Raw genomic sequence first — 227,081 nt, forward strand, 5'->3', positions numbered from 1 at the left:
TCGTTCTCCATCAGCTGCCGGGTCTGGATGTCGAGCGCGCTGAAGGGCTCGTCCATCAGGATGATGTCCGGGTCCAGCGCCAGCACCTGCGCGAGCGCGGTGCGTTTGCGCATGCCGCCCGAGAGCTGGTGCGGGTAGCGGTCGCCGAAGCCCGTGAGCCCGACCCGCGAGAGCCACTGCTGCGCATGCGCCCTCGCTTCGGCATCGGGAACGCCGCGGTACTGCAGGCCGACCATCACGTTGTCCAGCGTGCTGCGCCAGGGCATCAGCGCTTCGCTCTGGAACATGTAGCCGGCGCGTGCGTTGACGCCGGCGAGCGGCTGGCCGAAGACTTTGATCGTGCCCGACGAGGGCTCCAGCAGGCCGGCACCGACATTGAGCAGGGTCGACTTGCCGCAGCCCGTGGGTCCGACCACCGAGACGAACTCGCCCTCGCGAATGCGCAGCGTGGTGTCGGCGACGGCGGTGTAGCGCTGGCTGTGATCGTCCTTCGAGCGAAAGGTGCAGCTGATGTCGAGGAGTTCGAGTGCGTAGTCGGACATGGGGTGGCAAGAAAAAACCCGGCCGAAGCCGGGTTGCAGACGTTCCGGTCAGGCTTTGAACCTGTCCTTGGCGCGCCGCGCAAAATCGTTGGTGTAGATCTTCGAGAGGTCGATCTTGTCAGCCTTCACCGTGGGGTCGAAGCTCGCGATCGCGTTGAGCGCGGTCTGCGGGCCTTCGGACGGGACCAGCCCGTCGATGGCGATGGCTTCGCGCACCTTGTCGAAGGAGGCCAGATACAAGGCGCGGTCGCCGAGCAGATAGGTTTCCGGCACGGTCTTGATGATGTCGCCGGGGCCCGCGCTCTGCAGCCACTTGAGGCCGTGCACGATGGCATTCGCCAGGGCCTGGCAGGTGTTGGGATTCTTCTGGATGAACTCGGCCGACGCATACAGGCAGGCGGCCGGCATCGGGCCGCCGAACACCTCCTGCGTGCCCTTGAGCGTGCGGGTGTCGCTGATGATCTTCACGTCGCCCTTCTGCTCGAGCATGGTCATCACCGGATCGGTGTTGCTGATGGCGTCGATCTGGCCCGAACGCAGCGCCGTCAGCGCGCCGGCAGCGACGCCCACACCGATGTAGCTCACGTCGTTGGCCTTCAGGCCCGCGCGCGACAGCACGAGGTTGGACACCATGTTGGTCGACGAACCCGGTGCCGAGACGCCGATCTTCTTGCCCCTGAGATCGGCAATGCTCTTGTAGCCAGGCATGTTCTTGGTCGAGACGCCGATCGCGATCTGCGGCGCACGGCCTTGCAGCACGAAGCACTGGAAGAACTGGTTCTTGGCCTGCAGATTGATCGTGTGCTCGAAGGCACCCGAGCAGACGTCGGCCGAGCCGCCGACCACCGCCTGCAGCGCGCGCGAGCCGCCGGCGAAGTCGGAGATCTCGACGTCGAGCCCTTCGGCCTTGAAGTAGCCGAGCTGCTCGGAGATGGTGAGCGGGAGGTAGTAGAACGCGGCTTTGCCACCGACCGAAATGGCGATCTTGGTCTTCTCGAGCCTGGCTTGCGCATGGACCAGCGGCACCGCGACGGAAGCGGCACCGAGCGCTGCGGCGGCAGTGAAAGTACGGCGATTGAGCATGTAGTTTTTGCCTTGAGGGCTTTGGATTTCCTGAGTTCGAATCGAGCTTAGGGGCGGCCCACCATGCCTGCATCGGGAACATCCCGTGCGGGTTTCCACGTAAGCATGAAGACCGCTAGCGGCCGACGAAAAGGATCGCGATATTGACCGCGAATGCAAGCGCCCAGACCGCGCTGCGCGCCGCGCCCGCGCCCTTCACGTAGAGCGCGATGTAGACGATGCGCAGCAGCACGTAGGCCGCGGCCAGCATGTCCAGCCGTGACTGCGCAGCGCCAAGCTGGTGGGCGATGATCACCGCGCCGATGAAGAACGCCAGCCCTTCGAAGCTGTTGGCCTGCGCACCGTTGGCCCGCGCACGCCAGCCGCTCTGGCGCGCACCCCATTCGCGCGGCGCCTGGTTGTCGCGCGGCCCGAAATTGCCCGCCTTCGCGATGTAGGCCGATGCGTAGGGCAGCAACGCAGCGGCCAGAACGCACCAGTAAGCCAGCGGCAGCGAAAAGCTCATGCTCGTCTCCAGGAATGCAATCAGCGGCGATCGACCAGCGCATGGGCGATGGTGCCGAGGTCGACGTATTCGAGTTCGCTGCCGGCCGGCACGCCACGCGCGAGCCGCGTCACCGTGAGGCCGCGCTGCTTCAACGCCTCGCCGATGACGTGCGCCGTCGCTTCGCCCTCGGCAGTGAAATTGGTGGCGAGGATCACTTCGCTCACCGTGCCGTCGAGCGCGCGCTCGAACAACCGCGCCAGGCCGATGTCCTTCGGCCCGATGCCGTCGAGCGGACTGAGCTTGCCCATCAGCACGAAGTAATAGCCGCGAAACACGCCCGTTCGCTCGAGCGCCGCCTGGTCGGCCGGCGTCTCGACCACGCACAGCTTGGTGGCATCGCGGCGCGGGTCGAGGCACACGCTGCACACCGGTGCCTCGGTAAAGGTGTTGCAGCGCTCGCAATGCCGCACCTGCGTGGCCGCCTGCTGCAAGGCGCGCGCAAGCAACTGCGCGCCCTGGCGGTCATGCTGCAGCAGATGGAAGGCCATGCGCGAAGCTGACTTGACGCCGACGCCGGGCAGCCGCCGCAGCGCGTCGACCAGCGCGTCGAGCGAGCTCGAATCGGCCGCCATCAGAGGGCGGGCATCAGAACGGCAGCTTCATGCCGGGAGGCAGGCCCGGCATGCCGGCGGTGAGCTTGCCCATCTTCTGCTCGCTGGTCTCCTCGGCCTTGCGCACCGCGGCGTTGAAGGCTGCAGCCACGAGGTCTTCCAGCATGTCCTTGTCGTCGGCCAAGAGGCTCGGGTCGATGGTGATGCGCTTGACGTCGTGCTTGCACGTCATCACCACCTTCACCAGGCCGGCACCGGATTCGCCCTCGACCTCGATGGTGGCCAGCTCTTCCTGCGCCTTCTTGAGGTTGTCCTGCATCGCCTGCGCCTGCTTCATGAGGCCGGCCAGTTGTCCTTTGTTGAACATCGTTGATCCTGTGTCGTTGATTGGAAGAAAAGAAAAAAACTCAAGCGGGCCGCAGCGTACCCGGGACGATCTTCGCATCCCAGTCGCGCATCATCGACTGCACCTCGGGATCGCTGCGTATCGCTTCCTCGGCCACGCGCTGGCGCTCCTCGGCCGCCTGCCTGTTGCGGCGCGCCGGGCTGTCGGCGACGCTGCCGATCTCGATCGCGATCCGGATCTCGTGCCCCAGCGCCGCGAGCGCGGCCTGCAGCTTCTCGCGGCTGGCCGTCTGGTTGAGCGATTCGCGCTCCACGCGCAACAGCCACTGGTCGACATCGCGCGCCACCAGCTGCGACTGCAGCGCGAGTTCGCGCGCCAGCGCCGTGACGGCCTCGGCCGCGACCATGCGCGTGACGATCGCATGCCAGAAGTCGCCCTCCTCGGTGGGGACGATGGGTGCCGAGACGGCGCCCGGCATGCTCTCGCGCGGCGCCTCGCGCGCGCCGGGCGGCGGCTGCACGCGCACCTGCATCGCCATGACCTTCGCGGCCGCGGGGCCGGCATCCGCAGCCGGTCTCGGGGGTGCCGAGGCAGCGAGTGCGGGCGCGTTGAGGACAGGCAAGCGCTGGCCGGGCGGCGCAGTCGATGCAGCGGGCGCCGTCGTGCGTGCTGGTGCCGGTTCCGAGGATGCCGGTGTTGCTGCTGGTGAAGGCGCATCGCTGCGCTGACGCACCGCATCGACGGCCTCGGCGCTCACTGCGCCGGCAGTCGGCGCGGGCACCACGGCGCGCGGCGCTTCATTCAGAGTTTTTTTTTCCGCGCTGGCCGTGTCGGCCGGCTTGAAGGCCAGCAGCCGCAGCAGCACCATCGTGAGCGCCGCGTACTCGTCGGGCGCCAGGCCCAGTTCGCCGCGGCCATGCAGGCAGAGACTGTAGAGCAATTGCGTTTCGTCGGCCGGCATCAGGGCGGCGAGACGCGCGGTCTCTGCCGCATCCGGGTCGGTCGCATTGTCGGTCTCGGCACGCGACGGCACGGCCTGCAACACCGCCATGCCCTGCAGCACGGCGGTCATCTCCTCGAGCATGGAAGCGGCGGAAAAGCCATCGCGGCGCAAGGCCTCGGAGGTCTCGACCACCGTCTTGCCGTCGCCCTGCGCCAGCGCCTCGATCAGATGGAACACATGGCCGCGGTCGACGCTGCCGAGCATCTGGCGCACACCGGCTTCGAGTAGCTCGCCGTTGCCGAACGCGATCGCCTGATCGGTGAGCGACAGCGCATCGCGCATCGAGCCGCGCGCGGCCCGCGCGATCAGGCGCAGCGCATGCGGCTCGGCCGGGACCGCTTCGGTCTGCAACACTTGCGTGAGATGTTCGAGCACGGTTTCGGGCGCCATCGGCCGCAGGTTGAACTGCAGGCAGCGCGACAGCACGGTGACCGGCACCTTCTGCGGATCGGTCGTGGCGAGCACGAACTTGAGGTACTCGGGCGGCTCTTCGAGCGTCTTCAGCATCGCGTTGAAGGCATGGCCGGTGAGCATGTGCACTTCGTCGATCATGAAGACCTTGAAGCGGCCCTGCACCGGCTTGTAGACCGCCTGCTCCAGCAGCGCCTGCACCTCGTCGACGCCGCGGTTCGAGGCGGCATCGAGTTCGGTATAGTCGACGAAGCGGCCGCTGTCGATGTCCTTGCAGGCCTGGCAAACGCCGCAGGGCGTGGCGGTGATGCCGCCCTGCCCGTCCGGCCCCTGGCAGTTGAGCGACTTGGCCAGGATGCGCGACACCGTGGTCTTGCCGACGCCGCGCGTGCCGGTAAAAAGATAGGCGTGATGCAGGCGCTGCGAGGTCAGCGCGTTCTCGAGCGCCTGGACCACATGCTCCTGGCCCACCATCTCGCTGAAGGTCTTCGGACGGTGTTTGCGAGCGAGCACGAGATAAGCCATTGGCGCATTTTAGGTCGCGCGCCGGGCGAACATTCCTGCGCGCCCGCACGCGGCCGACGATTCCTTGCGCGCCGCAAACCCCGCTGGCACCTCGGTGAATCCGCTCGCCTACAATGCAGGCTGACGGGCCTCCCCGCATGGTGAAGTGGCCAACCGGGTCAGGTGGGGAACCAAGCAGCCCTAACTGCGTAGTCAGTGCCGGGGGTAAGGCTCGTCAACCTCATTCCAAAAAGCCGTGAGTTCTCAAGAACTTACGCGCTATCAAGGGGTTACGAGCCCCTGACTGTAGAACCTAACTGTAGAACCTCGCACAGCCATGACCTTGGAGAAAGACATGGCAAGCACCCTCACGGGTTTGAATCGACGGGGCTCCCGGTGGTATCTCAACATCGTCGTTCCGCCCGACCTTCGCGAGGTCTTCGGCAAGCGTGCGATGAACATTGCGCTTGGCACCAGCGACCGCCGAGAGGCCACCTTACTGGGCACCGTGAAGCGGGCCGAGTTGCTGGCCGACTTTGAGGCCAAACGCAGCGAACTCAACCCCTCGCCGGTAGACGCGATAACGCCTGACATGGCCGCGCTGCTTGCCGCACGCATCCGCGCCGTTGTGCTCGGTCGCGATGACCTTCTTCGCTCCGATCTTCCGATGCTCGCTGAGATGGCCCGTGTGCGGCGCAACCGCGTGCGCTTGAGCATTCCACAGGCCACCCCTACCGAGCGCCGTGTCGATGACCTGAGCGGCGCCACGGAGGAGGAGCGTGAGGAACTGGCCGACCTAAACGCGCACCTCGATGGCAAGGCCGCTATGTCACTTGCAAGCCAGAACCTCGCTCGGGTGTTGCCGCATGTGCAAGCGGAGGCTGCGAAGCTCGGGGTCTCGTTTGATGTGAAGACGCCGGGCGCTCGTGATGCCCTTCTCGCGTGCCTGAAGGCATACCGCACGGCGCACAAGGAGGTGAGCCTAAGGGATGCTGGGGAAGTTATCGATACGCCCATGATCCTTGCTACGCCGAAGGCGCTGAAGCCCGCAAAGGCACGCACTCTGCGCGATGTGTTCGGCAAGTGGAAAACCTCAGGTGACTCCCCTCGCTCCGCCGACTCCATCGCGGCCTATGATCGTGCCCTGAAGCAGTTCGAGGGACAACAGGAGGGCCTCGCGCTGGACGCCATCACGCGAGAGATCGGCGACACGTACCGGACGTGGCTTCGCGAGAACTGCGCTACGCCGAAGACCGCACGAGACCGCCTCACCGCGATCAAGTCGCTTCTGAAGTTCGCGCACGAAACCCTTGAGTGGCTGCATCGGCAACCGTGGCGGGGCCTGGACATAAAGGCGCCGACGACCAACAAGCGGAGGCCGTGGACCGCGGACGAACTGAAAATCATGTTCACCTCGCCGTTGCACACCGCGCATGCACTTCCTGATGCCCGCTATGGCGGCCGTGAGGCGGCGTATTGGATTCCCCTTCTCGGCTTGTTCACGGGCACCCGCTTGGGCGAACTCTGCCAACTGCGAACCGCTGATGTGCAGAAGGTCGAGGGCATCAACGTCCTGGTACTGACGAACGAGGGCGAGGGCCAGAGCATCAAGAGCGATGCCGGTCATCGCAGTGTCCCAATTCACAGCGAACTCATCAGGCTCGGCTTCCTCAAGCACGTGGAGACCGTCAGGAAGGCCCGTAGCGACACCCTATGGCCTGCCCTGCCGCTGCGCGAGGGGAAACCAAGCGATTTCTTCGGGCGCTGGTTCAAGGACCACCGCAACGCCTTGGGCCTCACTGGCACACGGCCCGACTTCCATTGCTTCCGCCACACGGTGCGCGCACCTATGCGACGTGCGGGATTCAGCGAGGCCACCCAAGACAAGGTGACGGGCCACAAGATCAAGGGAAGCATCGGCACGGTGGTCTACGATCATTGGACGCTGAAGGAGGTTCAAGAGGCCGTCGAGGCGATCCAGTACCCTGCCCTCAGGTTGCCCGTTGTGAGGCCGTATGGGGGCGTTTAGGGCGCATCCATGAGCCTGACCGCGAACGATTCACTTGTCGGAGCCATAGATGTCTTATGTGTTTACAGGAGTCGTCCTCCCTGAGCGTGCTGTCCTAACCTTGCCGAAGTTCACGATCAAGTTTTCGCATTTGCTATCCGGGGCGCCGGGCACTGCGACCGTGAGCATTCTCGTCAATCAGATTTCGGTCCAGATCGACAGCGGGTATGAGTGGGGAGTCCTTGACCTCCGAAATGTAGTGAAGGGCATCCTTCAACTTCAACTGGCGATCATCGGCTTTCTCAAGGGCTACGCGTACGACTTCGCTGTCACGCGTGTCATAAATCACAGGCGCGAGATTGACTATGTGTTCGGCATTGATGTGCCGTGCATTTCCAAGCCCCGCGAAACGACCAATTTGGAAGTCGCTTTGACCGAACTGCGTGGGAAGGTTCTCGGCCAGCACGGAGTGTTCGTACAGCGATGCCTTAGTGATCTGCTCTCGGCGCTAAAGAACGCCGATGACACGGGTTTTTATTGCTATCGCGCCATCGAGTCACTCAGGCATCATTGCGCCGCGGTGCACGGAGTCGCGCATGCAGGAAAAGCGGTGCAATGGGTAAAGTTCCAGGAAGTCTCCGGGGCGACAGAGGAAGTCCTTCGCGCCATCAAGGCCGAAGCGGACCCGTTGCGACATGGCGACGTGTTTGGAATCAGCGAGGACAATTCTGTGAAGCTCCTGACGAGCACCTGGGAAGTGGTCGAAGGCTATTTCAAGTCAGTTATCAACGAATCCCGCGACTCCTCAGCGGCAGCAGGACCATCGAGGTGCCCCACTTCTTGAACGCCTTGGCTTCTGGCTTGCGGGACTTCAGGATCAGGGAGTACAGGCCCGACTCGTTGATGATCTTGACGTGCGGGTTACCCCGCCGAATACCGGAAGAATCTCGGACGGTATTCACCTCGTCTGCATCGAGGCCGGCGAGGTACTTGCCTATGCCGGTCTTGTCGGTGTCGAAGCCGAGGGCCTCACACACGTCCTTCGCCACGAACCACGGCTCGCCGCCCCGGAGGATTGCGCGAATGGTCAGGTTAGGGGCGCGGTCGTCAAGCGCCTTCGCTGTCGAGCACGTCGAGATAGCCATCCAGCAACTTCTTGCCGAACGTCCTGGCCTCTGCCAGTTCGGCTTCAGTCGCATCCCGCAGGGAGCCCGCGTTCTCACCGCGATGTCGCCCCTGTCGTAGCGGCTCCACGTTGCAAAGCAAGCCAAACCGGCTCCATTCTTTGGCGGTCAGCCCAAGCGCGGCTCTTGCTTCGCCGTCTTTGCCGAAGCGGGTCGCGAGGGCGTCGCGAAGCTCATAGAGGTGAATGAGTTCGTTGTCAGGGTCTCGAACTGCGGCCTGGAAGCTGCGCAGCAATACGCCAAGTAGCGGGTCCGTCGAATGCCCGGCAACCCGATTCTCAAAAGCTCGCGCCTTCTCACGGCTGGCTTGCTCCGAGTCGTACACCACATTGCCCGCAGGATCATGAATGCGAACGCTGGGCCTGTGGCCGATGATCTTGATGGCGCCCGCTTGAAGCACCATGGAGATGACACGGGTCCCATCCGCGCGGAACTTTGTGACGTTGGGGCCGGAGAGCCTGAATGGCTGGTGCCGCAGTACTTGCGCAGCCCGGAACCTGCTTTCAAGTTCATGGTGAATTTGTTCCCGTATTCCTTCATCGGCCGCATATCGCATACCGTCGATTCGCGCCTCAGCTTTCCCATCCGTGAGAGACCACGTGTACCCTTCCCGGGTTGCCGTGACGGGCTCCCCAAAGAAGTCTGCCGGTGTGAAGTGCCATTCGAGGATGACGTGCGAATGGATGATGTCGTCGGCCATGCGCTCAGTATGCAACCGGGCGCGGGGGTGGCTTTCTCCGTGGCGGACAGATACTCTCAGGGACGCTATCATTTTGATAGCAAACCCTGCCGAAACTCGCCAGAGCCCCGCCAAGGCTTCATCAAGAGCCCCCGCACCCAACCCCCTCGCCGCCGCCGATACGACGCACCAAGGGGGCACAGAGCGGCTACCCGAGGCTTACCTTCCTGAGGGGGGCTACCGCCCGTTCGCCAGCACAGACATGCCAGCATCGATACCGTGCGACCCGGCCGCAAGGACCACATCCAACGGCAAGCCCATCTCGCGAGCCACCTTCTCGGCCGACAGGCGGACCCAATCGCGCTGCTTAGCGAGGCTTCGCCAGTGGGTATGTTCTGTGTCTTTGTCGTACCGCCGAAGGGCTTCCCTCAACACACCTCGAATGTTCGCGTAGAGGGCGTCTTGCGCTGCGGGGCTGAGCTTGCCGGCGCCCTGGACATACGCACCCTGCTTGCGGATGGTGGGCAAGACATCGCGCATGACCCACCGTTTGAAAGCCTTCGCTTCCGGCTTCTTGCTGCCACTGATGAGCGAGTACAGGCCCGGCTCGCTGATGATGTTCACGGCACCGAGGCCGCGTTGACCTAACGAAACGTTAGACCAATCCTCTGGCTCCACGTGGTCGGCAAGTGCTTTCGAGGCGTTGGCATAGCCGAGGGCACCACAAACGTCTTTGGCAATGAACCACGGAGCGCCGTCGCGCATGATCGCCCGCAGGGACAAACTCAGGATGTCGGTGACGTTGAAGGTGAAGGTGTCCATAAAGGGTGCTGGCAGGCTCGCCGGTGCGCTCATGCTGCCCCCTCCTTGTTGTCGATGGTGCGCAGCGCCAGGGCTCCGGTGGGCCGCGCCAGGGTCATCATCTCGTGCGCCGCTCGGCGGTTGATCGAGTACGCCAGTTGCGCCCGGAGCAGGCAGTCCACAGCGGCGGCATTGGTGAGGCGCTCGCCGGTCTTGTGCTCGTGCTCGCGAATGAAGGTCTTGAGGCCCCCGAAGGTGCTGTTCCTGAAGGTGATGGACCGAACGATGAGGACTTCCTCGCTGACGTTCGGGGTAGCCGGTGGAATATGTTCTTGCATTGGAAGTTGAATGGATTGGAGAAAAGAAAAAGCCCCGCAGGACGCCATAGAGACGCCGAGCGGGGCTTCGTGTGGGATGGTCTGCTTACGGTTGCCGCTGGCCCGGACGTGCATTCGGGTTCGGGTTCGTAATGCCGTTCATGTCGATGAGCGGCTGTGGCCGGAACGGCTCCTCCGGTGCGGCAGGCTTTGCGGCCCCCTTCGGGATGCCCTTGCCGAACTCCGTCTTGGCCCACTCGCTGATGCGTGCGCCGCCCGCTCGGGTGTCCTTGATGGCCTGCACCTTCGCGGCACCCTTGGCCGTTGCCTCAGCCACATCGCCATCAAGCTGCTTCGCGTACCAAGCCGAGATGTCCCCCTTCGTGGAAACCATCAGGGTGCCATCAGGGTTCGAGAGCGGAACCCCGAGGATGAACGCACGGTACGCCTTGATGGTCGGATCGAACTCAAGCCGCACCTCGCTATCGCCGTGCCCGAGTTCCCGAGCGCGAGCCTTCGGTACGGCATCGAGGTAGCGCGAGAACCACTCGTCGGGAGTGCGCGTATCTGGCGCCTTGGGAAGCTCGGAACGCAGGTACAGCGTGCCATTGATCTTCGCCGACACCTGAGGTCGAGCGAGGTAATCAAAAGCCTCTGAGACGGCCGCCTCCGCATCCCCATACTGGCCGCTATGGGCAAGCAAGGTGGAGTACCTCCGGAGCGCTCCGGTGACTTGAGCGGTATTCGCCGTGGTGTTGTCGCCCATGATGCGAGTGACCCAGTTCGGTTTGTACCAAGGGCTATCGGTGAGCTTGTTCACCTCCGCGTGAATCTTCTTCGTGAGCTTCTCTACGTCGCTGCCGACTACTGCCCCTGATGCGGCGCCTGCTGCGACCCCCGCGGCATCGTCTGCGGAACGCCCGAGGTGCATCAGGAAGCCGATATCGGAGAACCGTTGATAGGTCTTCTCGCCCACAAGCTGGCGGGCATAGTCGGGGTTGGTGCCGTCGATCTGCTTGAACAGTTCGATGCTCCGCTTGCCGGCCTCGTTCAGGGTCCCCTTAGGCTTCCCTTGGGAGTCCACGCCGATGCTCGCGAGATTGAGGAAGCCTGCATTGATCTCGTTGCGCCAATTCGGATTGTCGAGACCATTCATGGCCCATGCTGACACTTGCTGATTGAACGGCATCGCTTTGGTCATCTGGCCGAGTGACTGTTCCGCGTAGCCCTTCACGTCGAAGTCTTTCACCTCGCCGGTCTTGGTCAGCACCTTCGGGGTGCGGGTGCCCTGCACTTCCCAAAGCCGCCCCGCGGATGCGGCGGCATCGACCCTCCGCTGTGCCTCGTACTCGGATGCCTGCATGGCCCCCACGATCTGCGCCTGCTGGAGTTCCCGCTGTTGCCGCTCGATGGCCGCAGCGTTCGCCCGCGTGAGGCTGTGAACAGTGGCCGAGGAAACGAACTTTGCATTCTCGGGAGATGCGGCCCACGCTTCGAGCTTCGAGACGTTGAGCGAGCCCGCATCGGCCTGCTTGTACCAAGGCAACATCTCGCCGTCGATGCGCTCCCGCTGCCCTTGGTCATACGCAGCGGCTGCTTGATGAGTGAGCGTCGCGGCGCGGGTCTCCCCGAGGAAGCCCCGGACTGAGCCGATGCTGTCCATCTCGGAATTGAGGAAAGCGGCGAGGAGGTCCGGCTTGCCAGCGCTCGCCATGCGCGTGACTATCTCCCCGAGGGCACCCTTCGCGGCATCGTCAGGCAGGGTCTTCGTGTGGCGCATCAGTTGGTACTGCGACATGAGCGCCGAAGCGGCTTCCTGAGGGGTCCCCTTAAAGTCCGGCCCGGAGACCTCGTTCAGGGAGTTCGCCAGGAAGTCCGAGGCTTGCACCTTCGCGTTATCGACCCACGCAGCATCGTTGATCTTGGCGACATGATCCATCACCTTGTCGCGGGTCTGCGCATACGCCTTGTCGAAGCCGGCCTTCGCGTAGTCGCTCTGCCCTGCCAGCGTGGTGTTGCGCCACTCCGTCAGGTAGTTGTCCGCCTCCCCTGGGGAGTTGAACTTCAATTCGCCGGTCGTGAGCTTCGAGGTGAGGTCCCGCATGCCAGCTTCGTGGGAGTTCACGCCCCAAATGTGCTGCACCGTGCCTACGAAAGCGGGGCTCTGCGAAGGCAACATGCTGCCGTTTGAAATGGCCTTGCCGAGTTCCCCTACGCTCATCGACTGAGCCCACCGCTTGGCCGCTGCGGCGTCATCTATCTGCGCCTGCTTCGCCACCGTATCGGCCAGCCCTGCGCCCTGCGCGAAGACATCCGCAAGGCCCTTCCACCGGGTCTCCTGTTCGGGAGCCGCAGCTTGCACCGTAGCGGCCACCGGGCGGGCGTGCGTTTGGAGTTGCTGGCCTCCGTACTGATCGCTGACCTGGACGCGGCTCATCGCTGCACCTCGGTAGGTTTGACCGCCTTCAGGTCGCCTTGGTAGAGGGCGACGGCAAAGTCTGCCGACTGCATACCAGCTTGCCCCGCTGCCACGGAGAACAGGACGTGCTGCTGCACGAGATTCGCGAGGGCTCGGCTGTTGTCGATCCAATGGGCGTCGCCCTCGCGGGCGGGCGTGCCGGCTTCGAGATCGGCGGCAAGTTGGAGATTCCGCTGGAAAACCTTGAGGTGGTCGAACAGGGGAACGGGAAGGGAGTAGGCGCGGATTACACGCGGGGGATGTTGTGCCATTACAAGCTCATGTGAAGTGGAAAAGGAAAAGCCCCAACACCGCAGGGGCGTAGGGGCTCAGGACAAGGACGCGAAGGGCGACCTATCGGCAGCAGATTGGAGTCACGGAGGGATGGCCGGAGCGGGCATCAATCTGCTGGCGATCGAACACCTGAGGTCCATCGGTAGTGAGGTGAGACCACGGATGCATCCCATGCTCAGGAACGCGATGAAGGCATGCTGTTGTTTCCCGTAGCGATGACCTCAGAGGGCATCAACAGAGACACCTTCATGGGCATCTCTGAGGGGCATCAGGGGGAGGATGTTCTTCCTTGGTCTCCTCATGCCGAAGGCATCTCAGAGATGCACGATCAGGAAACCTAAAGGGCGGCTTCGCCTCTGCCCCCTTACCCCCATGAAATCCTTCCAAAGCCCTGAGGCTGAGGTCTTATCCCGCGGGGCGAACGCATGTCCGGGGAAGTTGGATGGGGTGCCGGCGCAGCGATGTGCGTCGGCAGTAAGGTGGCTATGTGGTGGCCGGAAGTGTCTCCGGCTGGTGGTCGAGCGGTGCTCTACCTAATGAACGTATTTATTGGCCGCTGGCTCAAGGCTCTACACAATCGGTGGGCGATCGACGCGGGGCGAGCTTCCGAAGCTCTACCTAATCAAGGGGGTAATCGGCAGTCAGAAATCGGCGGTCCTCAGGCTGGCGCCACGCCATCTCGGATGCGCATGATGGTCTGCCGGCTGGTGTTGTGGGCACGGGCAATAGCAGCGACCGCCTCACCCTTCTGGAGGCGCTCCCTCACGTCATCGATTACCCGACCCTGCAAAGCCGGCGGGCGCCCGAGAGTCTTACCCTCCGACTTCGCCCGAGCGAGCCCCGCCTGGGTGCGCTCGATCAAAAGGTCCCGCTCAAACTCGGCCACCGCGGCAATCACGCCCATGGTCATCTTGCCGGCCGGACTCGTGAGGTCCACGCCTCCGAGGGCGAGGCAGTGAACCCGGACGCCGAGCCCCGTGAGCGCCTCCACGGTAGCCCTCACGTCCATCGCGTTGCGCCCGAGGCGGTCCAACTTCGTGACCACCAGTACATCGCCCGCCTCCAACTTGTCCAGGAGCTTCCCGAAGCCGGGCCGCTCCGATGCCGCTACGGACCCCGAGACGGTTTCCGTGATGGTGCGCTGAGGGGTCACGCTGAAGCCGGCCGCAGCGATCTCCTGCACTTGGTTGTCGGTGGTCTGATCGGTGGTGCTGACGCGGCAGTAGGCAAAGACTCGGGACATGGGGCTCCTTGGTGTACGAAAACGAAGTCCGAATCATGAGTCATGTCCAAAATGCCGTCAATCTATTTTATGGACAGTGTTGCCGAGGAAGTACGGAACCGGTCGAATTCGTACAGCCCGTCCGCATTCTGATTTCCGGTCGGCCGGTTACGCTGCGCACCTTGCTCAAACTGTTGGAGATCTCGAATGTCTTGGATCTGTCCTCACTGCGGGACCACCGCAACGCTCCAGAACGTAGATGTGGATCGCGGCTCTGGCACCGCAATGATTGACGCGGCGCCGGATGACCAGATGATCTGCATCGGCTGGCAGGCAACGCGATGCCCCGCAAAGGCATGCGGCAAGTTCGTGCTCGAAGTGGGAGCAACCTACGGTAAGGCCTCCCGGAACCCACACAACCGTCGAAGTGGCGAGGTAATTCAAGACTCAGGCCGCCCTGTAGGCATCGGCAACGTCCGGTTTGAACCTCGCGTCGGCGCCCCCCTGTCGAGCCACGTTCCGAGGGCTGTCGTCTGTGATTATCAGGAGGCTTACCTTATCAAGGACCTGAGCCCCAAGGCGGCGGCAACACTTTGCAGGCGAGCACTTCAGGGGATGGTGCGAGACCGTTGGGGCGTATCCAAGGGGACTCTGGCGGCGGAGCTTGAGGCGATCAAGGATAAGTGTGAGGAGCAACTCTTCGGCGCGATTATGGGCCTCAAGGGTGTGGGGAACATTGGTGCTCACCCGGAGCGCGACATCAACCTCATTGTTGACGTTGAGGAGGGCGAAGTTGATTCGCTGCTCGAACTTCTGCGCATTTTGGACAGTGAATGGTACGTCGCACGAGCGGCTCGCAATGCACGCCTTGCCACGGTGATCGCACTTGGGGCCAGCAAAACCTCGGCGAAGTTAGCCGTCCCGCCGTTGTCGAGGCCTTAAGCGGTGCTCGTCAAAGATTTCAATCGCGCTGACGCGCTCATTGAGGCGTTCTGCCCCCGCTGCGGCACCTTAGGGCTCATCGAGTCGGACGACACGGCGCACCATGCCGCACCCGAACGAGACCGTCATGTGCCCCGCTTCCACATCAATCCCTCGGTGTACTGTCGGTGCCCTGCGTGTGGCCTGGAGGCAGAGTACCCGGCGTGTCTCCCCGACTGACGGGTATCAATGCACACGGGAGCGATGGACCTATGTTGCGCCAGCGGGTTCGCGTGCGGTCCACGGGCGTTGACGTGCCGGTACGCGGGCGGGCGCCTGCGAGGGGTGGCAGGGGGGATTCGCCGCCCGGATTTCTTCGAGGGGGCTTTCAAGTTTTTATGACCGAACCAAAATCAGAGACGCAACCCCTTCCACGTCACTTGCGGAGGCCCCACTCGCCTTCGATACGGTCGATCTCCTTTTTGAGTGTTTGACACGCCCTTGAAAGATGCTCACCGACTACCCACACTCGGGGCTCTATGTAGGCCGCGTTACGGAACCGTTCATCAAGATGCGGCTCCAGCGAAAGGTAGTCGGCGTGGGTTTGAAGCAGAGCGGACACGTCCGAGCTGCCTACGGCTTGTTTGTCCACTTCCAGAATCATGCGACGCCACGACGCGATCTGCGCCCGCTTCCGCTCCGTCTCTGCATTCCTCTCCTCACGTACCTTTTGGATTAAGTTAAACACGGGGCTGACGAGGCCCCCCACAACTCCAGCAACGGCTCCGACGATGGCGGTAGCGATGGTTGAATCGGACATGCCGGAAAGCATGCCACAAGGGCGCCGTCTACCTCGGCTCTTAAGCTGCCCCCGGGGTCGTGCCTATGGACCTCCCGAGGGCCTTCATACAGGCCTCGTGACTTGGCGCAGAGCCGTCCGCCCTACTCGGCGGCTCCGATCCCCGCCCTTCTTGTGGGCTCGCAAAGAGACGCCGGAACGAGCCTCCCGCGTGCAGTGAGGCGAACCACTCGACGCCTGCCGCTCTCAGGGTCCCGACGCTGGACGAGGAGTCCGGCCTTCACCAGCTTGGCGACATGTCGGGATGTGGCTTGTCTTGTGAACCCGGTGGCCTTGCTGATCTCGATCTGTGAGCATCGGCCATTGCGCAAGACCACGATGAACGTTTGAATTTGATCTGCGGTGATTCCCGGCAGGGCCTTACGCATCTCCGTGGTCACGCGCTCATAGCTCACCAGACCAATGTTCAACGCGGGCGTGCAGGTTGCGGCATCAGGCGCGGGAAGATCGGCCATGCGCGTATCGCGCATACCTCAGTAGCGCACCGCTTCACGCACGAGCAACAGGAAGGTCGCAGCCGTTTCGGAATCGGTGGGCTCCTCGTTGTCGTAAAACGGTTCAACCTCACGGAACACTTCATCGCTCGGCATGGCGCCGTGGTCCTCCCATTCCGAGATGTCGTTAGCGATGCAGGCGGCAGCACCCGCGAGGAGAGAGCCACTCAGGTAGTTTGCTTCGATGGCGACGAAGTCGATTGCGTCGTAGAACGGGGCGTAGTTTTGAGGATCGAATGCCATTGGTGTCCTTGGTCAGATATCGCGCTCGAATCGGTGCGATGGGCGAATCATCGATCTGATTTTTCGAGGTGACCATGCGAGGAATTACGCCTGGAAATGCGGTGTGGTATCGTTCAATTTGATTGCTCGCAATATAATTGTCTCGATTTGTTGATGGTCTTGACGGGTTGATCTTCTCGTTGTCGAGATAAGGGGCCTATCGCCGAACCCCGGGGAGGCACACGGATGGAATTTCGACGCCTAACCGCAAAAGCTCATCTCGGCATTCGTACTGCCTGCGCATCAGGGCTGGCATATCCGGATCAGCCCAAAGTCGGCGGCCGGTCAGTAGACATGCCATCTCACAAATCTTGATAGCTTGCACCGTAAGCGCGAGGCTGTTCCTGGCCTCGATGATCTCCGGGCTTTCGTGTAGCAGCTTTCGACGGGGGATCGGTGTTGTCATAGCCCGGGCCTTACTGCACAAAATACGCGCAGCGCGGTGATGCTACGATGGCGCCGGCTGTGCAACCAAACCGTAGAACCTTAAGATCGCGCAGCGTCTTTAAGTTATTGATTTAATTGACTTTTTAGAGACGCATGGCAGCGGTAAGGCTCGTCAACCTCACATCACGCAGAAGCCGCGCTCACGCGCCGGCCTTCTGCGCACATTCAGGCCGCCGACTCTTCCGCAGACGGATTCATGGCCAGCTTGGCCAACAGCGTCTCGGCCAACGCCAGCGTCCGATGCTCCATGCTGGCCACGTGGTAGTGACCGAGCAAACGACCTTCATAGCTGATGGCCGCGATCTTGAAGTGGTGGCCGAGCGCGGTGGCGGCATCGTGCAGGCATTCGGCGATCGAGCGCAGGCCTTGTCCGGCGTAACGCTCGTCCGCATTGCCGATGCTCACGCCGTAGTTGAAGTACCGCTCGCGGACTTTCTTGATGTCGACTTGGGGATGCATGCATGTTTTTCTTGTTGGCTGCCCTCGACGGGCTGCGCATTGTCCCCAACTCCGTGAACAAATGCACGTTAGCCAGAAGTATGCAATGTCCTATTTCCAATGCGATAGGACGCCTCGCGCCGCCGCCGCGCCGCTGGCCATCGACGCCGTCAGCAGGTAGCCGCCGGTCGGCGCTTCCCAATCGAGCATTTCGCCCGCGCAGAAGAGGCCGGGCTGCGCGGTGGTCATCAGGCGGCCGTCGAGCGCATCGAAGCGCACGCCGCCCGCGGTGCTGATCGCTTCGTCGATCGGCCGCGGCGCGACGAGCTTGAGGGGGAGCGACTTGATCGCTTCGGCCAGGCGCTCCGGCGCATGCATCTCCTCGCGCGAGAGCACTTCGTGCAGCACGCCGGTCTTGATGCCTTCGAGCCCGAGGCGACTCTTCAGATGGCTGGCCAGCGAGCGCGAGCCGCGCGGATGCAGCACGGCCGCGCGCACCTGCTCGGCGCTGCGATCGGGCAGCAGGTCGAGCCTCAGCGTGGCGCGTCCGTTCGCGGCGATCTCGTCGCGCAGCAAGGCCGAGGCGGCATAGACCAGGCTGCCCTCGATGCCGCTGGCGGTCGCGATGAATTCGCCCTTGCGCGCAAAGCGGCGGCCACGGGCATCGCTGAACGAGATCGCCACCGACTTGAACGGCAGGCCCGCGAAGCGTTCGGCGAAATGCGCGCTCCAGCCGATGTCGAAGCCGCAATTGGCAGGCGCCAGCGCGGCGACCGCGATGCCGCGCCCGGCCATCCACGGTGCCCAGGCGCCATCGGAGCCGAGCCGCGACCAGCTCGCGCCACCGAGCGCGAGCACGACGGCATCGGCCTGCACCACGGCCTCGCCGGCCGGCGTCGCGAATCGCAAGACCGTCGCGGGCGCGGCTGCATCGGGCCAGCCCAGCCAGCGATGGCGCATGTGGAAGCGCACGCCGGCCTGCCGCAGCCGGTGCAGCCAGGCACGCAACAGCGGCGCGGCCTTCATGTCCTTCGGGAACACGCGGCCCGAGGTGCCGACGAAGGTCTCGATGCCGAGCCCCTGCGCCCATTCGCGCAACGCCTCGGGGCCGAATGCGCGCAGCAACGGTTCGAGCGCCTCGCGGCGCTCGCTGAAACGGCCCATGAAGATGTCGAAGGGTTCGGAGTGCGTGAGGTTGAGGCCGCCGCGCCCGGCCAGCAGGAACTTGCGTCCGACCGAGGGCATGGCGTCGTACAGGTTCACACGCACGCCCTGCGCGCTCAGCACTTCGGCCGCCATCAGTCCGGCCGGCCCGCCGCCGACGATGGCGACCTTCTTGTCGTTGTTCATTCCAGTGTCACCAGTTCGCCCTGTCCCGTGAGAAATGCGGCGCGCACGGTCTCGCCCGGGTAGGCGCCTTGCACCGCGTCGCGGTAGCGCTGAAGCTGAGCGATCAGTTCCGCATCGCGCTCCGGACGGCCGGCGGATTTGTAGTCGAGCACCCACCAGGCGGCGCTTTCGCGATGGCGCACGAGGCGGTCGATGCGCAGCGTCTGTCCCTCATGGACCAGCGTGACCTCGTTGCCATGCCAGTCGAGCGCATCGGGGTTCCAGGCCCATGCGGCTTCGCCCGAACGGATGCGTTGCGCCATCAGAGCGGCGGCGCGCGCAGCGCCCATGTCGAGCGCGAATTCGCGCGCCGCGGCGCGCACGTGGACCGCGGGCAGCGGCGCGCCGGGCTGTGCCCATTCGAGCAGCCGGTGCATGGCCTGGCCCAGTGCCGAAGCGCGCGTGCCTGCCGGCGACACCGTGCGCTCCCCGGTTTGGGCGGCCACAGCCGGCGGCGCCGCGGGCAGGGTCAGCATCTCGAACGCGGCAACTTCAGACGCGACGGCACCGGGCGCAGCATCCGGCACATCGTCCACTGGTTCGCACCGGGGTGACAGGCGCGCCCACCAGCTCTGCGCATTGGGCCGCGCGGCGCTGACGCCCGACACGACCAGTTCGGCCCGGGCACGCGTGGTCGCCACGTAGAGCGCATTGATTTCCTCGCGATGCCGCGCGGCCTGTTCCTGCGCGAGGTCATCGACCGTGCAGGCCGGAGGGTTCTTCTCGCTCGCCATGAAGACGAAGCGCTCCGGCGCCACCGCTTCGCCGGGCCACTTCACGAGCACGCCCATGGTCTGGGCGCGCTGCGCCGAGGCATCGGTGTCGAGCAGCAGCACCAGGTCGGCTTCGAGCCCCTTGGCGCCGTGGACCGTGAGCAGCTGCACCGCGTCGGCGGCCGCAATCGACGGCGCGCGGACACCGCCGGCGCGCAGCGTACGCACCAGCGAATACGGCGTTGCGAAGCGCGCGCCATCGATCTCCAGCGAAGCGGCCATCAAGCCGCGCAGATTGGCCAGCACACCGGCACGCAGCGCCGCGGGCGCGGCAGCGGCGAATTTCCCGAGCACGTCGGCATCGTGGTAGATGGCGCTCAGCGCATCGTGCGGCGGCAGCGCGGCCAGCCACTGCTGCCACAGCCGAAGGCGCGGACCGATGCCGGCCAGCGGCGCGGGCAGATCCTCGGCCTGCAGCAGATCGAACCAGCTCGCAGAGTGTGCACGGCGGCGCAAGGCGAGTTGCACCAACGCATCGTCATCGAGATTCCACAGCGGCGAGCGCAGCGCGCGCGCGAGCGACAGATCGTGATCGGGCGACACCAGCGCATCGAGCAACGCCACCAGGTCCTGCACTTCGGGCGCGTCGTTGAGCTCGTTCTTCTCGGGCTGCTGGACCGCGATGTGCAGCTTGCGCAGTTCGTCCTGCAGCACCGTCAGCCGGCTGCGGCGGCGCGCCAGCACCATGATCCGGCTCGGCGCGAGGCCGCCCGCGATGCGCTGCGCGATCCAGCGCGCGGCCTGTTCGCATTCCTTCTGCAGCAGCCGTTCCTCGGGCAGCACGCGCGGCATCGTGAGGCTGTCGCGCCACCGGAGCGCACCTTGGTCATCATCGGCATCGTCGCCATCCGCATCGGCGGACGCGATCGCGTCGCGCGCGATCAAGGGCAGCTTGCGCACCCTGCCCGCGGCGCGGGATTCGGTCGTGTGCACGCGAAAGCCGCTGAACTCGCCGGCTTGCTGGGCCTCCTGCATCGCCTCGTTGACCAACGCCATCACGGCCGGCGCATTGCGGTGCGTGTGGTCGCAATGAAGGATATCGCCCTCGAGCCCCTGCTGCACGAAGGCCTGCGCCGCAAGAAAGACCTGCGGCTCGGCGCGGCGGAAACGGTAGATGCTCTGTTTCGGGTCGCCGACGATGAACACGCCGGGCCTGCGCCCAACCGCGCCCGCATAGCTGCCGAGCCAGCCGTGCAGCGCCTGCCACTGCAGCGGATTGGTGTCCTGGAATTCGTCGATCAGCAGATGCCGCACGCGCACGTCCAGCCGCTCCTGCACCCAGCCCCACAGTTCCGCGTTGCCGAGCAGCAGATGCGCGGCCTGCTCGACGTCGTTCATGTCGACCCAGCCGTGCAAGACCTTGACCTCGGCGAAGCAGGCGAGCAGAAGCCGCGTGAGGCGGGCCATGCGCTGCTGGTGCAGCCAGGCTTCGTGCTGTGCGCGTGCCGCACAGTACAGCCGCGCGCACTCCTGCGCGGCACGCACGTCGGCCAGACCGGCGAGTTTCTCGCTGAACTTGCGCGGCTCGCCCTTCTGCGTGAGCAGTGCATCGAGCACGCCGGCCGCGCGGCCTTCGGTCAGCGCCTGCTCGAGTTCGACGCCCTTCTGCGAGAAGGTCGGCGCGCTCGCGCGTCCCAGCGCACGCGCGGCCGCCAGCAGCGCGGCGCGCGATGCAGGCTCATCGAGCAGCACATCGTCCGGCGACGCCGCGCCGGCATATGCGGGGTATATCAGGCCCATCGGCGTCACGGCCTCGTCGACCGCATCGTGCGCATCGGCGAGCGCGAATTCGACGCGCCGCGTGAGCGCATCGTCGAGCGCCTTCGCGGTCTGCGACCGGCCGTGCGCCGCGACCAGCGCGTGGTAGTCGGCCGATGCCTCGGGATGGCGGGCGACGGCCGCCAGGAAAGGCCGCCAGACGCGCGCGCGCGCCTCGGCATCGTCTTCGAGCAGTTGGTAGTTGGCCGGCAGGCGCAGCCGTTCGAGCACCGCGACCGGCGCGCTTCGCAACAGGCCCGCGAACCAGGCGTGGAAGGTACGGAACTGCACCGGCCGGCCGCCGGCGAGCAAGGTCCGATAGAGCCCCTGCAGCCGCGGTGCCCTGGCCTCGGCCTGCGCGCGGTCCATGCCGCGCATCACGAGTTCCGGCACCAGTTCCTGCACCGGGTGCTGCGCGAAGGCCTCGAGCCATTGGTCGAGGCGCTCGCGCATCTCGCCGGCTGCCTTCTTGGTGAAGGTGATCGCGAGGATCTCGTGTGGCGCACAGGCGCCCTCGCCTTCCTCGAGCAGCGCACGGAGGATGCGCGACACCAGCATCCAGGTCTTGCCGGCGCCGGCGCAGGCCTCGACCGCCACCGAGCGCCGCGGGTCGCAGGCGATCGCGTAGAAGCGCTCACGCGAGACGTGCGCGCCGTTGTGTTCGTAGGCTGCGTCGGTCATTCGCCCAGTTCCCAGAAGTCCTTGCGGCACAGGCCGCGGGCCGTGCAGTGCTCGCAGACCGAGCCTTCGCCGAGCGCCGGCAGGGCTGCACCGTCGGCGATGCGTGCCAGGTCGTCCATCACGCCGGCCACCAGCGCGTCGCGCGCGGCCACGACGTCGGGCTGTTCGACCGTGCGCGTGCCCGATGCCTTTTCCCCGACGTTGACATAGGCTGCGCGCAGGCTGTCGTCGGGGAACAGGGCCGCGTAGAAAGCCAACTGCGTGTCCTCGGTCGGGTCCTTGACGCGCTCGCGCGTCTTGTCGGCCGACTCGGTCTTGTAGTCGATCACGAAGGCCCGGCCGTCGGGCGTCGCGTCGACGCGGTCGAGGCGCCCGACCAGCTTCACACGGCCCAGCGCCACCTCTTTCCACGGCTCGGATTCGACGAACACCGCGCCTTCGCCGGCCTCGTGCCCGGCGAGCCAGTCGAGATAGCCGTCGCGCACCGCGGGCCAGGCCGCCGCGAAGGGAAGGAACTCGGCCTCCGACAGGCCGAATTCGCGGGTCGCGCGCTCCTGTGCGTCGGCCATCATCGCGCGTCGCGCGTGCAGGTCGGTGGTCGGCGCTTCCTTCAAGGCCTCATGGAAATGGCCGAGCACGGCATGCAGCCAATTGCCGAAGTCGCGCTTGTCGACCTCAGCATCGAGCTCGTCGCTGCTGCGCAGGCCAAGTTGCCGCAGGGCGAAGAAGCGATACGGACAGCGGCGCAAATCCTCGTAGGCGGTCGACGAGAGCGTGGCCGGCACGAGCGCATTGCCGCGCGGCTGCGGCCGTGGCGTGGGCCGCGCAGCGATCTGCACGGGCAGGCGCGGATCGATGGCCTCGGCCGCCGCATGGTCGAGATGCAGCAATTGCACCAGCGGGCTGGGCCGCACCGGCTCGCCACTGGCATCGGCCTCGCGCCACAGCACATCGCAGCATGGTGCCTGCAGGGCGATGGCCCATGCAGCGCGCTGCGCCGCTTCCAGCGCCTCGCGCGAAGGCAGCGACAGCGCGGCGCGCTGCGCCGGGTTCCACTCGCCGGGCGGCTCGGGCGAAGCCGGCAGACGCTGGTCGTCGCAGCCCGGCATCACGACCGCGGCGAAGGCGCGGCCCAGCAGTTGGTGCAGCGGCAGAACGACGACCTGCGCGGCCTCGTCGGGGCCCGGCGCCAGCACGAAGCTCGCGGCCTCGAGCACATCGCGCGCCCAGGCGGTGAACTCGGCCAGGGTGCAGCGCGTGCCCCGCAGCTCGCCATCCTCGGCATCCAGATAAAGCGCGGCGATGACCTCGATGCCGACCGCGTCGCCGGCCAGCGCGGCCCATTGGCCACCGGCCTCGAGCAGTGCGCGCGTTGCCTGCAGCCAGTCGCCGAGGGGGCGCGCACGCAGCAGGGTCGCACGCAGCGTCTCGACGTCGTTGGTGAAAGGCATGACATCCAGGTCCTGCTGCTTGCCGCTGGCGGCAACGAACGCGCACCAGCCGTGCCAGTCGCGCATGCCGCGGTCGCGCAGGCGCGCCTCGAGCATCCGGATGGCAAGGCCATCGAGCGCGCTCGCGCTCTTGAGCCAGTCGAGCACCTGATCGCTGCTGGCGTCATGCGCGCAGGCGCGCAACGCGCTCATCAGCGTCGCGGCGGCGCGGGTGGTGGAAAGCTTCCAGCCGGTCTCGTCATGCAGCGACACGCCTTGTGCCACCAGTTGTGCGCTGATACGACGCGTCAGCGCGCGGTCCGTCGCCACCAGCGCCACCGGCGCGCGGCCCTCGGCCAGATGCCGCAGCACGCAGGCCGCGGCGCGCTCGGCCTCGTCCTCGGGGTCGGCCGCGGGATGCAGGGCCACGGTGCAGCCCGGGGCTTGCAGCGTCGCGAGCTGCAAATGGACGACGCGATCGTCGAGCAACGCGCAGAGCTTGCGGGTCAGCGGATCGCTCTGCAGGCCATCGAGCACGATCAGCTGGTCGACTTGCGCCAGCACGGGGTCGGTGAGCAGCACGTCCGTCGCGTAGCCCGAGTTGGCGGCCCATGCGAGCGCGATGCCGTTCAGCGCGCTCTCGATGTCGAACCATTCCGAGCCCTTGCCCGCTTCGATGACGCCGCGCGCCTGCAAGGCCCAATCCGCACGTTCGTGTGGGCGTTCGGCCGCGGCCAGTGGCGCGAGCTGCAGGGCGATCTCGACCAGCCGGCCCGCCAATGCGATGCGCGAGGCTGCGAAACCCGCGCGGCCCAGCAGCGACTGTGCAGTGAGCAGATCGCGCGCGGTGTCGAAGGCGATGTCGTCGGCGCCCGGCGCGAAGCCGCCCGCACTGCGCGCCCAGTTGCGCGTGGTCTCGAAGCGCGGCGCGAACCCCGGCGCGCCGTGCGCGGCCCACAGCGCCCTTGCCGTCTGTATCAACTGACCGTAGGGCACGAGCACCACGGTGCGTGCCGCATGCAGCCGGCGCTCGGCCAGGAGCCGCGAAATCCGCGCGACGAGACCCTCGGCCGGATCGCACCACAGCGCGTGCGCGGGATGGCGCTCAGAAGGATTCATCGGGTGTTCTCGCAGGGCTTTGGCTATCGCGGCGATAGCGTCCGCGCCGACCACGCCGGCACTTGGTTTCTGTCACAATGACCTGCACTTTAGCTGCACCACCACTCAGCGCAGAAGGATTCATCCAATGGCCAGCGAACTCATCAAACACATCTCCGATTCCTCTTTCGAAGCCGACGTGCTCAAGTCGGGCAAGCCTGTGCTCGTGGACTACTGGGCCGAATGGTGCGGCCCCTGCAAGATGATCGCGCCGATCCTCGACGAGGTCTCGAACACGTATGAAGGCAAGCTGCAGATCGCGAAGATGAACGTGGATGAAAACCGCGACATCCCCGCCAAGTTCGGCATCCGCGGCATCCCGACGCTGATGCTGTTCAAAGACGGTCAACTGGCGGCCACCAAGGTCGGTGCCATGAGCAAGGCCCAGCTCACCGCCTTCATCGATCAGCAACTCGCCTGAGGCCACAACGCCTGCTGCCGGCGCGCAACGCGCCGGCAGCATTCTCTTTTTTCCTGTCATAATCCTGCGCAGATCACCGGCTCTTTCTGGGACCCGGTTCGAGTTCCCCGGTTTGTGAGGCATTTCTCGCCTCATTCCAAGCCTCCCCCTCCTGGTTTTCTAGATTTCCCCGCACGGGGTCATTCCATGCACTTAAACGAACTCAAGGCACTGCACGTGTCTGAAGTCTTCAAACAGGCTGAAGCACTCGAGATCGAAAACACCGGCCGCATGCGCAAGCAAGAGCTGATGTTCGCGATCATCAAGAAGCGCGCCAAGGCCGGCGAGCAGGTCTTCGCCGACGGTGTGCTGGAGATCCTGCCCGACGGCTTCGGCTTCCTGCGCAGCCCCGACACCAGCTTCACGGCCAGCACCGACGACATCTACATCAGCCCCAGCCAGGTGCGCCGCTTCAACCTGCACACCGGCGACATGATCGAGGGCGAGGTGCGCATCCCGAAGGACGGCGAACGCTACTTCGCGCTGACCAAGCTCGACAAGGTCAACGACGGCCTGCCCGAGAACAACAAGCACAAGGTGATGTTCGAGAACCTCACGCCGCTGTTCCCGAAGGAGCAGATGAAGCTCGAGCGCGACGGCTTCAAGGGCGAAGAGAACATCACCGGCCGGATCATCGACATCATCGCGCCGATCGGCAGAGGCCAGCGCGCGCTGCTCGTGGCGCCGCCCAAGAGCGGCAAGACGGTCATGATGCAGCACATCGCGCATGCGATCAGCGCCAACTATCCCGAGGTGCACATGATGGTGCTGCTGGTGGACGAGCGGCCCGAGGAAGTGACCGAGATGCAGCGCACCGTGAAGGGCGAGGTCATTGCCTCGACCTTCGACGAACCCGCCGCGCGCCACGTGCATGTGGCCGAGATGGTGATCGAGCGCGCCAAGCGCCTGGTCGAACTCAAGAAGGACGTGGTGATCCTGCTCGACTCGATCACCCGCCTCGCCCGCGCCTACAACAACGTCGTGCCCTCGTCGGGCAAGGTCCTCACCGGCGGCGTGGATTCCAATGCGCTGCAGCGGCCCAAGCGTTTTCTGGGTGCCGCGCGCAACGTCGAGGAAGGCGGCTCGCTCACCATCATCGGCACCGCGCTGATCGACACCGGCAGCCGCATGGACGAAGTGATCTTCGAAGAGTTCAAGGGCACCGGCAACTCCGAAATCCACCTCGACCGCCGCCTCTACGAAAAGCGCGTGTTCCCCTCGATCCAGCTCAACCGCAGCGGCACGCGCCGCGAAGAACTGCTGCTCGCGCCCGAGATCCTGCAGAAGACCCGCATCCTGCGCCAGCTCATGTACAACATGGACGAGATCGAGTCGATGGAACTCATGCTCAAGAACATGAAGGCGACCAAGACCAATGTCGAGTTCTTCGACATGATGAGACGAGGAGGCTGACCCCCAGGCTTGCCCACTTCGTGTGGCCGCCCACCCCCTTTCAGGGGCAACGCCGGCGGACCGGCAGAGCCGGATCCGCGGCGTTTCACGAACGGGCTTCGCTGCACTTGCCTTGCGCGTTGCTCAGCGCGCGGCCAGGGCTCTGCCTTCGGCGGCGCTTTGGCGGCCGAGGTCTAGCAGTTCCATGAGTTCGACGGCCTGCTCCGGGGGTACGGGGTTCGGGGCCTTGCCGAGAATGGCGTCGCGCACCGCGGCGTAGTAGCTCGCGTAGTTGCCGGGGCGCGTCGGCAGCGCCCGTTGCTGCGCACTGCCGTCGTCCGCGTGCAGGGTGAGTTCACCGTCGAGGCCATCGACGCCCCATCCCTCGCCACCGGGCCGTCCTCCGGCGCGTAACGCGTCTTCCTGCGGATCGACACCGTGCTTGACATAGCTGCCGCGCGTGCCGTGCAGGATGTAGCGCGGGGCCGCGTGCGCAGCCAGCGTGGTCGAATGCAGCACGACGCGCAGCGGCGCGTGCGGGCCGACCTCGTAGCGCAAGACCGCGTGGAAGTAGTCGTCGACCAGCGCCCCGTCGCGCAGCACGGCGGTGTCGAGCTGCAAGGTGTCGGGCCGGCCGAACAGCTGGATGGCCTGATCGACCAGGTGCGCACCCAGGTCGACCCACAGTCCCGCGCCCGGCACGGCCTGCTCCCGCCAACGGTCGCGCACCTGCGGCCGGAAGCGATCGAAATGCGACTCGAGATACACCGGACGCCCGAGCTCGCCCCCCGCGAGCACGTCGCGCAGCGTCAGAAAGTCCGCGTCGAAGCGGCGGTTCTGGTAGACCGACAGCAGGCGATCGTGGCGCAGCGCCAGCGCCGCCAGTTCGCGCGCCTGCGCCGCATCGAGCGTGAAGGGCTTGTCGACCACCACATGCTTGCCGGCGGCCAGCGCCTCGCGGGCCAGCGGGTGATGCTGGGCATTGGGCACCGCGATCACGACCAGGTCGATGTCGGCCCGGCGCAGCAAGGCCGCGGCATCCGGGACCACGTCGACGCCGGGCCAGTCGGCATGGACCTTGTGCGGCTGGGAGCTGGCCACGGCACCCAGCACGAGGCCGGGCACGGCCGAAAGCACGGGCGCATGGAAGGTCTGGCCCGCAAAACCATAGCCGACAAGGCCTGCGCGCAGGGGGGAGAAGGTCATCGGAGGGGTGGCTCTGGTTTGGGAAACGGCCAGTATGCGATAATCTTCGGCTCAGCGAAAAGTGCAGCGCGGCGCCGTGCCGTGTCGCTCCTCCAGGATTTCTTTGATCAAGGAGGCCTGTGGCTCTCGCATCGACCAAAGGAAAGACCATGAAAGAAGGCATTCACCCGAACTACCGCGAAGTTCTGTTCGTCGATCTGTCGAACGGCTTCAAGTTCGTGACCCGTTCGTGCGCGAACACCAAGGAAATGGGCAAGACCGACGACGGTCGTGAACTGCCTCTCTTCAAGCTCGACACGTCGAGCGAATCGCACCCCTTCTATACCGGCACGCAAAAGTCGGTCGACAACATGGGCGGCCGCGTCGAGAAGTTCCGCAACCGCTTCGGCAAGACCACCGGCGCCGCTTCCAAGTAAGGAAGGCGCTTCCACGTCGAGGGCAGCCCGGTTTACCGCGCTGCCCTTTTTCTTTACCCGCGTTTCACCCAGCCTCCACCGTTGAATCAGCCGACGCCAGCGATCGTTGCCCAAAGCGCCGTGCGCCGCCTGCCGCGCATCGCGCTGCTGTTGCTGTGCGCCGCCTACCTGATGCCGGGCCTGCTGGGGCGCGGACCGTGGAAGAGCGCCGATATCGTCGCCTTCGGCTACATGTCCGAACTCGCGCACACCACCGAAGGCCTCGCGCGCTGGTTCGACCCGATGCTGCTCGGCATGCGGCCCGAAAGCCCCGCCCTGCTCCCCTACTGGATCGGTGCCTGGGCAATCAAGGCAGCGCCCGCGTGGCTCAACCCCGACCTGGCGGTTCGCATCGTCTTCGCCCTGCTGCTGTGGGGCGCCTTCACGGCCACCTGGTACGCGGTGTACTACCTCGCCCGCACGCCCCGCGCGCAACCGGTGGCGTTCGCCTTCGGCGGCGAGGCCCGGCCGACCGACTATGCGCGCGCGATGGCGGACGGCGCACTGCTGGCGATGATCGCGTGCCTCGGGCTCGCGCAGCTGGGACACGAAACCACCCCCGCGCTGGCGCAGCTTTTCTTTGCCTCCCACCTGTTCTATGGCGTCGCTGCACTGCCGTACCGGCGTGTCGGGGCTTTCATTGCCCTGGCGATCGGGGCCGTCGGCATGACGCTGAGCGGCGGCCCGACCGTCGGGCTGGCATTGGGCATCGGCTGCGTGCTGGTGCTGATCGCCGAACGCCGCCGCGGCGTCGATACCACCGAGGAACCCAGCTACTCCACCGGCGCGGTCATCGCGGTGCTGGGTGCCACGGTGCTGGCAGGCGTGCTGGCCGCTTCGCTCGGCCTTTTCGACTGGAAGATCGAGCTTCCCGGCAGCCGTGCGGCGAGCATCGCCGTCGATGTCAGGAATCAGGCCAAGCTGCTGCTGTGGTTCACCTGGCCCGCGTGGCCGCTTGCCGTGTGGACCCTGTGGCGCTGGCGCCGCCAGCTCATGGCCCGCCACGTCGCGTTGCCGCTGTGGTTCGCACTGGTGCCCCTGGCCGCGACCTGGACCACCAACTATTCCGAACGCTCGCTGCTGCTCGCCCTGCCTGCCTTCGCGACGCTGGCGGCCTTCGCCCTGCCGACCTTCCGGCGCAGCGTGTCGGCGTTGATCGATTGGTTCACGCTGCTCTTCTTCAGCGGTTCGGCGATCATCATCTGGGTCATCTGGATCGCGATGCAGACCGGCGTGCCGGCCAAGCCGGCCGCCAATGTCGCGAGACTGGCACCCGGCTTCGTTCCGCACTTCTCGGGCGTCGCCTTCGCCTTCGCACTGGCGGCAACGCTCGCCTGGGCCTGGCTCGTGCGATGGCGCACCGGCCGCCACCGCGCGGCGCTCTGGAAGACCCTGGTGCTGCCGGCCGGCGGCGCGGCGCTGTGCTGGATGCTGCTGATGACGCTGTGGCTGCCGCTGCTCGACTACGCGCGCAGCTACATCCCGCAGGTGCGGGCGGTCTCCGAACGCGTGGGCCAGCCTGCATGCATTTCCGAACTCTCGCTCGACCGCCCGCATATCGCAGCGTTGCGCTTTCATGGCCAGCTGAAGCTGCAACCGCTGACCACTGCGCAGAACTGCCCCTGGCTGCTGGTGGCGCCGGAAGCGATCGTGCGGCTGCACGAAATCGTGAACCTCGATGGTTGGCGCTTCACCGGCACGCTGCGCCGTCCGACCAGCGCGGGCGACGATCTGCTGCTCTACCAACGGATCACCCCGGCCGGTGACTAGCGAACGGCGCGTGATCGTGCGCCACGCCGCGACGGTGCTGGCCGGACAGATGGCAGTGATGGCCTTCGGCGTGACCGACACGATCGTGGCCGGCCGCTATGCCGAGGGCGCCCTGGCCGCACTGTCGGTCGGCTCGGCCATCTTCGTCAGCGTCTACGTCTCGTTGATGGGCGGCCTGCAGGCGTTGCTGCCGGTGTGGGCCGAACTGCACGGCGCGCGGCGCACCGGGGAAGTCGGCGCGTCGGTGCGGCAGTCGCTCTATCTGTGCGGCATCGCGATCGTGCTCGGGATGAGCGTGCTGCTGTTCCCGGCCCCGATGCTGCGCTGGACCGAAGTGCCGCGGGCCATGCGCGCGGACGTCGAGGCCTATCTGCAGGTGCTCGCCTTCGCGCTCGCGCCGGCCCTGCTGTTCCGGCTTTTCAGCACCCTGAACCAGAGCCTGGGCAAGCCGCAGCTGGTGACCTGGCTGCAGCTGGCTTCGCTCGCCATGAAGCTGCCCCTGTCCATCTGGCTCACCTTCGGCGGTGCGGGCCTGCCCGCGATGGGCTTGGTGGGCTGCGGCGTCGCGACGCTGATCGTGAACTGGACCATGTTGGTGCTCGCCGTGCTGTTGCTGCGCAGGCAGGCCTTCTACCGCGAGTACCGCTTCTGGCAGCGTATCGAGAAACCCGACTGGGCGCAGCTCGGCCAGTTCGCGCGGTTGGGCGTGCCGGCCGGGCTCTCGGTGCTGGTGGAGGTGACCTCGTTCACGCTGATGGCGCTTTTCATCGCGCGCCTGGGCACCGCCGCTTCGGCAGCCCATCAGATCGCGTCGAACCTCACCGCGGTCGCCTACATGATGCCGCTGTCGCTGGCCATCGCGACCAGCGCGCGCGTGAGCTTCTGGCTCGGCGCGGGCGAGGCGGCCCTGGCGCGCCGCGCCTGCCGCAAAGGCTTCGAGCTGGCGCTGTTCTTCGCCCTGCTGATCGCGGGATCGATGCTGCTGTTCCGATGGCAGCTGCCGCGCATCTATTCCGCCAATCCCGAGGTCGTGGCACTCGGCGCGACACTGCTGCTGGCGACCTGCATCTACCACCTCGCGGACGCCGTGCAGACCTTGTGCGTGTTCGTGCTGCGCTGCTATCGGGTCACCGTGATGCCGCTGATCCTCTATTGCACGCTGCTCTGGGGCGTGGGCCTCGGCGGCAGCTACCTGCTGGCCTACCGCGGCGTCGGTCCGTGGCCGGCGATGGAGTCGCCGCTGGCGTTCTGGATCATGGGCGCGCTGGCGCTCGCGCTCACCGCAACGCTCTTCCTCGCCCTGCTGCTGGTGACCGTCAGGCAGCGACGCTGACCGGCGCAGCCGGCCGCAGCCGCGTGACCGGGAACAGCAGCGCGAAACGCGAGCCCTTGCCGACCGTGCTTTCGATGCGCAGCTCGGCGCCATGGCGTTGCGCGACGTGCTTCACGATCGCCAGTCCGAGCCCGGTGCCGCCGGTCTCGCGCGAGCGGCTGCGATCGATGCGATAGAAGCGCTCGGTCAGCCGCGGAATATGCTCGGCCGCGATGCCGGGTCCGCTATCGCGCACCGCATACTCGCCGCGACCGTCGGGCAGGAGGCGCCAGCTCACCGCCACCTGGCCGCCGCCCGGCGTGTATCGGATGGCGTTGCTCAGCAGGTTCGACATGGCGCTCTGCAGTTCGGTCGGCGCGCCGGCCAGCTCGGTGTCGGCCTCCATGTCGAACGAGAGCCGATGACCCTGCGACGCCAGCCGGCTCGACAAGCCGCGCCCCTCGTCTTCGCATTGCGCCAGCAGCGCCCGCACGCGGGTCCAGCGATTGGCCGGCGGTGCCGCACTGCCCTCGAGCCGCGACAGCGTCAGCAGGTCGTTGACCAGCGTTTCCATGCGATGCGACTGCTGCCCCATGAGTGCGAGGTAGCGCGCGCGCTCCTCGGCATCGAGCGGCAGGTTCTGCAGCGTCTCGACGAAGCCTGCGAGCACCGTCAGCGGCGTGCGGATCTCGTGCGAAACGTTGGCGACGAAATCGCGCCGCATCGCTTCGGCCTGTTCGACCGCGGTGATGTCGCGCGTGAGCAGCATGCGGCGATTGCCCGCGTAGGGATGGACCTGTACCGACAGCCGCATCGGCTGACCACGGTGCGCATGCACCTGCGAGGACGCGTCGATCACCACGTCGCGGCTGTAGTTCCACGATGCGAGGTAGGCCACGAAGGCCGGATCGCGCACCAGGTTCGCGAGGTGCTGCAGCAGGTCGCGCTCGGCATCGATGCCGAACTGCGAGGCCGCCGTCTGGTTGCACCATTCGATGCGCCCCTGCTCGTCGAGCAGCACCACGCCATTGGGCGAAGCCTGGATGGCAGCGAGGAATTCCTGCAGCCGATCCTCGGCCTGACGGGTCTGCTGTTCGCGCACGCGCAGCAGCTTGCGAATGCGTTCGGACAGTTCGCCCCACACGCCGGGACCGCGCAAAGGCAGGCCCGAGGCATCGTTGCGCAAGACCTTCAGCAGGCGCTGCGCACGCCATGCATCGAGCGCCAGCCAGAGTAGCGCGCCCAGCCAGGCGCCGGCCCCCGCGAAACGCCAGCCGATGAGGGCTGCCGCACAGGCGGCGCCCGCGAGCGAAGCGATCAGGAAAGTTGCGATACGGAAGGGCATGCCGAAACGATTATCCCGCCCGTGGGCCGTGCACCGCCGCGCGGCGGCCCGGCGTCGGCATCAGACGGTGGCCTGCGCCGTGAGCCGGTAACCCGCGCCGCGCACGGTCTCGACCATCGGCGCGGCCGCGCCGAGCGATTCGCGCAGGCGCTTGACGTGCACGTCGACCGTGCGCTCCTCGATGTAGACGTGGTCGCCCCACACCTTGTCCAGCAGCTGGGCACGGCTGTGCACGCGCTCGGCATGCTGCATGAGATAGCCCAGCAGCTTGAACTCGGTCGGCCCTACCTTGAGCGGCGCGCCCTGCCAGGTCACGCGGTGCGTCGCGGTGTCGAGCGCGAGCTCGCCGATCTCGACGCGCTCGGTCACGACCTCGGGCGCCCGGCGGCGCAGCACGGCCCGGATGCGGGCCAGCATCTCCTGCGTCGAGAACGGCTTGGTGATGTAGTCGTCGGCGCCGGCATCGAGCCCGGCCACCTTGTCGGGCTCGTCGCCGCGCGCAGTGAGCATGAGGATCGGAATCGCCTTGGTGCGCGAGTCCTTGCGCCAGTGGCGCGCGAGTTGCAGGCCGCTCTGGCCCGGCAGCATCCAGTCGAGCAGCACCAGGTCGGGCAGGAAGGCATCGATCTCGCGCTGCGCCGCATCGCCGTCCTCGGCCCAGATCGGCTCGAAGCCGTTGTGGCGCAGGTTGACGGCGATCAGCTCGGCGATCGAGGACTCGTCTTCGACGATCAGGATGCGTGGTTTCTTCATAGACAACAGAAGTCCAAGTGTGCCAGCAACTCAGCGCGGGAAACACCGCGGATCCGGCTTTGCCGGTCCGCCGGTGTTGCCCCCGGCAGGGGGTTGGCGAAGCGACACGAAGTGCGCGCAGCCTGGGGGCGAGTCATTGAAGCGCAGCTTCAATCTCATTCATCGAAGTGTGCCGCACATCGGCGCCCTTGACGATGTAGATGATGAACTCGGCGATGTTCTTCGCATGGTCGCCGATGCGCTCGATGGCCTTGGCCAGGAACAGCAGATCGAGGCTGGCCGAGATGGTGCGGGGATCTTCCATCATGTAAGTCACCAGCTTGCGCACGAAGCCGTCGAATTCCTTGTCGATCAGGTCGTCGTCTTTCAGGATCGAGAGCGCGGCGGCGGTGTCCAGCCGCGCGAAGGCATCGAGCGCCTTGCGCAGCAGGCCCGAGGCCAGGTCGGCGGCGACACGCAGCTCGATCGAGGGCAGCGCGCGCGCCGACCCGCTCTCGATGATCTTCTTGACCATGCGCGCGATCTTGTTGGCCTCGTCGCCGACGCGTTCGAGGTTGGCGGTGGTCTTCGAGATCGCGATCAGGAGGCGCAGATCGCGCGCCGTCGGCTGGCGCCGCGCGATGATCGACGACAGCTCGCGGTCGATCTCGATCTCCATCGCGTTGACGCGATTCTCGGTCTCCATCACGCGGTCCGCGGCTTCCGAATCGAACTCGGACAGCGCATACACCGCCTGGTAGATCTGCGACTCGACCATGCCGCCGAGCTCCATCACGCGGGACGAGACGGTGTTGAGTTCGCTGTCGAACTGGCTGGAGAGGTGTTTCTCGGTCATGCGGTCTCCTTAGCCGAAACGGCCTGTGATGTAGTCCTCGGTCTCCTTGCGCTTCGGCTTGAAGAACAGCTCTTCCGTGGCACCGAATTCGATCAGGTCGCCGAGGTACATGTAGGCGGTGTAATCGCTGCAGCGCGCGGCCTGCTGCATGTTGTGGGTCACGATGACGACGGTGTACTCGCTCTTGAGCTCGGCGATCAACTCCTCGATCTTCGCCGTCGAGATCGGGTCCAGCGCCGAGCACGGCTCGTCGAGCAGCAGGACCTCGGGCTTGATCGCGATGCCGCGCGCGATGCACAGCCGCTGCTGCTGCCCGCCCGACAGGCCGGAGCCGCTCTGCTGCAGCTTGTCGCGCACCTCGGTCCAGAGCGCGGCCTTCTTGAGCGCCCATTCGACGCGATCGTCCATCTCGGCGGCGCTCAGGCTCTCGAACAGCTTCACGCCGAAAGCGATGTTGTCGTAGATCGACATCGGGAACGGCGTCGGCTTCTGGAACACCATGCCGACCTTGGCGCGGATCAGTGCGACATCCTGCTTGGAGGTCAGCAGGTTCTCGCCGTCCAGCGCGATGGTGCCCTCGGCGCGCTGCTCGGGATAGAGCTCGAACATCCGGTTGAAGGTGCGCAGCAGCGTCGACTTGCCGCAACCCGACGGGCCGATGAAGGCCGTCACCTTGTTCTCGGGGATCTCGAGGTTGATGCCCTTGAGCGCGTGGAACTTGCCGTAGTAGAAGTTCAGGTCCTTGACCGAGATCTTCGAGCGCGAGGGCTGTGCGAGTGTGGTTGGCATTGGGGGTCAGAGTTTGGTGCGGGTCAGGACCCGCGCGAGGATATTGAGGCCCAGCACCGCGACGGTGATCAGGAACACGCCGGCCCATGCCAGGTGTTGCCAGTTCTCATACGGGCTCATCGCGAACTTGAAGATGGTCACCGGCAGGCTGGCCATCGGCTGGCGCAGGTCGGAGGTCCAGAACTGGTTGCTGAGCGCGGTGAAGAGCAGCGGCGCGGTCTCGCCGGCGATGCGCGCCACGGCCAGCAGCACGCCGGTGACGACGCCCGCGCGCGCGGCGCGCAGCGTGATGCTCAGGATCACCTTCCACTTCGGCGTGCCCAGCGCATAGGCCGCTTCGCGCAAGCCGGGCGGCACCAGCTGGAGCATGTTCTCGGTCGTGCGGATCACGACCGGGATCACGATCAGCGCCAGCGACAGCGCACCGGCCAGGCCCGAGAAGGTCTTGAAATAGGCCACCACCACCGCGTAGACGAACAGGCCGATCACGATCGACGGCGCCGACAGCAGGATGTCGTTGACGAAGCGGATCACGTTCGACAACCAGCTCTTCGGGTTGTACTCGGCCAGATAGATGCCGGCCATGATGCCGATCGGCGTTCCGATGAAGGTGGCCATCGCCACCATCATGAAGGAGCCGTAGATCGCGTTGGCGATGCCGCCCGCCTCGTTCGGCGGCGGCGTCATCTCGGTGAAGGTGGCCAGTGCGAGGCCGCCCACGCCGAGGCGCAGCGTTTCCCACAGGATCCAGACCAGCCAGAAAACGCCGAAAGCCATCGCGGCGAGCGACAGGCTCAGCGCGATGATGTTGACGCGCTTGCGGCTGGCAAAGCGCGCAGCGCGTGTTTCCTCGAGCGCCTTGGCGGTCAGCAGACGTTCTGCGGTGGTCATGCTCGCGTCCCTTCGCTCTTCTTCATCCGCTGCAACAGCAGCTTGGACAGCGACAGCACCACGAAGGTGATGAAGAACAGCACCAGCCCGAGGTACATCAGCGAGGCCTGGTGCAGGCCTTCGCCGGCTTCGGCGAATTCGTTGGCCAGCACCGAGGTGATGCTGTTGGCCGCCTCGAACACAGACAGCGAACTGAGCTGGTTGGTATTGCCGATCACGAAGGTGACGGCCATCGTCTCGCCGAGCGCGCGGCCCAGGCCGAGCATGATGCCGCCGACGACGCCGGCCTTGGTGTACGGCAGCACGACCTTGGAGACGACCTCCCAGGTGGTCGAACCCAGGCCGTAGGCCGATTCCTTGAGCAGCGGCGGCGTCACCTCGAACACATCGCGCATCACCGAGGCGATGAACGGAATGATCATGATCGCGAGGATGATGCCGGCCGACAGGATGCCGATGCCCACGGGCGGCCCGGTCACCAGCGCGCCGAGGTAAGGCACCCCGGCGAAAAGCTTCTGCAGCGGCTGCTGCACATAGGTCGCCAGGATCGGCCCGAACACCAGCAGGCCCCACATGCCGTAGACGATCGAAGGCACCGCAGCAAGCAGCTCGATGGCCGTGCCCAGCGGGCGCTTGAGCCACGAGGGCGACATCTCGGTGAGGAACAGCGCGATGCCGAAACTCACCGGCACCGCGATCAGCAGCGCGATCAGCGAGGTGGCGAGCGTGCCGTAGATCATCACGAGACCGCCGTATTCGTCCTTGACCGGATCCCACACGCTGCTGGTGAAGAAGCCGAAGCCGAACTTGGCGATCGCCGGCCAGGCGCCGACCAGAAGCGACAGCAGGATGCCGATCAGCATCGCGAGCGTCAGCAGCGCGGCCCCCATGGCGGCCCAGCCGAACAGACGATCGGTGAGCGGCCCCGTGCGCGGCCGCTTGGCCGGCGGCGGGCTGGTCGCGGCACGCGCGTCCTCGGTGGCGAGGTCGAGCGCGCGGGCGTTTGCGGGAAAGGTGGATGACACAGGTCGCTCCGAAAGCGGCGCGCGATCGAGCTCCATGCTCATGCGCGCCGTCGTTTCTTATTGCTGGACGGTGATGGTCTTGCCCGACGCGTCCTTGATCTCACCCCAGGCGGACGCGATGGCACCCTTGACCTTGTCGGGCATCGGCACGTAGTCGAGATCGGCAGCGGTCTTGTCGCCGTTCTTGTAGGCCCAGTCGAAGAACTTGAGCGTGGTCGCCGCCTGCGCCGGCTTGTCCTGCGCCTTGTGCATCAGGATGAAGGTCGCGCCGGTGATCGGCCATGCGTCCTTGCCCGGCTGGTTGGTCAGCACCTGATAGAAAGTCTTGGACCAGTCGGCGCCGGCGGCCGCGGCCTTGAACGCGGTGTCGTCGGGCGAGACGAAGGCACCGGTCGAATTCTCCATCTGCGTGTACGTCATCTTGTTCTGCTTGACGTAAGCGTATTCGACGTAGCCGATCGAATTGGGCAGCTTGTTCACGAAGGCCGCGACACCCTCGTTGCCCTTGCCGCCCGCGCCGGTGGGCCAGTTGACGGCCGTGCCGTCGCCGACCTTGCTCTTCCAGTCGGCGTTGACCTTGCTCAGGTAGTTCGTGAACAGGAAGGTCGTGCCCGAACCGTCGGCGCGGCGCACGGGTGCGATGGCCGCATCGGGCAGCGCGACCGAAGCGTTGAGCGCCTTGATCGCCGGATCGTTCCACTTGGTGATCTTGCCGAGATAGATGTCGCCGAGCACCTGGCCGCTGAGCTTGAGCGCACCGGGCTTGATGCCCTGGATATTGACCACGGGGATCACGCCGCCGATCACGGTGGGGAATTGCATCAGGCCCTTGGCCTTGAGCTCTTCGTCGGCCAGCGGCATGTCGGACGCGCCGAAGTCCACCGTCTTGGCATCGATCTGCTTGATGCCGGCGCCGGAACCGACCGACTGGTAGTTGATCTTGACGCCGGTGGCCTTGTTGTAGTCGGAGGCCCACTTGGAATAAAGCGGCGCCGGGAAGCTCGCGCCGGCGCCGGTGGCTTCCTGTGCGAAGGCGGGAACTTGGGCGAAGGCCGCGGCGACGAGGCCGGCGGCAGCGAATTTGAACGTCGTTTTCATATTGGAACTTCCTTTGAAGTGAAGGACCCCGCAAGGGGCTTGGAACGGACTCTAGGGAGCTCATGTGACATCGGTGTGACACCCCTCCACAGAGGGAAAACGACCCTTTCGGCGATCCGGCCCACATGACGGTGTCATGCAACCGTCATACGGCCGATCTAGCCTTGCGCTCGCCTGCGTGCTCGTCGGCGCTACGATCAGGCCCCGGCCTCTCCACTTCAATATGCAAAACGGAACCCGCCTCGCTGCGGTCGATCTCGGCTCCAACAGCTTTCGCCTCGAAATCGGTCAGGTCGACCATGGCCAGATCCATCGCACCGAATACCTGAAAGAGACCGTACGCCAGGGCAACGGCCTGGACAGCGCGCGCAACCTCACGCCCGAGGCCATGCAGCGCGGATGGGACACGCTCGCGCGCTTCGGCGAACGATTGGCGGGCTTCAAGCGCTCGCAGGTGCGTGCGGTCGCCACGCAGACGCTGCGCGAAGCCCGCAACCGCGACGAATTCCTGCTGCGCGCGCGCACCGTGCTCGGCTTCGGCATCGACGTCATCACCGGCCGCGAGGAAGCGCGTCTGATCTACCAGGGCGTCGCCCACGCGCTGCCCCATACCGATGCCAGCGACCGCGAACGCCGGCTGGTGGTGGACATCGGCGGACGCTCCACCGAGATGATCATCGGCCGGGCGCTCGAAGCCGAGGTGATGGAGTCCTACCGTGTCGGCAGCGTCGCCTGGTCGATGAAGCATTTCGCCGAGGGCCAGTTCACGGCCGCGGCCTTCCGGGCGGCCGAGATCGCGGCCAAGGCGGTGCTCGACGACGCGCTCGGCAGCTACGTGCCCGACCGCTGGGACGTTGCCTACGGTGCCTCGGGCACGATCGGAGCGGTCGGCGACGTGCTGGCGGCTGCCGGCGGCGAGCCGGGCCTGATCACGCGCGAGGGACTCGACTGGCTGCTCGACCGGCTGCTCAAGGCCGGCAGCGCCGACCGGCTGCGCATCGAAGGCATGCGCGAGGACCGCAAGGCCGTGATCGGCGGCGGCGTGAGCGTGCTGCGCGCCGTGTTCGACCTGCTCGAGATCGAGGAGATGCGGGTCGCCCAGGGCGCGCTGCGCCATGGCGTGCTCTATGAATTGCTGGAGCGCGACGACAGCGTCGCCGACCTGCGCGCTTCCACGGTGGCCCGGCTCGCCGGCCGCTTCGCCGTCGATGCGATGCAGGCCCGGCGCGTCGGCGAGACCGCCGCGGCGCTGTTCCTGCAGATCGATCCGGCCGCGCGCGGCGCCAGCACCACGAGCCGCGCCGGCCGCGCGCTGCGCAAGCTCGGCTGGGCGGCGCAGCTGCACGAGATCGGCGTGCAGATCTCCCACAGCGAGTACCACAAGCACGGTGCCTACATCCTCGACAACGCGGACGCACCAGGCTTCGCGGTGAACGAGATGCACTGGCTCGGCCAGCTGGTGCTCGGCCACCGCGGCAAGCTGCGCAAGCTCGAACCGGTGCTGGAGGACGAAGGCTTCGCCGCGCAACTGCTGTCCTTGCGGCTGGCGGTGATCCTCTGCCATGCACGGCGCGATCCCGATCTGCAGGGGCTGCGCTTCACTCACGCGGGCGGACGGGTGTTCTCGGTCGCATGCCGCAGCGGCTGGGCGGAAGCCTATCCGCAGTCGGCGCATCTGCTGCGCGAAGAGGTGCTGGCCTGGCAGAAGACCAGCTGGCGCGTCGAGCTCGCCGGCTGAAGGCGCCTGGCGCTACTACAGCAGTTCGGGCGACTGCACCGCAACCACGATCGTCTGCACGTCGTGGTCGCGCTCGCGCGAGCGGATCCACCAGGCCGCGCCCTTGCGCACCGGGCAGCTGTCCTGCTGCAGCCCGAGCAGCAGCGAGATCGACTGGCCGAGCGAAGGCTGATGCCCGATCAGCAGCACCACCGACTTGCCGTTGGGCCAGCCGGCCGCGCCCAGCAGCGCATCGGGCGTGGTGTCGGGCGCGAGTTCGGCGCGCAGCTTGTATTTGCGCCCGAGCGCCAGCGCCGTCTGCTCGCAGCGCCGCGCCGGACTGCAGACGACGCGCGTGCCTTCCGGCAGCTGGCGGTCGAGCCAGGCGCCCATGCGCTTGGCCTGCTTCTCGCCGCGCGGCGTGAGCGAGCGCTGCAGGTCGTCGCAGCCCTCGGTCCAGTCCTCGGCCTCGGCATGGCGCCAGAAAATAAGGTCCATGGTGTTGTCAATCCCTTGAAGCGGCGCGGCTGAGGCCGCGCGATGCGTAGCGGTCCATCAGGGCCTTCTGCGCGCCGTGGGCCTCGACCGCGCGCGAGGCACCGCCCTCGCCCACGTGCGTGTCGCGATGCACGTGGTGGTAGGCGCCGTCGGCGCCGAGGTCCCAGGCGTCGCGGCCGTCGTGCAGGTAGGCGACCAGGCATTCGTCGATGAGCCGCTGGCGCAGCACCGGATCGGTCACCGGCCAGGCCAGCTCGATGCGCCGCAGCATGTTGCGATTCATCCAGTCGGCGCTGGACAGGTAGAGCGCCTCGTCGTCGCGCTGGCGGAAATAGAAGACGCGCGAATGTTCGAGAAAGCGCCCGATCACCGAGCGCACGCGGATGTTGTCGGTCAGGCCCGGCGCCTGCGCCGGCAGCGTGCAGGCGCCGCGCACGATCAGGTCGATCTTCACGCCCTTCTGCCCGGCCTTGACCAGCGCGGCGATCAGGTCCTCGTCGGTCAGCGCGTTCATCTTGGCGACGATGCGTGTCGGCTCGCCCAGTGCCGCGGCAACACCGAGCGCGTCGATGCGCGCGAGCAGGTTGCGGTGGAGGTCGAAAGGCGCGAGCCACATGCGGTTGAGCTTCGGCAGCCGGCTCTGGCTGGCCAGGTGCACGAACACCGCTTCCATGTCGGCGGTCAGCAGCGGGTCGGCGGTCAGATGGCTGATGTCGGTGTAGAGCGCCGCCGTGCGCGGGTTGTAGTTGCCGGTCGACAGATGACCGTAGCGCCGCATCTGCTTGCCCTCGCGGCGAGTCACCAGCAGCATCTTGGCGTGGGTCTTCAGGCCGACCACGCCATACACCACCTGCGCGCCGATCGATTCGAGCATCTCGGCCCAGTTGATGTTGGCTTCCTCGTCGAAGCGTGCCTTGAGCTCCACCACCACCGTCACTTCCTTGCCGTTGCGGACGGCCTCGCGCAGCAGGTCCATCAACTCGGAGTCGGTGCCGGTGCGGTAGATGGTCTGCTTGATGGCGAGCACCTGCGGATCTTTCACCGCCTCGCGCAGGAATGCGAGCACGCCCTCGAAGCTTTCGAAAGGCTGGTGGATCAGCGCATCGCCGCGCTGCAGCCGGTCGAAGAAGGACTGGCCGGGCGACAGCGTGATCGGGTAGGACGCCTGGTAGGGCGGAAAGCGCAGCTGCGGTTCCTCGAGCAGGTCGATCAGCTGCGTCAGGCGCGCCAGATTGACCGGCCCATGCACACGGTAGAGCGCCTGCGCGGGCAGATTGAACTGCGCAAGCAGAAAGCTCGCCAGCGATTCGGCGCAGCTGGCCGACACCTCGAGCCGCACGGCCTGTCCGTAGTGCCGATGCTGCAGGCCCTGGCGCAGCGCGGTGCGCAGGTTCTTGACGTCTTCCTCGTCGACCGCGAGGTCGGAATGGCGCGTCACCCGGAACTGCGAGAACTCGCCCACCTCGCGCCCCGGAAACATGCTCGACAGGTGGGCGCGCACGATGCTCGACAGCGCGATGAACAGCGTCTTGCCGCCCGACACCTTGGACGGCATGCGGATCAGCCGCGGCAGCACGCGCGGCACCTTGACGATGGCGATCGGGTTCTCGCGGCCGAAGGCATCCTTGCCACTCAGCCGCACGATGAAGTTGAGCGACTTGTTGGCCACCTGCGGAAACGGATGGGCCGGATCCAGCCCGACCGGGATCAGCAGCGGTCGGACCTCGCGCTCGTAATAGTCATGCACCCATTTGCGCTGCACCGGATTGCGCTCGCCGTGGGAGATGATCTGGATCCCCTGGGCCGCGAAGGTAGGAATCAGCTCGTCGTTGTAGAGCGCGTACTGACCTGCGACCAGCGCGTGCGCCGCCTCGGCCAGCCGCTCGAAGGATTCCACGGTGTACGTGCCCTTGTGGTCCCCGGCCACGCCGGCGCCCAGGTGCGGCGCCGCGCGGACCTCGAAGAACTCGTCGAGATTGGACGACACGATGCAGAGATAGCGCAGCCGCTCGATCAGCGGCACCTCGGGACGTCGCGCCCAATCGAGCACCCGCTCATTGAAGGCGAGGATGCTGTGGTCGCGATCGAGCAGCACCAGGGCGGGCTGGACGGGAGCGGCCGCGGCGTCTGCTTTGGCGGGCGACATGGACACTGATTCTGGGACAAGCGGCACGGAAATGCTCGTAGGCGTAAACATGACAGTGTCGACAGCCGTCGTGACAGTTCCATGACAAGCATGTGACGCCATCCCCGAATCGGCTCAATGGCCCAGGAAGTGCTTCCGGTAGCGCGACGGCAGGTCGTCGATGCGCATCAGCATCGGCAGGTCGGCGGTATTGAAGTCCGGATCCCAGGCCGGCGGCCCCAGCACCTTGGCGCCCAGGCGCAGATAGCCGCGGATCAGCGCCGGCGCCTCGACCTCCAGCGCGTCGTCGAGCCGGTGCACCGGCAGCGGCAGGCGCGGCTGGACCTGGTACTGGATCGGCGCCATGTGCGTGGCCGAGAGCTGGCGCCAGATGCTGGCCGCCGCATCGCCGCTGGTGACGCCGTTGTGCCACATCGGAATGCTGGCGCAGCCGATCATCGTGTCGAGCCGGTTCCGGTTCATGAAGCCGGCCAGTGCGCTCCAGAGCGCCAGGATCACGCCGCCCTGGCGATGGTCGGCATGCACGCAGCTGCGGCCGAGCTCGACCATGCGTTCGCGCAGGTCGCGCAGCCGGGTCAGATCGAATTCCGTGTCGCTGTAGGTGCTGCCGACGCGGCGTGCCTGGGCCGGCGTCAGCACGCGGTAGGTGCCGATCACCTGTTGCGTCGCGACATCCCGCACCAGCAGGTGTTCACAGAAATCGTCGAAGATGTCGATGTCGTGGCCGTCCAGCGGCGTCGTGAGGCGGGCGCCCATCTCGCCCGCGAAGACCTGGTAGCGCAGCCGCTGCGCCGCGCGCACGTCGTCCTGGTGGCGCGCCCAGGTGACGCTGATGCCCGACGCCGGCTCGGCGGGTACCGGGTCCGCACGCGGCAGCGGCGCCGGGACAGACACGGCAGTGCGGGTCGCGGGGCTTGGCGCGGGCCAGAGCGCCGCGCGCAGTCCCAGTTGCGAGAACGGAAACGTCGGAGTGGGCAGTTCTTTCATGCGAGACCCTTTCTGCCGCTGGAGTCTGGGCATCCGCAGTGAAACAAGCATGTCAGCGCCATGGCAATTGCATGACGCGCATGACCCGTGCGATCCTGCGTCGTCGTCAAACGCCTCATATTCGTCCCTGGAGTCCTGTTCATGGCCGCCGATACACCGATCCAAGTCGAGACCCGTCGCCACCAGATGTTTCCCGTGCTGAGCGCCGCCGACATCGCGCGCATCCGCCGATTCGGCGAGCTTCGCCGCTATGCGCGCGGCGACTGCCTGTTCCGCGCCGGCGAACCCGGCCCCGGCATGTTCGTCGTGCTCGAGGGCGTGGTGGCGATCAGCCAGCGCGACGGGCTCGGCCATGTGGTGCCCATCGAACGCCAGGGGCCCGGGCAGTTCCTGGCCGAGGTCGCGCAGCTCTCGGGCCGCCCTGCCCTGGTCGACGGCCATGCCGAGGAAGACGTCCAGACCCTGCTGGTGCCGCCCGAACGGCTGCGCGCGCTGATCATTGCCGAAGCCGATCTCGGCGAGCGGCTGGTGCGCGCGATGATCCTGCGCCGCGTGGCCCTGATCGAATCGGGCGCGAGCGGCCCGGTGCTGATCGGCCCGCCGCAATCGGCCGCCGTGATGCGGCTGCAGAACTTCCTGCGCCGCAACGGCCATCCCCATCACGTGGTCGATGCCACGCAGGACAGCGACGCGGCCGCGCTGCTCGAACAGTACGGCGAGGCTGAACTGCTGGTGGTCTGCCCCGATGGCTCCGTGATGGCGAACCCGACCGACAACGCGCTCGCGCGCTGCCTCGGCATGGTCGACACCCTCGAGCATGCCGACCTGTTCGACGTGCTGGTGGTCGGCGCCGGCCCGGCCGGGCTCGCGACCGCGGTGTATGCCGCATCCGAAGGGCTGCGCGTGATCGTGCTCGACTGCCGCTCCTTCGGCGGCCAGGCCGGCGCCAGTGCGCGCATCGAGAACTACCTCGGCTTTCCGACCGGCATCTCGGGCGGCGCACTGGCCGGGCGTGCCTATGTGCAGGCGCAGAAGTTCGGCGTCGAGATGCTGATTCCCGCCGAGGTCGCCTCGCTGGACTGCAGCGCCGCCGATCACGGCGGCGAGCTCGCGGTCCGGTTGACCGATGGCCGGCGCCTGCGCTCGCGCACGGTGGTGATCGCGAGCGGCGCGCACTACCGCCGGCCCGAGGTGCCGCGTCTCGCGGAATTCGAAGGCCGCGGCATCTGGTACTGGGCCTCGGCGATCGAGGCCAAGCTGTGCGCACAACAGGAAGTCGCGCTGGTCGGCGGCGGCAACTCGGCCGGTCAGGCCGCGGTGTTCCTGTCGCAGCAGGCGGCCAAGGTCAACGTGCTGGTGCGCGGCCCTTCGCTGGCCGCCACCATGTCACGCTACCTGATCGACCGCATCGAGGCCACGTCCAACATCGCGCTGCATCCGCACACCGAACTCGTGCACCTGAACGGCGAGCCCGCGACCGGGCTGAACGGCGCGACCTGGCGCAACCGCCTGAACGGCACGCTGGAGGATTGCCCGGCGCGCAACATCTTCCTGTTCATCGGCGCCGTGCCCGAGACGGCCTGGCTCGAGGGCTGCGGTGTCGCGGTCGACAAGCACGGCTTCGTGCTGACCGGCGAGGCCGCGCGCGGCGGATTCCCGGCCCGGCCGGCCGCTGCGCTGGAGACCAGCGTCGCCGGCGTGTTCGCGGTCGGCGACGTGCGCTCGGGCTCGGTCAAGCGCGTCGGCGGCGCGATCGGCGAAGGGGCGGCGGTGGTCGCGCTGATCCACCGGCATCTCGCGCCGACGGCCGCCGCGGCCGCCTGAGCCGCAGCCTGCAGGAAAAGCCGGCCGCCGCTATGCTGGCCGGCCCCTTTCATCACCCATGGAATCCAGCCACATGCCGCAAGCACCCATCGACGCCTATTCCTGGCCCACGCCCAATGGTCACAAGGTCCACATCATGCTCGAGGAGTGCGGCCTGCCCTACCGCGCGCACCCGGTCAACATCGGCAAGGGCGATCAGTTCGAGCCCGGCTTCCTCGCCATCAGCCCCAACAACAAGATCCCCGCGATCACCGATCCGCAAGGACCGGACGGCAAGCCGATTTCGCTCTTCGAGTCCGGCGCGATCCTGGTCTACCTCGCGGGCAAGACCGGCAAGTTCCTGCCCGAGGGCGATCGGGCGCGCTACGAGGTGCTGCAGTGGCTCATGTTCCAGATGGGCAGCGTCGGCCCCATGCTCGGCCAGGCCCATCACTTTCGCATCTACGCGCCGGAGAAGCTCGCCTATGCGATCGACCGCTACAGCAACGAGGCCAAGCGCCTCTACGGCGTGATCGACAAGCAGCTCTCGCGCAACAAGTTCATCGCCGGCAGGACCTATTCGATCGCCGACATCGCGATCTTCCCGTGGCTGCGCAGCTGGGAGAACCAGGGCATCGTGCTGACCGACTACCCGCACCTGAAGGAATGGTTCGACGGCATCGCCGCCCGCCCGGCCGTGCAGCGCGGCGTGCAGGTGCTGGCCGAGCACCGCAAGCCCATTCGCGACGAAAAGGAGCGCGAGATCCTGTTCGGCAAGACGCAATACCAACGCCGCTGAACGAATGGGGCGGGAGATCCCCCGCGCTCAGGCTAGAATCGAAGGCTCGTCGGGGCGTAGCGCAGCCTGGTAGCGCATCTGGTTTGGGACCAGAGGGTCGAAGGTTCGAATCCTTTCGCCCCGACCATCAATTCTTGCTTCTTCTCTTCAGCTCACAGGCAACTGCTCCGGCAGCGGTTCGGCCGGCGGGCTCGGCGGAACCTTCTCCGCTTTGTCGCTGTTCTCCGGCTTGTCCTTGCCGAGGCTGTCGATCATGGCCTCACCCACGGGATCCTTGCCGTCGGAGGGAATCGATTCCTCGAATCCGATCTCGGGCTCCTCGTTCGTGCTGTGCTTTGGCGGCGATGCGGCGGGGGTCTGGTCTGTCATGTCGAGCTCCTTGGCAACCAACATGCGCCGAGGCATGCAACGCCACATCCGGGCAAAGCCACCACCCTTTGTCAGCCGGGACCGACGCGCCAGCGGCTCAACGTAAAATCGCGCCTCCCTGCACTGCCCGTAGCTCAGTTGGATAGAGCACCTGCCTTCTAAGCAGGTTGTCGGGGGTTCGATCCCCTCCGGGCAGGCCATCTCAATCACGAACCCAGCGCACCGAGCAGCAGCCGCTGCGCCGGTTCGAGCCGCGCCGCCAGCTCTTCGCTGACGCCGAACTGCCGAAGCATCGCCCCGACCGGACGGAACGCAACCCGCGTGCGCCCCTCTTCGTCCTGCCGCACCAGCACGCGCAGCGGCAGGTCCAGCGCCGCCTGCGGACAGGCCTGCATGATCGGCGTGCCGCCACGCGCGTGGCCATAGACCAGCACCACGGCCGGCAGCATGTCCATGCCGATCGCGCGCGCGCCTGCCGCGTGGTCGATGCGCGCGAAGATCTGCAGCCCGGCGCCTTCGATGGCCGCGGTCAGCCGTTCGAGCGTGGATGCGAAGTCCGAGGCGCCGATTTGCTCGACCAGTCCGGCTTCGTTCGATGGATTCGTGATGATGTGCTCCTGCGCGCCGGCGGATGTCTCCGGTGCAGACCGCATTATTCAGCCACCACCGCGATGCCGCGGAACTGGCCGGCGGCCGGTGTGCCGGCCACCGGCTTGGGATAGCGCTCCGGGTCCAGCCGATGCAGCAGCTCCGCCTCGCGCGCCCGCGTCAGCGCGAGGTTCGCGAGCTTGACGTGGCCATAGCCGCGGATGTCGAGCGGCAGTGCCGCGATCTGCGCCGCTCGCGCCTGACCACTCGCGCTGAGGCCGGCCATCAGCGCCTCCAGGCGTTGCTCGAACTGCGTGATCAGCGCGCGTTCCAGCCGGCGCTCCTGCGTGTGTCCGAACACATCGAACACCGTGCCGCGCAGGACTTTGCCGCGTGCCAGCCATCCCATCGCCGGCAGCATCCAGCCGCCGAGGCGGATCTTGACGGGTGGCTGGCCATTCTTCGGGCGCGCGATGAAGGGCGGGGCCATGTGGAATTCGAGCCGGACGTCGCCCTCGAACTGCTCGGCCAGCTTGCGGCGGAACTCGCCGTTCGTGTAGAGGCGCGCGACTTCGTACTCGTCCTTGTAGCTCATCAGCTTCTGCAGGCTGCGCGCCGCATTGCGCGTCACGGGCAGCGTGGGGTCGCCGCCCGGCAGCGCGGCCTCGCGCTCGCGCAGCGCGCGGACATGGGCTTCGAAGCGGCGTGCCCAGGCCGCGTTCTGGTAGCCCGTCAGATGGGCCACGCCGCGTGCAATCAGCGCATCGATCGAATCGTCCTGCGCAGCAGTGGCCGGTGTCGCGCGCAGGCGCTCCAGCGCATCCGCGTCCGCCGCAGCGACGCGGCCGAGCGCGAACGCGAGCAGGTTCTCCGGCACGGCGACGCCATTGAGTTCGATCGCGCGCGTCAGCGCCGCGAGACCGAGCGGCAGCAGGCCGCGCTGCCACGCATAGCCCATCGCGAGGATGTTGGCGGCCAGCGTGCCGCCGAGGAATTCTTCCGCCAGGCCTTGTGCATCGAAGGTCTCGACCCGCTCGTCGCCGGCCGCGAAGCGCAGCTTGTCGAGCAGCAGGTCGACATGCAGTTCGGCATCCGGATTGCGCAGCGACTCGGCCACCGGGATCTCGTGCGTGTTCGCGAGGATGCGCGTGCGGCCATGGCGCACCGTCTGCAGCGCATCGGGCGATGCACCGACCACGATATCGCAGGCCAGGATCGCATCGGCCTGCTGGGTGTCGATGCGGACCTGGTTGAGGCGCTCGGGCACGTCGGCCAGGCGCACGAAGCTCAGCACCGCGCCGCCCTTCTGCGCGAAGCCCATGAAGTCGAGCACGCTGGCCGACTTGCCTTCGAGGTGCGCGGCCATCGCGATCACGCTGCCGACCGTGACCACGCCGGTGCCGCCGACACCCGTGACCAGCAGGTCGTAAGGCGCCGTCCAGGTGTGCGCAGCGGGTGTAGTCAAGGCCGCGGCCTGGCGGAAGAAGGCATCGAGATCGCGCGCCAACGCGCCGCTCTTCTTGCGCAGCGCGCCGCCCGTCACGCCGACAAAGCTCGGGCAGAAGCCCTTGGCGCACGAGTAGTCCTTGTTGCAGCTGGTCTGGTCGATCTTGCGCTTGCGCCCGAGTGGCGTCTCGCTCGGCAGCACCGCGACGCAATTGCTCTGCACGCCGCAGTCGCCGCAGCCTTCGCAGACGGCCTCGTTGATGAAGAGGCGTTTCGGAGGATCGAGCAGCTCACCCTTCTTCCGGCGGCGCCGCTTCTCGGCCGCGCAGGTCTGCTCGTAGATCAGCACGGTGACGCCGGCGATCTCGCGCAGGCGGCGCTGCACTGCGTCCAGCTCGGCACGGTCGTGGAACTCGGTGCCGGCCGGGAAGCGTGATTGGATGGCGTCGTACTTGCAGATGTTGTCGCTGACGACCACGACCTGCTTCACGCCTTCGGACTCGACCTGGCGCGCGATCGCATCGACGCTGATCACGCCGTCGACCGGCTGGCCGCCGGTCATCGCGACCGCGTCGTTGAACAGGATCTTGTAGGTGATCGTGGCATTGGCCGCGACTGCCTGCCGGATCGCGAGGTAGCCCGAGTGGTAGTAGGTGCCGTCGCCCAGGTTCTGGAACACGTGCGGCGTGCGCGTGAAGAGCGAATGCGAGACCCAGTCGACACCCTCGCCGCCCATCTGGATCAGCCCGGCCGTGCTGCGGTCCATCCAGTTGGCCATGAAGTGGCAGCCGATGCCGGCACGCGCGGTCGAGCCTTCGGGCACCTTCGTGCTGGTGTTGTGCGGACAGCCGGCGCAGAAGTAAGGCAGGCGCTTGACGCTGTCGCTCGGGTTGGCGAGCAATTCGGGCGGCGTGAAGTCGCGCACGTGCTGCAGGTGGTCGCCGAGGTCCTGGTTGGCCGGAAAATGCGCCGACAGCCAGTGCGCGACCAGCTCGATCAGCCGCGAAGGCCGCAGCTCGCCGAGCGCCGAGACCAGCGGCCGTCCCTCGCGGTCGCGCTTGCCGACCAGCACGGGCCGCGCATCGGCCGGCAGGTTGTAGAACAGTTCGCGCATCTGCGTCTCGACGACGGCGCCCTTCTCTTCGACGATCAGGATCTCGTCGAGTCCGGCCGCGAAGGCCTTGATGCGGCTCTGCTCGATCGGAAAACTCAGGCCCACCTTGTAGAGCCGCACGCCGACGCGCGCCAGTGCCTCGGGCGTGATCTCCAGGCGCCGCAGCACTTCCATCAGGTCGTAGTGGGCCTTGCCGCAGGTGACGATGCCGACCTTCGCATCCGGGCTCTCGATCACGTGGCGGTCGATGCTGTTGACGCGCGCGAAGGCGGCCACCGCGTCGAGCTTGTCGGCCAGGCGCGATTCGATGCGCAGCGAAGGCAGGTCCGGCCAGCGGTAATGCAGGCCGTCGACGGGTTCTCGGTGGCCGGTCGCGGCGCGCACCGCGTCGGCATCGGCCCATGCGGCGACGCGTGCGAGCACGAGGTCGAGGTCGACCGTGCTCGCGCTCTCCACCACCTCCGACAACGCGGCCATGCCGACCCAGGCGCCCGCATAGCGCGACAGCGCATAGCCGTACAGCCCGAACTCCAGGTACTCGGCGACGCATGCCGGCTGCAGCACCGGCATGCTCCATGCGGCCAGCGCCTGGTCGCTCTGGTGCGGCATCGACGAGGAGACGCAGCCATGGTCGTCGCCGGCCACCACCAGCACGCCGCCATGCGGCGACGATCCATAGGCGTTGCCGTGCTTGAGCGCATCGCCGGCGCGATCGACGCCGGGCCCCTTGCCGTACCACATCGCGAACACGCCATCGACGGTGCGCTCCGGGTCCGATTCGACGCGCTGCGTGCCCAGCACCTGCGTCGCCGCAAGCTCCTCGTTGATCGCCGGCACGAAGCGGATACCGGCCTCGCCGAAGCGCGGGCCCGCCTTCCAGATCGCCTGGTCGACCATGCCGAGCGGCGAGCCGCGGTAGCCGCTCACGAAGCCCTGCGTCTTCAGGCCGAGGGCTGCGTCATGCTGGCGCTGCATCAGCATCAGCCGTACCAGCGCCTGCGTGCCGGTGAGGAAGATGGCGCCCGAAGAGGCCCAGAGGTTGTCGGAGAGCTGGTAGTCGGAACGATGCAATTCGTTCGGGCGCGCGGGCGCCTCGGCGAGGGAGTTCATACGCAGGATTCTTGGCCCGCACCCTGAGTAAAAGCTTCTTCAATACACTGGCAACAACCCCTTCTTCGAGAATCAAATTCTCCGATCGCACGATGAAAGACGAATCCATCCTTCTCGACTCGTACTCGCTGAAGATTCTTTTCGAATTGCAGCGCGACGCCCGCCAGACGGTGCAGCAGATCTCGGAGGCGGTCGGGCTGTCGGCGACGCCGTGCTGGCGCCGCATCAAGGACATGGAGGCCGCGGGCGTGATCCGCGGCTACACGGTGGTGATCGATCCGGAGAAGGTCGGGCTCAACCTGTCGGCCGTGACCGAGGTCAACATCGACCGGCACGGCGAGACGCAGGTGCGCGCGTTCGAGGAAGCGGTGGCCGCCAGCCCGCAGATCGTGCGCTGCGTCTCGGCCACCGGCCCGGCGGACTACATCCTCACCGTGCTGGTGCCGGACATCAAGCACTACGAGCAGTTCCTGCACACGACGCTGTTCCAGCTGTCGGGTGTCACGCACGTGCGCTCGGCGATCGTGCTGCGCGAGGTGAAGGCAGGCGCGAGCCTGCCGATTCCCGGAGGGCCCGCGGCCTAGTGCGGCGTGCCGCCGGTGATGCCGGCCATGCCGGTCGACTGGCCGATGGCCTCGGTGCCGGCCGGATGTGCAGCCGCCACTGCGCCTGCGTAGACGTCCGCCCTCGACACCATCGAGGTCGCCATCGGCGCGGCGGTCGATTGGCCGATGGCCTCGGTGCCGGCCGGATGCGCAGCCGCGGCAGCGCCCTGGCTCACCTCGTCGCTCGAGATCGTCGAATTCATCATCGGCGCGCCGGTCGACTGGCCGATCGCTTCGGTGCCGCTCGGATGGGCGGCCGAGACGGCACCCTTGTAGACCTCGTCGCTGTACGACGACGATTGCGCGCTGGCAGTGATGGAGCCGAATGCGGCCAGGGCGACACAGCCGCCGAAGGCCAGGGCTTTGAGTGAAGTGTGCATAAGGATCTCCTTGAGAATCTCGGTTCTGCCCCGCACGGCACGAACGCCGTACGGAGGACCTGCTGGCACTCTAGGCAGCCAGAATGAGCCGGGAATGAGGGGAGACTTAGCCCAGAATGAGCGCCGCGGTCCGGACGGTCGTGCGGGAAAATCCTAGCGTGCTTGATGAAGACCGCCTACGGCCTTCGAGGACGCCGCAGCTATCCTGTCGGCAGCGGCTGCGCAGATGACGAGGTATCTTCAATGGCACTGGAACTGACCGAGCGGGAAACTTTCGCAGGCGTTCTCGCGACGCTCGTGCAGGATCGCTGCGCCACCAGCGGCGCGGCCAGGACCTCGCGCACGGGCCTGCAGGCCACGGTGCCGGTGGACGAACGGCCCTCCATACGCCGCGGCCTCGACGCGCTGATCGAGCATGGCGTGCTGGTCATGAGCGGCGAGGACATCGGCTTCACCGCGCAGGGCAAGGCCTTCGCGGCCTACGTCCAGAACGCCCAGGGCGAGCGCAACCCGAGGAACGCCGCTACCCTGGCCTCGACGCTGTCGGCGATCGACAAGGACGAGCGCTTCGCGCCGCACCGGCCGATCGAGGACATCCGCACGCTCCCCGCGCGCCTGGAGGCCTACCGCGCCGTCACCCAGCCGCGGCTGTCGAAGGGCTGGGTCGTGCTGGGCGCGCTGGCCACGGCGGTGGCGGCCTTCGCCCTGCTGCGTTGACGCCATGGTCGGCGACGACATCCCGAACCCGGTACCTCCGCGCGGCGAAGCCGCGATCAACATCGTCGCGCTCCTTCTGCTGCTCATGGGCCTGGGCGTGGCCGGCGGCGGCATCTGGCTCGCGGTGCTGCAGGGCAGCGGCTACTACGTGGCGGCAGGCGCCGGACTGCTGGCCACGGGCTGGCTGCTGATGCGGCGCCAGCCGGCAGCGCTGTGGGTCTATGCGCTGCTCTTCGGCGCCTCGCTGGTGTGGTCCGTGTGGGAGGCGGGCCTCGACTGGTGGCCGCTGGCCGCACGGCTCGACGTGCTGTTCGTGTTCGGCCTGCTGCTGCTGACGCCGTGGGTGACGCAGCGGCTGGTCCACGACGTGCCGGGGCAGGCCGATCCGGCGCCGGTCTCGCTGCGCCGCGACGGCGGCCTCGCGCTCGCCATGGCGCTGGTGCTGTTCGTGGTCGTGGCGGTGCTGTCCTGGACGCGCGATCCGCACGAGATCATCGGGCAGCTGCCCGGCGCGGCGGGCAACGCCACGCCCGCGCTCGGCGGCCCCGAGGATGTGGTGCCGCCCGGCGAATGGCATGCCTATGGCCGCACCGGTTATGGCCAACGCTATTCGCCGCTCGGCGAGATCACGCCGGCCAATGTGGACCAGCTGCAGGTCGCCTGGCAGATCCAGACCGGCGACCTGCGCGGCCGCAGCGGCGACCCCGAAGAGACGACCGACGAGGTGACGCCGCTCAAGGTGGGCGAGCGGCTGTTCCTGTGCACGCCGCACCAGTCGGTGATCGCGCTCGACGCCACCACGGGCGCGCAGCTGTGGCGCTACGACCCGAAGATCCAGGGCAAGCTGGCGCTGCAGCACCTGACCTGCCGCGGCCTGTCGTACCAGCCGCCGCGCAGCGAGGCAACGCCGACGGTGCAGGCCGCGGCGACGGCACCGGCCGAGCCGGCATCCGCGCCGGCGCCCGCTGCCGAACCGGCATCCGCGTCCGCGCCCGCATCCGAACCTGCCCCCTCGCCACCCGCACCGCCCGAGCTCGCCACGTCCGGCCAGGCCGCGCAGCCGGTGGCCGCGGACAGCGGCCATGCGATCGACCACTGCCCGGCCCGGCTCTTCATGCCGACCGCGGACGGCCGCCTCATTGCACTCGATCCCGACACGGGCGCCGTCTGCAAGGACTTCGGCGGCGGCAAGGGCCAGATCGACCTGTGGGCGCACATGCCCAATCTCGACCCGGGCTCCTACTATTCGACCTCGCCGGTGGTGGTCACGCGCAAGCTGCTGATCGTCGGCGGCACCGTGCTCGACAACCTGTCGACGCATGAACAGTCCGGCGTGATCCGCGCCTTCGACATCGACACCGGCGCGCTGGTGTGGAACTGGGATTCCGGCAACCCTGACAGCACCGAGCCGATCGCGCCGGGGCAGACCTACACCGTCAACTCGCCCAACAGCTGGTCGATCGCGAGCGTCGACGAAGCGCTGGGCATGGTCTACCTGCCGATGGGCAACCAGCCGCCCGATCAATGGGGCGGCCGGCGCAGCCCTGCGGTCGAAAACTATTCGTCGTCGGTGGTCGCGCTCGACCTCGCGAACGGCAAGGTGCGCTGGCGCTTCCAGACCGTGCACCACGACCTGTGGGACTACGACGTGCCGGCACAGCCGACGCTGTTCGACCTCACGGTCAACGGCGCCACCGTGCCGGCGCTGGTACAGCCGACCAAGCAGGGCGAACTCTTCGTGCTCGACCGCCGCACCGGCACGCCGCTGCTGCCGGTCACCGAGACGCCGGCACCGCAGGGCGCGGCACAGGGCGACCATTCGGCGCCGACGCAGCCGCGCTCGGCGCTGTCCTTCGATCCACCCCCGCTCAGCGGCCGCCAGATGTGGGGCGTCACGATGTTCGACCAGCTCGCCTGCCGCATCGCCTTCCAGCGGCTGCGCTACGAGGGCCGCTTCACGCCGCCCTCGGTGCAGGGCTCGCTGATCTACCCGGGCAACTTCGGCACCTTCAACTGGGGCGGCATCGCGGTCGATCCGACGCGCCAGGCTGCCTTCACCACGCCCACCTACCTGGCCTTCGTGTCGAAGCTGGTGCCGCGGCCGGACGACAAGGCGCTGATGGTCCAGGACAAGGGGCCGCCGCAAGGCAGCCTGCCGGCGCTCAACGAGAACTTCGGCGCACCCTTCGCGGTGAAGCTCAGTCCCTTCGTCTCGCCGATCGGCATCCCGTGCCAGGCGCCGCCGTGGGGCTATGTCGCAGGCGTCGACCTGCGCACCGGCCGCATCGCATGGAAGCACCGCAACGGCACGGTGCGCGACCTGTCGCCCGTGCCGCTGCCGTTTCGCATGGGCGTGCCGAACCTGGGCGGCCCGGTGATGACGGCCGGCGGCGTGGCCTTTCTCTCGGGCACGCTCGACAACTACGTGCGCGGCTACGAGATCGCGAGCGGACGCGAGCTGTGGCGCAGCCGCCTGCCCGCGGGCGGCCAGGCCACGCCGATGACCTACACCGGCGCCGATGGCCGCCAGTACCTGCTGGTGGTCGCCGGCGGGCACGGCTCGACGGGCACCAAGGCGGGTGACTCGGTGATCGCGTACGCGTTGCCGAAGCGCTAGCACCACACGCCACGCGCCGTGCGAGACTGTGCCCCTCGCATGCCGGACGACAGCCCATGAACGCGCTCCCGTTGATCGACATCGCCGCACTGGTCGCCGCCACCCCGGCGCGCGCCGCGGTGGCCGCCGAGATCGGCGCCGCCTGCCGCGCGCACGGCTTCTTCTATGCCATCGGCCACGGCGTGGATCCGGCGCTGACGCATCGGCTCGAAACACTGAGCCGCCGCTTCTTCGCGCTCGACGAGGCGACCAAGATGCGCTGGCGCATGGCGCTCGGCGGCCGGGCCTGGCGCGGCTACTTTCCGCTCGGCGGCGAACTCACCTCGGGCCGGCCCGACTGGAAGGAAGGCCTCTACCTCGGTACCGAGCTTGCGGACGACCATCCCCTCGTGCGGGCCCGCACGCCCGTGCATGGCCGCAACCTCATTCCCGACATCGAGGGCTTCGGGCAGACCCTGCTCGACTACATGGATGCCGTCACGCAACTGGGCCATCGCCTGATGGAAGGCATCGCGCTGAGCCTCGGGCTCGAGGCCGGCTATTTCCACGACCGCTACACGGCCGAGCCGCTGATCCTCTTTCGCCTCTTCAACTATCCGACGCAGCCGGTACCGGCCGGACTCGATGTGGCATGGGGCGTCGGCGAGCACACCGACTACGGCCTGCTCACCCTCCTGCATCAGGACGACATCGGTGGCCTGCAGGTGCGCACCGCCGCGAGCTGGGTCGATGCCACGCCGGTGCCGGGCGCCTTCGTCATCAACATCGGCGACATGCTCGACCGCATGACCGGCGGCCTGTACCGCTCGACGCCGCACCGCGTGGTGCGCAACACCTCGGGCCGCGACCGGCTGTCCTTTCCGCTCTTCTTCGATCCGAACTTCGAGGCCCGCGTGGCCCGCATCGAAGGGCTGCCCGGCGGCCATGCCGAGGACGACAGTGCGCTGCGCTGGGATCGCGCCAACGTGCATGCATTCAACGGCCGCTACGGGGACTATCTGCTGGACAAGGTATCGAAGGTGTTTCCGCAGCTGGTGCGCGAAGTCCTGTGAAGCATGGCTGCGCGGGATCCTTCCGGCAAGCGGCGAGCGGCCGGCCTCGAACCTACCTGACGCGCTGAAGCATCGGCTGCCGGTGCACCGCGACGATGGAAATGGTCCTCGCCGCCGGATCGATGCGGATGCGGTCGCCCGTCCCGATCAGCGTCAACGCGTCCGACGACCAGCCTTCGGTGATCGCCATGCCGGCCAGCACGGCGCCCTGCACCATCACCGGGTTGAGCCGGCCGAACACCAATGCCTTCGGCGCGATGCCCTTGTGCAGCATGTCGAGAAAGGCCCATCCGCCGGCCACCCCGCCCTTCACGGTCGGGATGACGAGGATCCGATCGATCACGGACTCTCCTTCCGCGCTGTGACCGATGCGGGAGATGACGCCCGTCGTGCGGTCCAGGTCGTAGCGCGGGCTGAAGCCTTCCCGCATCACCAGCGCCTCGCCCTCGACCACCGGACCCCAGGCCCTCCTGACTTCGATGCGCGCGTTCACTTGAGTTCTCCCGTGCATGCGATGTCCACGCAGTCGGCGGTGCGGCGCAGCACGGTGTTGAACCGGTGCGCCGTGATGGTGTTGACCAGCTTGCCCGAGTTGGAGATCAGGTTCGTCCAGTCGTTCTCCTGCCGGATGCTGGACAGCCGCTGCAGGATGTAGAAACACACGCCCTGGAGCAGCCTGACCCCCGCCGCCTCGAGCGTGTCGACGTAGCCCAGTCGCTTGGCATCGCTGTACACCGCATGGTTGGTGGTGACGAATGCGTGCATGCCCGGCGCAACCTTGCGGCCGCTGAACAGCTGCGCCATCGTCTGCATCTCGAAGATCGACAGCTGCGGCGCCGAGAACACCACGATGTTGTGCGCGCCGTCGACGTATCTGTAGGCCTGGTACACGGCATCCAGATCGGCCTGCGTGACCGTGATCTCGGAGGTCGGCAGCTTGCCGCCGAAGGCCGCCTCGGCGCTCGGCGCTTCGGGCGTGACGCCGACCATGTGGAACATCGCCATCGAGCCATAGCTGGCCAGCGATGCACCCAGGTGCTTGAGCGCATCCGACGAGGGCGTTTCCTTGACGCCCTGGATCACCGGCACGGCGAAATAGTCCTGGTTCGGATGCCCGATGATCTTGCCCAGCGCGCCCCAGTCGGCCAGGTCCGTCATCTTCGCCTGCAGGTCGACCGAGAGCGTTCCGCGGCGAGCCTCGTCGAGGTGGAATCCATAGGCCGGCGTGCGCCCGGTCACGGCCGCCGCGAAGCTGGCGTTGCCCGCCTCGTAGTTGGTGCGGGCGCCGAACACCGAATTCGCGTAGATCACCGTCCCCGTATCGCCCCAGGCCACGTGCTCGCCGATCTTGGGCTGGTAGACGGTCTGGTAGTTGATGCAGGTGTCGGTGGTGGCGACGCGCATGTCGCGCAGGCGCACGATGATCTCGCGCTCCTTCACCATGTCGGCCGGGTCCTGGCGCAGCTCGTCGACAGTGTCGAAGTGCATGCAGCGCGCGTTGCTCGAAGTCGGCACGGCGCACTGCGCGTGGTGCTCGGACATCTCGCGCAGGTGCGCGAGGCCGCCTTCGCCCATCACCTCGATGTCGCCCATGACGTGCGCGTTGGTGATGGGAACGAAGTGCCGCGCGCCGAAGAAGTTGCCGACCTCGATCTGGAACTGGATGGCCTTCTGCACGGCCTTGCCGCGCTCGCCGCGCAGCATGGCGAGTTCGTCGGCGTTCAACTTCATGGACCCGGTGTCCGGTGTTTCGGTGTTCATAGCGATGGTGAGGCGATGGCGTTGAGGTTTACTTGCAGTCCTTGTCGAGGTATTCGCGGATGTACCTGTCATCGACCGCCTCGGCGATCGTGGCGCGCGAGATCGGCTGCGTGATCGCCTTCGCCTCGCGCAGCGCTTCGCCCGCGACGAACAGCTTCTCGGTCAGGCCGGCCGACTTGTTGGACAAGGTCCACGGCGAATCGGGCTTGAGCTGCGATTCGATGGACGGGATCAGCAGCGTCTCGTAGGTTTCCTTGGCCGTCTTGTAGGGAATGTTGAAGGCTTCCTGCATGGTTCGGATCGCATGCTCCGGATCCTTGCGCGCCGCCTCCATCGCCAGCGCCTGCACCTTCACCAGCTTGCAGCCCACCGACGGATTCGTCTTCAGGAAATCAGGGCGGATCGCCACCGTCGTGGCGCACACGCCGCCGTCCTTCATGAAGTCCTTGTCCCAGTTGACGATCTTGTAGCCGGCATCGCGCCACAGCAGGTTCCACGGGCCCCACATGAAGGCGGAGTCGATCTGGCCGTTCTGCAGCGCCGTCTGCATCAGGTTCGGCGCCAGGTTCGAGGCGTGCAGCGCCGAGCGCTGCGTGCCGGCCGCACGCGCCGCGAGAACCATCGACACCTCCGAGCAGGTGGCGGTCGACGCGCCGATGTTCTTGCTCTTGGCGATGTCCTTGTAGCTCTCGATGCCGCTCGCGGGATTGACCACGTAGGCCATCTGGCTCGACGAATCCAGCGGCACCAGCACGAACTTCAGCGGGATGCCCTGCCCCAGCATGAACAGCGTCGCGAGGCCGGTCCAGGCGACGTCGAGGCTGCCGCTCTTCATGCCCGCGATCAGCGGTGCGCCGGACTGGAACATGAAGAACTTGGGTGCGAGCCCGACCTTCTCGAACAGCTTGAGGTCACGCGCGATGTAGGCGGGCCAGTAGTTGGAGATCGGCAAGCCGATGTTCACCGGCGTGAGTGCGCCGTCCGGCGGCGCGGCGGCAGGCTGAGCCTGGACCTGTGGCATCACCGACGCGGCGGCCAGCGCCGTGACGGCCATCAATTGGCGAACGAATCTGCTGAACATGGTTGTCTCCTTCTTTGTGTATGCCTCTGGCGGCGTTTGCATGAATGGGGCTAGGACTTCCGGGCGTGCACGTCGTCGAGCGCGACGCTCAGCTGATAGACGTCGGGTCGCAGGAAGTGGGTCGTCATCTCGACCGGGTTGCCGTCGGTGTCGCGCGTGATGCGCTCCAGCACCAGCAGGAAGGTGCTTTGCGACAGCTCCAGCTTCTGGCTCAGCTCCGGCGTGGGCTGGCGGCAACTGACCAGGAACTCCGCGCGCGACAGCGAGATGCGCAGCTTCTTGGACAGCACGTTGTAGAGCGGCTGCGCCTCGACATCCGACTGGCTGAGCTTGCGGCCGAGGTGATGCGGCAGATCGATGCGGGTGACCGCGTGCGGAATGCCGCCCGACACATACAGCCGCTGATAGGACAGCACCGGCTTGTCCCAGGCCTGGAGCGCATCCGGAAGGCTGGGCGCATCGACCCAGCCGAAATGAATGAGCTCGGTGTGAAGGTCTTCCCCGGCGTTGCGGAAGGTCTCCATGAAAGGCGCGAGCCGGTCGATCGAATGGACGATCTTCGGCGTCGGCCGTGCCATGAAGGTGCCCTTGCCCTGCCGGCGCGTGAGCACGCCTTCGTCCACGAGTTGCTGGACCGCCTTGCGCACCGTGGAGCGGCTGACGGAGAACACCTCGACCAGTTCGGCCTCGGTGGGCAGTTGCTGGCCCACCGCCATGTTCGCCACCAGGTGGCCGCGCAGCCGGTCGGTGACTTGCTCATAGAGAGAGCGGTCGCTTTCGCGTTCGAGGTTTTCGAGCAGGGCATTCATCTGTCTGTCTTTCTCAAATCTGCTTGCATTGCCGAATATGTTTGCTATGATGTGCATACAATAGCAGACAACTTAGAAGTTCGCAAGCCCAAACCCTCTGAACGGAGCAATGAAGATGGAGACAGTCGAGACCCTTGCCCGCGCCCCGGACGGCCGCCCGCCTTCGGGCGGTTCCAGCATTTCCTTTCGCGGCGTGACCAAGCGCTATCCCGGCGCCAAAGGCAGCACCGGCGCCACGCTGGCGCTGGATGACTTCAACCTGGAGATCGCCAGTTCCGAGATCTTCTCCATCGTCGGTCCCACCGGCTGCGGCAAGTCGACCGCATTGAATCTGGTGGCCGGCTTCGAAGCCGTCAGCGCCGGCGGCGTCTACGCAGGCAACCACGCCGTCAGCGAGCCGGGCATGGACCGCGCGGTGGTGTTCCAGCACCCTTCCCTGTTTCCGTGGCTTAGCGTGATGGACAACGTGACGCTGGGCCTGAAGTGCCGCGGCGTCTGCGCCGCCGAACGCGAAGCCCGCGCCACGCACCTGCTGCGCGAGGTCGGCCTCAGCGGCTTCGAGCGCCACTATCCCTACCAGCTGTCCGGCGGCATGCAGCAGCGCGTGCAGATCGCGCGTGCGCTCATCAGCGAACCCAGGGTCCTCCTGATGGACGAGCCCTTCGGCGCACTGGACTACCAGACGCGGCTGATGATGCAGCGCCTGCTGCTCGATCTGTGGAAGGTGTTCCGGCCGACCATCTTCTTCATCACGCACGACGTGGCCGAGGCGATCTACATCTCCGATCACGTCGTGGTCATGACGGGCCGGCCCGGCAAGGTGAAGGTCAAGATCGAAGTCACCGAGCCCAAGCCGCGCAGCTACCAGTTCCTCAGCTCCCCGGAGTTCGTGGCCTTGCAGGCCAAGCTGCTCGAGGCCGTGCAGCAGGCCGCGGACGCCGTGCACGGCGGCGCCCGCAGCGCCGATCGCCGCATGGAGGTGCACTGATCATGAGAAACACGTCCTCCGCCGTCGCGCCCGGGGCTTTGCTGCAGGCAACCGACGCGGCGCAACCTCCATCGAAGGCCTCCATGAAGCTACCTTTCGTGCCGTCCCTCACCATCTCCACGCTGGCGGTCATCGTGCTGGCGCTCGCGTGGCAGATCGTCAGCACGTCCGGCTGGATACCGCAGGGCTATCTGCCGAGTCCCGCGGAGCTGTTCCGCGAGACGGTGGTGCTGGTCAGGGAAGGCTACAAGGACGCCTCGCTGTGGCAGCACATCGAGATCAGCCTCTACCGGACGCTGGCCGGCTTCGCTCTGGGCGTGCTGTTCGGCGTGCCGCTCGGACTGCTGACGGGCTTCAGCCGCGTCGGCGGCGCGATCGCGTCGCCGATCATGGCCTTCGTGCGCCCGATCCCGCCGATCGCGTTCATTCCGATGGTGGTCCTCTACTTCGGCCTGGGCGAGGTCGGCAAGGTGATCCTGATCTTCTGGACCTCCTTCAACTACGTGCACGTCAACGCGCATGCCGGCGCGGCCAACGTGCCCATCGCCTACCTGCGGGCCGCCAAGTCGCTCGGCCTGACGCGGTTCCAGCTGTTCACGCGCATCGTCTTCCCGGCCTCCATCCCGCAGATCTTCACCGGCCTGAAGGTGGCCATGGCGCTGAGCTGGGCGGTCGTCGTGGCGGCCGAACTGACCGGTGCCCAGTCGGGCCTGGGCTACATGATCGCCGACGCCGCGCTGACCTTCCGCATCCCCGTCGTGTTCATCGGCATCGCGCTGATCGGCGCGATCGGCCTGCTGCTGAACCTGTTCCTCAACCTGCTCGAGTCGCGCCTGGTGCACTGGCGCGGACGCTGAGCCTGGAGACTCCATTGATCGACAAACTCAAAGACTCGGCGGCCGCCGCCGTCGCGGCCGTGCGAAGCGGCAGCGTCATCCTCGTCGGCGGCTTCGGCGACATCGGCGTGCCGCTCGAACTGGTCGATGCGCTGGCCAGCCGCGACGTCCATGACCTGACGCTGGTGTCCAACAATGCCGGCACCGGCGAGCGCGGCCTCTCGCTGCTCTTCAAGCACCGGCGCGTCAGCCGCCTGATCGCCTCCTTCCCTTCGCAGCAGGGCGCCGACCATTTCTTCGCCGCCCATGCGGAAGGCGGCGTCGAGGTCGAGCTGGTTCCGCAGGGCACGCTGGCCGAACGCCTGCGTGCCGGCGGCTCCGGCCTCGCCGGCTTCTTCACGCCCACCGGCTACGGCACCGAGCTGACGGCAGGCAAGGAAACGCGCGTGATCGACGACCGCGGCTATGTGTACGAGAAGGCCATCGTCGGCGACTTCGCGCTGGTGGCCGCGCACCGTGCCGACCGCTCCGGCAACCTGCGCTATCGGCTGGCCAGCCGCAACTTCAATCCGCTGATGGCGATGGCCGCGCGCCACACCATCGCGCAGGTCCGGGAGCTCGTGCCGCTGGGCGACATCGACCCGGACGACGTGCACACACCCGGCGTGTTCGTCAACCAGATCGTGGAGACGCTGCAATGAGCAGGGGCTGGAGCGACACCGAGCTCGCTCGCCGCGTGGCGGCCGAGCTGCCGGACGGCGCCTGCGTCAACCTGGGCATCGGCCTGCCGACGGCGGTCGCGGGCCACCTACCGGCCGGGGTGGACGTGCTGCTGCACAGCGAGAACGGCATCATCGGCATGGGCCCCGACCCGCTGCCGGGCCAGGCCGACCCCGACATCGTGAATGCGGGCAAGAAGCCGGTGACGCTGGTGCGCGGCGCGGCCATCGTCCATCAGGCCGATTCCTTCTCGCTGATCCGCGGCGGCCGGCTCGACTACTCGATCCTCGGCGCGCTGCAGGTCTCGGCCGGCGGCGACCTCGCCAACTGGCGCGTGCCCGGCGCCAAGGGCGTGGGCGGTGTCGGCGGCGCGATGGACCTTGCCGTCGGTGCAAAGAAGGTGCTGGTGATGATGCGCCAGACCGGCAAGGACGGGCAGCCCAAGCTGGTGTCCGAATGCTCCTTCCCGCTGACCGCGCCGCGCTGCGTCAGCACCGTGTTCACCGACCTCGGCGTCATCGACTGCACGCACGAGGGCTTCGTGGTGCGCGAACTGGCGCCCGGCGTCACCGAATCCGACATGCGGGCGGCCGTGAGCGGCCCGGTCCAGATCAGGCTCCAGTAGCGCAGCGCGCGACGGATCCATTCCCTTCATCAGACCCACAAGGAGATATCCAGTGTCAAGGTTCAACAAGAAGATCGTCGCCATCACGGGCGGCGGCGGCGGCATGGGCGTGGAGCTCTGCGGACTCTTCCAGTCCGAGGGCGCGAGCGTCGTCGTCATGGACGCCAGCGAGGCCGCCGTGCAGGCCGGCGTGCGCGCGGTCGAGGGCCAGGCGCTCGGCGTGGTCGTCGACGTGGCCAGCGAGGCCAGCGTGGAGCAGGCATTCGCCCGCGTCGTCGAGCAGTACGGCCGCATCGACGTGCTGGTCTGCGCGGCCGGCGTGCGGCCCATGGCGCAGCTGCTCGACCAGGCCACCGCCGAATGGGAGCGCTGCCTGCAGATCAACCTCACCGGTGTCTTCCTGTGCAACCGCGTCGCGGCGCGCCACATGGTGGCGCAGGGCGGCGGCTCGATCATCAACATCGCCTCGATCAACGGCGTGCGCGCCTGCACCGGCATGGGCGCGTACAACGTGTCCAAGGCCGGCGTGATCGCGCTGACCCAGACCCTGGCCTGCGAGGTGGCGCCGCAGAAGGTGCGCGTCAACGCCATCCTGCCGGCGCAGATCGAGACGCCGATGATCAAGGAGCAGGTCGGCGAGGAACGCCGCCGGCGCGAGGAGCGCATTCCGATGGGCCGCTACGGCAAGCCGCACGAGATCGCCAGCGCGGTGGCCTTCCTGGCCTCCGACGATGCGTCCTTCATGACCGGCCATGCGATGGCGGTCGACGGCGGCTATCTCGCGTTCGGCTTCAGGCCGGCGGTCTACGCCTGAAAGGAGACGACATGAATCTCACGTTCAAGGAAGTCGACCAGATTCTTCGCATCATCGAGGAATTCCCCGCCGCCGAAGTCCGCTTCGAATACGGCGACCTCAAGCTGCACGTGCGCCGCGAGACCGCGCGCGAAGCGGGCAGCGCCGCGCCTGCGGGCATGGCATCGGCCGCCGCTGCGCTCGCACCCGCTGCGGCGCCGGCTGCGGCCGCACCGGCGCAGCCGAAGCCCGCCACTGCGGCGCCGGCCAGGGCCAAACAACTGTCGGCGCCCGAACAGCGCGAGGGCCTGGTGCCCGTGACCGCGCCGATGATGGGCGTCTACTACGCCGCGCCCTCGCCGGACGCCGCGCCCTTCGCCACCGTGGGCCAGAAGGTGTCGGAGAGCTCGGACCTCTGCATCATCGAAGTGATGAAGGTCATGAACACGATCAAGGCGCCGTGCGCCGGCACCGTGGTCGAGATCGTCGCCGCCAACGCCGCGATGGTGGAGCAAGGCAGCGCGATGCTGTGGATCCGCCCCGACGCGGCCCGGAGCTGAGCATGGCCGTTGTCAATAACAAGCCCTGCGCCATCGCGGGCGTCGCCGAGTCCGACCTGGGCACGGTGCCGGACCGCACGGCCACCGACCTCGCGGTCCAGGCCTCGCTCGCGGCGCTCGACGATGCCGGATTGAAAGTCTCGCAGGTGGACGCCGTATTCACCTGCAACCTGTCGCGCTTCTCGGCCATCCAGCTGTCGGAACATCTGGGCATCCAGCCGCGCTACCTCGACAGCACGCTGGTCGGCGGCGCGTCGTTCGAGATGCATCTGGCCCACGCCTGCGCCGCCATCCAGGCCGGACTGTGCGAGGTCGCGCTGATCGCCTATGGCAGCGTGCAGCGTTCGAAGCGGGCGCGCAAGCTCGAAGGCTTCGTCGAGTCGGGCACCTCGGCCGCGCAATACGAGACCGTGTACGCGCCGCTCTACCCGCTGTCTTTCTATGCCATGGTGGCCCAGCGCTACATGCACGACTACGGCGCCACGCCGGAGCAGCTGGCGAACGTCGCCGTGTCCGCGCGCCAGTGGGCCGTGCTCAATCCGAAGGCCTTCAAGCGCGAGCCGCTGACGGTCGCGGAAGTGCTCGCCTCGCCGATGGTCAGCTCGCCGCTGCACGCACTGGACTGCTGCCTCGTCACGGATGGCGGCGGCGCGGTCATCGTCACCTCGCTGGAGCGCGCGAAGACGCTGGCCAGGCGGCCGGTGCAGGTGCTCGGCTACGCGGAGACCACCACCCACGACGCGATGTCGCAGGTGCCCGATCTGCTGCACCACGGCTCCGCCGTCACCGGCGCGCGCGCGCTCGGCATGGCGGGCGTCACGACGAAGGAGATCGACGTCATCCAGATCTACGACGCGTTCACCATCAACGTGCTGGTCGGCCTGGAGAACCTCGGCTTCTGCCAGCCCGGCGAGGCCGCCGCGCTGGTGGCCGACGGACGCATCGGCCCCGGCGGCTCGCTGCCGGTCAACACGCAGGGCGGCGGCCTGTCGTACTGCCATCCGGGCATGTTCGGCATCTTCCTGCTCATCGAGGCCGTGCGCCAGCTGCGCGGCGAGTGCGGCGAGCGCCAGGTGCCGAAAGCCGAGACAGCGCTCTGCCACGCGACGGGTGGCATTTTCAGCGCGCATGCAAGCGTCGTATTGGGAGTACGTTGATGGGCCTGCAAAGATCACTGCCGGAAACCGACGGCTACGCCGGCGCCTACTGGAAGGCCGCCTCCGAGGGCAAGCTGCTGATCCAGCGCTGCGCCGCCTGCGGAAAGCACCAGCACTACGCGAGGCCGTTCTGCCTGGCCTGCGGCGAACGCGATCCGGCCTGGGTGCCGGCATCCGGCAAGGGCACCGTGTGGTCCTTCACGACGGTGCATCGCGGTCCTTACGAGGACCTGCCGACGCCCTACGTCGTGGCGCTGGTGCGGCTGGAAGAAGGCGTGGTGCTGCTCTCGCACATCGTCGACGCGAAGCCCGACAAGGTGCAGTGCGACCTGCCGGTCGAGCTGCTGTTCCAGGACTTCCGCGAAGGCGTGCGGCTGCCGGTCTTCCGTCTTCGGGAGCGCGGGCAATGAGGCGCGTGCTGATCGCCAACCGCGGCGAGATCGCGCTGCGCATCGTGCGCGCCTGCAAGGAGCTCGGCCTCGAGACCGTGGCCGTGTATTCGGATGCCGACAGCGAATCGCGCCATGTCCAGCTCTGCGACATGTCGCTGCGCCTCGGTCCGCCCGCGGCCAAGCACAGCTACCTCGACAAGACGCTCGTCATCCAGGCCGCCAAGGCCACCGGCGCGGATGCCATCCACCCGGGCTACGGCTTCCTGTCCGAGGATGCGGATTTCGCCGAGCGCTGCGCCGCCGAAGGGCTGGTGTTCGTCGGCCCGGCGCCGGATGCGATTCGCCAGATGGGCGACAAGATCGCGGCCAAGAAACTGGCCGAGTCGATCGGCGTTCCGCTCGTGCCGGGCGGCAACATCGAGCCCGGCGCGGACCTCGACAAGCTCGCGCGCACGCTGCCCTACCCCGTGCTGCTCAAGGCAGCGGCCGGCGGCGGCGGACGCGGCATGCGCGTGGTCGAGCAGGCCGCCGATTTCGCGGCGTCCCTCATGCAGGCCAGCAACGAGGCGCAGGAGGCCTTCGGCGACGGCACCGTGTACTGGGAAACCTACATCGGCAACGCGCGGCACATCGAGGTGCAGGTCCTCAGCGATGCGCACGGCAACCACGTGCACCTGGGCGAACGCGACTGCTCGCTGCAGCGCCGGCACCAGAAGCTGCTCGAGGAAAGCCCGAGCCCGATGCTGACCAGCGACCTGCGCAACGATCTCTGCGGCGCGGCGGTGCGCATCGTGCGCACGCTCGACTACCGCGGCGCCGGCACCATCGAGTTCCTCTACGACGCCGACCGCCGCAGTTTCCACTTCATCGAGATGAACACGCGCATCCAGGTGGAGCATCCGGTGACGGAGGCGGTGCACGGGATCGACCTGGTGCGCGAGCAGCTGCGCATCGCGATGGGCCTGCCGATCGACGAGCGCGTGCGCCATGCCAAGACCGCTGGCTGGTCCATCGAATGCCGCATCAACGCCGAAGACCCGGACCATGGCTTCATGCCCTCGCCGGGCCGCATCACGCGCCTGGTGCTGCCGGGCGGCCCGGGCGTGCGCGTCGACACGCACTGCGAGGCCGGCAGCCTGGTGTCGCCCTACTACGACTCGATGATCGCCAAGCTGATCGTCTGGGACGTCGACCGCGAGCATGCGCGCCGCCGGATGCTGCGCGCGCTCGAGGAGTTCGTGATCGAGGGACTGACCACCACGATCCCCTTCCACATCCGCCTGCTCAGGTCGGATGCCTTCGCCAAGTCCGCCTACAACACGCGCTGGATCGAAAAGGCCGCGCAACAGGAGCTCGCAGCATGAAGCAGATGAAATTCATGGACATCACGCTGCGCGACGCGCAGCAGTGCCTCTGGGCCACGCGCATGACGACCAGCGAGATGACGCCGATCGCCGAAACGATGGACAACGCCGGCTTCTCGGTCATCGACCTGACCGGCGGCGCGGCCATCGACTCCGCGATGATGTACCTCGCCGAAGATCCGTTCGAGCGCATCCGCGTGCTGTCGGGCCTGATCACGAAGACGCCGCTCAACTTCAACACGCGCGGCCAGAGCATCTTCCGCTGGATGCAGTACGCCGACGACGTGACCGAGTTCACGCTCGAGGTGATGCGGCGCAACGGCATCCGTTCGGTGATGGTGTTCGACGCGCTCAACGACATGCGCAACCTCGAATACTCGGTGAAGGTCGCCAAGCGGCTGGACATGCACATCATCGGCGCCGTCACCTACACGGTCAGCCCGGTGCATACCGACGCGCATTTCGTGCAGCGCACCAAGGACCTGGTGGCCCTCGGCGTGCATGCGCTGGAGATCAAGGACCCGAGCGGGCTGCTCACGCCGGAGCGGGTCGCGCACCTGATCCCGGCCCTGCGCAAGGTCACGCCGGGCCTCGAGTTGCAACTGCGTTCGCACTGCACGCTGGGCCACGGCCTGGACACCTACCTCGAAACGCTGAAGCTCGGCGAAAACGGCGTCGATCTCATGCACACGGCCAGCCGGCCGCTGGCCTACGGCTACTCGCTGCCGAGCCACGATGCGATCCTGGATGCGCTGCCCGCGCACGGCTACGGCACGCCGGTCGATCGCGCCGCCATCGACGAGATGCAGAGCTACTTCTCCATGCTCACGCGCCGCAGCGGCCGGCCCGAGGGCAAGGTGCTGCCGGTGCAATCGGTCGACGAAGGCCATCAGGTGCCGGGCGGCATGATGAGCAACCTGGTGCAGCAGCTCACCGACCAGGGCCAGGCGCACCGGCTGCCCGAAGTGCTCGACGAGATCGTGCGTGTGCGCGAGGACCTCGGCTACCCGATCCTGGTGAGCCCGATGGCGCAGTACGTCGGCACCCAGGGCGTGCTCAACGTGCTGAGCGGCAAGCGCTACCAGATGGTGCCGCAGGAAATCAAGCAGTACGTGCTGGGCTACTACGGCAAGGTCGTCGGCACCATCGACCCGCAGGTGCGCGAGCTGATCGCCGGCGACGAGAAGGAAATCGACGTGCCGCCGGGCCAGACCATCGAGCCGGCGATGGCGCGCTACCGGCGCGAACTCGGTCCCTGCGCGTCCGACGAGGAGCTCGCGCTCAAGATCTTCTATTCGGCCAAGACGGTGGAGGACAACCGCGTCGCGCGGCTCAACGTCGGCAAGTGGACGCATGCGACCAACGCCGCCGCGCTCCTGGCCAAGGAGCTGCTGGGCAAGAAGAACATCGAGGTCTGCGAGGTCCGCAAGAAGGACTTCTATTTCTCCGCCAACCACAACGACAGCGCGGCCGCCACGGTCGCTTGAAGAAAGAACACACCATGGTCCAGATCGAAATCATCCTGTTCCGCAACCACATGACGCTGGAGGAGCAGCACCGCTGGTGGCTCGAAGACCACGCGCCGATCGCGCGCCGCATGCCGGGCCTGCGCGGCTACACCATCAACCTGGCCGATCGCGGCGAAGGCAACGAGGAGCCCGACATCTGCGGCACCGACACCCTGAGCTTCGACGACTGGGAGGCCGCGATGGTCGCCTACAAGTCGCTGGAATGGAGCGCGGCCCGGGCGCACACCGAGGCCTCCGGCGCCAAGGTGCTGCGCACCTGGATCAAGCCCCAGGTGAAGATCGTCTAGCGGGACGCGGGCCATGACCGTCGAAGCCTCTCGGGGCGGCGCCGCCGATGCGGCCTATGAAACCGCTCTCAGCCGGATGGCCGATGCTGCGGTTAAAGTCCATCGAGATCCCGTCGGCTTCCAGGCGGGGCATTGACCCGGCAAACGCACGACGATGAACAGCCCCCGGCCCCTGGCCGACGACTCCCGGCCGGACCTGGCGCGCCGCAGCGTCGCCGCCATCTGGCACCCCTGCACGCAGATGCAGCGCGCGGCCACGGTGCCGCCGCTGGCGATGGTGCGCGGCGACGGCCCCTGGCTCTTCGACGAGGCGGGACGACGCTACTTCGACGCCACCAGTTCCTGGTGGGTCAACCTGTTCGGCCATGCCGATGCGCGCATCAACGCCGCCGTGAAGGCGCAGCTCGACACGCTGCCGCACATCATGCTGGCCGGCTGCACGCATGCGCCGGCGGTCGAGCTGGCCGAGCGCCTCTCGGCGCTCACCGACGGCGTGCTCGGCCATTGCTTCTTCGCCAGCGACGGCGCCTCGGCGGTCGAGATCGCGCTCAAGATGAGCTTTCATCACTGGCGCAACCGCGGGCGCGAGACCAAGCGCGAATTCGCCTGCCTGCGCCACGGCTACCACGGCGAGACGCTCGGCGCCCTGGCGGTCACCGACGTGCAGGTGTTCCGCGATGCCTACGATCCCTTGCTGATGCGCGCGCACCAGGTGATGTCGCCCGATGCGCGCCAGGCGGCGGACGGCGAATCCGCGGCCGATGTCGCGCGGCGCGCGGCGGCCGAACTCGAAGCGCTGTTCGAAGCCCGGCACGCGCACATCGCCGCCTTCATCCTCGAGCCGCTGGTGCAGGGCGCGGCCGGCATGGCGATGCACGACCCGTCGTACCTGCGTGCGGTGCGAGCCCTCTGCGACCGCTACGAGGTGCACCTGATCGCCGACGAGATCGCCGTCGGCTGCGGACGCACCGGCAGCTTCTTCGCGTTCGAGCAGGCCGTGCCGGCGGGCGAGCCGCGCATCTGGCCCGACCTGGTCTGCCTGTCCAAGGGCATCAGCGGCGGCTACCTGCCGCTGTCGCTGGTGCTCTCGCGCGATGCCATCTACGAGGCCTTCCTCGACGACGACGTGGCGCGCGGCTTCCTGCACTCGCATTCGTACTCCGGCAATGCGCTGGCCTGCCGCGCGGCGCTGGCGGTGCTCGACCGCTTCGCCGAGGACGGCGTGCTGCGGCGCAACCGCGAGCAGGCTGCGGTCCTCACTGAAGCGCTCGCGCCGCTGGCGAGCGATCCGCGCATCGAGCACCTGCGCCAGCGCGGCATGATCTGGGCCTTCGACGTGCGCGAAGCGCATGCCGGCGCGCGCTTCGCCGAACGCTTCCATCTCGCGGGCCGGGCCAACGAGTTGCTGATCCGTCCGATCGGCCGCACCGTCTATCTGCTGCCGCCCTATGTGCTGGACAGCACCTTGTCGTCGTGGCTTGCCGAGCGCGTGCTCGCGACCCTGGACGACACCCTGAACTTCAACCCCATAGATGCTGATCGACCACCTGAACCGGCAACTGCGTGAGCGCGAAGCGCAGGGCCTGCGCCGGCAGCGCCGCACGGCCGAATCGCCCTGCGCGCCGCAACAGCGTGCCACCCTGCCCGGCCAGGCGGCGCGCGACCTGCTCGCGTTCTGCAGCAACGACTACCTGGGCCTGGCCAATCACCCGACGCTGATCGAAGCACTGGCCGAAGGCGCACGCCGCCACGGCGCGGGCAGCGGCGCCTCGCACCTGATCAGCGGCCACTCCGAAGCGCATGCCGCGCTCGAAGAAGACCTGGCCGCATGGATGGCACCCTGCATCCCCGATGCACAAGCCCTGACCTTCTGCACCGGCTACATGGCCAACCTGGCGCTGCTCACCGCACTGGGCGATGCCAGCGCCACCGTCTTCGCCGACAAGCTCAACCATGCCTCGCTGATCGACGGCGCGCTGCTTGCCAAGGCGCCGATGCAGCGCTACGCGCACCGCAACCTGCGCGTGCTGGCGGAGCAGCTCGCGCGCTGCACGACGCCGGTCAAGCTGATCGTGACCGATGCGGTCTTCAGCATGGACGGCGACCTGGCCGACCTGCCCGAACTGCTCGCGCTGGCCGAGCGCTTCGATGCCTGGCTGATCGTCGACGATGCGCATGGCTTCGGCGTGCTCGGTGCACAGGGCCGCGGCAGTCTCTCGCACTTCGGGCTTTGCAGCGAACGGCTGATCTGCATGGGCACGCTGGGCAAGGCCGCGGGCCTGGGCGGCGCCTTCGTGGCCGCGCATCCGAGCGTGATCGACTGGCTGGTGCAGACCGCGCGTCCCTACATCTACACCACGGCCACGCCGCCGGCCCTGGCGCATGCCTTGCGCGCGAGCCTGCGGCTCATCGGCGGCGACGAAGGCGAACGGCGGCGCACGCAATTGCGGGAATCGATCCGCCTGCTGCGCACGCAGCTCGCGGCACTGATCACATCGCGGCCTGGCCTCGGCTGGCAACTGGCCGCCTCGGACACCGCGATCCAGCCGCTGATCGTCGGCGACAACGCCACCGCGCTGGCGCTCGCGGCGGCGCTCGATGCGCGCGGGCTGTGGGTGCCGGCGATCCGGCCGCCCACCGTGCCGGTCGGCACCGCGCGGCTGCGCATCACGCTCAGCGCCGCGCACACGCCGCAGGATGTGCAGCGCCTGGTCGACGGCCTGACGCACGCGGCCGATGCCTTGTTGTCGGAGGCCACGGCATGAAGCCAGCCCATGCGCTGCACGGCTGCTTCGTCACCGGCACCGACACCGAGATCGGCAAGACCCGCATCAGCGCGGCGCTGCTGCATGTGTTCGCAGAGGCGGGCCGGCGCTCGGCCGGCCTCAAGCCGGTGGCCGCCGGCATCGACCTGATCGACGGCCAGCGCGTCAACGAGGACGTGCGCGCGCTGCGCGATGCCGGCTCGCTGCCGCTGACCGATGCCGAGGTCGGCCCGATGCAGTTCGAGGCCGCCTGCGCACCGCACATCGCGGCCGCGCTCGAAGGCCGCGCCATCGACCGCCGCGCCCTGCTGGATGCGGCCTGTGCCCTGGCCGCGCGTGCCGACGTGCTGGTGGTCGAAGGCGTCGGCGGCTTCTGCGTGCCGCTCGGTGCCGACTGGGACACCGCCGATCTCGCCGCCGACCTGGGCCTGCCCGTGGTGCTGGTCGTCGGCCTGCGGCTGGGCTGCATCAGCCATGCGCTGCTCACCGCCGAAGCCATTCGTTCGCGCGGCCTCAGGCTGGCCGGCTGGGTCGGCAACCGCGTCGTGCGCGACATGCCCTGGGCCGACGACAACGTGGCCGCGCTGCGCCATGAATTCGAACGCCGGCATGGCGCGCCCTGCCTGGGCGTCGTGCCCTGGCTGGCCGATCCGTCGCCGGCGGCCGTGGCCGCTCATCTGGATATCGCCGCACTGCACGGCGTCCTTGCTTCAAGCTCTTCCGTTTTCTCTTCCTGAAGGAACCCATGACCACGCTCGCCTCCATCCCCGTCGACACGCTGCGCAAGTCCATCCCCCGAGCCGCCGTGGCGCCGTCGGCGCCCCCGCGCTGGTCGGTCGCCGATGTCGAAGCGCTCTACGCGCTGCCCTTCATGGACCTGATGTTCCGCGCCCAGCAGGTGCACCGCGCGCACTTCGACGCCAACGAAGTGCAGCTGTCGACCCTGCTGTCCATCAAGACCGGCGGCTGCGCCGAGGACTGCGGCTACTGCCCCCAGTCCTCCCATTTCGATACCGGCGTCGAAGCCAGCAAGCTCATGCCCGTGGCCGAAGTGCTCGAAGCCGCCCAGGCCGCCAAGGCCCAGGGCGCCACGCGCTTTTGCATGGGCGCGGCCTGGCGCAGCCCGAAGGAGCGCGACATGGAGAAGGTCACCGAGATGGTCCGCGAAGTGCGCGCCCTCGGCCTCGAGACCTGCATGACGCTGGGCATGCTCGAAGCCGAACAGGCGCAGGCCCTGAAGGATGCGGGCCTGGACTATTACAACCACAACCTCGACAGCGCCCCCGACTTCTACGGCGACATCATCAGCACCCGCACCTACCAGGACCGGCTCGATACGCTGGGCCATGTGCGCGAGGCCGGCATCAACGTCTGCTGCGGCGGCATCGTCGGCATGGGCGAGAGCCGGGTGCAGCGCGCCGGCCTGATCGCGCAGCTGGCCAACCTCGATCCCTATCCGGAATCGGTGCCCATCAACAACCTGGTGGCCGTGCCGGGCACGCCGCTGGCGGACACGCCGGCGCTCGATCCCTTCGAATTCGTGCGCACGATTGCGGTGGCGCGCATCACCATGCCGGGCACCATGGTGCGCCTGTCGGCCGGGCGCGAGCAGATGGACGAAGCCTTGCAGGCGCTGTGCTTCGCGGCCGGCGCCAACTCGATCTTCTATGGCGACAAGCTGCTGACCACCAGCAACCCGCAGGCCGAGCGCGACCGGGCGCTGTTCGAGCGGCTGGGCCTGAAGGTGCAGGGCGAGCGGCCGGCCGAGCGCAGCGCCCAGGCTTCATGAGCGCAGTCCTCGATGCGCCGCTCGCGGCGTTGAGGCACCCGATCGTCGACGCCGCCTTCCTGGCCGACCCCTATCCCGCCTACCGCGCGCTGCGCGAGGCCGGGCCGGTCCACTGGAGCGAGGAGTTCTTCGGCGGCGCCTGGCTGCTCACGCGCCATGCGGACGTGGAGAAGGTGCTGCGCGATGCGCGCTTCTCGGCGCAGCGCACGGGCGGCTGGGTCCGCAACGCCGAGGCGGTGCCGGGTGAGCTGTCGCGCTTCCAGCAGGTCTTCGCGCGCGCGATGCTCTTCGTCGATGCGCCCGATCACACGCGGCTGCGCAAGCTGATGAACGCGGGCTTCCGGCCCGAGCTGCTGCAGCGGCTGGCACCGTTCATGGAACAGGCCATCGACGATCTGCTGGATGCCGTCGAGGGCGCAGCCAGCTTCGACTTCATGCAGGCCGTGGCACGGCCACTGCCGATGCGCGTGATGACCCGGCTGATGGGCATCGAGGCGGCGACGCACGAGGCTTTCGCGGCCTGGTCCGACGATCTGTCGGCCTTCATCGGCGCACCTGCACCGACGCGCGAACTCGCACGGCGCGCGCAGACGAGCCTGCTGGCGATGACGCGCTACTTCGAAGAAGAGTTGCCGCACAAGCGGCGCCATCCCGGCGACGATCTGCTGAGCCTGCTGGCGCAGGCCGAGGCGGCGGGCGGGATCGAGGGCGGCGCCGAGCTGCTGGCGCAGTGCGCGATGCTGCTGTTCGCAGGCCATGAGACCACGCGCAATCTGCTGGGCAACGGGTTGAAGGCCTTGCTGGACCATCCGGCGCAGTGGCAGCGCCTGCAGCGCGAGCCGGCCTTGCTGCCTGGCGCGGTGCGCGAGCTGCTGCGCTATGACAGCCCGGTGCAGTACACGGGCCGGCGGGTGGCGACCGATCTGGTGCTGCACGGGCAGCTGCTGCGGCGCGGGGATCTGGTGGTGGCGCTGATCGGTGCGGCCAATCGGGATCCGGCGCGCCATGCGCAGCCGGATGCGCTCGATGTCGCGCGCGAGGACGTGGGCTCGCTGTCCTTCGGCTCGGGGCCGCATGCGTGCATCGGCGCGGCGCTCACGCGCATGGAGGCGCAGGCGGTGTTCGGTGCGCTGCTGCAGCGCTGGCCGGGCTTGCGATCGGCCGATGGCGTCGCGCAGTGGAATGGCAACCCGGTCTATCGCGGGTTGAACGCGCTGAACGTGCAGGCCTGAGCCGTCCCCGGCGCTACCTGGCCAGCGCAGCCTTCGCCGCGGACTTCTTCGCCGGCACCGACTTGCGCGCGGCCGCCCGGTCGCGCGGCTCGAGAAACTCCAGCACCACGTCGCAGATGTGCGCGCGCCATTTGGCACGCCGCGGCCGCGTCATCAGGTCGGCACCGATCCAGCGCGAACAGGTGTACTGGTTGGAAACGTAGAAGAAGCCGAGCGACATGATCGTCATCAGCACATGCTCCGATGACACGTCGGTGCGGAACACGCCTTTCGCCTGACCGCTGGCCAGCAGCGCCGACACCGTCTCCACCAATGGGAACGAGGTCCGCTCGACCTGCGCCGAGGCCTGGATGTGCTTGCCGCGCAGCAGGTTCTCGTTCATCAAGAGGCGCACGAGATCGGGATGCGTGACGTAGTGGTCCCACGAATGCTCGACCAGCTGGCGCATGCCCTCGACGGGATCGCTGGGCATCACGAAGTCGCGCTGCGCGCCGATCATGTCGGCGTAGATCTTTTCGAGCACCGCCTGGTAGAGCCGCTCCTTGTTGCCGTAGTAGTAGTACAGCATGCGGTCCACGGTCTTCGCGCGCTGGCTGATGCGCTCGATGCGCGCGCCCGCGAAGCCATGCTCCGAGAACTCGAACACCGCCGCGTCGAGGATGCGCGCCTCGAGCTGCTCGGAGCGCGGCTGCGGTGCGCCGCGCCGCGTCGGGCCGCCCCCTTCGGTGCCCCCCGCCGCGGCGGCCTTGGCCGGTGCGCCGGGTTCGATGCTGGGGTCCAACGATTTTTTTCTGGGCATTGCCGCTTCTCTTCTTGTCCTGGCTTCGTATTCTGGCCTATGCCCGCACGCGCCCGTCCACGCCCGGATCCGGACGCGGCGCGGCATCGCCGGCCGGCTTCGACGCCGCGCCGCCGATGCGCAGGCGCTTCGGCGGCGCCAATGCCAGCATGCGTCCGAACACGCCGACCGGAAAGAACACCACCACCACCACGAACACGCCGCCGAGCAAGAGCAGCCAGTAGTTGCCGAAGCGCTCGGACAGCGCCGACTCGACGCTGCGCACCAGGATCGCGCCGAGGAAGGCGCCCATCAGCACGCCGCGGCCGCCGACCGCGACCCAGATCAGCACCTCGGTCGACAGCGAGAAGCCGATCAGCGTCGGCGACACGAAGCCGAAGAACTTGGCGAACATCGCGCCGGCCAGTGCCGACACCATGGCCGAGAGCACGAAGGCGATGGTCTTGTGCAGTGCGACGTTGTAGCCGAGGAAGGTGGCGCGGCGGTCGTTGTCGCGCACCGCCGCGAGCACGGTGCCGAAGGGCGTGCGCGTCAGCCAGCGCAGCAGCGCATAGACGCCGAGCGCGACCGCGAAGGCCAGCAGGTACTGGGCCGTCGAGTCCGGCACGCGGTCGGCGATGAAGGCCGGCAGGTCGAGCGGCGCGATGCCGAACAGGCCGTTGTTGCCGCCCACGAAATCCCAGCGGCCGGTGGCCGTTTCGACGATCACGGCGGCGCACAGCGTGACGACGCCGAAGTAGGCGCCGGCGAGGCCGCGGCCATAGAACAGCATCGAGCCGAGCACCGCCGCCGCCAGCCCGCTGACGGCAAAGGCCAGCATGAGGCCGTTGAAGGTGCTGGGCGCGATGCCCGGCAGCATGCCGAGCGAAGTCAGACCCATCGCATAGGCGCCGAGCCCGAAGAAGATCGCCTGCCCGAAGGACAGCACGCCGACGTGGCCCCACAGGAAGCCGAGGCCGAGCGCGAAGATGCCGTAGGTCATGAACTGCGCGAGCTGCGACTGCGCCCATTCGCCGAGCACCAGCGGCACCAGGCCGAGCGCGAGCCAGATGACGGGCGTCGCCCATCCGCGCGAGAGAGCGAAGCGCTTCATGGCCGGCGCCTTCCGAACAGGCCGCTCGGGAACAGCCGGATGATCACGATGGCCAGCGAGAACACCACGATCTGCGCGAACACCGGATCGCGCAGCGCCGCGAGGCCGGTGCTGCCGCCGGAGATCAACGCCGCGCCGACCACCACGCCGACGAAGCTGCTGGCGCCGCCGACCAGGATCGAGAGGAAGGATGGAATCAGGAAGCCGGCGCCCATCTGCGGATCCACGCTCATCAGCGGCGCCATCGCGGCGCCCGCGAAGCCGGCCAGCGCCGCGCCCGCCATGAAGGTGCCGACGTCGAGCCGGCGTGTGTTGACGCCCAGCGAGGCGGCCATCGCGCGGTTGGCGATGACGCCGCGGATGGTCAGGCCCACGTGGGTGCGGTAGAGCAGCACGAAGGTCAGCGCCGTGAGCACCACCGAGGCGCCCATCACGAACAGCCGGTAGCCCGGATAGGCCATGCCCAGCACGCTCACCGTGACGCCCAGCGGATCGGGCACGCTCTGCGAAGTCGGGCCGAAGATCACCACGATCAGTTGCTTGAGCATCAGCGACAGGCCCCAGGTCGCGAGGATCGAATCGATGAAGCGGTGGTAGACGAAGCGCACCACCGTCTGCTCGACGATCCATCCGACTGCGGCCAGCACCAGCGGCGCGAGCAGCAGCGACCACCAGAAAGGCCAGCCGGCGCGCGTCGCGGCCACGGCGGTGTAGGCGCCGAGCAGAAAGAACTCCCCGTGCGCCATGTTGATCACGTTCATCAGCCCGAAGATGATCACCAGCCCGAGCGCCACCAGCAGCAGCACGAGGAAGAAGCTGGTGCTGTCGAGCACCAGGGCCAGGAAGTTCGCGGTCGTCATCGGATCTGGTTCCGTTCAGGCGGACAGGTAGCGGCGCACCAGCGGCGCGTCGGCATGCAGCGCGTCGACCTCGGCCGCATCGGCGATCGCGCCGCTCTCGATGAAGAGGCAGCGCCCGGCCATCGCGCGCACCAGGTCGAGGTTCTGTTCGACCAGCAGCACCGCCAGGCCCTGCTCGGCCGCGATGCGCCGGATGGTGGCGCCGATCTCCATCACGATCGAAGGCTGGATGCCTTCGGAGGGCTCGTCGAGCAGCAGCAGCTGCGGCCGGCCGACCAGCGCACGCATGATCGCCAGCTGCTGCTGCTGGCCGCCGGACATGGTGCCGGCGCGCTGGCGCCGCCGCTCGGCCAGCACCGGAAAAGTGGTCCAGGCCCACTCGGGCAAGGTGCGCGACAGGCCGGGCTTGCCGAGCACGCCCATCATCAGGTTCTCCTCGACCGAGAAGTCGGCAAAGATGTCGCGCCCCTGCGGCACGTAGCCGACGCCGAGCTGCGCCACCTGGAAGGCCGCGCGCTTCGTCAGCTCCTGGTCGTTCAATCTCATCGAGCCGCTGAGGTGCGGCAGATGGCCGGTGATGGCGCGCATCAGGGTCGTCTTGCCCATGCCGTTGCGTCCCATCAGCGCGGTCACGCTGCCCCGCTCGAGCGCGAGCGAGATGCCGCGCAGCACCTGGCTGCCCTTGAGGTAGCCGCCGCTGAGCTCAGTGGCCTGGAACATGGCTGGCCGCTCCCAGGTAGGCTTCGCGCACTTCGGGGTCGTTGCTGACCTCGGCATAGCTGCCGCGCCGCAGCACCTTGCCGCGCAGCAGCGCGATGACCTCGCATTCGAGGCCGGCGACGAAATGCATGTCGTGCTCGATCGCGAGGATGGTTCGCTTGTGTTCGGTGGCGATGCGCTTGATCAGCGCCACGGTCTGCTGCGTCTCGCGGATCGTCATGCCCGCGGTCGGCTCATCCAGCAGCAGCACCTGGCTGTCGCCGGCCAGCAGCATGCCGATCTCCAGCCATTGCTTCTCGCCATGCGCGAGTTCTTCCGCGATCAGGTCGGCCCGGTGGCGCAGGCCGATCACCTCGAGCAGTTCCGCGAGGCGCTGCAGATGCGCGCGCGTGCCGAGCCGGCGCCAGGGCGCGACGCGCACCATCAGCGCGGCCTCGAGGTTCTCGGCCACGCTGAGCGTCGGGCAGATGCTCGGCGCCTGGAACTTGCGCAGCACGCCCAGGCGCGCGATGCGCTGCGGCGCCAGGCCGGTGATGTCGCGGCCGTCGAACCAGACCGTGCCGGCCGTCGGCGCGAGGTCGCCGCTGATGACCGCCAGGAGCGTCGACTTGCCGCAGCCGTTGGGCCCGACGATGCAGTAGATCTGCCCGGCCGCCAGCGCGAGGTCGACGCCTTCGAGCGCACGCACGCCGCCGAAGTGCTTCTGCACGCCCCGCACTTCGAGCAGCGTCGTCATGCTCAGGCCTTGGTGCACTGCGAGGGCGCGACCACGCGCCCAACGTCCTGCAGCAGGTCGAGGCTGCCGGCCTTGGCTACCGAGATCACGGTGTTCAGGTCGACATGGCGGTCGCTGGCGCGCAGATAGACGTCGCCGTTGCCGGTCGGGATCGTCTGGTCCAGCATCGCATCGCTGACCTTCTCCTTGTCGGCACTCTTGGCGCGCTGCACGCCGCCGAAGTACAGGCGCATCAGGTTGTAGTGCGCGTAGAGGTTGTTCGACACGATGGTCTGCGGGCCGAAATGGTCGCGCACCTTCTTCACGAAGGCGACCGCCTCGGGCTTCTTCAGCGTCGAGGTGAAGCTGGAGACGGTCACGATGTCGTCGGACTCCTGCGTCGACAGGCCGGCGAGGTAGTTCTCGCTGAAGCCGAAGAACAGCACGCGCAGCTTCTTCTTGAGGCCGGCGCCGGTGAACTGCTTGATCAGCGTCACCGCATCCGCGCCGACGACGCTCACCACCAGCGTGTCGGCGCCCGAGGCCTCGATCTTGCGCAGCGTGCTGGCGTAGTCCTTGATGCCGAAGGGCACGTATTCCTCGCCCAGCACCGTGGCGCCGTTCTTCTGCGCCGAGGCGCGCACCGCCTCGTTCATGCGCTTGGGCCAGATGTAGTCGCTGCCGATCAGGTAGAGCTTCTTGCCGACGTTCTTGCTCGCGTAGCCGATCAGCGGATCGACCCAGGCGGCGGGCAGCGCCGAGAAGCAGGTGATGTAGCGGCTGCAGGTGCCGCCTTCGTAGTCGGTGGCGTAGAGCAGCGGCACCTTGGCGCGCTCGATGGTCGGGCGCACGGCATCGCGCTCGGCGCTGGTGAGCGGGCCGAGGATCGCATCGACGCCGTCGCGGCGGATCAGCTCCTGCGTGCGCTCGACCGCGGTCTTGGGGTCGGTGCGGGTGTCCGAGCGCACGAACTCGACCTTGTGGCCGAGCAGGCCGCCGGCATCGTTGATCTCGTCGATGGCCAGCTTGCCGCCCTGGAAGCCCTGCTCGCCCAGCGCCTCGAGGCCGCCCGAGAAGGGCTGCAGGATGCCGATCTTCACCGGCCCGCCGGCTGCGGCGCGCACCAGGCCGGGCAAGCCCAGCGTGGTCGTCGCCAGGGCCGCCGTGCCGGCGCGAAGAATGATGCGCCGTTGCGGCGAAACGATGCGTGGAGCCGACATGAGAAACCTCCAGGGTGTTCGAGAGCGAAGGGAACGGGGATGGGCAAGGGGAAAGGCGGGCAGCCGCTTCAGGCGAATTCGAAGCGGTTGCGGATCGGCCCCTGGCCGGCATAGGCGCGCGCGACCTCGGCCGAATCGCTGACCCAGCCGAAGCTGGTGGCGATGTCGAACAGCGACGAGGCCTGCTCGCGCGCCGACGGCGCGGCCACGCAGTCCTCGGGCACGAAGACGCGGTAGCCGAGGAAGAAGGCATCGTGCACCGTCGAGCGCACGCAGATGTTGGTGACCACGCCCATCACGACCACGCTGTCGACCTCGAGGTCCTTCAGCGTCATGTCCAGGTCGGTGCCGAAGAAGCCCGAATAGCGCCGCTTGATGACGTAGTGGTCGTCGGGCCGGGCCTTCAGCGCATCGACCACGCGCGAACCCCAGGTGCCTTCGATGCAGTGGCGCGCGCGCTTGAGGAATTCGCGGTCGCGGTGCACGCCGGGACGGTGCGCGTCGGTGATGAACACCACCGGCGCGCCGGCCGCGCGCGCGGCGTCGATCACCGCGAGCTGCGGGCCGATCAGCTTCTCGTAGCCGGGCAGCACCATGGCGCCGCCTTCGACGCAGAAATCGTTCTCCATGTCCACCACCAGCACCGCGGTGCTGCGGGCCTCGATCATGGCCGGCTCCGAGATGCCCTTGGCCGAGAACTCATCCACCGATGCGCTTGCCTGGTTCATGATTCCGATCTCCATCGTGAATGTAGTACTTACTGTATTTCCAGTGACGATTATTCGTCGACATCCTGCCGCGCCGCTAGGTGTTTTTACCGACCCGGGAACGCCGTTGCAGCCCTTGTCGATTTTGTGTAGCATTCACTTCACTTTGATGTAGCAATCGCTACATGAAATGCCAGGACACCAAGGAAAGAACCATGACCCACGTCGTCTCGGACAGCTGCATCCACTGCAAATACACCGACTGCGTCGACGTCTGTCCGGTCGACTGCTTTCACGAAGGTCCCGATTTCCTGATCATCGATCCCGACGAATGCATCGACTGCGCGGTCTGCATTCCGGAGTGCCCGGTCAACGCGATCTACGCTGAAGAAGATCTGCCGGCCGACCAGCAGCACTTCACCGCGCTGAATGCGAAGTTCGTGAAGATCTGGCCCGTGCTCGTGAAGAAGCACGAGCCGCTCCCGGAGGCCGAGGCGTGGAAGGACAAGAAGGACAAGCTCGACACGCTCACCCTTCCGCAGGAAGCCTGACGGTGCGCGTCAGAGCATGCCGGCCGCGTCCAGCGCCACGGCCTCGTCCCATGCGCTGCGGATGAAGCGCGCCGCCGCGACGTTCTGCTCGAACAGGTCGTAGCGAGCGTTCAGTCCGTAGTCGGGCAGGTTGATCATCTCGGTGGTGAGGTACTTCAGCGGGCTGGCCGGGTTGCGCACGTGGTGCCTCAACACCTTGCGGATCGCCTCCTTCGAGGGTTCGAGCAGATAAGCGCTCCACGCGGAGTGCCATTGCCCGGGCGCCGGCTTGACGAAGGGGTACTGGATGCCGCGGCCGAATGCACCCTCTTCGTCCTTCCACCAGAGGTTCAGCGGCTGGTTCGGCGCGGCCGAGCGCAGCTGGGCCCAGACCACGATGTCGCGATCCAGCCAGCGCTCGCACAGCGAATGCCTCTCGAACGGATCGAGCACGAGCGCGCCCGATTCGACCTGCGCGCGCACGCCCGAGCGCTCCAGTTCCTCCGGATTGCCGATCTTGAAATTCACGTGGCTGTAGTCGAGCGTGAAGTTGAAGGGCACGCCGCGCCGCTGCACGGCATCGGCGATCTCTTCGACGCGCAGGAACTCCTCGGTCCACATGTTGACGTGCAGCTCGAAGGCCGGCGCGACACCGAGCTTCATGCCCGCGTCGTAGACATCGAGGTAGTGCGCCACGATCTCTTCATCGCCGAGCCGATGGCCGTCCGCGTGGTGCGTGAAGGTCATGATGTTGTGGCATGCGGCGCCGACCTCCTTGCAGATCGCGAGGTTGTCGCGCAGCAGCGCATCGTCCGCGCCGAGCCGGTAGAACCAGCTGCCGGTGTGCACGGGCAGGTCGAACTCGCGCATGGCGGCGAGGTAGTCGTCGAGGTTGCTGCGCAGCGGCAGGCGGTCGAAGTAATCGAAGACGCCGGATTCGGCGACCAGCCTGAACTGCTCGCGGATCGGAAGTTCCTCCAGCCCCACCGGCCGGTCCAGGCCGGAGCGCTGCGCGCCGCGGCCGTTGCATCCGATCAGGGGCCGTCGGTGTTCGTTGTTCGACATGCGCGTTCCTTTCATCGAGAAGACAACGCGGGCTACGGCACGTGCCGCAGCTTGCGCACCGTCTCGTCCGGGGGTTGCAGCTTCGCGCCGTCGATGTACGTGCCAGCCGGCATCGCGCCCTTGCCGTCCTTGATCGCGGTGCGGCCGACGAAGATGCCCAGGGTCGACTGGTTGTCCTGCGCGCGGAACCTGACCGGCCCGAAAGGCGACATGAAGCCGAGGTCCTTGAACGCGGCAACCAGCTTTTCGGAATCGGTCGAACCCGCCTTCTGAATCCCGGCCGCCAGCGCCTTGACGGTCGCATAGGCCACCACCGAATTCAGGCGCGGATAGTCGTTGTAGCGCTTCTGGTAGGCCTGCAGGAAGCTGCGGTGCTCGGGCGTGTCGATCGCGGTATACGGATAGCCGGTCACGATCCAGTTCGCGGGCGCATCGTCCTTCAGCGGATCGAGGTATTCGGGCTCGCCGGTCAAGAGGCTCACCACTTCCCTGCCCTCGAACAGGCCGCGGGTCTTGCCTTCGCGCGCGAACTTCGTGAGGTCGGTGCCGAACAGCACGTTGAAGATGGCGTCGGGCTTGGCATCGGCAATGGCCTGCACCAGGCTGCCCGCATCGATCTTGCCGAAGGGCGGCGCCTGTTCGGTCACGAACTCGACATCCGGCTGCGCCTTCTTCAGTTCGTCCTTGAAGGCCGCGGCCGCGGCCTGGCCGTATTCGTAGTTGGGGTAGACGAGCGCCCACCGCTTCTTCTTCAGCTTCGCGGCCTCGCCCACCACCGACGCGGCCAGCGCGTAGGTGCCGGCACGCAGACGCCAGGTGTAGCGATTGCCGTTGTCCCAGACCACCTTGTCGCTCAGCGGACCGGAGGCCAGGAAGAAGATCTTGCGCTGCTTCGCGAAGTCGGTGATCGCCAGGCCGACGTGCGACAGCGTGGTGCCCGCGATCAGGTCCACCTTCTCGCGCGCGACCAGTTCTTCCGCGACGCGGACCGCATCGCCCGCATTGGCGTTGTCGTCGCGAAAGACCGTCTCCAGCTTTTTGCCGAGCACGCCGCCCGCGCTGTTGATCTCGTCCTGCGCCAGCAGCCAGCCCTGCCTGTAGGGGCCCATGAGCTGGGGCAGTGCCTTGTAGCTGTTGATCTCGCCGATCTTGATGGTGTCCTGGGCCGCGGCGCATCCGCAACCGAGGACCAGGGCCATCAGGACAGCACAGCGCAGGCGAGAACTGTTCTTCATCGTGGCACCTCGTGGAATGGATTCGTGGATGGAGGGATGGCGCGGCGGCCGTTCAGTCGGCCGCCATCTCCTGGACGATGCGGCGCATCTTGATGGACGAGGAATCGATGCCCAGGCGGATGGTGCGCCGGCCCTGGAGCTTGTCCTCGTTGCGCTGGATGGCTTCGAGGATGCGCTTGTCCTCGTCGAAGGTCATGCGCAGGTCGCTCATGAGGCGTGCATCGATCGCGGGATCGGCCGGCGAGTTCTTCAGGCAGAGCCAATGCTGCGTGCAGCTGCGCTCGTCGATCGGCGTGATGAAGTGGCAGGCGAACATCTGGATGCAGTCGCCCAGATCGCCTTCGGGCGCGCCGGTGCCGGTCTTCGCCGAGCCGAAGTCGATCACCGCGATGCTGGGCGCGTGGTAGTGGTAGTAGTGCCAGCGGTCCACGTTGCCGCCGAAGTCCTTGAGCCCGTTGAAGACCGGGATCAGCGGCCCGTCGATCACCCAGCGCCAGGTCACGACCTTGTTGCCTTCGCGCTTGTCCTGCACGGGCGTCTCGATGCGCCCTTCGCTGGCGAGCGTCGAACGGTGCACGTAGGTGACGTGCGAAGGGTCGCAGAGGTTGTCGGCCAGGCTCAGGTAGCTGGCGTCGACATGCAGCGCATCGCCTTCGACCACGCTGAACTTCGGGTCGTCGTACTGGGGCAGGTGGAACACCGCGCTGCGATCGGCGAGTTCCGGCTTGCCCATCCAGATCCAGACCATGCCCATGCTCTCGGTCGTGGGATAGGCGCGCACCTGGATGCTCGCGGGCACGGTGTCCTGGCCGGGCACGCGCACGCAGCGTCCGCTGCAGTCGAAGGTCAGGCCGTGGTAGCCGCACTCGACGGCGTTGCCTCGCAGCGTGCCCAGCGACAGCGGCGCCAGCCGGTGCGGGCAGGCATCCTCCAGCGCGGCGACGCGGCCATCCTCGCCGCGGAAGACGACGATGTCCTCCTCCAGCACGCGCCGCTTCGTGAGTTCATGGCGCACATCGCGCGCCCAGGCCAGCGGATACCAGGTGTTGTAGACGTATTGCTTCATGGAAGTTCTCTCGAAGGGTGTTGCTGCAGCTGTGCTCATGACCAGTCCTGGGCGAGGGTCACGCGCAGCCCGTCGGGCACGCTCGCCAGCGGGATCTGGCAGGACAGGCGCGAGCTGATGCCCGGCTCGCAGGCGCCCTCGAGCGTGAAGGACTCCTCTTCCGACATCGGCGGCAACGCATCGGTCCAGGCCTCGTCGACGCGCACGTGGCAGGTCGCGCAGACGCAGCAGCCGCCGCATTCGGCACGGATCGACATCCCGGCATCCCGGATGAGGCTCATCAGGGTTCCGTTGCCGTCGGCGCGCAGGCTGCGTTCGACGCCCTGCTGATCGGTCACATGGATGTTCATCGCGATCGTCCGGCTGGCATCTTTGCGGTTTGGTAAGTAAATACTCCATTCATGTGGAGAGAATACTTAACTTCAGCGTCTTGGGTAGCGGGTTTGCACGGATGCGCGGCGTGCCACGCATCCGGCAGCAGCCGGCCACTTCGGACTTCGCGCATGATCGGCCACTGGCTTGAGGAGAACCGATGGCGATCCAGCACATCCCGCCGATCCAGTGTCTGCTGACTTTCGAGGCGCTCGCGCGGCTGCGCCATGCCGGCCGTGCCGCGGACGAGCTGTGCGTCACGCCCAGCGCGGTGAGCCACCGCATCCGGCAGCTCGAATCGCACCTGGGCGTCGAACTCTTCGGCCGCAGCGACTTCACACTGACCGCGGACGGCGCGGCCTATCTCGCCAACGTGCGCACCGGGCTGGCGGCCTTGCGGCAGGTGCCATTGCGCGGCGTGGCACAGGGCGCGACACGGCTGCGCGTGGCGATCACGCCGACCTTCTGCCGGCAGTTCGTGATGCCGCGGCTGGAGTTGTTCCGCAACATGTACCCGGACATCGAGCTGATCCTGCAGGTGTCGATCCCGCTGCTCGACGTCACTGCCGAGAAGGCCGACCTCGAAGTGCGTTTCGGCACCGGCGGCTACACCGACCTCGAGCACCGGTTGATCCTTGCCGAGGACGCGACGCCGGCATGCAGCCCGAGCTACCTGAACGAGTTCGGCCCCTACAACGGCTTCGACAGCGAGGCCGAGATCGCGCAGGCGCGCCTGATCCGCAGTCCGCTGGAACCGTGGAGCAGTTGGTTCTCGAGTTGCGGCATCACCCAGCCCGAGCCCCATCTGGGCGCGCAGTTCAACGACCTGGGCCTGGTCTACGACGCAGCGGCCAGTGGCTTCGGCGTCGCGCTGGTGCGGCTGCAGATGGGCGCGGCCTGGCTGGAAAGCGGACGGCTGGTGCGGCTCTCGCCGCGCGCGGTGCCCTCCCCGCATGGCCACTACATCTGCTGGCAGCCCGGCGCACTCGAACGCTGGGAATGCGCGGCCTTTGCGGACTGGCTGACGCAAGCGCTGGCCTGAACCGCGAAGTTTTCTCAACGGCGGCGCGAAGAATCGTCAACGCGCCGGGCTGCGGTTTTCACTAGAGTTGGACTTCGACTCGCGATCGGGTCCGAGATCACTTTCCGATGGATGCCGAATGAACCCCGTGCCAGCCGATTCCGCCCCCCCGGCCTCCGAGCGCAGCGCGCTGCAAGCCAAGGTCGTGCGCGCCCTGATCTCCGTGCTCCCGCCCCACGCCGTGCTCTCCACCACCGAGGACGTGACCCCCTACGAATGCGACGGCCTGACCGCCTACCGCCAGCGCCCGCTGGCCGTCGCCCTGCCCGAAACCGAGGCCCAGGTGCAGGCCGTGCTCCAGGCCTGCCATGCGATGGCCGTGCCCGTGGTCGCGCGCGGCGCGGGCACCGGTCTGTCCGGCGGCGCCATGCCCCATGCGGGCGGCGTCACGCTCTCGCTGGCCAGGTTCAACCAGATCGTGCACCTCGACCCCGTCGGGCGCACCGCGCGCGTGCAGTGCGGCGTGCGCAACCTCGCCATCAGCGAGGCCGCCGCGCCCTACAACCTCTACTACGCGCCCGATCCTTCCAGCCAGATCGCCTGCACCATCGGCGGCAACGTGGCCGAGAACTCCGGCGGCGTGCATTGCCTGAAATACGGCCTGACCTTGCACAACGTGCTGCGCGTGCGCGGCTTCACCGCCGAGGGCGAGGCGATCGAGTTCGGCAGCGAGGCGCTCGACTGCGCCGGGCTCGATCTGCTGGCGCTGGTGATCGGCAGCGAAGGCATGCTGGCCGTGACCACCGAGGTCACGGTGCGGCTGATCCCGAAGCCGCGCCTGGCGCGCTGCATCATGGCCAGCTTCGACGACGTGCGAAAGGCCGGCGACGCGGTGGCCGCGGTGATTGCCGCGGGCATCATCCCCGCGGGCCTGGAGATGATGGACAAGCCCATGACCGCGGCGGTGGAAGACTTCGTGCACGCGGGCTACGACCTCGATGCCCAAGCGATCCTGCTGTGCGAATCCGATGGCACGCCCGAGGAGGTGGAGGAAGAGATCGCACGCATGACGGCGGTGCTGCGCGAGTGCGGCGCGACGGCCATCGCCTGCAGCGAGAACGAGGCCGAGCGGCTGCGCTTCTGGAGCGGGCGCAAGAACGCGTTCCCGGCCTCGGGACGCATCAGCCCCGATTACATGTGCCTGGATTCGACCATTCCGCGCAAGCGGCTGGCCGATATCCTGCTGGCGATCCAGCAGATGGAGAAGAAGTACGGCTTGCGCTGCTGCAACGTGTTCCACGCGGGCGACGGCAACCTGCATCCGCTGGTGCTGTTCGATGCCAACGATGCGGACGAGCTGCACCGCTGCGAGCTGTTCGGCGCCGACATTCTGGAGACCAGCGTGGCGATGGGCGGCACGGTGTCGGGCGAGCACGGGGTGGGGGTGGAGAAGCTCAACAGCATGTGCGTGCAGTTCACGGCCGAGGAGAACGCGCAGATGGCAGGGGTCAAGCGCGCCTTCGATGCGACGGGGCTGCTCAATCCGGGCAAGGTGATCCCGACGCTGCAGCGCTGCGCGGAGTATGGCAAGCAGGTGGTGCGCGGCGGGCAGGCGCAGCGCTTCGCGGAGTTGCCGCGGTTCTGAATCCACGAGTTCGATGATGGACCCTGCCCTCGCCCCGCTCACCGATCGCATCCGCGCCGCCGCCGCCGATGGACATCGGCTTCGCATCCGCGGCGCCGGCACCAAGGACTTCTACGGCGAATCCCCGCAAGGCGAGCTCCTTGCCACCGGCGCCCTCACCGGCATCACCAGCTACGAGCCCAGCGAACTCGTCGTCACCGCGCGCGCCGGCACGCCCCTGGCCGAACTCGAAGCCGCCCTCGCTGCCTGTGGCCAGTGCCTGCCCTTCGAGCCCCCGCGCTTCGGCCCTCGGGCACCGGCACCGTCGGCGGCATGATCGCCGCCGGCCTCTGCGGCCCCGCGCGCGCCAGCGCGGGCGCCGTGCGCGACTACGTGCTGGGCGCCACCCTCGTCAACGGCCGCGGCGAAGTGCTCGCCTTCGGCGGCCAGGTCATGAAGAACGTCGCCGGCTACGACATCTCGCGCCTGCTCGCCGGCTCCCTGGGCACGCTCGGCCTCATCGCCGAAGTCAGCCTCAAGGTCCTGCCCATCGCCCCCGCCGAGGCCACCCTGCGCTTCGAATGCACCCAGTCCGATGCCCTGCGCCTGCTCAACGGCTGGGGCGCCCAGCCGCTGCCCCTCAACGCCAGCCGCTGGAGCGAACAGGACGCCACCGGCAGCCTCTGGCTGCGCCTGCGCGGCGCCGTGGCCGCGGTCGATGCCGCCTGCAGGCACCTGGGCGGCGAGCGTCAGCCCGATGCACAGGCCCAGGCCGACTGGCAGGCCGCACGCGACCAGCGCCTGCCCTGGTTCGGCATCCCCGGCGCGCACAGCCTCTGGCGCCTCTCGGTGCCCCAGACCGCGCCCGCCATCGACTTCGAGACTGCGCCCCTCCTCGAATGGCACGGCGCCCAGCGCTGGTACCTCGCCTCGGCCAACCAGGGCGCGCGCCTGCGCGCCGCCGCGCGCACCGCCGGCGGCCATGCCACCCTGTTTCGCATCGCCGACGACGCCAGCCAGGCCGCGCGCTCCGTGCCGCGCTTCGACGCGCTCAGCGCCCCCCTCGCGCGCATCCACCGCGCGCTCCTGCGCGAGTTCGACCCGCACGCCGTCTTCGACCACGCACGGCTGCTCGGCGCCGACTGATCCACCCGTCCTCCTTCATGCAAACCGAACTCGCGCCCGAATACAAGAACACGCCCGAAGGCCTGCAAGCCGAAGCCATCCTGCGCAAATGCGTGCACTGCGGCTTCTGCACCGCCACCTGTCCCACCTACCAGCTGCTGGGCGACGAGCTCGACGGCCCGCGCGGGCGCATCTACCTGATCAAGCAGGTGCTCGAAGGCCACGCGCCCACGCGCAGCACCCAGCTGCACCTGGACCGGTGCCTGACCTGCCGCAACTGCGAGACCACCTGCCCGAGTGGCGTGCAATACGGCCACCTGGTCGACATCGGGCGCAAGATCGTCGACGACAAGGTCCCGCGCCCGGCCCTCGAATCGGCCACCCGCTGGCTGCTCAAGGAAGGCCTGACTTCGCCGCTCTTCGGCCCCGCGATGAAGCTGGGCCAGTCCGTGCGCGGCCTGCTGCCCGACGCCCTGAAGGCCAAGGTGCCCGCGCCGCAGCCCTCGGGCCACTGGCCCGCGCGCATCCATGCGCGCAGGATGCTGCTCTTGGCCGGCTGCGTGCAGCCCTCGATGGCCCCCAACATCAACAAGGCCACCGCGCGCGTGCTCGACGCGGCCGGCATCCAGAGCGTGATCGCGCCCAAGGCCGCCTGCTGCGGTGCGGTGAAGTTCCACCTCGACGACCACGAAGGCGCCCGCATGCAGATGCGCGCCAACATCGACGCCTGGTGGCCGCACATCGAGGGGGACGGCGGCCACGCGGTGGAGGCGATCGTGATGAACGCCTCGGGCTGCGGCGTGACCGTGCGCGAGTACGGCCACCTGCTCAAGGACGATGCGGCCTATGCGGCCAAGGCACAGCGTGTCAGTGCGCTCACCAAGGACCTGAGCGAGCTGCTGCCCGAGCTGGCCGCGGCGCTGAAAGACCGGGTGAAGGCGCCCCCGGGCGTGATCGCCTACCACCCGCCGTGCACGCTGCAGCACGGCCAGCAGCTGCGCGGCGGGGTGGAGGCGAGCCTGCGCGCGCTGGGCTTCGACGTGCAGCTGGCCCGCAACGAGTCGCACCTGTGCTGCGGCTCGGCGGGCACGTACTCGGTGCTGCAGCCGGCGCTGGCCTATGCCCTGCGCGACCGCAAGCTGGGGCACCTGGCCCAGCTGCAGCCCACCACCATCGTGTCGGCCAACATCGGCTGCATCACGCACCTGCAAAGCGCAGGCCACACGCCCGTGCGCCATTGGGTGGAGTTGCTGGACGAGGCCATGGCGGCACCGGCACACCAGAACGCCGGCGCGCTCCGCTGAGCGGCTAGTCCTCGAAGCGGATGCCGCGTTCCCTGGCGATGGACTGGTAGCGTTGCCGCTCGTCCGCGAGAAAGGCCGTGAACTCGCTGCCATGCAGGCCCGAGGGCTCGACGCCGGCACCGAGAAGACGCTGGCGGGTCGCGGGTTCCTGCACGATCTTCGCGATCTGCGCGCCGATCTGGTCCACCACGGCCTGCGGCGTCTTCGCCGGCGCGAACACGCCCATCCAGTTCGAGAACCGGTAGCCCTTCATGCCCGGCATCTCGGACACCGAAGGCACGTCGGGCATGGCAGAGGACCGCTTCTGCGTCGTCACCGCCAGCACCTTCAGTTTTCCCGAGGCCACGTGCGGCATGACCGGCGGCATGCCGACGATGATCATCGGCACCTGGTTGCCGAGCACGTCGTTGACCGCCGGCGCCGCACCGCGGTAGGGAATGTGCACGCTGGCCATGCCGCCCAGCTTGTTGAGCGACTCGCCGGCGAAATGCATCGAGCTGCCGGTGCCCGGCGTGCCGTAGCTCAGCGTTCCGGGATGGCCTTTCGCATACGCGATCAGCTCCGGCAGATTCTTCGCCGGTACCAGGGGATTGACGGCCAGCACGAGCGGCGTCTCGCCCGCCAGCGCGATCGGCGCGAGATCCGCGACCGGATCGTAGGGCGTCTTCTGCCCGGCCGCAGGCCCGACGATCACTTCCGCCGGCGATGCCAGCAGCAGTGTGTAGCCGTCCGGCCTGGACTTGGCCACCGTGTCGGCACCCAGCGCGCCGCTGGCGCCCGGACGGTTTTCCACCACCACGGGCTGCTTGAGCGCTTCCCCGAGGCGCTGGGCCAGCGTGCGGGCGACGAAGTCGAGGCCGCCTCCTGCCGGGTAGGCGACGATCAGCCGCAAGGGCTTGTTCGGGAACGGGTCGGCGGCACTGGCCTGTTGCGTCAGCGCGAGCGCCATCAGCACGACAGGAAGACGAAGGAGCAGCATGGTTTTCATCGGAGGGTGTTCTCGTGGAGGCGGCGGCTTCTTCAATCGAAGCCGATCACGGCACCGGGTGCCGGCGTGAAGCCGAGGTCGCCGCGGGCGATCACGGCCTCGCGGCCGCCATGGTCCTCGAGCTGTACGGCCTGCCGCGCCTTGGCCTGGCGATCCACCGCGTCCGGATCGCACATCGCGTACAGCCGCTGGCGGCATTCGCCGAGCGCGGCCTCGTGCTCAGGCCTGGCCGCCAGATCCGTGAGTTCCTCGGGGTCCGCATCGAGGTCGAACAATTGCGCCGGATAGCCGATGTAGTGGATGTACTTGTAGCGGCCGTGGCGGATCATGAAGGCGCCGGTGGTCGACCCCATGCCGTGGTACTCGACCATCACGTTGCGGTCCGGCTGCGCGCCCTTCGCCAGCTCGAACAGCGAGGTGCCCGGAAAGCCTTCGCGCGCCTGCGCTTGCTGCTCGCCCACCGCATCGAGGATGAAGGGATACACGTCGACGTGGCTGACCGGCGTGTCGATCACCTTGCCGGCCGGGATGTCGCTGCCGGCGATGATCAGCGGCACGCCCGCGGTCTCCTCGAACATCGTCGACTTGCCCCACAGGCCGCGCGTGCCCATGTTGTCGCCGTGGTCCGCGGTGTAGACGATGCGGGTGCTGTCGCCCAACCCCGCATCGTCGAGCGCGGCCAGCACCTTGCCGACGTTCTCGTCGAGGAAGGAGCACAGGCCGTAGTAGCCGGCGATGGCTTTCTTCACTGTCGCCCGGTCGAAGTAGTCGTCGTAGTTGAAGCTGCTGGCGTAGTCGACGAGGTAGGGATGCGTGGGCCGCTCCGGCTTCTCGTACAGCTTGGGCATCGGCAGGTCCTGGTTGTAGTAGCGGTAGTAGTGCTCGGGCGGTGCCGTCAGCGGGAAGTGCGGGCAGACGAAGGAGACGAACAGCACCCACGGCCGGTCGCTCTTGCGCTGCGCCGCTTCGCGCAGCCAGATCTGCGCGCGCGAGGCGATCTCGCGGTCGTAGAAGGTGTACTGGCTTTCGCCGGGGCCGGCGAAGCCCGCCATCTTGTAGGCACCCTTGCGTACCGGCAACTCGCTGCGCACCAGGCCCATCAGGTCGCCCTTGCCTTCGACGATGTGCATCGGGATGATCTCCTGGCTGAAGCCGTGGTCCTCGTCCGGCAGGCGGAAGTGCAGCTTGCCGATCGAGACCACGTCGTGCTTGCCTTCGCGCAGCACGTGGTGCCAGCTTGGCACGCGACCGTCGTAGGCGTCGGCGTTGTCCCAGTAGCCGATCTGGTGGATGTACTTGCCGGTCGCGAACGATGCCCGCGCGGGAATGCATACCGGGCTCGTGCAGTAGGCATGCGAGAAGCGCGTGCCGCGCGCGGCCAGCGCATCGAGGTGGGGCGTCTGGACGATGCCGTGGCCGTAGCAGCCCAGGGCTTTGGGCGAATGCTCGTCCGACATGATGATGACGAGGTTCTGGGGCTGTGTTTTCATTTCTGGACTCCTGTGTGTGCGATGGCGTGCGCCGGGAAGATCAGGCGCGCTGCGATGCGGGTGTGTGCTCCGGCAGCACGAGCACGCGCTGGTTCGGAGCGATGAAGAATTGCTGGTAGTACACGCACAGGTCCCGGCCCGCGCGCGCGACGGCCTGCATGTACAGCCCCGTGGTGTCGTGCGCGACGGCGATCCGTTCGCAGGACTCGGCATCGAAGGGCGCGATGCTCACCAGGTGCGTGATGTCGGTGATCGGCAGCTGGCACTGCCTGGCGATCATCTTCTTGAAGTTCGCGCCGTGCAGCTTGTCCATCGGCGTTTCCCACAGACGGTTGAGCAGGGTCCGATCGGCAAAGAAGCGGCTGAAGATCTTGAACTCGCCGTTGATGTCGATGATGCGGTCCAGGCGCATCACGTCCTGGCGGCCGAGGTAGGGTGTCCATGGTCCGTCGCCGCGGATGGTGGCGCGCTGCACCGCCTGCGAGAAGATCGGCAGCACCGTCACACCGTCATCGCCGAGGAAGCGGCAGTGCCACGGATCCTGAAGCTGGCGCGGCTTCTCGGCCACGAAGCTGCCGAGGCCATGCTGCCGGATCACCAGGCCCTGGTCGGCCAGATCGCGCAAGGCGCGCTGCACCGTGCCGAGGCTGAAAGGCGTCATCTGCGCCAGCTCTTCCTCGGCCGGCAGGCGGTCGCCCGGCCGCCAGAGGCCGCGCCGGATCGCGTCGAGCAGCGTGTTCGCGAGCCGCTGGTATTTGGGCAGTCCGGTGCGGTCGGGCTGCTTGAGGATATCGAACAACTCGAGACGCTGTGCATTGGCATTCATTGCAGTTCCCTTCTGTCTTCCTTCATCATGTCGGCCGCCTTCTCGCCGATGACCATGGCGCCCGCATTCGTGTTGCCCGACAGCAGCAGCGGCATGATCGACGCGTCCACCACGCGCAGGCCGCTCACGCCGCGCACGCGCAGCCGCGTGTCGACCACCGAAGCCGTGTCCTCGCCCATGCGGCAGGTGCCGACCGGATGGAAGATGGTGGTCGCGTAGTCGCGGATGAAGGCCAGCGTCTCCGCGTCCGAACCCACGCCGGGCCCGGGCCGGTATTCCTCGGCGACGTACGGTGCCATCGAGCGCGATGCGGCAATGCTGCGGGCCAGCCGGAAGCCGGCCAGCATGGTGTTCTCGTCTTCCTGGGTGGCCAGGTAGTTGAAGAGCGCCGCCGGCGCGACGCGCGCGTCGGACGATACGGCCTTGACTTCGCCGCGGCTCGTCGGGCGCAGGTTGCACACCGACACCGTGAAGCCCGAGAAATCATGCGGTTTGCCTGCGGTCATGTCGGCGCTGATGGTGCCGAAGTGGAACTGCACATCGGGCGTCTTCGCCTGTGGGCCGGTGCGCGCGAACATGCCGCCGAGCTGGATGCCCGCCGCCACCGGGCCTTCCTTGCGGAAGATCCAGCGCATGCCGATGCGCGCCTGTCCCCAGAGCGTGCGCAGCTGGTCGTTGGTGGTGATCGGCTTGGTGCACTTGTAGATGAGGCGCGACTGCAGATGATCCTGCAGGTTCTTGCCGACCTGCGGCGCGTCGTGAAGCGGCCGGATGCCCAGCGTGCGCAGGTAGTCGGCATCGCCGATGCCCGAAACCTGCAGCAGCTGGGGCGACTGGAAGGCGCCCGCGCTCACGACGACTTCGCAGTTCGCCCGTGCCTCCTGCGGCTGGCCATTGCGCATATAGCGCACGCCCACGGCCCGCTTGCCCTCGAAGATCACGCCGGTGGCGTGCGCATCGGTCTCGACGACCAGGTTGCCGCGCGCGCGCGGTGCGGGCAGATAGGCCTTGGCCGCCGAGCAGCGCAGGCCGTTGCGGGTGGTGAGCTGGAAGTAGCCCGCACCCTCCTGGCGCGCGCCGTTGAAGTCGTCGGTGCGCGGAATGCCGAGCTCGCCGGCACCGCCGATGAAGGCTTCGACCAGCTCGTTGCGGCCGCGGATGTCGGACACGGTCAGCGGTCCCTTGCCGCCGTGATATTCGCTCTCGCCGCGCTCGTTCGATTCCGAGCGCTTGAAGTACGGAAGGATGTCGGACCAGCCCCAGCCGTTGTTGCCCAGTGCTTCCCAGGCGTCGAAGTCCTCGGCCTGGCCGCGGATATAGACCAGCCCGTTGATCGAGCTCGAGCCGCCGAGCGTGCGGCCGCGCGGCTGGTAGATCTTGCGGCCGTTCAGGTAGGGCTCGGGCTCGGAATAGAACCGCCAGTTGTTCTTCGGATCGAACATGGTCTTGCCATAGCCGATCGGAATATGGATCCAGATGTTGCGATCGGTGGGCCCTGCTTCCAGCAGCAGCACGCTGGTGCGGCCATCTTCGGCCAGGCGGCCCGCGACGGCGCAGCCGGCCGATCCGGCGCCGACGACGATGTAATCAAACTGACGCATGACGATTTCCGTTCTTTCTAGAGGTCCAGGACCAGCGGTCCCTGCGCGACCCGCGCGCAGCAGATGAGGACGAACTCGCGCCGCTCCTCATCGCTCAGCACATAGTCGTTGTGTTCCGGCGTGCCGCCGACATAGCGCACGCGGCAGGTGCCGCACATGCCGGCCTCGCACGAAGACTCGCATTCGATGCCGGCATCGCGCACCGCCTGCAGGATCGACTGCGAGGGATCGACGCGCAGGGTCCGGTTCGAGCGCTCCAGCACCACCTCGGCACCCTCGGGCCCGCCGGTGGTCGTCGCCGCGGCGGAGGGACTCGGGTCGGCACCGAAATATTCGAAGTGCACCGTGCCCTGCGGCCAGTGCTCGGCGGCCGCGCGCACCGCCGACATGAAGCCGCCGGGCCCGCAGAAGTAGAGATGCGTTCCCGCGCCCGGACTGGCCAGCACGCTGGCGATGTCCAGGCCTCGGCGAGGGTCGCCGCCGTCGTGGTGCAGCCGCGCCCTGCCCGCCTCGATCTCGCTCGCGAAGCGGCGCGTGAAGGCGGTGCGCTCCGGGGTCTGCGCGCAGTAGTGCAGCTCGAAGCTCTGGCCGGCACGGCGCATCTGCGCGACCATGGCCATGATCGGCGTGATGCCGATGCCGCCTGCCAGCAGGATGGCGTGGCGCGCGTCCGGTGCGACCGGAAAGAAGTTGTGCGGCTCCGACACCTCGATCAGGTCGCCCGCATGCACGCGCTCGTGCATCGCGCGCGACCCGCCGCGGCCGTGCGGCACGTCGAGCACCGCGATGCGGTAGTGATCGCGCTCCCACGGGGGATCGCACAGCGAGTAGCGGCGCGTCAATCCGCCCGGCACGTGGACATCGATGTGCGCGCCCGCGTCGAATGCCGGCAGTTCTGCGCCACGGGGGTCCACGAGTTCGAAGGACAGGATGCCTTCGGCCTCGTAGGTGATGGAACGAACGCGCAGTGTCAGCATGTCGGACTCCCTGGCCTCAGGTGGTGGCGCGCTCGGCCTGCTGCGCGGCCGCGGGCGCCGCGGCGCTGCGCTCGATCAGGTCGAGCTGCCGGCGCACATGGGCATCGCGCTCGTCGGCAGGCAGCGGGTCGGCCGAACGCATGGCCTCGAACACGCGCTTGCCCAGGCTCAGGATCAGCTTGCGGTCTTCCGCCGAGGGCAATTCCGGCACGTCGAGCACCGAATCCTGCGAGTACAGCGGCAGGGGTTCGCCGGCGGCGCTCAGCTGCGCGTGCAGCGTGTCGGCCGGCGTCTTGCCGCGCACCATGTCGCGCAGCAGCTTGCGCAGCATGTACACGCCGACGTCGGACGAGCCGGGATGCTCGAGCGCGTGGACCGCGATCGGCCGCTGGCTCACCAGCGCTTCCCAGTCGCCGGGCGCGCGCTGGCCTTCGTCGTAGCTGCGGTTGCCGGTCTGGCCGACCAGGAAGTCGATCTTGTCGACGCCGCAGTCGGCTTCGCAGCCGATGCCGTCCGGATCCACTTCGCTGTTGAAGTGGCGAAAGCCGAAGATGATCATGTGCGTGTCGTCGACCGGCACGCTCCAGCGCGTGCAGGAGGACGTCGAGTGGCGTTCGCGCGCCGCGGTCGGCACCAGCGAGCCGATCTGCAGGTAGTTCGGGAAGATCATCTCGGTCATGCGCACCCAGACCTTGTTGTCGGGCAGGCGGCGGCCGGCGATGAAGACCATGCCGTTGTTGTTGCGCGTGGCTTCCCACTGCATGACCGGCATGTCGCCGAAGCCCTCGAGCGAGACGCCGTCGGCGGTCGCCTGGTCGACGCCCTCCACCGTCATGTGGTTGTGCAGCACGGCCGTGTGCATGTGGTCCATGATGTTCTCGTACACCTGCAGCCAGTTGCACGGATAGACGTTCGAGAACGGCACCATCTTCGTGTCGGCGGGCCGGGTGTACGTGTCGTACTCGGGGAATGGCGGCTTCCTGTCGGGCGGCCCCATGTAGGCGAAGACCAGGCCGTCGCGCTCGAACGCAGGATAGGCGCCGTGGCACACCGTCTGCTTCAGCCGCGTGGCGTCGGCCTCGCAGGGCGCGTCCAGCAGGCTGCCGTCGACGGCGTAGTGCCAGCCGTGGTAGCAGCAGCGGATGCCGTGCTCGGCGATCACGCCGTATTCGAGCGAGGCGCCGCGGTGCGAGCAATGGCGGTGCAGCACGCCGACGTCGCCGCTCTTGTCGCGGAACGCGACCAGGTCCTCGCCCATGATGCGGATGGCCTTGGGCACATCGGCGAGTTCCGACGACAGGCACACGGGCTGCCAGTACAGGCGCATCTGCTCGCCCATCGGCGTGCCGGCATCGGTGCTGGTGAGTTCGGCGTCGTGGGCCGGCACGTCGCGCTTGAGATAGCCGTTGAATCGGATGGGCTTGGCCACGACGTTATGGGTTGAAGTGCTCATGGTTCTCCTTTGCTTGGAATGTTCGGGTTGATCAGACGACGACGCTCGACTGGCTGACGAAGCGGGTGTGGAAATAGGCGTCGAGCCCTTCCGGACCGCCTTCGTAGCCGAGTCCGCTGTCCTTGGCGCCGCCGATCGGCGCGTCCGCCAGCGACGGGGTGAAGTTGTTGATGCCGATCCATCCGGCCTCGATGCGCTCGGCGAATTCGGCCGCACGTTCGAGCTGGTTGGTGAAGGCGTACGCGGCGAGGCCGACATCGACGCCGTTGGCGCGTGCGATCACCTCGTCGAAGGACTCGAAGCTCATGATCGGCGCCACCGGGCAGAACGGCTCTTCGCTCAGGATGCGCGAGGACTCGGCCACGTCGGTGAGCACCGTCGGCGGGAAGAACCAGCCCTGGTGGCCGATGCGTTCGCCGCCGGCGGCGATGCGGGCGCCGCGCTCGCGGGCGTCCTCGACCAGGCTCTCGGCCGCGCGCAGGCGGCGCTCGTTGTTCAGCGGACCCATCTGCGTGCCAGGCGCCATGCCGTCGCCGACGCGCAGCGCCTTCGCCAGCGCGACGAAGCGCTCGGTGAAGGCCGGCGCCACGCGCGCATGCACGTAGAAGCGACTGGGCGACAGGCAGACCTGGCCGGCATTGCGGAACTTGAAGGCGACGCAGGCCTGCGCAACGCGGTCGACGTCGACATCGTCGAACACCACCACCGGCGCGTGGCCGCCCAGCTCCATCGTCGCGGGCTTCAGCTGCTGCGACGCCATCGTGGCGAGCAGCCGGCCGACGGGCACCGAGCCGGTGAAGGAGATCTTGCGGATCACCGGCGAGGCGATCAGCTTCTCGGAGATCTGCGCCGGCACGCCGAACAGCAGGTTGAGCGCGCCGCCGGGCACACCGGCGTCGATGAAGGCGCGAACCAGCTCGATGCAGATGGCGGGCGTCTCTTCCGCCGGCTTGAGCACGACGGTGCAGCCGGCGGCCAGCGCGGCGGCGATCTTGCGGGCGGCCAGGAAGGCGGGAAAGTTCCAGGGCACGAAGGCCGCCACCGGCCCGACCGGACGCTTCAGCGTCGATTGCGACAGCAGGCGCAAGCGCGGCGGCAGGATGCGGCCGTAGGCACGCTTGCCCTCCTCCGCGCAATACAGGATGGCTTCGACGACGCGGTCCAGTTCGCCGTTCGAATCGGCGAGCGGCTTGCCGTTCTCGAGCGTGAGGATCTCGGCCAGCGTGGCGCGGCGTTCCTCGATCAGCGCCGCGGCGCGCCGCAGCACCGTCTCGCGCTGCCAGGCGCTGGTTTGCGACCAGGCCGGGAAGGCTTCGTGTGCCGCGCGCAGCGCGTCGTCGATATCGCGCTCGGTCGCCATCGGCAGCTGGCCGATCGGCCGGCCGGTGGCCGGGTTGACGACCGCAGCGACGTCGCGGCCTTCGGTACCGCGCCATTCGCCGGCGATGCACAGGGCGAGTTGGGTCGGGTAGGCGGTGTTGCTCATGGAATCCTCGGTTTATTTCGCCAGCGCGGCACCGGCGGGACGGACCCGTGGCGTCGCAGGCAGGGCCCGGGCGGCGAAGCGGCGCTTGCTCGCTTCCGGATTGATGATGAGAAAGCCGATCACGCTCACGGCGATGGCCAGGATGGCTGCGACGAGAAAGCCGGTGTCGTAGCCCGCGGCCGGCGTGGCGGCGCTCTGGATGAAACGCCCCATCAGGGCCGGCGCGATCAGGCCGCCGGTGGTGGCGAGGGCACTGTTGACGGACATCATCCCCGAGCGCTGGGCGTCCGGAATGATCTCGGCCACGATGGTCGAACTCAGCACGAAGGTGAGCTGCGGCAGGTTGCAGCCGATCGCCAGCAGGATCACCTTCAGCAAGGGCTGCTGGACGGCAAACAGCGACAGGCAGATGAACAGCCCGCCGACCAGCACGAAGATGCAGCTCAGCCCTGCACGCGCACGCACCGAAGCCACGCCGCGCTTGAGCAGGAACTGCGACAGCCAGGAACCGCCGAGCACGATCGGCACGTTGATGCCGGTGAAGAGCATGAACATCCAGCCGGTCTCGGTGGGGCTGTAGTTCAGCACCGTGCTGAGGTACGAGGGGATCCACGTGAACATCAGCGCGAAGATCCAGTAGGTGGTCCAGTACAGCGCCATGTTGCCGAGGAAGGTCTTGTCGGTCAGCAGCGTGCGGTACGACACATGCGCGGTGTGCGACAGATGGACGCGGGTCTCGCTGTCGCTGGTCACCCGGCCCTCGGCGCCGAGGATGAACCACACCACCATCCAGACGAGGCTCGCGACGGCCAGCGTCATGAAGGCCGCATGCCAGCTGTAGCGGACCAGGATGAAGGTCAGGATCGGGCCGGAGATCAGCAGGCCGAGGGTCACGCCCTGGTAGATGACCGCCGACGGCAGGTTGCGCCGGTCGTTCGGAAACCACTTGTAGCAGGCATGCAGCGCCAGCGGATACGCCGGGCCTTCACCCACGCCGAGCAGGATGCGCGAGAAGAACAGCAGCGGCACCGAGGCGGCGAAGGCCAGCGGAAACTGCGAGAGGCCCCAGATCGCCGCCAGGATCAGCAGCACCATCTTGGACGACATGCGGTTGGCGATGAAACCGAAGCAGATCGCCGAAATCGAGAACAGCAGGAAGAAGCTGCTGGCGATCAGGCCGAACTCGGCCGGCTGGATGTGCAGCTCCGCCATCAGCGGCTTGGCGACGATGCCGAGGATCGCCTTGTCCATGAAGTTGATCACCATGAACAGTGCCAGCATGATGGTCACGATCCAGCCCCGCAGCGGGGAGTTCTCAACGCGGGACATGGCGGCCTCCTGCGCGATTCGGGACGGTCAGCGAAGGCCGGCGGGCCTCGGATGGAAGGCGCTCAGTGGGGGCGTTCATGCATTCTCCTGTCGTTCGCGTTGCGGTTTCGGGTGGATGCATGAACTGTAGTCCTCTATAGGACCAAGCTTCAATGGTGTCCTATACAGGACTTTCCCCTGGTCCTATAGGTCGATCGCCCGTTTCGACTGCAGGAGTGCGCGGCCTGCGCGTCGTAGACTCGTCGCCGCGGATCGGCACGCGGTCCGGAATGCCAAACTGAATCGAACAACATGAAAGAGGAGATCCTGTGATGCGTGAACCACGATGGCGCCAGGAGGGCGCAGAACCGGACTACAGGTTCTCGCTGGCCAACGAGCGCACCTTCCTCGCGTGGATCCGCACCGCGCTCGCCCTGCTGGCCGGCGGGGTGCTGCTCGACCAGTTCTCCACCAGGCTCGCGTCGCACCTCGTCGTCGAGCTGCTCGCCATCGCGCTCAGCGCGATCGCCGCCCTGCTCTGCGCCATGGCGTACGCGCGCTGGCGCGCCAACGAGATCGCGATGCGCCATGCGCGCCGGCTGCCGGGCACGATGGCCATCCCGGTGATCGCCGCGTCCATCCTCGGGGTCGCCGCGGTCATCGCCTTCCTGCTGCTGCGGAAATGACAGCCGCTCCTGCGGACGCCGCGGCGCCGCGCGCCCGCGATGCAGGCCTGCAGGCCGAGCGCACCGCGCTGTCGTGGAACCGCACCGCGCTGTCGATCTTCGTCAATGCCTTGCTCGCGCTGCGCTCGGGCTGGGTCGACCGGGAGACGCCGATCACTGCGTTGGCCTTCGCACTGCTGATGGCTTCGGTGGCCGCCATGCTCTACGGCGTCTGGCGCCGGCGGCGCCTGCTGGACGGCCGCGGCCCGACCGCGCCATCGGCCAATGCGGTCGCGGCGGTCGCAGTCGTCACGCTGATCGCGTGCGCCACCGGCATGGCCGCCATCGTCGCGGGTTGAGCCCGTGCCGGCGACGATGGACACACCCGCGAGCAGGCCGGACAACGCCGGCGCCTTTCCCTCGTCGCCTTCCCGTTTCGTCCAGGCCGCCGCCTTCCTGTGGGGCTGCGTGGTCTTCATGCCCGTCGGCCTCAACTACCTCGGGCTCGGACTGACGATCGTCGCGCTGCTTTGCGCGCGTTCGCGCTGGCGCGCGCGTGCGATGCGGCTGCGCGCGGATCCGCTGCGCTGGCCGCTGCTGGCCTGGGTGGCCTGGACGCTGGTGGTGCTGGCGCTGCGGCCGCACCATCCCGAGACGGCGCTGAGCCTCTGGCACGACCTGCGCATCGCAGCCACGCTGGCGATCCCGGTGCTGCTGGCGGTCGAAGAAGCCGTCTGGGCGTTGCGCGGGTTCCTGCTCGCTGCGCTGTTCGCGCTGATCGCGATCGTGCTGGCGCACACCACGGGTCTGCCCGATCTGCCGCTCTGGCACAACGTGACGGTGATGAAGGGCAACAAGTCCATCAACGACGCGCTGCTGTTCGCGCTGCTCGGCGCGTCGGCGGCGGTCGTCGGCCTGGCGCATCTGAACGACACCCGCGATCGCTGGCACTGGGCCGTTCCGGCCTTCGCGGTGACGGTCGCGGCCGGTGCGATCGCGACCTTCACGCTGCCGTCGCGCACCTCGCTGCTGGGCCTGCTGCTGGCACTCTTCGCGGCCTGCGTGCACCAATGGCGCGGCCGTCTGCGCGTGCTGGCCGTCGCGCTCTGCGTCGGCGCCGTGGTGGCCGGCACGCTGGTCTGGAATGCGCCTTCGATGCAGGACAAGCTCAGGCTCGGCGTGCAGGAGCTCGAGGCCGCCGAAGCCGGCGCCGTGTCCGAAGGCAGCTGGGTGGTGCGCTTCTACATGTACCGCGAGACCACGCGCATGATGCTCGACCATCCGCTGGCCGGCGGCGGCCTCGGCAGCTGGACGCCCGAATGGCATCGGCGCGGCCCGAAGCTGCTCTACGACTACAGCATGCCGCACAACGACTTCCTGTGGATGGGCGCGGAGACCGGCGTGCCTGGCCTGCTGATCCTGGCGGCGATCATGGCGACGGGCCTGGTGGTCGCGTGGCGACGGCGCGACCTCACCGGCCGGCTGGCCTTCGTCGCGCTGCTGATCCTGTGCGTCGCCACCAGCGTCAATTCGGCGCTGCGCGATGCCGCGATCGGACTCAGCCTGCCGTGGATCGCCTTCGTCTACCTGCGCCTGGCGCACGCGTCCGGCAACCCGTGGCGGGGCGTGTTCGCTCAGTCCGCGCGCTGAACGGCCAGCAGGCCGGACCGGCCCGGCACCGTGCCGAGCGCGATGCGCTCGCGCGGCAGAACCGTGCCGCGCAGCGCATCGTGCAGCGCGCCCACCGACACCAGCGCATGCCCCTGCGCGCGCCAGCCGGCGACGAGGCGCTCCAACACCGGCAGCAGCTTCATGCCCTCCAGCTCCGCATGCAGCGTGTAGACCTGGTCTTGCACCGTGCGCTCGGTCCGTGCGAGCAGCGGCTCGTGCACGTTGTCCGCCGTGATGCCGTCGACGCCGATCAGCTCGTCGAGCGTCGGCAGCGTGGTCGGGTACTGCGGCGGCCCGATGACGCTGCCGTCCCCCGCGACCGGCACGAAGGGATGGGTGCCGCGCGCGTCGGATGCGAATGCGATGCCGAGCAAGGCCTCGGCCCGCGCCGCGCCTTCGTTGAATTGCCAGCCCGCCGCGCCATGCACCCGCGGCGGCGAACCGAAGACCTCGGCATGGCGCTCGGTCGCGCGGCGCATTTCGCGCAGGGCCCAGGCCTCGTCGTGCCGCAGCAGGTGGTCCTGCCAGCGCACATGGTCCCAGCAGTGCACGCCGACCTCGAAGCCGGCATCGCGCACGCTGCGCAAGGTCGCGGCCTCGCGCCGGCCGATGTCCGGGCCCGGCAGCAGGCTGCCATAGAGCAGCGTGCGCAGGCCATAGTGCTCGACCACCGAGGTGCGCGACACCTTCTGCAGGAAGCCGGGGCGCAGCACGCGCAGGATCGCGCGGCCCGTGTGGTCCGGCCCGAGGCTGAAGAGAAAGCTCGCGCCGGCCTGGGCCGCGCTCAGCAGCCTCACCAGCGCCGGCACGCCTTCGCGGGTGCCGCGCCAGGTGTCGACGTCGACCTTCAGTGCGATGCGCGCCATCGCGCTCAGGGCACCAGGTCGACGGCGGCGGCGGCTTCGTCGCGGTAGTACGCGAAGAGCTCGGCCAATGCTTCCTGCATGCCGACCCTGGGCGCCCAGGCGAGATCGGCGATGGTGTTGCGGATGTCGGGCACGCGCTGCAGCACGTCCTGGTAGCCGCTGCCGTAGTAGTCCTCGGACGCGATGTCGATCAGCTCGACGCGCTCGGCGGCCTCGCGGTATTCGGGCAGCGTCTTCGCGAGGTCCAGCATCATCCCGGCGAGCGCGCGGATCGAGTGGTTGTTGCCGGGATTGCCGATGTTGTAGATCTTGCGGTCGGCGATGCCGCCCTCGTTGGCGATGATCTTCACCAACGCCGCGATGCCGTCACCGATCGCGGTGAAGGCGCGCTGCTGGCTGCCGCCGTCGACCAGCCGGATCGGCTCGCCGCGCACGATGTGGCCGAGGAACTGGGTGATCACGCGGCTCGATCCCTCTTTCGGCGCGTGCAGGCTGTCGAGGCCGGGGCCGATCCAGTTGAAGGGCCGGAACAGCGTGTAGCGCAGGCCTTGCTCCTGGCCGTAGGCATGGATCACGCGATCCATCAGTTGCTTGGCGCAGGCATAGATCCAGCGCGGCTTGTTGATCGGGCCGTAGACCAGGTTCGAGGCTTCGGGATCGAAGGCTTCGTCGGCGCACATGCCGTAGACCTCGCTGGTCGAAGGGAACACCACGCGCTTGCCGTAGCGCAGGCACTGCCGCACGATCGGCAGGTTGGCCTCGAAGTCGAGTTCGAACACGCGCAGCGGTTCGCGCACGTAGGTCGCCGGCGTCGCGATCGCGACCAGCGGCAGCACCACGTCGCACTTCTTGACGTGGTATTCGATCCACTCCTTGTTGATCGTGATGTCGCCCTCGAAGAAGTGGAAGCGCGGATGCCCGAGCCAGGGCGCGACGCGGTCCGACTGCATGTCCATGCCGTGGACCTGCCAGTCGGTGTTCTCCATGATGTGGCGCGTGAGATGGTGGCCGATGAAACCGTTGACGCCGAGGATCAGGACTTTGAGCATGGAAGGCAATCGTTCAGGAAAACAGAAAAGGGAAATCCCTCAGGCGTCGACCGCGATGCAGCGGGCGCCGAAGCGGGATTCGAAGTCGTGCGCGGCGAGCGCCTGTGCGTCGCCGTCGCAGCGCGCCGCCAGCACGCGCAAGGCGCTGCCGTCGGCCGCGACGAGCCACAGCGAAGTGCCGTCGCTCGCCAGCCGCAGGCCCTTGCCCGGCACCTCGGGCGAAGCCGGTGCGCGCAGGGTGCGCTCGATGAAGACGCGCTTCTTTGCGATCTGCACGAAGGCCGCCGGATAGGGCGGCGCGAGCGCGCGCACGAGGTTGTGGATCTGCGCCGCATCGGCGTCGTAGGGAATGCGCCCGTCCTCGGGCCGGCGGCCGCCGAAGTAGCGCCCGAGCGACAGGCGCTGCGGATGCTCCATCGAGGTGCCGTCGATCAGGCCCGGCAGGCTGCGCGCCATGACGATCTCGGCCGCGACCGTGACCTTGGCGAACACCTCGCGCGCGGTGTCGTTGGCAAGGATCGGCACGGCACACTGGTCGACGATCGCGCCGTTGTCGGGCTTCTCGTTCATGCGGTGCAGCGTGGCGCCGGTCTCGCTCTCGCCGTGGATGACGGCCCAGTTGACCGGCGCGCGGCCACGGTAGCGCGGCAGCAGCGAGCCGTGCATGTTGAAGGCGCCGCGCCGCGGCAGCGTCAGCCATTCGGGCCGAAGCATCTGCCGGTAGTAGAACGAGAACACAAAGTCGGGCCGGATCGCGAGCGCCTTTTCGATCAGCTCCGGCGCATGCGGATCGGCGGGCGTGACGCAAGGCACGCCGTACTCGGCGGCGACCGCGGCGACGCTGCCGAACCAGATCGTCTCGCCGGGCGCATCTTCATGGGTGATGACCAGCGGCACCTCGACGCCGGCGTCGAGCAGCACGCGCAGGCAGCGCACGCCGACGTCGTGGTATGCGAACACGATGGCAAGTGCGGGTCGGCGGAGATCGGTCATGGCTTGCGCTCCAGGATGGCATTGATCACATAGCGCGGGCGTGCCCGCACCTCCTGGTAGATGCGCCCGATGTACTCGCCCAGGAGGCCGATGCCGAACAGCGCGAGGCCGACCAAGAGGAACAGCAGCGCGAACAGCGTGAACACGCCGCCCTCCTCCGGCCCCAGCACCAGCCGCCGGCCGGCCAGCACCAGGAACAGCAGTCCCGACAACAGCGAGACCACGATGCCGAGCATCGAGAAGGCCTGCAGCGGCACCAGCGAGAAGCCGGTGACCAGATCGAAGTTGAGCCGGATCAGGCTGTACAGCGAATACTTGGACTCGCCCGCATGGCGCGCCTCGTGGCCCACCACCACCTCGACCGGGTTCCTGGCGAACTGGTAGGCCAGCGCCGGGATGAAGGTGTTCATCTCGTTGCACTGGTTGATGAGCTGCACCACGTTGCGGCTGTAGGCGCGCATCATCGAGCCGTGGTCGGTCATCGCGATGCGCGTGAGGCGATGGCGCAGATGGTTCATCGCGCGCGAAGCCCAGCGACGCCATGCGGAGTCCTGCCGGTCCTGGCGGATCGAGCCGACATAGTCGTAGCCCTGGTCCATCGCCTCGAGCAGGAGCCGGATGTCCTCGGGCGGATTCTGCAGGTCGGCATCGAGCGTGACGACACGCTCGCCGCGGCAATGCTCGAAGCCCGCGAGGATCGCGCGATGCTGGCCGAAGTTGCCGTTGAGCAGGATCACGCGCGTGACATCGGGGCGACTCTCGAACTGCGCGGCCAGCAGCGCTGGAGAACGGTCGCGGCTGCCGTCGTCGATGAAGACGATCTCATAGCCGATGCCCAGCGCATCGAGCGCCGGATAGAGCCGCGCGAACAGCGCCGCCAGGCCGGCCTCCTCGTTGTAGACCGGGATCACGACGCTCAGCGTCGCCCGCATGGCGGTGTCGGTGAGTTGCGCGCTCTCGAGCTGGACCGCATCGTGCATTGTCATCGTCGGCCTCGGCTTCAGCGCAGTGCGGCGACCGCCGCCGTCACGGCCGCGCAGACGCGGTCCACGTCGGCATCGGCCATCGCGGGGAACAGGGGCAGCGTCACGGTGCGCGCGCCGATGTCCTCGGCCACGGGGAAATCGCCCGCTGCATGACCGCGTGCGCGGAACAGCGAGAAAAGATGCATGGCGGGATAGTGCACGCCGACGCCGATGCCCTGGGCCTTCATCGCCGCGATGAAGTCGCCGCGGCGCGCCGCGAGGCTGCGCGGCAGCAGCGGCTGGAACATGTGCCAGTTGCCGTGGTTCTCCGGGTCGACGGGCGGCAGCTCGAAACCGAGCGATGCGTCCCAGCGCGCGAAGTAGCGGCGCGCCAGCACGCGCCGGCGCGCGGAGAAATCGTCGACCTGCCGCAACTGGCCCAGGCCGATGGCCGCCGCCACGTCGGTGAGGTTGGCCTTCGCGCCCCAGGCCTCGACCTCGAGGCCGCCGTCGGGCAGCCGGGTCACGCCCTGGAGCCGCAGCTTCTCGAAGGCGCGCGCCTCCTCGTCGTTGTTGAGCACGAGGCAGCCGCCTTCGGCCGAGGTGAAGTTCTTGTTGGCATGGAAGCTGAACGAGACCAGGTCGCCGAAGCTGCCGATCTCGCGGCCGTGCCAGTGGGCGCCGAAGGATTGCGCCGCATCCTCGACCACCCGCAGCGAGTGCCGGCGGGCGAGCGCGTAGAGCCGGTCGCGATCGACCGGCAGGCCGGCCAGGTCGACCGGGATCAGCGCCCGCGTGCGCGGCGTCAGCGCAGCCTCGATGCGCTCGAGGTCGATGTTGCGCGTGGCCGCATCCGCATCGACGAACACGGGCGTCGCGCCGACGGCCAGCACCACGTTGGCCGTGGCGACCCAGCTGAGCGGCGTGGTGATGACCTCGTCGCCGGGCCCGATGCCGCACAGCCGCAAGGCCAGTTCGAGCGATGCGGTGCCCGAGTTGACGAGCCGCACCGGCCGGCCGCCGAGGCGCTCGGACAGCGCGGCTTCCAGCGCCTGGCATTTCGGGCCGGTGGTGATCCAGCCCGAGCGCAGCACGTCGCCGACTTCGGCGATCGTGCGCTCGTCGATCGAGGGCCGGGTGAAGGGAAGAAAGGGCAATGCGTTCATGGAAGCATTCTCGAAACTCATGTGTGGCTCCCGCTGCGCGCCACCAGCACCACGCCAACGATGATCACGCCGATGCCGAGCCAGCGCTGCGCATTGAGGTCCTCGCCGAACAGCCACCAGGCGAGCACGGCATTGAGGACATAGCCGATCGACAGCATGGGATAGGCGATGCTGACCTCGACGCGTGACAGCGCGATGATCCACACGACCACGCTCACTGCGTAGCAGGTCAGGCCGCCGAGGATCGCGGGATGCTGCGCCAGCCCGAGCGCGGTGCGCCAGAGCGCGGGCGCGCCGGACGCGAGCGTGATCTCTCCCGCGCTCGCGGCGCCCGCCTTGAGCAGCAGCTGCGCCACCGCGTTGAGCAGCACGCCGCTGAGGATCCAGACGAAATCGAACACCTTCATGGCTTGACCACCACCAGCCGCCTCAGATCCTGGAACACGACGCGCATGGGCAGGCCGCGCTCGTGCAGTTCGACCCACGTCAGCGGGCTCATGTAGGCCGCCGCGTGAGGCAGGGCTCGCCATCGGGCCATGAAGTCGTCGAGCGTGGCGATCGTGCGGCCGGGCTCGCGCTGCTCGCCGAGGGCGAACTCGTCCACGTAGTCGACCAGCACCACGTTGCGCTGGAGGTAGAAAGGCAAGGTCTGGTCATAGGTTCGAACGGCGAAGACAGGGGTGTCGGCATCGAGCAGCGGCCGCACCACGGCGGCCAGCGACGCAGCGCTCTTGAGCTGGCCGAAGTCATTGTGGGCCTGCAGCACCACCGTGGTAGCAGCGAAATGCCCCAGCGCCAGGCTGAGCACCGCGGCCGTGATGCGGCCATTGCCGAGGAACCGCCATGCAACAGCGGCGCCGACGAGAAACAGCGCGCCGCCCACGCGCGCCGCCGAGGCCAGCGGCGCCAGCACTTCGGCCGGCGTCGCGGGCGATGCGAAACGCGCGCTCTGCGTGGACGCCACGAGCACGATGACCCAGGCCAGCGCCGGCACCAGCAGATGCCAGCGCAGCACGGCCGCAGGCACGTCGCGCAGCCGGAACGCCAGCAGCAGCGCCAGCGCCGGGAACATCGGCAGGATGTACGAGGGCAGCTTGGAGCCCGACGCGCTGAAGAACGCGAGCACGAACACCGACCACACGATCAGCACATGGCGCGGTGTGACCCGGCGCGCGCTGCGATCGGCCGCGGACCGGCCGTCCTGCAGCAGCCACGGCAACGCACCGGTCCAAGGCAGCATGCCGGCGAGAAGCAACGGCAGGTAGTACCACCACGCGCCTTCGCGCTGATGCTCCTCGGTCAGGTAGCGCGTGAAATGCTCGTGGATGAAGAAGAACTGCGCGAAGCCCGGATTGCGCAGCGAGACCAGCACGAACCAGGGCGCCGTCAGCACGAAGAAGATCAGCAGGCCCGACAGCCAGTGCATGCGGCGCCAGAGGCTGAAGTCGCGCCGCCACAGGCTGACGAAAACCAGCACCGCGCCAGGAATCACGATGCCGACCAGGCCCTTGCTCAGCACCGCACCGGCCATCGCGGCCCACGCGAGCCAGATCCATCGGCGGCGCGTGCGCGCATCCGCACCTGCGTGGTCGGCCAGCAGCACGGCGCACAGCGCCAGCGTGAGAAACAACGTGAGGCCGGCGTCGAGCGTGAGGTAATGGCTGTTGACGACGATCCAGGTGGTCGATGCGGCGATGGCCAGCGCGCGGATGCCGGCCTCGCGGCCCCACAGGCGGCCGGCGGTGAAGCCGACCGCGAGCACCGTGAGGAAGCCTGCAATCCCCGGCCAGAGGCGCGCGGCGAATTCGTTGACGCCGAAGGTGAGGAAACTCAACGCGCCGATCCAGTACTGCAGCGCGGGCTTCTCGAAATACAGCAGTCCGTTGAGCCGCGGCGTCACCCAGTCGCCGCCGCGCGCCATCTCGAGCGCCAGGGAGGCATAGCGGCCCTCGTCCGGATGGACCAGCGAGCGGGTGCCGAGGCTGGCGAACCAGACCAGCGCCAGGAGCCCCAGCCAGACAAGGAGCCAGCGCGATGCGGTCGCGGTGTTGCGCGCCGCCGGTGCCGCAGGCCTCCCGGCCGAGGCGCGGGTCGAGGTCGCGGTGATCGGATCTTCAGTCATGAATTGTTTGCGGGCGCGTTCGCTGGTCGCGCCGTGGCTTGGAACGGAGGCCGATCCTTCTGAATCAAGGCGCCGAGCATATATCGTCGGGACGACGACATCCCCTCCCAGGCCACCCCGTCGAAAACCGTCGATGCTCGCAGAGCTTGCTTAACAAGGACTTAAGGGAGCCTGACTTGCACAGTCAGCAAGCCAGGCGCTCAGGCGAAGAACGCATCGAAGCCGCCTTGCGGTTCGTAGCGCTTGCCGCGCACCAGCAGCCGCAACGGGCCGGGCATGGCGCGCCGCCGGACCGGATGTTCCTGGTCGCCGGGATAGCACATCGCGAGCGTGTCGCCTTCGCCCAGAACACACGGCGCCACCAGCGCGGGCAGGCGCGACCTTGCATCGGCGAGCGCGGCATCGACCGCGTCGTGGCGCGCGAGATGCGCGAGCGTCATGATCTGCGGCGGCGCCAGCGCCATCCCGCCGTCCCAGTAGGTCTCGAGCGCGGCGCGCGGACGCAGCCACGCCGCTTCGGTGGTTTCGTGCCCATCGTGGCGCACGATGCCCTGCGCGGGCGTCCTGGCGACGAAGAAGCGGGTGTCGAAGCGCTGCTTGTTGACGGAACGCACCGGCGTGATCCAGCGCGACCACGGCGCCAAAGCATCGACCTGCAGGCGCAGGCCCAGTTCGGCCACCAGGGCATTGAACGCGACGCCGCTTCCGAGACGCGCACGGGCCTCGGTGCAAGCTTCGGGCGACAGCCCCTCGGCCAGCAGCAGGCCCGCTTCCTCGAAGGCCTCGCGCAGCGCGGCGACATAGAAGCCGGCCGCGGTGGCGGCATCGATCTCCGGTTCGCCGAGCCGCGCATGCAGCGTCTGCACGCTGGCGTCGAGATGCCGCGCGGCGTCGAGCCGCACGTCGTCGCCATCGACCTTGCCGCCGGGAAACACGAAGGTGTCACCCAGCACCGCCGACTGGCCGTGGCGCTTGAGCATCAGCACTTCCAGGCCCTGTGACGCATCGCGCAGCAGGATCAGCGTGGACGAAGGCCGCAGGCTCGGGGCCGGGGCTGCGGACGGGACGGCGCTCAAGAGAAACCCGCCACATCGTGCGGCACGTAGGGCGCCTCGAGCGCTGCGACTTCCTCCGCGCTCAACTGCAGCGACAGCGCGGCCACCGCGTCCGTCAGGTGCGAGGCCTTGGAGGCGCCGATGATCGGCGCGGTCACCGGCGGCTTGTGCGCGACCCAGGCCAGCGCCACCTGCGCGCGCGGCACACCGCGTGCCGCCGCCACCGCCGCGACCGCATCGACGACGCGCCGGTCGGCATCGCCCAGATGCTTGTGCAGGCCCTGGCCGAACTTGTCGGTCTGCGTGCGGAAGGTCGTGGCATCGAAGTCGCGCGTGAGGCGGCCGCGCGCCAGCGGGCTCCATGGAATGACGCCGATGCCCTCCTCCGTGCACAGACGCATCATCTCGCGCTCTTCCTCGCGGTACATCAGGTTGTAGTGGTTCTGCATCGAGACGAAACGCGTCCAGCCGTGCCGCTCGGCCAGCTGCAGCGCCTTGCAGAACTGGTAGGCGTACATGGAGGAAGCGCCTATGTAGCGCGCCTTGCCGGCCTTCACCACGTCGTGCAGCGCTTCCAGCGTTTCCTCGATCGGCGTCGTGTAGTCGAAGCGGTGGATCTGGTAGAGATCGACATAGTCCGTGCCCAGGCGCTTCAGGCTCAGGTCGATCTCGGTCATCACCGCCTTGCGCGACAGGCCTCGCGCGTTGGGATCCTTGCGCATCGCGCCATGGAGCTTGGTGGCGATCACCACTTCCTCGCGGCGCGCGAAATCGCACAGTGCGCGGCCCAGGATCTCCTCGCTGGTGCCGTCCGAATAGACGTTGGCGGTGTCGAAGAAATTGATGCCGGCCTCGATCGCCTGGCGGATCAGCGGGCGGCTCGCGTCCTCGGGCAATGTCCATTCGTGCGCGCCGCGCTGCGGCTCGCCGTAGGTCATGCAGCCGAGGCAGAGCCTGGAGACCTTGAGGCCGGTGCGGCCGAGGCGTATGTATTCCATGAGGGTCGGGACTTCGGTTGAAGCCTTGCATTCTGGCGCCGAAGTCTGTTTCGCGCTGAGCGGCCCGTGCGCGGCAACGTTCGATAGCCGCACGCCGATCGGTCCGCCGAAGGCCACGGCGGCACAATGGGCGCTTCATGCGCCACCTTCTTCCCGTCGCGATCCTGCTCATGCTCGGCCTGCCGTGCAGCGCCGAGGTGATCCGCTGTGCCGATGCGGCCGGCAACGTGAGCTACACGGACGGCGCGTGTCCGGCGGGTGCACGGCAGGTGGGACGCGTAGCGACGCCGCCGGCCGTCCAGACGCCTGACGAATCCGGGCAGGGCCAAGCCGCAGGAAGCGTCGACGGCCCCTACGCGGATGCGCCGCGGCGAGAGCAGGCGCCGGTCGTCGCACCGCCAATGCCGCCGCCACCGCAGCAAGCGCCCGCAGGCCCGGTCGTCATCGATTCACGCGGCGACGACCCCGGGGCGGGCGACGGCGATGGCTACCCCGGAGCCTACCGCCGGCCTCTGCCGCCGCGCGACATGCGGCCACGGCTGCGCGACTGCGACAGGACGGGTTGCCGGGACACCCAGGGCAACCACTACAACCGCGCCGGACAGCTGGACCGCTACCAGGGTCCCGGCGGCAAGACCTGCCAGCCGGTGGGCACCACGGTGATCTGCCACTGAGGCGGCGCGTGGCGGCGCGCGCTACCCGCCCAGCGTGCGCCGCAGGAACCCGGCCATCGCCCGCTCCACGGTGGTCGCGCCATGCGCGTCATGGACCGCGACCGCATCGGCCTGGTAGAAATGCCCGGCGCCCGGGACGTCCAGAAGCTCGCAGTGCAGCCCGGCAGCGCGCAACTGGGCGACCAGGCCGGGCGTCGCCTCGGCGATGTAGTCGAGGTCGTTCTCGGCGCTCACCAGCAGCACCGCCGGCCCGCCATCGAATCCGCTCAGATGCCGCTGCAGGTCCGCGCGATCCATGAAGCCCGAGAGCGCCACGACGGCCGACACCGGCACCTTCTCGCCGAACGCGACATTCAGCGCCGTGCGTGCGCCGGCGGAGAAGCCGCCGAGCGCGACCCGCGCCGGATCCACGTGCCATTCGGCCGCCCGGCTGCGAACGAAGCGCACCGCCTCGGCCATGTCGTCGCTCGCCGCTTCGATGCCGCGCCACAGCATGTCGGACGTGGCGGGCGGCAGATTCATGATGCGGCGCACGACGTCCGTGCGCGAGGTCGGAATGCGCTCGGGTGCCGACACCACCGGGGTCGTGCCCGGCTCCGGATCTTCGGTCACCAGCCGGTAGTCGATGGCGCATGCCACGTAGCCGCGCCGGGCGAAGCGAAGGCAGTAGTCGGCCACGGAGGTGTTGCCGCCTTCGGCTTCGAACGCATCGTTCTCCTTGGAGCCGCGATGGAAGGCGCCGCCGAAGGCCATGATCAACGCAGGCCGCGGCGCGGCGTGCGCGTGCCGCGCCGGCAGATAGAGATCCAGCTTCAACGCACGCGGCACCGGTCCGCCGGGCCGGGCGCGGTGCACCAGGCCGTGTCCATAGACCACGTCGCGGACGATCTCGGCGGAGGCATTCGTCATGGCTGCCGCATCGAGCGATGCAGGAGAACCGTTCACGGACGGCCTCGCGCTCACTCGACCGAGGCGCCGGACGCGCGCGCCACCTCGCCCCAGACCTGCACGTTGTCCTTGAAGGCCGCGGCCCATTGCGCGGCCGTCGGCGCCGGATCGACCGACAGCGAACCGCTCGCCAATAGCAGGCTGCGCATGTCGGGCCGGGCCATGACCTTGTTGACGGCACCGTTGAGCCGCGCGGTGATCGCCGGATCCATGCCCGCGGGTCCGAACATCGCATACCAGCCGACGGTATCGAACGGGATTCCGGCCTGCGTCAATGTCGGCACGTCCGGCAGAACCGGCGTGCGTTGCGGGCCGGTGATGGCGAGCGCGCGAAGCCGGCCGGACTTGATCAGCGGCGTCATCGACACCACGTCGAGGATGCCCACGGCGACCTGCCCGGACAGCAGATCCGGCAGCGCGGCCTGGCTGCCCTTGTACGGCACGTGCGTCATGCCGATGCCTGCGAGCGCCTTCATGCGCTCGCCCACCAGGTGCGGAGGGGAGCCGTTGCCGAAGCTCGCATAGCTGATCGCATTGCCGTCCTTCTTCGCGGCCGCGACCAGGTCGGCGATGCTCTTGAGCGGCGAATCCGCACGGGTCACGACGAGCAGCGGCACCGAGGCCACCTCGGCGACCGGCGTGAAGTCCTTGACCGGATCGAAGCCGAGCGACTTGAACAGCGCCGGCGCGATCGCGAACGGCGCGGCGGTCAGCATCAGCGTGTAGCCGTCCGGCGCCGAGCGCGCGACGCTCTCCGCGCCGATATTGCCGCTCGCGCCGGACTTGTTGTCGATGATGAAGACCTGCCCCAGCTCCTCGTGCAGATGCTGCGCCATCCTGCGCGCGACGATGTCGGTGCCGCCGCCGGCCGGAAAGGGCACCACCAGCCGAACCGGCCGGCTCGGGTAGGTCTGCGCGTGGCCGGCGCACACGGCCAGCGCGAGCGCCAGGGCCGGAAGGATCCGTTTCGCAAGATTCATGGCTGCAGGCTCCGCAAGGTGAGTGGTTCGAACGGGCGGATCATGGCCGGCTTCGACATAATGATCTACCGGCCATTTCATCTGGATCCATGGCTATTGCTTATGCCTGAATCAAGCCTTCGATTGGCATTGAACCTGCAGCGGCTGCGCCTGCGGCATCTCGAGATCCTGCTGGCCGTCGACCGGCACGGCAGTCTCACGGGCACGGCCGACGCCCTCGGCGTCAGCCAGCCCGCGGTGTCGCAATGGCTGGCGGAGATCGAGGCCGCGCTGGGCGTGCCGCTTTTCGTGCGGGGGCGGCAGATCCAGCCGAGCCCGCATCTTCCGGTGGCGTTGCGCCATGCCCGGCGCATGGTTGCGGACTCGCAGCAATTGCAGCGCGAACTGGCATCGGTGTCGGCCGGAATGCAGGGGATCGTGCGGATCGGCGCCATGCCGGTCGCCACCGCCGGCCTGCTGCCGCACGCTCTGCGCGAGGTCAAGGCACAGTCCGAACCCTTGCAGATCGAGGTGGTGGAGGACATCGCCGCCGGACTGTGGGCGCGCTTCGAGCGGCACGAGCTCGACGTGATCGTCGGACGTCTCGACGAGCGCGCGTTCGGCCCGCAGGTGCGCTGCGAACCGCTCTTCAAGGATCCGCACTGCGTGGTCGTGGGACGTACGCATCCGCTGCTGCGCGTCGCCAGGGTCTCGTGGACCCGGGCGGCGCGCCATCCGTGGATCCTGCCGCCGCAGGACACCGCTCTGCGCCGCGCCATCGATGCGACCTTCCTCGACCACGGGCTCGCGCCGCCGTTGCCCTGGCTCGTGTCCACCTCCGGCATGCTCAACCAGCAGCTCATGCGCGAGACCGACTGCATCGGCGTGATGTCCGGCGCCGCGGCCCATCACCCGGCAAGCCTGAAGACGCTGTCGATCCTGCCGCTGCGCCTCAAGTCCGACGTCGGGCCGGTGGGCATGGTCTGGGATCTGAAGGAGCCGAGCCCGGCGCTCGACCGGGTCTTGCAGGCTTTACGCGATTCGGCGCAAAAAGTAACAAATTAGTTCTAACAAATAATCCAGACTCTCCATCACCCTCCAGGGTGACGAGGCCCTCAATCGTCAAGGATTTAACAAGACCCGGACTTTTCCGGGCGCGCAGCCCTACAGATTCCCGACACCTGACCGACACTCGGACTTCTCCCATGAATGGGGTACACAGGTTAACCATGGAAATCCCGGATCTGAACACGGTGGTGAAAGCCCGCAGGGCGATCGAAGAGGTAATCGCGGGGCGGCGCCTCGGCACTGCCGCCGTGCCCTATTTCGCACCGACCGACCTCGGCGGCCTGCCTGCATCCATCCAGGAAGCCGAACTGCGGATCAAGGAAGACAACGACCACGGCAATCGCGTACGTGCCGCCATCCACATGAGCCTCACTGCGGCAGCGGCCGCGCTGAAGGTGAGCGAGGATCTGATGGAGGGCTTCGCGGAACTGCCCTCGTCCGAGCGCCAGCTCGAGCTGGCGCGCTGCTCGACCAACGCGCGTGCCGCCAGCGATGCCGCTGGCCATGCCGCCGCGGTGCTGGCCGGCGAGGAATCGCCCAAGTCGGACTCGATGATGGAGATCAAGCGCCTGGGCTCGGCCATCTTCCAGCGCTTCGGCAACCTGCCCAAACCCTAGATGGTCTTCATGCCACACTGAGTTCGAGAATTCCCTTCACCAAGACTCCATGAATCTCGAACTCACCGGCAAGCACGTGCTTGTCACCGGCGGCAGCCGCGGCATCGGCCTCGCCTGCGCCCGGGCCTTCCTGCGCGAAGGCGCGCGCGTCAGCCTGGCCGGACGCACGCAGGCCCATCTCGACGCCGCCGCGGCGCAGCTGCGCGCCGAAGGCCATGCAGTCGGTGGCTACAGCGCGGACCTGTGCGACGCCGGTGCGGCGCTGGCAATGACCGACGCGGCACAGGCGGCGCTGGGGCCGATCGACATCCTGGTCAATTCGGCCGGCGCCGCGCGGCGCACGCCCTTCGGCGAACTCCGGCCGCAGACATGGCAGGACGCCATGCAAGCCAAGTTCTTCACCTACATCAACGTCATCGATCCGGTGATCAAGGGCATGGGCCAGCGAGGCGCGGGCGCGATCGTGAACATCGTCGGCATGGGCGGCAAGGTCGCGGCCCCGACGCATCTCGCGGGTGGCGCTGCCAATGCCGCGCTGATGCTCGCCACGGCGGGACTCGCTGCCGCCTACGGCCCGCACGGCGTGCGCGTCAACGCCGTCAACCCTGCGCTGACGCTGACCGATCGCATGGCCGAGGGCCTCGCCGCCGAAGCCCGGCTGCAGCAGCGCAGCGCGGAGGACGTGCTGCGCGATGCCCAGGCCCGCATGCCGCTCGGACGGATCGCCAAGCCGGAAGACATCGCCGATGCGGTCGTCTTCCTCAGCTCGGCACGTGCCGGCTACATCTCCGGCGCGATCATCTCGATGGACGGCGCGGCCGTGCCGCTGGTGGTGTGAGCGCCGCGCGGCGCTTCGGCACACGTCACTGCGTTTCCCAGGCCTCGCAGCGCACGGCCCCGACGTCGCCGGCGCGCAGGGCGCGCCAGAGCGCGAGCGCGTGCGAGAACGAGATGCGGCCCAGGCGCGCCGGCGGTGCGAGTTCCCTCGCGTAGTGCGCGTCGGCCCATTGGTCGAAGGTCACCGTGCCCCCGGGATACACCTCGAGCACCAGCGTGACGCCGGGCCGCTGCTCGTAGCGCAACCATGTGCTGGGAAGCGCGGCCGGCTCGGCCGCATCGTCGGACGGCGCGGGCACCTGGAACACTTCGTCCAATGCGCGGCGGAGATCTTCGTCGATCGGATTGCGGATGGCCCGCCCCGCAGCCGTGGTGAGAACGAAAAGAGATCCGGACATGCACCGGTTTTACGGCGACGCAGCCCGCAAGCAAAGGCAGTTGTTTGCGGGATCGACAACCAATGTGCATGAGAGCCGAATCCGCTGCGGCGATGCGTGAAATATGCCGCCGTTTGCCCAGGCCGGACGGGTTTTCCGATTACCATCAAATCCAGCGTGTGAGCATTCGATCGACGATGCAAAGCCCATACGACACCTCGTATGACGGGTCGCCAATGCAACCCTACATTACCGCCACCCAACAAGGCGTCGGCGTACGAGGCGCACGATGACCGAAACCGAGGGGGATAGAGTGCATGCCGAAGCTGATTGTGATGACGGACATGGCCACCACCAGACAGGTGGCCCTGCGTGAACCGGAGACGACAGTCGGCCGCGCCTCGACCAACGACATCGTCATCGACCATGAGCAGGTCAGCCGCTTTCATGCCGTCCTGATCACGGAGGGCACGCGGGTCACCATCAAGGATCTGAACAGCCGCAACGGCGTGCAGGTCAACGGCGTCAAGGTGGCGTCGCAGGCGCTTTCCCATGGCGACACGCTGTCGATCGGAAGCTCCCAGATGCGTTTCCTCGGCGGCGACCAGGAAATCACGGCCGTCGAGGCGCTGCGACTCATGACGACCCCGGGACTGCTGGTCGACCTCGACCGGCGCGCCGAAGCGCCCGACACCGTGCCCCTCGCACGCTGAAGGCAAGCCGCCGGGGCTCCGGCGCATCGCCAGGCCTCAGGCGCCAATGTTCAGCCTGCCGTCAGTGACACCTGCACACAATTGCGGCTCCCCTTGGCGCGAGTCCTCATGCAGCTACCGATCATTTCCACCAAGGCCGCGTTCGCCCAGTTTTCGGAAACGCTCCAGGCCGAGGGCGTGCGCGAAGCATTGGCCTACCTGTTGAGGCTGACCGACTATCGCTTCATCGGTGTCTTCCGCTTCGAAAACGGCGTGATCGACGCGGTGGTGCACTACGACCGCGAAAACCCGACCGCAACCAAGGCCCGAAGAACAGCGGACGCCGAAACCTATTGCAGCCATGTGCGCGACAGCAAGCAGACCTTCGCCACCGCCGATGCGCTGACGGATTCACGCCTGCAGCATCGTCCCGAGCGTGAATCCCTGGTCGCCTATTGCGGTGTGCCGGTGATGGACGCGAATGGCGCCATGCTCGGCACCCTGTGCCACTACGACTTCGTGCCGCGCGATCCGGGCCAGATCGACATCGCATTGATGCAGGACGTGGCCGGCGTGCTGGCCGCGGGTGAAACCCTGCGGACACACGGCCGCGGCGCCGATCCGGTGCGAGTGCCCCGCCGGCAAGAGGAAAGCTCGCCCTGATCGACGCCTGCGCTGTATAGGCATAGGGCGTATCCGTTTTTAAAGGCCGGTGGTCTTTTTGATCATATCGGCAACGACGGAAACGCCTATCTTCGTGGCCACATCGGCAACCCAACTCCCGGATTTTCGCAAATAATCAACTGCGCTTTTCCAATTTCCTTCTTTTGCCGCATCCTGCGCCAGTGCCACCTGTCCGACGGCAACCTCGTGCTCCGGGGTGCACGCCATTTTACTCAAAGTGGCGCGGAGCATCTCCAGTTCGTTGAGAAGAGTTTTTGTTTCTGCTCCAGAGTTTCCTATTTGAAATCCTGATGCAACGGCGTTTTCTCCGATCATGCCAATGGACTGAGCCGTGGTGTTGTAAACATTGTTCGGCATAGGTTTTCCTGATTTAAAATCGAGGCGCATGTCCGTCTATGATGTCTCTGATCAATATCAATTGGCCAAGGTATCTGTATTCATTTGCCGCATTTGAAATGAGATCGGATTCCTTCAAATTTTCGGCCACATTATCCAGCTCACCGCGCTTGGCCGCACGCTGCGCCTTTTTTATCCGTTCGATAGCAATCAATGCCTCCGATGAGTTCTTGAAAAGGTATCCAACTCTGAACTTAAGGTCATTGAGTTCTGCTTCGAGCGCAGCCCCATATGCCTGCCTCTCGTCGCTTACGGGAACCCATCCAAGAGAAAAATCATTGGCAACGGCATTTTCGCCGACCACTCCTACGGCATTGGCATGGGTTTCATAGTGATTTCCATAATAAATGACTGTGGGAGTTTCTTTTTTCGACCCTTTGTAGTGCTCCCCATATCGATACCCCGCCGGACCGGAAAATTTCTGGTTTGTCCCATGGCCGAAACAGGACGCGCCCATGAGCGTATCAATATTTCGTTCTATCTCGGCAGGAGCCAGCCATTCACTTCGCCGCGGCTGTGCGAATAATTTCTTCACAGTCGTGACGTCGTCCCCCAGTTCAGCACTCCCTCCAATTCGAGCATCAAAGAACTTCGACACCGCGACTTCATCTACGGTGGTACTCGCTGTCATGAGAACGAGCTTTGTCGGAAGTCTTAGGCGGTGAACATATTCTGCAAAACGAATACCGCAATAGTTTTGCAAGGTAAAACGCGCAGCGATCAGATCGTAAGGCTTCTTTAAGATTGAGAATACCTCGGCCAGGGTTTCGATTTCTTCGACACGGTCGACCTCGAATCCTTCGCGCTCAAATAAAAACGCCCACAACCTGGCATCCTTGTTGACAACGACCATTTTCGGCACAGCTGCCTCCTTCGCGCCAAAGGTAATCGCGCCGAGCAAGTTTGCCATTTTTTAGCGCGATCGAACATCCCAATAATTCGACGCGCGCCCGTGGTCCGAGCCGCGGAGAAAGCCAACTTTCCATCGCCGAAGAGAGGCACCGGGCGCATGGGGCGAGGCGGCACGGGTGACCGGTCCCGGCCATTCTGAGCGGTCGCCCCAAGCGCAGCGGCTCTTCGGGTTCGTCGCTAACATATGGATGTTTATCCAGTAGCTTGCTCGGCGGGAGCCAAGCGGATACCCCATCCATTCATGCAGCCCATGGCCGCTGTTCCTGCGCCCTCCGACCCCGAATCGACCAGGACCGCCTGCACCCACACGGTCTCGGTCAAGGCGCTCTGCGCCTTCTGCGCGAAGGCCGGCGATCTCGACCTGCGCTTCGTGCCCTCGCCGAGCGCACAGGAAGGCGCTGCCGGCCATCGGCTGGTGCAGGGCCGCCGGGGCGCGGGATACGAGAGCGAACTCGCGCTCTCCTCTTCCTTCCGCGGCCTGCGCGTCAGAGGCCGTGCGGACGGCCACGACCCGCGCCGCAACCGGCTGGAAGAAATCAAGACCTTCCGCGGCGACTTCGACGCCATCAAGCTCAACCATCGCGCACTGCATTGGGCACAGGCCAGGACCTATGCGTGGATGCTGTGCGAGCGGCATTCGCTCGAGCACATCGATATCGCCCTCGTCTACCTCGACCTGGCAGCCGACAAGGAAATCGTCCTCGAAGAGACATGCACCCGCGAAGCGCTGCGCACGCACTTCGAGACGCTGTGCGGCCGCTTCCTGACCTGGGCCGCGCAGGAGGCCGCACACCGCGCCGAACTCGACACGGCCCTGCAGGCCCTCGCATTTCCGCACGAAGGCTTCCGCCCGGGACAGCGCGAGCTGGCGCAGGCCGTCTATCGCGCGGCGGCCTCGCAGCGCTGTCTGTTGACGCAGGCGCCGACCGGCATCGGCAAGACCGTCGCCACGCTGTTCCCGCTGCTCAAGGCGCGGCAGGCGCAGAAGATCGACCGGATCTTCTTCCTCACCGCCAAGACCTCCGGTCGGGCCGTGGCGCTGCGCGCGCTTCGGCTCCTCGACCGCGAAGGAACCGCGCTGCGCGTGCTCGAACTGGCTGCGCGCGAGAAGGTCTGCGAATACCCCGGGCACGCCTGCCACGGCGATGCCTGCCCGCTGGCGCGCGGCTTCTACGACCGCCTGGCGCCTGCGCGCAGCGAAGCCGTGCGCGCAGGCTGGCTCGATCGCGCGGCACTGCGCCGCATCGCCCTCGCCCACCGCATCTGCCCCTACTTCCTCGCGCAGGAAATGGTGCGCTGGAGCGACGTGGTCGTCGGCGACTACAACTACTACTTCGACGCCAGCGCCATGCTGCATGCGCTCGCGAAGGACGAGGAATGGCGCGTCGCGCTGCTGGTCGACGAGGCCCACAACCTGCTCGAACGCGCCCGCGCGATGTACAGCGCCGAGCTCGATGCCGGCGTCCTCGATGCGGTGCGCCGGGCGGCACCGCGCGCCATCGGCCCGTCGCTGCGCCGCCTCGGCAACGAGTGGCAGCGCCTGCAGGACGAACAGGGCGCCGACTACGAAGCCCGCGACGCCATCCCGTCGAAGTTTCTGCGCGCGCTGCAGGAAGCGGTCTCCGCGATCGCCGATCACTTCGCCGTCGAGCCCGCGGATTCCAAGGGCCTGCTGCAACGCTTCTTCTTCGACGCGCTGCACTTCACCCGGTTGTCGGAATCCTTCGGCGCGCACTCCGTCTTCGAGTCGACCCGTGCCGAGGGCGGGCGCACGCTCTGCATCCGCAACCTGGTGCCTGCGCCCTTTCTGCAGCCGCGCTTCGCGGGCGCGGTGGCCAGCGTGTGCTTCTCCGGCACGCTCGCGCCCTTTTCCTTCTATCGCGACACGCTCGGCCTGCCCGAGGACACGGCGACGCTGGACATCGGATCGCCGTTCCGCAGCGAGCAGCTGACGGTGCGCGTGGCCATGGATGTCTCGACGCGGTGGCGCGACCGCACGCGTTCGCTCGGCGCGCTGACCGACATCGTCGCAGCGCAGTTCGCCGAACGGCCGGGCAACTACCTCGCCTTCTTCGGCAGCTTCGAGTACCTGGCCGCGGCCTCGCAGGCCTTCGCGCTGCGCCATCCGCGGATTCCGATCTGGGTCCAGTCGCGCGGCATGAGCGAGGCCGAGCGCGAGGCCTTCCTCGCGCGCTTCGCGCCGGGCGGCGCGGGCGTCGGCTTCGCGGTGCTCGGCGGCGCCTTCGGCGAAGGGATCGACCTGCCGGGCGATCGGCTGGTCGGCGCCTTCGTCGCCAGCCTGGGCCTGCCGCAGCACAATGCGCCGAACGAGGTCATGCGCGAGCGCATGCAGTCGCTGTTCGGCGATGGCTACGAATACGCCTACGTCTATCCGGGGCTGCAGAAGGTGGTGCAGGCCGCCGGCCGCGTGATCCGCACCGAGCAGGATGCGGGCGTGCTGTACCTGCTCGACGACCGCTTCGCGCAGCCGTCCATCCGCGAGCTGCTGCCGAACTGGTGGCGGATGCAGCCGATGTTCTGGCGCGGCGGCGCGCGAGCGGCAAGGCATGCGGCATCGTCCGACTTCGTGTCGGCACGGCCGCCCGCGCCGCCCGGCTGAACGGGCGGCAAACCTCATCCGCATCACCTGATCGAAAAGGAGCATGTGATGCCTGATCAACCCAAGACCCCGGCCGGCGAGACCGCAGGCCCGCTCGGCGAGGCAGAGGCCCGGCTCGGCGACCGCGGCGATGCCTCCGGCCGCAACATCCGGCAGAACCGGGCCGTCGGCCAGCACGATCCGATGGAAGGCAGCCGCCAGGGCCGCGACGCCATCGGCAAGACCGACTATCCCGGCACCCCCGACATCGGCACCGACGCCGCCCAGACCGAGGAAGCCGAGCGCATGCGGCGCGGCAAGCGCTGAGCCGGCCGTGCGCTGGAACGCCCGGCCATGGACGGCAACCCGAACCCCGCCGCAGGCAGCGTGGTCGCGCTGACGGCAGACCATCGCGCCTTCGACAGCGAACACGAGCACCGCACGCGCGCCGAAGCCGCGCGCCGGCTGGCCGGCCTCAAGCGCCATGCCTATTGCGGCGAATACGACCGCACGCGGGCCTATGCGCCGCCCATGTACTTCGTGCCCAGCGACACGCTCGCGGGTAGCGACACCGCGGGCGCGCTCGGCATCCGCGACCTGCACGACCTGTTCGGCGGCGTGGTGCCGCATCCCTTCGTCGCGACCAAGGTCATCACCCATTCCCTGGTCGATGCCGATGCCGCGCGGCCACCGGGCTGGGCATCGGGCTTCGGCGAGCGCGTCAGCGGCACGGTGTTGAAGGGCTTCTCGGCCTTCGCGCGCGACGACGCGCGCCGCGCCGGCCTGCAACTGCTCGTGCACGGGCCCGTGCGCATCAAGCCGGCGCGCGCCACGGGCGGCCGCGGCCAGACCGTGGTCGAGAATGCCGACGCGCTGACGCGCTGCCTGGATGCGATGGAGACGGACGAGGTGCGCGCCCATGGGCTGGTGCTCGAGGAGAACCTCGCTGCGCCGCTCACCTTCAGCGTCGGCCAGGTGATCGTCGACCGCACCGTCGCGAGCTACCACGGCAGGCAGCGAGAGACCCGCGACAACCGCGGCGCCACGGCCTATGGCGGCTCCGACCTGCACTTCGTGCGCGGCGGTTTCGATGCGCTGCTGGCGCAGCCGCTCACGCCCGCGGTGCGGCTCGCGGTCCGGCAGGCCCAGCGCTACCACGACGCCGTGGCCGACTGCTTCGCGGGCTTCTTCGCGTCGCGCATCAACTACGACATCGCGCAGGGGCGCGCGGCCGACGGCGAAGCGCGCTCCGGCGTGCTCGGGCAATCGTGGCACATCGGCGGCGCGACCGGCGCGGAGATCGCCGCGCTCGAGACCTTCCGCGACCGGCCGGAGTGCAGCACCGTGCGCGCCTCGTCGTTCGAGGCCTACGGGACCGGCGCGCCGCCGCCCGGCGCGACCTGCTACTTCCACGGCGTCGACGCGCAGGCCGGCCCGCTGGCCAAATACGCGGTGGTCGCAGCCGATGCCGACACGCACTGAGCCGATCGACATCGCGGTCGACGACCAGCACATCGCCGGCACGCTGGTGGCGCCGTCCGCGGTCATTCCCGGCGTGCTGCTGGTGCACGGCTGGGACGGCAGCCAGGCGCAGTACCTCGCGCGCGCCCACGAGATCGCGGCGCTGGGCTGCATCTGCCTGACCATCGACCTGCGCGGCCACGCACGGCACAAGGCGCAGCGCAGCGCCGTCACGCGCGAGGACAACCTGCACGACGTGCTCGCGGCCTACGACCGGCTGGTGCGCCATCCGGCGGTCGACCCGGCTTCCATCGCGATCGTCGGCAGCAGCTACGGCGGCTACCTCGCCGCGCTGGCCAGCGCGCAGCGGCCGGTGCGCTGGCTCGCGCTGCGCGCGCCAGCGCTCTATCGCGACGAGAACTGGGACACGCCCAAGGGCCTGCTGAGCCGCGAGGACCTCGCGGCCTATCGGCAGCTGGCCATCCCGGCTCAGGACAACCGCGCGCTGGCCGCCTGCGAGGCCTTCCAGGGCGACGTGCTGATCGCCGAGTCCGCGGACGACAGGACGGTGCCGCACCCGGTCATCAAGAATTACGTCAATGCCTTTCGCCACGTGCGCTCGGCCACCTACCGCGTGCTCTCGGGCGCGGACCACGCGCTGTCGACCGACGAGATGCGGCAGGCCTACGGCATGCTGCTGGTCAACTGGATGACCGAAATGGTGCTCGGCGCCAAGGCAGCTTCCGGAAGGGTGCGGCCGGTGCCGAAAAGCCCTGCCTGAGCCGTCGGAGGCGCTTGAGCCGCCGTCCGACAGGGCAGGCATGCTTTGAGGCGTACGCTTCGGTGATCGCGGCCCTGCAAAGGGGTTGCTTATCATCACCCCGGAGCCCGCACTGCCGTGACCCCTCCCTCCCGTTTCGGCGACACCGACGCCTACCTCTTTCGCGAGGGCACGCATGCGCGCCTCTATCAACAGCTGGGCGCTCATCCGCAAGCCGGCGCCGGTGGCGTCCACTTCGCGGTGTGGGCCCCCAACGCCGCCTCGGTCTCGGTGATCGGCGACTGGAACGGCTGGAACGCCGATGCCGATCCGCTCGCGGGACGGCGCGACGCCACCGGCGTGTGGGAAGGCCGCAGCGCCGGCGCGAAACGCGGCGATGCCTACAAGTACCGCATCGTCGCGCGCGACGGCCGCGTGCTCGAGAAGGCCGATCCGCTCGCGCTCTTCGCCGAGGCGCCGCCGGCCACCGCCTCGCGCATCTGGTCGCTCGAATACGACTGGGGCGATGCCGACTGGATGGCGCAGCGCGGGCCGCGCAATGCGCTCGATGCGCCGGTCGCGATCTACGAAGTGCACCTGGGCTCGTGGCGCCGCAAGGACGGTCAGCCGATGAACTACCGCGAAGCCGCGCATGCGCTGGCCGACTACGTGGTGCACATGGGCTTCACCCACGTCGAGCTGATGCCGATCACCGAGCACCCGTTCTACGGCTCCTGGGGCTACCAGACCACCGGCTACTTCGCGCCGACGGCGCGCTACGGCACGCCGCAGGACCTGATGTACTTCATCGACCACCTGCACCAGTGCGGCATCGGCGTGCTGCTGGACTGGGTGCCTTCGCACTTCCCGTGCGACCTGCACGGGCTGGCCGAGTTCGACGGCACGCACCTCTACGAGCATGCCGATCCGCGCCAGGGCTTCCATCCGGAATGGAACTCGGCCATCTTCAACTACGGCCGCGACGAAGTGCGCAGCTTCCTGATTTCGTCGGGCCTGTTCTGGCTCGGCCAGTACCACATCGACGGCCTGCGCGTCGACGCGGTGGCCTCGATGCTCTACCTCGACTACGCGCGCAACGAGGGCGAATGGATTCCCAACAAGTGGGGCGGGCGCGAGAACCTCGAGGCGATCGATTTCCTGCAGGACCTCAACCGCGCCGTCTACCGCGAGCAGCCCGATGCCTTCACCGTGGCCGAGGAATCGACCGCCTGGCCCAAGGTCTCGCGCCCGACCGAGATGGGCGGCCTGGGCTTCGGCATGAAATGGAACATGGGCTGGATGCACGATGCGCTGGCCTACATGAAGGAAGACCCGATCAACCGGCGCTACCACCACCATCGCCTGACCTTCTCGCTGGTCTATGCCTTCAGCGAGAACTTCGTGCTGCCGCTGTCGCACGACGAAGTGGTGTACGGCAAGGGCTCGCTGGTCAACAAGATGCCCGGCGACGAATGGCAGCAGTTCGCCAACCTGCGCGCGCTGTTCGCCTTCATGTGGGCACATCCGGGCAAGAAGCTGCTCTTCATGGGCGGCGAGTTCGCGCAGCGCCGCGAGTGGACGCACGAGGGCGAACTCGAATGGTGGGTGGCCGGGCTGCCGGGCCACCACGGCGTGCAGCAATTGGTGCGCGAACTCAACCGCGTCTATCGCGGCGAGCCGGCGCTCTACCAGCGCGACTTCAGCCCCGACGGCTTCGAATGGATCGAGGCCGACGACCATGCGCAGAGCGTGTTCGCCTTCCTGCGCAAGGATGCCGACGGCCAGCCGCTGCTGGTGGTCTGCAACCTGACGCCGGTGCCGCGGCAGAACTACGTGCTCGGCGTGCCGCGCGGCGGCACCTGGCACGAGATCCTCAACAGCGATGCCCGTGCGTTCGGCGGCGCGGGCTGGGGCAACCTTGGCACGGTCGATGCTGCGCCGGTGCGTTCGCATGGCCGCAAGCACAGCCTCACGCTCACCCTGCCTCCGCTTTCAACCCTCTTCTTCAAGGCCAGCGCCGATGCCTAAGACCGAGAGCCCTGCACCCGCCACCACCACTTTCGCCCAGGCCACCGCAGCGAGCGCGCCCGCACCCACGCCGATCCAGGTCGCCGATGGCCGCGCGCGCGCTGTCATCGACGCGGTCCTGCCGATCGTCGACGGCGGCCGCTTCGCGATCAAACGGGTCGCCGGCGACAGCGTGCGCATCACCGCGCACTGCTTCACCGACGGCCACGATGCGTTGCGCGTGATGCTGCAGTGGTGGCGCGACGGCGATGCCGCGCGCCACGAGTTGCCGATGAAGCTCAAGTGGAACGACGAGTGGCATACGGAATTCATACCGCCCGCGCCGGGCCGCTATGCCTACACCGTGGTCGCCTGGGTCGATGCCTTCGATTCGTGGCGCAACGAGCTGTTGCGGCGCGTCGATCCCGAAGACATCCGCGTCGCCGCACGCGTCGGCGCACTCGAGATCGCCGCCGCTGCCGAGCGCGCCGCGGGCGAGGACCGGCAGGCGCTGGCCCAGTGGGCACGCGCACTCGAACAGGGCGCGGCCGATGCCGGCATGGAAGCGCTGGCCCTGAAGGCACTCGCGCTCGACGAAGTGCTGGCCGCCACCGCCGAGCGCCATCCCGATCGCCGCCTCGAAACCCGCTTCGGCGCCGAGCTGCCGCTCGTCGCCGACCGCGAACGCGCGCGCTTCAGCACCTGGTACGAACTGTTTCCGCGCTCGGCCGGTACGACGCCCGGCGTGCACGGCAGCTTTGCCGATGTCGAGGCGCGCCTGCCGACCATCGCGGCGATGGGCTTCGACGTGCTTTACTTTCCGCCGATCCATCCAGTCGGCCGTGAGCAGCGCAAGGGAAAGAACAACGCCCTCGTCACCGAGCCCGGCGATGTCGGCAGCCCGTGGGCCATCGGCGCGGCCGAGGGCGGCCACAAGGCGATCCTCGCCGAACTCGGCACGCCAGAGGACTTCCGCCATCTCGTCGAGGCCGCACGCAGGCAAGGCCTGGAGATCGCGCTCGACATCGCCTTCCAGTGCGCGCCCGATCATCCCTACGTGAAGGCGCATCCCTCGTGGTTCCGCTGGCGTCCCGACGGCAGCGTGCAGTACGCCGAGAACCCGCCCAAGAAATACCAGGACATCTACCCCTTCAACTTCGAGAGCGAGGACTGGCCCGCGCTGTGGAGCGAACTCAAGAGCGTGCTCGACCACTGGATCGCCGAAGGCGTGGCCGTGTTCCGCGTCGACAACCCGCACACCAAGGCCTTCGCGTTCTGGGAATGGGCGATCACCGAAGTCAAGCGCGCGCACCCTGACATCATCTTCCTGGCCGAGGCCTTCACGCGGCCCAAGGTGATGCACCGCCTCGCCAAGCTCGGCTTCACGCAGTCGTACACCTACTTCACCTGGCGCAACACCAAGGAAGAACTCACCGAGTACTTCACCGAGCTGTCGCAGGGGCTGGGCCACGACTACTTCAGGCCCAACGCCTGGCCCAACACGCCCGACATCCTGCACGAGGCGCTGCAGACCGGCGAGGAATCGGTCTTCAAGTCGCGCCTCGTGCTGGCCGCGACGCTGGCCGCCAGCTACGGCATGTACGGCCCGGCCTACGAACTGCTCGAACACAAGCCACGCGGTCCGGCCAGCGAGGAATACCTCGACTCCGAGAAGTACCAGCTGCGCCACTGGGACTGGGATGCCGGCGCGGGCCTGCGCCCCTTCATCGCGCGCGTGAACGCGATCCGCCATGCCAACCCGGCGCTGCAGGCCGACCACAGCCTGCGCTTCCTCCCCATCGACAACGACCGCCTGATCGCCTACATGAAGCAGTCGCCCGATGGCGCCAACGTGGTGGTCACGGTCGTCAACCTCGACCCCTACACCACGCAGTCCGGCTGGCTCGCGCTCGACGCCGAGGCCGTCGGCGTGCCGCGCGACCATCCGTTCCAGATGCACGACCTGCTGACCGACCAGCGCTTCGTCTGGCAGGGCACGCGCCATTTCATCCAGCTCGATCCCCGGCGCGTGCCGGCGCACGTGTTCGCGGTGCGCCGGCGCCTGCGCGACGAGCGCGACTTCGACTACTACGCCTGAGGCCGCCGTCACCATGAACGCTCCCCTGCCCAACCTCGCCCTCGAAACGGTCGAGATCGACACCTCGGACGATCCCACCTGGTACCGCGACGCGGTGATCTACCAGCTCAACGTCAAGGCCTTCTTCGACTCCAACAACGACGGCGTCGGCGACTTCAAGGGCGTGGCCGAGAAGCTCGACTACGTGAAGGAGCTCGGCGTCAACACGATCTGGCTGATGCCCTTCTATCCCTCGCCGCTGCGCGACGACGGCTACGACATCTCCGAGTACGAGGACATCCATCCGCAGTTCGGCTCGCTCGACGACTTCCGCGAGATGCTGAAAGAGGCGCACCGCCGCGAGCTGCGCGTGATCATCGAGCTGGTCATCAACCACACCTCGTCCGAGCATCCGTGGTTCCAGGCCGCGCGCCAGGCCGCGCCCGGCTCGCCCGAGCGCGACTTCTACGTGTGGAGCGACACCGACCAGCTCTACCAGGGCACGCGCATCATCTTCACCGATACCGAGAAGTCCAACTGGACCTGGGACCCGGTGGCCAAGGCCTTCTACTGGCACCGCTTCTTCAGCCACCAGCCGGACCTGAATTTCGACAACCCGGCCGTGCTCGAAGCCGTCTTCAAGACCATGCGCTTCTGGCTCGACATGGGCGTGGACGGCTTCCGCCTCGACGCCATTCCCTACCTGATCGAGCGCGACGGCACCAGCAACGAGAACCTGCCCGAGACGCACGTGGTGATCAAGAAGCTGCGCGCCGCCATCGACGCCGAGTACAAGAACCGCTTCCTGCTGGCCGAAGCCAACATGTGGCCCGAGGACGTGCGCGAGTATTTCGGCGACGGCGACGAGTGCCACATGGCCTACCACTTCCCGCTGATGCCGCGCATGTACATGGCGATCGCCCAGGAGGACCGCGACCCGATCGTCGAGATCCTGCAGCAGACGCCCGACATTCCCGAAGGCTGCCAGTGGGCGATCTTCCTGCGCAACCACGACGAGCTCACGCTCGAGATGGTGACCAGCCGCGAGCGCGACTACATGTACACCACCTACGCGGCCGACGTGCAGGCGCGCATCAACCTCGGCATCCGGCGGCGCCTCGCGCCGCTGATGGACAACGACAAGGACCGCATCAAGCTCATGAACGGCATGCTGCTGTCGATGCCCGGCTCGCCGATCATCTATTACGGCGACGAACTCGGCATGGGCGACAACGTGTTCGTCGGCGACCGCAACGGCGTGCGCACGCCGATGCAGTGGAGCCCCGACCGCAACGCCGGTTTCTCGCGCGCCGATCCGCAACGCCTCTACCTGCAGCCGATCATGGACCCGATGTACGGCTACGAGTCCGTCAACGTCGAGACCCAGCTGCGCGACAAGAGCTCGCTCCTGCACTGGACCCGGCGCATGCTGGCCGTGCGCAAGACCAGCCGCGCCTTCGGCCGCGGTGCGCGCACCTTCCTCAAGCCCGGCAACCGCAAGATCCTCGCCTGCATCAGCGAGCACGACGACGACGTGATCCTGTCGGTGTTCAACCTCTCGCGCGCGGCGCAGCCGGTCGAGCTCGACCTGTCGGCCTTCAAGGGCCGCGTGCCGGTGGAGATGCTGGGCCGCACCTCCTTTCCGCCGATCGGCGAGCTGCCCTATCTGCTGACGCTCGCGTCCTACGGCTTCTACTGGTTCAAGCTCACCAACGAGGTCGACATGCCCAGCTGGCACCAGGAAGCGGTGGGACTGCAGGACCGGCCGGTGCTGGTGCTCTTCGACGGCTGGACCAGCCTGTTCAAGGAGCGCGTGATGCCATGGCGCATCGGCTTCGCCGACCGGCTGCGCCTGCAGTTCGAGAGCGACACGCTGCCGCGCCACATCGAGGCGCAGCGCTGGTATGCGTCCAAGGGCTCGGCCATCGCGCGCGCCGAGGTCGCCGACTACGCCATCTGGGAAAGCGAGGGCCAGAGCTGGATGCTGCCGCTGCTCGACCTGCAGGGACCGCCGGAGCAATCCACCTACTTCATGCCGCTCGCGCTCGCGTGGGAAGACCGCGACGAGGAACGCATGAAGAGCCTCACGCCAGCCGCGATCGCCAAGATCCGCCAGCAGGCCAACGTCGGCCTGATGGGCGACGCCTTCTTCGACGAGGCCTTCGCGCGCGCCGTGGTGCGCGCCATCGTCGGCGACACCACGGTGGCCAGCGTCAAGGGCCGCATGCATTTCCGCCCGACCACCATCGGCCGCCAGCTGATCCTCGACGAACTGCCCGAGCTGCCCGTCAGCCGGCCGAGCGCGATGAGCAGCAACACCGTGGTCACGATCGGCGACGAGCTCTTCCTCAAGGGCTATCGCCGCTTGCGCCCCGGCATCAATCCCGAGCTGGAGATCGGCCGCTTCCTCACCGAGGTGGTCGACTTCCCGAACTGCGTGCCGGTCGCCGGCGCGCTCGAATACACGGCCGAGGACGGCACGGTGATGACGCTCGGCCTGCTGCAGGCCTACGTGCCCAACCAGGGCGACGGCTGGGACTACACGCTGGCCTACCTCGAACGCTTCCTGGCCGAGCTGCGCGACCTCGACGGCGGCATGTCGGCCGATCCGCACGGCGCATTCCTCGCGCTGATCCGCATCCTCGGGCAGCGCACCGCCGAGCTGCATGCCGCGCTGGCGCGGCACACCGGCGATCCGGCCTTCGATCCGGAAACCTTCACGGCCGAGGACCTGGTCGCCGTGCGCGACCATGCGCGGAGCGAGGCCGAAGGCACGCTCGCGACGCTGGAGAAAAGCATCGACGGCCTGCCCGCCGCCTCGCAGGACGATGCGCGGCGCCTGCTGGACCGCGCGGCCGACATCCGCGGCCGCATCGACGCGCTGCGCGTCGACCGCGCCGGCAGCATGAAGTCGCGCTTCCACGGCGACTACCACCTCGGCCAGGTGCTGGTGGCGCGCAACGACTTCGTGATCATCGACTTCGAAGGCGAGCCGGCGCGCTCGATGGAAGAACGGCGCGCCAAGCGCTCGCCGCTGCGCGACGTCGCGGGCATGCTGCGCTCCTTCAACTACGCACGCTGGACCGCGCTGCGCCGCGCGGCGCAGAACGCCGACGAGCTGGCCCGCTTCGATCCCGCCGTGCGCGCCTGGGAGCAAGAGACGCGCACCGCCTTCCTCGCCGGCTACACCGCCAGCCTGCCACCGGCAGCCGGCGCCATCGACCCCGACATGCTCGAGCTGTTCGAGCTCGAGAAGGCCTTCTACGAACTGCGCTACGAACTCGGCAACCGCATCGAATGGGTGCCGGTGCCGCTGCAGGGCATCCTCGCGCTGCTCGACCGGCCCGCGCCGGCCGACGCCGCGCCGCGCTGAATGAACGACGCCATCCACGAATCCGAATCCCCCGGGAGAGAGCCATGAACGAATTCACGATGTACCTGGAGCCGGTACGCGCCTTCCTGATCCAGATCGGCGCCTTCATCCCGCGCCTGCTGTTCGCCGCGGCCGTGGTGGTCGCCGGCTGGCTGATCGCCAAGGTGGTGCGCTTCGCGGTGGTGCGCATGCTGCGCGCCATCAACTTCCACGTGCTCACCGAGCGCGCCGGCATCGACAACTTCCTGCGCCAGGGCGGCATGCGCAGCGACACCACCGGCCTGTTCGGCGTGCTGGCCTACTGGTTCGTGATCCTGGCGGCGCTGCTGGTCGCCTTCAACGGGCTCGGCCTCACCTACGTCACCGACCTGCTCGGGCGCGTCGTGTGGTTCGTGCCCAATCTCTTCGTCGCGCTGCTGATCCTGGCCTTCGGCGCCTATTTCGCGCGCTTCGTCGGCGATGCCGTGACCACCTACGGTCGCAATGCCAACATGCAGGACGGCTTCGTGCTGGGCAAGCTCGCGCAGTACGCGATCCTGGTGTTCGTGGTGCTGATCGCGCTCGACCAGGTCAAGGTCGGCGGCGACATCGTGCGCCTGAGCTTCCTGGTGATCCTGGCCGGCGTGGTGTTCGCGCTGGCGCTGGCCTTCGGGCTCGCGGGCAAGGACTGGGCAGCCGAGCGCATCGACCACTGGTGGCCGCGCAACCGGCCCGAGCCCGGGCTGCGCGCCGAGGCGACGCCGCCCGACACGGCCAATCCTGCCGACCTGCCCGTGGTCACACCCATCGTCCCGACCGCCGCCGTGCCCGGCGCACGGCGGCGCTCGATGTGGCCGACACGCGCCGGCGACCGCAGCGCCGACAACGAGCCGACCAGCCAGCGCCGATGAGAAACCACGCCGCACTGACCGCCGTCTGGCCGGGCCGTCCCTATCCGCTGGGCGCCACCTGGGACGGCCAGGGCGTGAACTTCGCGCTGTTCTCCAAGCACGCCGACAAGGTCGAGCTCTGCCTGTTCGACGACAAGGGCCGCCACGAGCGCCAGCGCATCACGCTGCGCGAGCGCACCAACGACGTCTGGCATTGCTACCTGCCCCAGGCGCGACCCGGCATGGCCTACGGCTACCGCGTGCACGGCCGCTACAAGCCGGAGGAAGGCCATCGCTTCAATCCGAACAAGCTGCTGGTCGACCCCTACGCCAAGGACCTGATCGGCGCGCTGCGCTGGAGCGATGCGGTCTATGGCTACACGGTCGGCAGCAAGCGGGAGGACCTTTCGTTCGACCGCCGCGACAGCGCGGCCTTCATGCCCAAGGGCCGCGTGCTCGAAACCGCCTTCACCTGGGGTGACGACCGCCGCCCCGAGGTGCCGTGGCAGGACATGGTGATCTACGAGATGCACGTGCGCGGCTTCACCAGGACGCATCCCGACATTCCCGAGGATCTGCGCGGCACCTATGCGGCGCTCGCCTGCGCGCCGGTGGTCGAGTACCTCCAGCGCCTCGGCGTGACCACCGTCGAGCTGCTGCCCGTGCATGCCTTCCTCAACGATCGCCACCTGGCCGAGCAGGGCCTGCAGAACTACTGGGGCTACAACTCGCTGGCCTACTTCGCGCCCGAGATGCGCTATGCCGCCTCGGGCAAGGTCAAGGAATTCAAGACGATGGTCAAGACCCTGCACTCGGCAGGCATCGAAGTGATCCTCGACGTGGTCTACAACCACACCTGCGAAGGCAACCAGCTCGGCCCGACGCTGTCGATGCGCGGCGTCGACAACGCGTCCTACTACATCGTCAATGCCGACAACCGGCGCTACTACGACGACTTCACCGGCTGCGGCAACACCGTCAACCTCGAGCATCCGCGCGCGCTGCAACTGGTGATGGACTCGCTGCGCTACTGGGCCGACGAGATGCACGTCGACGGCTTCCGCTTCGACCTCGCCTCGGCGCTGGCGCGCGAGGCCGGCAAGGTCGAGAACCTCGGCGGCTTCTTCGATGCGATCCGGCAGGACCCGACGCTCAACCGCGTCAAGCTGATCGCCGAACCCTGGGACCTGGGCCACGGCGGCTACCAGGTCGGCAACTTCCCGCCCGGCTGGGCCGAATGGAACGACCGCTACCGCGACGGCATGCGCAGCTGGTGGAAGGGCGATGCCGGCATGGTCGGCGATGTCGCCGACCGCTTCGCGGGCTCGCAGGACCTCTACGGCTGGTCGGGCAAGGGGCCGCACGCCAGCATCAACTTCATCACCGCGCACGACGGCTTCACGCTGCACGACCTGGTTTCCTACAACGACAAGCACAACGAGGCCAACGGCGAGGAGAACCGCGACGGCAACAGCAACAACCTGTCGTGGAACTGCGGCGCCGAGGGACCGAGCGACCGGCCCGAAGTCAACGCGCTGCGCGAACAGCAGAAGCGCAACTACCTCGCCACGCTGCTGCTGTCGCAGGGCGTGCCGATGCTGCTGGCGGGCGACGAGAGCGGCCACACGCAGAAGGGCAACAACAACGTCTACTGCCAGGACAACGAACTCGGCTGGCTCGACTGGACCTCGTCGCCCGAGCGCGAATCGCTGCGCGCCTTCGTGGCCCGGCTGATCCGCATCCGGCGGCGCCATCCCTCGTTCCGCCGGCGCAGCTTCTTTCGCGGCCAGCCGATCGGCGAAGGCCTGCCGAAGGACGTGGTCTGGCTCAAGCCCGGCGGCGAGGAGATGACGCCGGCCGACTGGCAGGACGAGCACGTGCGCTGCCTCGGTGCGCTGATTTCCGGCCGCGGCATCACCGACATCGGCGCGCGCGGCGAGGCGCAGCGCGACGACGATTTCCTGCTGCTGCTCAACGCCTACCACGAGCCCCTGCCCTTCACGGTGCCGGCCTCCCAAGGCCATCGCTGGTGCCGGCTGCTCGACACCGCGCAGGAGGACATGCACGAGGCGCCGCTCGAAGACCCGGTCTATGCGCTGCGGGGCCGTTCGCTGGTGTTGTTGAGCCGCACGATCGCGAAGCCATGAAGCACGCGCACCGGATGCCCTTCGGCGCCGAGCTCCTCGACGGCGGCGGCGTCCGCTTCCGGCTGTGGGCACCCGCGGCGGCGCAGGTCGCGCTCGAATGGGCGCGCAAAGGCGCATGGCGCACGGCGCCGATGGCGCGCGACGACGCAGGCTGGCACGAAGCCACGCTGGCCGAAGCCGCTGCCGGCGACCGCTACCGTTACTTGCTGCCCGATGGCTTGCACGTGCCCGACCCGGCCTCGCGCCGCAATCCCGAGGACGTGCACGGGCCGAGCGAAGTGATCGATCCGAACGCGCATGCGTGGACCGACACGCACTGGACCGGCCGCCCCTGGCGCGAGGCCGTGGTCTCCGAGATCCACGTCGGCACCTTCACGTCCGAAGGCAGCTTCGCGGCCGCGACGGCGCGTTTGCCCGAGCTCGCCGACGCCGGCATCACCGCCGTCGAGCTGATGCCGCTGGCCGACTTTCCGGGGCGGCGCAACTGGGGCTATGACGGCGTGCTGCCCTTCGCACCCGACGCCACCTACGGCACGCCCGAAGAACTCAAGGCCTTCGTCGAGGCCGCGCACGACCTCGGCCTGATGGTGCTGATCGACGTCGTCTACAACCACTTCGGGCCGGAGGGCAACTACCTGCATGCCTACTGCCCCCAGTTCTTCAACGCCGCGCACCAGACGCCGTGGGGCGCCGCGATCAACTTCGACGGTCCAGAGGCGCGCACGGTGCGCGATTTCTTCGTGCACAACGCGCTCTACTGGGTCGAGGAATATCGCTTCGACGGCCTGCGCATGGATGCCGTCCACGCGATCCGCGACGACTCGATGCCGCCGATCGTCGAGGAGATCTGCGCGGCCCTGCGCAACGGCCCGGGACGCGAGCGCCACATCCATGTGGTGCTGGAGAACGACCTCAACCAGGCGAGCCGCCTGCGGCGCGATGCAGAGGGCCGGCCGATCGCGGGCAGCGCGCAATGGAACGACGATCTGCACCACGCCGCCCACGTGCTGCTGACCGGCGAGCACGACGGCTACTACGCGGACTATGCAAAGGACCCGGCCGCGCAGTTCGCGCTGGCCTTGGCCGAGGGCTTCGTCTTCACCGGACAAGCCTCCGGGTTTCGCGGCGGCGAGACGCGCGGCGAGCCTTCCAAAGGCCTGCCGCCGCAAGCCTTCGTCTCCTTCCTGCAGACGCACGACCAGGTCGGCAACCGCGCTTTCGGCGAGCGCATCGATGCGCTCGCCGACGCGGCGCGCGTGCAGGCCGCGCGCGCCTGCGTGCTGCTGTCGCCGCACACGCCGATGCTGTTCATGGGCGAGGAGTTCGCGGCTTCGTCGCCCTTCCTGTATTTCTGCGACCTCGGTCCCGAGCTGGCGGCAGCCGTGGCGGCCGGACGCCGCGCCGAATTCGGCCGCTTCGCCGCTTTTGCCGACGAAGCTGCGCGCGCACGCATTCCCGATCCCAACAGCGACGAGGCCTTTCTTGCATCCAAGCTGCGCTGGGACGAACACGATGCGCCCGCGCACGCGCTGGCGCTGCGCCACACGCGCGAGCTGCTCGCCGTGCGCCGTGCCGAACTCGTGCCGCGTCTGGGCCACCGCTGCCGCGCCGATCGCCGGACCTGCGACGCCGACCTGCTGTATGTCGTCTGGCGACTCGATGCGCACAACGATGCGAAGACCCCGGCACGCTGGCACCTGATCGCGAACTTCGACCGCATCGAACGCCGCATCGCCGGACTGCCGGGTCGCATCGTCTATGCGCTGCACGGCACGGCGGGCGACGGCTTCACGCTCGCACCCGGCGGTGTCTGCGCGCTGCTGGAGGAAGCCTTCGATGCATGACGCGAGCCCGGGCCTGAGCGACGCCCTGCGGCGGCTCTGCGGCCGCCATGGCATCGCCACCGACTACCACGATGTCTGGGGCAAGCTGCATGCGGTCGCGCCGGCCTCGCTGGTGGCGCTGCTGCGCGAAGCCGGCGTGGCGCTGCCCGAGGAAGACGCGGCCGATCCGCGCCGCGTGCACGAGGATGCCGACGCCGAGGCCGAGCGCGCCATATGGCGCCGCGCCCTGCCCGCGGTGCTTGCGTTCGAGGCCGGCAGTGCCTCCTTCGCGGTGTCGGTGCGGCTGCCGGCCGATGTCGCGCGGCTCGAATGGCATCTGGTCGAAGAAGGCAGCGCAGTCCACGAAGGCAGCGCGCGGACCGCATCGCTGCACGTCGATGAACGCGCCGACGTAGACGGCGTGCCGCATGCGATGTACCGCCTGGGGATCGCGCTCGCGCTGCCCGCCGGCTACCACCGCCTGCGCCTTGCCGGCCAGCCTGGCGAGACGCTGCTCGTGTGCGCGCCCGCGCGCTGCCACCAGCCGCCGGCGCTGGACAACGGCGGCCGCCTCTGGGGCATGACCGTGCAGCTCTACGGCCTGCGCTCGCGGCGCAACTGGGGCATGGGCGACTTCACCGACCTCGCGGCCTTCGCGGCGCGCGCCGCAAGCGAAGGCGCGGCCGTGATCGGGCTCAATCCGCTGCATGCGCTGTTCCCGCACGATCCGCAGCGCTGCAGTCCCTACAGCCCGTCGTCGCGCGCGCAGCTCAACGTGCTGTACCTCGATGTCGAGGCCATCCCCGATTTCCGCGACGATGCCGCGGCGCGCGAGTGCGTGCATTCGCCGGCCTTCCAGGCCCGCCTGGCCGCGCTGCGCGATGCGCCGCTGGTCGATCATGCGGGCGTGGCGGCGGCCAAGCAGGAAGTGCTCGAAATGCTGTATCGGCATTTCTGCGCGCGCCGCGCCGCGAAGGCCGACGACCCGGAGGTCCAGGCCTTCGATGCCTACCGCGCGCGCGAGGGCGAAGCCCTGCGCCGGCATGCGCTGTTCGAAGCGCTGCAGGAACATTTCCATCGCGCGAACCCCGATGCCTGGGGTTGGCCCGCATGGCCCGAGGACCATCGCGATCCGGATGGTGCAGCGGTCGCGGCCTTCGCGCATTCGCAGGCCGAGCGCGTCGGCTTCTACGCGTACCTTCAATGGCAGGCGGCACGGCAGCTTGCCTCGGTCGACCGCCAATGCCGCGACGCCGGCATGCCGCTCGGGCTGTACCTGGATCTCGCGGTCTCGGTCGATCGCGGCGGCTCCGACACCTGGCGCCATCGCGCCTGCTTCGCGCCCGGCGCGCGCGTCGGCGCGCCGCCGGACGAATTCAATCCGAACGGCCAGGACTGGGGCCTGCCGCCGCTGCGGCCCGATCGCCTGCGCGAGGACCACTACCGCATCTTCATCGAGGCCCTGCGCGCCAACATGCGCAGCGCGGGTGCGGTGCGCATCGACCATGTGATGGCGTTGATGCGGCTGTTCTGGATCCCGGCCGGTGGCACGGCGCACGATGGCGCCTACGTGCACTACCCGGTCGACGAGCTGCTCGCCATCGTCGCGCTGGAGAGCCAGCGCCAGCGCTGCATGGTGATCGGCGAAGACCTCGGCACCGTGCCCGACAGCCTGCGCACCGCGCTCGATGCGCGCGGCGTGCTGTCGTACCGGCTGCTGTATTTCGAGCAGCGCGACGGCGGCTTTCGCCCACCCTCGGACTATCCGCGCCACGCGGTGGTCGCGGTCAGCACGCACGACCTCGCGACGCTGGCGGGCTGGTGGTCGGTGCACGACCTGCGCACGCGGCTCGAACTCGGTCTCTATCCGGGCGTGCCGGTGTTCGAGCAGCAAGTGCGCGACCGCGCACGCGAACGCGTGCAGCTGCTGCTCGCGGTGCAGCAGGCGACCGGGCAGCCTTCGTCCCCGATGCTCGCGACCGATGTCGGCCGCGACACGCTCGATCCGGAAAGCGTCGAAGCCGTGCATGCCTTCCTCGCCGAGACGCGGTCCAGCCTGATGGTGGTGCAGCTCGAGGACGCGCTCGGCGAACGCGAACAGGCCAACATGCCCGGCACCACCGGCGAGCATCCCAACTGGCGCCGCAAGTACGCGCTGCCGGCGGAAGAACTCTGGAGCGCGCCGCTCATGCAGCGCCTGTGCCGCCGGCTCGCACGCAGCCGTCCGCCGGCGACGGAACTCGGCGAGCACTTCCCGCGCCGCCACGCGACGCGCGTGCCCGACGCCACCTACCGCCTGCAGTTCCACAGCGGCTTCACTTTCGACGATGCGGTGCGCATCCTTCCCTACCTCGCGCGGCTCGGCATCAGCCACGTGTACTGCTCGCCGATCCAGCGCGCGATGCCGGGCAGCATGCACGGCTACGACGTGGTGGCGCACGACGAGATCAATCCCGAGCTGGGCGGCATGCCGGCCTTCGAGCGCTTCACCGCCGCGCTCAAGCAGCAGGGCATGGGCCAGTTGCTCGACCTCGTGCCCAACCACATGGGCATCACCGGTGCCGACAACGCCTGGTGGATGGACGTGCTCGAGAACGGCACCGCCTCGCTCTATGCCCGGCACTTCGACATCGATTGGCAGCCGCTCGATCCGCGCCTCGCCGGCAAGGTGCTGCTGCCGGTGCTCGGCGAATCCTATGGCGCGATCCTGGAGCGCGGCGAGCTGCAACTGCAGTGGTATGGCGAGCGCGGCGCGTTCGCGATCCACTACCACGCGCACCGCTTCCCGCTCGCACCGCAGAGCTTCGCGCCGGTGCTCGACCGCGCGGGCCTGCACCTGGGCGAGCCCGAGGCCGCCGCGGCGCTCGCGAGCATCGCGACCGCGCTGCGCAACCTGCCGGCCGGACGCGGACTCACGCCGCAGGCAATGGCCGAGCGTGCGCGCGACAAGGAATTGCTCAAGGCGCGGCTCGCGGCACTGGCCGTGGAACGGCGGCCGGTCGCACAGGCGATCGCCTTCGCGGTCGACGAATACCGCCGGCCGGACCAGCGCGAGGCGCTGCATCAGCTCCTCGAAGCGCAGGCCTATCGGCTCGCGTGGTGGCAGGTGGCCGCCGACGAGATCAACTACCGGCGCTTCTTCGACATCAACGGCCTGGCCGCGCTGCGCATCGAGCGCGCGCAGGTGTTCGAGGCCACCCATGCGCTGGCGCTCGACATGGCCGCGCGCGGCTGGGTCGATGGCCTGCGCATCGACCATCCCGATGGGCTGCACGATCCGGCGCAGTACTTCGAACGGCTGCAGGACGGCTTCGCGCGCCGCGCGGGCACCGGCCTGCGCGTGCCCGATGCGCACGGCCGTCCGGCACGCCCGCTCTACGTGGTGGCCGAGAAGATCGCCGCCGCGCACGAAGAAGTGCCGGAATCATGGGCCGTGCATGGCACCACCGGCTACCGCTTCGCGAACGTGGCCAACGCGGTGCTGGTGGACGAGCGCTCGGCCGAACGGCTGCGGCGCATCTGGCGCGGCTTCACCGGCGTGAACGAAAGCTTCGACGAGGTGGTGTGGAAGGCGCGCCGCGACGTCGCGCGCGGCGCGCTGGCGGCCGACCTCGAGCTGCTCGCGCATGCGCTGCTGCGCATCGCCAAGGACAACCGCCACACGCGCGACCACACGCTCAACACGCTGCGCGCCGTGCTCGCGGCCGTGGTGGCGAGCATGGCGGTCTACCGCACCTACAACACCACCGATGCGCCGGACCCGCAGGACGTGCACTACGTCGAACTCGCCGTGCGCGAAGCCGGCCGGCGCCTGCAGCTGCCCGACGCGACGGTGTTCGCCTTCGTGCGCGATGCGCTGCTGGGCCGCGCGCCCGAAGACAGCGGCGACGGCGCGCGCAGGCGCGTGCTGCGCTTCGCGAGCCGCTTCCAGCAGTTCAGCGCGCCGGTCGCGGCCAAGGGCGTGGAGGACACCGCGTTCTACCGCTACTTCCCGCTGGCCGCGGCCAACGAGGTCGGCGGCGAGCCCGACCAGCTCGGCATGTCGGTCGCCGCTTTCCATGAGGCCGGCGCCGACCGGCAGCGGCGCTGGCCGCACACCATGCTGGCCACTTCGACGCACGACAACAAGCGCGCCGAGGACGTGCGGCTGCGCATCGACGTGCTGTCCGAAATGCCGGCGCGCTGGCGCCTGGGCCTCAGGCGCTGGCAGGCGATGAATGCGTCGCTGCGCGCCGCGCCGCAGGCGCCCTCGGCCGCGCACGAATACCTTTTCTACCAGACGCTGCTCGGCACGCTGGAGCCCGAGCCCGATGCCGCCGCGCATGGGGCCTACGTCGAGCGCATCGTGCTCTACATGCGCAAGGCCGCGCGCGAGGGCAAGACCGGCACCAGCTGGACGCAGCCCGATGCCGAGTACGAACAGGCGCTCGAAAGCTTCGTGCGCGCCGCGCTGGCGCTGCGCGAGCACAACCGCTTCCTGGCCGACCTGCGCACGCTGGCGGTCGCGCTCAACTGGTACGGCGCGCTCAACGGCCTGAGCCTGATGCTGATCAAATACGGCTCGCCCGGCGTGCCCGATCTCTACCAGGGCTGCGAGCTGATCGACCACAGCCTGGTGGATCCGGACAACCGCCGTCCGGTCGACTACGAGGCCCGTTCGGCGCGGCTCGCGGCCTTCGAGGCGCTGCCGTCCGGCCGCGAAGCGCGCGCGCCGGCGCTCGCGCGCATGGCCGCGGCGCCGGAGAGCGGCGAGGCCAAGCTGTGGTTCATCTGGCGGCTGCTGGGCCTGCGGCGCGAGCTGCCGCGCCTTTTCCGGCTCGGCAGCTACGAGCCGCTCGAAGTGCGTGGCGCGCGTGCGGCCCACGTGGTGGCCTTCCTGCGCCGCCACGAGGGGCGCACGCTCATCGTGCTCGCCGCACGCCTGCACGCGACCATGGACCGCGAGGACCACGGCGATGCCGAAGGCGGCGAGCCTGCGCGGCGCCTGCGGCTCGGCGCGGCGGGCTGGGGCGACACGCGGGTGCTGCTGCCGGCCTGGGCCGAAGGCCGCTGCTTCGAGGACCGCCTGAGCGGTGCGCGCCATACCGTGCGCCTCGATGGGCTGGCGCTGGCGCAGGTGTTCCAGATCTTCCCCGGCGCGGCGCTGATCGACGTGCCCGCCGACGCATAGGCGCTCTGCGCGCTGCGCTTGCGTTTCAGCGCCGGGGGAAACGCCGCAGCATGCTCTGCCCCAGCGAGGTGATGGCCGTGACGGTCGCCGGCGGCTGCGCGTAGCCGTCCAGTGTGCGCATCGGTCCGGGGATGGTCGCCTTCACGTGGCCGGCCAGGGCCAGCACGCGCACGGCGTCGATGTCGGCACCGCGGGAGACGGCGATCGGCAGCTGCTGCTCTGCCAGGCGATGAAGAAAGCTGATGGTCACGGCGCCGAGTATGCCGTGCCGCCGGCCAGGATTCAGCCCGGATCCGCACGCGGGCGCTCTGTCGGCCCCAGCACGCCCGAAAGACCGGCCGCGGCATCCTTCAGCAGCGTCGACCACTTGCCGCCGTGGGCCAGCAGGCGCGCCGTCGGCGCGGCGATGACCAGGCTCATGCGGATGCGCCCTTCCTGATCGAACACCGGCGCGGCCAGTGCGCCGCCGCCTTCCAGCATCTCGTCGGCCGAGCGCGCGAAGCCGTTGGCGCGCACCTCGGCCAGCTCCGCGCGCAGCGCGCGCTTGCTCGTCAGCGTCCGGTCGGTGAAGCGCGAGAGCCTGACCGACTGCAGGTAGGTCGCAAGCGTTTCATCGCCGGCGAAGGCGAGCAGCACCTTGCCCATCGCCGTGCAGTACAGCGGCCGGCCGATGTTCAGGTCCGGCGTGAAGCGCACCGCCTGCGGGCTCGGCAGCCGGTCGATGTAGATGCCGGAGAGCCGGTCGGGGGCAAACTGCCCGATCAGGACCGTCTCGCGGGTCTGCTGCAAAAGCCCGTGCAGCACCTGCTGCGAGGAATGCGCGAAGCCGTTGGTGGCATCGATCATCGCGGCCAGCCGGTAGCTGCCGACGCCGAGCTGGAAGCCGGCCGGCACGCGCTGTACATAGCGCGCGGCCTCGAGCGCGCGCATCAGATGCAGCAGGCTGGTCTTGGGCAGCGCCAGCGCGGCGCTCAGCGCCGCCAGCGACAGGCCGTCCCTGGACCGGGCCAGCGCCTCCACCACCTGCATGGCGCGCGCGGGTGCGCGAGGCGGTGTCCGGACTTCGACGGCGGCGGTGCCGCGGTCGATGCGATGCACGACGGTGGGTGTTCTCATTTGCGAATGATAGGTTCAAATGAGACTTCCTCCTAGACTTTGCGCCACTTCAAGATCCGAGACACCCGATGAGCGCACTCAACGAAGAGACCGTCCTGAGCGTGAGGCACTGGACCGATCGCCTGTTCACCTTCACCACGACACGCGAGTCTTCGCTGCGCTTTTGCAACGGCCACTTCACCATGATCGGCCTCAGGGTCGGCGACAAGCCGCTGCTGCGCGCCTACAGCATCGCCAGCGCCAACTACGAGGACCACCTCGAGTTCCTGAGCATCAAGGTGCCCGGCGGTCCGCTCACCTCGCGCCTGCAGCATCTGCAGCCGGGCGATCCGGTGATCGTCGGCCGCAAGCCGACCGGCACGCTGGTCACCGGCTATCTGCTGCCGGGCCGGCGGCTCTTCCTGTTCGCCACCGGCACCGGGCTCGCGCCCTTCATGAGCATCGTGCGCGACCCCGACACCTACGAGCGCTACGAGCAGGTGGTGCTGATCCACGGCGTGCGCACGGCCAACGAGCTGGCCTACCACGACCTGCTGGCCGAGCATCTGCCGCGCGACGCGGTGCTGGGCGACCTGGTGGCGGGCCGGCTGCACTACTACCCGACGGTGACGCGCGAGCCCTTCCGCAACACGGGCCGCATCACCACGCTGCTCGAAAGCGGGAAGCTGCTGCAGGATCTGGCACTGCCGCCGCTCGATGCCGCATCCGACCGCATCATGATCTGCGGCAGCCCCGGCATGCTGCGCGACCTGCGGCACATCCTGGAACAGCGCGGCTTCGAGGAAGGCAACACCTCGATCCCCGGCCACTTCGTGGTCGAGCGCGCCTTCGCCGAGCAGTGAGGCGCGAGGAGTCCGCCATGGCCACCCACACCGCGCCCAGCATGTGCCGCAACTGCCTTGCGTATTGCCCGATTCTCGTCACGGTCGAGGACGGCCGCGCGATCAAGGTGACCGGCGATCCGGAGGCACCGGCCTTCGACGGCTATACCTGCCCCAAGGGCCGCGCCCTGCCGGCGCAGCACAACGATCCGCAGCGGCTGCTCCAGTGCCTGAAGCGCGGCGATGGCGATGCCTTCGACGTCGTCGATTCGGCCGCGGCCATGGACCAGGTCGCGGCCACGGTGCGGCGCATCCTGGCCGCCCACGGCCCGCGCTCGATCGCGATGTACAGCGGCACCGGCCCGGTCTCGCATCCGGCCGGCGCGCCGATCGCGCGCGCCTTCTTCCGCGCGATCCAGTCGCGCATGACCTTCTCCGCCGCCAGCATCGACAAGCCGGCCGAATACACCTCGGTCGCGATGCACGGCAACTGGCATGCGGGCCTTCAGACCTTCGAGACCTCCGACACCTGGATGATCGTGGGCGCCAACCCGGTCATCGCCAAGTCGAACGGCGCACCGCTGAACAACCCGGGCGTGCGCCTGAAACAGGCGACCGAGCGCGGCATGAAGATGATCGTGATCGATCCGCGCCGCACCGAGACCGCGAAACGCGCGCACGTGCACCTGCAGCCGCGGCCCGGCCAGGACCCGGTGCTGCTGGCCGGGATCATCCACATCCTCATCGACGAGGGCCTGTACGACGCCGGGTTCGTGCGCGCCAATGCCGAGGGCTTCGAGGCGCTGAAGGCGAGCGTCGCCGGCTGCACGCCGGCCTTCGTCGCGCAGCGCGCGGACGTGCCGCAGGACCGGTTGCTGGAAGCCGCGCGCACCTTCGGCCGCGGCCGGCGCGGCGGCGTGGTGTGTTCGACCGGGCCGAGCTTTTCCACCCACAGCAACCTCAGCTACTACCTCGCGCTGTGCCTCAACACGCTGTGCGGCCGCTGGGCGCGCGAGGGCGAGCCGGCGCCCTTCCCCAACGTGCTGCTGCCGGCCTTCACGCCGCGCGCGCAGCCCTATGCGCCCTACCCGGTGGCGAGCGATCGGCCGATGCGCGTGCATGGCCTCATGGAGAACGCGAGCGGCGTGCCGACCGCCGCGCTGGCCGACGAAATCCTGCTCGACGGCGAAGGCCAGGTGAAGGTGCTGTTCTGCCTCGGCGGCAACCCGGTGCTGTCCTGGCCCGATCAGGCGAAGACGGAAGCCGCGCTGCGCAAGCTGGAACTGCTGGTCGTGTTCGACTACAAGATGACCGCGACCGCGCAGTTCGCGCACTACGTGATCCCGCCGCCGCTGTCGCTCGAAGTGCCGGGCACTTCGCAGAAGGTCGAATCGCTCAAGTACAGCGGCGTCTCGCGCGGCTATGCCATCCCGTGGGCGCAGTACACGCCGGCGGTGGTGCCGGTGCCGCCGGGCTCGGACCTGATCGACGACGGCGCCTTCATCTTCGGCCTGGCGCAGCGAATGGGCCTGCAGCTCGATTGGGTCAATGCGCGCGGCCAGGGCCCGAACACCGAGGGGCCGGCACGCACGATGCCGCTCGACATGTCGCGCACGCCGGACAACGACGAACTGATCGCGCTCGCCTGCACGGATTCGCGCATCGCACTGGAGGAGGTCAAGGCGCATCCGCACGGCCATGTGTACGACATCGACGTGCGCGTGCAGCCGCGCGAGCCCGGCCACACGGCCATGCTGCAGCTCGGCAATCCGATGATGATGGACGAGCTGGCCGCATTGCAGGCCGACGGCGCCGAACCCGCGGCCGACCCGGCGTTGCCCTTTCAGCTCGTGTGCCGGCGCGCCAACAACACCATGAACTCGGTCGGCCAGACGCTGCCCGCGCTCGGCGGCGGCAAGGTGCATGCACCGGCCTGCATGCACTCGCGCGACCTCGCGGCGCTGGGACTGAAGGACGGCGACCTGGTCACGGTGCGCTCGCGCTGCGGCCACATGCTGGCGCGCATCGAAGCGGACGACAACCTGCGCCAGGGCGTGGTCTCGGTGGTGCATGGCTTCGGCGCACCGATCTCCATCGGCACGGCGGACCCCGAGCGCAGCCTCGGCTCGGTCACGCGGCTGCTCGACATGGACGAGCGCGACCCGATCAGCGGCATTCCGCGCATGAGTGCGGTCCCGGTGTCGGTGCAGGCGGCGGCGCACGCCGCGTGAGACCGCAGGAGGGAGCCTCTTCGAGGCCGCTTAATCTCATATGAGAATACTGTGCCCTTTTGAGAACGATACCTAGAATCGTCGTCACGGTGGCGCCCTGGCCATCGACAGGAAAGATCCTCATGCACAAGCTCAGCCGCGTTCTCGCGGGCGCGATGGCGGCACTGGCACTGGCCGGTGGCGCCTGCGCCCAGACCGCATGGCCTTCACGGCCGATCCGCATCGTTGTTCCCTTCGGCGCCGGCTCGGGCCTCGACGTCATGGCCCGCGGCTTCGCGCAGCGGCTCGGCGAGCAGACGAAGGTGGCCGTCGTCGTCGAGAACAAGGAAGGCGCGGGCGGCACGATCGGCGCCGTCGCCGCGATGCGCGCGCCGGCCGACGGCTACACGCTCCTGTTCACCGCCAACGGCCCCTTCGCCGTTGCGCCCTACATGCAGGAAGCCGCGACCTACGACCCGGCCAGCGACTTCACGCCGATCGCCAAGGTGGCGCTCATTCCGATGGTGCTGATCACCGGCCGGAACAGCCGCTTCCAGCGCTTCGAGGATGTGGTGACCGAGGCCAGGGCCCATCCGGGCAAGCTCGACTACGCCTCGTCGGGCGTCGGCACGCCGAGCAACATGAACGTGGAGGTCATCAAGCGCAAGCTGGGCCTGGACATCGTCGCCGTGCCGTACAAGAGCACCGGCCAGGCGATGACGGACCTGATCAGCGGGCAGACCGCGCTCTACATGCCGTCCTTTCCCGCGGCCCTGACGCAGCTGAAGGCGGGCCAGGCGAGAGGCCTGGCGATCGGCTCGGCCAGGCGCTCCAGGCTGATGCCCGACATCCCGACCGTGGCCGAAGTGGTCAAGGAGCCGGGCCTGGAAGCCAGCGTCTGGTACGGCTTCCTCGCACCGAAGGACCTGCCGCCCGAACTCGCCGAGCGCATCCATGCCGAGATCGCCAAGGCTGCCGCGTCACCGCAGATCGTGGCCTTGACGGCGACGCTCGGCGCCGAGCCCGTGCTCGTCGGGCCGCGCGAGTTCCGGGAGCAGGTGCGCCATGACGCCGAGGAATCGCGCAAGCTGCTGCAGGCGCTCGGCGTGAAGCGCGAGCGATAGACCGCAACCTCCAAGACAACCAGGAAGACCGATGGAACTCAAGGTGACGACCTATGGCGTCGATGACGACGGCGTGGCCACGGTGCGCTTCAACCGCCCGGGCCGCGGCAACTCATGGACCTCGCGCATGAACCAGGAATACCGCTGGATCATGAGCGAGGCCGACCGCGATCCGGCCGTGAAGGTGGTGCTGCTGACCGGCGCGGGCAGGCAGTTCTGCGTCGGCGCCGACTTCAAGGCGCTCGACTACTACGCCGAGGGCGACAAGGACTACGTGGCCACCGTGCGGCCCGATCAGTACGCGCAGCCGGGCCACGGCGTGCGCCAGGAATACGACCACGAACTGGTCTGGCACTGGGGCCTGAAGAAGCCCGTCATCGCGGCGATCAACGGCGCCTGCGCCGGCATCGCCGTGGCCATCGCCGGCTTCTGCGATCTGCGCTACGGCGTCGCCGGCGCCAAGCTCACGACGGCCGCCGCGCGCCTGGGCCTGCCGGCCGAATACGGCCTGGCCTGGCTGCTGCCGCGGCTCATGGGCGTGACGCATGCGGCCGACGTGCTGATCACGGGCCGCATCTTCAGCGCCGAGGAAGCGAAGGACATGGGCTTCCTCAACGCGGTGTTCGCGCCCGACGAATTCGAGGGCCGCGTCGCCGAAATCGCACGTTCCATCGCGCGCACCGTCTCGCCGCAAGCGGCGCTGACGACCAAGCGCCAGCTCTATGCGGAACTGATGGAACTCGATGTCGGCGCCTGCGTCGAGGACTCCAAGCGCCTGATCGCCGAGCTGATGCGCGGCGACGACTACAAGGAAGGCGTCGCCGCACTGCAGGAACGACGTCCTGCACGCTTCAAGGGCCTGCAATGAGCGCCGCCCGGCCGCCCGAAGGCGCTCGCACCGCAGCCCGCAGGGCGGAGGTTATCTTGTGAGCGCTGTCCTCGACGGCATCCGGGTGCTCGACCTGACGCAGATGGTCGCAGGGCCGCTGTGCACCATGCTGCTGGGCGATCTCGGCGCGGAAGTGATCAAGGTCGAGCCGCCCACCGGCGACACCAGCCGCGACATCGGCGTCAACCGGCCGGGCGGCGAGAGCGACTATTTCCTGAGCCTGAACCGCAACAAGCGCAGCATCGTGCTCGACCTCAAGACGGCCAACGGCATCGCCATGCTCAAGGCGCTGGCGTTGCAGTGCGACATCGTGGTGGAGAACTTCCGGCCCGGCACGCTGGACAAGCTCGGCATCGGCTACGAGACATTGCGCGAAGGCAATCCCGGCCTGATCTACTGCGCCCTGTCCGGCTTCGGGCAGGACGGCCCGTACCGCGACAGGCCGGCGCTCGACCCGGTCATCCAGGCCATGTCGGGACTCATGCAGCTCAACGGCACGGCATCCAGCGGGCCGCTGAAGACCGGCGTTCTCATCTCGGATTTCGTGCCGCCGCTGTTCGGGACCATCGGCATTCTCTCCGCGCTGTACACGCGCAAGACCAGCGGCGAAGGGCAGCGCGTCGATGTCTCGATGCTCGACGCGACCGTGTTCTCGATGGTGCCGCGCGAAGGCTACTACTTCTCCACCGGCAGGACGCCCGAGCGGCTGGGCAATGCCCACTACCAGATCGCGCCGTGGAACACCTACGAGACGAGCGACCATCGCCATGTCATGGTGGTCGCCCACACGGCCAAGTACTGGAAGGCGCTGCTGGCCGCGACAGGCCGCGATGCCTTGAGCGATGACCCGCGCTTCCGGACCAATGCAGACCGGTTGCAGAACCGCGCGCTGCTCGATGCCGAACTCGCGGCCGCCTTCGCCACCGGCACGCTGGCCGCGTGGACCGAACGCCTCGGCGCATCGGACGCGCTGTTCTCGCCGGTGCGCGATTTCGAGGAGGTCTTCGCCGACCCGGCGGTGCGCGATGCGATGGTGCAGACCGTCACCCATCCCACCGCGGGCGAGGTGCCGATCCTGCGCAATCCCATTCGCCTGTCGGCCAACCCCAGCACCATCCGCCGCGCGCCGCCGCTGCTCGGACAGCACACCGACGAAGTGCTGCGCGAACTCGACCTGCCGCGCGTCTGACGTTGCCTCGCCGCAGCGCGCGCGATTGACTTCCTTCAATGGGTCACCCATAATTCGGCCATGGCGTCGCGCATGGATCGTCGCCCTCGATGGAGACCCTCAAGTGAAAAAATCCGTTCAACTGTTCGTCGCCGCGGCTGCCGCGGCCTTCGCCCTGTGCGCCGGCGCCCAGGACGCCTACCCGACCAAGCGCATCCAGCTGGTGGTGCCCTTCGCCTCGGGCAACGGCATCGACCAGCTGGCCCGCGAGTACGCGGAAGTGCTGCGCACCGAGCTGAAGCAGCCGGTCGTGGTGGAGAACCGCGAAGGCGCGGGCGGCATCATCGGCGGCACGGTCGTCATGCGGGCCGCGCCGGACGGCTACACCGCCATGGTCGCCGCGCATCCGCCTTTCGCCATCGCGACGCTGCTGCAGAAGACGCCGGCCTTCGACGCCTCGTCCAGCTTCGAGCCGGTGGCGCGGGTCGGCGCGGTGCCGCTGGTGGCGGTCACCGCCAGCTCGATGCCGTTCAAGACCTGGCAGGAGATGGCGGCCTACTTCCGCGCCCATCCGGACAAGGCCAACTACGCCGCGTCCGGCGTCGGCTCGCCGGGCCAGCTCTTCACGCAGCTGATCAAGGCGAAGACCGGCCTGCCGCTGCAGGAGATCTCGTACAAGAGCACCGCGCAGGCCCTGACCGACGTGCTGGCCGGGCAGGTGCAGGTGAGCCTGGTCTCCGTCCCCGCCGCGGCGGAACACATCAGGACCGGCGCGCTGCGGCTGCTGGCCGTTGGTTCCAGCAAGCGGCTGGCGGCCTATCCCGACACGCCGACGATCGCCGAGCTGATCGGCCAGCCCGGCTTCGAGGCCAGCGTGTGGTACGGCTTCCTGATGCCGGCCGGCACGCCGGCTGCGCGCGTCAACAAGTTCTACGACGAGATCGCGAAGGCCAGCGCCGCGCCGCGCATCGTGGAGTTCATGGCGCGCGCCTCCATCGTGCCCGGCCTGCAGAACCCGCAGCAGTTCGCCAAGTCGATCCACGACGACGTGGAGACAGCCAGGAAGATGATTCAGGTCGCCAAGCTGCGCCCCGAATAACCCGCTCGCCCGAAAGAAGCCTTGCCGATGCGCCGCGAAGTCCGTCTCTCCGAATCCTTCTGGGCCGCCGATGCTTCGCAGCAGGTCTGGGAGCTCAGCCTCGGCGGCCTGCTGCGCCAGCTCGCGCGCGAGGTGCCCGAGCGCACGGCGCTGGTCGAAGGCACACCCGAGCCGGCCGCGCGCCGCCGCTGGACCTACCGGCAGCTGCTCGATTCCGCCGAGACGGTGGCACGCGCGCTGCTGCGCCGGTTCGAGCCGGGCGAGCGCGTCGCGGTCTGGTCCGCGAATTCGGCCGAATGGGTGCTGCTGCAGCACGGCGCGGCGATGGCCGGCCTGGTGCTCGTCACCATCAACCCGGCCTACCTGGCATCGGAACTCCGGCATGTGCTCGCGACCTCGCGCGCGGCCGGCATCTTCCACAGCGGCCGCTACCGCGGCAACGACATGGGCGCCATGCTGGCCGGCCTGCGCGCGGAACTGCCCGAGCTGCGCGAGGTGTTCTGCTTCTCCGAGTGGCCCGCGTTCGTGGCGAGCAGCGATCCGGCGATCGAACTGCCCGTGGTGGATCCCGCCTCGATGATCCAGATCCAGTTCACCTCCGGCACCACCGGCAAGCCCAAGGGCGCCTGCCTGCACCACCGGGGCGTGGTGAACGCTTCGCGCTTCGGCGCCATGCGCGTGGGTTTTCCGGAAGGCGGCGTGTGGGTGAGCGCGATGCCGCTGTTCCACGTCGGCGGCTGCGCGGGCAGCGAGCTCGGCGCCTTCTCGCAACGCGGCACCTTCGTCATGCAGCCCGCCTTCGATGCCGCGGTGATGCTGGCACTGATCGAGAGCGAGCGCGGCAACCACGTGCATGCCGTGCCGACGATGCTGGTCGCGCTGCTCGACCATCCCGAGCGGCCGAAGCGCGACCTGCGATCGCTCGGGACCTTCATGAGCGGCGGCTCGACGGTGCCGGCGAACCTGGTGCGCCACGTCTGCGAGACCTTCGATGCGAAGCTCACCATCACCTTCGGCCAGACCGAACTCAACGGCGTGATCTGCCAGACCTTTCCCGACGATCCGCCGCAGCAGCAGGCGAGCACCATCGGCCAGCCGGCGCCGTGCATGGAGGTGAAGATCGCCGACCCCGCCACCGGCCGGGTGCTGCCGCTCGACACGCAGGGCGAGATCTGGGCGCGCGGCTACCAGACCATGCTCGGCTACTTCGACATGCCGGAAGGCGCCGACGGCGCGCTCACCGCCGATGGCTGGCTGAAGACCGGCGACCAGGCGACGATGGATGCCGAGGGCTACCTGCGCATCACCGGCCGCCTCAAGGACGCGATCATCCGCGGCGGCGAGAACATCTATCCGCGTGAAATCGAAGAGGTGCTCTGCGCCCATCCCGCCATCTCGCAGGCCAGCGTGATCGGCCTGCCCGACGAGAAATGGGGCGAGGTGGTGGCCGCCGTGCTGAGGCTGCAGCCCGACGCGTCGCCGGTGCCGGCGACCGAGGAACTGCATGCGTGGTGCCGCGCGCGCCTGGCTGCCTACAAGACGCCGGTGCGCTGGTTCTATGTCGATGCGTTTCCGCTCACGGCCTCGGGCAAGATCCAGAAGTTCGCGCTGCGCGACATGATCGGCGATGCGCGCCTGGTGGCCGAGCCCTTCGTGAAGCCGGAGACCGGCCGCGCGCCGCGGCCCCGCGCGGATCAGCCCGCGATCTGAGCCAGGTAGATCTTCTGCAGCCGCAACAGGTGGTTGCGCATCTTCTGCGCCGCCGCGTCGGCTTCGCGCGCGCGCAGATGGCCCAGCAGCTGCCGGCGCAGCGGCATCACCGAGCGGTTCGAGGTCGGACCCACCTCGTTGACGAACTTCGCCGTGATCGCCGTCACCGCATCGGTCAGCGTGATGAGCAGCGGATTGCGCGTCATCCGCGCGAGCATGCGATGGAACTCGAGGTTGATGGCGGTGCGCCGCGCGAAGTCGTTCTCTTTCGCGGCCTGCTCGGCCAGCACGACGTTCCGCTCGATCGCATCCACCTCCTCCGGCGTGCAGCGCTGGCACGCGAGCCGCACCACCTCGACGCCGATCAACAGGCGCACTTCGGTCAGATGCTCCGGCTGGATGGTGCCGAGCGAATAGAGATCGGAGATCCCCGCGAGCACCGCGTCGCCGCCGCCATCGCGGATGAAGGCGCCGCCGGCCGCGCCCTTCTTCATCTCCAGCAGGCCGCTGTCGACGAGCGAACGCAGGGCCTGGCGGACCGAGTTGCGGCTGACGCTAAACTGCTCCGACAGATCGCGCTCGGAAGGCAGCCGGTCGCCGGCCTTCAGCCGATGGCTGGCGAGCAAGGCGCGTATCTGGGCCTGGATCTCATCGGCGGGCCGGGTGCCCATCACCGGCTTGAATCGCAGCGCCGCCCGGGTCCGGGACTGTTGTGTCTGTGGCATTCGTAGCGTTTCGTCCAATGTTGCTCTCCCTATGCTAACCACTGCCGTCGCACACGCATGAAAGAAGATCGCACCGCCACGGCATCGCCGGCGGAATCCGCCGCAGCGCCGCGCATCGGCCCGGGCAGCGCGCGCTCGGTGCTGCTCACCCTGCTCGGCGAATTCGTGCACCCGTCGCACGCGCCCACCTGGACCTCGACGCTGCTGTACGCCTTCGCCGGGGTCGGCATCGCGGAGAAGGCGGCGCGCCAGGCGATCGCGCGCGCTGCCGCGGCCGGATGGATCGAGAACGACCGCGACGGCCGCCGCGCGGCCTGGCGGATGACCGAGCGCGCCACGCAGCTGATCAGCGAAGGCTCGCAGCGCGTGCGCTCGATCCGCACTGCCACGGCCGCCTGGAAAGGCGAATGGGTCGTGCTGCACATCACCTTGCCGGAATCGCGGCGAGCGGATCGCCTGCGCCTGTACCGGGCGCTGAGCTGGCTCGGCTTCGGCAGCCCCAGACCGGGCCTGTGGATCGGCCCGCACGCGGATCGCGCCGAGGCGGCGCGCGCGGCGGTGGAAGAACTCGACCTTGCCGGCAACACGGTTGCCTTCAACGCGCAGTCGCTCGGCTTCGGCGTTGCCGAGCGCGAGCTGGTCGCGCAGGCCTGGGACCTCGACGCGCTCTCGCTGCACTACGAGGTGCTGGTGCAGCATTTCCGGGAGCTGCGGCCGCGCGACGAGGAGGACGTCTTCTTCGCCCACATCGAACTCGTGAACGCGCTGCAGCGCCTGCCGTCGATCGACCCGGGACTTCCGGCCGCCCTGCTGCCGGCCGACTGGCAAGGCACGCGCGCCGGAGAGCGGCTGGACGAACTGCGCGCGAAGTGGCGCGCTGCCGCGCATGCGCACTGGCGCAAGGTGCAGGGCCAGAGCGGCTAGTCACCCGCCCACTGCCTGGGCAGATCGCGCTTGAAGATCTTGCCCGTGGCATTGGTGGGCAGCGCCTCGCTGCGCAGCCACCAGCGCGAGGGCACTTCGAATTTTCCGAGATGCGCCGCCGCATGGCGGCGCAGGTCTTCCACATTCGCGGATGCGCCTTCGCGCAGCACGACGACCGCCGCGACCTCCTCGCCCAGGTCCGCATGCGGCAGCCCGACCACGGCGACCTCGACGACATCGGGGTGCGTCTGCAGGCCATGCTCCACGTGCGCGCAGGCGATGTTCTCGCCGCCGCGGATGACGATGTCCTTCGATCGGCCGACCACATAGAGATGGCCGTCCTCGACGCGGCCGAGGTCGCCGGTCTTGACCCAGCCATCGGCGTCGGCGATCGGCACCGGGTCGCCCCAGTAGCCGAGGGTGACCGTGGGCGTGCGCGCGAAGATCTCGCCCGCGCCGCTCGCATCGGCATCGGCGATGCGCAGCTCCACCACCGGCAAGGGCTTGCCGACGCAGCCGGGCCGGCCTTTCACGTCGTCGCCCGAACCGGCCGCGAGCACGCCGCCGGCCTCGGTCAGGCCGTAGAGGCTGCCCACGCTTTTCTTCGTCGCCGGGAAGGCCCGCTGCACTTTCTCGCGCAGTTCGACCGAGATCGCAGCGCCGCCCATCGGGATCGAGCGCAGGCTCGAGGTGTCGAACTCGGCGAAGCGCTCGTGTTCGACGACGCGCGACACCATGGTCGGAATGCTGCCCCAGACGCGCACCTTCTCGCGCTGGATCAAATTCAGGATTGCCAGCGGATCGAAGCGCCCCTCGAGGAACACCAGCGAACCGCCCGACAGCAAGGTCGAGAGGCTGATCTGGATGCCGGCCAGGTGGAACAGCGGCACGGTCAGCAGGCTGACGGTGCCCGGCTTGTCCATCGGCAGTTCGTTGGGCAGGCGGCCGGTGAGCGCCAGCAGGTTCTGGATGTTCGCGATCACGCCGCGGTGGGACATCATCACGCCCTTGGCAACGCCGGTGGTGCCGGAGCTGAACATGATGATGGCGAGATCGTCTTCCGAAAGTCGCGTCGGCGGCAGCGCAGCCACGGACTCGGATGCATCGATCACCGAGCGCAGTGCGCGCAGATCCATTGGACGGAAGGATGGGTCCAGCGCGCGCGCGCCCTCGCGATCGGTCAGCACCGCAACCGGATCGACGGTCGCGAGCGCCTCGCGCGTTTCGTCATCGCCCCACCAGGCGTTCGCCAGCACCGTCACCGCGCCGAGCGACTGCAAGGCCCAGAAGGCCACCAGCCATTCGAGCGAGTTGTAGGCCAGCAGCACCACGCGATCGCCCTGCGCGATGCCGCGCGCGCGCAATGCCGAGGCCACGCGCTGCACCGCCGCTTCGAATGCCAAAAAGTCGAGCCTGCGTTCGCCTTCGATGACGAAAGGCCGATGGCCCCAGCGGCGCGCATCGCGCAGCAATTCGGGGATCGAGCGCGGCCGGTGTGCGTAGGCGCGGCAGGGGTGACCGGCTACCGTGACGGTTTCGACCGTGCGCCCCCAGCGCTGCGATGCATCGGGCGTGTCGATATCGGCAGGCGCGGCCACGGGCGGTGAAGCTTGCTGCAGCGTGCTCATTGCGCACCGCCCATCCGGCCCGCGAGGCCGTCGATCTCGGCGGCGCCGTAGCCGAGTTCTTCCAGCACGGCGCGGGTGTGTTCGCCGGACTCCGGCGGCGGCGGCACCTGTCCGCGGTGAATGCCGTCGAAGCGCAGCGGCGCATCGACCGACCGGGCCTCGCCCACCTGCACCCAGGCGCCGATGGCCTCGGCCTGCGTATCGTCCATGACCTCGGCCGGCGTCTGGATCGGCGCCCACCAGACTTCGTGTTCGTCGAACTTCGCGCGCCAGTAGGCCAGCGGCTGCGCATTGAAGGCCTCGTCGAACAACGCAATCAGTTCGCGGCTGTTCGTGCCGATGCCGCGCGCATCGCGAAAGCGCTCGTCGTCCACGAGCTCGCCGCGGCCGATGGCGCGCAGCACCGGCCCGAGATGGCGCCGCGCCTCGACGCCGACGAGGAAGAACCAGTGGTCGTCCGAGCTGCGGTAGGAGTTGTACATCGGTGTCCGCGATTCGTCGCGCGGGCGCGGCGGCTTGGGCTTGCCGCCGAGCGCCTGCTGTCCGAGTTCGCCGGCCAGGGCCCACATGCCGGTGCGCATGAGCGAGGCTTCGACGAAGCGGCCGTGGCCGGTCTGCCCGCGCTCCATCAGCGCGGCCATCACGCCCGATGCGGCGGCCAGTGCCGTGAACGCATCGCCGATGCCCTGCAGCAGCGCGGCCGGCGGCGTGCCGGCGGTGGTGATCTCGTGCGCGATGCCGGTGCGGCCGTAGAAGGCGGCGATGTCGTAGCCCGGCCGGTCCTGGTCGGGGCCGCCCCAGCCATAGGCGCTGACCGTGCAATAGACCAGGCGCGGATAGCGCTCGCGCACCGCGTCGGCGCCGAGGCCCAGGCGCTGGAGCGCATCGGGACGCAGGTTGGTGAGCAGCACGTCGGCGCCTTCGAGCAGACGGTCCAGCACTTCGCGGCCGGCTTCGGTCTTGACCTCGAGTTCGATCGAGCGCTTGCCCCGGTTGGCCGCGATGAAGGCACCGTTGGGCGTGCCGCTGCGCGCGCCCATCGAGGCAAAGATGGTGCGCATCGGTTCGCCGCCGGGCGGCTCGACCTTGATGACGTCGGCGCCCCAGTCCGCGAGCAGGCCGCCGGCCAGCGGTCCGGCCATCCAGTGCGCGAGTTCGACGATCCGCACGCCGCGCAGGGGTCGGGCCTCGCCGCGATCGGACGGGGCGGGGGCGGAAGGAGCGGTCGATGTGTTCATGTTTGTCATGCTACATAACATTGACGATACAGTCAATATGTGTATCATATCGACAGCCCGCCGCACCCAACCTGGAGCATCGAATGCAAGACGCCGTCATCACCGAGAAGCAGGGTTCCGTCGCCCGCCTCATCCTCAACCGGCCCGACAAGCACAACGCGCTGCGCTTCGCGGATCTCGACCTGCTCGTCGCCGCCTTGCACGAGGCGGAGGAAGACGACGACGTCAAGGTCATCGTCCTCAAGGGCAACGGCCCCTCGTTCTGCGCGGGCCACGACTACAACGACGCCATCCGTTCCTATGGCCTCGAAGACGACGGCAGCGGCGCGAAGCCGCGCCGTCCGAGCCAGCGCTCGCGGCTGTTGCGCGACCGCAGGCTGGGCATGAACTACATGGCCTTCCAGAATTCGCTCAAACCGGTGATCGCACAGGTGCACGGGCATTGCACGGGCGTGGGCATGTACCTGGTGGAACTGGTCGATCTGGCCATCGCCGCCGACGACGCCACGTTCAGCCATGCCGAACAGCGCCTCGGCCTGGCGGGCAACACCTGGCACCTGAACAGCCAGATCCTGATGTACGGCGCCAAGAAGGCGCGCGAGCTGATGCTGCTGGGTGACGCGTTCGACGGGCGCGAAGCCGAACGCGTGGGGCTGGTGAACCGCGCCGTCGCGCCCGGCGAGCTCGAATCGACCGTCGAGGCGTGGGCGCAGAAGATCAGCAAGCACGCGCGCGACGCGCTCGTCACCGGCAAGGCCATGCACCAGATGGCACTCGACAGCCTGGGCGGCAGCCAGCAGTTCGCCCGCGGCTATGTGGGACACACGCTCGGCACCAACCTGCGCTTCGAGAGCGACGAGTTCAACTTCCTGCGCGAACGCCGGCAGGAGGGAACCACCACCACCTTCAAGAACCGCGACAAGCGCTTCGCCGACTGACCTTCCGCCGGGAGCAAGCACCATGGATCTGCACGTCACTGAACTGCGCATCGAGAACCACGTCGGCATCGTGCGTCTCGCCCGTCCGGATCGCGGCAACTCGTGGACGAATCGCATGAATGCCGAGTACCGATGGTTGATGCAATCGCTCGAGGACAACCCGGACGTGCGCGTCATCGTGGTCACGGGCGCCGGCCGGCAGTTCTGCGTCGGCGCGGACTTCAAGGCGCTAGACCACCATCGGGAATCGGACAAGGACTATGTGGAGAGTTCGCGGCACGAGGACATGGCGCGGCCCGGCCATGGCGTGCGCCCGGAGTTCGATCACGAACTGGTCTGGCACTGGGGCCTGTCGAAGCCCGTGATCGCGGCGGTCAATGGCGCCTGCGCCGGCATCGCGCTGGCGCTGACGGCCTTCTGCGACCTGCGCTATGCGGCCGCGGGCGCGAAGTTCACGAGCTCCACGCCGCGCCTCGGACTGCCGTCCGAATACGGACTCTCGTGGGTGCTGCCGCGCATCGTCGGCCTCACGCGCGCGGCCGAAGTGCTGCTGACCGGGCGCGTCTTCGTGGCCGAGGAGATGCTGGCGATGGGCTTCCTCAACGCGGTGTTTCCCGCCGAGGCCTTCGAGGCGCGCGTGCTGGCTGTCGCGACGGAGATGGCCCATGGCGTCTCACCCATCGCAGTGAAGGCCGCCAAGCGGCAGCTCTACGCCGAGCAGTTGGACCATGACCCCGGGCACGCGGTGGAGAACGCGAAGGCCCTTACCGGCAAATTCCTGAAGCACCCCGATTTCAGGGAGGGCGTGGCTGCGGCACAGGAAAAGCGGGCGCCCTTCTTCGCGGCGCTGTCCGACCTCGGGCCTTGAGCCGAGGCCGAGCGGAGCGCGGCAAGCGCTGCTCGGTGCTGGCGCATCGGCTCGCTGCTTTCCCCATTGACTGGATCCGAATCTTTGTAGATCATTCATTGGGTGACCCAAATTTCGGAACTTGGATCATCCATTTCTCAACCTACCTGCGAACAGAGGTGACTGCCGTGTCCATCGTGCTGAGAACAATCCTCGTGGCCCTTGCCGGCACTCTGCTGTCCGCACAGGCGAACAGCCAGGCAGAAAACTTTCCCTCGCGCAACCTGCGCATGCTCGTGCCCTATAGCGCCGGCAGCGGCGTGGATCTGCTCGCGCGCAGCTTCGCCCATGGCATGGAAGGCCCGCTGAAGCGTCCGGTGGTGGTGGAGAACCGCGAAGGAGCGACCGGCATCATCGGCACGCAGGCTGCTGCACGCGCGCCGGCGGACGGCTACACGCTCATGGCCAATGCCAATCCGCCGTTCATGGTCGCGCCGCTGAGCCAGAAGCCGCCGCCCTACGACGTGCTGACGGCCTTCGCTCCCGTGGCGCGGGTGGGCAGCGTTCCGCTCGTCATGATCATCGCGGCGGATTCGCCGGTGAAGAGCTTCGTGCAGCTGCGCGAATACATCAAGGCCCACCCTGACAAGGCGACCTACGCCTCGACGGGGAATGGATCGCCCGGACAGCTGTACACGGAAACCGTGAAGTCCGCGACCGGACTCCGATTGACCGAGGTGCCATACAAGTCGTCGACCCAGGCCCTCACGGACGTGATTGGCGGCCAGATCCTGACCAGCCTCGTGTCGCTTCCCGCGGCCGATCAACTGATCCAGCACGGACTCCTGCGTGTTCTGGCGGTCGGATCCCGAGAGCGGCTCAAGCGCTTTCCCGATGCGCCCACCCTGACCGAAGTCCTCGGCTCGCCTCAGGAAGCGAGCGTGTGGTATGGATTCCTCGTGCCCGCCGGCGTCGCCCCCGAGAAGATCGCCGCTCTCTATGCCACCGTGGCCAAGGTGTTCGACACGGAAGAAGCCCAGAAGAGCATGCAGACGCTGGGCATCATCCCCGAGCTGCAATCGCCGGCGCAATTCACGGCCTCTCTGCGCCAGAACGCCGAAGCCGCGCGCAGGATGCTCTCCCTCGTGGAACAGAGCAAGTCCTCTCCCTGACCCGCAGCGGGTTGCCCCCATGGACGTCGCCTCATGATTCAAGCCTCCGATACCGAGTTCCATCCGCGTGACCCTGCCGACCGGATCTGGACCGAAACCACCTACCTCGCATTCAACGTTCCCGAGGCGGCGCTGCACGGCACATGCTATGTGCTCGCGCGCCCGAACCTGGGGGTGGCGATGTCGTCCGTCGTCGTCGCGCGTGGCATGCGCCGCCGGCCGCACGAGGTGGACTTCTGCGATCCGCAGATCCATCTCCCCTGCCCGTCGTCCTATGCGAGCTTCTCGTTGGCCAACGGGTTGGCGGTGGAGGCCAGATCGCTGACCGACTGGCACTTCCGCTACGAGCACAAGCTCGGCGCCTGCAGCTTCGACCTGCATCTGCAAGGGCTGCACCATCCCTTCGATCCGACCGACCCACGGGAGAATCCGATGGTCGAACAGCAGGCCGCGCATGCCGCGGACCCGCGCATCGGCGATGCATGGTCGCACGGCCATTTCGATCTCAAGGGCCGCATCACCGGCACCCTGACGCTGCGCGGGCGCCAGTATCAAGTCGATTGCTACGAAGGCATGGACCGCAGCTGGGGCCCGCGCAACGAGACACCGAACCGCGCCACCTCGTACATCTCCGTGAACTGCGGCGACGCCATGGCCATGTGGCTGACCATGACCCTCGACGTGACTCCCTCCGGCCATGTGCGCTACGAGCGGCTGAACTCCGGATTTCTCGTCGAACACGGCGTCGTGACGCCCATCGTGGCGGCGCAGGTCGAAGCCACGACGGTCGACATGCTCGCGATCAGCGACCGCATCGTCGTCACGGACGCGCGCGGGCGCACCCATGAGTTCTTCGGCGCGACGATCGGCACCCGACCGATGGGATCGCTCAACCCTTCGATCGCCGCTTTCGTGTCGCTGATGCGCTACCAATACGGCAAGCTCATCGGCCATGGCGGTCACGGCAAGCTCTTCGGTCTGAGCTATCTGGCGGAACGACTGGCAGGGGTCGACGCATGATCACCACAAATCACGGTGCAGCGACCGCTGCGAGCCTGGATATCCGCGACGACCCCAGCGAAGCGTTCATCGCCGACATGCGCCAGCGCTTCCCGACCGAGCCCGAGACCGACACGCTGTTGACGCGCAAGATGCGGCGGCGCAGTGGCCCTCCGTATCAGCAGGTCAGCCTGGCGCAGATGACGAAGTGGCTTCACGCCATGCTCTCGGATCGGATCCAGGGCAGCTTCACGGTGCGCGATCCGAAATGGCTGACGGGTGGCGCCTCCAAGGTGCAGGTCTCGTTCATGCTGGATTGGGAGGCCCCGGGACGAGGCGCCTGCAGCGACCATCTCGTCATCCGGATGGATCCCTCCGAAGCCTCCAACACCACCAGCCGTGTGCGCGAAGCGGAGTTGCTGGACGCGTTCCAGGACCGGTTGGCCGTGCCGAAGGTGTTCTGGATCGATCGCGAGGCACAGTGGTTTCCGGAACCGGCCATCATCTACACCTTCGTCTCCGGCGTGGCGAAGCCCAGGAGCACGAGCGCCGGCCAGGTCGTGGGCCTCGGAACCAACTTCGGCCCGCGCCTGCGCGAGTTGCTCGCGCCGCAGTTCCTGCGCGACCTGGCGATCATCCACACCGCCGACCTGGGCAGCATGCATTTCGAAAGCATGGAACAGCCATCGGTCGGTTCCGAGGAAGCAGCCCGCTGGCAGTTGAACCGCGCACGGCGCGTCTGGGAAGAAGACCGCGGGGAGGACTATCCCCTGATGGACGTCGCGGCCAACTGGCTCGAACGCAACCTGCCGGTGCTCGACCGCACGAGCGTCGTGCACGGCGACTTTCGCAGCGGCAACTTCCTGTTCGACGAGGCGCGCGGCAACATCACGGCATGGCTGGACTGGGAGCGAGGCCATCTCGGAGATCGCCACCGCGATCTCGCGTGGATGACGCAGCGCGAAAAGGGCCACCTCGCGGAAGACGGCAAGACCTACCTGGTCTGCGGCCTGATTCCACTGGAGGCGTTCTATGAACGCTACGAGAAGGCGTCCGGCCTCAGCGTGGATCCACGGCGCCTGCGCTGGTACCGGGTGCTCAACTGCTTCCAGGTGATCACGACCACCATGGCCACCATGTACCGGGTCGCAAAGCTGGGCAAATCCCACCAGGACATCCTGCTCGCGCGCCTGAAGGCCATCGCGCCGATCGGCGCCCATGAGCTTTGCGAACTGCTGGAAGGAAACCTCTGATGGATCACACCCATGTCGGCTTGCGCGCGGCCGTGCGGGCGCTCGCCGATGTCGTCGCACCCGCTGTCGATCCAACGCACGCCCAGGCGCGCGACCAGCTGCGGCTCACGATCGACTATCTCGAGTTCGTGCTTCAACGGCTGGATCACTTGCATGAGCGGGAGCTGTTCGAATTGCGTCATCACATGGACTTGGCCAGGCAGGTGCTGGCGGTCACCTCTGCGTGCGCCGTGCCATGCTCCGCGGCGCTCGGCACTGCACTGGAACGCGGCGAGAAGACCTTGGCGGAAGGCAACGCGCCGCCGCCGACACTTCGCAACGCCACGGTTGCCCTGGCCGCGGCCGTGGCGCAAGCAGTGCGGGCAGCGCCGCAAATGGCTGCGTCGGCGCGCCAGGACATCGAAGCCCGCGTGCTCCACGCGAGCAAGACGCGCATCGCGTTCGAACGCGCCTGGTACCTGCCGCTCGGCCTGGACGCGGATTCTCACGAGGTCTTGCCGCTTTCCGAGACTCTCGGATAGAGTCGTTCGAATTCTTCGACAACGACTCCGAGGGGACGCGTAGCGGCTACTCCGATTGCAGCAGCGTCGCGAGCGTGGCCCCGTTCAGCCGGGCCAGATAGTCGTCATGGCCGCCCGCGTGGACGTGGCACTGCAGATAACGCTCAAAGTCCTGCGCGCTGGCGCTGGCTTTGACGTATTCACGCAGATGCGCTTCGTCCGCCTGGTACAGGCCATGTGAAGCGGTCGGATGTGCGCCGAACGGCACGTGCACGACCGCATCGACCAACACCGACGGCAGCTTGGTCAGGTGATTCGCGCGACGCACTGTCTCGGTGGACACGATGCGGTCCACGGTCACCACCACGCGCCGCGAGGCCTGGGCCAGCATGACGTCGAAGAAAGGTGAGCCGAGGAACTGAACGTTGCCAAGTTCGTCCGACTGCTGGGCATGCAGAAAGCACACGTCGGGACGGATCGCCATCGTGGCAAGCAGGCGTCGCTCGCCCGGCCCGGTGGGAAGCGGGCGATATTGCTGGGGCGCGTGTCGCGGCAGATCGGTGCCCAGATCCGGAATCGGCATCCAGGGAAGATCGCCCATGCTGGCGCGAAGCCCGCCGGCGAATCCCGGACCGTCGATATCGATGACTTCCAGCTCGCCGGCTTCGGCCGCCTTGCGGAACTGCGGTGCAAGACCATGTTGCTCGAAGCTGATGAAGACGCAAAAGGTGCTTCGCACCGCACCTGCGCCGATCAGCAGATCCGGTGCGATCGAACCTGGCGCGGGCACCAGCATCAGATCGCCCGTTCCTCGTCGCACGAGGGCACGAACCAGTGGCATGGGTTGGCTGTTGAAGATCCATCCGCCCAGGCCGAGGCTGCTGCCGGGCGTCACGAAGGCCACGGCTTCTTCCAGTGAAATGAGTTTGCTTTGCATGTCTTCCTCCTCAACGCTGCCCATTGCGCAGCAGCCCGCTGCGATCCACCTTCAGCCGCAGCACCGACAGTTCATCCGGCGACGGGGCCTCGGTCGTGGCCGGCGAACCCTCGCACAGGATTTCGAAGCCGGTGTTGCGTTGCACCTGCTCGAGCGAAACCCCTTGATGCAGCGAACGCACGCGCATGGCCTTGCTCACCGGTTCGAAGTCGAATATGCCGAGCGGCGACACGACCAGGCGCGGGCCGCCCGGCGGCAGCCCTGCCTGACGGCGTGATTCGCCGCCGTCCAGATAGCCTGCCCCGCAGATGAAGTCCACTTTCGGCACGAAGGTATGGCGATCGTGCCGTTGCGTGACGACGTAGAAACGACGCGAGAGTCCGCACAGCGCACTGATGCCCACCGTGCCCGGGCCGCGCAGGCGCGGCCGGTTCTGTGCACCGACAACTGCCGTGTTGATGTTGCCGTGGCGATCGACCTGCAGCACGCTGAGGATGGCGAAGTCGAAGAAATGCACCTTCCAGTCGATGAAGTCGATCATGTCGGGCAGATCGAACAACGCCTCGGCCGCCTGGATGTTCGCGTAGCCGGCAGTCGGCAGCAGCCGGTCGTGCACCGGATTGACCATGCCGCCAGGGCCGGAGACCCACCACAGGGACGGCGCGTGTCGCGCGCGAGCCAGATTGCAGGCCGCTACCTGGATGTCCGAATTGGTACCGATGATGGCTTTTTCACCATCGGCGAGATCACGCGCGAGCACGATCGCCGAGAGTTCGGCACTGCTGAATGTCGGTTGTTCGTTCATGGGACGCTCTGTTCAACGGGATTTCTGCATGCGTGCATGCGCCTTGAGATAAAGCACTTCCTGGCGCTGGAGGTGGCGCCGCATCTCGTCGGTCGCGGCGGCCGCGTCGCGCGCTCGAAGCTGACGCAACAGCCGGCGCCGAAACGGCATCACATAGCGGTTCGGCGTGCGTTCAATGGCGCTGACGAATTGGCCCGTGATGCCGACCACGGCGTCGGCCACGGCCACCAGCAATGCGTTGCCGGTCATGCGCGCCAACAGCTTGTGGAACTCCAGGTTCAATTCGGTACGCCGCGCGAGATCGTTCTCGCGCACGGCTTCTTCGGCAGCCGCCACGTTGGCTTCGAGGCGATCGAACTCGGCCTCGCTGGCCCGCGCGCAAGCCAGCCTCACGACCTCCGTGCCGACCAGCACCCGCATCTCGGTCAGGTCCTGCGGCCGGATGGTGCCGAGTGCGAAGAGATCCGAGAGCACTGTCGCGACCGAGCCGGCCCCATGGTCGCGGATGACGGCTCCGCCGCTCGGCCCCTTGCGGATCTCGAGCAGGCCCTGTTCCTGCATCGAGCGCAGCGCCTGCCGCACCGAATTGCGACTGACGCCGAACTGCGCCGACAACTCGCGCTCGGTCGGCAAGCGATCGCCGGCCCTGAGTTCCTGCAACCGAAGTCTCGATCGAACCTGCTCGATGATTTCGGTTGCCGGTTGACTGCCGGCAACCGGGCTGAAGCCAGCCTTCACGCGCGACGCCAGGAAGCGCGGTGGCGCGACTTCGGCCGTCGACGATATCGACAGGGGTGAACGAGTGAGCATCGTTGACTTCGTTTGAATGGGTCACTCATAATACATCTATGGATGACCCATTAACTTCTATTTCGCAATCTCCACTTCCGGTCGCGGCGCAGGACCCACAAGTTGCCGGGCCCCTGGCCGGCATTCGCGTGGTCGACCTCAGCAGCTACATGACCGGTCCGCTGACGGCGACGACCCTGGCCGATCTCGGCGCCGCGGTGATCAAGGTGGAGCCTCCCGGCGGCGACGGGTTTCGCGGCTTCGGGCACAAGGTCAACGGCTGGAGCGCCCTCTGGTCCAGTTGCAATCGCGGCAAGCGCAGCATCGTCCTCGATCTCAAGCAGCAGGCTGGACTGGAAACGCTGAAGTGCCTGCTGGCAGACGCCGACGTGCTGGTCGAGAACTGGCGCCCGCACGTGGCCGCATCGCTCGGTATCGGAAACGCGGTGCTCGATACCGTGAATCCGAGGCTCGTGCACTTGTCGATCACCGGCTTCGGCGACAGCGGTCCGCTGGCGCACGCACCCGCCTATGACTCGCTGATCCAGGGCTACACCGGCATGGCCCACCTGCAGGGCACCGAGGGAGCGCCAGCCGTGGCCGCGTACTGGGTCGTCGACAAGGTGGTGGCGGCTTTCGGCGCGCAATCTGTGCTGGCGGCGCTGGTGCAGCGGCAGCGCACAGGTCGCGGCAGCCATGTCTCGCTGCCCATGCTGGACGTGGCGGCCTACTTCAACTTCAGCGACATGGCGCAGCACCGCACCTTCGTCGGCGACGAGACGCCCTGGAAAACGCCGTTCAATCCAGTGGTGCGCACGGCCGACGGCCATCTGATCGTCACGCCAGTCAACGGCGGGCAACTCTCGAGAACGCTCAAGGCGCTCGGGCGCGCCGACCTCAAGGACCGCATGCTCGCCATGAAAGATCACGGCGAGATGATCGATTTCTTCTACCGCAACCTCAACGAGATTCTCTCGACGCGTCCGACGGCGCATTGGATCGCGTTCTTCGCACCGCACGATGTTCCGGTCGCGCCCGTGATGTCGCTCGAGCAGCATCTGGTCGATCCGCAGGTCCTGCACAACCGCATCTACCACGAAGTGCCCTCACCGGCCGGAGCGCCGCTTCGAACGCCGCGCTATCCGGCCCGCTTCGACGGCACGCTGCTGGCTCCGGCCGCGGCGCCGCCGGTCGTCGACGCGGATGCCGCGCGGGTGCGCGCCGAACTCTCTTCCACTTCGTCGAATCGACAACCATGACACTCACAGATCAAGATGCCGAAGTAGCACGATCCGTTCTCTACGAGAAGAAGGACGGCAGGGCGTACATCACATTCAATCGTCCCGAGAAGCGCAACGCGCTGACCTATGCCGCTTTCGACCGGCTGATGGATTGCCTCGGTGATGCGCAGCGCGACGATGACGTCCGCGTGATCGTCATCCGCAGCGCCGGAGATCATTTCTGTGCCGGGCACGATCTCGCCGAGATCGGCAGCGAGTACGGCTTCGACCCGAGCGGCAAGGGTCGCCGGCCCAGTCAAAGGGCCAGGCTGAACTTCGACCGGCGCCATCTCGACCAATTCCGCGAACTGCTCTATTGCAGCAAGCCGACGCTGGCGCTGGTGCGCGGATACTGCGTCGGCGCGGGCCTGCACATCGTGGAAGCCTGCGACCTGGCGATCGCCAGCGATGCGGCTCGCATGGGCCATCCCGAACAAAAGGCGGGCCTGGCGGGCGCCGCCTACATGACCGCCTGGAACATCATGGCCGCCGGTCCGAAGAAGGCGCGCGAGTTGCTCCTGATCGCGGACGTGCTGCCGCCGCAGGAACTGGTGCAGATGGGGCTGGTCAACAAGGTCGTGCCGGACGACCAGCTCGAGGCGGCGGGCGAGGAATGGGCAGACCGGATCACCCGCCTGCCGCGCGACGCCATCGCGATCGGCAAGGCCGCCACGCACGTGGCGCTGGATTCACTGGGGATGACAAGCCAGTTCACCCACGGCTACGTGCTGCACGCCTTGTCCACCAACATCCGTTACGAGCAGGACGAATACAACTTCATGAAGCAACGCCGCGAGAACGGCGTGCGTGCCGCCTCCCACGGGCGAGAGTCGCGCTTTCGAGAGAGTGGCGACGGCTCGGGCTCCGATGCGGGCGGTGAAGCGTGATGCATGGCGGCGGTGCCGCGCGGGCACTGGCGGATGTTCGCGTGGTCGACTTCTCCGCGATGATCGCGGGGCCCTACTGCACGCGTTGGTTGTCCGACCTCGGGGCGGACGTCATCAAGGTGGAACCACCGGAAGGCGACCACATGCGCCATCGGCCCCCGCTGCGCGAGGGGCACAGCACTTTCTTCGGCCACCTCAATGCCGGCAAGCGCTTCATGGCGCTCGATCTGAAGCAGACCGAAGCACGCGAACTGGCCGAGCGCATGATCGCCCGCGCCGACGTGGTGGTGGAGGCCTTCAGGCCGGGCGTGATGCAGCGGCTCGGTTTGGGTTCGGCCGAGATGCGAGCCAAATATCCCAGGCTGATCTATTGCTCGATCTCCGGTTTCGGCCAGTCCTCGGGCTGGTCCGACCGGCCCGCCTATGGGCCCGTGGTGCACGCTGCCAGCGGCTTCGACTTTGCGCTGGGCTCCGATCCGTCCGGGCAGCCCAGGAGCGCGACCATGCCCCTGGCCGACATGTTGACCGCGATGTTCGCGGCGATGTCGATCCAGACCGCGCTGATCTATCGGCGCGCGACGGGCCTGGGCACCGAGATCGACGTGAACCTGATGGACAGCGTGCTGAACGTCATGCCCTACGAATTTCAGAATGCGCAGCAACCGATACGGCAGCCTCGACCGGTCTACCGGCCCATGCGCGCTCGTGACGGTTGGATCCTGGTGACCCCGATCAACCAGCGCAATTTCGTGAATCTCTGCGGTGTATTGGGGCATCCGGAATGGCGCGCGGACCCCGAACTGGCCACCGAAGCCGCCCGCTTTGCCCACTGGGGCGCTTTCATGGATCGCATCGAAGCCTGGACCCTGCAGCATGACGCCGCCGAGTGCGAGCGAGTCTTGACCGCTGGCGGCGTCCCATGCGCACGCTACCGCGACTTGAGGGAGGTGCTCACGGATCCACAGTTCGCAGAGCGGGACAGCTTCGGGACCATCCACGATCCAGCCGGCGACTTCCTGGCAACTCGCCTTCCCTTCGCATTCGAGAACGTGCGGCCGCCGACCGGCGAGACCGTCTCGTCCCTCGGCGCCGACACAGCCGGTGTCTTGCGCCACGACCTGGGAGTTGGCGAGGCGCAACTCGACGAGCTCGTGGGCAAAGGCGCCGCGATTTGCAGTTCAGAACATTAGGAGAGACCACCATGCTTTCACGACGCCAAGCGATCGCCACCTGCCTCGCCGCCCTTCTGACTTCGGGACAAGTCACATGGGCCCAGACTTCGACGGACGGCCCCATCCGCATCATCGTGCCGACCACCCCCGGATCGACGCCGGACCTGCTCGCCCGACTGATCAGCCCCAAACTGTCGGAGCGCCTTGGCCGAACAGTGATCGTCGAAAACCGGACCGGTGCTTCCGGCAACATCGGCACCGAGGCCGTGGTCAGAGCGGCGCCCAACGGCAACACCCTGCTGGTGGCCGCCAGCACCTTGGCCACAGGCGCCACGCTGCAAAGGTCGATCCCGTTCAATGCGGCGAAGGACCTCGCGCCCATCACGCTCATGGGCTGGAACCGGCTCGTGTTGGTGACGCATCCTCAGACCGGACTCAAGAGTGCTGACGACTTCGTGCAAGCGGCGCGCAGGAATCCCGGCAAATTGAGCTACGGCAGTCCCGGAGACGGAACGCCCAACCACTTGGCGGCGGAACTGTTCAAGGCGCGCACGCAGATCTATGTCATGCACATCCCGTATCGGGGCTCGGCGCAACAGCTGACCGATCTGCTCGCGGGGCAGATTGACATGGCCCCCCTGACTGCGATCGTCGCTGCGCCCTACGTTCGATCCGGCAAGCTCGTTGCGCTCGCGGTGACGGGCAGCAAACGCTCCCCCCTGCTGCCCGGCGTGCCCGCTCTTTCCGAGGTCGGCATCAAGGATGTCGACGGCAATATCTGGTATGGCATGTTTGCGCCACGCGGCACCCCCGATGAAGTGATCGCTCGTTTGAATGGCGCCGTCAAAGGCATCCTGCGCGAAATGGAACCTTCGTTGGCTCAACAAGGATTCGAGGTGGAGGTTTCGACGCCCGAGGAACTCCAGCGACTGCTCGTGAAGGACACCGCCCGCTGGGCGGAACTGGTCAAGCTGCAAGGCATCAAGGCCGATTGAGGCGCTCAAGAAACTCGGATGGATTTGACATGATATTCACGGAAGAACAACAGGCTTTCCGCGACAGCGTGCGAAGGGTCGTGGAGCGGCACGTGGCACCGATTGCAGCGGAGATCGACGAGACCGACCGTTTCCCCACCGAACTGGTAAAGCTCTTCGGAGAAATGGGATGGGTGCAACTTCTGGTCCCCGAGCAGTATGGTGGCCCGGGCGGTGACCTCACGATGATGTGCATCGCGCGCGAGGAGATCGCACGGGTCTCCCCGGCCTGCGCAACCTTGGCGGGACTCAACACCATGCTGGCCATGCCGCTGCTCCATTTCGGCACCGAGGCGCAGCGACAGAGAATCCTGCCCCTGCTGGCTCGGGAAGGAACTGTCACCGCGACCGCCATTTCCGAACCCCAGGCCGGGTCCGACGTCGGTGCGATTGCCGCGCGGGCGGTCCGCAAGGGAGATCACTATGTACTGAACGGGCGCAAGCAATGGTGCAGCTATGGTTGCGAGGCCGAGTTCATCATGCTCTATGCGCGAACCAGCGATGAGGCCGGGGCGGCTGGCATCAGCGCCTTCCTGCTGGAACCCAAGCGCATGAACGGCATCACCTTTGGCCGACACGAACGCAAGATGGGTTTTCGCGGCGCGCCGAACACGCCGATCTTCCTCGACGACGTGGAGGTGCCGCTTGAAAACCTGGTAGGAGACGAGGGCAGGGGATTTCGTGCCTCGATGCGAGCGCTCGACATGAACCGGCCCACCATCGGCGCCCAGTGCGTGGGTCTGGGACAGGGAGCGCTCGATGCCGCCATCGCCTATGCGCGCGAGCGGCGGCAGTTCAAGCGCAGCATCTCTGATTTCCAGGGGATCCAGTTCATGCTCGCGGACATGGCGATTCAGGTCGAAGCGGCGCGCGGCCTGGTGTACCAATGTGCCGGTGCCGCAGATGGCGGTGACTGGAAGCGACTGAACTATCTTGCCAGCGTGGCCAAGTGTTTCGCCAGCGATATGGCCATGAAGGTGACCACGGATGCGGTGCAGGTGTTTGGCGGCTATGGCTATACGCGCGACTATCCTGTGGAACGCTGGATGCGCGACGCCAAACTGACGCAGATTTTTGAAGGGACGAATCAGATTCAGAGGATCGTCATCGCCCGCGAGTTGTTGAGCGGTTGAACAGCACGAAGCAAGGGCTACGCGAAGCGCGGCGCACGCCGTTCGATGTTGGCGCGCACCGCCTCGGTCTGATTCGGGCTGCCGATCAGCGCCTTCTGCTCGACCGATTCGGCCAGCAGCAGCTCAGCCGCGCTGTGCCCTGTCGCCGCGTTGAGCAGGCGCTTGGCGGCACGGATCGCGTCCGGGCTTTTCTGTGCGATCTCGTGCGCCATGCGCAGGGCATCGGCCAGCGGATCGGCCGCGAGCCGCGTGGCGAAACCGAGCGTCACGGCCTCCTCGCCCGAGAAGATGCGGCCGGTGAAGGTGAGCTCGCGCACGACATCGGTCCGCGCCAGCTCGCGCATCAGCACCATGCCGCCCATGTCGGGCACCAGGCCCCATTTGATCTCCATCACCGACAGCTTCGTGTCGGGCGCGACCAGCCGGACGTCCGCGCCGAGCGCGACCTGCAGGCCGCCGCCGAAGGCCACGCCGTGCACCGCGGCGATCACCGGCACCGGCACTTCGCGCCAGACCAGCGCGACCTGCTGTGCCGCATTGGCGATGCCGTGCGTGCGCGCGAGGATGTCCGCGGCCGCGCCCGAACCCAGCACCTCGCCAGCACCGCCCTGCCCCATGCGCTGGAAGGATTGCATGTCGAGCCCGGCGCAGAAGGCCTTGCCGCGGCCCGCGAGCACCACCGCGCGCACTACAGCGTCATCGCGAAGGCGGCTGCCGGCGTCGATCAGCGCCTCGAACATCGCCGGGTCGAGCGCATTCATCTTGTCGGCGCGGGCCAGATGCAGTTCGACCACGCCGTCGGCATGGCGGATGGATTCGATGCGGTCGTTCATGGCGGGTCTCCTGGCAGTGAGGCGCCGAGTATCGGCCTTCGGCGATGACCGCGCTGTCGCCCAGCCAACAGGCGGCGCCATGCCACGCAGCACCGCGATGGCGGTATCGTCGGGGCCTGGCAACCCGCATCGAAGGAACGACACCATGGCCATTCGCATCGTCCGTCTCGGCACCGCGCGCGCACCCGGCGAGGGCCTGCGCATCGGCACCGTGCGCCGCCCGCCGCGCGGCGTGCCGAAGTCCGAGTTCGCCTCGCAGGACTGGTACGACGTCTGGTATCCCAACCTCGCGCCCTCGGTCGAGACCATGAAGATGGCGCAGGCCGCCGAGACGCCCGCGCAATGGGCTGCGTTCGGCCGCAAGTTCAGGCACGAGATGGCCGAGCCCGATGCGAGCCGCAGCCTGGACCTGCTGGCCGCGCTGTCGCACCACAGCGCCTTCGCGATCGGCTGCTATTGCGAGGACGAGGCGCATTGCCACCGGGGCTTTCTGCGCGCGCTCCTGGCGGAGCGCGGGGCGGAGATCGACGCGAATTAGCGCTGGGCTTTGTCCTTCTGGTTCTGCGCCTCGATGCGCTCGCGCGCTTCGAGCCAGTCGGCATCGCTCCACTTGCGCAGCTCGTAGAAGTTGCCGCCGGTCGCCTGCGCGTTGCCGCCGTCCATCATGATGCTCTGGCCGGTGAGCCAGTCGCACTGGCCGCGCGCCATCAGGAAGGCCGCGAGGTTCTGCAGTTCGCTCATGTCGCCGGTGCGGCCCATCGGGTTGTGTTCCTTGCTGCGCGCGCCGGGCTCTTCGCCCGGATTCAGGCGCTTGCTCATGCCCTCGGTCGGGATCTCGCCGGGACCGACCGCGTTCAGCCGGATCCCGTAGCGCGCCCACTCGAGCGCGAGCGACTTGGTCATCACCTCGACGCCGGCCTTGCTCATCGCCGACGGCACGACGTAGGGACCGCCGTTGTCGACCCAGGTCACGATGATGCTCATCACGCTGCGGTACGGATCGCCGGCCTTCCACTGGCCGGCCTTGGCCTCGGCGACCCAGCGCTTGCCCACTGCCTGGGTGACATAGAAGCTGCCGTGGAAGACGATGTTCGCGATCGCGTCGAAGGCGCGCGAGGACAGGCTCTCGGTCGGCGCGACGAAGTTGCCCGCCGCGTTGTTGACGAGGCCGGTGAGGCCGCCCGATTGCCAGAGGCTGTCGACCATCTCGTCCACCGCCTGCGCGACACGGATGTCGACGCCGAAGGTGTCGATGCGGCGGCCCGGAAACTGCGTGCGCCATTCGGCCGCGGTGGCCTCGCACACGCTCTGGCGCCGGCCGCAGATCGCGATGTCGGCGCCGAGGCCGAGAAAGCGCTCGGCCATCGCGCGGCCGAGGCCGGTACCGCCGCCGGTCACGAGGATGCGCTGGCCGGCCATGAGATCGGTCTGGAACATGAGGCTCTCCTTCTTTGTCGCGATGGAACGCGGGTTGAGAAGCGCATCGTAGAGCCGACGGCGGCTGCCGGTAAGCTCGAAGGTGACACCCATCGCAAGAATTCCGGCCGATGCCCTCCTCCTCTGCGCTCGATGGCAGCGATGTGTCGCTGCTCACGCGGGCGGACTGAGCACCGGCGTGCGCCGCAGCGCATCGAGCAGCTCGCGTTCGCGCTCGCGCACAGGTTCGAGGCTCCGGGCGCGCACGTGGCCGTAGCCGCGGATCTGCTCCGGCAGCGACGCGAGCGCCACGGCCGCGTCGTGCTGCGATGCATCCCTGCTGCGTTCGAGAGCCAAGAGGATCGCGTCGATGCTGTCCTCGTAGCGCCGGATCAGCGAGCGCTCCATGCGCCGCTCCGCGGTGTAGCCGAACACATCGAAGGCGGTGCCGCGCAGGAAGCGAAGCTTCGCGAGGATGCGGAACACGGGGATGACCCACGGGCCGAATTCCCTCTTCTTCAACTCGCCCTTCGCGTCGCGCCTGGAAAGCAGAGGCGGTGCAAGATGGAAGACGAGCCTGTAGCTGCCCTCGAACTGCCGTGACACGCGGTCGAGGAAGCCGCTCTGCACGTGCAGGCGCGCCACCTCGTACTCGTCCTTGATCGCCAGCAGCTTGAAGTAGCAGCGTGCGGCGGCCTCGGTGAGCGTGCTGCGTCCCGCAAAGGCGCGCGCCTCGACCGCGCGCACCCGTTCGACCAGATCGACGTAGCGCTGCGCGTAGGCCTCGTCCTGGTAGCCGACGAGGAATGCCCTGCGCGAGGCGATGGCCTCGTCCAGGCTCTTCACCGGCAGCGGCGAGACGGCATCGCCGGCCGATGTGCGCGCCGATGCCAGCAGTCGCTCGACGGCCTCCGGATCCAGGGCCGCGCGGCGTCCCCACAGAAAGGCGTCCTGGTTCATCTGCTCGGCCGCTCCGTTGAGCGCGATCGCCGCCTCGATGGACGCGACGGCGAGCGGAATCAGTCCGCGCTGGCAGGCGAAGCCCAGCATGAACATGTTGGCCGCGATGCTGTCGCCCATCAGCGCCGTGGCGATGCGGCCCGCATCCACGAACTCGGCGCCCTCGTCGCCGACCGCGGCGCGCACGTTGCCGCGCAATCCCCCGCGGGGGTAGCGCATGTCGGCATCGCGCGCGAAGTCGCCCGGCATCGTCTCCTGGGTGTTGACGAGCATCCGCGTGCGTCCGCGCCGCGCCGCGGCCAGGGTCTTCGAATGGCCGGCGACGATCATGTCGCAGCCCAGGATCAGGTCCGCGCCACCCGCCGCGATGCGGATCGTCTTGATCGAATCGGGCGTCGGGCCGAAGCGCAGATGGCTCCAGACCGAGCCGCCCTTCTGCGCCAGGCCGGCCATGTCCAGCAGCCCGCAGCCGCGGCCTTCCAGATGCGCCGCCATGCCGAGGATCGCGCCGATCGTGACGACGCCGGTGCCGCCCATGCCGGCCACCAGGATGCTGTAGACGCGCTGGTCGATCGGCGGCCGCGCGGGCTCCGGCAGCGCGGCGAAGGCGGCCGCGTCCGTCACGCGTTGCGGTTTGCGCAGGCTGCCGCCAAGCACGCTCACGAAGCTCGGGCAGAAGCCCTTGACGCACGAGTAGTCCTTGTTGCACGAGGACTGGTCGATGCTTCGCTTGCGTCCGAACTCGGTCTCCAGCGGCTGCACCGACACGCAGTTGGACTGGACGCCGCAATCGCCGCAGCCTTCGCAGACCAGATCGTTGATGACCACGCGCCGGGCCGGATCGGGAAAGGCACCCCGCTTGCGGCGACGGCGCTTCTCGGCCGCGCAGGTCTGGTCGTAGATCAGGGCGCTGGCGCCTTCGATCTCGCGCAGCTCGCGCTGGACTTCGTCGATCGCATCGCGGTGGTGGATCGTCAGGCCCGCCGGCCAGGCGGTGGCCGCCGGATACTTGTGCGGCTCGTCGCTGACGACGGCGATGCGCCTCACGCCTTCCGCGCGAACCTGGTGCGCGATGGCCGGCACGTCGAGCGGGCCGTCATGGCGCTGCCCGCCCGTCATCGCGACCGCGTCGTTGAACAGGATCTTGTAGGTGATGTTCGTGCCGGCGGCGACCGCCGCGCGGATCGCCAGCAGCCCCGAATGGAAGTAGGTGCCGTCGCCGATGTTCTGGAACATGTGGCGCCGGCGCGAGAACGGCGCCTCGCCGACCCACGACATCCCCTCGGCGCCCATCTGCGTGTAGCCGGTGGTGGCGCGGTCCATCGCCTGTGCCATCCAGCTGCAGCCGATGCCGGCGTAGGCCTTGCTGCCTTCGGGCACGACAGTCGAGCTGCTGTGCGGGCAGCCGCTGCAGAAATAGAAGCTGCGCGACACGATGTCGATGACGCCCCGCGGTGTGCGGCGAGCGCGGATCTCGTCCACGCGCCGGCGCAGCGCCTCGTTGTCGCCGAGCGCCAGCAGGCGCTCGGCGATGGCGATCGCGACCTGGTTGGAATCGAGCGCCATCTCGGGCTGGAAGAGCGCGCGGCCGTTCTCGTCCTGCTTGCCGACGATGGCGGGCGCGTCGCGCCGGCCGTACAGTTGTTCCTTGAGCTGGAACTCGATCAGGCTGCGTTTCTCCTCGACGACGAGGATCTTCTGCAGCCCGGCGGCGAAATCCGCCGCGCCTTCCGGCTCCAACGGCCAGGGCATGCCGACCTTGTAGAGGCGCAGCCCGAGCGCTGCAGCCGCGGGCTGCGAAAGATGAAGGTCGTCGAGTGCCTGCAGCACGTCGAGATAGCTCTTGCCATGGGTGATCACGCCGAGCTTCGCGGCCGGCCCGTCGATGAGGGTGCGATCGATCCGGTTGGCGCGCGCGAAGGCCCGCACCGCGCCGAGCTTGTGGCGGTGCAGCCGCGCCTCCTGCGCGTGCGGCGTGTCGGGCTGGCGGATATGGAGGCCGTCGGCCGGCAAGTCCATGCCTTCGGGGATCGCGATGCGGACGCGATGGACATCGACGTCGATCGAGCCGGTGGCCTCGACCGTGTCCTTGACGCATTTCATCGCAACCCAGCAGCCGCTGTAGCGCGACAGGGCCCATCCGATCACGCCGAAATCCAGGATCTCCTGCACGCCCGCCGGGCTCAGCACCGGAATCATCGCGTCGACCATCGCGAACTCGCTCTGGTGGCAGGTGGTGGACGACTCGCAGGTGTGATCGTCGCCCAGCAGCACGAGCACGCCGCCCAGCTTCGACGAACCGGCCAGGTTGCCGTGGCGGAACGCATCGCCGCTGCGGTCCACGCCGGGTCCCTTGCCGTACCAGAGGGCGAACACGCCGTCGTATTTGCCCTCGCCGCCGATCTCGGCCTGCTGCGAACCCCAGACCGCGGTGGCGGCGAGCTCCTCGTTGACACCGGGCACGAAGACGAGCGGGTGAGCGGCCAGATGCTTCCTTGCCTTGCCCAGCTGATCGTCGAGCCCGCCCAGCGGCGAGCCGCGATAGCCGCTGATGTAGCCGGCGGTGTCGTGTCCGCGGCTGCGATCGCGCAGCCGCTGCGTCATCGGCAGACGCACCAGCGCCTGGGTTCCGGTGATGAAGACCCGCCCTTCGGCGAGGGTGTACTTGTCGTCGAGCGCCAGGGTTCGCAAGGTCATGAAATATTCATCTTGTATCTGTTTAGATATTGTATTGTGGATACGTAGAAATGTACACTGAGGCTGTGCACCGTTCTTTCCGACGGCACGCTCGTTCGCACTCAACAGGAGACTTCATGCGACAACCCATCAGCAAGGCACTCGTCAACGGCTTCATGGCCGTTTCAACTTCCAACGTGAGCGACGCGCTCGATCGTCTGGGCCTCCAGTGCGCGCCGACGCAGATCGGCGCGCTGTGGGAAGGCTGCAGGAAGATCGTGGGCCCGGCCATGACCCTGAAGCTCGCGCCCGTCGAGTCGTCGCACAAGGAGATCACGACCGTGATCGGCACGCTCCAGGCCATCATGGAAGCGCACACGGGCGACGTGCTCGTCATCGACATCGGCGGCCGCATGGACCTGAACACCTTCGGCGGCGTGGCCGGCGCGACCAGCAAGCACTACGGCCTCGCGGGGGTGGTGTGCGATGGCGTGTCGCGCGACATCGACGAATTCAAGACGCTCGACCTGCCGGTGTTCGGCAAGGGCTTCATCCATCAGTCGGTGCGCGGCCGCGTCGGCTACGTGGGGCACGACATCGACGTGAAGCTCGGGACCAACGTCGTGCGCCCGGGCGACCTGATCGTGGGCGACGAGAACGGCGTCGTGGTCGTGCCGCACGAACGGATGGCCGAGGTCCTGAAGATCGCGCGCTTCGTGAAGGAGACCGAGGACCGCGTGATCGCCGCCATCCGCAACGGCGAGCATCCGATCGAGGCGCATCAGAAGGTCAAGTACGACGACATGCTGAAGGCGGCGTCATGAGCGGCGCGACCGCACTGCGCACGCGCGCGAGCGATCGCCTGGCCGAGCCAGCGGCGCCATCGCCGGACGACGATGCGATCCGCAAGGCGCTCTCGCTGATCCCGACCACCGCGGCGCTCGACCTGCTCAAGGAACAGGCGCCCGCCGAGCTGGTCCTGGCGCGCGTCAAGGCGCTGTTCCCGCTGAAGGGCTCCGTGGCCGGACGCGCGCGCACGCTGCGCTGCCTGCCGACCCGCATCGACCACCGGCAGGCACCGGGCGGGCCCGCCAACTTCCGGCTGCTCGACGCGACCCGGCCCGGCGACTTCCTGATCTTCGATGCACAGGGCTGGCCGGGCGGCTCGGTATTGGGCGACATGCTGGCGCTGCGGGCGAAGCTCGCCGGCGCGGTCGGCGTGGCCACGGACGGCGTGATGCGCGACCTCGCCGGCCTGGAGGAAGTCGGCCTGCCCGTCTTTGCAGCGGGCACGTTTCCGGTGCCTTCGGCGCCGACGCTGGTGGCCTGGGAGGTCGATGTGCCGGTGCAGTGCGGCGGCGCGCTGGTGCTGCCCGACGACTGGATCCTGGCCGACCGCGATGCCGTCATCGTCGTGCCGCAGCGCTGGGTGCTGGACGTGATCGACGGCTTCGACCGCTTCACCCGCGAAGAGCAGTTCTGCCGATCGCTGCTGCTGGCCGGCCTCGCGCTGCGCCAGGCCTATCCGATGCCGGCTGCGCTTCGGCCGCTCTTCGAGCGCTATCTGGCGGACGGCGAGCTGCCCTCGTCCGCGGAAGTCCAGCGGACGCTCGAAGACCATTGAAGCCCTGCCCCCGAAGGAGACAAGAATGGACAAAAGACTGTTTATCCAGCTGGCGGCCGGCATGGTCTGCGGCGCCTGGAACATCGCGGCCCATGCGGATGGGTGGCCGGCCAGGGAAGTGACCCTGGTCGTGCCATGGCCCGCGGGCGGAGGCACCGACCTGATCGCGCGCGCCGTCGCCAACAAGCTGCAGGAACGGCTGGGCCGGCCGATGGTCATCGACAACCGGCCGGGCGCATCCGGCATCATCGGCACCGAGCTGGTCGCCCGCGCGCCGGCCGACGGCTACACGCTGGTGCTCGGCGTGACGAACACGCATGCCATCAACGCGACCTTCTTCAGGAACCTGCGCTACGACCCGATCAAGGACTTCCAGCCCGTGGCGCTGCTGGCGACCGGCCCGCATGTGGTGCTGATCAACAGCAGCACGCCGGCCAGGAACCTCGCGGAGTTCGTGGACTACGCGCGCAAGACCAGGACGCCGCTGAGTTATGCGTCCTACGGAACCGGAAGCACCTCGCACCTGATCTCCGAGCTCTTCCGCGCACGGAACAAGCTGGACATGGTGCATGTGCCCTACAAGGGCATTCCACCCGCCATCACGGACCTGCTGGGCAACCAGGTCTCGATGCTCGTGTCGACCACCGGCGCCGCGCTGCCGCAGATCAAATCCGGACGGCTGCGTGCGATCGCCGTGATCGACGACCATCGGCTGGCCCAGCTGCCCGACGTTCCCACGATGTCCGAGCAAGGCTACGAGAACGCCGACTACACGCACTGGTACGGCATCTTCGCGCCGGCCAGGACGCCGCGTCCGATCGTCGACAGGCTGGCGAGCGAGATTCAGGTCGTGCTCACACGCGCCGATGTGCAGAAGATCTTTTCGGATGCCGGCGTCAATGCGAACTTCAAGGGCCCGGATGCATTCCGCACCTTCGTCGCCGCGGAGAAGGAACGCTGGGGCAAGCTGGTCGAGCTGTCCGGCGCGAAGGGCGATTGAGCCGACGGCCCGCGGGCCGTCGGCGGCGCTTCACAGCTGGTGGATGTTCAGGCGCTCGAGCAACTGACCCATGGTGTCCGTCCAGTGGGTCCGCTGCCCTGCGTGCACCGCCCGGGCCAGATCGGGGCGGCCCTTGCGGATGGCATCCACGAGGGCCGCGTGATTCTTGACGGATGACATCGGCTTGTCGCGCAGCCGCAAGGTGAAGAGCCGCACGCGGTGCGACTGGGCGAACAGCAGGTGCGCGACTTTCGCGAGCCGGCGATTGCCGCACAGATCGACCAGGCGCGCATGGAAGGTCTCGTCGGCCTCGGCCCAGGCATCGAGGTCGTCGGCCTTCAGGGCCGCGGCCATGCGGTCGACCGCCTCCTGCAGCGCCTTGACCTCCACCGTGTTGGGCTTCTTCTCGGCGAGCAGTTCCGCGGCCACCGTCTCCAGCGGCGACAGCACCTGGTAGATGTCCCGCATGTCGTCCATCGTGATCGGCAGGACCCGATAGCCGTGGCGAGGGACCGCCTCGATCAAGCCTTCCGCCTCGAGCCGCGCCAATGCCTCGCGGATCGGCGTGCGGCTGACGCCGAGGTCGGCCGAGACCGCGTCTTCCAGCAGTTGGCTTCCACCGGACAGCTTGTTGCGCAGGATCCGCTGCTTCAAGGTGTCGTAGACGGTATCGACCGCGCGCTGCGGCAGTTCCTTGCGGTGGGGCACGTGGGGCATCCTCGACTTCAGGTGATACGCAAAAATATACACGCGATGATACGGACTCGATCTCGATGTCGCTTCTGAATCACGATGCGGCGTCTCGACACGAAGAGGGCGGGACCTTATAGTCAATTCGATGAGCCTTGATTCAAACAATTCACCGCGCACGGTGGGCGGAACGGTTGGCGCACTGGTCCTGCCGCGCCGGCGCGGCCGCCGCAAGATCGAGGGACTGGTCGAAGCCCGCCGCCAGCAGATCCTCACCGCGGCGCTCGACCTGTTCGGCACCAAGGGCTTCCACCGCACCACGACGCAGGACCTCGCCGAGCGCGCGGACGTGAGCGTCGGCCTCATCTACCAATACTTCAAGGACAAGGAAGACCTGCTCGCGGCCGCCATCGGCCAGATCTTCGATGCCTATCTCAGCGAGATCCCGCTGGCGGTCCGTGCCGCGCGCGATCCGCTGTCGCGCTTTCGCGCGGCGGTGCACGCCTACTGCCGGGTGATCGACGAGCACCGCGAGGCCGCGCTGCTCGGCTACCGCGAGACGCGTTCGCTGTCGAAGGCGCTGACCAAGGGCCTGATGGCCAAGGAAACCAAGTCGACCGAGCTCATCGGCGAGCGCGTGACCGAGTGCATCGAGGCCGGCGTCTTCCGCCGGGTCGACGTCGCGATGATGACCTACCACATCGTGGTCTTCGTCCATTCGTGGGCGCTCAATGCGTGGCGGCTCAAGGGCCAGTTCGAGCGCGAGGCCTACGTCGACGCCGGGCTGGACATGCTGCTGGGCCCGATCCTGCAGGCCGCCCCTCCGGCGAAGCGGTCCGGGCCGGTCAAGCCCGCCAAGACGGCCGCGCCCTCCACCCGCCGCAGCACGCGCCGCGCCGCCTGACGCGCGGGCACGGGTCCCTACCCTTGACAGGGCGGAGGCGGCGCGCAAAAATAAATTTGAATGAAGCCTCATTCAAATAAGAGATAGCCGAGAAGAGACAACTTTGGCCTCCGGCACGGCAAGGCGCCGCGGCCGGCCCGGAACACCGATCAAGAAGGAGACAAGCGCATGACCATTCCTCGTTTCGCGTCCGCCTTTCGCAGCCGCCGCGCGGCCCTTGCAACCGGTGCGGCGGCAGCCCTCGGCATCCTGATGTCGGCCATGCCCGCGGCCGCGCAGGACAAGCCGATCAAGGTCGGCATGACCACCGACCTCACCGGCATCGCGGCGGCCTATGCGCGCTCGCAGGTCAACGGCGTGCAGCTGGCCATCGACCAGCTCAATGCGAGCGGCGGCCTGCTCGGGCGCAAGCTCGAGCTACTGGTGCGCGATTCGCAGCTCAAGCCCGACCTCGGCACCTCGCACACGCGCGACCTCATCACGCGCGAGAACGTCGACTTCCTGATCGGCCCCGACGGCAGCGCGGTGGGCATGACGGTGTCCGCGGTCGCCAAGCAATACAAGAAGGTGGTCATGATGACCATCCCGAACACGCCGCGGCTGACCACCGAAACCTTCCATCCCTATGTCTTCACGGTGGTTCCCTCCGGCCTCATGGAGGCCCGCGCGATGGCCGAGGCCATCGGTCCCGGCAACAAGCGCATCGCCTTCATCGGCGGCGACTACGAGGCCGCACACCAGGGCCTGAAGTACTTCAAGGACTGGCTCGCGAAGGTCAATCCCTCGGCCCAGGTGGTCGGCGAAGCGTGGCCCAAGCTCGGCGAGCCCGACTACAGCAGCTACATCACGAGCCTGATGTCGTCCAAGCCCGACGTGATCTTCTCGTACCTGTGGGGTGCCGACCTGATCGGCTTCGTCAAGCAGGGCAAGCCGTACGGCGTGTTCGACAAGACCAAGGTCGCCAGCCTGGTGTTCCTCGACGACATGAAGGCGCTCGGCAGCGAGATGCCCGACGGCCTGATCGCTCAGATGCGCGCGCCCTTCTTCGCGATCGAGGGCGACCGCATGACCAAGTTCGTCGAGCAGTACCGCGCCAAGTACAACGACTATCCGGCGGACTGGGCCATCATGGGCTACGAGGGCCTGCAGATCCTCGCGCAATCGATCAAGCAGGCCAACTCGCTGGAATCGGACGCGATCGTCAAGGCCGTCGAGCAGGTGAAGTACGACGGCCTGCGCGGCCCGATCAGCTTCCGCGCCATCGACCACCAGGGCACCGTCGGCTCCTACATCGGCACCGTCACGAAGAGCGACAAGTACCCGTTCAAGACGCTGACGCACGTCAAGTACGTGCCGGCCGAGAAGATCTGGCCGACGCCGGCCGAGATCGAGCAGGCCCGCGCCGCGGTCAAGTAGACCCGGACCCCGAAAGGCAGCACGGCGCATGTTCGAGAGCATCCTGGTCCAGGCCCTGAGCGGCGTCAGCAGCGGCATGGTGCTGTTCCTGGTCGCCTCGGGCATGACGCTGATCTTCGGCACGCTGCGCGTCGCCAACTTCGCGCACGGCTCGTTCTACATGATCGCCGCCTACCTGAGCTTCACGCTGACGCGCTGGGTCGGCGGCGGCACGACGGGCTTCGTCGTCTCGCTGCTGGTGGCGCCGCTGGGCGTCGCGCTGCTGGGCGCGGGGGTCGAGCGCTTCCTGCTGCGCCGCATCGTCACGCGCGCGCATCAATACCAGCTGATCCTGACCTATGCGCTGACGCTGATCTTCGCCGACGGCGTGAAGCTGATCTGGGGCCGTGACAACCACGTGGTGGCGCGCCCGAGCGGCCTGGACGGCGCCTTCGATCTCTTCGGCACGCCCTTCCCGAGCTACTACGCGCTCCTGATCGCGGTCGGCGCAGTGATCGCGATCGCGCTGCACCTGCTGCTCACGCGCACGCGCTTCGGCAAGGTGCTGCGGGCCTCGGTCGCCGACGGCGCGATGGTGGGCGCGCTCGGCATCGACGTGCCGCGCCTGTACACCGGCGTGTTCGCGCTCGGCGCCTGGCTGGCCGGCCTGGGCGGCGCATTGGCTGCGCCGGTCGGCTCGATCTCGCTGGGCATCGACAGCTCGATCATCATCGAGTGCTTCGCCGTCGTCATCATCGGCGGCGTCGGCAGCGTGGGCGGCGCGCTGCTGGGCGCGCTGATCATCGGCGTGACCAAGTCGGTCGGCATCCTGTTCGCGCCGAAGCTGGCCATCGCCTTCATCTTCATCGCGCTGTGCGCCGTGCTGGTGCTGCGGCCGCAGGGGCTGCTCGGCCGCAGCACGGCCTGACCCGCAACCCGTCCTTCGAGCATGAGCGCCGCCCTGCCCACTTCGCACACATCCGCGCCGCGCGGGTCGCGCGCCGCGATCGGCTGGTGCGCTGCCGCGCTCGTGTTCGCGCTGCTGCCGCTGGTGCTCGGCGAAAGCTATGTCTTCCTCACGGTCGACTTCTTCATCATGTCGCTGTTCGCGATGAGCTACAACCTGCTGCTCGGCCAGGGCGGCATGCTGTCCTTCGGGCACGCGACCTACTATGGGCTGGGCGCCTACGCGGTCGCGATCCTGCAGAACAAGTACGGCGTGCCGCCGTGGCTCGGCCTCGCGGCGGCGCCGGTCGTGGCCGCGCTCGGCGCTTTCGCGATCGGCTGGCTCTCGGTGCGGGTCACCGGCATGTACTTCGCGATGCTCACGCTGGCCTTCGGGCAGCTGGTGTTCACGCTGGTGCTCGGCTGGTACAGCTTCACCGGCGGCGACGACGGGCTGCCGGTGGCGCTGCCGGACTGGATGCTGTCGGCGCGCAACTACTACTACTTCAGCCTCGTCGTGGTGGCGCTGTGCATCTGGCTGATCCACCGCATCACGCATTCGCCCTTCGGCATCGCGCTCGGCGCGATCCGCGACAACCGGCAGCGTGCGGCCTACATCGGACTCGACGTGCGGCGGCTGGAACTGCGCGTGTTCGTGGTGGCCGGCGCCTTTGCCGGCATCGCCGGCGGCCTGCGCGCGCCGCTGCAGCAGATGGCCTTTCCGTCGCTGCTCGGCTGGAGCCAGTCGGCCGACCCGGTGCTGATGGCGCTGGCCGGCGGCATCCACAACTTCGTCGGGCCGATCGTCGGCGCGGCGCTTTTCGTGTTCACCAATTTCGCCGTCACCAGCCGCTTCGAATACCCGCTCCTGGTGTTCGGCACGCTGGTGCTCTTGATCGTGCTGTTCCTGCCGAACGGCATCGTCGGCAGCCTCGCGCGCAAGCGCCGGGCCGTGACGGAACATCGCCCATGAGCCGCAGCACGATCCTGTCCATCGAGGACATCGGCAAGAACTTCGCCGGCTTCCATGCGCTCAGCGGCGTCAACCTGCAGGTCGGCGAGAACAGCGTGCACGCGCTGATCGGGCCCAACGGCGCCGGCAAGAGCACGCTGCTCAACGTGGTGTCGGGCCATCTCGCGCCGAGCGCGGGCCGCGTGATGTTCCAGGGCCGCTCGATCTGCGGACGTCCGCCGCACGAGACCGCGCGCCGCGGCGTGGCGCGCTCGTTCCAGATCACCAGCATCTTCGCCGGCTTCAGCGTGTTCGAGAACGTGCAGATGGCGCTGCTGGCGCAGCACGGCCTGTGCACGCGCATGTTCCGCCCTGCCGCACCGATGCTGCGCGACGAGGCCCTGGCACTGCTGCAGCTGGTGCGGCTCGACGGCCAGGCCGAGCGCATCGCGGGCGAGCTGGCCGCGGGCGACCGCAAGCGGCTCGAGTTCGCGATCGCGATGGCCGGCCGGCCGAAGGTGATGCTGCTCGACGAGCCGACCGCCGGCATGAGCCCGGACGAGCGCGCGATCGTGATCCATCTGATTCGCTCGATCAACCGCGAGCGCGGCGTGGCGGTGCTGTTCACCGAGCACGACATCGAGATGGTGTTCGCGATCGCCGACCGCATCACGGTGCTGCATCAGGGCAGCTGCATCGCCGACGGTGCGCCCGCCGCGGTGCGCGCCGACCGGCGTGTGCAGGAGGTCTACCTGGGCGAGGACGACGACGAAGATGCTGCGCTGCACTGAGCTCAACACCTGGTACGGCCCGGCGCACGTGCTCTTCGACGTCGAGCTGGACGTGGCCGAAGGGCGCGTGCTGTCGCTGCTCGGGCGCAACGGCGTCGGCAAGTCGACGCTGCTCAAAAGCATCATCGGCCTGGTGCCGCCGGGCTCCGGCGAGATCGTGTTCGATGGCATGAGCCTGCGCGGACTGCCGCCGCACCGGATCGCACAGGCCGGCATCGGCTACGTGCCCGAGGAACGGCGCGTGTTCGCCGACCTGACGGTGGAAGAGAACCTCGAGATCGCCGAGCTGCGCCGCGGTGCGTGGTCGCGGCGCGAAGCCTTCCGCGCCTTTCCCGCGCTGGAGGAATTCCGCCAGCGCCGCGCCGGCCTGCTAAGCGGCGGCCAGCAGCAGATGCTGACCATCGCGCGCGCGCTGATGGGCAATCCGCGCCTGCTCCTGGTCGACGAGCCGACCGAGGGCCTGTCGCCGATCATGGTGAAGACGCTGGCCGGCACCATCCACGACCTCAAGCGCGCCGGCCAGACCATGGTGGTGGCGGCGCAGGACCTGCGCTTCGCGCTCTCGATCGCCGACGAGCTTGCCGTGCTCGACCGCGGCCGCGTGGTGTACCGCAAGGACGGGGACGCGGCGCGCGCCGACGTCGAGCACATCAAGGCCCTGCTGGCCTTGTGAGCACCCGAAGCATGGACGCCACCGTCAACCCTTCCGCTCGCACCGTCGAGACCGACGTGCTGGTCGTCGGTGGCGGCGGCTCCGGCCTGGCCGCGGCCATCGAAGCCGCGCGCGCCGGCCGCCAGGTGGTGCTGATCGAGAAGAACCCGCAGACCGGCGGCAGCACCGGCTGGTCGGTCGGCTCGATCACCGCGACGCGCACGCCCGACCAGCAACGCAAAGGTATCGTCGACGATCCGCAGCATCACTTCGAGGACATGGCCAAGCTGGCCGGTGCGCTGCTGCCGCGCGACAACCTCGCACTGCGGCACACGCTGGTGCACAACGTGACCGACACGGTGGCCTGGCTGCGCAGCCTGGGCGTGGAGTTCTTCGGCCCCGGCGCGGAGCCGCCGCACCGCCTGCCGCGCATGCACAACGTGCTGCCGACCTCGGGCTCCTATGTCTGGCACCTCACACGCGCCGCGCGCCGCGCCGGCGTCGACATCCACCTGTCGACGCGCGCCTCGCGCATCGTGCTCGACGGCGACACGGTGTGCGGCATCGAGGCGCGCGATGCACACGACCAGCCGGTGCTCTACACCGCGCGCCATGGCGTGGTGCTGGCGGGCGGCGACTACAGCGGCAGCGTCGACTTCAAGACCCGTTACGGCTCGGCGGCGCTGGCGCGCGTGCCGGCGGTCAACGCGACCAACACCGGCGACTGCCAGCGCATGGTGCTCGAGATCGGCGGCGAGGTGCTCAACGGCGACCTGATCCTCGGCCCGGTGATGCGCTTCGCGCCGCCGCCGCGCAAGGGCCTGGCGCAGCGCGTTCCGCCCTGGGCGCCGATCACGCGCACCATGGCCTGGCTGCTGCATCACCTGCCGAGCACGATCGTGCATCCGCTGGTGATGCGCTTCATGACCACCGTGCTCGGGCCCGAGGCCGCGCTGTTCGCCGACGGCGTGCTGCTGGTCGACCGCAACGGCCAGCGCATCCAGCCGATCGAAGGCAGCCTCGGCAAGGCGGTGGCTGCGGCGCCCGAGCGCAGCGCCTGGCTGATCTTCGACGACCGGCAGGCCGAACGCTACAGCGCGCCGCCGCATGCGGTGTCGACCGCGCCGGGCATCGCCTGGGCCTACTTCGGCGACTACGTCCGCACGCGGCCCGACCTGTACACGAAGGCCGGCGACGCAACGGCGCTGGCCAAGCAGCTGGACATGCCGCCGGCCGCGCTGCTGGCCTCGCTGAACAACAGCCGCGAACCGCGGATGGGACCTTTCCATGCGCTCGGCCCGATCCACAGCTACGTCGTGCTGACCGACGGCGGCGTCAGGGTCACGCCCGAACTGCAGGTCGTGGTGCGCGGCTCGATACCGGTGCGCGGCCTCTATGCCGCGGGCTCGACCGGCCAGGGTGGCCTGCTGCTCGAAGGGCACGGCCATCATCTGGGCTGGGCCTTCACCTCGGGCCGCATCGCCGGCCGGCATGCCGCCGCGGCGACCACCACCATCCTGTCCTCCACCACGTTGCCATGACGGAATCCTGGTCCCTGCCCGACGTGCTCGAAGCACGCACCCGCGCTGCGCCCGACCGCGCCTTCTTCTCGATGATGGGCGAGCCCGCGCTGTCGGTGGGCGAGATGGCGCTGCGCTCGCTTCGCATCGCCAACGGCCTGCGCGAACTCGGCGTCGGCTTCGGCGACCGGGTGCTGGTGATGCTGCCGAACTGCACCGAATTCATCGAGGCCTGGTTCGCGATCAACCGGCTGGGCGCGGTGCTGGTCACGGTCAACACGGCCTACCGCGGCAGCTTCCTCGAGCACTTGGCGAACAACTCGGGCGCGCGCGTGATGATCGCGGCGGGCGCCTTCGTGCCGGTGGTGCTGGCCTCGGAAGACGCGATGCCTGGCCTCGAACGCCTCGTGGTGGTCAAGCCCGACGCCGCGCAGCCCGCGCGCCCGCAACGCCTGCCAACGATCGACTTCGAATCGCTGCGCGCAGCACCCGAGCGCGGGCTCGACGTGCGCGTGACGCCGCGCGATCTCGCCGCCATCGTCTACACCTCGGGCACCACGGGCAAGTCCAAGGGCGTGATGATTCCGCATGCGCAGATGGTCCTCAATCCGCACGTGTACATCGACCAGCTGGGCATCGGCCGTGACGACGTTTTCTATTCGGCCCTGCCGCTGTTCCACACCAACGCGCTGGCGCTGCAGGTGTACGGCGCGCTGATCGCCGGCTGCCGCGTGCACCTGGCACCGCAGTTCAGCGCCAGCGGCTGGCTGCCCGACGTGCGTGCCAGCGGTGCCACGGTGACCAACCTGCTGGGCGTGATGACCGACTTCGTGTTCCGCCAGCCGGCCACGCCCGAGGACGCCGACAACGCGCTGCGCATCGCCAGCGCGGTGCCGATGCCGGCCTTCGCGCCGGTCTTCGAGCAGCGCTTCGGCGTCCAGCTGGCCGAGTTGTACGGCTCGACCGAGGCCAACTGCCCGCTCTACCAGCCGCGCGACGAAGCGCGCCGCGACGGCGCCTGCGGCAAGGTGGTCGAGCGCTGGTTCGAATGCCGCATCGCCGATCCGGACACCGACCACGAGCTGCCGCACGGCGAGGTCGGCGAGCTGCAGGTGCGGCCGAAGGTCGCCGATGGCTTCATGGCCGGCTACAACGCGATGCCCGAGGAGACCGTCAAGGCCTGGCGCAACCTGTGGTTCCACACCGGCGATGCGATGCGCCGCGATGCCGATGGCTACTACTACTTCGTCGACCGCATGAAGGACTGCATCCGCCGGCGCGCAGAGAACATTTCCTCCTTCGAGGTCGAGCAGGTCGTGATGCAGCACGAAGGCATCGAGGAAGCCGCCGCCATCGGCATCCGCTCGCCCGACGAGGACAACGAGCAGGAAGTGAAGATCTGCGTGGTCGCCAAGCCCGGCGCAGCGGCCGACGCGGCCGCGCTGCATGCCTTCTGTGCGGCGCGCATGCCGGCCTTCGCGGTGCCGCGCTTCATCGAATTCTGCGACGCGCTGCCGAAGACGCCGACGCAGAAAGTCCGCAAACAGGAACTGCGCGAACGCGGCGTCACACCCGAGACCTGGGTGGCGCCGGCGCCCGCACCGCGTGTCCGCACGCCCTCTTCTTCCGGAAACAAATCCTCATGAACTTCAACAGCGCCGCATCGATCGCCGGCATCGGCTGGACCGACTACACGCGCAACTCGGGCAAGACGGTCGAGGCCCTTGCACTCGAGGCTTGCCGCAATGCGATCGAGGACGCCGGCCTCGTGCCGGCCGATGTCGACGGTATCGTGAGCTTCGGCCTCGGCGACACCGCGACCACCAGCGTCGTCGCCACCGGCCTCGGCCTGCCGGTGGTGAACCACTATGCCGACTACGGCGCCGGCGGCAACATGGCCTGCGGCGTGGTGCTGCATGCGGCGATGGCGGTGGCCACCGGGCAGGCCGACCACGTGCTGGTCTATCGCGCACTGAACGGTGCCTCGGGCGTGCGCTACGGCGGCGCGAAGTTTTCCGAGCTGCTGGCCGAGAGCAGCATCCATTCGGACGCCGAGCCGCAGTTCCTCGATACCTGCGGCATCACCATGCCGGCGCAGCACTTCGCGATGCTGTGCCGTCGGCACATGATCAAGTACGGCACGACCGACGAAGACCTGGCCGCGGTCGCGATGAACGGCCGTGCCCATGCCGCCGACAACGCACGCGCGATGAAGCGCGCGCCGATGTCGCTCGACGACTACCGCGCCTCGCCCTGGATCGCGGAACCCTTTCGCATGTACGACTGCTGCCTGCAGAGCGACGGCGCCTGCGCGCTGCTGATCACATCCACCGAACGCGCGCGCGACCTGCGCCACAAGCCGGTGACGGTGCGCGCCGGCATCACCGGCAGCGGTCCGGCCAACCGCGGCCTGATGTGGGGCAACTACTGGGGCGACCATTCCGAGTGCTATGCGCGCTTCATCGCCGACCGCCTGTTCGGCATGGCGGGCATCGAACGCGGCGACCTCGACTTCGCGCAGGTCTACGACTGCTTCACCTACAGCGTGATCGGCCAGTTCGAGGATTTCGGCCTGTGCGAGAAGGGCGGCGCCGGTGCCTTCTTCCGCGAAGGGCATGCGCGCATCGGCGGCAAGCTGCCGGTCAACACGGCCGGCGGCCTCTTGTCGGAGGCCTACATCCACGGACTCAACAACGCGGTCGAGGCCGTGAGCCAGCTGCGCGGCGACGCCGGCACGCGCCAGGTCCGGGGCGCAGAACTCGGGCTGGTGACCGCCGGCGGCGCGACCTCCACCGGCAGCGCGCTGATCCTCGGAGTCGACGCATGAACACATCTTTGCTCGATCTTCCGCTGCCGCGTCCGACGCTGCTGACGCAGCCCTTCTGGGACGCGGCCCGCGCGCATCGGCTGATCATCCAGCGCTGCGATCGCTGCGGCAGGCTGCGCTTCTATCCGAGCGAGGGCTGCACGCATTGCGCATCGCCGGACTTCACCTGGATCGACGTCTCGGGGCGCGGCCATGTGTACAGCTGGATCGTGGTGCGGCGTTCGGTCGACCCGGCCTGGCAGCGGCGCGCGCCTTTCGTGAGCGCGATCATCGAGCTGGATGAGCAACGCGGCGTGCTCGTGCCGGGTCTGCTGACCGATATCGCGCCGGAGCAGGTGCGGGCCGACCTGCCGGTGCAGGTGTGGTTCGAGCAGGTGTCGCCGGAGATCTCGATGCCACGCTGGCGCCCGGCCGGCACGGAGGCGTAGATGCAAGCCGCGTCGCAGCGGGCGCCGAGCCGGCTGGCCATCGTGAGCGGCGCGAGCAGCGGCATCGGCAAGGCCACGGCGCTGCAGCTCGCGGCGCAGGGCTGGCGCGTGCTGGCGCTCGGCCGCCGCGCTGCCGCGCCCGCCGAATTCGCCGCACTCGATGCCATCCGCTACGGCTCGGGCGACCTGGCGCAGGAGGACGCGGCACAGCTGCTGCAGCGCGTGGCGCCGGACGCACTGGATGCGGTCGAGGCGCTGGTCCATTGCGCCGGCCATGACCTCGGCGGCGGCAAGCCCTTCGACCAGCACGCGCCCGGCGAGTGGCTCGCCGGCCTGCGCCTCAATGTCGAAGCCGCGATGCGGCTGACGCAGCTGTGCCTGCCTGCGATGCTGGCGCGCGAGGCCGGTGACATCGTTCTCATCGGCTCCATCACGGCGCGCCGCCCTGCTGCCGGCCTGGCCGCCTACAGCACCGGCAAGCACGCGCTGCGCGGCTTCGCGCAGGCCTTGCGCGCGGACTATCCGGATTCCGGCGTGCGCATCACGGAGATCGCGCCCGGCGTGGTGCGCACCGGCTTCGCCGGCAGCCGCCTGCATGGCGACACCGCAGGCGCCGATGCGTTCTACCAAGGCTTCGCACAGCTCCTCGAACCCGAGGATGTCGCGCGCGCCGTGTGCTATGCACTCGCGCAGCCGCCGCATGTCTCGATCGCGGAGATGGTGCTGCTGCCGACGCGAGAGCGGCGATGAGCGACGTCCTGGCTGCACCGCGGCGCTGCGCATTGGTCGCGGGTGCGCTGGGCCTGGTCGGCTCGCGCCTGCTCGCGGCGCTGCACGATGGCGGCTGGCGAACCATCGGCATCGCGCGTGCCGCGGATCCGCAGCCCGCATCCGCAGAGAACCATCTGCATCTCCCGCTCGACTTGTCCGACCCGGCCGCGTGCCGGCGCCAGCTCGGGCCGCTCGCCGGCGAGGTCACGCACGTCTTCTTCGCCGCGCGCGCCAGCGACCTCGATCCGGATCGCGAGACGCGCGCCAACCTCGCGATGCTGGTGAACCTGCTCGATGGCCTCGACGACCCGCCGGGCGCGCTGTCGCATGTGTGCCTGGTGCATGGCACCAAGTGGTACGGCAGCCATCTCGGCCCTTATGCGACGCCGGCGCAGGAGGACGATCCGCGCTGCGACGCGCCGGTCTTCTACTACGCGCAGCACGACGAGATGCGGCGCCGCGCGCGACTGCGCGGCTGGACCTGGTCGACCGTGCGGCCCCACATCGTGCTCGGCGTGGGCACACAGTACCCGCACAACTGCGTCACGCTGCTCGGCGCCTACGGCTCGCTGTGCAAGGCGATGGACCTGCCGTTTTATTTTCCCGGTTCGGACGCCGCCTTCGATGCCCTCTCGCAATGCACCGACGCCGATCTGCTGGCGCGGGCCATGATCTGGTCGGCCACCGAGGCGCGCGCCGCGAACCAGGACTACAACGTGATCAACGGCGATTACTTCCGCTGGCGCCGCCTGTGGCCGCGGCTGGCCGAATTCTTCGGGCTGCCGAGCGCGCAGGCGCGCCCGATGTCGCTGGTGCAAAGCTTCGGCGGCGCCGAGGCGCAGTGGCAGCGCATCGTCGCCGCGCACGGGCTGCAGCCGCTCGCGCTGAACCAGCTGGCCAACTGGCGCTTCGGTGACTTCCTCTTTGCCGCGACCTGGGACGACATGTCGTCCACCATCAAGCTGCGCGAGCACGGCTTCCACGACACGGTGTCGACCGAGGCTTCGCTGCTCGGCCACCTGGCGCGGATGCGCGCGGCGCGCCTGATCCCCTGACCTACCGACAAGGAACGCCGCATGCCGCTCTCCGACCCCGCGCCGCGCCGCGCCGTGCACCGGCGCCTGGTGGAAACACAGGCCTATCGCCGCGACGACGGCCTGTGGGACGTGGAGGCCCATCTGCGCGACACCAAGGCCTTCGACATGCAGGACTTCCGCCGCGGCACGATCCCGGCCGGCGGCCCGATCCACGACATGTGGGTGCGCGTGACCATCGACACCGGCCTGGTGGTGCGCGCGGTCGAATCGTCGAGCGATGCCGCGCCCTTCGTGCCCTGCGCCGCGCGCAGCGACGAGTTCGCCGCGCTGATCGGCATGCCGATGGCCAGCGGCTGGCGCCGGCGCGTGCACGAGATCTTCGGCGGGCGCAACAGCTGCACGCACCTGGTCTCGCTGTTCGAGCCGATCGCGACCACGGCCTACCAGGCGCTGTGCGGCGGCGACGATCCCCTGGGCGAAGATCCGCTCGCGGCCAGCGTGCATCAGGTGCAAAAGCCTTTCTTCGTCGACGGCTGCCGCGTCTGGCGCGAGGACGGCGAGACGGTGGCGATGGTGTTCCCCGATGCGGCGTGGCGCGCGAAGGCGTCGGCATGAGCGATGCGATGTTCAACCTGGCCGGGCGGACCGTGCTGGTGTCCGGTGCATCGAGCGGCATCGGGCTGCATGTGGCGCGGACCTTCGCGGCGGCCGGCGCGGCGGTGGCGCTCGCGGCGCGCCGCGGCGATCGCACCGAGGCCGCAGCCGCGGCATTGAACGCAGCCGGCCACCGCGCCGCATCGGTGTACCTCGACGTCACCGACCTGCGCAGCATCGCGCCGGCTTTCGATGCGGCCGAGCAGCGGCTCGGTGCGCCGGTCGACGTGCTCGTCAACAACGCCGGCGTGCTGCATGCCGAGACCTTCGTCGGTCATGCCGATGCCGACCTGGATCGCGTCATCGACACCAACCTCAAGGGCGCGTTCCGCGTCGCGCAGGAGGCGGCGCGCCGCATGCTGGCGCTGCGGCGCGGCGCGATCGTCAACGTCGCCTCGACGGCGGCCTTGCGCGCCGGCAGCTTCATGGCGAGCTATGCGGCCTCGAAGGCCGGGCTCATCCAGTTCAGCCAGGTGATGGCGCTCGAGCTGGCGGGCAAGAACATCCGCGTCAACGTGCTGTGCCCCGGCAACATCGAGACCGACATGCAGGCCACGCTGACCGACCGGGGCTTTCACGACGCGATGCTCAAGCGCACGCCGATGCGCCGCTTCGGCGTTCCCGAGGATCTCGATGGCGCCTTTCTGCTGCTCGCGTCCGATGCGGGGCGCTACATCACGGGTGCCGTGCTCACGGTCGACGGCGGTCAGACGCTCAGCTGGATGTGAGGCGCCGGTGCGCGCTCAGCGTGCGGCGGCCTCGCGTTCGCGGTCGGCACGCTTCAACGCCAGGTAGGTCGCGAGATCGGTTTCATCCAGCTGCTCCGGATACTGCGCGATGGCGCCGAACCACTGGCGCAGCCGCGCCTCGAAGCGCTGCGGCGCCGGCACGGCGACGCCGTCCAAATAGGCATCGAGCGTGAGGAAATAGCGCATCGCGTTGCGCTCCACCAGGCCGCGCAGGCCATGGATGTATGCGGGCCGGCCTCGGGCATCGGCGCCCACCACCGTGAAGCCGACCTTGTGGCTGCCGAAGGTCGCGAGATAGGCCATGGTGGCGAGCCGAGCCATCATGTTGTGGTCGTAGGCATAGCCGAAATGCAGGAAGGTCTGGTGCGGGTTCAGCGCGACGGCTTCGAGCGCCACACGGTAGTTGCGCGTGCCCAGCGGGCCGGCCGCGGCATGCAGGTCGATCGCGAGGTAGTCGCGCGCGTTGCTCGCATTGCGCCAGTCGAACGCGATCTCGATCGCCTGCTCGACCGGCTTGTCGTAGCGGCGCACCACGCTCAGCGTGAGCGTGTCGCCTTCGGGCCGCCGCGTCACGCGGCAGCGCCGGTTGTCGATGTGGAGCATCAGCATCTCGCACCAGGGCGCCGCATCACCGAGTGTGTCGCGCAGCTCGTCCAGCGGGTGGTCGACGATGGCGTAGACATCGCCCTGCACACCGTCCGGCGTCTCGGACGAATCGAGGTGGACCGAACGGTTCAGGCTGCTGTGCGCGAGCGCGTCGGCCAGCTGGTACTGCATGTCGCGCAAGGCCTGCGCCGACCCGGCCTCCGGCGCCGCCCGCGATGCAAGCGCCAGCGCGCCGAGCGCGAGCCCCAGACCGACGCGAAGAAGGCAGCGGCACGCGATGACCCGCAGGCGATTCATGCCCGACACCATACAACGGCGTGGGCCGCGTGCAAACGCGCGCAGCGAGGCGCCGGCTCAGCGGCCCTTGCGGATCGCCTTGGTGCCGGCAGGCCTCGCGCGGCCCGCGCCGTTGTCGCGCGGCGGCAGGCCGGTGTGCTGCGTGAGGATGCGGCCCTTGGGCGGCTGGACCGGCGCCATGGCCTCGACCGCGGTCGAGTTCTTGCGCCGCGCGCTCTGGTAGCTGCCGTCGGTGAGCGGCTGCCAGGTCGGGATCAGGTGCTGCTTGCCGTTGCCGATCAGGTCGGCGCGACCCATGGCCTTGAGCGCCTCGCGCAAGAGCGGCCAGTTGTTGGCATCGTGGTAGCGCAGGAAGGCCTTGTGCAGGCGGCGGCGCTTGTCGCCGCGCACGATGTCCACGGTCTCGCTGGTGCGCGTGATCTTGCGCAGCGGATTGCGGTCGGTGTGGTACATCGTCGTCGCAGTGGCCATCGGCGACGGATAGAAGGTCTGCACCTGGTCGGCGCGAAAGCCGTTCTTCTTGAGCCAGATCGCGAGGTTCATCATGTCCTCGTCGCTGGTGCCCGGATGGGCCGCGATGAAGTACGGGATCAGGTACTGCTTCTTGCCCGCCTCGGCGCTGAACCTGTCGAACATCTGCTTGAACTTGTCGTAGCTGCCGATGCCGGGCTTCATCATCTTGGTGAGCGGGCCCTGCTCGGTGTGCTCGGGCGCGATCTTGAGGTAGCCGCCGACGTGGTGCTGCACCAGTTCCTTCACGTACTCGGGTGACTGCACGGCCAGGTCGTAGCGCAGGCCGGAGCCGATCAGGATCTTCTTGATGCCCTTGAGCGCACGCGCGCGGCGATAGATCTTGATCAGCGGATCGTGGCTGGTGTTGAGGTTCGGGCAGATGCCCGGGTAGACGCAGCTCGGCTTGCGGCAGGCCGATTCGATCGCGGGCGACTTGCAGCCGATGCGGTACATGTTGGCGGTCGGCCCGCCCAGGTCGGAGATGGTGCCGGTGAAGCCCTTCACCGAATCGCGGATCGCCTCGACCTCCTTGATGATCGAGTCCTCGGAACGGCTCTGGATGATGCGGCCTTCGTGCTCGGTGATCGAGCAGAAGGTGCAGCCGCCGAAGCAGCCGCGCATGATGTTGACGCTGAAGCGGATCATTTCCCAGGCCGGGATCTTGGTCGCGCCGTCGTGGCTGCCGTTCTCGTCGGCGTAGCGCGGATGCGGGCTGCGCGCATAGGGCAGATCGAACACGTGGTCCATCTCGGCCGTGGTGAGCGGGATCGGCGGCGGGTTGATCCAGACGTCGCGCGCGGTCGCGCCTTCGCCATGGGCCTGCACCAGCGCGCGTGCGTTGCCGGGGTTGGTCTCGAGGTGCAGCACGCGGTTGGCGTGGGCGTAGAGGATGGGGTCGGCGCGCACCTGCTCGAACGAGGGCAGGCGGATCACGGAGCGGTCGCGCGGCGGGACTTTGAGCCTGCGGTCCGGTTGGGCTCCCTCTCCCTCCGGGAGAGGGTTGGGGTGAGGGTTCCCCGTTTTCTTGCGCAGGCTCGGGTTGGGGACGAAGTGGAGCGGCTTCGCCGCGCCCTCACCCCTGCCCTCTCCCGGAGGGAGAGGGAGCAAGACAGGGCCTCGCGCCTCCGCCGCGGCGGCCACCGCCTGCGCCTCGTCCTCCTTCGCACAGCTCGCCCCATTCGCCTTCGCCTGCTCCGACACCATCAGGTACGGATTGACGTGCGCCTCGACGCGCCCGGGCTCGTCGACGCTGGTCGAATCGATCTCGAACCAGCCCTCCGGCGTCTCGCGCCGCACGAAGGCGGTGCCGCGCACATCGGTGATCTGCTGCACCGGTTCGCGCGCGGCGAGGCGGTGCGCGATCTCGACGATCGCGCGTTCGGCATTGCCGTAGAGCAGCAGGTCGCACTTGGCATCGACCACGATCGAACGCCGCACCTTGTCCTGCCAGTAGTCGTAGTGGGCGATGCGGCGCAGCGACCCCTCGATGCCGCCGAGCACGATCGGCACATCGCTCCAGGCTTCCTTGCAACGCTGCGAGTAGACGATGGCCGCGCGATCGGGCCGCTGGCCGCCGACGTCGCCGGGCGTGTAGGCGTCGTCGCTGCGGATCTTGCGGTCCGCGGTGTAGCGGTTGATCATCGAATCCATGTTGCCGGCCGTGACGCCGAAGAACAGGTTCGGCTTGCCCAGCACCTTGAACGGGTCGGCGCTCTGCCAGTCGGGCTGCGCGATGATGCCGACGCGAAAGCCCTGCGCTTCCAGCATGCGGCCGATCACCGCCATGCCGAAGCTCGGATGGTCGACGTAGGCATCGCCGGTGACGACGACGATGTCGCAGCTGTCCCAGCCGAGGGCTTCCATCTCGGCCCGCGTGGTCGGCAGGAACTTCGCCGTGCCGAAACGCGCCGCCCAGTACTTGCGGTAGCTGGTCAGCGGCTTGGCGGCGCGCGTGAAGAAGGAGACGTCGACGGGGGCGTTCATCGGGAAGGAGGACGGCAGGACATGCCGCAGGGGCCCGTTTCGGGCAACCCTTGATTTTACGAGCTTGTGCGTGCGCTGTCGCCCGAAAGGCCATACGTCATGACGGGAGGCGCTCCGTCAATTACTTGCTTTTGTCAATCATTCATTTGACAATGGCAATCATGCCTGCCTCAACTGCCCCACCCTCCGACGCCGCCGCCGTCAAGGCGATCCGCCAGTTCAACCGCTTCTACACGCGCCGGATCGGCGCCCTCGACCCCTATCTGGGCAGCGACATGTCGCTCACGGACGTGCGCGTGCTGTACGAGCTGGCGCACCGCGAGACGCCGGTCGCGAGCGAGATCGGCCGCGACCTGAGCCTCGATGGCGGCTACCTCAGCCGCATCCTGCGCCGCTTCGAGGACCAGGGCTGGCTCACGCGCGAAACGCATGCACGCGATGCGCGCCAGAGCGTGCTGCGCCTGACCGAGGCCGGCCACCAGGCCTTCGCGCCGCTGCAGCAGAAGTCGCGCGACGAAGCCGGCGCCCTGCTCGCACCGCTGTCTGCCGCACAGCGCGCGCAGCTGATCGGCGCCATGGGCACGCTGCAATCGCTGCTCGACCCGGCCTCCGCCGCGCCGGGCAAGCCGCGGGCCGCCGTGCTGCGCGATCCCGCGCCCGGCGACATCGGCTGGGTGGTGCAGCAGCATGGCGAAATCTATGCCCGCGAATACGGATGGAACAGCGAGTTCGAAGCGCTCGTGGCCGACATCGCGGCCCGCTTCCTGCGCAAGTTCCAGCCCGCCTGGGAACGCTGCTGGATCGCCGAGCTCGACGGCGAGCGCGTCGGCTGCGTGTTCGTGGCGCGCAAGTCGGCGACCGTCGCCCAGCTGCGGCTGCTGATCCTCACGCCGCAGGCCCGCGGCCTCGGCCTCGGCGCGCGGCTCACCGACGAATGCATCGCCTTCGCGCGCAGCAAGGGCTACAGGAAGATGGTGCTCTGGACCAACAGCTGCCTGAGCGCCGCGCGCGGCATCTACGCTGCGCGCGGCTTCAGGCGCACGAAATCCGAGCCCTATGAGGGCTTCGGCCAGCAGCTGGTCGGAGAGACCTGGGAACTGAGGCTATAGAGGGTGCGCGTGGCTTGGGGACGAGCCACCGTTATTGCATGAACCAGCCGTGGCTCACCACCAAGGACTGGCCCGTGAGCGCATTCGTAGGAAAGGCCGCGAACAGCAGCGCGACGCGTGCCACGTCGTCGGTGGTGGTGAATTCGCCATCGACCGTGTCCTTGAGCATCACGTTCTTCACCACCTGGTCCTCGGTGATGCCCAGCGTCCTGGCCTGCTCCGGAATCTGCTTCTCGACCAGCGGCGTGCGCACGAAGCCCGGGCAGATCACGTTGGCACGCACGTTGTGTTTCGCGCCCTCCTTGGCGACGGTCTTGGCCAGGCCGATCAGGCCATGCTTGGCGGTGACATACGGCGCCTTGAGCAGCGATGCCTCCTTGGAATGCACCGAGCCCATGTAGATCACGCTGCCGCCGCGGCCCTGCGCGTACATGTGCTTGAGGCAGGCCTTGGTGGTGAGAAAGGCGCCGTCGAGATGGATGGCCAGCATCTTCTTCCAGTCGGCAAAACTGAACTCCTCCACCGGATGCACGATCTGGATGCCGGCGTTGCTGATCAGGATGTCGATGCCGCCGAAGGCCGCCACGGCCTCTTCGACGCCGGCATTCACCTGGTCTTCCACCGTGACGTCCATCGCGACGCCGATGGCCTGCGCGCCGGTGGCCTTGAGTTCGGCGGCCGTGGCATCGGCGGCTTCCTTGTTGAGGTCGGCGATCACGACCTTCGCGCCTTCCTGCGCAAACACGATGGCGATCTCGCGGCCGATGCCGCTGGCCGAGCCGGTGATGAAGGCGACCTTGTCCTTGAGTTGCATGAGCGTTTTCTCCGTGGTGGATGGTGGGTTTGAAAGAATCAGGCCGCGAGATAGTCGTGTTCGACCGTCCCCAGCGCGAGGGTCATGTCGGCAATGTAATGGACGGCCGAGACAATCTCGCGCACGGGCAGCTCCGCCACGGGAGCGAGTGCGTGGGGATGCAGCTCCAGCGATGCCGGGCCGGTCCATGCGCCCTTGAGATTCACGTCGATCATGTGGTAGCGCACCAGCTCGCAGATGCGCGGCGTGCCGTCGACATGCGGGATGATCTTGAGCAGGAAGTTGGGCTGCGCGATGCCCGCGAGCACCGGTGCCGGATCGAGCGCGCGGTGCTTGAAGCCCATGGTCGCCGTGGCGACGCGCACCTTGCCGTAATCGAGCGTGCCGACGATGGTGTCGGTCTCGTAGTCGAGCATCGGCGCGGCCAGCTTCTTCGGAAAGCCCCAGAGCTCGCGGCCGCCGGCGATCGGCGGATGGTCGTTGAGGTACATCGCATGCACGTACGCGCCCTGCTCCACGCCCTTGGCGGTGCGCAGCTGCACCGGGATGACCTGCCCCGATTCGGTGTAGTCGCCGAAGCCGGTGGAGTCGGGCATGCGGATGATTTCGTACTTGACCAGCGGCTCGACGATCTCGAGCGGCTCGGGCACCACCGCGCGCAGCGCATCGGGGTCGGTGCGGTAGGTCACGATCAGGAATTCCCGCTGCATGAAGCGGTAGGGTCCGGGCGGAAACGCCGGACTGGTGAGCGGCATCGCGAAGGCGTTGCGGCGGATGTCGTCGATCTTCATAGAACTCCCTTGGAACGAAGCTTCAATTCCACCTTGTCGGTCAGCGCATGGCTTTCGCCGCCCCGGGCCGGCCGCCTCGACGACGGCCCCATCGGCCGCCTGACGCGCGGCAGGCCCGGCTCACACAGGTCGAAGGTGGTCACACCGTCGGACTGCACATCGCTGCGCAGTGCCTCGGGATGGGCGAGCGTGAGGCGCATGTCGCGCATGCCGGCCTCCCAGTGCGCCTCGACCGTCGCGCGCGAGAACTCGTAGTCCTTCGAATCGAGCTCGTAGGGCTTGTCGCGGTAGATCAGGTGGAAGATGTCGATCGGCTGGCGCGTGAGCTGCGCCTGCACGGCCGCTACCGACGGATCGCTGCGCAGATGGGCCGGCAGCTTGTCGATGAGGTCGGCGATGGCCTGCTGCAGGTTCATGTTGGACGCCAGCGCGTCGGTGTTCATGCGGGTGCGGCTGGAGTAGGTGATGTCCTTCTGGCGCTCCATCACCTGCGAGAGGGTCTTGGGCATCAGGCCGTGCGCGCTGAACAGGTCCACCTGCAGCACCACCAGCGGCTCGGTGCCGGGATGGGTGTCGAGCACGTACTGGATCGGCGTGTTGGACACGAGGCCGCCATCCCAGTAATCGTCGCCACCGATGTGCACCGGCGGAAAGCCCGGCGGCAGCGCGCCGCTGGCCATGATGTGCTCGGGTCCGATGCGCTGCACGGTGTTGTCGAAGTAGATCGAATTGCCGGTGCGCACGTTGACGGCACCGACGCTGAAGCGGGTGTCGCCCTCGTTGATGCGGTCGAAATCGACCAGCCGCTCGAGCGTCTGCCTGAGCGGTGCCGTGTCGTAGTAGCTCAGGAGCGGCGCGGCGCCGCCCAGCAGCAGTTCCGGCGACAGCCGGGGCAAGAAAAAGCCGGGAATCCCGGCCACCACCGCCATCGTCGCGCTCCACTGTTTCAGGGAGGCCTGTTCGCCCAGCCAGGCCGGCCATCGCTGTGCAAGCGCGGACGAGACGAGCTCCCAGAATGCGCGCAGCCGTTCCACGCGCTTGTCGGGCGGGTTGCCGGCGATCAGCGCCGCATTGATGGCGCCGATCGACACGCCGGCGATCCAGCCGGGCTGGTAGTCGGTGCCGCAGAGAGCCTCGTACACGCCGGCCTGATAGGCGCCGAGCGCACCGCCACCCTGCAGCACCAGGGCCTTGGGCGCAGCACGCATGTCGGCGCGCCGGTGACCCGGAAATTCGATGGCGGAGCGGCTCGTTTTCTTCATGCCCCCATTGGACACGAAGCGAGCGACTCCGGCCTGACTTACATCTTCGGCAGCATCTGGCCGCGGATCTCGCCGCCCGCGTTGGCCGCCGTGTGCACGTTGGCATACCAGCGGCCGGACATCAGATCGGCCGCCTGGGCCGGCGTGAGTGTCGCCTCGCCTTCGATCGGGCTGACCGGCTTGGCGAACGGCAGCACGACCGGCGCATTGGCGCCCGCTGCGGCCGGACCGTGGAAATGCGCCGCCGTGGCCGGACCGCTCAGGCCTTCGAAGGTGATCTTGTACTTGAGGACGTTGGTGTCCTTGTTCAGCCAGGCTTCGGCCATGCCGCTGCCGCGCGTCATGTTGGGCGGCACTTCGCTGGCCGCGTTCATCGCGCCGCTGAAGCTCGCGATATGGGACTTCGACATCATCCCGCAGCCCGCGAGGGCCACGGTCGCGACGCCGGTGACGAGAGCCATGCGCAAAAGGGTGCCGTATCGGTTCATGTGCGTTCTCCAGCAACAGTTTCAGGAGCGGCCAGCATAGGGCAAGCGCGGGTCCCTTCCATGTCGGCCACAAGCCCGTCTTTAAGCTTCGGCTGGCATCATCCGCGGCATGGACACCCTGCCCTCTGCCCGCGACGTCGCGGCCTTCTGGCGCGAAGCCGGCCCCAAGCGATGGTTCGCAAAGAACGCAGCCTTCGACGCCGAGTTCAAGTCGCGTTTCGAGGCCGCGCACCATGCCGCCGCGACCGGCGCACTCGACGGCTGGGCCGCCGGTGCCGAAGGCGCGTTGGCGCTGCTAGTCCTGCTCGACCAGTTCCCGCGCAATGCCTGGCGCGGCAGCGGCCACATGTTCGCCACCGATGGCCTGGCCGTGCGCATCGCGCGCGCAGCGATCGAAGCCGGCCTGGACCAGCAGATCGACGTGGCGCTCCGTCCCTTCTTCTACCTCCCCTTCATGCATTCGGAGGCGCTGGCCGACCAGGAACGCTCGGTCGAGCTCAACGGCCGGCTCGATGCGGACACGCGCCGCTACGCCGTGCTTCACCGCGACATCGTCGCCCGCTTTGGCCGCTTTCCGCATCGCAATCGGGCCCTCGGGCGCTGCACGACCGAAGAAGAGCAGCGATTCCTGGATGAAGGCGGTTTCTCCGGATGAATCATTGGACTTGCAAGGTATAGGACCATCTAATACATTTGATGCTTTCCAACGATCGAAGGCAGTCCGATGGATCTCACGCCCGACCCGAAAGCGCCGACACGCCGCGACTTCCTGTCTCTGGCCGGTGGCGGTGCTGCCGCTGCGTTCGCATCAGGCCTGCTGGGCACAGGGTCCGCGCTGGCCGAAAGTGCCTTCCCGGACCACGCGCTGCGCCTGGTCGTTCCCTTTCCCGCCGGCGGCCCGACCGACATCGTCGCGCGGCCGCTGGCCTTCCTGCTGGCCGATCCGCTGAAGCAGCAGATCGTGGTCGACAACCGCGGCGGCGCCGGCGGCGCGATCGGGGCCGAGCTGGTCGCCAAGTCCCCGCCCGACGGCTACACGCTGCTGCTCGGCACGGTCGGCACGCAGGCCATCAACGCCTCGCTCTACAAGAAGCTGCCCTACGATCCGGCCCACGACTTCACCGCGCTCGGGCTGGTCGCGAGCGGTCCGGTCGCGCTGGTCGCCAACACCGCGGCCCCGTTCTCGAACGTGGCCCAATTCATCGCCGCCGCCAAGGCCCAGCCGGGAATGATCACCTTCGGCTCGGCCGGCAACGGCACGCCGGGCCACCTGACCGGCGTGCTGTTCTCGAAGGCCGCCGGCATCCAATTGCGGCATGTGCCCTACCGCGGCAGCGCGCCGGCCGTCACCGACCTGCTCGGCAACCAGATCACCGTCATGTTCGACCCGCTGCAGTCGGTGCTGACGCAGGTGCAGGCCGGCAAGCTGCGCCCGCTGGCGGTCAGCGGCACCGCGCGCTCGCCGGTGCTGCCGAACGTGCCCACGATGGCCGAGGCGGGGCTCCAGGGCTTTTCCGCCGAGGCCTGGTGGGGCGTCTACGGGCCCGCCAACCTGCCGGCCGCCGTGACTCAGACCTTGCGCACGGAGATCGAACGGGTGGTCCGCTCCGATGCCTTTCGCGACAAGCTCGCGAGCCTGGGCGTGCTGCCCACCCCCATGACCGGCGAAGCCTTCGCGGAATTCAATCGCAGCGAGCTCGCCAAGTGGGGCAAGGCGGTGCGCGATTCCGGCGCCTCGCTGGACTGATGTCCCTCCACCACCACGACACCGAGATGTCATGAAACTGAACGAACAAGAGCAAGCCATCCTGGCGGGCGAAGCAGGGCCGGTCCCGCGCTGGGCCCTTCAGCACCAGATCGCCGTCGGCGATTTCTTCGGCGCCGGGGATTTCGTGCCGGTGACGCAGGCGCACATCATGGCCGACACCGAAAGCCTGGGCCAGGCCGGCGTGATGTGGCTCGAGAAGCTGGCCGCGACGCGCGAAGGCCAGCGCACCGTGCGCATTCCGACCATCACCGATCCGCGCGGCACCGACTTCGCCAAGTCCGAGGTGCTCGGCCAGAGCGAGTGGATGCTCGAGCTGGAGCAGCGCGCCATCGATGCCTTCGTGCAGCTCGGCGTCTCGATGACCGACACCTGCATCAACTACCAGACCATCCAGGCGCCCACGCGCGGCGAGCACCTGGCCTTCGGCGACACGGGCGTGGTGATCTATTCGAATTCGGTCTGCGGCGCGCGCTCGAATTTCGAGGGTGGCCCTTCCGCGCTGTCGGCCGGACTGACCGGGCGCACGCCGCGCTACGGTTTCCACCTCGACGCGCAGCGCCAGGCCACGGTGCGCTTTCGCGTCGACCACACGCCGCAGAGCCTCAACGAATGGGGCGCGCTGGGCGGCGTGATCGGCCGGCTTGCGGGCAACTACTGGTCGGTGCCGGTGGTCGAAGGCCTCGAAGGCGCGCCCGGCTCCGATGCGCTCAAGCACTTCGGCGCCGCGATGGCCAGCTTCGGCTCGATCGCCCTCTTCCACCTGGTCGGCATCACGCCCGAGGCGGTGCGCATCGAGGATGTCGGCGGCGAGCGGCTGCCGGTGGCGCACCGCATCGGCGAGGCCGACATCCGCACGCTGCAATCGCAGTACGCGGCAAGCGACGAAATCGACGTGGTGGTCTTCTCCGCGCCGCAGCTCAGTCTCTACGAACTGCGCGAGCTGTCCGCGCTCTGCGAAGGGCGCCGCTTCCAGCGGCCGCTGCTCGCGATCACCAGTCCGCAGGTCAAGCCGGACTGCGACCGCATGGGCTTCACCGCAAGGATCGAGGAAGCCGGCGGCCATGTGATGTCGGGCATGTGCTTCTACCAGTCCTATGCGCGCGAGATGGCGGATGCGAAGGGCTGGAAGCGGCTGGCGACCAACAGCGCCAAGCTGGTGAACATTCTCGGCGGCTACGGCTACGTGCCGATGCTGGCATCGATGGAGCGCTGCGTGCAGGCGGCCGAAACAGGGAGGCTGGCATGAGCGGCAGCAACAGCAGCGAATGGCTGGCACGGCACGCGATCGGCCAGCGCGTGCGCGGCGAAGCGCTGGTGGCGCACGATGGCTTCTCGGCGCGCTACGACCTCGACCGCAACCGCGGCATCTTCTCGCGGCCTGCGCACCAGCTCGCCGGCCAGTCCTATGCCGGCAAGATCCTGGTGCTCGACACCGCCAAGGGCGGCGTGGCGAGCGCCTGGATGCTGCACGAGATGGCTTCGCGGCGGATGGTGCCGCTCGCGATCGTGTTCAACACCGTCAACCCGATCCTGGTGCAGGGCGCGGCGTTCGGCGGCATCACGATGCTCGCGGGCTTCGACGAGGACATCACGGCGAAGGTGCCGCACGGCGCCACGGTCGAGATCGATCCCGTGCGCAAGTCCTTGCGCGTGCTGACCTGAGCCGGCGCCACATGGCGATGCCGCGTTCGAGCGCAATGACGGTCGATCGGGCGACCGCCGTCTCGCTCTACCAGCAGATCGCCGACCGGCTCAAGGCGGAGATCGCCGGCGGCGCCTTCGCCACCGATGGGCGGCTGCCGGCCGAGCGCGAGTTCATGACGCGCTTCGGCGTCAGCCGCGTGACGGTGCGGCAGGCGATGGCGCAGCTGCTGCGCGACGGGCAGGTGGTGCGCAAGCAGGGCAAGGGCACTTTTGTCGCCGGCCAGAAGCTGCAGCACGAGCTGCATTCGATGCGCGGCTTCTACGATTCGCTGCTGCAGCAGGGCGTGCATCCGAAGACGCGGCTGCTGGCGTTCTCGGCCGTCGGGCGCGATGCGGGTGCGGGCAAGGAGCACGGCTTTGAGCTGCGCCGTCTCTACACGGTCGACGACGAACCGATCGCGCTGGTCTGCGCATGGCTGCCGCCGGAGGCCGCGGCCGTGTCGTGGCAGCAGGCGAGCGAGCATCCGATCTACGGCATCCTCGAAAAACTGCTGAAGCTGAAGGTCGCCCGCGCGAGCGTGCACATCCGGGTGCAGCCGGCCGATGCGGACGTCGGCAAGGCGCTGCGACTGGCGAAGAAATCCTCCGTGCTGGTAATGGCGCGCGAGTCCTTTTCCGCGGATGAACGATCGCTCGAACGCAGCACCTTCTTCATCCGGCCCGAGCGCTATGAGTTCGTGCTCGATACCTTTGGGCCGTTGCCGATCAGTTCTTCGATTCGGGATGCCGAGAAGGGGGTGTAGTTGCTCCCTCTCCCTCTGGGAGAGGGTTGGGGTGAGGGCGCTGGGCCTTTGATTTGTGCGTTGCGTCTGATCAAAGGCCGGAGCCGGGAATTCGCCCCGGCGGGCGACTCACTTCTTTTGTCTCGCCAAAAGAAGTAAGCAAGAAAAGGCGACCCCACTGTGCGCGTCCCTCCGCTTCGCTGCGGGCAACCTGCGGTGCTCGCTTCAGGCGGGGTCTCGCTCAAACTCGCTTCGCTCAAACAGTCGCGAGCCCTTATCCGCCTGAAGCTGCGCTCCTCGGCACGCACAGAGGGGATGAGGATCAACGCGCCGTGGCGCGTCCTTGTGTGAGGCGGTGCGGTGCGACGATTGCGTGGATGGTCCAGTGGATGTGCTCATAGACCGTAAACCACCGAGGGCCCGCAAGCGACAAGTGCATTGGCAATTAGCAATTAGCAATTAGCAATCAGCAGCGGGACCCCGTCGCCGTTGGCTGTTCCAAGGCCGAGCGAAGCAATGGCCCGAGAAACACATATACGCGCCATGGCGCGTTGACCCCAAGCCCCTCTGTGCGCGCCGAGGAGCGCAGCTTTTCGCGGATCAGGGCTCGCGACTGTCTGAGCGAAGCGAGTTTGAGCGAGACCCCGCGAAAAGCGAGCACCGCAGGTTGCCCCGTAGCGAAGCGCAGGGGTCGCGCACAGTGGGGTCGCCTTTCTTTGGTTACTTTCTTTGGCGAGACAAAGAAAGTGACTCGCCCGCCGGGGCGAATTCCCGGCCAACAGCCTCACCAACGCTGACAACAATTCAAAGGCCCGGACGCCCTCACCCCAACCCTCTCCCAGAGGGAGAGGGAGCAAGAGTTCAGTGCGTAGGCACCAAGAAATCCTGGCTGATCCGCCACCCCAGCTCATTGACGCGATCGAGAAACTGCGTCAGATAGGCATGCAACCCGGTCGCAAGGATCTCGTCGACCCGTCCATACTGCAAGTCGGCCAGCAGCTTGCCCGCACGCCGCTGCGTTTCGGCGCTCTGCTCGTTCTTGACCTTGTCGAGATTGCTCACCACTTCGTGCAGACTCGCATGCAGTGAGCGCGGCATGTCGACGCGCAGCATCAGCAGCTCGGCCACGCGCTCGGGCTTGATCACGTCGCGGTACACCTTGCGGTACACCTCGAAGGCCGAGACGCTGCGCAGGATCGCGCTCCAATGGTAGAAGTCGTACTCCTGATCCTCCTCGGTCGCGGCGCCGAAAAACTCGCTGTTGAGCGCATGGAACTTGACGTCGACCAGCCGCGCCGTGTTGTCCGCGCGTTCGAGAAAAGTGCCGAGGCGCGAGAAATAAAAGGCCTCGTCCTGCAGCATGGTGCCCAGCGTCACGCCGCGCGACAGGTGCGAGCGGAACTTGACCCACTCGAAGAACTGCCCCGGGTCGCGCTCGAAATCGCCGGCGCGCAGCATGCGGTTGACCTCGAGCCAGGTCGTGTTCTGCGTCTCCCAGGCCTCGGTGGTGAGCGCGCCGCGCACCGCGCGCGCGTTCTCGCGCGCCGCCCGCAGGCACGACAGGATCGACGAGGGATTGGATTCATCCCGGACCATGAACTCCATCACCTCGCGCGGCGCGATGTGCGCATGCTTCTCATTGAAGAGCGGCAGCAGTTCGCTGATCGACAGCAGCCCCTGCCAGCCGTACTTGGCGACCTCGGCCGACTGCGGCAGCAGCGAAGTCTGGTAGTTGACGTCGAGCATGCGCGCGGTGTTCTCCGCGCGCTCGGTGTAGCGCGACATCCAGTAGAGGTGATCGGCGGTGCGTGACAACATGGTGCGATCTCCTCTTGCGGTCAGGTCGACGGGGTCTGCGTTTGCGACTGCGACTGCGCGCGCGGCCTGGCGCCGCGATCGGCCTCGAGGATCCAGGTGTCCTTGGTGCCGCCGCCCTGCGACGAATTGACCACCAGCGAGCCTTCCTTGAGCGCGACCCGCGTCAGTCCGCCGGGCACCATCTGCACTTCCTTGCCCGACAGCACGAAAGGCCGCAGGTCGATGTGGCGCGGCGCGATGCCGGCCTCGACGAAGGTCGGCGAGGTCGACAGTGCGAGCGTCGGCTGCGCGATGTAGCCGTCCGGTTTGGCCAGCACGGCCTTCTTGAAATCCTCGATCTCGGCCTGCGTCGCGGCCGGTCCGATCAGCATGCCGTAGCCGCCGGCGCCGTGCACTTCCTTGACCACGAGGTCCTTCATGTTGGCCATCGTGTAGTCGAGCTCGTCCTTGTTGCGGCACATGTAGGTCGGCACGTTCTTGAGGATCGGCTTCTCGTTCAGGTAGAACTCGATCATCTTCGGCACATAGGGGTAGATGGACTTGTCGTCCGCCACGCCGGTGCCGACCGCATTGCAGATCACGACGTTGCCTTCGCGGTAGGCGCGCATCAGGCCCGCGGTGCCCAGCGTCGAGGTCGGGCGGAACACCTCGGGGTCGAGAAAATCGTCGTCCACGCGCCGGTAGATCACGTCCACCCGCTTCGGCCCGCGCGTGGTGCGCATGTAGACGAAGTCGTCCTTGACGAAGAGGTCCTGCCCCTCGACCAGCTCGATGCCCATCTGCTGCGCGAGGAAGGCATGCTCGAAGTAGGCGCTGTTGTACATGCCGGGCGTGAGCACCACCACCGTCGGCTCGGCGGTCGCGGGCGGTGCGGAGGCGCGCAAGGTTTCGAGCAGCAGGTCGGGATAGTGGGCGACCGGCGCAACGCGGTTCTGGCTGAACAGGTCGGGGAAGAGCCGCATCATCATCTTGCGGTTCTCCAGCATGTAGCTCACGCCGCTGGGCACGCGCAGGTTGTCCTCCAGCACGTAGTACTCGCCCTTGCCGTCGGCGTCGGGCGCGCGCACGATGTCGATGCCGGAGATGTGCGAGTAGATGTCGTTGGGCACCTTCACGCCGGCCATCTCGGGCCGGTACTGCGCGTTGTTCAGGATCTGCTCGGCCGGCACGACGCCGGCCTTGATGATTTCCTGCTCGTGGTAGACGTCGTGGATGAAGCGGTTGAGCGCGGTCACGCGCTGGACCAGGCCTTTTTCCATGCTCTCCCACTCGTGCGCCGGGATGATGCGCGGCAGCAGGTCGAAGGGGATCAGGCGCTCGGTGCCGGAGCCGTCCTCGTCCTTCGCGCCGTAGACCGCGAAGGTGATGCCGACGCGGCGGAAGATCATTTCGGCCTCTTCGCGCCGCGATCGCATCACCTCGCCAGGCTGCTGCGCGAGCCATTGGTCGTAGCGCTTGTAGTGATTTCGCACCGCTGCGCCGTGGTAGGGCAGCTGCTCGTACATCTCGTCGAATTTGTGCATGGGACGACCAATCTCCTTGGCCGTAGCTTAGCAAGTTCGAGGCCAAAGTCCGTCGGATTTCGCGCCCCTGCGAGGCGCCCGCCATCGAATTCGGCTCAGGGCACGAGGTGATGCCAGTAGCGCCGGGCCTCCTGCCGCTCGCATTTCACGGTGCCCGGAACCACGCTTGACCACGTGGCCGCGCCGCAGTGCGGCGAGTCGACGACGGCGATGCCGCGCTCGCGGTAACGCGCGATCACCTCCGGCGCCGGATGGCCGAAGCGGTTGCGCCAGCCGGCCTGGACCAGCGTGATGCGCGGCTGCACGGCATCGAGCAGGAAGGGGCTCGACGAGGTCTTGCTGCCGTGGTGCGGCGCCAGCAGCACGTCGGCATGCAGGGCCGTCGACCGGCCCGCCAGCGCCATCTCCTGCAGCCGCTCGATGTCGCCGGCCAGCAGCGCCGACGCATGGCCGTTGTCGATGCGCAGCACGCAGGAGACGGCATTGGGCTTGACCGATGGCGTGTAGTCGTCCGCGAGCGGATGGACGATCTCGAACCCGACGCCGTCCCAGGTCCAGTGCTGGCCAGCCACGCAGCGCTGCGCCGCCCGCAGGGCCTGCAGCGGATGCCCGGCCTCGATCGAGCTCAGCAGGCGCACCTGCGGCTGCATCGCGAGCACCGCGGGCGCGCCGCCGGTGTGGTCGCTGTCGCGGTGGCTCAGCACGAGCAGATCGAGCCGCTCGCCGAAGGCGCGCAAGAGCGGCACCAGCACGCGGTGGCCGGCATCGCTTTCGAGGCTGTAGCGCGGGCCGGTGTCGTAGAGCAGGCTGTGCGTGGCGGTGCGCACCAGCACCGCATTGCCCTGGCCGATGTCCGCGGCCAGCAATTCGAACTCGCCCGCGGCCGGGCGTGGCGCCTGCCACAGCAGCACCAGCAGCAGCAGCGGCAACCCGAGCGCGCGCATCGACCACGGCAGCTGCATCGCGAGCAGCACGCCGCCGGCCACGCCCGCCATGGCCGCCCACACGGGAGGCGCGGCCATCGACGCGGTCGCGAAGGGCAGACTGGCCAGCCATTGGAGGAGCCAGGCCAGCACCTGCACCGACCGGGCAGCCACGTCCCACAGCGGCGCCCATGCGACGCCGAGCATTGCGAGCGGCGTGACCACGAGCGTGACCCAGGGGATCGCGACCGCGTTGGCCAGGAGGCCGACGACGGAGATCTGCTGGAACAGCAGCAGGCCGAGTGGCGTCAGCGCCAGCGTCACGACCCATTGCTCGTGCCACAGCCGCGCCGCCCGGCCCATCCAGCCGGGCCGGCCTTCGCCCTGCGATCCGGGATCGGCAGCAAACAGCACGCCGACGGCCACGAAGCTCAGCCAGAAGCCCGCCTGCATCAACGCCCAGGGATCGACCCCCACAACGACCGCACAGGCGCACAGCCAGACGAAAGGCCAGGGCCAGCGTCGCCCGGCGAGACGCAGCAGACCGACCGTGACCAGCATCAGCACGGTGCGCTGCGACGGCACGCCCCAGCCGCTGAAGACCGAATAGAGCGTCGCCAGCAGCACGCCGCCGACCAGACCGGCCTGCTGCGCCGGCCACCACAGCATCAGCCGGCCGCTGCGGCGCCAGAGCGCGCCGACTGCCAGTGCGGCAAGCCAGGCAAACATGGTGATGTGCAAACCTGAGATCGACATCAGGTGCGCCACGCCGGTGGCGCGGAACACATCCCAATCGGCGCGCTCGATCGCATTCTGGTCGCCGGTGACGAGCGCGGCGATCACGCCGGCCATGCGCCGGTCGGCGACGCGCTCGAAGACCGCATCGCGCACGGCCTCGCGCGCGCGCTCGACCGGATGGCGCCAGGTGTCGCCGATGCGCTCGGGGCGCGCGTCGCGGGCACCGGTGCGCACATAGCCGGTGGCCTGTTCGCCCTGCTCCCACAGCCGCAATTCCTCGTCGAAGCCATGCGGATTGAGGCTGCCATGCGGCGCCTTGAGCCGCACCGTCATGCGCCAGCGCTCGCCGGCATGCACGGGCGCGGGCAGGCCGCTCGCCGCTCTTTGCAGCGAGGCTTCGTCGGACGCGCGGCCCCAGAGGCCGGTGTTGTCCGCATACCAGCCGAGCGCGATGCGCGGCGGCACGCGCGGCGGGCGGCCCTCCTTCGTCGCACCCTCGGCCCAGCGTGCCGACTCGACTTCGAGCGGGAAGCGCGCGGCAGCCTCGCTGCGTTGCGGCATCTGCGCGACCACGCCCACCACGTCCACGTCGCGACCTTCCAGCGCCGGCGCGAGCGCGTCGTCCTCATACCACGCCGATCGCCAGCCTGCGGCGCCGACACCGGCCAGCACGCCCAGCAGCAGCGCCGCGGCGAGCACGCCGAGGCCGCGCGGCAAGCGGCGGCCCGCACGCAGCAACCCCATCCCCGCTACCGCGGCTGCCAGCATCGCCGCATAGATCCACCAGCGCCACAGCGCCGCTTGCTGCAATTGCAGCGCCGCGCCCGGCACCGAACCCGCCATCACGGCAAAGGCGCCGAGGCCGCGCGTTTCCGGGCCCGGCGTCAAACGAAAACTCCCGACGACATCTTGCAATCCATCCCTTGCGCTTGTTCTGTGGCGCGCTAATTGCTATCTGCGTGGGCTAGTATGCGTCTCACCCGAGGCCCGCTCGACGTCACGAGAAAAAATGTCCATCCACGCCGCTCTCCACCACGTCACGCACTACCGATACGACCGCCCGGTGCAGCTCGGGCCGCAGGTGATCCGGCTGCGGCCGGCGCCGCATTGCCGCAGCCAGGTGATCTCGTACTCGCTGCGGGTCGAGCCCGAGCAGCACTTCATCAACTGGCAGCAGGATCCGTTCGCGAACTACCAGGCGCGCCTGGTGTTCCCCGAGAAGACGCGGGACTTCAAGGTCACGGTCGACCTCGTGGTCGAGATGGCGGTCTACAACCCCTTCGACTTCTTCCTCGAGCCGCAGGCCGAGAACTTCCCCTTCACCTACACCGAATCGCAGTCGCAGGAACTCGCGCCCTACCTCGTGGCCGACCCGGCCACGCCCCTGGTGCAGGCCTATCTCGACAAGATCGACCGCAAGCCGCAGCGCACCATCGACTTCCTGGTCGGCCTCAACCAGCAGGTGCAGAAGGACGTCGACTACCTGATCCGCATGGAGCCCGGCGTGCAGACGCCCGAACAGACGCTCGCCAACGGCTCCGGATCGTGCCGCGACTCGGGCTGGCTGCTGGTGCAGCTGCTGCGGCATGTCGGCCTCGCGGCGCGCTTCGTCTCGGGCTACCTGATCCAGCTCACGCCCGACGTCAAGGCGCTCGATGGCCCGAGCGGCACCACGGTCGACTTCACCGACCTGCATGCATGGTGCGAGGTCTACCTGCCCGGCGCGGGCTGGATCGGCCTCGATGCCACCTCGGGCCTGATGGCCGGCGAAGGCCATATCCCGCTCGCCTGCACGCCGACGCCGTCGAGCGCGGCGCCGATCGAAGGCGGGGTCGACCATGCCGAGGTCGAGTTCGGCCACGAGATGACCGTCACGCGCATCCACGAATCGCCGCGCGTGACCAAGCCCTACACCGAAGCGCAATGGGCCGAGGTGCTGGCGCTCGGCGACGCCGTCGATGCGCGCCTCGCGGCCGGCGACGTGCGCCTCACGATGGGCGGCGAGCCGACCTTCGTGGCGACCAGCGACCGCGATGCCGCCGAGTGGAACACCGACGCGCTCGGCCCCACCAAGCGCGGCTACGCAACCGAACTCGTGCACAAGCTGCGCGCCGAATACGGCCAGGGCGGCTTCCTGCATTTCGGCCAGGGCAAGTGGTACCCGGGCGAACAGCTGCCGCGCTGGGCGCTGTCGATCTTCTGGCGCGCCGACGGCCAGGCGCTGTGGCACGACCCCGCGCTGTTCGCGGACGAGCGCCATCCCACGCACTACACCAGCGAGCATGCGCGCCGCTTCACGAGCACGCTGGCGGGCAAGCTCGGCCTGACCGACCGTTTCGTGCAGGCCGGCTACGAGGACACCTACTACTACCTCTGGCGCGAGCGCCGCCTGCCGGTCAATGTCGATCCCTTCGATTCGAAGCTCGACGACGAACTCGAACGCGTGCGCCTGCGCCGCGTGTTCACGCAGAAGCTCGATGCCGTGATCGGCTACATGCTGCCGATCGAGGCCGCGAATGCCGACATCGATGCGCCCGCGCTCGCCGGCCCGGGATGGAAGACCGGTCCCTGGTTCCTGCGCGACGACCGCATGTACCTGATCCCCGGCGATTCGCCGATGGGCTATCGGCTGCCGCTCGATTCGCAGCCCTGGGCGAGCAAGAGCGACTATCCCTACCTGATCGAGCGCGATCCGACCGCGCCGCGCGCCGTGTTGCCGAGTGCCGAAACACTGCGTGCGCGCCATGCGACCGGTGCGGGTGCGCAGGCGGCCGACATCGGCACCGTGCCCTATGCCTTCGGCACGCCGCAGCAATCGTCGGTTGCGCTGCGGCTGCAGGCCGCGCGCAGCCGCACGGCCGCGATGGGCGATGCCGGCACCGAGGCGAACGCGATGGCCGGCGTCGATGCAGCCGCGACGCGCCAGCCGCAGCGCGGCGAATCGGCCGGCTGGGTCACGCGCACCGCACTGTGCGTCGAGGTGCGCGACCCGCGCCGCGCCAATGGCCCGGCGGCAGAAAAGGTAGGCAGCGCCTCGGGCGTGCTCTACGTCTTCATGCCGCCGCTGGCGCGGCTGGAGGACTACCTCGATCTCGTCGCCGCAGTCGAGGCCACCGCGCGCGAACTCGGCGTGCGCATCGTGATGGAAGGCTATCCGCCACCGCGCGATCCGCGCCTGAAGATGCTGCAGGTCACGCCCGACCCCGGCGTGATCGAGGTCAACATCCATCCCGCGCACAACTGGCGCGAGCTGGTCGACCACACCGAGTTCCTCTACAACGCCGCGTTCGAGACGCGCCTGTCGGCCGAGAAGTTCATGACCGACGGTCGCCATACCGGCACCGGCGGCGGCAACCATTTCGTGCTCGGCGGCGCGACACCGGCCGACAGCCCCTTCCTGCGCCGGCCCGAACTGCTCGCCAGCCTGCTGCTCTACTGGCACAACCATCCGTCGCTCAGCTACCTGTTCTCGGGCCTGTTCATCGGACCGACCAGCCAGGCGCCGCGCGTCGACGAGGCGCGCAACGACCAGCTCTACGAACTCGAGATCGCGCTCAAGCAGATCGCACGCAACCGCGAGATCCACGGCCAGAACATGCCGCCCTGGCTCGTGGACCGCACGCTGCGCAACATCCTGGTCGACGTCACCGGCAACACGCACCGCAGCGAGTTCTGCATCGACAAGCTCTACTCGCCCGATTCGAGCACCGGCCGCCTCGGCCTGCTCGAACTGCGCGCCTTCGAGATGCCGCCGCATGCGCGCATGAGCATCGCGCAGCAGCTCTTGCTGCGCGCCTTCGTCGCCCGCTTCTGGGATGCGCCCTACCAGGCGCCCGCGACGCGCTGGGGCACCGAGCTGCACGACCGCTTCCTGCTGCCGACCTTCGTGAAGATGGACTTCGCGGACGTCATCGCCGAGATGCGCCAGGCCGGCTTCGGCTTCGATGCCGACTGGTTCGCACCGCATCTCGAATTCCGCTTCCCGCTCGTCGGGCAGGTGCAGGCGATGGGCATCGAGCTGTCGCTGCGCAACGCGCTCGAACCGTGGCACGTGATGGGCGAGGAAGGCTCGGCCGGCGGCACCGTGCGCTATGTCGATTCGTCGCTGGAGCGCATCGAGGTGCGCGTGACCGGCCTCAACGAAAGCCGCCACGTGATCACCGTCAACGGCCGCGTGCTGCCGCTGCAGCCCACCGGCACCGTCGGCGAATTCGTGGCCGGCGTGCGCTACAAGGCCTGGAACCCGCCCTCGGCGCTGCACCCGGGCATCGGCGCCCATGCACCGCTCACCTTCGACATCGTCGACACCTGGATGAAGCGCTCGCTCGGCGGCTGCCAGTACTTCGTCGCGCATCCGGGCGGCCGCAACTACGACACCTTCCCGGTCAATGCCTACGAGGCCGAGAGCCGTCGCCATTCGCGCTTCTCGCGCATGGGCCATACGCCGGGGCCGATGAGCACGCCGCCGGCGACCATCGAGCTGGCGGGCAGCCGCGAATTCCCGTTCACGCTGGATCTGCGGCGCTGACAGGGGTGATGTGACAATCCACGGATCGTGGACTCACTGAACGAATCTCTCTTCGACACACCGGCTTCGGAAGCACCGGCCGTACTCGCGTCGGCGCTTGCGCCCGCTGCAGCGCCCGGCCACTTCGACGAATTGCGCGGCGTGCCGACGCCGCCGGAGCCTTCATCTACCGGCGTCGCCTCGCAGCCGGCGCCACTGCACGATGCATCCTCCACCCCGCCCGTGGTATCGGCCGCCGACGACAACCCGAGCGCCGAAGAACGCCCGCCGCTCGCGCCCGCCTGGTCCGCATTCTTCGAGCATCTCGGCGCCGGCGGCTTCGGCGACCTGCCGCGGCGCTCGATCAACCTCGAGCGGCAGATCCGCGACAACGGCGTCACCTACAACGTCTATGCCGATGCCGACGGTCCGCAGCGGCCCTGGTCGCTCGATCTCTTCCCGCTGATCGTCTCGCCCGACAGCTGGGCGCAGATCGAGGCCGGCGTGCTGCAGCGCGTGCGCGTGCTCGACCGCGTGATGGCCGACGTCTACGGCGCGCAGCAACTGCTGGCCGAAGGCCTGCTGCCGCCGGCGCTGGTGCAGGGCCATCCGGGCTACCTGCGCGCGATGCACGGCGTCGCGCCGCCCGGCGACACCTGGCTGCACATCGCCGCCTTCGACCTGGCGCGCGGACCCGACGGCAACTGGTGGGTCGTCTCGCAGCGCACGCAGGCGCCCTCAGGCCTCGGCTATCTGATCGAGAACCGGCTCGCGATCTCGCGCCAATTCCCGCAGGCCTTCGAGGCGCTGCACGTGCAGCGCATGGCCGCGACCTACAGCGCGATGATGGAAGGCCTGCAGCGCATGTGCCCGGCCGGCGCGCCGCCGCACGTCGTGCTGCTGACGCCGGGGCCGTACAGCGAAACCTACTTCGAGCATGCCTACCTCGCGCGCTACCTCGGCATCACGCTGGTCGAAGGCAGCGACCTCACGGTGCGCGACCAGCGCTTGTATTTGAAGACGCTACAGGGCCTGCGCCCGGTGCACGGACTCATCAAGCGCCTGGACGACGAGTTCCTCGACCCGCTCGAGCTCAGGCCCGATTCCACGCTCGGCGTGCCGGGTCTGCTGCAGGCGATCCGCGCCGGCAACGTGCTGGTGGCCAACATGCCCGGCTCGGCCTTTCTCGAATCGCCGGCGCTGCTCGGCTTCCTGCCCGCGCTGGCGCGCCGCCTGATCGGCGAGAAGCTGCAACTGCCGGCGCTGCCGACCTGGTGGTGCGGCGAACGCGCCGCCATGGAAGCGGTGCTGCCGCAGCTGCGCGATTGCGCGATCAAATCCACCTACGCCGGCTACGACACGCACACCAATTTCGACGCCGTGCTCGGCAGCCGCATGAGCCGGCGCGAACTCGACGAATGGGCCGGCCGCATCGTGCGCCAGGGCGACGAGCACACGGTGCAGAGCTACCTGCCGATGTCGCAGATGCCCACCTGGTCGCAGCGCGTCGGGCCCGGCCGGATCGCGCCGCGCTCGGTGCTGCTGCGCGTGTTCGCGGTGAGCGACGGCGCGCAGTCCTGGCGCGTGCTGCCCGGCGGCCTCGCGCGGCTGCTGGACGCCTCGGCGCAGATCGCATCGATGCAGCGCGGCGGCAGCAGCGCCGACGTCTGGGTGCAGATGCAGACGCGCGGCGAGGTCGACCGCAGCACGCGGCTGCAGCCGCACGCAACGCCGGCCTCGCTCGCGCGGCATCGCGCGCCGGTGACCAGCCGCGCCGCCGAGAACATGTTCTGGCTCGGCCGCTACACCGAGCGCGCCGAGAACGCGGTGCGCCTCGCACGGCTCACGCTCGACCTGCTGGGCGGCGAGGATCTTTCTTCGCCCGCCCTGCTGACCTGGCTGCACGGCATGGCGGTGCGCAATGCGCTGGTGCCGCGCGAAGTGCCGAGCCCGCCGCGATCGCGGCGCGTGTTCGAGCGCGCGCTGATCGCGGAGCTGGGCGATGTCGAACGCGGCGGCAGCGTCGGCTACAGCCTGCGCTGCATCCGGCAGGCGGCTGCCGCGGTGCGCGAGCGGCTGTCGCAGGACCACTGGAACCAGATCGTGCGCGCCGAGAACGAATTCCTGCGCCGCAGCGCCGAGCTGGCCGGCGAGGCCGGCGACGGCGGCTATGCGAGCGGCGCTGCGCTGCGCGACCTCGAGTCGGCGAGCGGCGCGCTGGCCGCCATCACCGGCGCACAGACCGACCGCATGACGCGCGACGATGCCTGGCGGCTGCTGTCGATCGGCCGCCATATCGAGCGGCTCGGCTTCCTGTCGAGCGCGCTGCAGGCCGGCTTCGAGACGGCATCGGTGCACGAGGTCAGCGGCTTCGAGGCCATGATCGCGCTCTTCGACAGCACCATCACCTTCCATGCGCGCTACCAGCAGCGGCGCGACGTCGCCACCATGATCGACCTGCTGGTGCTCGACGGTGACAACCCGCGCTCGCTGGCCTGGGTCACGCAGACGCTGCGCGGGCGCATCGCGCGGCTGGCCGGCAGCGCGCCGGGCAAGCTGAGCGCGCTGTCGCACGAGCTGCCCGACCCGGCCGGCTGGACGCTCGAGCGGCTCTGCGAAGCCGGGCCAGAGGCCCGCTATCCGGCGCTGGAGCAGCTGCTGGAAGCCTGCGAGACCGCGGCCTACCATGTGTCGGATGCGATCGGCATCCGTTACTTCACCTTGACTTCCGACCCGGTACGCTCCGTCGGCGCCTGACCCTCATGCTGCTCCACGTCACGCACGAAACCCGCTATGCCTATGCACCGGCCGTCGAGACGGCCCAGCATCTGGCGCACCTGAAGCCGATCGCCTGCGCTTCGCAGCGCCTGGTGAACCACGCGCTCACGATCGAGCCCGCGCCCGCGCAGCGCAGCGAGTCGCCCGATGTCTACGGCAATGCGCGCGCCTTCTTCGCACTCGATTCCACGCATGACGAACTGGTGGTCACCGCCGAGAGCGTGGTCGAGACCGCGGTGCCGCAGCTCTCGCCGGCGGCCGACCGCGCGCTGCCCTGGGAAGCGGTGCGCGAGCGTTTCCGCTATGCCAAAGGCGCAGCCTTCGACCCGGCCTGCGAATTCGTCTTTCCGTCGACCTACGTGCCGCGGCACGAGGACTTCGCGGCCTATGCGCGGCCCAGCTTCGTGCCCGGCCGGCCGCTGTTCGACGCGGCCATGGACCTGACGCTGCGCATGCATCGCGACTTCGTCTACGACGCCGAGAGCACCGAGATCAACACGCCGGCCATCGAGGCACTGGCGCAGCGCAAGGGCGTGTGCCAGGACTTCGCCCACATCATGATCGCGTGCCTGCGCACCATGGGATTGCCGGCGCGCTATGTCAGCGGCTATCTGCTGACGCAGCCGCCGCCGGGCGAGCCGCGCCTGGTCGGCGCCGACGCCTCGCATGCCTGGGTGTCGGTCTACCTGCCGGGCACCGAGGGGCCCGGCGACTGGAGCGGCTTCGATCCGACCAACGGCCGCCAGCCCGGCGCGGATTACGTCATGCTCGCCATCGGCCGCGACTACGCCGATGTCTCGCCGATGCGCGGCGTGCTGCACGGCGGCGCACGGCATACGCTCGATGTGCGGGTCACCGTGCAGCCGCTCGAAGAGCTGCGCGAGGAAGCGGCACGAGCCGCGCAATCGCAATCGCAATCGCAATCGCAATCGCAAAATCAAACCCCGAACCACCGGGACAAGGAACCCTCATGAGCATCTACGACAAACTCACCAGCCTCGGCATCACGCTGCCGCCCGTCGCCACGCCGGCCGCGGCCTATGTGCCTTTCGTTCAGACCGGCAACCTGGTCTTCCTCTCCGGCCATCTCGCCAGGAAGGACGGCAAGCCCTGGGTCGGCCAGCTCGGCGCCGGCATCGAGACGGCCGAGGGCCGACAGGCCGCGCGCGCGATCGCGATCGACCTGCTCGGCACGCTGCATGCGGCCATCGGCGATCTGAACAAGGTCCGGCGCATCGTCAAGCTGATGAGCCTGGTCAATTCGACCGCGAGCTTCACCGAGCAGCACCTGGTCACCAACGGTGCGAGCGAACTGATGGCCGAGGTCTTCGGCGACAAGGGCGCGCACGCGCGCAGCGCCTTCGGTGTCGCGCAGATTCCGATGGGCGCTTGCGTCGAGATCGAGCTCATCGCTGAAATCGAATGACCCTCTGGGCATGCCGGAGCGCTGATTGGACGACACCGACCGCCACCTGCTGAGCCTGCTGCGGGCCAACGCGCGCGAGTCGGCGGCGCTGCTCGCGCGCAAGCTCGAGCTGGCGCGCACGACGGTGGTGGCACGCATCGCGCGCCTGGAGCGCGATGGCGTGATCGCCGGCTACGGCGTGCGGCTCGGGCAGCAGCTCGAACAGGCCGCGGTACGGGCCTACTGCGGCCTGAGCGTGGCGCCCAGGATGGGCGCCGGCGTTGTGCGCGCGCTCGAACGGCTGCCCGAGGTCGAGGAGGTCTCGGCCGTCAGCGGCCAGTACGACTACATGGTGCTCCTGCACTGCGAGACCAACGAGCAGCTCGACGCCCTGCTCGATCGCATCGGACTGATCGAGGGTATCCGCCAGACCCACACGTCGGTGGTGCTCAGCCGCAAGGTGGACCGCCGCAGCGCGGTCGCGCCGCCCGAACGCTGAGACAAGGCCGCGCACGTCTCGATCGAGGCGCCCGATCAGCCTTTGGGCATGCGGCCCATGTCCATGTGCAGCAGGTTCCAGCGATGCCCGTCGAGGTCGGCGAAGCCGCTGCCGTACATCCAGCCCTGCACCTCGGCGGGCTCGCCGAACACGGTGGCGCCTGCGGCCTTGGCCTTGCGCGTGAGGGTGTCGACTTCCTCGCGCGAATTCGCGCCGAGGGACAGCATGACCTCGGCCGCCTTCGCGGCATCGGAGACGCCGGCGCCCGCCATGGCCGCGAAGGCCGATTCGGGGAACAGGTTGACGATCACGCCGGGGTCGCCGACCACCAGGCTCACCATGTGGCTCTGACCATGCCGGTCGTTGATGGCGAAGCCGAGCGCCTCGAAGAATGCGCGTGATCGGGCGAGGTCCTTGACGGGCAGGTTGAGCCAGAGATTCTGTGCCATGGGGATCCTTGAACGGAGGGTTTCGAATGCGGTGAACCCAACCTTAGCACGCAAAATGGACATCGTCCACATTGCATCGGATGTGCCCCGCTTTCGAGGGGCGCGCCACCGCTCAGGCGCGCAGCGGCAGCGCCAGTCCGATCGCCATGAACACGCCGCCGCAGGCCTGGTTGAAGCGCCGGCCCACGCGCCGCAGCCAGGGGCTGATGCGATGCGCCATGCTGGCGATGAGCAGCTCGATCGCGATCTCGATGACGGCGAAGGTCCCGGCCATGATGACGAACTGGCCGAAGAGACTGCGCGCCGGATCGATGAACTGCGGCAGGAAGGCCGTGAAGAAAAGCAGGCCCTTGGGATTGGTGAGCGCCGAGAGCGCGCCCTGCCGGAACAGCGAGAAGCCCGTGCGGGGCTGCGCCGAAGCCTCGACGTCGATGCCGATCGGCGGCGAGCGCCAGACCTGGATGCCGAGCCAGACGAGGTAGGCGCCGCCGACCCACTTCATCACGGTCAACCCCACCAGCGAGGCCTTGAGCAGCGCGCCGATGCCGAACATCGAGAGGGCCACGACCGCGATGAAGCCGAGCGCGCCGCCGAAGATGGTGTAGAGCGTCTTGCGCCGGCCGTGCAATGCGCCGTGCGTCAGCGCCAGCAGGCCGTTGGGGCCGGGCGACAGCGAAAGCCCGAGGGCCGCCAGCAGGTAGATGAGCCAGGTTGCGAGGTTCATGGACATGCATGCTGCGGGGTGCGGGCGCGGCGGTCAAGCGGGTTCGCGCCGGCCGCCGGGTACAGTGCGGGAATGTCGAATCTCATCGTGCACGGCGGCGCGCCGCTTCGCGGCCGCGTGACCCCCTCCGCCAACAAGAATGCCGTGCTGCCGGTGCTGTGCGCGACGCTGCTGAGCCTCGAGCCGCTGCGCCTGCACGGCGTCCCCGACATCACCGACGTGCGCAAGATCCTCGAGATCTTCCGCACCCTGGGCAGCGAGGTGCAGATGGACCACGCGACCGGCACGCTGGCACTGCATCACCGCGACACCGCCTTCGACGCCGCGCGCCACCGGCTGCCGGAGGAAATGCGCTCGTCCATCATGCTGGTGCCGCCGCTGCTCGCGCGCTTCGGCGTCGCGCGGCTGGAGGACAACGTCAAGGGCTGCACGCTGGGCGTGCGCGAGATCGATCCGCACGTCGATGTGTTTCGCCGCTTCGGCGGCGAGGTCGAGCGTGTCGATGGTTCCCTGCTGGTGCGCAGCGGCGGCCGGCTCAGGCCGACGGACCACTGGCTCGACTACGCCTCGGTCACCACCACCGAGAACTTCGTGCTGTGCGCCGCGGCCGCGGATGGCACATCGGTGCTGACCAACGCGGCGTCGGAGCCGCACGTGCAGGAGTTCTGCCGCTTCATGGCGATGATCGGCGTGCGCATCGAAGGCATCGGCACCTCGCGCCTGACCGTGCACGGCGGCCAGGCGCTGGGCGGCGGCGAGTTCCGATTCGACGAGGACTTCCACGAGATCACGACCTTCCTGGCGCTCGGCGCGATCACCGGCGGCGACGTGAGCGTGCGCAACAGCGCGCCCGGGAACTTCCCGCTGATCGACCGCACCTTCGCCAAGTTCGGCGTGCGGATCGTGCACGAGGACGGCTGGTCGCGCGCCATCCGCAGCGGCCCGCTGAAGGTGCAGACGCCCTTCACCAGCAACGTGCTGACCAAGGTCGAGGCAGCGCCGTGGCCCTACTTTCCGGTCGACCTGCTGCCCATCTTCATCGCGCTGGGCGTGCGTGCGCAGGGCAACGCGATGTTCTGGAACAAGGTCTACGACGGCGCGCTGGGCTGGACGGGCGAGCTGTCGAAGTTCGGCGCCCACGTGTTCTCGTCCGATCCGCACCGGCTCATCACCTTCGGCGGCAATCCGCTGGTGCCGGCGGTGGTGGAGAGCCCCTACATCATCCGCGTCGCGATCGCGCTCTTCATGGTGGCGGCCAGCATCGAGGGGCGCTCCGAGATCCGCAATGCCACGCCGATCCGCCGCGCGCATCCCGGCTTCGTCGAGAACCTGCGCGGCCTCGGCGTGCAGGTGGAGTGGACGAGCGAGGAATGAGGTCAGCCGGCGGCTGCGCGCCCCGCCGCTTCGCCGCCTTTCACTTTCGGAGGACCGGGCCTGCGAGCGCGCGTTCGAGCGCGTCCGGGCCCACATCGCGCGCGGCGCCGAAGCCGGCGATGTGCCGGCCATGCGCCAGGCGGATGGCGACGAAACGGAAGTCGTCGAGCTGCGTCATCGGCTCGGCCTCGGGAAACCTTTCCAGGTAGGCGGCCCGGCATGCGTGCCACGCGGGGCTGTCGGGGACCGGCATCGTGGCCTCGCCCGCCAGGGTCACGCGCGGCAAGGCATGGACGGGCTCGCCGGCCACCTCGGGCTGCATGACGAGCAGCGACACGCCGGGCCGTCGCAGCAGATGACCGGTGTGGGCCGCCAGACCGCTGACATGGAGCGCCAGGCATCCCAACGAAGGCACCACCGCGAACGGCACCATCGACACGAAGGGTGCGCCGTCATCGTCGAGCGTCCCGAGTGCCGCGACGCGCTGCGAGTGCAGCAGCGCGCGCAAGGCGCCGGCCAATCCGCCTTCGGCGGTCAAGCGCTCGCCTTGCGCTCCGGGTAGCGCACCTGGTACCCGTTGCGGTAGATGCCGACCACGAGGCCGTGCACGACATCCGCTGGCCGCGCGGTCACGAAAGAGTGGTCATCGGTCCGGTAGACGACGATGGTGCAGGCCGAGCTCTTGCTCAGCGTGCGGGCCACGCCGTTGGCCTGGCTGGCTGTCGGATAGGTGTTCATTCTGGTTTCCAAGAATGCCATGGACCCAGGGCTTGACGAGCCGCAGCCCTGCACGCATGCGTCAGCCGCGTGAATTTTTCGTGACCTTCTGCACGTTCCATCGCGTGGCTGGCGAGGCGGCTATGTTCGCATCTTCTTCGTGAGGGCGGCTTTCACGCCGGGCCATTCGGCATCGATGATGCTGAAGCGCACCGAGTTGCGCTTGCGGCCGTCGGGCATGATGCGCTCGTTGCGAACGATGCCCTCCTGCTTCGCGCCGAGGCGCAGGATCGCCGCTCGCGACCGCTCGTTCAGCTCGTCGGTGGTGAACTGGACGCGCACCGAATCCAGGGCCTCGAAGGCGTGCGTCAGAAGAAGAAGCTTCGCCTCGGTGTTGACGCCCGTGCGCTGCATCGACGCGCTCAGCCAGGTGCTGCCGATCTCGAGTTTTCGATGCACGGCATCGATCTTCCAGAAGCGGGTGGAGCCGACGACCCGGCCGTTGCGCCGCAGGACGATGGCAAAGGGCATCACCGTGCCGGCCTCGCGCCCGGCCAATGCGGCGTCGATGTAGGCGTCGACGGTGCCGGGCCCGGGGATGACGGTCAGCTTCGAGTTCCACAGCTCGCCATCGGCCGCCGCCGCGAGCAGCGCCTGCCGGTCCTCGGCACGAAGCGGCCGGAGCTCGACGGTGTCTCCGGTCAGGGTGGGTTGAATGCGTGGCGGGGATCGCTGGGACATGGGACTTCGGGGAACGGGCGAACAGCGAGAGATTGTCGGCCATCGACGCCTGGAACCTGCTCGACCTGAGCCTGCGCCATCCGATGCCGCAGAAGGTCGTCACTCGAAGCGGATCCCCTGCGCCAGCGGCAGCCGGCTCGAGAAGTTGAGGGTGTTGGTGCTGCGCCGCATGTACTGCTTCCAGGCGTCGGAGCCGCTCTCGCGATCGCCGCCGGTGTCCTTCTCGCCGCCGAAGGCACCGCCGATCTCGGCACCGCTCGGACCGATGTTGACGTTGGCCATGCCGCAATCGGAACCTGCCGCCGAGAGAAAGCGTTCGACCTCGCGCAGGTCGTTCGAGAAGATGCACGACGACAGCCCCTGGGGCACGTCGTTGTGCAGCGCGATGGCCTCGTCGAAGGCGTCGTAGGCCAGCACGTAGAGCAGCGGCGCGAAGGTTTCGCGGCGCACCACCGCGGTCTGCGCCGGCATCTCGACGATCGCGGGCCGCACGTAGAACGCGTGCGCGAAGCGTTCGGCAAGGATGCGCTCGCCGCCGGTGACGACACGGCCGCCCTGCGCCATGGCGTCTTCGAGCGCGCGCTGCATCGCCTCCCAGGCCGCCCGGTCGATCAGTGGTCCGACGAGCGTGCCGGGCTCCAGCGGATGGCCGATGCGCAGGCTCTCGTAGGCCGCCACCAGCTTCGACAGCAGCCGCTCCCTGACGGTGCGATGGACGATGAGCCGGCGCAGCGAGGTGCAGCGCTGGCCTGCGGTGCCGACCGCGCTGAACAGGATCGCGCGCAGCGCCAGGTCGAGGTCGGCCTCGGGCGTCACGATCATCGCGTTGTTGCCGCCGAGCTCGAGGATGCGGCGGCCGAAGCGCGCCGCGACCCGCGGACCGACCGCGCGTCCCATGCGCGTGGAGCCGGTTGCCGAGACCAGCGGAATGTCGGTGCTGTCGACCAGCGCCTCGGCCTGCGCGGCACCGCCGATCACGATCTGGGCCAGGCCCGCGGGCGCCCGGTCGCCGAAGCGCGCGATGGCCCGCTCCAGCGCCCTGAAGGTCGCCAGGCCCGACAGCGGCGCCTTCTCCGACGGCTTGAAGAGCACCGGATCGCCGCACACCAGCGCGAGGGCCGCATTCCATGCGAACACCGCGCTCGGGAAATTGAAGGCCGTGATGACGGCGACGGGCCCGAGCGGGTGGTACTGCTCCATGATCCGGTGCCCGGGCCGTTCCGACACGATGGTCCGGCCGTAGAGCTGGCGCGACAGGCCGAGCGCGAAGTCGCAGATGTCCACGCCTTCCTGCACTTCGCCGAGGCCCTCCTCGGCGATCTTGCCGACCTCGATCGAGACGACCCGGCCGATGTCGGCCTTGGCGCTGCGCAGTTCATCGCCCCAGAGGCGGACCAGTTCGCCGCGCACGGGCGCCGGCACGTCGCGCCATGGCGCGAACGCGGCCTTCGCGCGGCCGATCAGTGCCGGCATCGCGGCCAGCGGGGTCTCGCGCAGGCGCGCGAGTTCGGCGCCGTCGATGGGCGAGCGCACGGGCAGCGTGCCGCCGGCCCGTTCCGCCGCGCCGATGCCGCAGCGTTCGAAGAGGGAGAGCGGATCGTTCATGGCTGTGGCTCCTTGCGGGTCCTGCGTCGCAGCGACGGCGGCCAGGTGTGCGCGGGCGCCGGGCCGCGATGCAGCTCGGCCGGCCATGCCGCAGCCGCAGGCGTGTCGCCGAGTGCCGCATAGCAGCTGCCGACGCGGGTGGCGAGGAAGGCGTCCAGCGCCACCTGCTCCTGGCCCACGAAACCGCGCGCCGGCAGGTGGCCGTTGCGCAGCAGCTCGACCACACCGACCACGCCCGCCGCCGTCGCCAGTTCGATCGCCGTGCGCTCGATGCCGCGCAAGCGGCCGCCGGCGATGCGGGCCACACGGCTCTCCTGCTCGAAGCGGCCGGCGCGCAGGCCGCACGCCGATGCGAACACGATGACCCTGTCCTCGCGGCTGTGCGGCACCGCATGCTCCAGCACCTGCCGCAGCAGATCGCGCCGTTCGACCAGGCGCAGGTCATGCAGGAGAAAGTCCATCGCATCGCGGTGGCCCGGATAGCGGATCGTCTTGTAGTCGAGGTTGCGCACGCGGCCCGCCAGCGTCTCGCACAGCGTGCCCAGGCCGCCCGAGGTATTGAAGGCTTCGAAGGTCTCGCCGTCGAGCACGAAGCTCTCGTGACCCTCCAGCGGCTGCACCGACACCTGCCGGCCCTGCACGATGGCCGCGCACGGATGGCAGTACTCGTTGATGACGCCGTCGATGCTCCAGGTGAAGTTGTAGCGCAGCCGACCGGTCGCATGGCGCGACAGCGCGCCGACGCGCAGCCGCAGGTCGTGCAAGGTGTCGAAGCGGTCGGCCAGGTGGGCGCCCAGCATCCCGATCACGCCCGGCGCCAGCCCGCTCTGCGGCATCATCACGCTGCGCGCGCCCTCGGCCAGAAGACGGATCGCGGCGGTGGCCGCCACGTCTTCCGTCAGATCGAAGTAATGCACGTTGCATGCGCGCGCCGCGGCGGCGACGCGCGCCGCAAGATGGAACGGCAGCGCGTTGATCACCACGTCGTGGCCGGCCAGCGCGGCGGCCAGCGCCGCGTCGTCGCCGACGTCGAGAACGATGCGCTCGACCAGACGGTCGTCCGGCACCGGCACCGGATGCGCGCGATCGGCGAGCGTGACCGCAAGCCGGTGGTATTCCGCCACCATGTCGGCCACCGTGCTGCCCACCTTGCCGGCACCCAGCACGAGGACTTTGCGAAGGGGGATCGGGCTCATGACGGACTCCTGTTCAACCAGAAGGAACTGTAGGAGCGAGGGCTGGCAGCGGGAAGCCGCCATTGCGTCGCAAGGGCCGGCGATTCGGCCGTAACGACGGCGCGAACGATCGAATCGTCAGGACTTCGGTCCACAATGGACCGCATGGAGACACGTATGACGAAGATCCACGAGACTGCATCCGGCGAGAACCCCGGCGGGCCCTCCGACCCGCTGGTACGGACCGTGCGCGATGCGCGCGGCGTCGTCACGCTGACGCTCAACCGCCCGCGCACCTTCAATGCGCTGTCCGCCGCGATGCTGGACGCGCTGCAGGCCGAGCTGGACGCCGTCGCGCACGACGACACGGTGCGCGTGCTGATCCTGGCCGCCGAGGGCCGCGCCTTCTGCGCCGGCCACGACCTGAAGGAGATGCGCGCGCAACCCGCGCTCGACCGCTACCAGGCCCTGTTCGCGCAATGCACGCGCGTGATGCTCGCGCTCCAGCAGTTGCCGGTGCCGGTGATCGCACGCGTGCAGGGCATCGCCACCGCGGCCGGCTGCCAGCTGGTCGCGATGTGCGACCTGGCCGTCGCGGCATCGGACGCGCGCTTCGCGGTCAGCGGCGTGACGCTCGGCCTCTTCTGTTCGACGCCCGGCGTCGCGCTGTCGCGCAACCTCTCGCGCAAGGCCG

206 protein-coding genes, 2 tRNA genes, 1 other RNA gene and 1 pseudogene (2 of these 210 running past the window's edge) are annotated in these 227,081 nt (G+C 68.0%); 110 read left to right on the forward strand and 100 right to left on the reverse strand.

Annotated elements, in window-relative coordinates:
• From E5P2_RS14635 to dnaX, 6 genes are all read right to left on the reverse strand, one after another.
• Positions 1–542, reverse strand: the 5' portion of a protein-coding gene (locus tag E5P2_RS14635; protein ID WP_162567864.1) for an ABC transporter ATP-binding protein. It extends 274 nt beyond the left edge of the window; the window shows 542 of its 816 coding nt (coding positions 1–542); it begins with the start codon at positions 540–542; its stop codon lies beyond the left edge, outside the window.
• Between the two features lie 48 nt (positions 543–590).
• Positions 591–1,625 carry an ABC transporter substrate-binding protein gene (locus E5P2_RS14640; RefSeq protein WP_162567865.1) on the reverse strand — a complete coding sequence of 345 codons (1,035 nt, stop codon included), beginning with the start codon at positions 1,623–1,625 and terminating at the stop codon, positions 591–593.
• 115 nt (positions 1,626–1,740) lie between these two features.
• A complete protein-coding gene (locus tag E5P2_RS14645; protein WP_162567866.1) occupies positions 1,741–2,130 on the reverse strand; it encodes an MAPEG family protein in 390 nt (129 codons plus the stop codon).
• Positions 2,131–2,150: 20 nt separating this feature from the next.
• Positions 2,151–2,744, reverse strand: coding sequence for a recombination mediator RecR (gene recR, locus E5P2_RS14650; RefSeq protein WP_162567867.1), 594 nt, complete (start codon positions 2,742–2,744; stop codon positions 2,151–2,153).
• Positions 2,745–2,757: 13 nt separating this feature from the next.
• Positions 2,758–3,090 carry a YbaB/EbfC family nucleoid-associated protein gene (locus E5P2_RS14655; RefSeq protein WP_012747441.1) on the reverse strand — a complete coding sequence of 111 codons (333 nt, stop codon included), beginning with the start codon at positions 3,088–3,090 and terminating at the stop codon, positions 2,758–2,760.
• A gap of 40 nt (positions 3,091–3,130) precedes the next feature.
• Complete coding sequence (gene dnaX, locus E5P2_RS14660; protein WP_162567868.1) at positions 3,131–5,008, reverse strand: DNA polymerase III subunit gamma/tau; 1,878 nt, start codon at positions 5,006–5,008, stop codon at positions 3,131–3,133.
• A 122-nt stretch (positions 5,009–5,130) separates the two neighbouring features.
• On the opposite strand from dnaX, the gene ffs reads away from it, so the two are divergent.
• The 3 genes from ffs (at position 5,131) to E5P2_RS14675 (ending at position 7,839) form a co-directional block, all read left to right on the forward strand.
• Positions 5,131–5,227, forward strand: an RNA gene (ffs, locus tag E5P2_RS14665) — signal recognition particle sRNA small type.
• Between the two features lie 115 nt (positions 5,228–5,342).
• The gene (locus tag E5P2_RS14670; protein ID WP_162567869.1) at positions 5,343–7,016 is read left to right on the forward strand and encodes a DUF6538 domain-containing protein; all 1,674 of its coding nucleotides are present in this window, start codon (positions 5,343–5,345) and stop codon (positions 7,014–7,016) included.
• A gap of 160 nt (positions 7,017–7,176) precedes the next feature.
• Positions 7,177–7,839: a hypothetical protein gene (locus E5P2_RS14675; protein WP_232080706.1), complete on the forward strand. Its 663-nt coding sequence runs from the start codon at positions 7,177–7,179 to the stop codon at positions 7,837–7,839.
• Here the strand turns inward: E5P2_RS14675 and E5P2_RS14680 are convergent.
• The 7 genes from E5P2_RS14680 to E5P2_RS14715 all read right to left on the reverse strand — a co-directional run bounded on the left by E5P2_RS14680 (position 7,781) and on the right by E5P2_RS14715 (position 13,971).
• On the reverse strand, positions 7,781–8,140 hold the full coding sequence (locus E5P2_RS14680) for a BRO-N domain-containing protein (protein WP_162567871.1): 360 nt from the start codon (positions 8,138–8,140) through the stop codon (positions 7,781–7,783). The genes E5P2_RS14675 and E5P2_RS14680 overlap by 59 nt on opposite strands.
• Positions 8,103–8,879, reverse strand: a complete 777-nt coding sequence (locus E5P2_RS14685) for a hypothetical protein (protein ID WP_162567872.1) — start codon at positions 8,877–8,879, stop codon at positions 8,103–8,105. The genes E5P2_RS14680 and E5P2_RS14685 overlap by 38 nt, the downstream gene beginning before the upstream one ends.
• Before the next feature lie 216 nt (positions 8,880–9,095).
• Positions 9,096–9,713 (reverse strand): BRO-N domain-containing protein, encoded by a 618-nt coding sequence (locus E5P2_RS14690; protein WP_174262671.1) that lies wholly within the window; start codon positions 9,711–9,713, stop codon positions 9,096–9,098.
• A complete protein-coding gene (locus tag E5P2_RS14695; RefSeq protein WP_162567873.1) occupies positions 9,710–10,111 on the reverse strand; it encodes a hypothetical protein in 402 nt (133 codons plus the stop codon). The genes E5P2_RS14690 and E5P2_RS14695 overlap by 4 nt, the downstream gene beginning before the upstream one ends.
• Positions 10,083–12,413: a hypothetical protein gene (locus E5P2_RS14700; RefSeq protein ID WP_162567874.1), complete on the reverse strand. Its 2,331-nt coding sequence runs from the start codon at positions 12,411–12,413 to the stop codon at positions 10,083–10,085. Before E5P2_RS14700 ends, E5P2_RS14695 begins: the two co-directional genes overlap by 29 nt.
• Positions 12,410–12,706 (reverse strand): hypothetical protein, encoded by a 297-nt coding sequence (locus E5P2_RS14705; RefSeq protein ID WP_162567875.1) that lies wholly within the window; start codon positions 12,704–12,706, stop codon positions 12,410–12,412. Before E5P2_RS14705 ends, E5P2_RS14700 begins: the two co-directional genes overlap by 4 nt.
• 680 nt (positions 12,707–13,386) lie before the next feature.
• Positions 13,387–13,971, reverse strand: a complete 585-nt coding sequence (locus tag E5P2_RS14715) for a recombinase family protein (RefSeq protein WP_162567877.1) — start codon at positions 13,969–13,971, stop codon at positions 13,387–13,389.
• A 264-nt stretch (positions 13,972–14,235) separates the two neighbouring features.
• Here E5P2_RS14715 and E5P2_RS14720 point away from each other — a divergent pair, with 264 nt between their 5' ends.
• Positions 14,236–14,892 carry a DUF4145 domain-containing protein gene (locus tag E5P2_RS14720; RefSeq protein WP_162567878.1) on the forward strand — a complete coding sequence of 219 codons (657 nt, stop codon included), beginning with the start codon at positions 14,236–14,238 and terminating at the stop codon, positions 14,890–14,892.
• Between the two features lie 415 nt (positions 14,893–15,307).
• On the opposite strand, the gene E5P2_RS14725 is transcribed toward E5P2_RS14720, so the two are convergent.
• The 7 genes from E5P2_RS14725 to E5P2_RS14755 form a co-directional block, all read right to left on the reverse strand.
• On the reverse strand, positions 15,308–15,691 hold the full coding sequence (locus E5P2_RS14725) for a hypothetical protein (protein WP_162567879.1): 384 nt from the start codon (positions 15,689–15,691) through the stop codon (positions 15,308–15,310).
• A 122-nt stretch (positions 15,692–15,813) separates the two neighbouring features.
• Entirely contained in the window at positions 15,814–16,185 is a 372-nt protein-coding gene (locus tag E5P2_RS14730) for a MarR family winged helix-turn-helix transcriptional regulator (RefSeq protein ID WP_162567880.1), read from the reverse strand.
• Between the two features lie 18 nt (positions 16,186–16,203).
• On the reverse strand, positions 16,204–16,467 hold the full coding sequence (locus tag E5P2_RS14735) for a hypothetical protein (protein ID WP_162567881.1): 264 nt from the start codon (positions 16,465–16,467) through the stop codon (positions 16,204–16,206).
• Between the two features lie 651 nt (positions 16,468–17,118).
• Positions 17,119–17,412, reverse strand: a complete 294-nt coding sequence (locus tag E5P2_RS14740) for a hypothetical protein (RefSeq protein WP_162567882.1) — start codon at positions 17,410–17,412, stop codon at positions 17,119–17,121.
• Between the two features lie 90 nt (positions 17,413–17,502).
• Positions 17,503–18,741 carry a TIGR03862 family flavoprotein gene (locus E5P2_RS14745; RefSeq protein WP_162567883.1) on the reverse strand — a complete coding sequence of 413 codons (1,239 nt, stop codon included), beginning with the start codon at positions 18,739–18,741 and terminating at the stop codon, positions 17,503–17,505.
• A complete protein-coding gene (locus E5P2_RS14750; RefSeq protein ID WP_162567884.1) occupies positions 18,738–21,992 on the reverse strand; it encodes a UvrD-helicase domain-containing protein in 3,255 nt (1,084 codons plus the stop codon). Before E5P2_RS14750 ends, E5P2_RS14745 begins: the two co-directional genes overlap by 4 nt.
• On the reverse strand, positions 21,989–24,541 hold the full coding sequence (locus E5P2_RS14755) for a PD-(D/E)XK nuclease family protein (RefSeq protein WP_162567885.1): 2,553 nt from the start codon (positions 24,539–24,541) through the stop codon (positions 21,989–21,991). Before E5P2_RS14755 ends, E5P2_RS14750 begins: the two co-directional genes overlap by 4 nt.
• Before the next feature lie 127 nt (positions 24,542–24,668).
• Here E5P2_RS14755 and trxA point away from each other — a divergent pair, with 127 nt between their 5' ends.
• Together trxA and rho are read left to right on the forward strand one after the other, a co-directional pair.
• Positions 24,669–25,001, forward strand: coding sequence for a thioredoxin TrxA (trxA, locus tag E5P2_RS14760; protein ID WP_093108875.1), 333 nt, complete (start codon positions 24,669–24,671; stop codon positions 24,999–25,001).
• A 186-nt stretch (positions 25,002–25,187) separates the two neighbouring features.
• Entirely contained in the window at positions 25,188–26,453 is a 1,266-nt protein-coding gene (gene rho, locus E5P2_RS14765) for a transcription termination factor Rho (RefSeq protein WP_162567886.1), read from the forward strand.
• Positions 26,454–26,576: 123 nt separating this feature from the next.
• On the opposite strand, the gene E5P2_RS14770 is transcribed toward rho, so the two are convergent.
• Positions 26,577–27,638, reverse strand: a complete 1,062-nt coding sequence (locus tag E5P2_RS14770) for an oxidoreductase (protein WP_162567887.1) — start codon at positions 27,636–27,638, stop codon at positions 26,577–26,579.
• Between the two features lie 149 nt (positions 27,639–27,787).
• Here E5P2_RS14770 and E5P2_RS14775 point away from each other — a divergent pair, with 149 nt between their 5' ends.
• From E5P2_RS14775 to E5P2_RS14785, 3 genes are all read left to right on the forward strand, one after another.
• Positions 27,788–28,054: a type B 50S ribosomal protein L31 gene (locus E5P2_RS14775; RefSeq protein WP_162567888.1), complete on the forward strand. Its 267-nt coding sequence runs from the start codon at positions 27,788–27,790 to the stop codon at positions 28,052–28,054.
• 81 nt (positions 28,055–28,135) lie between these two features.
• Positions 28,136–29,863, forward strand: a complete 1,728-nt coding sequence (locus tag E5P2_RS14780; RefSeq protein WP_162567889.1) for a hypothetical protein — start codon at positions 28,136–28,138, stop codon at positions 29,861–29,863.
• 49 nt (positions 29,864–29,912) lie between these two features.
• Positions 29,913–31,196, forward strand: a complete 1,284-nt coding sequence (locus E5P2_RS14785) for an MATE family efflux transporter (protein ID WP_443083553.1) — start codon at positions 29,913–29,915, stop codon at positions 31,194–31,196.
• Here the strand turns inward: E5P2_RS14785 and phoR are convergent.
• The 7 genes from phoR to pstS form a co-directional block, all read right to left on the reverse strand.
• Complete coding sequence (phoR, locus tag E5P2_RS14790) at positions 31,180–32,520, reverse strand: phosphate regulon sensor histidine kinase PhoR (protein ID WP_162567891.1); 1,341 nt, start codon at positions 32,518–32,520, stop codon at positions 31,180–31,182. The two genes, E5P2_RS14785 and phoR, sit on opposite strands and share 17 nt — an antisense overlap.
• Before the next feature lie 60 nt (positions 32,521–32,580).
• A complete protein-coding gene (gene phoB / locus E5P2_RS14795; RefSeq protein ID WP_162567892.1) occupies positions 32,581–33,273 on the reverse strand; it encodes a phosphate regulon transcriptional regulator PhoB in 693 nt (230 codons plus the stop codon).
• A gap of 133 nt (positions 33,274–33,406) precedes the next feature.
• Positions 33,407–34,108 carry a phosphate signaling complex protein PhoU gene (gene phoU / locus E5P2_RS14800; protein WP_162567893.1) on the reverse strand — a complete coding sequence of 234 codons (702 nt, stop codon included), beginning with the start codon at positions 34,106–34,108 and terminating at the stop codon, positions 33,407–33,409.
• A 9-nt stretch (positions 34,109–34,117) separates the two neighbouring features.
• Positions 34,118–34,897, reverse strand: coding sequence for a phosphate ABC transporter ATP-binding protein PstB (gene pstB / locus E5P2_RS14805; RefSeq protein ID WP_162567894.1), 780 nt, complete (start codon positions 34,895–34,897; stop codon positions 34,118–34,120).
• A 6-nt stretch (positions 34,898–34,903) separates the two neighbouring features.
• The gene (gene pstA / locus E5P2_RS14810; RefSeq protein ID WP_162567895.1) at positions 34,904–35,788 is read right to left on the reverse strand and encodes a phosphate ABC transporter permease PstA; all 885 of its coding nucleotides are present in this window, start codon (positions 35,786–35,788) and stop codon (positions 34,904–34,906) included.
• Positions 35,785–36,849: a phosphate ABC transporter permease subunit PstC gene (pstC, locus tag E5P2_RS14815; protein WP_443083554.1), complete on the reverse strand. Its 1,065-nt coding sequence runs from the start codon at positions 36,847–36,849 to the stop codon at positions 35,785–35,787. The genes pstA and pstC overlap by 4 nt, the downstream gene beginning before the upstream one ends.
• Positions 36,850–36,870: 21 nt before the next feature.
• Positions 36,871–37,911: a phosphate ABC transporter substrate-binding protein PstS gene (pstS, locus tag E5P2_RS14820; RefSeq protein WP_162567897.1), complete on the reverse strand. Its 1,041-nt coding sequence runs from the start codon at positions 37,909–37,911 to the stop codon at positions 36,871–36,873.
• A 223-nt stretch (positions 37,912–38,134) separates the two neighbouring features.
• Between pstS and E5P2_RS14825 the strand changes: the two genes are divergently transcribed.
• The gene (locus E5P2_RS14825) at positions 38,135–39,649 is read left to right on the forward strand and encodes a Ppx/GppA phosphatase family protein (protein ID WP_162567898.1); all 1,515 of its coding nucleotides are present in this window, start codon (positions 38,135–38,137) and stop codon (positions 39,647–39,649) included.
• Positions 39,650–39,664: 15 nt separating this feature from the next.
• Here the strand turns inward: E5P2_RS14825 and E5P2_RS14830 are convergent, their stop codons facing one another.
• From E5P2_RS14830 to E5P2_RS14840, 3 genes are all read right to left on the reverse strand, one after another.
• The gene (locus E5P2_RS14830; protein ID WP_162567899.1) at positions 39,665–40,126 is read right to left on the reverse strand and encodes a SixA phosphatase family protein; all 462 of its coding nucleotides are present in this window, start codon (positions 40,124–40,126) and stop codon (positions 39,665–39,667) included.
• A gap of 7 nt (positions 40,127–40,133) precedes the next feature.
• Positions 40,134–42,272, reverse strand: a complete 2,139-nt coding sequence (gene ppk1 / locus E5P2_RS14835) for a polyphosphate kinase 1 (protein WP_232080707.1) — start codon at positions 42,270–42,272, stop codon at positions 40,134–40,136.
• A gap of 114 nt (positions 42,273–42,386) precedes the next feature.
• The gene (locus E5P2_RS14840) at positions 42,387–43,259 is read right to left on the reverse strand and encodes a GNAT family N-acetyltransferase (RefSeq protein WP_162567901.1); all 873 of its coding nucleotides are present in this window, start codon (positions 43,257–43,259) and stop codon (positions 42,387–42,389) included.
• Positions 43,260–43,400: 141 nt separating this feature from the next.
• Between E5P2_RS14840 and E5P2_RS38150 the strand changes: the two genes are divergently transcribed.
• The 3 genes from E5P2_RS38150 to E5P2_RS14855 all read left to right on the forward strand — a co-directional run bounded on the left by E5P2_RS38150 (position 43,401) and on the right by E5P2_RS14855 (position 45,988).
• Complete coding sequence (locus E5P2_RS38150) at positions 43,401–45,083, forward strand: FAD-dependent oxidoreductase (RefSeq protein ID WP_162567902.1); 1,683 nt, start codon at positions 43,401–43,403, stop codon at positions 45,081–45,083.
• A 73-nt stretch (positions 45,084–45,156) separates the two neighbouring features.
• Entirely contained in the window at positions 45,157–45,861 is a 705-nt protein-coding gene (locus E5P2_RS14850) for a glutathione binding-like protein (RefSeq protein WP_162567903.1), read from the forward strand.
• A gap of 50 nt (positions 45,862–45,911) precedes the next feature.
• Positions 45,912–45,988, forward strand: a tRNA-Pro gene (locus E5P2_RS14855).
• A gap of 20 nt (positions 45,989–46,008) precedes the next feature.
• Here E5P2_RS14855 and E5P2_RS14860 read toward each other — a convergent pair.
• Positions 46,009–46,230, reverse strand: coding sequence for a hypothetical protein (locus E5P2_RS14860; RefSeq protein ID WP_162567904.1), 222 nt, complete (start codon positions 46,228–46,230; stop codon positions 46,009–46,011).
• A 123-nt stretch (positions 46,231–46,353) separates the two neighbouring features.
• Here E5P2_RS14860 and E5P2_RS14865 point away from each other — a divergent pair.
• Positions 46,354–46,430: transfer RNA gene (locus E5P2_RS14865), tRNA-Arg, on the forward strand.
• 6 nt (positions 46,431–46,436) lie between these two features.
• On the opposite strand, the gene E5P2_RS14870 is transcribed toward E5P2_RS14865, so the two are convergent.
• Positions 46,437–46,883, reverse strand: a complete 447-nt coding sequence (locus E5P2_RS14870; protein ID WP_162567905.1) for a DUF302 domain-containing protein — start codon at positions 46,881–46,883, stop codon at positions 46,437–46,439.
• The gene (locus E5P2_RS14875) at positions 46,883–50,488 is read right to left on the reverse strand and encodes an indolepyruvate ferredoxin oxidoreductase family protein (protein WP_162567906.1); all 3,606 of its coding nucleotides are present in this window, start codon (positions 50,486–50,488) and stop codon (positions 46,883–46,885) included. The genes E5P2_RS14870 and E5P2_RS14875 overlap by 1 nt, the downstream gene beginning before the upstream one ends.
• Positions 50,489–50,580: 92 nt before the next feature.
• On the opposite strand from E5P2_RS14875, the gene E5P2_RS14880 reads away from it, so the two are divergent.
• Positions 50,581–51,072, forward strand: coding sequence for an Lrp/AsnC family transcriptional regulator (locus tag E5P2_RS14880; RefSeq protein ID WP_162567907.1), 492 nt, complete (start codon positions 50,581–50,583; stop codon positions 51,070–51,072).
• On the opposite strand, the gene E5P2_RS14885 is transcribed toward E5P2_RS14880, so the two are convergent.
• Entirely contained in the window at positions 51,069–51,473 is a 405-nt protein-coding gene (locus tag E5P2_RS14885; protein ID WP_232077072.1) for a hypothetical protein, read from the reverse strand. The two genes, E5P2_RS14880 and E5P2_RS14885, sit on opposite strands and share 4 nt — an antisense overlap.
• A gap of 243 nt (positions 51,474–51,716) precedes the next feature.
• On the opposite strand from E5P2_RS14885, the gene E5P2_RS14890 reads away from it, so the two are divergent.
• From E5P2_RS14890 to E5P2_RS14900, 3 genes are all read left to right on the forward strand, one after another.
• The gene (locus E5P2_RS14890; protein ID WP_162567908.1) at positions 51,717–52,190 is read left to right on the forward strand and encodes a hypothetical protein; all 474 of its coding nucleotides are present in this window, start codon (positions 51,717–51,719) and stop codon (positions 52,188–52,190) included.
• Positions 52,191–52,275: 85 nt separating this feature from the next.
• Positions 52,276–54,807, forward strand: a complete 2,532-nt coding sequence (locus E5P2_RS14895; RefSeq protein WP_232080913.1) for a membrane-bound PQQ-dependent dehydrogenase, glucose/quinate/shikimate family — start codon at positions 52,276–52,278, stop codon at positions 54,805–54,807.
• Between the two features lie 56 nt (positions 54,808–54,863).
• Positions 54,864–55,859 carry an isopenicillin N synthase family dioxygenase gene (locus E5P2_RS14900; RefSeq protein ID WP_162567910.1) on the forward strand — a complete coding sequence of 332 codons (996 nt, stop codon included), beginning with the start codon at positions 54,864–54,866 and terminating at the stop codon, positions 55,857–55,859.
• A 52-nt stretch (positions 55,860–55,911) separates the two neighbouring features.
• On the opposite strand, the gene E5P2_RS14905 is transcribed toward E5P2_RS14900, so the two are convergent.
• The 4 genes from E5P2_RS14905 to E5P2_RS14920 are packed head-to-tail and all read right to left on the reverse strand — an operon-like array spanning position 55,912 to position 59,510.
• Positions 55,912–56,289 (reverse strand): aconitase X swivel domain-containing protein, encoded by a 378-nt coding sequence (locus tag E5P2_RS14905; protein WP_332107568.1) that lies wholly within the window; start codon positions 56,287–56,289, stop codon positions 55,912–55,914.
• A gap of 59 nt (positions 56,290–56,348) precedes the next feature.
• Complete coding sequence (locus E5P2_RS14910) at positions 56,349–57,590, reverse strand: aconitase X (protein ID WP_162567912.1); 1,242 nt, start codon at positions 57,588–57,590, stop codon at positions 56,349–56,351.
• Positions 57,591–57,648: 58 nt separating this feature from the next.
• A complete protein-coding gene (locus E5P2_RS14915) occupies positions 57,649–58,701 on the reverse strand; it encodes an ABC transporter substrate-binding protein (protein ID WP_162567913.1) in 1,053 nt (350 codons plus the stop codon).
• 50 nt (positions 58,702–58,751) lie between these two features.
• Positions 58,752–59,510, reverse strand: a complete 759-nt coding sequence (locus E5P2_RS14920; RefSeq protein WP_162567914.1) for a GntR family transcriptional regulator — start codon at positions 59,508–59,510, stop codon at positions 58,752–58,754.
• A 115-nt stretch (positions 59,511–59,625) separates the two neighbouring features.
• On the opposite strand from E5P2_RS14920, the gene E5P2_RS14925 reads away from it, so the two are divergent.
• The 17 genes from E5P2_RS14925 (at position 59,626) to E5P2_RS15000 (ending at position 74,547) form a co-directional block, all read left to right on the forward strand.
• The gene (locus tag E5P2_RS14925) at positions 59,626–60,498 is read left to right on the forward strand and encodes an ABC transporter ATP-binding protein (protein WP_232080709.1); all 873 of its coding nucleotides are present in this window, start codon (positions 59,626–59,628) and stop codon (positions 60,496–60,498) included.
• A gap of 83 nt (positions 60,499–60,581) precedes the next feature.
• Complete coding sequence (locus tag E5P2_RS14930) at positions 60,582–61,355, forward strand: ABC transporter permease (RefSeq protein ID WP_162567916.1); 774 nt, start codon at positions 60,582–60,584, stop codon at positions 61,353–61,355.
• Positions 61,356–61,369: 14 nt separating this feature from the next.
• Complete coding sequence (locus E5P2_RS14935) at positions 61,370–62,035, forward strand: 3-oxoacid CoA-transferase subunit A (protein WP_162567917.1); 666 nt, start codon at positions 61,370–61,372, stop codon at positions 62,033–62,035.
• Positions 62,032–62,679: a 3-oxoacid CoA-transferase subunit B gene (locus E5P2_RS14940; RefSeq protein ID WP_162567918.1), complete on the forward strand. Its 648-nt coding sequence runs from the start codon at positions 62,032–62,034 to the stop codon at positions 62,677–62,679. Before E5P2_RS14935 ends, E5P2_RS14940 begins: the two co-directional genes overlap by 4 nt.
• A 52-nt stretch (positions 62,680–62,731) precedes the next feature.
• Positions 62,732–63,493, forward strand: coding sequence for an SDR family NAD(P)-dependent oxidoreductase (locus E5P2_RS14945; protein WP_162567919.1), 762 nt, complete (start codon positions 62,732–62,734; stop codon positions 63,491–63,493).
• An 11-nt stretch (positions 63,494–63,504) separates the two neighbouring features.
• Positions 63,505–64,032 (forward strand): acetyl-CoA carboxylase biotin carboxyl carrier protein, encoded by a 528-nt coding sequence (locus tag E5P2_RS14950; RefSeq protein ID WP_162567920.1) that lies wholly within the window; start codon positions 63,505–63,507, stop codon positions 64,030–64,032.
• 2 nt (positions 64,033–64,034) lie between these two features.
• Positions 64,035–65,189 (forward strand): acetyl-CoA acetyltransferase, encoded by a 1,155-nt coding sequence (locus tag E5P2_RS14955; protein ID WP_162567921.1) that lies wholly within the window; start codon positions 64,035–64,037, stop codon positions 65,187–65,189.
• Entirely contained in the window at positions 65,189–65,599 is a 411-nt protein-coding gene (locus E5P2_RS14960; protein ID WP_162567922.1) for a Zn-ribbon domain-containing OB-fold protein, read from the forward strand. The genes E5P2_RS14955 and E5P2_RS14960 overlap by 1 nt, the downstream gene beginning before the upstream one ends.
• Entirely contained in the window at positions 65,596–66,945 is a 1,350-nt protein-coding gene (locus E5P2_RS14965) for an acetyl-CoA carboxylase biotin carboxylase subunit (protein ID WP_162567923.1), read from the forward strand. Before E5P2_RS14960 ends, E5P2_RS14965 begins: the two co-directional genes overlap by 4 nt.
• Positions 66,942–68,432, forward strand: a complete 1,491-nt coding sequence (locus E5P2_RS14970) for a pyruvate carboxylase subunit B (protein ID WP_162567924.1) — start codon at positions 66,942–66,944, stop codon at positions 68,430–68,432. Before E5P2_RS14965 ends, E5P2_RS14970 begins: the two co-directional genes overlap by 4 nt.
• A 14-nt stretch (positions 68,433–68,446) precedes the next feature.
• Positions 68,447–68,761 carry an EthD family reductase gene (locus E5P2_RS14975; RefSeq protein WP_162567925.1) on the forward strand — a complete coding sequence of 105 codons (315 nt, stop codon included), beginning with the start codon at positions 68,447–68,449 and terminating at the stop codon, positions 68,759–68,761.
• A gap of 13 nt (positions 68,762–68,774) precedes the next feature.
• Complete coding sequence (locus E5P2_RS38155; RefSeq protein ID WP_269475679.1) at positions 68,775–68,897, forward strand: hypothetical protein; 123 nt, start codon at positions 68,775–68,777, stop codon at positions 68,895–68,897.
• An 18-nt stretch (positions 68,898–68,915) separates the two neighbouring features.
• Entirely contained in the window at positions 68,916–70,328 is a 1,413-nt protein-coding gene (gene bioA / locus E5P2_RS14980) for an adenosylmethionine--8-amino-7-oxononanoate transaminase (RefSeq protein WP_162567926.1), read from the forward strand.
• Positions 70,294–71,526 (forward strand): 8-amino-7-oxononanoate synthase, encoded by a 1,233-nt coding sequence (bioF, locus tag E5P2_RS14985; protein ID WP_162567927.1) that lies wholly within the window; start codon positions 70,294–70,296, stop codon positions 71,524–71,526. The genes bioA and bioF overlap by 35 nt, the downstream gene beginning before the upstream one ends.
• Entirely contained in the window at positions 71,523–72,263 is a 741-nt protein-coding gene (bioD, locus tag E5P2_RS14990; RefSeq protein WP_162567928.1) for a dethiobiotin synthase, read from the forward strand. The genes bioF and bioD overlap by 4 nt, the downstream gene beginning before the upstream one ends.
• Positions 72,264–72,271: 8 nt before the next feature.
• A complete protein-coding gene (gene bioB, locus E5P2_RS14995) occupies positions 72,272–73,315 on the forward strand; it encodes a biotin synthase BioB (RefSeq protein WP_162567929.1) in 1,044 nt (347 codons plus the stop codon).
• On the forward strand, positions 73,312–74,547 hold the full coding sequence (locus E5P2_RS15000; RefSeq protein ID WP_162567930.1) for a cytochrome P450: 1,236 nt from the start codon (positions 73,312–73,314) through the stop codon (positions 74,545–74,547). Before bioB ends, E5P2_RS15000 begins: the two co-directional genes overlap by 4 nt.
• 13 nt (positions 74,548–74,560) lie before the next feature.
• Here the strand turns inward: E5P2_RS15000 and E5P2_RS15005 are convergent, their stop codons facing one another.
• The 7 genes from E5P2_RS15005 to E5P2_RS15035 form a co-directional block, all read right to left on the reverse strand.
• A complete protein-coding gene (locus E5P2_RS15005) occupies positions 74,561–75,328 on the reverse strand; it encodes a TetR family transcriptional regulator (protein ID WP_162567931.1) in 768 nt (255 codons plus the stop codon).
• Between the two features lie 55 nt (positions 75,329–75,383).
• A complete protein-coding gene (locus E5P2_RS15010) occupies positions 75,384–76,439 on the reverse strand; it encodes a branched-chain amino acid ABC transporter permease (protein WP_162567932.1) in 1,056 nt (351 codons plus the stop codon).
• Positions 76,436–77,299, reverse strand: a complete 864-nt coding sequence (locus E5P2_RS15015; RefSeq protein ID WP_162567933.1) for a branched-chain amino acid ABC transporter permease — start codon at positions 77,297–77,299, stop codon at positions 76,436–76,438. Before E5P2_RS15015 ends, E5P2_RS15010 begins: the two co-directional genes overlap by 4 nt.
• Before the next feature lie 15 nt (positions 77,300–77,314).
• Positions 77,315–78,019 carry an ABC transporter ATP-binding protein gene (locus E5P2_RS15020; protein ID WP_162567934.1) on the reverse strand — a complete coding sequence of 235 codons (705 nt, stop codon included), beginning with the start codon at positions 78,017–78,019 and terminating at the stop codon, positions 77,315–77,317.
• Positions 78,003–78,755: an ATP-binding cassette domain-containing protein gene (locus E5P2_RS15025; RefSeq protein ID WP_162567935.1), complete on the reverse strand. Its 753-nt coding sequence runs from the start codon at positions 78,753–78,755 to the stop codon at positions 78,003–78,005. Before E5P2_RS15025 ends, E5P2_RS15020 begins: the two co-directional genes overlap by 17 nt.
• Positions 78,756–78,757: 2 nt before the next feature.
• Positions 78,758–79,954 (reverse strand): substrate-binding protein, encoded by a 1,197-nt coding sequence (locus E5P2_RS15030; RefSeq protein WP_162567936.1) that lies wholly within the window; start codon positions 79,952–79,954, stop codon positions 78,758–78,760.
• A 68-nt stretch (positions 79,955–80,022) separates the two neighbouring features.
• Positions 80,023–80,682, reverse strand: coding sequence for a cysteine hydrolase family protein (locus tag E5P2_RS15035; RefSeq protein WP_232080710.1), 660 nt, complete (start codon positions 80,680–80,682; stop codon positions 80,023–80,025).
• A gap of 194 nt (positions 80,683–80,876) precedes the next feature.
• On the opposite strand from E5P2_RS15035, the gene fdxA reads away from it, so the two are divergent.
• Positions 80,877–81,212, forward strand: a complete 336-nt coding sequence (gene fdxA, locus E5P2_RS15040) for a ferredoxin FdxA (protein ID WP_162567937.1) — start codon at positions 80,877–80,879, stop codon at positions 81,210–81,212.
• A gap of 9 nt (positions 81,213–81,221) precedes the next feature.
• Here the strand turns inward: fdxA and E5P2_RS15045 are convergent, their stop codons facing one another.
• The 4 genes from E5P2_RS15045 to E5P2_RS15060 are packed head-to-tail and all read right to left on the reverse strand — an operon-like array spanning position 81,222 to position 84,907.
• A complete protein-coding gene (locus E5P2_RS15045) occupies positions 81,222–82,256 on the reverse strand; it encodes a xylose isomerase (protein WP_162567938.1) in 1,035 nt (344 codons plus the stop codon).
• Between the two features lie 32 nt (positions 82,257–82,288).
• Positions 82,289–83,491 (reverse strand): ABC transporter substrate-binding protein, encoded by a 1,203-nt coding sequence (locus E5P2_RS15050; protein ID WP_162567939.1) that lies wholly within the window; start codon positions 83,489–83,491, stop codon positions 82,289–82,291.
• 52 nt (positions 83,492–83,543) lie between these two features.
• On the reverse strand, positions 83,544–84,596 hold the full coding sequence (locus tag E5P2_RS15055; RefSeq protein WP_232080711.1) for an aromatic ring-hydroxylating dioxygenase subunit alpha: 1,053 nt from the start codon (positions 84,594–84,596) through the stop codon (positions 83,544–83,546).
• The gene (locus tag E5P2_RS15060) at positions 84,593–84,907 is read right to left on the reverse strand and encodes a 2Fe-2S iron-sulfur cluster-binding protein (protein WP_162567941.1); all 315 of its coding nucleotides are present in this window, start codon (positions 84,905–84,907) and stop codon (positions 84,593–84,595) included. Before E5P2_RS15060 ends, E5P2_RS15055 begins: the two co-directional genes overlap by 4 nt.
• A gap of 182 nt (positions 84,908–85,089) precedes the next feature.
• Between E5P2_RS15060 and E5P2_RS15065 the strand changes: the two genes are divergently transcribed.
• The 4 genes and pseudogenes from E5P2_RS15065 (at position 85,090) to glcF (ending at position 90,003) form a co-directional block, all read left to right on the forward strand.
• Positions 85,090–85,971, forward strand: a complete 882-nt coding sequence (locus tag E5P2_RS15065) for a LysR substrate-binding domain-containing protein (protein ID WP_162567942.1) — start codon at positions 85,090–85,092, stop codon at positions 85,969–85,971.
• Positions 85,972–86,089: 118 nt separating this feature from the next.
• Positions 86,090–87,595 (forward strand): FAD-linked oxidase C-terminal domain-containing protein, encoded by a 1,506-nt coding sequence (locus E5P2_RS15070; RefSeq protein ID WP_162567943.1) that lies wholly within the window; start codon positions 86,090–86,092, stop codon positions 87,593–87,595.
• A gap of 16 nt (positions 87,596–87,611) precedes the next feature.
• Positions 87,612–88,720, forward strand: a pseudogene (gene glcE, locus E5P2_RS15075) (glycolate oxidase subunit GlcE).
• Between the two features lie 17 nt (positions 88,721–88,737).
• Complete coding sequence (glcF, locus tag E5P2_RS15080; protein WP_162567944.1) at positions 88,738–90,003, forward strand: glycolate oxidase subunit GlcF; 1,266 nt, start codon at positions 88,738–88,740, stop codon at positions 90,001–90,003.
• A 4-nt stretch (positions 90,004–90,007) separates the two neighbouring features.
• Here the strand turns inward: glcF and E5P2_RS15085 are convergent, their stop codons facing one another.
• Genes E5P2_RS15085 through E5P2_RS15120 form a run of 8 tightly spaced genes read right to left on the reverse strand, consistent with a single transcriptional unit; the run spans position 90,008 to position 100,153 of the window.
• The gene (locus E5P2_RS15085) at positions 90,008–90,991 is read right to left on the reverse strand and encodes a Bug family tripartite tricarboxylate transporter substrate binding protein (RefSeq protein ID WP_162567945.1); all 984 of its coding nucleotides are present in this window, start codon (positions 90,989–90,991) and stop codon (positions 90,008–90,010) included.
• 32 nt (positions 90,992–91,023) lie between these two features.
• Entirely contained in the window at positions 91,024–92,481 is a 1,458-nt protein-coding gene (locus tag E5P2_RS15090) for a sulfatase-like hydrolase/transferase (protein WP_162567946.1), read from the reverse strand.
• Positions 92,482–92,521: 40 nt separating this feature from the next.
• Positions 92,522–93,307: a GntR family transcriptional regulator gene (locus E5P2_RS15095; RefSeq protein WP_162567947.1), complete on the reverse strand. Its 786-nt coding sequence runs from the start codon at positions 93,305–93,307 to the stop codon at positions 92,522–92,524.
• Entirely contained in the window at positions 93,304–94,908 is a 1,605-nt protein-coding gene (locus tag E5P2_RS15100; RefSeq protein ID WP_162567948.1) for a GMC family oxidoreductase, read from the reverse strand. Before E5P2_RS15100 ends, E5P2_RS15095 begins: the two co-directional genes overlap by 4 nt.
• A gap of 17 nt (positions 94,909–94,925) precedes the next feature.
• Positions 94,926–95,885: a PDR/VanB family oxidoreductase gene (locus tag E5P2_RS15105; RefSeq protein ID WP_162567949.1), complete on the reverse strand. Its 960-nt coding sequence runs from the start codon at positions 95,883–95,885 to the stop codon at positions 94,926–94,928.
• Between the two features lie 16 nt (positions 95,886–95,901).
• Positions 95,902–97,338, reverse strand: coding sequence for a Rieske 2Fe-2S domain-containing protein (locus tag E5P2_RS15110; RefSeq protein ID WP_162567950.1), 1,437 nt, complete (start codon positions 97,336–97,338; stop codon positions 95,902–95,904).
• Between the two features lie 31 nt (positions 97,339–97,369).
• Positions 97,370–98,824, reverse strand: coding sequence for an NAD-dependent succinate-semialdehyde dehydrogenase (locus E5P2_RS15115; protein ID WP_162567951.1), 1,455 nt, complete (start codon positions 98,822–98,824; stop codon positions 97,370–97,372).
• Between the two features lie 12 nt (positions 98,825–98,836).
• Positions 98,837–100,153 (reverse strand): MFS transporter, encoded by a 1,317-nt coding sequence (locus tag E5P2_RS15120; RefSeq protein WP_232080712.1) that lies wholly within the window; start codon positions 100,151–100,153, stop codon positions 98,837–98,839.
• A gap of 311 nt (positions 100,154–100,464) precedes the next feature.
• On the opposite strand from E5P2_RS15120, the gene E5P2_RS15125 reads away from it, so the two are divergent.
• Genes E5P2_RS15125 through E5P2_RS15135 form a run of 3 tightly spaced genes read left to right on the forward strand, consistent with a single transcriptional unit; the run spans position 100,465 to position 102,447 of the window.
• Positions 100,465–100,818 carry a YidH family protein gene (locus E5P2_RS15125; RefSeq protein ID WP_162567952.1) on the forward strand — a complete coding sequence of 118 codons (354 nt, stop codon included), beginning with the start codon at positions 100,465–100,467 and terminating at the stop codon, positions 100,816–100,818.
• A complete protein-coding gene (locus E5P2_RS15130) occupies positions 100,815–101,156 on the forward strand; it encodes a DUF202 domain-containing protein (protein ID WP_162567953.1) in 342 nt (113 codons plus the stop codon). Before E5P2_RS15125 ends, E5P2_RS15130 begins: the two co-directional genes overlap by 4 nt.
• Before the next feature lie 16 nt (positions 101,157–101,172).
• Positions 101,173–102,447, forward strand: a complete 1,275-nt coding sequence (locus E5P2_RS15135) for an O-antigen ligase family protein (RefSeq protein WP_162567954.1) — start codon at positions 101,173–101,175, stop codon at positions 102,445–102,447.
• Here E5P2_RS15135 and E5P2_RS15140 read toward each other — a convergent pair.
• From E5P2_RS15140 to E5P2_RS15180, 9 genes are all read right to left on the reverse strand, one after another.
• Entirely contained in the window at positions 102,432–103,334 is a 903-nt protein-coding gene (locus E5P2_RS15140; RefSeq protein ID WP_162567955.1) for a 4-deoxy-4-formamido-L-arabinose-phosphoundecaprenol deformylase, read from the reverse strand. The genes E5P2_RS15135 and E5P2_RS15140 overlap by 16 nt on opposite strands.
• Before the next feature lie 5 nt (positions 103,335–103,339).
• Entirely contained in the window at positions 103,340–104,383 is a 1,044-nt protein-coding gene (locus tag E5P2_RS15145) for a bifunctional UDP-4-keto-pentose/UDP-xylose synthase (protein WP_162567956.1), read from the reverse strand.
• Between the two features lie 39 nt (positions 104,384–104,422).
• On the reverse strand, positions 104,423–105,376 hold the full coding sequence (locus E5P2_RS15150; protein WP_162567957.1) for a formyltransferase: 954 nt from the start codon (positions 105,374–105,376) through the stop codon (positions 104,423–104,425).
• Positions 105,373–106,308, reverse strand: a complete 936-nt coding sequence (locus E5P2_RS15155) for a glycosyltransferase (RefSeq protein WP_162570502.1) — start codon at positions 106,306–106,308, stop codon at positions 105,373–105,375. The genes E5P2_RS15150 and E5P2_RS15155 overlap by 4 nt, the downstream gene beginning before the upstream one ends.
• 68 nt (positions 106,309–106,376) lie before the next feature.
• The gene (locus E5P2_RS15160) at positions 106,377–107,507 is read right to left on the reverse strand and encodes a DegT/DnrJ/EryC1/StrS family aminotransferase (RefSeq protein WP_162567958.1); all 1,131 of its coding nucleotides are present in this window, start codon (positions 107,505–107,507) and stop codon (positions 106,377–106,379) included.
• 17 nt (positions 107,508–107,524) lie between these two features.
• Entirely contained in the window at positions 107,525–107,914 is a 390-nt protein-coding gene (locus E5P2_RS15165) for an SMR family transporter (RefSeq protein ID WP_162567959.1), read from the reverse strand.
• Positions 107,911–109,629, reverse strand: coding sequence for a glycosyltransferase family 39 protein (locus E5P2_RS15170; RefSeq protein WP_162567960.1), 1,719 nt, complete (start codon positions 109,627–109,629; stop codon positions 107,911–107,913). The genes E5P2_RS15165 and E5P2_RS15170 overlap by 4 nt, the downstream gene beginning before the upstream one ends.
• Positions 109,630–109,829: 200 nt before the next feature.
• Positions 109,830–110,705 carry an NUDIX hydrolase gene (locus E5P2_RS15175; RefSeq protein WP_162567961.1) on the reverse strand — a complete coding sequence of 292 codons (876 nt, stop codon included), beginning with the start codon at positions 110,703–110,705 and terminating at the stop codon, positions 109,830–109,832.
• Entirely contained in the window at positions 110,702–111,682 is a 981-nt protein-coding gene (locus tag E5P2_RS15180; protein WP_162567962.1) for an aldo/keto reductase, read from the reverse strand. Before E5P2_RS15180 ends, E5P2_RS15175 begins: the two co-directional genes overlap by 4 nt.
• Before the next feature lie 137 nt (positions 111,683–111,819).
• Here E5P2_RS15180 and E5P2_RS37760 point away from each other — a divergent pair, with 137 nt between their 5' ends.
• Positions 111,820–112,356 carry a DUF4124 domain-containing protein gene (locus E5P2_RS37760; RefSeq protein WP_162567963.1) on the forward strand — a complete coding sequence of 179 codons (537 nt, stop codon included), beginning with the start codon at positions 111,820–111,822 and terminating at the stop codon, positions 112,354–112,356.
• A 21-nt stretch (positions 112,357–112,377) separates the two neighbouring features.
• Here E5P2_RS37760 and E5P2_RS15190 read toward each other — a convergent pair whose 3' ends face one another.
• The gene (locus E5P2_RS15190; RefSeq protein WP_162567964.1) at positions 112,378–113,301 is read right to left on the reverse strand and encodes an alpha/beta hydrolase; all 924 of its coding nucleotides are present in this window, start codon (positions 113,299–113,301) and stop codon (positions 112,378–112,380) included.
• Between the two features lie 14 nt (positions 113,302–113,315).
• The gene (locus E5P2_RS15195; RefSeq protein WP_162567965.1) at positions 113,316–114,284 is read right to left on the reverse strand and encodes a tripartite tricarboxylate transporter substrate binding protein; all 969 of its coding nucleotides are present in this window, start codon (positions 114,282–114,284) and stop codon (positions 113,316–113,318) included.
• A gap of 42 nt (positions 114,285–114,326) precedes the next feature.
• Between E5P2_RS15195 and E5P2_RS15200 the strand changes: the two genes are divergently transcribed.
• From E5P2_RS15200 to E5P2_RS15210, 3 genes are all read left to right on the forward strand, one after another.
• A complete protein-coding gene (locus tag E5P2_RS15200) occupies positions 114,327–115,328 on the forward strand; it encodes a LysR substrate-binding domain-containing protein (protein WP_162567966.1) in 1,002 nt (333 codons plus the stop codon).
• A gap of 164 nt (positions 115,329–115,492) precedes the next feature.
• Complete coding sequence (locus E5P2_RS15205; protein ID WP_162567967.1) at positions 115,493–115,948, forward strand: hypothetical protein; 456 nt, start codon at positions 115,493–115,495, stop codon at positions 115,946–115,948.
• 49 nt (positions 115,949–115,997) lie between these two features.
• Entirely contained in the window at positions 115,998–116,786 is a 789-nt protein-coding gene (locus E5P2_RS15210) for an SDR family oxidoreductase (protein ID WP_162567968.1), read from the forward strand.
• A gap of 25 nt (positions 116,787–116,811) precedes the next feature.
• On the opposite strand, the gene E5P2_RS15215 is transcribed toward E5P2_RS15210, so the two are convergent.
• Positions 116,812–117,183 (reverse strand): hypothetical protein, encoded by a 372-nt coding sequence (locus E5P2_RS15215; protein WP_162567969.1) that lies wholly within the window; start codon positions 117,181–117,183, stop codon positions 116,812–116,814.
• A 296-nt stretch (positions 117,184–117,479) separates the two neighbouring features.
• Between E5P2_RS15215 and E5P2_RS15220 the strand changes: the two genes are divergently transcribed.
• Both E5P2_RS15220 and E5P2_RS15225 read left to right on the forward strand, forming a co-directional pair.
• On the forward strand, positions 117,480–117,875 hold the full coding sequence (locus tag E5P2_RS15220; protein ID WP_162567970.1) for an FHA domain-containing protein: 396 nt from the start codon (positions 117,480–117,482) through the stop codon (positions 117,873–117,875).
• Positions 117,876–117,983: 108 nt separating this feature from the next.
• A complete protein-coding gene (locus E5P2_RS15225) occupies positions 117,984–118,517 on the forward strand; it encodes a GAF domain-containing protein (protein ID WP_162567971.1) in 534 nt (177 codons plus the stop codon).
• 39 nt (positions 118,518–118,556) lie between these two features.
• Here the strand turns inward: E5P2_RS15225 and E5P2_RS15230 are convergent, their stop codons facing one another.
• Together E5P2_RS15230 and E5P2_RS15235 are read right to left on the reverse strand one after the other, a co-directional pair.
• Positions 118,557–118,895, reverse strand: coding sequence for a hypothetical protein (locus E5P2_RS15230; protein ID WP_232080713.1), 339 nt, complete (start codon positions 118,893–118,895; stop codon positions 118,557–118,559).
• 13 nt (positions 118,896–118,908) lie between these two features.
• Positions 118,909–119,844 carry a hypothetical protein gene (locus tag E5P2_RS15235; RefSeq protein ID WP_162567973.1) on the reverse strand — a complete coding sequence of 312 codons (936 nt, stop codon included), beginning with the start codon at positions 119,842–119,844 and terminating at the stop codon, positions 118,909–118,911.
• Positions 119,845–120,096: 252 nt separating this feature from the next.
• Here E5P2_RS15235 and E5P2_RS15240 point away from each other — a divergent pair, with 252 nt between their 5' ends.
• The 11 genes from E5P2_RS15240 (at position 120,097) to E5P2_RS15290 (ending at position 142,132) form a co-directional block, all read left to right on the forward strand.
• The gene (locus E5P2_RS15240) at positions 120,097–122,466 is read left to right on the forward strand and encodes an ATP-dependent DNA helicase (protein WP_162567974.1); all 2,370 of its coding nucleotides are present in this window, start codon (positions 120,097–120,099) and stop codon (positions 122,464–122,466) included.
• 48 nt (positions 122,467–122,514) lie between these two features.
• The gene (locus E5P2_RS15245; protein ID WP_162567975.1) at positions 122,515–122,772 is read left to right on the forward strand and encodes a hypothetical protein; all 258 of its coding nucleotides are present in this window, start codon (positions 122,515–122,517) and stop codon (positions 122,770–122,772) included.
• Positions 122,773–122,799: 27 nt separating this feature from the next.
• A complete protein-coding gene (locus E5P2_RS15250) occupies positions 122,800–123,927 on the forward strand; it encodes a DUF3182 family protein (protein WP_162567976.1) in 1,128 nt (375 codons plus the stop codon).
• A complete protein-coding gene (locus E5P2_RS15255) occupies positions 123,911–124,687 on the forward strand; it encodes an alpha/beta hydrolase family protein (protein ID WP_162567977.1) in 777 nt (258 codons plus the stop codon). Before E5P2_RS15250 ends, E5P2_RS15255 begins: the two co-directional genes overlap by 17 nt.
• Positions 124,688–124,804: 117 nt before the next feature.
• Positions 124,805–126,694 (forward strand): 1,4-alpha-glucan branching protein GlgB, encoded by a 1,890-nt coding sequence (glgB, locus tag E5P2_RS15260; protein WP_162567978.1) that lies wholly within the window; start codon positions 124,805–124,807, stop codon positions 126,692–126,694.
• Positions 126,687–128,771, forward strand: a complete 2,085-nt coding sequence (locus E5P2_RS15265; RefSeq protein WP_162567979.1) for an alpha-1,4-glucan--maltose-1-phosphate maltosyltransferase — start codon at positions 126,687–126,689, stop codon at positions 128,769–128,771. The genes glgB and E5P2_RS15265 overlap by 8 nt, the downstream gene beginning before the upstream one ends.
• 13 nt (positions 128,772–128,784) lie before the next feature.
• Positions 128,785–132,123: a maltose alpha-D-glucosyltransferase gene (treS, locus tag E5P2_RS15270; protein ID WP_162567980.1), complete on the forward strand. Its 3,339-nt coding sequence runs from the start codon at positions 128,785–128,787 to the stop codon at positions 132,121–132,123.
• Positions 132,124–132,167: 44 nt separating this feature from the next.
• Positions 132,168–133,013, forward strand: a complete 846-nt coding sequence (locus E5P2_RS15275) for a mechanosensitive ion channel family protein (protein ID WP_162567981.1) — start codon at positions 132,168–132,170, stop codon at positions 133,011–133,013.
• Positions 133,010–135,139, forward strand: coding sequence for a glycogen debranching protein GlgX (glgX, locus tag E5P2_RS15280; RefSeq protein ID WP_162567982.1), 2,130 nt, complete (start codon positions 133,010–133,012; stop codon positions 135,137–135,139). Before E5P2_RS15275 ends, glgX begins: the two co-directional genes overlap by 4 nt.
• On the forward strand, positions 135,136–136,983 hold the full coding sequence (gene treZ, locus E5P2_RS15285; RefSeq protein ID WP_162567983.1) for a malto-oligosyltrehalose trehalohydrolase: 1,848 nt from the start codon (positions 135,136–135,138) through the stop codon (positions 136,981–136,983). Before glgX ends, treZ begins: the two co-directional genes overlap by 4 nt.
• Positions 136,976–142,132, forward strand: coding sequence for a malto-oligosyltrehalose synthase (locus E5P2_RS15290; RefSeq protein ID WP_162567984.1), 5,157 nt, complete (start codon positions 136,976–136,978; stop codon positions 142,130–142,132). The genes treZ and E5P2_RS15290 overlap by 8 nt, the downstream gene beginning before the upstream one ends.
• 25 nt (positions 142,133–142,157) lie before the next feature.
• On the opposite strand, the gene E5P2_RS15295 is transcribed toward E5P2_RS15290, so the two are convergent.
• Both E5P2_RS15295 and E5P2_RS15300 read right to left on the reverse strand, forming a co-directional pair.
• Positions 142,158–142,382, reverse strand: a complete 225-nt coding sequence (locus E5P2_RS15295; protein ID WP_162567985.1) for a hypothetical protein — start codon at positions 142,380–142,382, stop codon at positions 142,158–142,160.
• Between the two features lie 32 nt (positions 142,383–142,414).
• Entirely contained in the window at positions 142,415–143,248 is an 834-nt protein-coding gene (locus tag E5P2_RS15300; protein WP_162567986.1) for an IclR family transcriptional regulator, read from the reverse strand.
• Positions 143,249–143,316: 68 nt separating this feature from the next.
• Between E5P2_RS15300 and E5P2_RS15305 the strand changes: the two genes are divergently transcribed.
• The 7 genes from E5P2_RS15305 to E5P2_RS15335 all read left to right on the forward strand — a co-directional run bounded on the left by E5P2_RS15305 (position 143,317) and on the right by E5P2_RS15335 (position 152,269).
• On the forward strand, positions 143,317–144,090 hold the full coding sequence (locus tag E5P2_RS15305) for a ferredoxin--NADP reductase (protein ID WP_162567987.1): 774 nt from the start codon (positions 143,317–143,319) through the stop codon (positions 144,088–144,090).
• A 17-nt stretch (positions 144,091–144,107) separates the two neighbouring features.
• Complete coding sequence (locus E5P2_RS15310) at positions 144,108–146,300, forward strand: molybdopterin-containing oxidoreductase family protein (protein WP_162567988.1); 2,193 nt, start codon at positions 144,108–144,110, stop codon at positions 146,298–146,300.
• Positions 146,301–146,422: 122 nt separating this feature from the next.
• On the forward strand, positions 146,423–147,403 hold the full coding sequence (locus E5P2_RS15315) for a Bug family tripartite tricarboxylate transporter substrate binding protein (RefSeq protein WP_162567989.1): 981 nt from the start codon (positions 146,423–146,425) through the stop codon (positions 147,401–147,403).
• A gap of 31 nt (positions 147,404–147,434) precedes the next feature.
• Positions 147,435–148,271: an enoyl-CoA hydratase-related protein gene (locus E5P2_RS15320; protein ID WP_162567990.1), complete on the forward strand. Its 837-nt coding sequence runs from the start codon at positions 147,435–147,437 to the stop codon at positions 148,269–148,271.
• A 58-nt stretch (positions 148,272–148,329) separates the two neighbouring features.
• Positions 148,330–149,481: a CaiB/BaiF CoA transferase family protein gene (locus E5P2_RS15325; protein ID WP_162567991.1), complete on the forward strand. Its 1,152-nt coding sequence runs from the start codon at positions 148,330–148,332 to the stop codon at positions 149,479–149,481.
• A gap of 103 nt (positions 149,482–149,584) precedes the next feature.
• Positions 149,585–150,559 carry a Bug family tripartite tricarboxylate transporter substrate binding protein gene (locus tag E5P2_RS15330; protein WP_162567992.1) on the forward strand — a complete coding sequence of 325 codons (975 nt, stop codon included), beginning with the start codon at positions 149,585–149,587 and terminating at the stop codon, positions 150,557–150,559.
• Positions 150,560–150,586: 27 nt separating this feature from the next.
• Positions 150,587–152,269, forward strand: coding sequence for an AMP-binding protein (locus E5P2_RS15335; protein ID WP_162567993.1), 1,683 nt, complete (start codon positions 150,587–150,589; stop codon positions 152,267–152,269).
• Here E5P2_RS15335 and E5P2_RS15340 read toward each other — a convergent pair.
• Complete coding sequence (locus E5P2_RS15340; RefSeq protein WP_162567994.1) at positions 152,254–152,994, reverse strand: FadR/GntR family transcriptional regulator; 741 nt, start codon at positions 152,992–152,994, stop codon at positions 152,254–152,256. The two genes, E5P2_RS15335 and E5P2_RS15340, sit on opposite strands and share 16 nt — an antisense overlap.
• A gap of 57 nt (positions 152,995–153,051) precedes the next feature.
• Here E5P2_RS15340 and E5P2_RS15345 point away from each other — a divergent pair, with 57 nt between their 5' ends.
• Complete coding sequence (locus tag E5P2_RS15345) at positions 153,052–153,918, forward strand: PaaX family transcriptional regulator (protein WP_162567995.1); 867 nt, start codon at positions 153,052–153,054, stop codon at positions 153,916–153,918.
• Here E5P2_RS15345 and E5P2_RS15350 read toward each other — a convergent pair.
• Both E5P2_RS15350 and E5P2_RS15355 read right to left on the reverse strand, forming a co-directional pair.
• Positions 153,915–155,546 carry a class I adenylate-forming enzyme family protein gene (locus E5P2_RS15350; RefSeq protein WP_162567996.1) on the reverse strand — a complete coding sequence of 544 codons (1,632 nt, stop codon included), beginning with the start codon at positions 155,544–155,546 and terminating at the stop codon, positions 153,915–153,917. The genes E5P2_RS15345 and E5P2_RS15350 overlap by 4 nt on opposite strands.
• Complete coding sequence (locus E5P2_RS15355; RefSeq protein WP_162567997.1) at positions 155,543–156,784, reverse strand: CaiB/BaiF CoA transferase family protein; 1,242 nt, start codon at positions 156,782–156,784, stop codon at positions 155,543–155,545. The genes E5P2_RS15350 and E5P2_RS15355 overlap by 4 nt, the downstream gene beginning before the upstream one ends.
• 83 nt (positions 156,785–156,867) lie before the next feature.
• Between E5P2_RS15355 and E5P2_RS15360 the strand changes: the two genes are divergently transcribed.
• The 6 genes from E5P2_RS15360 to E5P2_RS15385 are packed head-to-tail and all read left to right on the forward strand — an operon-like array spanning position 156,868 to position 162,514.
• Positions 156,868–157,722 carry an enoyl-CoA hydratase/isomerase family protein gene (locus E5P2_RS15360; protein WP_162567998.1) on the forward strand — a complete coding sequence of 285 codons (855 nt, stop codon included), beginning with the start codon at positions 156,868–156,870 and terminating at the stop codon, positions 157,720–157,722.
• A gap of 22 nt (positions 157,723–157,744) precedes the next feature.
• Positions 157,745–158,590: an enoyl-CoA hydratase-related protein gene (locus E5P2_RS15365; protein ID WP_162567999.1), complete on the forward strand. Its 846-nt coding sequence runs from the start codon at positions 157,745–157,747 to the stop codon at positions 158,588–158,590.
• A gap of 35 nt (positions 158,591–158,625) precedes the next feature.
• Entirely contained in the window at positions 158,626–159,741 is a 1,116-nt protein-coding gene (locus E5P2_RS15370; protein WP_162568000.1) for a Bug family tripartite tricarboxylate transporter substrate binding protein, read from the forward strand.
• Between the two features lie 33 nt (positions 159,742–159,774).
• Positions 159,775–160,761, forward strand: coding sequence for a DUF7065 domain-containing protein (locus E5P2_RS15375; protein WP_162568001.1), 987 nt, complete (start codon positions 159,775–159,777; stop codon positions 160,759–160,761).
• Positions 160,758–161,993, forward strand: coding sequence for a phosphotransferase family protein (locus E5P2_RS15380; protein ID WP_162568002.1), 1,236 nt, complete (start codon positions 160,758–160,760; stop codon positions 161,991–161,993). The genes E5P2_RS15375 and E5P2_RS15380 overlap by 4 nt, the downstream gene beginning before the upstream one ends.
• Positions 161,993–162,514 carry a hypothetical protein gene (locus E5P2_RS15385; RefSeq protein WP_162568003.1) on the forward strand — a complete coding sequence of 174 codons (522 nt, stop codon included), beginning with the start codon at positions 161,993–161,995 and terminating at the stop codon, positions 162,512–162,514. Before E5P2_RS15380 ends, E5P2_RS15385 begins: the two co-directional genes overlap by 1 nt.
• Before the next feature lie 46 nt (positions 162,515–162,560).
• Here E5P2_RS15385 and E5P2_RS15390 read toward each other — a convergent pair whose 3' ends face one another.
• The 3 genes from E5P2_RS15390 to E5P2_RS15400 are packed head-to-tail and all read right to left on the reverse strand — an operon-like array spanning position 162,561 to position 165,045.
• Positions 162,561–163,430 carry a CoA transferase subunit A gene (locus tag E5P2_RS15390; protein ID WP_162568004.1) on the reverse strand — a complete coding sequence of 290 codons (870 nt, stop codon included), beginning with the start codon at positions 163,428–163,430 and terminating at the stop codon, positions 162,561–162,563.
• Between the two features lie 10 nt (positions 163,431–163,440).
• Positions 163,441–164,235, reverse strand: coding sequence for a CoA-transferase subunit beta (locus E5P2_RS15395; protein ID WP_162568005.1), 795 nt, complete (start codon positions 164,233–164,235; stop codon positions 163,441–163,443).
• A gap of 12 nt (positions 164,236–164,247) precedes the next feature.
• Positions 164,248–165,045 (reverse strand): FadR/GntR family transcriptional regulator, encoded by a 798-nt coding sequence (locus tag E5P2_RS15400; RefSeq protein ID WP_162568006.1) that lies wholly within the window; start codon positions 165,043–165,045, stop codon positions 164,248–164,250.
• A 38-nt stretch (positions 165,046–165,083) separates the two neighbouring features.
• Between E5P2_RS15400 and E5P2_RS15405 the strand changes: the two genes are divergently transcribed.
• The 5 genes from E5P2_RS15405 to E5P2_RS15425 are packed head-to-tail and all read left to right on the forward strand — an operon-like array spanning position 165,084 to position 170,530.
• Positions 165,084–166,283, forward strand: coding sequence for a CaiB/BaiF CoA transferase family protein (locus E5P2_RS15405; protein WP_269475680.1), 1,200 nt, complete (start codon positions 165,084–165,086; stop codon positions 166,281–166,283).
• Positions 166,280–167,191 (forward strand): enoyl-CoA hydratase/isomerase family protein, encoded by a 912-nt coding sequence (locus E5P2_RS15410; protein WP_162568008.1) that lies wholly within the window; start codon positions 166,280–166,282, stop codon positions 167,189–167,191. The genes E5P2_RS15405 and E5P2_RS15410 overlap by 4 nt, the downstream gene beginning before the upstream one ends.
• A complete protein-coding gene (locus tag E5P2_RS15415; protein ID WP_269475681.1) occupies positions 167,191–168,381 on the forward strand; it encodes a CaiB/BaiF CoA transferase family protein in 1,191 nt (396 codons plus the stop codon). Before E5P2_RS15410 ends, E5P2_RS15415 begins: the two co-directional genes overlap by 1 nt.
• Positions 168,382–168,392: 11 nt before the next feature.
• Positions 168,393–169,358, forward strand: a complete 966-nt coding sequence (locus tag E5P2_RS15420) for a tripartite tricarboxylate transporter substrate binding protein (protein ID WP_162568010.1) — start codon at positions 168,393–168,395, stop codon at positions 169,356–169,358.
• 29 nt (positions 169,359–169,387) lie between these two features.
• A complete protein-coding gene (locus E5P2_RS15425) occupies positions 169,388–170,530 on the forward strand; it encodes an acyl-CoA dehydrogenase family protein (RefSeq protein ID WP_162568011.1) in 1,143 nt (380 codons plus the stop codon).
• A 17-nt stretch (positions 170,531–170,547) separates the two neighbouring features.
• On the opposite strand, the gene E5P2_RS15430 is transcribed toward E5P2_RS15425, so the two are convergent.
• Entirely contained in the window at positions 170,548–171,363 is an 816-nt protein-coding gene (locus E5P2_RS15430) for a crotonase/enoyl-CoA hydratase family protein (RefSeq protein WP_162568012.1), read from the reverse strand.
• Between the two features lie 145 nt (positions 171,364–171,508).
• On the opposite strand from E5P2_RS15430, the gene E5P2_RS15435 reads away from it, so the two are divergent.
• A complete protein-coding gene (locus tag E5P2_RS15435; protein ID WP_162568013.1) occupies positions 171,509–171,901 on the forward strand; it encodes a DUF488 domain-containing protein in 393 nt (130 codons plus the stop codon).
• On the opposite strand, the gene E5P2_RS15440 is transcribed toward E5P2_RS15435, so the two are convergent.
• Positions 171,898–172,800 carry an SDR family oxidoreductase gene (locus E5P2_RS15440; RefSeq protein WP_162568014.1) on the reverse strand — a complete coding sequence of 301 codons (903 nt, stop codon included), beginning with the start codon at positions 172,798–172,800 and terminating at the stop codon, positions 171,898–171,900. The two genes, E5P2_RS15435 and E5P2_RS15440, sit on opposite strands and share 4 nt — an antisense overlap.
• Before the next feature lie 153 nt (positions 172,801–172,953).
• Positions 172,954–176,466 carry an indolepyruvate ferredoxin oxidoreductase family protein gene (locus E5P2_RS15445; protein WP_443083555.1) on the reverse strand — a complete coding sequence of 1,171 codons (3,513 nt, stop codon included), beginning with the start codon at positions 176,464–176,466 and terminating at the stop codon, positions 172,954–172,956.
• 86 nt (positions 176,467–176,552) lie between these two features.
• Here E5P2_RS15445 and E5P2_RS15450 point away from each other — a divergent pair, with 86 nt between their 5' ends.
• The 3 genes from E5P2_RS15450 to E5P2_RS15460 are packed head-to-tail and all read left to right on the forward strand — an operon-like array spanning position 176,553 to position 179,039.
• Entirely contained in the window at positions 176,553–177,239 is a 687-nt protein-coding gene (locus tag E5P2_RS15450; RefSeq protein ID WP_162568016.1) for an RraA family protein, read from the forward strand.
• Positions 177,236–178,039, forward strand: coding sequence for an RraA family protein (locus E5P2_RS15455; protein ID WP_162568017.1), 804 nt, complete (start codon positions 177,236–177,238; stop codon positions 178,037–178,039). The genes E5P2_RS15450 and E5P2_RS15455 overlap by 4 nt, the downstream gene beginning before the upstream one ends.
• A gap of 25 nt (positions 178,040–178,064) precedes the next feature.
• Positions 178,065–179,039 carry a Bug family tripartite tricarboxylate transporter substrate binding protein gene (locus E5P2_RS15460; RefSeq protein WP_162568018.1) on the forward strand — a complete coding sequence of 325 codons (975 nt, stop codon included), beginning with the start codon at positions 178,065–178,067 and terminating at the stop codon, positions 179,037–179,039.
• 30 nt (positions 179,040–179,069) lie between these two features.
• Here E5P2_RS15460 and E5P2_RS15465 read toward each other — a convergent pair whose 3' ends face one another.
• The gene (locus E5P2_RS15465) at positions 179,070–179,756 is read right to left on the reverse strand and encodes a GntR family transcriptional regulator (protein WP_162568019.1); all 687 of its coding nucleotides are present in this window, start codon (positions 179,754–179,756) and stop codon (positions 179,070–179,072) included.
• A 121-nt stretch (positions 179,757–179,877) separates the two neighbouring features.
• On the opposite strand from E5P2_RS15465, the gene E5P2_RS15470 reads away from it, so the two are divergent.
• The 14 genes from E5P2_RS15470 to E5P2_RS15535 all read left to right on the forward strand — a co-directional run bounded on the left by E5P2_RS15470 (position 179,878) and on the right by E5P2_RS15535 (position 193,333).
• Positions 179,878–180,633, forward strand: coding sequence for a TetR/AcrR family transcriptional regulator (locus E5P2_RS15470; RefSeq protein ID WP_162568020.1), 756 nt, complete (start codon positions 179,878–179,880; stop codon positions 180,631–180,633).
• 168 nt (positions 180,634–180,801) lie between these two features.
• The gene (locus E5P2_RS15475; protein ID WP_162568021.1) at positions 180,802–182,049 is read left to right on the forward strand and encodes an ABC transporter substrate-binding protein; all 1,248 of its coding nucleotides are present in this window, start codon (positions 180,802–180,804) and stop codon (positions 182,047–182,049) included.
• A gap of 28 nt (positions 182,050–182,077) precedes the next feature.
• A complete protein-coding gene (locus E5P2_RS15480; RefSeq protein ID WP_162568022.1) occupies positions 182,078–182,956 on the forward strand; it encodes a branched-chain amino acid ABC transporter permease in 879 nt (292 codons plus the stop codon).
• A gap of 21 nt (positions 182,957–182,977) precedes the next feature.
• Positions 182,978–183,946: a branched-chain amino acid ABC transporter permease gene (locus E5P2_RS15485; RefSeq protein WP_162568023.1), complete on the forward strand. Its 969-nt coding sequence runs from the start codon at positions 182,978–182,980 to the stop codon at positions 183,944–183,946.
• Complete coding sequence (locus tag E5P2_RS15490) at positions 183,943–184,716, forward strand: ABC transporter ATP-binding protein (protein ID WP_162568024.1); 774 nt, start codon at positions 183,943–183,945, stop codon at positions 184,714–184,716. The genes E5P2_RS15485 and E5P2_RS15490 overlap by 4 nt, the downstream gene beginning before the upstream one ends.
• Positions 184,700–185,389, forward strand: coding sequence for an ABC transporter ATP-binding protein (locus E5P2_RS15495; protein WP_162568025.1), 690 nt, complete (start codon positions 184,700–184,702; stop codon positions 185,387–185,389). The genes E5P2_RS15490 and E5P2_RS15495 overlap by 17 nt, the downstream gene beginning before the upstream one ends.
• An 11-nt stretch (positions 185,390–185,400) precedes the next feature.
• Positions 185,401–186,909 carry an FAD-dependent oxidoreductase gene (locus E5P2_RS15500; protein ID WP_162568026.1) on the forward strand — a complete coding sequence of 503 codons (1,509 nt, stop codon included), beginning with the start codon at positions 185,401–185,403 and terminating at the stop codon, positions 186,907–186,909.
• A complete protein-coding gene (locus E5P2_RS15505; protein ID WP_162568027.1) occupies positions 186,906–188,534 on the forward strand; it encodes an AMP-binding protein in 1,629 nt (542 codons plus the stop codon). Before E5P2_RS15500 ends, E5P2_RS15505 begins: the two co-directional genes overlap by 4 nt.
• Positions 188,531–189,715 carry a thiolase C-terminal domain-containing protein gene (locus tag E5P2_RS15510; RefSeq protein ID WP_162568028.1) on the forward strand — a complete coding sequence of 395 codons (1,185 nt, stop codon included), beginning with the start codon at positions 188,531–188,533 and terminating at the stop codon, positions 189,713–189,715. The genes E5P2_RS15505 and E5P2_RS15510 overlap by 4 nt, the downstream gene beginning before the upstream one ends.
• Positions 189,712–190,143, forward strand: a complete 432-nt coding sequence (locus tag E5P2_RS15515; protein WP_162568029.1) for a Zn-ribbon domain-containing OB-fold protein — start codon at positions 189,712–189,714, stop codon at positions 190,141–190,143. Before E5P2_RS15510 ends, E5P2_RS15515 begins: the two co-directional genes overlap by 4 nt.
• A complete protein-coding gene (locus E5P2_RS15520; protein WP_162568030.1) occupies positions 190,144–190,893 on the forward strand; it encodes an SDR family oxidoreductase in 750 nt (249 codons plus the stop codon).
• A complete protein-coding gene (locus E5P2_RS15525) occupies positions 190,890–191,969 on the forward strand; it encodes an SDR family oxidoreductase (RefSeq protein WP_162568031.1) in 1,080 nt (359 codons plus the stop codon). The genes E5P2_RS15520 and E5P2_RS15525 overlap by 4 nt, the downstream gene beginning before the upstream one ends.
• A 21-nt stretch (positions 191,970–191,990) precedes the next feature.
• Entirely contained in the window at positions 191,991–192,566 is a 576-nt protein-coding gene (locus tag E5P2_RS15530; RefSeq protein ID WP_162568032.1) for a DUF2889 domain-containing protein, read from the forward strand.
• Positions 192,563–193,333: an SDR family NAD(P)-dependent oxidoreductase gene (locus E5P2_RS15535; protein WP_162568033.1), complete on the forward strand. Its 771-nt coding sequence runs from the start codon at positions 192,563–192,565 to the stop codon at positions 193,331–193,333. The genes E5P2_RS15530 and E5P2_RS15535 overlap by 4 nt, the downstream gene beginning before the upstream one ends.
• A gap of 15 nt (positions 193,334–193,348) precedes the next feature.
• Here the strand turns inward: E5P2_RS15535 and E5P2_RS15540 are convergent, their stop codons facing one another.
• Positions 193,349–194,257, reverse strand: coding sequence for a hypothetical protein (locus tag E5P2_RS15540; protein WP_197908506.1), 909 nt, complete (start codon positions 194,255–194,257; stop codon positions 193,349–193,351).
• A gap of 57 nt (positions 194,258–194,314) precedes the next feature.
• On the reverse strand, positions 194,315–196,753 hold the full coding sequence (locus tag E5P2_RS15545; protein ID WP_162568034.1) for a YgiQ family radical SAM protein: 2,439 nt from the start codon (positions 196,751–196,753) through the stop codon (positions 194,315–194,317).
• Between the two features lie 152 nt (positions 196,754–196,905).
• On the opposite strand from E5P2_RS15545, the gene E5P2_RS15550 reads away from it, so the two are divergent.
• On the forward strand, positions 196,906–197,862 hold the full coding sequence (locus E5P2_RS15550) for a bifunctional helix-turn-helix transcriptional regulator/GNAT family N-acetyltransferase (RefSeq protein WP_162568035.1): 957 nt from the start codon (positions 196,906–196,908) through the stop codon (positions 197,860–197,862).
• Between the two features lie 31 nt (positions 197,863–197,893).
• On the opposite strand, the gene E5P2_RS15555 is transcribed toward E5P2_RS15550, so the two are convergent.
• Genes E5P2_RS15555 through E5P2_RS15570 form a run of 4 tightly spaced genes read right to left on the reverse strand, consistent with a single transcriptional unit; the run spans position 197,894 to position 201,217 of the window.
• Positions 197,894–198,676, reverse strand: coding sequence for a 3-hydroxybutyrate dehydrogenase (locus tag E5P2_RS15555; RefSeq protein WP_162568036.1), 783 nt, complete (start codon positions 198,674–198,676; stop codon positions 197,894–197,896).
• A 38-nt stretch (positions 198,677–198,714) separates the two neighbouring features.
• Positions 198,715–199,467: an acetoacetate decarboxylase gene (locus E5P2_RS15560; protein ID WP_162568037.1), complete on the reverse strand. Its 753-nt coding sequence runs from the start codon at positions 199,465–199,467 to the stop codon at positions 198,715–198,717.
• The gene (locus E5P2_RS15565; RefSeq protein ID WP_232080714.1) at positions 199,464–200,729 is read right to left on the reverse strand and encodes a patatin-like phospholipase family protein; all 1,266 of its coding nucleotides are present in this window, start codon (positions 200,727–200,729) and stop codon (positions 199,464–199,466) included. Before E5P2_RS15565 ends, E5P2_RS15560 begins: the two co-directional genes overlap by 4 nt.
• 38 nt (positions 200,730–200,767) lie before the next feature.
• Positions 200,768–201,217 (reverse strand): CHRD domain-containing protein, encoded by a 450-nt coding sequence (locus E5P2_RS15570; RefSeq protein ID WP_162568038.1) that lies wholly within the window; start codon positions 201,215–201,217, stop codon positions 200,768–200,770.
• A gap of 109 nt (positions 201,218–201,326) precedes the next feature.
• Here E5P2_RS15570 and E5P2_RS15575 point away from each other — a divergent pair, with 109 nt between their 5' ends.
• The 5 genes from E5P2_RS15575 to E5P2_RS15595 all read left to right on the forward strand — a co-directional run bounded on the left by E5P2_RS15575 (position 201,327) and on the right by E5P2_RS15595 (position 205,432).
• Entirely contained in the window at positions 201,327–201,872 is a 546-nt protein-coding gene (locus E5P2_RS15575; RefSeq protein WP_162568039.1) for a DUF924 family protein, read from the forward strand.
• Positions 201,873–201,941: 69 nt separating this feature from the next.
• On the forward strand, positions 201,942–202,964 hold the full coding sequence (locus E5P2_RS15580; RefSeq protein ID WP_162568040.1) for a Bug family tripartite tricarboxylate transporter substrate binding protein: 1,023 nt from the start codon (positions 201,942–201,944) through the stop codon (positions 202,962–202,964).
• Positions 202,965–202,995: 31 nt separating this feature from the next.
• Complete coding sequence (locus E5P2_RS15585; protein WP_162568041.1) at positions 202,996–204,231, forward strand: aconitase X; 1,236 nt, start codon at positions 202,996–202,998, stop codon at positions 204,229–204,231.
• Positions 204,228–204,647, forward strand: a complete 420-nt coding sequence (locus E5P2_RS15590; protein ID WP_162568042.1) for an aconitase X swivel domain-containing protein — start codon at positions 204,228–204,230, stop codon at positions 204,645–204,647. The genes E5P2_RS15585 and E5P2_RS15590 overlap by 4 nt, the downstream gene beginning before the upstream one ends.
• A gap of 35 nt (positions 204,648–204,682) precedes the next feature.
• Positions 204,683–205,432: a GntR family transcriptional regulator gene (locus E5P2_RS15595; protein ID WP_232080715.1), complete on the forward strand. Its 750-nt coding sequence runs from the start codon at positions 204,683–204,685 to the stop codon at positions 205,430–205,432.
• Between the two features lie 840 nt (positions 205,433–206,272).
• On the opposite strand, the gene E5P2_RS15600 is transcribed toward E5P2_RS15595, so the two are convergent.
• The 3 genes from E5P2_RS15600 to E5P2_RS15610 form a co-directional block, all read right to left on the reverse strand.
• Complete coding sequence (locus E5P2_RS15600) at positions 206,273–207,229, reverse strand: alpha-E domain-containing protein (protein ID WP_162568044.1); 957 nt, start codon at positions 207,227–207,229, stop codon at positions 206,273–206,275.
• A 20-nt stretch (positions 207,230–207,249) separates the two neighbouring features.
• A complete protein-coding gene (locus tag E5P2_RS15605; protein WP_162568045.1) occupies positions 207,250–208,752 on the reverse strand; it encodes a circularly permuted type 2 ATP-grasp protein in 1,503 nt (500 codons plus the stop codon).
• A gap of 95 nt (positions 208,753–208,847) precedes the next feature.
• Complete coding sequence (locus tag E5P2_RS15610; protein WP_162570505.1) at positions 208,848–211,256, reverse strand: DNA internalization-related competence protein ComEC/Rec2; 2,409 nt, start codon at positions 211,254–211,256, stop codon at positions 208,848–208,850.
• 166 nt (positions 211,257–211,422) lie between these two features.
• Between E5P2_RS15610 and E5P2_RS15615 the strand changes: the two genes are divergently transcribed.
• From E5P2_RS15615 to E5P2_RS15635, 5 genes are read left to right on the forward strand one after another with little or no spacing between them, the layout of a single operon-like run.
• Positions 211,423–214,941, forward strand: coding sequence for a transglutaminase family protein (locus tag E5P2_RS15615; protein WP_162568046.1), 3,519 nt, complete (start codon positions 211,423–211,425; stop codon positions 214,939–214,941).
• Between the two features lie 27 nt (positions 214,942–214,968).
• Positions 214,969–217,677, forward strand: coding sequence for a circularly permuted type 2 ATP-grasp protein (locus tag E5P2_RS15620; RefSeq protein ID WP_162568047.1), 2,709 nt, complete (start codon positions 214,969–214,971; stop codon positions 217,675–217,677).
• Positions 217,678–217,682: 5 nt separating this feature from the next.
• Positions 217,683–218,672, forward strand: a complete 990-nt coding sequence (locus tag E5P2_RS15625) for a transglutaminase family protein (RefSeq protein WP_162568048.1) — start codon at positions 217,683–217,685, stop codon at positions 218,670–218,672.
• Positions 218,669–219,124 carry a RidA family protein gene (locus E5P2_RS15630; protein WP_162568049.1) on the forward strand — a complete coding sequence of 152 codons (456 nt, stop codon included), beginning with the start codon at positions 218,669–218,671 and terminating at the stop codon, positions 219,122–219,124. The genes E5P2_RS15625 and E5P2_RS15630 overlap by 4 nt, the downstream gene beginning before the upstream one ends.
• A 25-nt stretch (positions 219,125–219,149) precedes the next feature.
• The gene (locus E5P2_RS15635; protein ID WP_162568050.1) at positions 219,150–219,602 is read left to right on the forward strand and encodes an Lrp/AsnC family transcriptional regulator; all 453 of its coding nucleotides are present in this window, start codon (positions 219,150–219,152) and stop codon (positions 219,600–219,602) included.
• 35 nt (positions 219,603–219,637) lie between these two features.
• Here E5P2_RS15635 and E5P2_RS15640 read toward each other — a convergent pair whose 3' ends face one another.
• Both E5P2_RS15640 and E5P2_RS15645 read right to left on the reverse strand, forming a co-directional pair.
• The gene (locus E5P2_RS15640) at positions 219,638–220,051 is read right to left on the reverse strand and encodes a VOC family protein (protein ID WP_162568051.1); all 414 of its coding nucleotides are present in this window, start codon (positions 220,049–220,051) and stop codon (positions 219,638–219,640) included.
• A gap of 112 nt (positions 220,052–220,163) precedes the next feature.
• Positions 220,164–220,775 (reverse strand): LysE family translocator, encoded by a 612-nt coding sequence (locus E5P2_RS15645; RefSeq protein ID WP_162568052.1) that lies wholly within the window; start codon positions 220,773–220,775, stop codon positions 220,164–220,166.
• Between the two features lie 72 nt (positions 220,776–220,847).
• On the opposite strand from E5P2_RS15645, the gene E5P2_RS15650 reads away from it, so the two are divergent.
• The gene (locus tag E5P2_RS15650) at positions 220,848–222,149 is read left to right on the forward strand and encodes a UDP-N-acetylglucosamine 1-carboxyvinyltransferase (protein ID WP_162568053.1); all 1,302 of its coding nucleotides are present in this window, start codon (positions 220,848–220,850) and stop codon (positions 222,147–222,149) included.
• Positions 222,150–222,189: 40 nt separating this feature from the next.
• Here the strand turns inward: E5P2_RS15650 and E5P2_RS15655 are convergent, their stop codons facing one another.
• The 5 genes from E5P2_RS15655 to E5P2_RS15675 form a co-directional block, all read right to left on the reverse strand.
• Positions 222,190–222,687, reverse strand: coding sequence for a HugZ family pyridoxamine 5'-phosphate oxidase (locus tag E5P2_RS15655; protein ID WP_162568054.1), 498 nt, complete (start codon positions 222,685–222,687; stop codon positions 222,190–222,192).
• The gene (locus E5P2_RS15660; RefSeq protein ID WP_162568055.1) at positions 222,684–222,887 is read right to left on the reverse strand and encodes a hypothetical protein; all 204 of its coding nucleotides are present in this window, start codon (positions 222,885–222,887) and stop codon (positions 222,684–222,686) included. Before E5P2_RS15660 ends, E5P2_RS15655 begins: the two co-directional genes overlap by 4 nt.
• A 120-nt stretch (positions 222,888–223,007) precedes the next feature.
• On the reverse strand, positions 223,008–223,607 hold the full coding sequence (locus tag E5P2_RS15665) for a GNAT family N-acetyltransferase (protein ID WP_162568056.1): 600 nt from the start codon (positions 223,605–223,607) through the stop codon (positions 223,008–223,010).
• 99 nt (positions 223,608–223,706) lie between these two features.
• Complete coding sequence (gene amaB / locus E5P2_RS15670) at positions 223,707–225,212, reverse strand: L-piperidine-6-carboxylate dehydrogenase (RefSeq protein WP_162568057.1); 1,506 nt, start codon at positions 225,210–225,212, stop codon at positions 223,707–223,709.
• Positions 225,209–226,408 carry a saccharopine dehydrogenase family protein gene (locus tag E5P2_RS15675; RefSeq protein WP_162568058.1) on the reverse strand — a complete coding sequence of 400 codons (1,200 nt, stop codon included), beginning with the start codon at positions 226,406–226,408 and terminating at the stop codon, positions 225,209–225,211. The genes amaB and E5P2_RS15675 overlap by 4 nt, the downstream gene beginning before the upstream one ends.
• Before the next feature lie 156 nt (positions 226,409–226,564).
• Between E5P2_RS15675 and E5P2_RS15680 the strand changes: the two genes are divergently transcribed.
• A protein-coding gene (locus tag E5P2_RS15680) for an enoyl-CoA hydratase (RefSeq protein WP_162568059.1) crosses the window boundary here: on the forward strand, positions 226,565–227,081 show its 5' portion. Its footprint extends 311 nt past the window's final position; 517 of the gene's 828 nt are visible here — the first part of the coding sequence; the start codon lies at positions 226,565–226,567; its stop codon lies off the right edge, out of view.

It is taken from the genome of Variovorax sp. SRS16, from assembly GCF_901827165.1.
Taxonomy (GTDB): Bacteria; Pseudomonadota; Gammaproteobacteria; order Burkholderiales; family Burkholderiaceae_C; genus Variovorax.

Coding starts and splice junctions, on each gene's coding strand:
- E5P2_RS14920 (WP_162567914.1), bottom strand. CDS start 59,510: ATGAATGCCCTGCTCGAAAACCTCGAACGCGAAAGCGACCGCTCTCTC.
- E5P2_RS14770 (WP_162567887.1), bottom strand. CDS start 27,638: ATGACCTTCTCCCCCCTGCGCGCAGGCCTTGTCGGCTATGGTTTTGCG.
- E5P2_RS15605 (WP_162568045.1), bottom strand. CDS start 208,752: ATGCACAAATTCGACGAGATGTACGAGCAGCTGCCCTACCACGGCGCA.
- E5P2_RS15340 (WP_162567994.1), bottom strand. CDS start 152,994: ATGCCACAGACACAACAGTCCCGGACCCGGGCGGCGCTGCGATTCAAG.
- E5P2_RS14690 (WP_174262671.1), bottom strand. CDS start 9,713: ATGAGCGCACCGGCGAGCCTGCCAGCACCCTTTATGGACACCTTCACC.
- E5P2_RS15035 (WP_232080710.1), bottom strand. CDS start 80,682: ATGAACCAGGCAAGCGCATCGGTGGATGAGTTCTCGGCCAAGGGCATC.
- E5P2_RS15250 (WP_162567976.1), top strand. CDS start 122,800: ATGGACGGCAACCCGAACCCCGCCGCAGGCAGCGTGGTCGCGCTGACG.
- E5P2_RS15600 (WP_162568044.1), bottom strand. CDS start 207,229: ATGTTGTCACGCACCGCCGATCACCTCTACTGGATGTCGCGCTACACC.
- E5P2_RS15665 (WP_162568056.1), bottom strand. CDS start 223,607: ATGTCCCAGCGATCCCCGCCACGCATTCAACCCACCCTGACCGGAGAC.
- E5P2_RS14715 (WP_162567877.1), bottom strand. CDS start 13,971: ATGTCCCGAGTCTTTGCCTACTGCCGCGTCAGCACCACCGATCAGACC.
- E5P2_RS14730 (WP_162567880.1), bottom strand. CDS start 16,185: ATGGCCGATCTTCCCGCGCCTGATGCCGCAACCTGCACGCCCGCGTTG.
- E5P2_RS14850 (WP_162567903.1), top strand. CDS start 45,157: ATGCCGCAAGCACCCATCGACGCCTATTCCTGGCCCACGCCCAATGGT.
- E5P2_RS15010 (WP_162567932.1), bottom strand. CDS start 76,439: ATGAAGCGCTTCGCTCTCTCGCGCGGATGGGCGACGCCCGTCATCTGG.
- E5P2_RS15150 (WP_162567957.1), bottom strand. CDS start 105,376: ATGACCGATCTCCGCCGACCCGCACTTGCCATCGTGTTCGCATACCAC.
- E5P2_RS15000 (WP_162567930.1), top strand. CDS start 73,312: ATGAGCGCAGTCCTCGATGCGCCGCTCGCGGCGTTGAGGCACCCGATC.
- E5P2_RS15400 (WP_162568006.1), bottom strand. CDS start 165,045: ATGCTCACTCGTTCACCCCTGTCGATATCGTCGACGGCCGAAGTCGCG.
- E5P2_RS14930 (WP_162567916.1), top strand. CDS start 60,582: ATGAAGCTACCTTTCGTGCCGTCCCTCACCATCTCCACGCTGGCGGTC.
- E5P2_RS14740 (WP_162567882.1), bottom strand. CDS start 17,412: ATGCATCCCCAAGTCGACATCAAGAAAGTCCGCGAGCGGTACTTCAAC.
- E5P2_RS38150 (WP_162567902.1), top strand. CDS start 43,401: ATGGCCGCCGATACACCGATCCAAGTCGAGACCCGTCGCCACCAGATG.
- E5P2_RS15490 (WP_162568024.1), top strand. CDS start 183,943: ATGAGCCGCAGCACGATCCTGTCCATCGAGGACATCGGCAAGAACTTC.
- E5P2_RS14695 (WP_162567873.1), bottom strand. CDS start 10,111: ATGCACGTCCGGGCCAGCGGCAACCGTAAGCAGACCATCCCACACGAA.
- E5P2_RS15395 (WP_162568005.1), bottom strand. CDS start 164,235: ATGAACGAACAACCGACATTCAGCAGTGCCGAACTCTCGGCGATCGTG.
- E5P2_RS15560 (WP_162568037.1), bottom strand. CDS start 199,467: ATGAAGATCGACGACATCCGCCGCAACGCCTTCGCGATGCCGCTCACC.
- treZ (WP_162567983.1), top strand. CDS start 135,136: ATGAAGCACGCGCACCGGATGCCCTTCGGCGCCGAGCTCCTCGACGGC.
- E5P2_RS15275 (WP_162567981.1), top strand. CDS start 132,168: ATGAACGAATTCACGATGTACCTGGAGCCGGTACGCGCCTTCCTGATC.
- E5P2_RS14680 (WP_162567871.1), bottom strand. CDS start 8,140: ATGGCTATCTCGACGTGCTCGACAGCGAAGGCGCTTGACGACCGCGCC.
- E5P2_RS15050 (WP_162567939.1), bottom strand. CDS start 83,491: ATGAAGAACAGTTCTCGCCTGCGCTGTGCTGTCCTGATGGCCCTGGTC.
- E5P2_RS15110 (WP_162567950.1), bottom strand. CDS start 97,338: ATGAGCACTTCAACCCATAACGTCGTGGCCAAGCCCATCCGATTCAAC.
- E5P2_RS15615 (WP_162568046.1), top strand. CDS start 211,423: ATGTCCATCCACGCCGCTCTCCACCACGTCACGCACTACCGATACGAC.
- E5P2_RS15430 (WP_162568012.1), bottom strand. CDS start 171,363: ATGAACGACCGCATCGAATCCATCCGCCATGCCGACGGCGTGGTCGAA.
- E5P2_RS15355 (WP_162567997.1), bottom strand. CDS start 156,784: ATGAACACATCGACCGCTCCTTCCGCCCCCGCCCCGTCCGATCGCGGC.
- E5P2_RS15120 (WP_232080712.1), bottom strand. CDS start 100,153: ATGTCCCGCGTTGAGAACTCCCCGCTGCGGGGCTGGATCGTGACCATC.
- phoB (WP_162567892.1), bottom strand. CDS start 33,273: ATGAAGAAACCACGCATCCTGATCGTCGAAGACGAGTCCTCGATCGCC.
- E5P2_RS15135 (WP_162567954.1), top strand. CDS start 101,173: ATGGACACACCCGCGAGCAGGCCGGACAACGCCGGCGCCTTTCCCTCG.
- E5P2_RS15125 (WP_162567952.1), top strand. CDS start 100,465: ATGCGTGAACCACGATGGCGCCAGGAGGGCGCAGAACCGGACTACAGG.
- treS (WP_162567980.1), top strand. CDS start 128,785: ATGAACGCTCCCCTGCCCAACCTCGCCCTCGAAACGGTCGAGATCGAC.
- E5P2_RS15225 (WP_162567971.1), top strand. CDS start 117,984: ATGCAGCTACCGATCATTTCCACCAAGGCCGCGTTCGCCCAGTTTTCG.
- E5P2_RS15565 (WP_232080714.1), bottom strand. CDS start 200,729: ATGAAGAAAACGAGCCGCTCCGCCATCGAATTTCCGGGTCACCGGCGC.
- E5P2_RS15205 (WP_162567967.1), top strand. CDS start 115,493: ATGGAAATCCCGGATCTGAACACGGTGGTGAAAGCCCGCAGGGCGATC.
- E5P2_RS15130 (WP_162567953.1), top strand. CDS start 100,815: ATGACAGCCGCTCCTGCGGACGCCGCGGCGCCGCGCGCCCGCGATGCA.
- E5P2_RS14745 (WP_162567883.1), bottom strand. CDS start 18,741: ATGAACAACGACAAGAAGGTCGCCATCGTCGGCGGCGGGCCGGCCGGA.
- E5P2_RS15240 (WP_162567974.1), top strand. CDS start 120,097: ATGGCCGCTGTTCCTGCGCCCTCCGACCCCGAATCGACCAGGACCGCC.
- E5P2_RS15245 (WP_162567975.1), top strand. CDS start 122,515: ATGCCTGATCAACCCAAGACCCCGGCCGGCGAGACCGCAGGCCCGCTC.
- E5P2_RS14700 (WP_162567874.1), bottom strand. CDS start 12,413: ATGAGCCGCGTCCAGGTCAGCGATCAGTACGGAGGCCAGCAACTCCAA.
- E5P2_RS14870 (WP_162567905.1), bottom strand. CDS start 46,883: ATGCGGTCTGCACCGGAGACATCCGCCGGCGCGCAGGAGCACATCATC.
- E5P2_RS14875 (WP_162567906.1), bottom strand. CDS start 50,488: ATGAACTCCCTCGCCGAGGCGCCCGCGCGCCCGAACGAATTGCATCGT.
- E5P2_RS14890 (WP_162567908.1), top strand. CDS start 51,717: ATGGCACTGGAACTGACCGAGCGGGAAACTTTCGCAGGCGTTCTCGCG.
- E5P2_RS15525 (WP_162568031.1), top strand. CDS start 190,890: ATGAGCGACGTCCTGGCTGCACCGCGGCGCTGCGCATTGGTCGCGGGT.
- E5P2_RS14685 (WP_162567872.1), bottom strand. CDS start 8,879: ATGGCCGACGACATCATCCATTCGCACGTCATCCTCGAATGGCACTTC.
- E5P2_RS15145 (WP_162567956.1), bottom strand. CDS start 104,383: ATGCTCAAAGTCCTGATCCTCGGCGTCAACGGTTTCATCGGCCACCAT.
- E5P2_RS14750 (WP_162567884.1), bottom strand. CDS start 21,992: ATGACCGACGCAGCCTACGAACACAACGGCGCGCACGTCTCGCGTGAG.
- bioB (WP_162567929.1), top strand. CDS start 72,272: ATGACCACGCTCGCCTCCATCCCCGTCGACACGCTGCGCAAGTCCATC.
- dnaX (WP_162567868.1), bottom strand. CDS start 5,008: ATGGCTTATCTCGTGCTCGCTCGCAAACACCGTCCGAAGACCTTCAGC.
- E5P2_RS15320 (WP_162567990.1), top strand. CDS start 147,435: ATGGAACTCAAGGTGACGACCTATGGCGTCGATGACGACGGCGTGGCC.
- E5P2_RS15455 (WP_162568017.1), top strand. CDS start 177,236: ATGAGCGGCGCGACCGCACTGCGCACGCGCGCGAGCGATCGCCTGGCC.
- E5P2_RS15625 (WP_162568048.1), top strand. CDS start 217,683: ATGCTGCTCCACGTCACGCACGAAACCCGCTATGCCTATGCACCGGCC.
- E5P2_RS15450 (WP_162568016.1), top strand. CDS start 176,553: ATGCGACAACCCATCAGCAAGGCACTCGTCAACGGCTTCATGGCCGTT.
- pstA (WP_162567895.1), bottom strand. CDS start 35,788: ATGACCACCGCAGAACGTCTGCTGACCGCCAAGGCGCTCGAGGAAACA.
- E5P2_RS14725 (WP_162567879.1), bottom strand. CDS start 15,691: ATGTCCGATTCAACCATCGCTACCGCCATCGTCGGAGCCGTTGCTGGA.
- bioF (WP_162567927.1), top strand. CDS start 70,294: ATGCTGATCGACCACCTGAACCGGCAACTGCGTGAGCGCGAAGCGCAG.
- E5P2_RS15100 (WP_162567948.1), bottom strand. CDS start 94,908: ATGCGTCAGTTTGATTACATCGTCGTCGGCGCCGGATCGGCCGGCTGC.
- E5P2_RS14955 (WP_162567921.1), top strand. CDS start 64,035: ATGGCCGTTGTCAATAACAAGCCCTGCGCCATCGCGGGCGTCGCCGAG.
- E5P2_RS15360 (WP_162567998.1), top strand. CDS start 156,868: ATGCAAGACGCCGTCATCACCGAGAAGCAGGGTTCCGTCGCCCGCCTC.
- E5P2_RS14735 (WP_162567881.1), bottom strand. CDS start 16,467: ATGGCATTCGATCCTCAAAACTACGCCCCGTTCTACGACGCAATCGAC.
- E5P2_RS14705 (WP_162567875.1), bottom strand. CDS start 12,706: ATGGCACAACATCCCCCGCGTGTAATCCGCGCCTACTCCCTTCCCGTT.
- ppk1 (WP_232080707.1), bottom strand. CDS start 42,272: ATGTCGCCCGCCAAAGCAGACGCCGCGGCCGCTCCCGTCCAGCCCGCC.
- E5P2_RS15265 (WP_162567979.1), top strand. CDS start 126,687: ATGCCTAAGACCGAGAGCCCTGCACCCGCCACCACCACTTTCGCCCAG.
- pstC (WP_443083554.1), bottom strand. CDS start 36,849: ATGGAGCTCGATCGCGCGCCGCTTTCGGAGCGACCTGTGTCATCCACC.
- recR (WP_162567867.1), bottom strand. CDS start 2,744: ATGGCGGCCGATTCGAGCTCGCTCGACGCGCTGGTCGACGCGCTGCGG.
- E5P2_RS15515 (WP_162568029.1), top strand. CDS start 189,712: ATGAACACATCTTTGCTCGATCTTCCGCTGCCGCGTCCGACGCTGCTG.
- E5P2_RS15160 (WP_162567958.1), bottom strand. CDS start 107,507: ATGAACGCATTGCCCTTTCTTCCCTTCACCCGGCCCTCGATCGACGAG.
- E5P2_RS15505 (WP_162568027.1), top strand. CDS start 186,906: ATGACGGAATCCTGGTCCCTGCCCGACGTGCTCGAAGCACGCACCCGC.
- E5P2_RS15210 (WP_162567968.1), top strand. CDS start 115,998: ATGAATCTCGAACTCACCGGCAAGCACGTGCTTGTCACCGGCGGCAGC.
- E5P2_RS14785 (WP_443083553.1), top strand. CDS start 29,913: ATGGCAGTGATGGCCTTCGGCGTGACCGACACGATCGTGGCCGGCCGC.
- E5P2_RS15420 (WP_162568010.1), top strand. CDS start 168,393: ATGCTTTCACGACGCCAAGCGATCGCCACCTGCCTCGCCGCCCTTCTG.
- E5P2_RS15030 (WP_162567936.1), bottom strand. CDS start 79,954: ATGTCGGCTCCACGCATCGTTTCGCCGCAACGGCGCATCATTCTTCGC.
- E5P2_RS14720 (WP_162567878.1), top strand. CDS start 14,236: ATGATTGACGCGGCGCCGGATGACCAGATGATCTGCATCGGCTGGCAG.
- glgX (WP_162567982.1), top strand. CDS start 133,010: ATGAGAAACCACGCCGCACTGACCGCCGTCTGGCCGGGCCGTCCCTAT.
- E5P2_RS14880 (WP_162567907.1), top strand. CDS start 50,581: ATGAAAGACGAATCCATCCTTCTCGACTCGTACTCGCTGAAGATTCTT.
- E5P2_RS15640 (WP_162568051.1), bottom strand. CDS start 220,051: ATGGCACAGAATCTCTGGCTCAACCTGCCCGTCAAGGACCTCGCCCGA.
- E5P2_RS15180 (WP_162567962.1), bottom strand. CDS start 111,682: ATGGAATACATACGCCTCGGCCGCACCGGCCTCAAGGTCTCCAGGCTC.
- E5P2_RS15105 (WP_162567949.1), bottom strand. CDS start 95,885: ATGCTGACACTGCGCGTTCGTTCCATCACCTACGAGGCCGAAGGCATC.
- E5P2_RS15220 (WP_162567970.1), top strand. CDS start 117,480: ATGCCGAAGCTGATTGTGATGACGGACATGGCCACCACCAGACAGGTG.
- E5P2_RS15390 (WP_162568004.1), bottom strand. CDS start 163,430: ATGCAAAGCAAACTCATTTCACTGGAAGAAGCCGTGGCCTTCGTGACG.
- E5P2_RS15025 (WP_162567935.1), bottom strand. CDS start 78,755: ATGACGACGCTGCTCGAAGTGCGGGGCGTGCAGAAGCACTTCGGCGGC.
- E5P2_RS15375 (WP_162568001.1), top strand. CDS start 159,775: ATGATTCAAGCCTCCGATACCGAGTTCCATCCGCGTGACCCTGCCGAC.
- E5P2_RS15580 (WP_162568040.1), top strand. CDS start 201,942: ATGGATCTCACGCCCGACCCGAAAGCGCCGACACGCCGCGACTTCCTG.
- E5P2_RS15595 (WP_232080715.1), top strand. CDS start 204,683: ATGACGGTCGATCGGGCGACCGCCGTCTCGCTCTACCAGCAGATCGCC.
- E5P2_RS15140 (WP_162567955.1), bottom strand. CDS start 103,334: ATGGCGCGCATCGCACTGAAGGTCGACGTCGACACCTGGCGCGGCACC.
- E5P2_RS15200 (WP_162567966.1), top strand. CDS start 114,327: ATGGCCGGCTTCGACATAATGATCTACCGGCCATTTCATCTGGATCCA.
- amaB (WP_162568057.1), bottom strand. CDS start 225,212: ATGAACGATCCGCTCTCCCTCTTCGAACGCTGCGGCATCGGCGCGGCG.
- E5P2_RS15440 (WP_162568014.1), bottom strand. CDS start 172,800: ATGTTCCAGACCGATCTCATGGCCGGCCAGCGCATCCTCGTGACCGGC.
- E5P2_RS15090 (WP_162567946.1), bottom strand. CDS start 92,481: ATGAAAACACAGCCCCAGAACCTCGTCATCATCATGTCGGACGAGCAT.
- E5P2_RS14915 (WP_162567913.1), bottom strand. CDS start 58,701: ATGTTCAGCAGATTCGTTCGCCAATTGATGGCCGTCACGGCGCTGGCC.
- E5P2_RS15475 (WP_162568021.1), top strand. CDS start 180,802: ATGACCATTCCTCGTTTCGCGTCCGCCTTTCGCAGCCGCCGCGCGGCC.
- E5P2_RS14950 (WP_162567920.1), top strand. CDS start 63,505: ATGAATCTCACGTTCAAGGAAGTCGACCAGATTCTTCGCATCATCGAG.
- E5P2_RS14645 (WP_162567866.1), bottom strand. CDS start 2,130: ATGAGCTTTTCGCTGCCGCTGGCTTACTGGTGCGTTCTGGCCGCTGCG.
- E5P2_RS15460 (WP_162568018.1), top strand. CDS start 178,065: ATGGACAAAAGACTGTTTATCCAGCTGGCGGCCGGCATGGTCTGCGGC.
- E5P2_RS15045 (WP_162567938.1), bottom strand. CDS start 82,256: ATGTCGAACAACGAACACCGACGGCCCCTGATCGGATGCAACGGCCGC.
- E5P2_RS14905 (WP_332107568.1), bottom strand. CDS start 56,289: ATGCGGGAAGGCTTCAGCCCGCGCTACGACCTGGACCGCACGACGGGC.
- E5P2_RS15425 (WP_162568011.1), top strand. CDS start 169,388: ATGATATTCACGGAAGAACAACAGGCTTTCCGCGACAGCGTGCGAAGG.
- E5P2_RS15365 (WP_162567999.1), top strand. CDS start 157,745: ATGGATCTGCACGTCACTGAACTGCGCATCGAGAACCACGTCGGCATC.
- E5P2_RS15540 (WP_197908506.1), bottom strand. CDS start 194,257: ATGAATCGCCTGCGGGTCATCGCGTGCCGCTGCCTTCTTCGCGTCGGT.
- E5P2_RS15385 (WP_162568003.1), top strand. CDS start 161,993: ATGGATCACACCCATGTCGGCTTGCGCGCGGCCGTGCGGGCGCTCGCC.
- E5P2_RS15085 (WP_162567945.1), bottom strand. CDS start 90,991: ATGAAAACCATGCTGCTCCTTCGTCTTCCTGTCGTGCTGATGGCGCTC.
- E5P2_RS15310 (WP_162567988.1), top strand. CDS start 144,108: ATGGCCACCCACACCGCGCCCAGCATGTGCCGCAACTGCCTTGCGTAT.
- phoU (WP_162567893.1), bottom strand. CDS start 34,108: ATGACCGAGAAACACCTCTCCAGCCAGTTCGACAGCGAACTCAACACC.
- E5P2_RS15230 (WP_232080713.1), bottom strand. CDS start 118,895: ATGCCGAACAATGTTTACAACACCACGGCTCAGTCCATTGGCATGATC.
- E5P2_RS14900 (WP_162567910.1), top strand. CDS start 54,864: ATGAACGCGCTCCCGTTGATCGACATCGCCGCACTGGTCGCCGCCACC.
- E5P2_RS15555 (WP_162568036.1), bottom strand. CDS start 198,676: ATGCAACTCAAGGACAAGGTCGCCTTCATCACCGGCTCGGCCAGCGGC.
- glcF (WP_162567944.1), top strand. CDS start 88,738: ATGCAAACCGAACTCGCGCCCGAATACAAGAACACGCCCGAAGGCCTG.
- E5P2_RS15055 (WP_232080711.1), bottom strand. CDS start 84,596: ATGAGCACAGCTGCAGCAACACCCTTCGAGAGAACTTCCATGAAGCAA.
- E5P2_RS15195 (WP_162567965.1), bottom strand. CDS start 114,284: ATGAATCTTGCGAAACGGATCCTTCCGGCCCTGGCGCTCGCGCTGGCC.
- E5P2_RS15335 (WP_162567993.1), top strand. CDS start 150,587: ATGCGCCGCGAAGTCCGTCTCTCCGAATCCTTCTGGGCCGCCGATGCT.
- E5P2_RS15415 (WP_269475681.1), top strand. CDS start 167,191: ATGCATGGCGGCGGTGCCGCGCGGGCACTGGCGGATGTTCGCGTGGTC.
- E5P2_RS14975 (WP_162567925.1), top strand. CDS start 68,447: ATGGTCCAGATCGAAATCATCCTGTTCCGCAACCACATGACGCTGGAG.
- E5P2_RS15480 (WP_162568022.1), top strand. CDS start 182,078: ATGTTCGAGAGCATCCTGGTCCAGGCCCTGAGCGGCGTCAGCAGCGGC.
- E5P2_RS15315 (WP_162567989.1), top strand. CDS start 146,423: ATGCACAAGCTCAGCCGCGTTCTCGCGGGCGCGATGGCGGCACTGGCA.
- E5P2_RS15015 (WP_162567933.1), bottom strand. CDS start 77,299: ATGACGACCGCGAACTTCCTGGCCCTGGTGCTCGACAGCACCAGCTTC.
- E5P2_RS38155 (WP_269475679.1), top strand. CDS start 68,775: ATGACCGTCGAAGCCTCTCGGGGCGGCGCCGCCGATGCGGCCTATGAA.
- E5P2_RS14895 (WP_232080913.1), top strand. CDS start 52,276: ATGGGCCTGGGCGTGGCCGGCGGCGGCATCTGGCTCGCGGTGCTGCAG.
- E5P2_RS15520 (WP_162568030.1), top strand. CDS start 190,144: ATGCAAGCCGCGTCGCAGCGGGCGCCGAGCCGGCTGGCCATCGTGAGC.
- E5P2_RS14910 (WP_162567912.1), bottom strand. CDS start 57,590: ATGAAGTTGAACGCCGACGAACTCGCCATGCTGCGCGGCGAGCGCGGC.
- E5P2_RS14970 (WP_162567924.1), top strand. CDS start 66,942: ATGAAGCAGATGAAATTCATGGACATCACGCTGCGCGACGCGCAGCAG.
- E5P2_RS15590 (WP_162568042.1), top strand. CDS start 204,228: ATGAGCGGCAGCAACAGCAGCGAATGGCTGGCACGGCACGCGATCGGC.
- E5P2_RS14940 (WP_162567918.1), top strand. CDS start 62,032: ATGAGCAGGGGCTGGAGCGACACCGAGCTCGCTCGCCGCGTGGCGGCC.
- E5P2_RS15070 (WP_162567943.1), top strand. CDS start 86,090: ATGAACCCCGTGCCAGCCGATTCCGCCCCCCCGGCCTCCGAGCGCAGC.
- E5P2_RS14640 (WP_162567865.1), bottom strand. CDS start 1,625: ATGCTCAATCGCCGTACTTTCACTGCCGCCGCAGCGCTCGGTGCCGCT.
- E5P2_RS14840 (WP_162567901.1), bottom strand. CDS start 43,259: ATGAAAGAACTGCCCACTCCGACGTTTCCGTTCTCGCAACTGGGACTG.
- E5P2_RS15155 (WP_162570502.1), bottom strand. CDS start 106,308: ATGCGGGCGACGCTGAGCGTCGTGATCCCGGTCTACAACGAGGAGGCC.
- E5P2_RS15585 (WP_162568041.1), top strand. CDS start 202,996: ATGAAACTGAACGAACAAGAGCAAGCCATCCTGGCGGGCGAAGCAGGG.
- E5P2_RS14825 (WP_162567898.1), top strand. CDS start 38,135: ATGCAAAACGGAACCCGCCTCGCTGCGGTCGATCTCGGCTCCAACAGC.
- E5P2_RS15485 (WP_162568023.1), top strand. CDS start 182,978: ATGAGCGCCGCCCTGCCCACTTCGCACACATCCGCGCCGCGCGGGTCG.
- E5P2_RS15350 (WP_162567996.1), bottom strand. CDS start 155,546: ATGAGCACGCTGCAGCAAGCTTCACCGCCCGTGGCCGCGCCTGCCGAT.
- E5P2_RS15235 (WP_162567973.1), bottom strand. CDS start 119,844: ATGGCAAACTTGCTCGGCGCGATTACCTTTGGCGCGAAGGAGGCAGCT.
- E5P2_RS14830 (WP_162567899.1), bottom strand. CDS start 40,126: ATGGACCTTATTTTCTGGCGCCATGCCGAGGCCGAGGACTGGACCGAG.
- E5P2_RS15510 (WP_162568028.1), top strand. CDS start 188,531: ATGAACTTCAACAGCGCCGCATCGATCGCCGGCATCGGCTGGACCGAC.
- E5P2_RS15305 (WP_162567987.1), top strand. CDS start 143,317: ATGAGCGCACTCAACGAAGAGACCGTCCTGAGCGTGAGGCACTGGACC.
- E5P2_RS15115 (WP_162567951.1), bottom strand. CDS start 98,824: ATGAGCAACACCGCCTACCCGACCCAACTCGCCCTGTGCATCGCCGGC.
- E5P2_RS15170 (WP_162567960.1), bottom strand. CDS start 109,629: ATGACTGAAGATCCGATCACCGCGACCTCGACCCGCGCCTCGGCCGGG.
- E5P2_RS15530 (WP_162568032.1), top strand. CDS start 191,991: ATGCCGCTCTCCGACCCCGCGCCGCGCCGCGCCGTGCACCGGCGCCTG.
- E5P2_RS15165 (WP_162567959.1), bottom strand. CDS start 107,914: ATGAAGGTGTTCGATTTCGTCTGGATCCTCAGCGGCGTGCTGCTCAAC.
- E5P2_RS15380 (WP_162568002.1), top strand. CDS start 160,758: ATGATCACCACAAATCACGGTGCAGCGACCGCTGCGAGCCTGGATATC.
- E5P2_RS15060 (WP_162567941.1), bottom strand. CDS start 84,907: ATGAACATCCATGTGACCGATCAGCAGGGCGTCGAACGCAGCCTGCGC.
- E5P2_RS15610 (WP_162570505.1), bottom strand. CDS start 211,256: ATGGCGGGTTCGGTGCCGGGCGCGGCGCTGCAATTGCAGCAAGCGGCG.
- E5P2_RS15405 (WP_269475680.1), top strand. CDS start 165,084: ATGGATGACCCATTAACTTCTATTTCGCAATCTCCACTTCCGGTCGCG.
- E5P2_RS15435 (WP_162568013.1), top strand. CDS start 171,509: ATGGCCATTCGCATCGTCCGTCTCGGCACCGCGCGCGCACCCGGCGAG.
- E5P2_RS15630 (WP_162568049.1), top strand. CDS start 218,669: ATGAGCATCTACGACAAACTCACCAGCCTCGGCATCACGCTGCCGCCC.
- E5P2_RS15545 (WP_162568034.1), bottom strand. CDS start 196,753: ATGAACGCCCCCGTCGACGTCTCCTTCTTCACGCGCGCCGCCAAGCCG.
- E5P2_RS15255 (WP_162567977.1), top strand. CDS start 123,911: ATGCCGACACGCACTGAGCCGATCGACATCGCGGTCGACGACCAGCAC.
- E5P2_RS14965 (WP_162567923.1), top strand. CDS start 65,596: ATGAGGCGCGTGCTGATCGCCAACCGCGGCGAGATCGCGCTGCGCATC.
- E5P2_RS15660 (WP_162568055.1), bottom strand. CDS start 222,887: ATGAACACCTATCCGACAGCCAGCCAGGCCAACGGCGTGGCCCGCACG.
- E5P2_RS15570 (WP_162568038.1), bottom strand. CDS start 201,217: ATGAACCGATACGGCACCCTTTTGCGCATGGCTCTCGTCACCGGCGTC.
- E5P2_RS15575 (WP_162568039.1), top strand. CDS start 201,327: ATGGACACCCTGCCCTCTGCCCGCGACGTCGCGGCCTTCTGGCGCGAA.
- E5P2_RS15650 (WP_162568053.1), top strand. CDS start 220,848: ATGTCGAATCTCATCGTGCACGGCGGCGCGCCGCTTCGCGGCCGCGTG.
- E5P2_RS15020 (WP_162567934.1), bottom strand. CDS start 78,019: ATGTTCCAGGCCACTGAGCTCAGCGGCGGCTACCTCAAGGGCAGCCAG.
- E5P2_RS15410 (WP_162568008.1), top strand. CDS start 166,280: ATGACACTCACAGATCAAGATGCCGAAGTAGCACGATCCGTTCTCTAC.
- rho (WP_162567886.1), top strand. CDS start 25,188: ATGCACTTAAACGAACTCAAGGCACTGCACGTGTCTGAAGTCTTCAAA.
- E5P2_RS37760 (WP_162567963.1), top strand. CDS start 111,820: ATGCGCCACCTTCTTCCCGTCGCGATCCTGCTCATGCTCGGCCTGCCG.
- E5P2_RS14755 (WP_162567885.1), bottom strand. CDS start 24,541: ATGAATCCTTCTGAGCGCCATCCCGCGCACGCGCTGTGGTGCGATCCG.
- E5P2_RS15215 (WP_162567969.1), bottom strand. CDS start 117,183: ATGTCCGGATCTCTTTTCGTTCTCACCACGGCTGCGGGGCGGGCCATC.
- E5P2_RS15535 (WP_162568033.1), top strand. CDS start 192,563: ATGAGCGATGCGATGTTCAACCTGGCCGGGCGGACCGTGCTGGTGTCC.
- E5P2_RS14860 (WP_162567904.1), bottom strand. CDS start 46,230: ATGACAGACCAGACCCCCGCCGCATCGCCGCCAAAGCACAGCACGAAC.
- bioD (WP_162567928.1), top strand. CDS start 71,523: ATGAAGCCAGCCCATGCGCTGCACGGCTGCTTCGTCACCGGCACCGAC.
- E5P2_RS14925 (WP_232080709.1), top strand. CDS start 59,626: ATGGAGACAGTCGAGACCCTTGCCCGCGCCCCGGACGGCCGCCCGCCT.
- phoR (WP_162567891.1), bottom strand. CDS start 32,520: ATGCCCTTCCGTATCGCAACTTTCCTGATCGCTTCGCTCGCGGGCGCC.
- E5P2_RS14885 (WP_232077072.1), bottom strand. CDS start 51,473: ATGCACACTTCACTCAAAGCCCTGGCCTTCGGCGGCTGTGTCGCCCTG.
- E5P2_RS15550 (WP_162568035.1), top strand. CDS start 196,906: ATGGCAATCATGCCTGCCTCAACTGCCCCACCCTCCGACGCCGCCGCC.
- E5P2_RS14655 (WP_012747441.1), bottom strand. CDS start 3,090: ATGTTCAACAAAGGACAACTGGCCGGCCTCATGAAGCAGGCGCAGGCG.
- E5P2_RS15290 (WP_162567984.1), top strand. CDS start 136,976: ATGCATGACGCGAGCCCGGGCCTGAGCGACGCCCTGCGGCGGCTCTGC.
- E5P2_RS15065 (WP_162567942.1), top strand. CDS start 85,090: ATGGCGATCCAGCACATCCCGCCGATCCAGTGTCTGCTGACTTTCGAG.
- pstS (WP_162567897.1), bottom strand. CDS start 37,911: ATGAAAACGACGTTCAAATTCGCTGCCGCCGGCCTCGTCGCCGCGGCC.
- E5P2_RS15465 (WP_162568019.1), bottom strand. CDS start 179,756: ATGCCCCACGTGCCCCACCGCAAGGAACTGCCGCAGCGCGCGGTCGAT.
- fdxA (WP_162567937.1), top strand. CDS start 80,877: ATGACCCACGTCGTCTCGGACAGCTGCATCCACTGCAAATACACCGAC.
- trxA (WP_093108875.1), top strand. CDS start 24,669: ATGGCCAGCGAACTCATCAAACACATCTCCGATTCCTCTTTCGAAGCC.
- E5P2_RS15345 (WP_162567995.1), top strand. CDS start 153,052: ATGAAAGAAGATCGCACCGCCACGGCATCGCCGGCGGAATCCGCCGCA.
- E5P2_RS15300 (WP_162567986.1), bottom strand. CDS start 143,248: ATGAGAACACCCACCGTCGTGCATCGCATCGACCGCGGCACCGCCGCC.
- E5P2_RS15645 (WP_162568052.1), bottom strand. CDS start 220,775: ATGAACCTCGCAACCTGGCTCATCTACCTGCTGGCGGCCCTCGGGCTT.
- E5P2_RS15095 (WP_162567947.1), bottom strand. CDS start 93,307: ATGAATGCCAATGCACAGCGTCTCGAGTTGTTCGATATCCTCAAGCAG.
- E5P2_RS15500 (WP_162568026.1), top strand. CDS start 185,401: ATGGACGCCACCGTCAACCCTTCCGCTCGCACCGTCGAGACCGACGTG.
- E5P2_RS14775 (WP_162567888.1), top strand. CDS start 27,788: ATGAAAGAAGGCATTCACCCGAACTACCGCGAAGTTCTGTTCGTCGAT.
- E5P2_RS15470 (WP_162568020.1), top strand. CDS start 179,878: ATGAGCCTTGATTCAAACAATTCACCGCGCACGGTGGGCGGAACGGTT.
- E5P2_RS15675 (WP_162568058.1), bottom strand. CDS start 226,408: ATGAGCCCGATCCCCCTTCGCAAAGTCCTCGTGCTGGGTGCCGGCAAG.
- bioA (WP_162567926.1), top strand. CDS start 68,916: ATGAACAGCCCCCGGCCCCTGGCCGACGACTCCCGGCCGGACCTGGCG.
- E5P2_RS15495 (WP_162568025.1), top strand. CDS start 184,700: ATGCTGCGCTGCACTGAGCTCAACACCTGGTACGGCCCGGCGCACGTG.
- pstB (WP_162567894.1), bottom strand. CDS start 34,897: ATGCCAACCACACTCGCACAGCCCTCGCGCTCGAAGATCTCGGTCAAG.
- E5P2_RS14960 (WP_162567922.1), top strand. CDS start 65,189: ATGGGCCTGCAAAGATCACTGCCGGAAACCGACGGCTACGCCGGCGCC.
- E5P2_RS14670 (WP_162567869.1), top strand. CDS start 5,343: ATGGCAAGCACCCTCACGGGTTTGAATCGACGGGGCTCCCGGTGGTAT.